214 protein-coding genes, 3 tRNA genes, 3 rRNA genes and 1 other RNA gene (2 of these 221 running past the window's edge) are annotated in these 224,474 nt (G+C 71.8%); 84 read left to right on the top strand and 137 right to left on the bottom strand.

Annotation, left to right across the window (positions count from 1 at the left end; translation table 11 throughout):
- Positions 1 to 286: the final stretch of a methionine ABC transporter permease gene (locus tag ACQBJO_RS09580; protein WP_421008404.1), read on the top strand. Its footprint begins 416 nt before the window's first position; only the last 286 of its 702 coding nucleotides appear in the window; its start codon lies off the left edge, out of view; the stop codon is at positions 284 to 286.
- A gap of 86 nt (positions 287 to 372) precedes the next feature.
- Positions 373 to 1,221 (top strand): MetQ/NlpA family ABC transporter substrate-binding protein, encoded by an 849-nt coding sequence (locus tag ACQBJO_RS09585; RefSeq protein ID WP_421008405.1) that lies wholly within the window; start codon positions 373 to 375, stop codon positions 1,219 to 1,221.
- A gap of 6 nt (positions 1,222 to 1,227) precedes the next feature.
- On the opposite strand, the gene ACQBJO_RS09590 is transcribed toward ACQBJO_RS09585, so the two are convergent.
- From ACQBJO_RS09590 to efp, 4 genes are read right to left on the bottom strand one after another with little or no spacing between them, the layout of a single operon-like run.
- Positions 1,228 to 1,884 (bottom strand): NUDIX hydrolase, encoded by a 657-nt coding sequence (locus ACQBJO_RS09590; RefSeq protein WP_421008406.1) that lies wholly within the window; start codon positions 1,882 to 1,884, stop codon positions 1,228 to 1,230.
- Complete coding sequence (locus ACQBJO_RS09595) at positions 1,881 to 3,068, bottom strand: AI-2E family transporter (RefSeq protein ID WP_421008407.1); 1,188 nt, start codon at positions 3,066 to 3,068, stop codon at positions 1,881 to 1,883. Before ACQBJO_RS09595 ends, ACQBJO_RS09590 begins: the two co-directional genes overlap by 4 nt.
- Positions 3,069 to 3,077: 9 nt before the next feature.
- Entirely contained in the window at positions 3,078 to 3,491 is a 414-nt protein-coding gene (nusB, locus tag ACQBJO_RS09600) for a transcription antitermination factor NusB (protein WP_421008408.1), read from the bottom strand.
- The gene (gene efp, locus ACQBJO_RS09605) at positions 3,492 to 4,052 is read right to left on the bottom strand and encodes an elongation factor P (RefSeq protein WP_255183591.1); all 561 of its coding nucleotides are present in this window, start codon (positions 4,050 to 4,052) and stop codon (positions 3,492 to 3,494) included.
- Positions 4,053 to 4,229: 177 nt separating this feature from the next.
- Between efp and ACQBJO_RS09610 the strand changes: the two genes are divergently transcribed.
- Positions 4,230 to 5,774, top strand: a complete 1,545-nt coding sequence (locus ACQBJO_RS09610) for a glutamate synthase-related protein (protein WP_421008409.1) — start codon at positions 4,230 to 4,232, stop codon at positions 5,772 to 5,774.
- Between the two features lie 30 nt (positions 5,775 to 5,804).
- On the opposite strand, the gene ACQBJO_RS09615 is transcribed toward ACQBJO_RS09610, so the two are convergent.
- Genes ACQBJO_RS09615 through ACQBJO_RS09625 form a run of 3 tightly spaced genes read right to left on the bottom strand, consistent with a single transcriptional unit; the run spans position 5,805 to position 8,809 of the window.
- The gene (locus tag ACQBJO_RS09615; protein WP_421008410.1) at positions 5,805 to 7,043 is read right to left on the bottom strand and encodes a hypothetical protein; all 1,239 of its coding nucleotides are present in this window, start codon (positions 7,041 to 7,043) and stop codon (positions 5,805 to 5,807) included.
- A 60-nt stretch (positions 7,044 to 7,103) separates the two neighbouring features.
- Positions 7,104 to 7,919 (bottom strand): ABC transporter permease, encoded by an 816-nt coding sequence (locus ACQBJO_RS09620; RefSeq protein ID WP_255183594.1) that lies wholly within the window; start codon positions 7,917 to 7,919, stop codon positions 7,104 to 7,106.
- Positions 7,916 to 8,809: an ABC transporter ATP-binding protein gene (locus ACQBJO_RS09625; RefSeq protein WP_421008411.1), complete on the bottom strand. Its 894-nt coding sequence runs from the start codon at positions 8,807 to 8,809 to the stop codon at positions 7,916 to 7,918. Before ACQBJO_RS09625 ends, ACQBJO_RS09620 begins: the two co-directional genes overlap by 4 nt.
- Positions 8,810 to 8,954: 145 nt before the next feature.
- Here ACQBJO_RS09625 and ACQBJO_RS09630 point away from each other — a divergent pair, with 145 nt between their 5' ends.
- Both ACQBJO_RS09630 and ACQBJO_RS09635 read left to right on the top strand, forming a co-directional pair.
- Positions 8,955 to 10,163 carry a sensor histidine kinase gene (locus tag ACQBJO_RS09630; protein WP_255183596.1) on the top strand — a complete coding sequence of 403 codons (1,209 nt, stop codon included), beginning with the start codon at positions 8,955 to 8,957 and terminating at the stop codon, positions 10,161 to 10,163.
- A 50-nt stretch (positions 10,164 to 10,213) separates the two neighbouring features.
- The gene (locus ACQBJO_RS09635; RefSeq protein ID WP_421008450.1) at positions 10,214 to 10,849 is read left to right on the top strand and encodes a response regulator; all 636 of its coding nucleotides are present in this window, start codon (positions 10,214 to 10,216) and stop codon (positions 10,847 to 10,849) included.
- Positions 10,850 to 10,931: 82 nt separating this feature from the next.
- Here ACQBJO_RS09635 and aroB read toward each other — a convergent pair whose 3' ends face one another.
- The 8 genes from aroB to ACQBJO_RS09675 form a co-directional block, all read right to left on the bottom strand.
- Positions 10,932 to 12,008, bottom strand: coding sequence for a 3-dehydroquinate synthase (aroB, locus tag ACQBJO_RS09640; protein WP_421008412.1), 1,077 nt, complete (start codon positions 12,006 to 12,008; stop codon positions 10,932 to 10,934).
- Positions 12,005 to 12,520, bottom strand: a complete 516-nt coding sequence (locus tag ACQBJO_RS09645) for a shikimate kinase (RefSeq protein ID WP_421008413.1) — start codon at positions 12,518 to 12,520, stop codon at positions 12,005 to 12,007. Before ACQBJO_RS09645 ends, aroB begins: the two co-directional genes overlap by 4 nt.
- Positions 12,517 to 13,746 (bottom strand): chorismate synthase, encoded by a 1,230-nt coding sequence (aroC, locus tag ACQBJO_RS09650; protein WP_255183600.1) that lies wholly within the window; start codon positions 13,744 to 13,746, stop codon positions 12,517 to 12,519. Before aroC ends, ACQBJO_RS09645 begins: the two co-directional genes overlap by 4 nt.
- Positions 13,747 to 13,781: 35 nt before the next feature.
- A complete protein-coding gene (locus ACQBJO_RS09655) occupies positions 13,782 to 14,621 on the bottom strand; it encodes a shikimate dehydrogenase (RefSeq protein ID WP_421008414.1) in 840 nt (279 codons plus the stop codon).
- Positions 14,615 to 15,766 carry an endolytic transglycosylase MltG gene (gene mltG, locus ACQBJO_RS09660; protein ID WP_421008415.1) on the bottom strand — a complete coding sequence of 384 codons (1,152 nt, stop codon included), beginning with the start codon at positions 15,764 to 15,766 and terminating at the stop codon, positions 14,615 to 14,617. Before mltG ends, ACQBJO_RS09655 begins: the two co-directional genes overlap by 7 nt.
- Positions 15,763 to 16,218: a Holliday junction resolvase RuvX gene (gene ruvX, locus ACQBJO_RS09665; RefSeq protein ID WP_421008416.1), complete on the bottom strand. Its 456-nt coding sequence runs from the start codon at positions 16,216 to 16,218 to the stop codon at positions 15,763 to 15,765. The genes mltG and ruvX overlap by 4 nt, the downstream gene beginning before the upstream one ends.
- A gap of 79 nt (positions 16,219 to 16,297) precedes the next feature.
- Complete coding sequence (gene alaS / locus ACQBJO_RS09670) at positions 16,298 to 18,979, bottom strand: alanine--tRNA ligase (protein WP_421008417.1); 2,682 nt, start codon at positions 18,977 to 18,979, stop codon at positions 16,298 to 16,300.
- 174 nt (positions 18,980 to 19,153) lie between these two features.
- Positions 19,154 to 20,071 carry a hypothetical protein gene (locus ACQBJO_RS09675; RefSeq protein ID WP_421008418.1) on the bottom strand — a complete coding sequence of 306 codons (918 nt, stop codon included), beginning with the start codon at positions 20,069 to 20,071 and terminating at the stop codon, positions 19,154 to 19,156.
- Positions 20,072 to 20,171: 100 nt separating this feature from the next.
- Here ACQBJO_RS09675 and ACQBJO_RS09680 point away from each other — a divergent pair, with 100 nt between their 5' ends.
- Positions 20,172 to 20,540: a nuclear transport factor 2 family protein gene (locus tag ACQBJO_RS09680; protein WP_421008419.1), complete on the top strand. Its 369-nt coding sequence runs from the start codon at positions 20,172 to 20,174 to the stop codon at positions 20,538 to 20,540.
- A 4-nt stretch (positions 20,541 to 20,544) separates the two neighbouring features.
- Here the strand turns inward: ACQBJO_RS09680 and ACQBJO_RS09685 are convergent, their stop codons facing one another.
- Together ACQBJO_RS09685 and ACQBJO_RS09690 are read right to left on the bottom strand one after the other, a co-directional pair.
- The gene (locus tag ACQBJO_RS09685) at positions 20,545 to 22,029 is read right to left on the bottom strand and encodes an HNH endonuclease signature motif containing protein (RefSeq protein ID WP_421008420.1); all 1,485 of its coding nucleotides are present in this window, start codon (positions 22,027 to 22,029) and stop codon (positions 20,545 to 20,547) included.
- A gap of 153 nt (positions 22,030 to 22,182) precedes the next feature.
- The gene (locus ACQBJO_RS09690) at positions 22,183 to 23,595 is read right to left on the bottom strand and encodes a replication-associated recombination protein A (RefSeq protein WP_421008421.1); all 1,413 of its coding nucleotides are present in this window, start codon (positions 23,593 to 23,595) and stop codon (positions 22,183 to 22,185) included.
- 18 nt (positions 23,596 to 23,613) lie between these two features.
- On the opposite strand from ACQBJO_RS09690, the gene ACQBJO_RS09695 reads away from it, so the two are divergent.
- From ACQBJO_RS09695 to ACQBJO_RS09705, 3 genes are read left to right on the top strand one after another with little or no spacing between them, the layout of a single operon-like run.
- Positions 23,614 to 24,390 carry a GNAT family N-acetyltransferase gene (locus ACQBJO_RS09695; RefSeq protein ID WP_421008422.1) on the top strand — a complete coding sequence of 259 codons (777 nt, stop codon included), beginning with the start codon at positions 23,614 to 23,616 and terminating at the stop codon, positions 24,388 to 24,390.
- A complete protein-coding gene (locus tag ACQBJO_RS09700) occupies positions 24,390 to 26,102 on the top strand; it encodes an FUSC family protein (RefSeq protein WP_421008423.1) in 1,713 nt (570 codons plus the stop codon). The genes ACQBJO_RS09695 and ACQBJO_RS09700 overlap by 1 nt, the downstream gene beginning before the upstream one ends.
- Position 26,103: 1 nt before the next feature.
- Positions 26,104 to 26,568, top strand: coding sequence for an NUDIX domain-containing protein (locus ACQBJO_RS09705; RefSeq protein ID WP_421008424.1), 465 nt, complete (start codon positions 26,104 to 26,106; stop codon positions 26,566 to 26,568).
- Between the two features lie 36 nt (positions 26,569 to 26,604).
- On the opposite strand, the gene ACQBJO_RS09710 is transcribed toward ACQBJO_RS09705, so the two are convergent.
- The 20 genes from ACQBJO_RS09710 to tyrS all read right to left on the bottom strand — a co-directional run bounded on the left by ACQBJO_RS09710 (position 26,605) and on the right by tyrS (position 50,913).
- Positions 26,605 to 27,243: an HAD family hydrolase gene (locus tag ACQBJO_RS09710; protein ID WP_421008425.1), complete on the bottom strand. Its 639-nt coding sequence runs from the start codon at positions 27,241 to 27,243 to the stop codon at positions 26,605 to 26,607.
- A 4-nt stretch (positions 27,244 to 27,247) separates the two neighbouring features.
- Positions 27,248 to 29,050 carry an aspartate--tRNA ligase gene (aspS, locus tag ACQBJO_RS09715; RefSeq protein ID WP_421008426.1) on the bottom strand — a complete coding sequence of 601 codons (1,803 nt, stop codon included), beginning with the start codon at positions 29,048 to 29,050 and terminating at the stop codon, positions 27,248 to 27,250.
- A 92-nt stretch (positions 29,051 to 29,142) separates the two neighbouring features.
- Positions 29,143 to 29,796: an NUDIX domain-containing protein gene (locus ACQBJO_RS09720; protein WP_421008427.1), complete on the bottom strand. Its 654-nt coding sequence runs from the start codon at positions 29,794 to 29,796 to the stop codon at positions 29,143 to 29,145.
- The gene (locus tag ACQBJO_RS09725; protein ID WP_421008428.1) at positions 29,796 to 31,526 is read right to left on the bottom strand and encodes a CTP synthase; all 1,731 of its coding nucleotides are present in this window, start codon (positions 31,524 to 31,526) and stop codon (positions 29,796 to 29,798) included. Before ACQBJO_RS09725 ends, ACQBJO_RS09720 begins: the two co-directional genes overlap by 1 nt.
- Positions 31,527 to 31,537: 11 nt before the next feature.
- Complete coding sequence (locus ACQBJO_RS09730) at positions 31,538 to 32,623, bottom strand: glycosyltransferase family 4 protein (protein WP_421008429.1); 1,086 nt, start codon at positions 32,621 to 32,623, stop codon at positions 31,538 to 31,540.
- The gene (murJ, locus tag ACQBJO_RS09735; RefSeq protein ID WP_421008430.1) at positions 32,620 to 34,245 is read right to left on the bottom strand and encodes a murein biosynthesis integral membrane protein MurJ; all 1,626 of its coding nucleotides are present in this window, start codon (positions 34,243 to 34,245) and stop codon (positions 32,620 to 32,622) included. Before murJ ends, ACQBJO_RS09730 begins: the two co-directional genes overlap by 4 nt.
- Positions 34,242 to 35,090: a hypothetical protein gene (locus ACQBJO_RS09740; RefSeq protein ID WP_421008431.1), complete on the bottom strand. Its 849-nt coding sequence runs from the start codon at positions 35,088 to 35,090 to the stop codon at positions 34,242 to 34,244. Before ACQBJO_RS09740 ends, murJ begins: the two co-directional genes overlap by 4 nt.
- Complete coding sequence (locus ACQBJO_RS09745) at positions 35,087 to 36,067, bottom strand: copper transporter (RefSeq protein WP_421008432.1); 981 nt, start codon at positions 36,065 to 36,067, stop codon at positions 35,087 to 35,089. The genes ACQBJO_RS09740 and ACQBJO_RS09745 overlap by 4 nt, the downstream gene beginning before the upstream one ends.
- The gene (gene steA / locus ACQBJO_RS09750; RefSeq protein ID WP_421008433.1) at positions 36,064 to 37,245 is read right to left on the bottom strand and encodes a putative cytokinetic ring protein SteA; all 1,182 of its coding nucleotides are present in this window, start codon (positions 37,243 to 37,245) and stop codon (positions 36,064 to 36,066) included. The genes ACQBJO_RS09745 and steA overlap by 4 nt, the downstream gene beginning before the upstream one ends.
- Positions 37,246 to 37,276: 31 nt before the next feature.
- Positions 37,277 to 39,007: a DNA repair protein RecN gene (gene recN / locus ACQBJO_RS09755; RefSeq protein ID WP_421008434.1), complete on the bottom strand. Its 1,731-nt coding sequence runs from the start codon at positions 39,005 to 39,007 to the stop codon at positions 37,277 to 37,279.
- A gap of 1 nt (position 39,008) precedes the next feature.
- On the bottom strand, positions 39,009 to 39,917 hold the full coding sequence (locus ACQBJO_RS09760; RefSeq protein WP_255183621.1) for an NAD kinase: 909 nt from the start codon (positions 39,915 to 39,917) through the stop codon (positions 39,009 to 39,011).
- On the bottom strand, positions 39,914 to 40,720 hold the full coding sequence (locus ACQBJO_RS09765; protein ID WP_421008435.1) for a TlyA family RNA methyltransferase: 807 nt from the start codon (positions 40,718 to 40,720) through the stop codon (positions 39,914 to 39,916). Before ACQBJO_RS09765 ends, ACQBJO_RS09760 begins: the two co-directional genes overlap by 4 nt.
- 3 nt (positions 40,721 to 40,723) lie before the next feature.
- On the bottom strand, positions 40,724 to 40,951 hold the full coding sequence (locus ACQBJO_RS09770) for a hypothetical protein (RefSeq protein ID WP_421008436.1): 228 nt from the start codon (positions 40,949 to 40,951) through the stop codon (positions 40,724 to 40,726).
- Positions 40,944 to 41,510 carry a hypothetical protein gene (locus ACQBJO_RS09775; protein ID WP_421008437.1) on the bottom strand — a complete coding sequence of 189 codons (567 nt, stop codon included), beginning with the start codon at positions 41,508 to 41,510 and terminating at the stop codon, positions 40,944 to 40,946. Before ACQBJO_RS09775 ends, ACQBJO_RS09770 begins: the two co-directional genes overlap by 8 nt.
- Before the next feature lie 29 nt (positions 41,511 to 41,539).
- Complete coding sequence (locus ACQBJO_RS09780) at positions 41,540 to 42,529, bottom strand: HAD-IIA family hydrolase (RefSeq protein WP_421008438.1); 990 nt, start codon at positions 42,527 to 42,529, stop codon at positions 41,540 to 41,542.
- Positions 42,526 to 43,569, bottom strand: a complete 1,044-nt coding sequence (locus ACQBJO_RS09785) for a tetratricopeptide repeat protein (RefSeq protein WP_255183626.1) — start codon at positions 43,567 to 43,569, stop codon at positions 42,526 to 42,528. Before ACQBJO_RS09785 ends, ACQBJO_RS09780 begins: the two co-directional genes overlap by 4 nt.
- A gap of 184 nt (positions 43,570 to 43,753) precedes the next feature.
- Positions 43,754 to 43,870 (bottom strand): 5S ribosomal RNA (rrf, locus tag ACQBJO_RS09790).
- Between the two features lie 105 nt (positions 43,871 to 43,975).
- A 23S ribosomal RNA gene (locus tag ACQBJO_RS09795) occupies positions 43,976 to 47,092 on the bottom strand.
- A gap of 384 nt (positions 47,093 to 47,476) precedes the next feature.
- Positions 47,477 to 49,001: ribosomal RNA gene (locus tag ACQBJO_RS09800) — 16S ribosomal RNA — on the bottom strand.
- The 16S, 23S and 5S rRNA genes sit together here, the layout of an rRNA operon.
- A 640-nt stretch (positions 49,002 to 49,641) precedes the next feature.
- On the bottom strand, positions 49,642 to 50,913 hold the full coding sequence (gene tyrS / locus ACQBJO_RS09805; RefSeq protein ID WP_421009067.1) for a tyrosine--tRNA ligase: 1,272 nt from the start codon (positions 50,911 to 50,913) through the stop codon (positions 49,642 to 49,644).
- Positions 50,914 to 51,131: 218 nt separating this feature from the next.
- Between tyrS and ACQBJO_RS09810 the strand changes: the two genes are divergently transcribed.
- Both ACQBJO_RS09810 and bfr read left to right on the top strand, forming a co-directional pair.
- Positions 51,132 to 51,332 (top strand): (2Fe-2S)-binding protein, encoded by a 201-nt coding sequence (locus ACQBJO_RS09810; protein ID WP_430407177.1) that lies wholly within the window; start codon positions 51,132 to 51,134, stop codon positions 51,330 to 51,332.
- Complete coding sequence (gene bfr / locus ACQBJO_RS09815; protein ID WP_255183629.1) at positions 51,319 to 51,807, top strand: bacterioferritin; 489 nt, start codon at positions 51,319 to 51,321, stop codon at positions 51,805 to 51,807. Before ACQBJO_RS09810 ends, bfr begins: the two co-directional genes overlap by 14 nt.
- Here the strand turns inward: bfr and ACQBJO_RS09820 are convergent.
- From ACQBJO_RS09820 to ACQBJO_RS09870, 11 genes are all read right to left on the bottom strand, one after another.
- Positions 51,794 to 52,423 (bottom strand): DNA-3-methyladenine glycosylase, encoded by a 630-nt coding sequence (locus ACQBJO_RS09820; RefSeq protein WP_421009065.1) that lies wholly within the window; start codon positions 52,421 to 52,423, stop codon positions 51,794 to 51,796. The two genes, bfr and ACQBJO_RS09820, sit on opposite strands and share 14 nt — an antisense overlap.
- A 1-nt stretch (position 52,424) precedes the next feature.
- A complete protein-coding gene (gene argH, locus ACQBJO_RS09825) occupies positions 52,425 to 53,873 on the bottom strand; it encodes an argininosuccinate lyase (protein WP_421009064.1) in 1,449 nt (482 codons plus the stop codon).
- Positions 53,870 to 54,382 carry an arginine repressor gene (locus ACQBJO_RS09830; protein ID WP_421009063.1) on the bottom strand — a complete coding sequence of 171 codons (513 nt, stop codon included), beginning with the start codon at positions 54,380 to 54,382 and terminating at the stop codon, positions 53,870 to 53,872. The genes argH and ACQBJO_RS09830 overlap by 4 nt, the downstream gene beginning before the upstream one ends.
- Positions 54,379 to 55,317 (bottom strand): ornithine carbamoyltransferase, encoded by a 939-nt coding sequence (argF, locus tag ACQBJO_RS09835; protein ID WP_421009062.1) that lies wholly within the window; start codon positions 55,315 to 55,317, stop codon positions 54,379 to 54,381. Before argF ends, ACQBJO_RS09830 begins: the two co-directional genes overlap by 4 nt.
- Positions 55,314 to 56,522: an acetylornithine transaminase gene (locus ACQBJO_RS09840; RefSeq protein ID WP_255183634.1), complete on the bottom strand. Its 1,209-nt coding sequence runs from the start codon at positions 56,520 to 56,522 to the stop codon at positions 55,314 to 55,316. The genes argF and ACQBJO_RS09840 overlap by 4 nt, the downstream gene beginning before the upstream one ends.
- Entirely contained in the window at positions 56,519 to 57,478 is a 960-nt protein-coding gene (gene argB, locus ACQBJO_RS09845; RefSeq protein ID WP_421009061.1) for an acetylglutamate kinase, read from the bottom strand. The genes ACQBJO_RS09840 and argB overlap by 4 nt, the downstream gene beginning before the upstream one ends.
- Before the next feature lie 12 nt (positions 57,479 to 57,490).
- Positions 57,491 to 58,642, bottom strand: coding sequence for a bifunctional glutamate N-acetyltransferase/amino-acid acetyltransferase ArgJ (gene argJ, locus ACQBJO_RS09850; protein WP_421009060.1), 1,152 nt, complete (start codon positions 58,640 to 58,642; stop codon positions 57,491 to 57,493).
- Entirely contained in the window at positions 58,639 to 59,682 is a 1,044-nt protein-coding gene (gene argC, locus ACQBJO_RS09855; RefSeq protein WP_430407099.1) for an N-acetyl-gamma-glutamyl-phosphate reductase, read from the bottom strand. Before argC ends, argJ begins: the two co-directional genes overlap by 4 nt.
- A 90-nt stretch (positions 59,683 to 59,772) precedes the next feature.
- Positions 59,773 to 62,286 carry a phenylalanine--tRNA ligase subunit beta gene (gene pheT, locus ACQBJO_RS09860; RefSeq protein WP_421009058.1) on the bottom strand — a complete coding sequence of 838 codons (2,514 nt, stop codon included), beginning with the start codon at positions 62,284 to 62,286 and terminating at the stop codon, positions 59,773 to 59,775.
- Complete coding sequence (gene pheS / locus ACQBJO_RS09865) at positions 62,286 to 63,380, bottom strand: phenylalanine--tRNA ligase subunit alpha (protein WP_255183639.1); 1,095 nt, start codon at positions 63,378 to 63,380, stop codon at positions 62,286 to 62,288. The genes pheT and pheS overlap by 1 nt, the downstream gene beginning before the upstream one ends.
- Before the next feature lie 24 nt (positions 63,381 to 63,404).
- Entirely contained in the window at positions 63,405 to 64,265 is an 861-nt protein-coding gene (locus ACQBJO_RS09870; RefSeq protein WP_255183640.1) for a hypothetical protein, read from the bottom strand.
- Between the two features lie 102 nt (positions 64,266 to 64,367).
- On the opposite strand from ACQBJO_RS09870, the gene ACQBJO_RS09875 reads away from it, so the two are divergent.
- Complete coding sequence (locus ACQBJO_RS09875) at positions 64,368 to 64,808, top strand: Fur family transcriptional regulator (RefSeq protein WP_421009057.1); 441 nt, start codon at positions 64,368 to 64,370, stop codon at positions 64,806 to 64,808.
- A gap of 41 nt (positions 64,809 to 64,849) precedes the next feature.
- Positions 64,850 to 66,421, top strand: coding sequence for a catalase (locus tag ACQBJO_RS09880; protein WP_421009056.1), 1,572 nt, complete (start codon positions 64,850 to 64,852; stop codon positions 66,419 to 66,421).
- A gap of 91 nt (positions 66,422 to 66,512) precedes the next feature.
- Here ACQBJO_RS09880 and ACQBJO_RS09885 read toward each other — a convergent pair whose 3' ends face one another.
- The 15 genes from ACQBJO_RS09885 to ACQBJO_RS09955 all read right to left on the bottom strand — a co-directional run bounded on the left by ACQBJO_RS09885 (position 66,513) and on the right by ACQBJO_RS09955 (position 82,978).
- Positions 66,513 to 67,277: a TrmH family RNA methyltransferase gene (locus ACQBJO_RS09885; RefSeq protein ID WP_421009055.1), complete on the bottom strand. Its 765-nt coding sequence runs from the start codon at positions 67,275 to 67,277 to the stop codon at positions 66,513 to 66,515.
- A 56-nt stretch (positions 67,278 to 67,333) separates the two neighbouring features.
- The gene (rplT, locus tag ACQBJO_RS09890) at positions 67,334 to 67,717 is read right to left on the bottom strand and encodes a 50S ribosomal protein L20 (RefSeq protein ID WP_255183644.1); all 384 of its coding nucleotides are present in this window, start codon (positions 67,715 to 67,717) and stop codon (positions 67,334 to 67,336) included.
- 39 nt (positions 67,718 to 67,756) lie between these two features.
- A complete protein-coding gene (gene rpmI, locus ACQBJO_RS09895) occupies positions 67,757 to 67,951 on the bottom strand; it encodes a 50S ribosomal protein L35 (RefSeq protein WP_007925928.1) in 195 nt (64 codons plus the stop codon).
- A gap of 43 nt (positions 67,952 to 67,994) precedes the next feature.
- Positions 67,995 to 68,642: a translation initiation factor IF-3 gene (gene infC / locus ACQBJO_RS09900; RefSeq protein WP_421009072.1), complete on the bottom strand. Its 648-nt coding sequence runs from the start codon at positions 68,640 to 68,642 to the stop codon at positions 67,995 to 67,997.
- 347 nt (positions 68,643 to 68,989) lie between these two features.
- The gene (locus tag ACQBJO_RS09905; protein WP_255183646.1) at positions 68,990 to 69,739 is read right to left on the bottom strand and encodes an SseB family protein; all 750 of its coding nucleotides are present in this window, start codon (positions 69,737 to 69,739) and stop codon (positions 68,990 to 68,992) included.
- Entirely contained in the window at positions 69,736 to 70,479 is a 744-nt protein-coding gene (priA, locus tag ACQBJO_RS09910) for a bifunctional 1-(5-phosphoribosyl)-5-((5-phosphoribosylamino)methylideneamino)imidazole-4-carboxamide isomerase/phosphoribosylanthranilate isomerase PriA (RefSeq protein WP_421009054.1), read from the bottom strand. The genes ACQBJO_RS09905 and priA overlap by 4 nt, the downstream gene beginning before the upstream one ends.
- Positions 70,476 to 71,126, bottom strand: coding sequence for an imidazole glycerol phosphate synthase subunit HisH (hisH, locus tag ACQBJO_RS09915; protein WP_421009053.1), 651 nt, complete (start codon positions 71,124 to 71,126; stop codon positions 70,476 to 70,478). The genes priA and hisH overlap by 4 nt, the downstream gene beginning before the upstream one ends.
- Positions 71,123 to 71,713, bottom strand: a complete 591-nt coding sequence (locus ACQBJO_RS09920; RefSeq protein WP_255183649.1) for a hypothetical protein — start codon at positions 71,711 to 71,713, stop codon at positions 71,123 to 71,125. Before ACQBJO_RS09920 ends, hisH begins: the two co-directional genes overlap by 4 nt.
- Positions 71,714 to 71,721: 8 nt before the next feature.
- The gene (gene hisB / locus ACQBJO_RS09925) at positions 71,722 to 72,330 is read right to left on the bottom strand and encodes an imidazoleglycerol-phosphate dehydratase HisB (RefSeq protein WP_421009052.1); all 609 of its coding nucleotides are present in this window, start codon (positions 72,328 to 72,330) and stop codon (positions 71,722 to 71,724) included.
- Positions 72,327 to 73,445, bottom strand: a complete 1,119-nt coding sequence (locus ACQBJO_RS09930) for a histidinol-phosphate transaminase (protein WP_255183651.1) — start codon at positions 73,443 to 73,445, stop codon at positions 72,327 to 72,329. Before ACQBJO_RS09930 ends, hisB begins: the two co-directional genes overlap by 4 nt.
- Positions 73,442 to 74,788, bottom strand: a complete 1,347-nt coding sequence (gene hisD / locus ACQBJO_RS09935; RefSeq protein ID WP_421009051.1) for a histidinol dehydrogenase — start codon at positions 74,786 to 74,788, stop codon at positions 73,442 to 73,444. Before hisD ends, ACQBJO_RS09930 begins: the two co-directional genes overlap by 4 nt.
- Before the next feature lie 56 nt (positions 74,789 to 74,844).
- On the bottom strand, positions 74,845 to 77,814 hold the full coding sequence (locus tag ACQBJO_RS09940; RefSeq protein WP_421009050.1) for a bifunctional [glutamine synthetase] adenylyltransferase/[glutamine synthetase]-adenylyl-L-tyrosine phosphorylase: 2,970 nt from the start codon (positions 77,812 to 77,814) through the stop codon (positions 74,845 to 74,847).
- A 7-nt stretch (positions 77,815 to 77,821) separates the two neighbouring features.
- Complete coding sequence (locus ACQBJO_RS09945; RefSeq protein WP_421009049.1) at positions 77,822 to 79,159, bottom strand: glutamine synthetase family protein; 1,338 nt, start codon at positions 79,157 to 79,159, stop codon at positions 77,822 to 77,824.
- Positions 79,160 to 79,187: 28 nt separating this feature from the next.
- Positions 79,188 to 80,531: a methyltransferase domain-containing protein gene (locus ACQBJO_RS09950; RefSeq protein ID WP_421009048.1), complete on the bottom strand. Its 1,344-nt coding sequence runs from the start codon at positions 80,529 to 80,531 to the stop codon at positions 79,188 to 79,190.
- Between the two features lie 119 nt (positions 80,532 to 80,650).
- Complete coding sequence (locus tag ACQBJO_RS09955; protein ID WP_421009047.1) at positions 80,651 to 82,978, bottom strand: immune inhibitor A domain-containing protein; 2,328 nt, start codon at positions 82,976 to 82,978, stop codon at positions 80,651 to 80,653.
- 188 nt (positions 82,979 to 83,166) lie between these two features.
- Here ACQBJO_RS09955 and panB point away from each other — a divergent pair, with 188 nt between their 5' ends.
- Together panB and ACQBJO_RS09965 are read left to right on the top strand one after the other, a co-directional pair.
- The gene (gene panB / locus ACQBJO_RS09960; RefSeq protein WP_421009046.1) at positions 83,167 to 84,021 is read left to right on the top strand and encodes a 3-methyl-2-oxobutanoate hydroxymethyltransferase; all 855 of its coding nucleotides are present in this window, start codon (positions 83,167 to 83,169) and stop codon (positions 84,019 to 84,021) included.
- Positions 84,022 to 84,023: 2 nt separating this feature from the next.
- Positions 84,024 to 84,653, top strand: coding sequence for a class I SAM-dependent methyltransferase (locus tag ACQBJO_RS09965; protein WP_421009045.1), 630 nt, complete (start codon positions 84,024 to 84,026; stop codon positions 84,651 to 84,653).
- A gap of 73 nt (positions 84,654 to 84,726) precedes the next feature.
- Here ACQBJO_RS09965 and ACQBJO_RS09970 read toward each other — a convergent pair whose 3' ends face one another.
- Positions 84,727 to 84,924, bottom strand: coding sequence for a methionine aminopeptidase (locus ACQBJO_RS09970; RefSeq protein WP_255183659.1), 198 nt, complete (start codon positions 84,922 to 84,924; stop codon positions 84,727 to 84,729).
- Positions 84,925 to 85,002: 78 nt separating this feature from the next.
- On the opposite strand from ACQBJO_RS09970, the gene map reads away from it, so the two are divergent.
- The 3 genes from map to ACQBJO_RS09985 all read left to right on the top strand — a co-directional run bounded on the left by map (position 85,003) and on the right by ACQBJO_RS09985 (position 88,001).
- On the top strand, positions 85,003 to 85,866 hold the full coding sequence (map, locus tag ACQBJO_RS09975; RefSeq protein WP_421009044.1) for a type I methionyl aminopeptidase: 864 nt from the start codon (positions 85,003 to 85,005) through the stop codon (positions 85,864 to 85,866).
- A gap of 13 nt (positions 85,867 to 85,879) precedes the next feature.
- Positions 85,880 to 86,635 carry a polyphosphate--glucose phosphotransferase gene (gene ppgK, locus ACQBJO_RS09980; RefSeq protein WP_421009043.1) on the top strand — a complete coding sequence of 252 codons (756 nt, stop codon included), beginning with the start codon at positions 85,880 to 85,882 and terminating at the stop codon, positions 86,633 to 86,635.
- A gap of 106 nt (positions 86,636 to 86,741) precedes the next feature.
- Positions 86,742 to 88,001, top strand: a complete 1,260-nt coding sequence (locus tag ACQBJO_RS09985; RefSeq protein WP_421009042.1) for an APC family permease — start codon at positions 86,742 to 86,744, stop codon at positions 87,999 to 88,001.
- A 26-nt stretch (positions 88,002 to 88,027) separates the two neighbouring features.
- Here ACQBJO_RS09985 and rnpB read toward each other — a convergent pair.
- From rnpB to ACQBJO_RS10000, 3 genes are all read right to left on the bottom strand, one after another.
- An RNA gene (gene rnpB / locus ACQBJO_RS09990) (RNase P RNA component class A) lies at positions 88,028 to 88,408 on the bottom strand.
- A gap of 60 nt (positions 88,409 to 88,468) precedes the next feature.
- Complete coding sequence (locus ACQBJO_RS09995) at positions 88,469 to 89,053, bottom strand: TMEM165/GDT1 family protein (protein ID WP_421009041.1); 585 nt, start codon at positions 89,051 to 89,053, stop codon at positions 88,469 to 88,471.
- A gap of 221 nt (positions 89,054 to 89,274) precedes the next feature.
- The gene (locus tag ACQBJO_RS10000; RefSeq protein WP_421009040.1) at positions 89,275 to 90,741 is read right to left on the bottom strand and encodes an RNB domain-containing ribonuclease; all 1,467 of its coding nucleotides are present in this window, start codon (positions 90,739 to 90,741) and stop codon (positions 89,275 to 89,277) included.
- A 37-nt stretch (positions 90,742 to 90,778) separates the two neighbouring features.
- Between ACQBJO_RS10000 and ACQBJO_RS10005 the strand changes: the two genes are divergently transcribed.
- The 7 genes from ACQBJO_RS10005 (at position 90,779) to ACQBJO_RS10035 (ending at position 95,793) form a co-directional block, all read left to right on the top strand.
- Positions 90,779 to 91,525 (top strand): YaaA family protein, encoded by a 747-nt coding sequence (locus ACQBJO_RS10005; protein WP_421009039.1) that lies wholly within the window; start codon positions 90,779 to 90,781, stop codon positions 91,523 to 91,525.
- Positions 91,522 to 92,613, top strand: a complete 1,092-nt coding sequence (locus tag ACQBJO_RS10010; RefSeq protein ID WP_421009038.1) for an SLC13 family permease — start codon at positions 91,522 to 91,524, stop codon at positions 92,611 to 92,613. Before ACQBJO_RS10005 ends, ACQBJO_RS10010 begins: the two co-directional genes overlap by 4 nt.
- A gap of 91 nt (positions 92,614 to 92,704) precedes the next feature.
- Complete coding sequence (locus tag ACQBJO_RS10015; RefSeq protein ID WP_421009037.1) at positions 92,705 to 92,983, top strand: hypothetical protein; 279 nt, start codon at positions 92,705 to 92,707, stop codon at positions 92,981 to 92,983.
- Positions 92,980 to 93,933: an FAD:protein FMN transferase gene (locus ACQBJO_RS10020; protein WP_421009036.1), complete on the top strand. Its 954-nt coding sequence runs from the start codon at positions 92,980 to 92,982 to the stop codon at positions 93,931 to 93,933. Before ACQBJO_RS10015 ends, ACQBJO_RS10020 begins: the two co-directional genes overlap by 4 nt.
- The gene (locus ACQBJO_RS10025; RefSeq protein WP_421009035.1) at positions 93,930 to 94,499 is read left to right on the top strand and encodes a ferric reductase-like transmembrane domain-containing protein; all 570 of its coding nucleotides are present in this window, start codon (positions 93,930 to 93,932) and stop codon (positions 94,497 to 94,499) included. Before ACQBJO_RS10020 ends, ACQBJO_RS10025 begins: the two co-directional genes overlap by 4 nt.
- The gene (locus tag ACQBJO_RS10030) at positions 94,496 to 95,578 is read left to right on the top strand and encodes an NADH-ubiquinone oxidoreductase-F iron-sulfur binding region domain-containing protein (RefSeq protein ID WP_421009034.1); all 1,083 of its coding nucleotides are present in this window, start codon (positions 94,496 to 94,498) and stop codon (positions 95,576 to 95,578) included. The genes ACQBJO_RS10025 and ACQBJO_RS10030 overlap by 4 nt, the downstream gene beginning before the upstream one ends.
- Positions 95,575 to 95,793, top strand: coding sequence for a ferredoxin (locus ACQBJO_RS10035; protein ID WP_421009033.1), 219 nt, complete (start codon positions 95,575 to 95,577; stop codon positions 95,791 to 95,793). The genes ACQBJO_RS10030 and ACQBJO_RS10035 overlap by 4 nt, the downstream gene beginning before the upstream one ends.
- A gap of 15 nt (positions 95,794 to 95,808) precedes the next feature.
- Here ACQBJO_RS10035 and ACQBJO_RS10040 read toward each other — a convergent pair whose 3' ends face one another.
- The 12 genes from ACQBJO_RS10040 to ACQBJO_RS10095 all read right to left on the bottom strand — a co-directional run bounded on the left by ACQBJO_RS10040 (position 95,809) and on the right by ACQBJO_RS10095 (position 104,902).
- Positions 95,809 to 97,026 carry an O-succinylhomoserine sulfhydrylase gene (locus tag ACQBJO_RS10040; protein ID WP_421009032.1) on the bottom strand — a complete coding sequence of 406 codons (1,218 nt, stop codon included), beginning with the start codon at positions 97,024 to 97,026 and terminating at the stop codon, positions 95,809 to 95,811.
- Positions 97,023 to 97,436 carry a rhodanese-like domain-containing protein gene (locus ACQBJO_RS10045; protein ID WP_421009031.1) on the bottom strand — a complete coding sequence of 138 codons (414 nt, stop codon included), beginning with the start codon at positions 97,434 to 97,436 and terminating at the stop codon, positions 97,023 to 97,025. Before ACQBJO_RS10045 ends, ACQBJO_RS10040 begins: the two co-directional genes overlap by 4 nt.
- 84 nt (positions 97,437 to 97,520) lie before the next feature.
- Positions 97,521 to 98,006, bottom strand: coding sequence for a hypothetical protein (locus ACQBJO_RS10050; protein ID WP_255183671.1), 486 nt, complete (start codon positions 98,004 to 98,006; stop codon positions 97,521 to 97,523).
- A 55-nt stretch (positions 98,007 to 98,061) separates the two neighbouring features.
- Positions 98,062 to 99,183 carry a bifunctional RNase H/acid phosphatase gene (locus ACQBJO_RS10055; RefSeq protein ID WP_421009030.1) on the bottom strand — a complete coding sequence of 374 codons (1,122 nt, stop codon included), beginning with the start codon at positions 99,181 to 99,183 and terminating at the stop codon, positions 98,062 to 98,064.
- Positions 99,183 to 99,923, bottom strand: coding sequence for a zinc ribbon domain-containing protein (locus ACQBJO_RS10060; RefSeq protein WP_421009029.1), 741 nt, complete (start codon positions 99,921 to 99,923; stop codon positions 99,183 to 99,185). Before ACQBJO_RS10060 ends, ACQBJO_RS10055 begins: the two co-directional genes overlap by 1 nt.
- The gene (locus ACQBJO_RS10065; RefSeq protein WP_255183674.1) at positions 99,920 to 100,783 is read right to left on the bottom strand and encodes a Nif3-like dinuclear metal center hexameric protein; all 864 of its coding nucleotides are present in this window, start codon (positions 100,781 to 100,783) and stop codon (positions 99,920 to 99,922) included. Before ACQBJO_RS10065 ends, ACQBJO_RS10060 begins: the two co-directional genes overlap by 4 nt.
- Position 100,784: 1 nt before the next feature.
- Positions 100,785 to 100,857: transfer RNA gene (locus tag ACQBJO_RS10070), tRNA-Val, on the bottom strand.
- Between the two features lie 78 nt (positions 100,858 to 100,935).
- The gene (locus tag ACQBJO_RS10075) at positions 100,936 to 101,910 is read right to left on the bottom strand and encodes an isopenicillin N synthase family dioxygenase (RefSeq protein ID WP_421009028.1); all 975 of its coding nucleotides are present in this window, start codon (positions 101,908 to 101,910) and stop codon (positions 100,936 to 100,938) included.
- A 22-nt stretch (positions 101,911 to 101,932) separates the two neighbouring features.
- A complete protein-coding gene (locus ACQBJO_RS10080) occupies positions 101,933 to 102,460 on the bottom strand; it encodes a peroxiredoxin (RefSeq protein WP_255183676.1) in 528 nt (175 codons plus the stop codon).
- On the bottom strand, positions 102,406 to 102,876 hold the full coding sequence (locus ACQBJO_RS10085) for a DUF3052 domain-containing protein (protein WP_255183677.1): 471 nt from the start codon (positions 102,874 to 102,876) through the stop codon (positions 102,406 to 102,408). Before ACQBJO_RS10085 ends, ACQBJO_RS10080 begins: the two co-directional genes overlap by 55 nt.
- Complete coding sequence (locus ACQBJO_RS10090; protein WP_421009027.1) at positions 102,873 to 104,384, bottom strand: PH domain-containing protein; 1,512 nt, start codon at positions 104,382 to 104,384, stop codon at positions 102,873 to 102,875. The genes ACQBJO_RS10085 and ACQBJO_RS10090 overlap by 4 nt, the downstream gene beginning before the upstream one ends.
- Positions 104,381 to 104,902, bottom strand: coding sequence for a PH domain-containing protein (locus tag ACQBJO_RS10095; protein ID WP_421009026.1), 522 nt, complete (start codon positions 104,900 to 104,902; stop codon positions 104,381 to 104,383). The genes ACQBJO_RS10090 and ACQBJO_RS10095 overlap by 4 nt, the downstream gene beginning before the upstream one ends.
- A 67-nt stretch (positions 104,903 to 104,969) precedes the next feature.
- Between ACQBJO_RS10095 and fdhD the strand changes: the two genes are divergently transcribed.
- The 5 genes from fdhD to ACQBJO_RS10120 all read left to right on the top strand — a co-directional run bounded on the left by fdhD (position 104,970) and on the right by ACQBJO_RS10120 (position 110,879).
- The gene (fdhD, locus tag ACQBJO_RS10100; protein WP_430407100.1) at positions 104,970 to 105,857 is read left to right on the top strand and encodes a formate dehydrogenase accessory sulfurtransferase FdhD; all 888 of its coding nucleotides are present in this window, start codon (positions 104,970 to 104,972) and stop codon (positions 105,855 to 105,857) included.
- A gap of 77 nt (positions 105,858 to 105,934) precedes the next feature.
- The gene (gene aceE / locus ACQBJO_RS10105; protein WP_421009024.1) at positions 105,935 to 108,727 is read left to right on the top strand and encodes a pyruvate dehydrogenase (acetyl-transferring), homodimeric type; all 2,793 of its coding nucleotides are present in this window, start codon (positions 105,935 to 105,937) and stop codon (positions 108,725 to 108,727) included.
- A 197-nt stretch (positions 108,728 to 108,924) separates the two neighbouring features.
- Positions 108,925 to 109,527, top strand: coding sequence for a hypothetical protein (locus ACQBJO_RS10110; RefSeq protein WP_421009023.1), 603 nt, complete (start codon positions 108,925 to 108,927; stop codon positions 109,525 to 109,527).
- 122 nt (positions 109,528 to 109,649) lie between these two features.
- Positions 109,650 to 110,231 carry a hypothetical protein gene (locus tag ACQBJO_RS10115; RefSeq protein WP_421009022.1) on the top strand — a complete coding sequence of 194 codons (582 nt, stop codon included), beginning with the start codon at positions 109,650 to 109,652 and terminating at the stop codon, positions 110,229 to 110,231.
- A 39-nt stretch (positions 110,232 to 110,270) separates the two neighbouring features.
- A complete protein-coding gene (locus tag ACQBJO_RS10120) occupies positions 110,271 to 110,879 on the top strand; it encodes an MOSC domain-containing protein (protein ID WP_421009021.1) in 609 nt (202 codons plus the stop codon).
- Between the two features lie 122 nt (positions 110,880 to 111,001).
- Here the strand turns inward: ACQBJO_RS10120 and ACQBJO_RS10125 are convergent, their stop codons facing one another.
- Complete coding sequence (locus tag ACQBJO_RS10125; RefSeq protein ID WP_255183685.1) at positions 111,002 to 112,153, bottom strand: glycerophosphodiester phosphodiesterase family protein; 1,152 nt, start codon at positions 112,151 to 112,153, stop codon at positions 111,002 to 111,004.
- 149 nt (positions 112,154 to 112,302) lie between these two features.
- Between ACQBJO_RS10125 and argG the strand changes: the two genes are divergently transcribed.
- From argG to ACQBJO_RS10180, 11 genes are all read left to right on the top strand, one after another.
- Positions 112,303 to 113,730, top strand: coding sequence for an argininosuccinate synthase (gene argG / locus ACQBJO_RS10130; protein WP_421009020.1), 1,428 nt, complete (start codon positions 112,303 to 112,305; stop codon positions 113,728 to 113,730).
- 120 nt (positions 113,731 to 113,850) lie between these two features.
- The gene (locus ACQBJO_RS10135; protein WP_421009019.1) at positions 113,851 to 115,032 is read left to right on the top strand and encodes a PucR family transcriptional regulator; all 1,182 of its coding nucleotides are present in this window, start codon (positions 113,851 to 113,853) and stop codon (positions 115,030 to 115,032) included.
- A 55-nt stretch (positions 115,033 to 115,087) separates the two neighbouring features.
- Positions 115,088 to 116,269: an acyltransferase domain-containing protein gene (locus ACQBJO_RS10140; RefSeq protein ID WP_369694806.1), complete on the top strand. Its 1,182-nt coding sequence runs from the start codon at positions 115,088 to 115,090 to the stop codon at positions 116,267 to 116,269.
- Complete coding sequence (locus tag ACQBJO_RS10145; RefSeq protein WP_255183688.1) at positions 116,266 to 117,270, top strand: beta-ketoacyl-ACP synthase III; 1,005 nt, start codon at positions 116,266 to 116,268, stop codon at positions 117,268 to 117,270. Before ACQBJO_RS10140 ends, ACQBJO_RS10145 begins: the two co-directional genes overlap by 4 nt.
- A 70-nt stretch (positions 117,271 to 117,340) precedes the next feature.
- Positions 117,341 to 117,592, top strand: a complete 252-nt coding sequence (locus ACQBJO_RS10150; protein ID WP_255183689.1) for an acyl carrier protein — start codon at positions 117,341 to 117,343, stop codon at positions 117,590 to 117,592.
- A gap of 78 nt (positions 117,593 to 117,670) precedes the next feature.
- Positions 117,671 to 118,921: a beta-ketoacyl-ACP synthase II gene (gene fabF, locus ACQBJO_RS10155; RefSeq protein ID WP_421009018.1), complete on the top strand. Its 1,251-nt coding sequence runs from the start codon at positions 117,671 to 117,673 to the stop codon at positions 118,919 to 118,921.
- Positions 118,918 to 120,357 (top strand): acyl-CoA carboxylase subunit beta, encoded by a 1,440-nt coding sequence (locus ACQBJO_RS10160; RefSeq protein ID WP_427801061.1) that lies wholly within the window; start codon positions 118,918 to 118,920, stop codon positions 120,355 to 120,357. The genes fabF and ACQBJO_RS10160 overlap by 4 nt, the downstream gene beginning before the upstream one ends.
- 105 nt (positions 120,358 to 120,462) lie before the next feature.
- Positions 120,463 to 121,236 carry an amino acid ABC transporter ATP-binding protein gene (locus ACQBJO_RS10165; protein WP_255183692.1) on the top strand — a complete coding sequence of 258 codons (774 nt, stop codon included), beginning with the start codon at positions 120,463 to 120,465 and terminating at the stop codon, positions 121,234 to 121,236.
- Positions 121,237 to 121,267: 31 nt separating this feature from the next.
- Positions 121,268 to 122,104, top strand: a complete 837-nt coding sequence (locus tag ACQBJO_RS10170; protein WP_421009017.1) for a glutamate ABC transporter substrate-binding protein — start codon at positions 121,268 to 121,270, stop codon at positions 122,102 to 122,104.
- A gap of 91 nt (positions 122,105 to 122,195) precedes the next feature.
- A complete protein-coding gene (locus ACQBJO_RS10175) occupies positions 122,196 to 122,876 on the top strand; it encodes an amino acid ABC transporter permease (protein ID WP_255183694.1) in 681 nt (226 codons plus the stop codon).
- Positions 122,873 to 123,748, top strand: a complete 876-nt coding sequence (locus ACQBJO_RS10180; RefSeq protein WP_421009016.1) for an amino acid ABC transporter permease — start codon at positions 122,873 to 122,875, stop codon at positions 123,746 to 123,748. Before ACQBJO_RS10175 ends, ACQBJO_RS10180 begins: the two co-directional genes overlap by 4 nt.
- A gap of 89 nt (positions 123,749 to 123,837) precedes the next feature.
- On the opposite strand, the gene ACQBJO_RS10185 is transcribed toward ACQBJO_RS10180, so the two are convergent.
- The gene (locus ACQBJO_RS10185) at positions 123,838 to 124,350 is read right to left on the bottom strand and encodes a DUF3145 domain-containing protein (RefSeq protein WP_255183698.1); all 513 of its coding nucleotides are present in this window, start codon (positions 124,348 to 124,350) and stop codon (positions 123,838 to 123,840) included.
- 243 nt (positions 124,351 to 124,593) lie between these two features.
- Here ACQBJO_RS10185 and ACQBJO_RS10190 point away from each other — a divergent pair.
- The 3 genes from ACQBJO_RS10190 (at position 124,594) to ACQBJO_RS10200 (ending at position 126,236) form a co-directional block, all read left to right on the top strand.
- Positions 124,594 to 124,670: transfer RNA gene (locus tag ACQBJO_RS10190), tRNA-Ile, on the top strand.
- Positions 124,671 to 124,835: 165 nt separating this feature from the next.
- On the top strand, positions 124,836 to 125,399 hold the full coding sequence (locus tag ACQBJO_RS10195) for an AMIN-like domain-containing (lipo)protein (protein ID WP_421009070.1): 564 nt from the start codon (positions 124,836 to 124,838) through the stop codon (positions 125,397 to 125,399).
- Positions 125,400 to 125,567: 168 nt separating this feature from the next.
- Positions 125,568 to 126,236 (top strand): hypothetical protein, encoded by a 669-nt coding sequence (locus ACQBJO_RS10200; RefSeq protein ID WP_421009015.1) that lies wholly within the window; start codon positions 125,568 to 125,570, stop codon positions 126,234 to 126,236.
- A gap of 18 nt (positions 126,237 to 126,254) precedes the next feature.
- Here ACQBJO_RS10200 and ACQBJO_RS10205 read toward each other — a convergent pair whose 3' ends face one another.
- Positions 126,255 to 126,788, bottom strand: coding sequence for a glycine cleavage system protein R (locus tag ACQBJO_RS10205; RefSeq protein WP_421009014.1), 534 nt, complete (start codon positions 126,786 to 126,788; stop codon positions 126,255 to 126,257).
- 57 nt (positions 126,789 to 126,845) lie between these two features.
- Here ACQBJO_RS10205 and ACQBJO_RS10210 point away from each other — a divergent pair, with 57 nt between their 5' ends.
- A complete protein-coding gene (locus ACQBJO_RS10210; protein WP_421009013.1) occupies positions 126,846 to 127,802 on the top strand; it encodes a transporter substrate-binding domain-containing protein in 957 nt (318 codons plus the stop codon).
- Between the two features lie 51 nt (positions 127,803 to 127,853).
- Here ACQBJO_RS10210 and ACQBJO_RS10215 read toward each other — a convergent pair.
- The 8 genes from ACQBJO_RS10215 to ACQBJO_RS10250 form a co-directional block, all read right to left on the bottom strand.
- Positions 127,854 to 127,929 (bottom strand) — tRNA-Asn (locus tag ACQBJO_RS10215).
- Positions 127,930 to 127,993: 64 nt separating this feature from the next.
- Positions 127,994 to 128,992: an isopenicillin N synthase family dioxygenase gene (locus ACQBJO_RS10220; protein WP_421009012.1), complete on the bottom strand. Its 999-nt coding sequence runs from the start codon at positions 128,990 to 128,992 to the stop codon at positions 127,994 to 127,996.
- On the bottom strand, positions 128,992 to 129,465 hold the full coding sequence (locus ACQBJO_RS10225; protein ID WP_421009011.1) for a hypothetical protein: 474 nt from the start codon (positions 129,463 to 129,465) through the stop codon (positions 128,992 to 128,994). The genes ACQBJO_RS10220 and ACQBJO_RS10225 overlap by 1 nt, the downstream gene beginning before the upstream one ends.
- 35 nt (positions 129,466 to 129,500) lie before the next feature.
- On the bottom strand, positions 129,501 to 131,423 hold the full coding sequence (gene dnaG, locus ACQBJO_RS10230) for a DNA primase (protein ID WP_421009010.1): 1,923 nt from the start codon (positions 131,421 to 131,423) through the stop codon (positions 129,501 to 129,503).
- Between the two features lie 65 nt (positions 131,424 to 131,488).
- On the bottom strand, positions 131,489 to 131,851 hold the full coding sequence (locus ACQBJO_RS10235; RefSeq protein ID WP_421009009.1) for a hypothetical protein: 363 nt from the start codon (positions 131,849 to 131,851) through the stop codon (positions 131,489 to 131,491).
- Positions 131,848 to 132,120, bottom strand: a complete 273-nt coding sequence (locus tag ACQBJO_RS10240; RefSeq protein WP_421009008.1) for a DUF6406 domain-containing protein — start codon at positions 132,118 to 132,120, stop codon at positions 131,848 to 131,850. Before ACQBJO_RS10240 ends, ACQBJO_RS10235 begins: the two co-directional genes overlap by 4 nt.
- A gap of 14 nt (positions 132,121 to 132,134) precedes the next feature.
- Complete coding sequence (locus ACQBJO_RS10245; protein WP_421009007.1) at positions 132,135 to 133,211, bottom strand: C2 family cysteine protease; 1,077 nt, start codon at positions 133,209 to 133,211, stop codon at positions 132,135 to 132,137.
- A gap of 70 nt (positions 133,212 to 133,281) precedes the next feature.
- Entirely contained in the window at positions 133,282 to 134,514 is a 1,233-nt protein-coding gene (locus ACQBJO_RS10250; RefSeq protein ID WP_421009006.1) for a deoxyguanosinetriphosphate triphosphohydrolase, read from the bottom strand.
- A gap of 111 nt (positions 134,515 to 134,625) precedes the next feature.
- Between ACQBJO_RS10250 and ACQBJO_RS10255 the strand changes: the two genes are divergently transcribed.
- Positions 134,626 to 138,000 carry a pyruvate carboxylase gene (locus ACQBJO_RS10255; RefSeq protein WP_255183709.1) on the top strand — a complete coding sequence of 1,125 codons (3,375 nt, stop codon included), beginning with the start codon at positions 134,626 to 134,628 and terminating at the stop codon, positions 137,998 to 138,000.
- A 3-nt stretch (positions 138,001 to 138,003) separates the two neighbouring features.
- Here the strand turns inward: ACQBJO_RS10255 and dusB are convergent, their stop codons facing one another.
- Positions 138,004 to 139,239 carry a tRNA dihydrouridine synthase DusB gene (gene dusB, locus ACQBJO_RS10260; protein ID WP_255183710.1) on the bottom strand — a complete coding sequence of 412 codons (1,236 nt, stop codon included), beginning with the start codon at positions 139,237 to 139,239 and terminating at the stop codon, positions 138,004 to 138,006.
- A 49-nt stretch (positions 139,240 to 139,288) separates the two neighbouring features.
- Here dusB and ACQBJO_RS10265 point away from each other — a divergent pair, with 49 nt between their 5' ends.
- Genes ACQBJO_RS10265 through ACQBJO_RS10275 form a run of 3 tightly spaced genes read left to right on the top strand, consistent with a single transcriptional unit; the run spans position 139,289 to position 141,805 of the window.
- Positions 139,289 to 140,242 (top strand): cation diffusion facilitator family transporter, encoded by a 954-nt coding sequence (locus ACQBJO_RS10265; protein ID WP_255183711.1) that lies wholly within the window; start codon positions 139,289 to 139,291, stop codon positions 140,240 to 140,242.
- On the top strand, positions 140,239 to 141,060 hold the full coding sequence (locus tag ACQBJO_RS10270) for a sulfurtransferase (protein ID WP_421009005.1): 822 nt from the start codon (positions 140,239 to 140,241) through the stop codon (positions 141,058 to 141,060). The genes ACQBJO_RS10265 and ACQBJO_RS10270 overlap by 4 nt, the downstream gene beginning before the upstream one ends.
- Positions 141,061 to 141,082: 22 nt before the next feature.
- Complete coding sequence (locus ACQBJO_RS10275) at positions 141,083 to 141,805, top strand: dienelactone hydrolase family protein (RefSeq protein ID WP_255183713.1); 723 nt, start codon at positions 141,083 to 141,085, stop codon at positions 141,803 to 141,805.
- 14 nt (positions 141,806 to 141,819) lie between these two features.
- On the opposite strand, the gene ACQBJO_RS10280 is transcribed toward ACQBJO_RS10275, so the two are convergent.
- Positions 141,820 to 142,566, bottom strand: a complete 747-nt coding sequence (locus tag ACQBJO_RS10280) for an alpha/beta fold hydrolase (RefSeq protein ID WP_421009004.1) — start codon at positions 142,564 to 142,566, stop codon at positions 141,820 to 141,822.
- Between the two features lie 4 nt (positions 142,567 to 142,570).
- Complete coding sequence (locus ACQBJO_RS10285; RefSeq protein WP_255183715.1) at positions 142,571 to 143,977, bottom strand: glycine--tRNA ligase; 1,407 nt, start codon at positions 143,975 to 143,977, stop codon at positions 142,571 to 142,573.
- Between the two features lie 60 nt (positions 143,978 to 144,037).
- On the opposite strand from ACQBJO_RS10285, the gene ACQBJO_RS10290 reads away from it, so the two are divergent.
- Genes ACQBJO_RS10290 through ACQBJO_RS10310 form a run of 5 tightly spaced genes read left to right on the top strand, consistent with a single transcriptional unit; the run spans position 144,038 to position 147,507 of the window.
- Positions 144,038 to 144,346, top strand: a complete 309-nt coding sequence (locus ACQBJO_RS10290; RefSeq protein WP_421009003.1) for a DUF6703 family protein — start codon at positions 144,038 to 144,040, stop codon at positions 144,344 to 144,346.
- Between the two features lie 44 nt (positions 144,347 to 144,390).
- Positions 144,391 to 145,326 carry a metal ABC transporter substrate-binding protein gene (locus tag ACQBJO_RS10295; RefSeq protein WP_421009002.1) on the top strand — a complete coding sequence of 312 codons (936 nt, stop codon included), beginning with the start codon at positions 144,391 to 144,393 and terminating at the stop codon, positions 145,324 to 145,326.
- Positions 145,317 to 146,117 (top strand): metal ABC transporter ATP-binding protein, encoded by an 801-nt coding sequence (locus ACQBJO_RS10300; protein WP_255183718.1) that lies wholly within the window; start codon positions 145,317 to 145,319, stop codon positions 146,115 to 146,117. Before ACQBJO_RS10295 ends, ACQBJO_RS10300 begins: the two co-directional genes overlap by 10 nt.
- Positions 146,114 to 147,118, top strand: coding sequence for a metal ABC transporter permease (locus ACQBJO_RS10305; protein WP_421009069.1), 1,005 nt, complete (start codon positions 146,114 to 146,116; stop codon positions 147,116 to 147,118). Before ACQBJO_RS10300 ends, ACQBJO_RS10305 begins: the two co-directional genes overlap by 4 nt.
- Positions 147,115 to 147,507 carry a Fur family transcriptional regulator gene (locus ACQBJO_RS10310; protein WP_255183719.1) on the top strand — a complete coding sequence of 131 codons (393 nt, stop codon included), beginning with the start codon at positions 147,115 to 147,117 and terminating at the stop codon, positions 147,505 to 147,507. The genes ACQBJO_RS10305 and ACQBJO_RS10310 overlap by 4 nt, the downstream gene beginning before the upstream one ends.
- Here the strand turns inward: ACQBJO_RS10310 and ACQBJO_RS10315 are convergent.
- The 3 genes from ACQBJO_RS10315 to recO form a co-directional block, all read right to left on the bottom strand.
- On the bottom strand, positions 147,504 to 148,469 hold the full coding sequence (locus ACQBJO_RS10315; RefSeq protein ID WP_421009001.1) for a class II glutamine amidotransferase: 966 nt from the start codon (positions 148,467 to 148,469) through the stop codon (positions 147,504 to 147,506). The two genes, ACQBJO_RS10310 and ACQBJO_RS10315, sit on opposite strands and share 4 nt — an antisense overlap.
- 63 nt (positions 148,470 to 148,532) lie before the next feature.
- Complete coding sequence (locus ACQBJO_RS10320; protein ID WP_255183721.1) at positions 148,533 to 149,321, bottom strand: isoprenyl transferase; 789 nt, start codon at positions 149,319 to 149,321, stop codon at positions 148,533 to 148,535.
- A complete protein-coding gene (gene recO / locus ACQBJO_RS10325; protein ID WP_255183722.1) occupies positions 149,318 to 150,079 on the bottom strand; it encodes a DNA repair protein RecO in 762 nt (253 codons plus the stop codon). Before recO ends, ACQBJO_RS10320 begins: the two co-directional genes overlap by 4 nt.
- A gap of 95 nt (positions 150,080 to 150,174) precedes the next feature.
- Between recO and ACQBJO_RS10330 the strand changes: the two genes are divergently transcribed.
- Positions 150,175 to 150,798, top strand: coding sequence for an alpha-ketoglutarate-dependent dioxygenase AlkB (locus tag ACQBJO_RS10330; protein ID WP_421009000.1), 624 nt, complete (start codon positions 150,175 to 150,177; stop codon positions 150,796 to 150,798).
- A 94-nt stretch (positions 150,799 to 150,892) separates the two neighbouring features.
- Here the strand turns inward: ACQBJO_RS10330 and leuA are convergent, their stop codons facing one another.
- Positions 150,893 to 152,638: a 2-isopropylmalate synthase gene (leuA, locus tag ACQBJO_RS10335; RefSeq protein WP_421008999.1), complete on the bottom strand. Its 1,746-nt coding sequence runs from the start codon at positions 152,636 to 152,638 to the stop codon at positions 150,893 to 150,895.
- Positions 152,639 to 152,883: 245 nt separating this feature from the next.
- Here leuA and ACQBJO_RS10340 point away from each other — a divergent pair, with 245 nt between their 5' ends.
- The 8 genes from ACQBJO_RS10340 to ACQBJO_RS10375 are packed head-to-tail and all read left to right on the top strand — an operon-like array spanning position 152,884 to position 160,434.
- The gene (locus ACQBJO_RS10340; protein WP_421008998.1) at positions 152,884 to 153,969 is read left to right on the top strand and encodes an MSMEG_0568 family radical SAM protein; all 1,086 of its coding nucleotides are present in this window, start codon (positions 152,884 to 152,886) and stop codon (positions 153,967 to 153,969) included.
- The gene (locus tag ACQBJO_RS10345) at positions 153,969 to 155,372 is read left to right on the top strand and encodes an MSMEG_0567/sll0787 family protein (RefSeq protein WP_421008997.1); all 1,404 of its coding nucleotides are present in this window, start codon (positions 153,969 to 153,971) and stop codon (positions 155,370 to 155,372) included. Before ACQBJO_RS10340 ends, ACQBJO_RS10345 begins: the two co-directional genes overlap by 1 nt.
- Before the next feature lie 32 nt (positions 155,373 to 155,404).
- Positions 155,405 to 155,932 (top strand): MSMEG_0572/Sll0783 family nitrogen starvation response protein, encoded by a 528-nt coding sequence (locus ACQBJO_RS10350; protein ID WP_421008996.1) that lies wholly within the window; start codon positions 155,405 to 155,407, stop codon positions 155,930 to 155,932.
- 29 nt (positions 155,933 to 155,961) lie between these two features.
- Positions 155,962 to 156,843: a carbon-nitrogen hydrolase family protein gene (locus tag ACQBJO_RS10355; protein ID WP_421008995.1), complete on the top strand. Its 882-nt coding sequence runs from the start codon at positions 155,962 to 155,964 to the stop codon at positions 156,841 to 156,843.
- Complete coding sequence (locus ACQBJO_RS10360; RefSeq protein ID WP_421008994.1) at positions 156,836 to 157,150, top strand: MSMEG_0570 family nitrogen starvation response protein; 315 nt, start codon at positions 156,836 to 156,838, stop codon at positions 157,148 to 157,150. The genes ACQBJO_RS10355 and ACQBJO_RS10360 overlap by 8 nt, the downstream gene beginning before the upstream one ends.
- Positions 157,147 to 158,400, top strand: coding sequence for an MSMEG_0569 family flavin-dependent oxidoreductase (locus tag ACQBJO_RS10365; protein ID WP_421008993.1), 1,254 nt, complete (start codon positions 157,147 to 157,149; stop codon positions 158,398 to 158,400). The genes ACQBJO_RS10360 and ACQBJO_RS10365 overlap by 4 nt, the downstream gene beginning before the upstream one ends.
- A gap of 20 nt (positions 158,401 to 158,420) precedes the next feature.
- Positions 158,421 to 159,281, top strand: coding sequence for a carbon-nitrogen hydrolase family protein (locus ACQBJO_RS10370; RefSeq protein WP_421008992.1), 861 nt, complete (start codon positions 158,421 to 158,423; stop codon positions 159,279 to 159,281).
- A 31-nt stretch (positions 159,282 to 159,312) separates the two neighbouring features.
- The gene (locus tag ACQBJO_RS10375; protein ID WP_421008991.1) at positions 159,313 to 160,434 is read left to right on the top strand and encodes an MSMEG_0565 family glycosyltransferase; all 1,122 of its coding nucleotides are present in this window, start codon (positions 159,313 to 159,315) and stop codon (positions 160,432 to 160,434) included.
- Positions 160,435 to 160,532: 98 nt separating this feature from the next.
- Here the strand turns inward: ACQBJO_RS10375 and ACQBJO_RS10380 are convergent, their stop codons facing one another.
- The 9 genes from ACQBJO_RS10380 to hrcA all read right to left on the bottom strand — a co-directional run bounded on the left by ACQBJO_RS10380 (position 160,533) and on the right by hrcA (position 170,321).
- Entirely contained in the window at positions 160,533 to 161,570 is a 1,038-nt protein-coding gene (locus ACQBJO_RS10380; RefSeq protein ID WP_421008990.1) for an aspartate-semialdehyde dehydrogenase, read from the bottom strand.
- A gap of 68 nt (positions 161,571 to 161,638) precedes the next feature.
- Positions 161,639 to 163,435, bottom strand: a complete 1,797-nt coding sequence (locus tag ACQBJO_RS10385; protein ID WP_421008989.1) for a BCCT family transporter — start codon at positions 163,433 to 163,435, stop codon at positions 161,639 to 161,641.
- Between the two features lie 145 nt (positions 163,436 to 163,580).
- A complete protein-coding gene (era, locus tag ACQBJO_RS10390) occupies positions 163,581 to 164,516 on the bottom strand; it encodes a GTPase Era (protein WP_421008988.1) in 936 nt (311 codons plus the stop codon).
- Positions 164,513 to 165,805 carry a hemolysin family protein gene (locus tag ACQBJO_RS10395; protein ID WP_255183733.1) on the bottom strand — a complete coding sequence of 431 codons (1,293 nt, stop codon included), beginning with the start codon at positions 165,803 to 165,805 and terminating at the stop codon, positions 164,513 to 164,515. The genes era and ACQBJO_RS10395 overlap by 4 nt, the downstream gene beginning before the upstream one ends.
- A complete protein-coding gene (ybeY, locus tag ACQBJO_RS10400) occupies positions 165,802 to 166,272 on the bottom strand; it encodes an rRNA maturation RNase YbeY (protein ID WP_421008987.1) in 471 nt (156 codons plus the stop codon). The genes ACQBJO_RS10395 and ybeY overlap by 4 nt, the downstream gene beginning before the upstream one ends.
- Positions 166,269 to 167,321: a PhoH family protein gene (locus ACQBJO_RS10405; RefSeq protein ID WP_421008986.1), complete on the bottom strand. Its 1,053-nt coding sequence runs from the start codon at positions 167,319 to 167,321 to the stop codon at positions 166,269 to 166,271. The genes ybeY and ACQBJO_RS10405 overlap by 4 nt, the downstream gene beginning before the upstream one ends.
- Before the next feature lie 36 nt (positions 167,322 to 167,357).
- Positions 167,358 to 168,098, bottom strand: a complete 741-nt coding sequence (locus ACQBJO_RS10410) for a 16S rRNA (uracil(1498)-N(3))-methyltransferase (protein WP_421008985.1) — start codon at positions 168,096 to 168,098, stop codon at positions 167,358 to 167,360.
- Between the two features lie 5 nt (positions 168,099 to 168,103).
- Positions 168,104 to 169,228 carry a molecular chaperone DnaJ gene (dnaJ, locus tag ACQBJO_RS10415; RefSeq protein WP_255183737.1) on the bottom strand — a complete coding sequence of 375 codons (1,125 nt, stop codon included), beginning with the start codon at positions 169,226 to 169,228 and terminating at the stop codon, positions 168,104 to 168,106.
- A gap of 58 nt (positions 169,229 to 169,286) precedes the next feature.
- Positions 169,287 to 170,321 (bottom strand): heat-inducible transcriptional repressor HrcA, encoded by a 1,035-nt coding sequence (gene hrcA / locus ACQBJO_RS10420; protein ID WP_255186354.1) that lies wholly within the window; start codon positions 170,319 to 170,321, stop codon positions 169,287 to 169,289.
- A gap of 141 nt (positions 170,322 to 170,462) precedes the next feature.
- On the opposite strand from hrcA, the gene ACQBJO_RS10425 reads away from it, so the two are divergent.
- A complete protein-coding gene (locus ACQBJO_RS10425; protein WP_255183738.1) occupies positions 170,463 to 171,344 on the top strand; it encodes a DUF3097 domain-containing protein in 882 nt (293 codons plus the stop codon).
- 200 nt (positions 171,345 to 171,544) lie between these two features.
- Here ACQBJO_RS10425 and fabG read toward each other — a convergent pair whose 3' ends face one another.
- Genes fabG through hemW form a run of 3 tightly spaced genes read right to left on the bottom strand, consistent with a single transcriptional unit; the run spans position 171,545 to position 174,161 of the window.
- The gene (gene fabG / locus ACQBJO_RS10430; protein ID WP_255183739.1) at positions 171,545 to 172,300 is read right to left on the bottom strand and encodes a 3-oxoacyl-ACP reductase FabG; all 756 of its coding nucleotides are present in this window, start codon (positions 172,298 to 172,300) and stop codon (positions 171,545 to 171,547) included.
- 54 nt (positions 172,301 to 172,354) lie between these two features.
- Positions 172,355 to 173,005 carry a trimeric intracellular cation channel family protein gene (locus ACQBJO_RS10435; RefSeq protein WP_421008984.1) on the bottom strand — a complete coding sequence of 217 codons (651 nt, stop codon included), beginning with the start codon at positions 173,003 to 173,005 and terminating at the stop codon, positions 172,355 to 172,357.
- Positions 172,998 to 174,161 carry a radical SAM family heme chaperone HemW gene (hemW, locus tag ACQBJO_RS10440; protein WP_421008983.1) on the bottom strand — a complete coding sequence of 388 codons (1,164 nt, stop codon included), beginning with the start codon at positions 174,159 to 174,161 and terminating at the stop codon, positions 172,998 to 173,000. Before hemW ends, ACQBJO_RS10435 begins: the two co-directional genes overlap by 8 nt.
- 32 nt (positions 174,162 to 174,193) lie before the next feature.
- Here hemW and ACQBJO_RS10445 point away from each other — a divergent pair, with 32 nt between their 5' ends.
- Entirely contained in the window at positions 174,194 to 174,967 is a 774-nt protein-coding gene (locus ACQBJO_RS10445; RefSeq protein ID WP_421008982.1) for a tyrosine-protein phosphatase, read from the top strand.
- Positions 174,968 to 174,970: 3 nt separating this feature from the next.
- Here the strand turns inward: ACQBJO_RS10445 and ACQBJO_RS10450 are convergent, their stop codons facing one another.
- The 5 genes from ACQBJO_RS10450 to ACQBJO_RS10470 all read right to left on the bottom strand — a co-directional run bounded on the left by ACQBJO_RS10450 (position 174,971) and on the right by ACQBJO_RS10470 (position 181,076).
- Complete coding sequence (locus ACQBJO_RS10450; RefSeq protein ID WP_255183743.1) at positions 174,971 to 175,447, bottom strand: hotdog fold domain-containing protein; 477 nt, start codon at positions 175,445 to 175,447, stop codon at positions 174,971 to 174,973.
- A gap of 76 nt (positions 175,448 to 175,523) precedes the next feature.
- Positions 175,524 to 177,395 carry a translation elongation factor 4 gene (lepA, locus tag ACQBJO_RS10455; protein ID WP_421008981.1) on the bottom strand — a complete coding sequence of 624 codons (1,872 nt, stop codon included), beginning with the start codon at positions 177,393 to 177,395 and terminating at the stop codon, positions 175,524 to 175,526.
- Between the two features lie 72 nt (positions 177,396 to 177,467).
- Entirely contained in the window at positions 177,468 to 178,040 is a 573-nt protein-coding gene (locus tag ACQBJO_RS10460; RefSeq protein ID WP_421008980.1) for a hypothetical protein, read from the bottom strand.
- 133 nt (positions 178,041 to 178,173) lie between these two features.
- Positions 178,174 to 179,433, bottom strand: a complete 1,260-nt coding sequence (locus ACQBJO_RS10465) for an alkaline phosphatase family protein (protein WP_421008979.1) — start codon at positions 179,431 to 179,433, stop codon at positions 178,174 to 178,176.
- 11 nt (positions 179,434 to 179,444) lie between these two features.
- On the bottom strand, positions 179,445 to 181,076 hold the full coding sequence (locus ACQBJO_RS10470) for an alkaline phosphatase D family protein (protein ID WP_421008978.1): 1,632 nt from the start codon (positions 181,074 to 181,076) through the stop codon (positions 179,445 to 179,447).
- A gap of 163 nt (positions 181,077 to 181,239) precedes the next feature.
- Here ACQBJO_RS10470 and ACQBJO_RS10475 point away from each other — a divergent pair, with 163 nt between their 5' ends.
- A complete protein-coding gene (locus tag ACQBJO_RS10475) occupies positions 181,240 to 181,680 on the top strand; it encodes a type II toxin-antitoxin system PemK/MazF family toxin (protein ID WP_369694808.1) in 441 nt (146 codons plus the stop codon).
- Positions 181,681 to 181,763: 83 nt separating this feature from the next.
- On the opposite strand, the gene rpsT is transcribed toward ACQBJO_RS10475, so the two are convergent.
- From rpsT to ACQBJO_RS10495, 4 genes are all read right to left on the bottom strand, one after another.
- Entirely contained in the window at positions 181,764 to 182,024 is a 261-nt protein-coding gene (gene rpsT, locus ACQBJO_RS10480; protein WP_192910458.1) for a 30S ribosomal protein S20, read from the bottom strand.
- Positions 182,025 to 182,168: 144 nt separating this feature from the next.
- Positions 182,169 to 183,134, bottom strand: a complete 966-nt coding sequence (gene holA, locus ACQBJO_RS10485; protein ID WP_255183748.1) for a DNA polymerase III subunit delta — start codon at positions 183,132 to 183,134, stop codon at positions 182,169 to 182,171.
- On the bottom strand, positions 183,131 to 184,105 hold the full coding sequence (locus ACQBJO_RS10490; protein WP_421008977.1) for an aldo/keto reductase: 975 nt from the start codon (positions 184,103 to 184,105) through the stop codon (positions 183,131 to 183,133). Before ACQBJO_RS10490 ends, holA begins: the two co-directional genes overlap by 4 nt.
- 10 nt (positions 184,106 to 184,115) lie before the next feature.
- Positions 184,116 to 186,350: an ATP-dependent DNA helicase gene (locus tag ACQBJO_RS10495; RefSeq protein WP_421008976.1), complete on the bottom strand. Its 2,235-nt coding sequence runs from the start codon at positions 186,348 to 186,350 to the stop codon at positions 184,116 to 184,118.
- 357 nt (positions 186,351 to 186,707) lie between these two features.
- Here ACQBJO_RS10495 and ACQBJO_RS10500 point away from each other — a divergent pair, with 357 nt between their 5' ends.
- From ACQBJO_RS10500 to ACQBJO_RS10510, 3 genes are read left to right on the top strand one after another with little or no spacing between them, the layout of a single operon-like run.
- Positions 186,708 to 188,738 (top strand): MMPL family transporter, encoded by a 2,031-nt coding sequence (locus ACQBJO_RS10500; RefSeq protein ID WP_421008975.1) that lies wholly within the window; start codon positions 186,708 to 186,710, stop codon positions 188,736 to 188,738.
- Positions 188,735 to 189,952: a sensor histidine kinase gene (locus ACQBJO_RS10505; protein WP_421008974.1), complete on the top strand. Its 1,218-nt coding sequence runs from the start codon at positions 188,735 to 188,737 to the stop codon at positions 189,950 to 189,952. Before ACQBJO_RS10500 ends, ACQBJO_RS10505 begins: the two co-directional genes overlap by 4 nt.
- On the top strand, positions 189,949 to 190,620 hold the full coding sequence (locus tag ACQBJO_RS10510) for a response regulator (protein WP_421008973.1): 672 nt from the start codon (positions 189,949 to 189,951) through the stop codon (positions 190,618 to 190,620). The genes ACQBJO_RS10505 and ACQBJO_RS10510 overlap by 4 nt, the downstream gene beginning before the upstream one ends.
- Here the strand turns inward: ACQBJO_RS10510 and ACQBJO_RS10515 are convergent.
- From ACQBJO_RS10515 to ACQBJO_RS10540, 6 genes are read right to left on the bottom strand one after another with little or no spacing between them, the layout of a single operon-like run.
- A complete protein-coding gene (locus ACQBJO_RS10515) occupies positions 190,617 to 191,321 on the bottom strand; it encodes a response regulator transcription factor (protein WP_421008972.1) in 705 nt (234 codons plus the stop codon). The genes ACQBJO_RS10510 and ACQBJO_RS10515 overlap by 4 nt on opposite strands.
- The gene (locus ACQBJO_RS10520) at positions 191,318 to 192,781 is read right to left on the bottom strand and encodes a sensor histidine kinase (RefSeq protein WP_421008971.1); all 1,464 of its coding nucleotides are present in this window, start codon (positions 192,779 to 192,781) and stop codon (positions 191,318 to 191,320) included. The genes ACQBJO_RS10515 and ACQBJO_RS10520 overlap by 4 nt, the downstream gene beginning before the upstream one ends.
- Entirely contained in the window at positions 192,781 to 193,212 is a 432-nt protein-coding gene (locus ACQBJO_RS10525; RefSeq protein WP_421008970.1) for a hypothetical protein, read from the bottom strand. The genes ACQBJO_RS10520 and ACQBJO_RS10525 overlap by 1 nt, the downstream gene beginning before the upstream one ends.
- Positions 193,213 to 193,221: 9 nt before the next feature.
- A complete protein-coding gene (locus tag ACQBJO_RS10530) occupies positions 193,222 to 194,574 on the bottom strand; it encodes a uracil-xanthine permease family protein (protein ID WP_421008969.1) in 1,353 nt (450 codons plus the stop codon).
- The gene (locus tag ACQBJO_RS10535) at positions 194,561 to 195,061 is read right to left on the bottom strand and encodes a hypothetical protein (protein WP_421008968.1); all 501 of its coding nucleotides are present in this window, start codon (positions 195,059 to 195,061) and stop codon (positions 194,561 to 194,563) included. The genes ACQBJO_RS10530 and ACQBJO_RS10535 overlap by 14 nt, the downstream gene beginning before the upstream one ends.
- Entirely contained in the window at positions 195,058 to 196,035 is a 978-nt protein-coding gene (locus tag ACQBJO_RS10540; protein WP_421008967.1) for a GNAT family N-acetyltransferase, read from the bottom strand. The genes ACQBJO_RS10535 and ACQBJO_RS10540 overlap by 4 nt, the downstream gene beginning before the upstream one ends.
- 46 nt (positions 196,036 to 196,081) lie before the next feature.
- Between ACQBJO_RS10540 and ACQBJO_RS10545 the strand changes: the two genes are divergently transcribed.
- The 5 genes from ACQBJO_RS10545 (at position 196,082) to ACQBJO_RS10565 (ending at position 201,874) form a co-directional block, all read left to right on the top strand.
- Complete coding sequence (locus tag ACQBJO_RS10545) at positions 196,082 to 198,667, top strand: DEAD/DEAH box helicase (protein ID WP_421008966.1); 2,586 nt, start codon at positions 196,082 to 196,084, stop codon at positions 198,665 to 198,667.
- A 24-nt stretch (positions 198,668 to 198,691) separates the two neighbouring features.
- Positions 198,692 to 200,152 carry an ABC transporter substrate-binding protein/permease gene (locus ACQBJO_RS10550; RefSeq protein WP_421008965.1) on the top strand — a complete coding sequence of 487 codons (1,461 nt, stop codon included), beginning with the start codon at positions 198,692 to 198,694 and terminating at the stop codon, positions 200,150 to 200,152.
- A complete protein-coding gene (locus ACQBJO_RS10555; protein ID WP_255183761.1) occupies positions 200,139 to 200,930 on the top strand; it encodes an amino acid ABC transporter ATP-binding protein in 792 nt (263 codons plus the stop codon). The genes ACQBJO_RS10550 and ACQBJO_RS10555 overlap by 14 nt, the downstream gene beginning before the upstream one ends.
- A gap of 4 nt (positions 200,931 to 200,934) precedes the next feature.
- Positions 200,935 to 201,219: a DUF4031 domain-containing protein gene (locus ACQBJO_RS10560; protein WP_255183762.1), complete on the top strand. Its 285-nt coding sequence runs from the start codon at positions 200,935 to 200,937 to the stop codon at positions 201,217 to 201,219.
- A gap of 121 nt (positions 201,220 to 201,340) precedes the next feature.
- Entirely contained in the window at positions 201,341 to 201,874 is a 534-nt protein-coding gene (locus tag ACQBJO_RS10565; protein ID WP_421008964.1) for a hypothetical protein, read from the top strand.
- 10 nt (positions 201,875 to 201,884) lie between these two features.
- Here ACQBJO_RS10565 and ACQBJO_RS10570 read toward each other — a convergent pair whose 3' ends face one another.
- Positions 201,885 to 202,535 carry an HD domain-containing protein gene (locus ACQBJO_RS10570; protein ID WP_430407101.1) on the bottom strand — a complete coding sequence of 217 codons (651 nt, stop codon included), beginning with the start codon at positions 202,533 to 202,535 and terminating at the stop codon, positions 201,885 to 201,887.
- A gap of 26 nt (positions 202,536 to 202,561) precedes the next feature.
- Here ACQBJO_RS10570 and ACQBJO_RS10575 point away from each other — a divergent pair, with 26 nt between their 5' ends.
- Positions 202,562 to 204,058, top strand: coding sequence for a purine-cytosine permease family protein (locus ACQBJO_RS10575; RefSeq protein WP_255183765.1), 1,497 nt, complete (start codon positions 202,562 to 202,564; stop codon positions 204,056 to 204,058).
- Positions 204,055 to 204,645, top strand: coding sequence for a cysteine hydrolase family protein (locus tag ACQBJO_RS10580; protein WP_255183766.1), 591 nt, complete (start codon positions 204,055 to 204,057; stop codon positions 204,643 to 204,645). The genes ACQBJO_RS10575 and ACQBJO_RS10580 overlap by 4 nt, the downstream gene beginning before the upstream one ends.
- On the opposite strand, the gene ACQBJO_RS10585 is transcribed toward ACQBJO_RS10580, so the two are convergent.
- The gene (locus ACQBJO_RS10585; RefSeq protein WP_421008962.1) at positions 204,646 to 205,266 is read right to left on the bottom strand and encodes a LysR family transcriptional regulator; all 621 of its coding nucleotides are present in this window, start codon (positions 205,264 to 205,266) and stop codon (positions 204,646 to 204,648) included. It lies immediately after the preceding gene.
- 73 nt (positions 205,267 to 205,339) lie between these two features.
- Here ACQBJO_RS10585 and ACQBJO_RS10590 point away from each other — a divergent pair, with 73 nt between their 5' ends.
- Positions 205,340 to 205,930, top strand: a complete 591-nt coding sequence (locus tag ACQBJO_RS10590; protein ID WP_421009068.1) for a LysE/ArgO family amino acid transporter — start codon at positions 205,340 to 205,342, stop codon at positions 205,928 to 205,930.
- A gap of 9 nt (positions 205,931 to 205,939) precedes the next feature.
- Here ACQBJO_RS10590 and hflX read toward each other — a convergent pair whose 3' ends face one another.
- The gene (hflX, locus tag ACQBJO_RS10595) at positions 205,940 to 207,466 is read right to left on the bottom strand and encodes a GTPase HflX (RefSeq protein WP_255183770.1); all 1,527 of its coding nucleotides are present in this window, start codon (positions 207,464 to 207,466) and stop codon (positions 205,940 to 205,942) included.
- Positions 207,467 to 207,542: 76 nt separating this feature from the next.
- Between hflX and ACQBJO_RS10600 the strand changes: the two genes are divergently transcribed.
- Both ACQBJO_RS10600 and ACQBJO_RS10605 read left to right on the top strand, forming a co-directional pair.
- A complete protein-coding gene (locus ACQBJO_RS10600) occupies positions 207,543 to 208,121 on the top strand; it encodes a hypothetical protein (RefSeq protein ID WP_421008961.1) in 579 nt (192 codons plus the stop codon).
- A gap of 11 nt (positions 208,122 to 208,132) precedes the next feature.
- On the top strand, positions 208,133 to 209,578 hold the full coding sequence (locus tag ACQBJO_RS10605) for an amino acid permease (protein WP_421008960.1): 1,446 nt from the start codon (positions 208,133 to 208,135) through the stop codon (positions 209,576 to 209,578).
- On the opposite strand, the gene ACQBJO_RS10610 is transcribed toward ACQBJO_RS10605, so the two are convergent.
- On the bottom strand, positions 209,548 to 211,074 hold the full coding sequence (locus tag ACQBJO_RS10610; protein WP_421008959.1) for an alkaline phosphatase D family protein: 1,527 nt from the start codon (positions 211,072 to 211,074) through the stop codon (positions 209,548 to 209,550). The genes ACQBJO_RS10605 and ACQBJO_RS10610 overlap by 31 nt on opposite strands.
- A 90-nt stretch (positions 211,075 to 211,164) precedes the next feature.
- Positions 211,165 to 212,871 carry a glycerol-3-phosphate dehydrogenase/oxidase gene (locus tag ACQBJO_RS10615; RefSeq protein WP_421008958.1) on the bottom strand — a complete coding sequence of 569 codons (1,707 nt, stop codon included), beginning with the start codon at positions 212,869 to 212,871 and terminating at the stop codon, positions 211,165 to 211,167.
- 59 nt (positions 212,872 to 212,930) lie between these two features.
- Here ACQBJO_RS10615 and glpK point away from each other — a divergent pair, with 59 nt between their 5' ends.
- Entirely contained in the window at positions 212,931 to 214,463 is a 1,533-nt protein-coding gene (gene glpK / locus ACQBJO_RS10620; protein WP_255183775.1) for a glycerol kinase GlpK, read from the top strand.
- Here the strand turns inward: glpK and ACQBJO_RS10625 are convergent, their stop codons facing one another.
- The gene (locus ACQBJO_RS10625) at positions 214,464 to 214,775 is read right to left on the bottom strand and encodes a hypothetical protein (RefSeq protein ID WP_421008957.1); all 312 of its coding nucleotides are present in this window, start codon (positions 214,773 to 214,775) and stop codon (positions 214,464 to 214,466) included.
- Positions 214,776 to 214,927: 152 nt separating this feature from the next.
- Here ACQBJO_RS10625 and ACQBJO_RS10630 point away from each other — a divergent pair, with 152 nt between their 5' ends.
- The gene (locus ACQBJO_RS10630; protein ID WP_421008956.1) at positions 214,928 to 215,539 is read left to right on the top strand and encodes a class I SAM-dependent methyltransferase; all 612 of its coding nucleotides are present in this window, start codon (positions 214,928 to 214,930) and stop codon (positions 215,537 to 215,539) included.
- Here the strand turns inward: ACQBJO_RS10630 and ACQBJO_RS10635 are convergent.
- Both ACQBJO_RS10635 and ggt read right to left on the bottom strand, forming a co-directional pair.
- Positions 215,502 to 216,410: a hypothetical protein gene (locus ACQBJO_RS10635; RefSeq protein WP_421008955.1), complete on the bottom strand. Its 909-nt coding sequence runs from the start codon at positions 216,408 to 216,410 to the stop codon at positions 215,502 to 215,504. The genes ACQBJO_RS10630 and ACQBJO_RS10635 overlap by 38 nt on opposite strands.
- A 41-nt stretch (positions 216,411 to 216,451) precedes the next feature.
- Positions 216,452 to 218,278: a gamma-glutamyltransferase gene (gene ggt / locus ACQBJO_RS10640; protein WP_421008954.1), complete on the bottom strand. Its 1,827-nt coding sequence runs from the start codon at positions 218,276 to 218,278 to the stop codon at positions 216,452 to 216,454.
- A 169-nt stretch (positions 218,279 to 218,447) separates the two neighbouring features.
- Between ggt and ACQBJO_RS10645 the strand changes: the two genes are divergently transcribed.
- Complete coding sequence (locus tag ACQBJO_RS10645) at positions 218,448 to 219,059, top strand: IS110 family transposase (protein ID WP_430407178.1); 612 nt, start codon at positions 218,448 to 218,450, stop codon at positions 219,057 to 219,059.
- A gap of 46 nt (positions 219,060 to 219,105) precedes the next feature.
- Positions 219,106 to 219,522 carry a transposase gene (locus ACQBJO_RS10650; RefSeq protein ID WP_430407102.1) on the top strand — a complete coding sequence of 139 codons (417 nt, stop codon included), beginning with the start codon at positions 219,106 to 219,108 and terminating at the stop codon, positions 219,520 to 219,522.
- Positions 219,523 to 219,872: 350 nt separating this feature from the next.
- Here ACQBJO_RS10650 and dapF read toward each other — a convergent pair whose 3' ends face one another.
- From dapF to ACQBJO_RS10670, 4 genes are all read right to left on the bottom strand, one after another.
- Complete coding sequence (gene dapF / locus ACQBJO_RS10655; protein ID WP_421007276.1) at positions 219,873 to 220,742, bottom strand: diaminopimelate epimerase; 870 nt, start codon at positions 220,740 to 220,742, stop codon at positions 219,873 to 219,875.
- Complete coding sequence (miaA, locus tag ACQBJO_RS10660; protein WP_421007277.1) at positions 220,739 to 221,674, bottom strand: tRNA (adenosine(37)-N6)-dimethylallyltransferase MiaA; 936 nt, start codon at positions 221,672 to 221,674, stop codon at positions 220,739 to 220,741. The genes dapF and miaA overlap by 4 nt, the downstream gene beginning before the upstream one ends.
- A complete protein-coding gene (gene def / locus ACQBJO_RS10665) occupies positions 221,671 to 222,261 on the bottom strand; it encodes a peptide deformylase (protein ID WP_421007278.1) in 591 nt (196 codons plus the stop codon). The genes miaA and def overlap by 4 nt, the downstream gene beginning before the upstream one ends.
- Before the next feature lie 161 nt (positions 222,262 to 222,422).
- The gene (locus ACQBJO_RS10670) at positions 222,423 to 222,989 is read right to left on the bottom strand and encodes a YceI family protein (protein ID WP_421007279.1); all 567 of its coding nucleotides are present in this window, start codon (positions 222,987 to 222,989) and stop codon (positions 222,423 to 222,425) included.
- A gap of 191 nt (positions 222,990 to 223,180) precedes the next feature.
- On the opposite strand from ACQBJO_RS10670, the gene ACQBJO_RS10675 reads away from it, so the two are divergent.
- The gene (locus ACQBJO_RS10675; RefSeq protein WP_421007280.1) at positions 223,181 to 223,360 is read left to right on the top strand and encodes an Rv0909 family putative TA system antitoxin; all 180 of its coding nucleotides are present in this window, start codon (positions 223,181 to 223,183) and stop codon (positions 223,358 to 223,360) included.
- Positions 223,361 to 223,447: 87 nt separating this feature from the next.
- On the opposite strand, the gene miaB is transcribed toward ACQBJO_RS10675, so the two are convergent.
- Positions 223,448 to 224,474, bottom strand: the 3' portion of a protein-coding gene (miaB, locus tag ACQBJO_RS10680) for a tRNA (N6-isopentenyl adenosine(37)-C2)-methylthiotransferase MiaB (RefSeq protein ID WP_421007281.1). Its footprint extends 512 nt past the window's final position; only the last 1,027 of its 1,539 coding nucleotides appear in the window; its start codon lies beyond the right edge, outside the window; its stop codon occupies positions 223,448 to 223,450.

Raw genomic sequence — 224,474 nt, forward strand, 5'->3', positions numbered from 1 at the left:
GACGATGATGGGCGCCACCCGCCGGGAGATCACCCGCAAGGTGCTGCTGCCCGAGGCCCGCTCCGGCCTCGTCGCCGGGCTGACGACGACGATCATCGCCCTCATCGGCTACACCGCCATGGCCGGCGCCGTCGGCGGCGGCGGCCTGGGCGCGGTCGCGATGTCCTACGGCTACAACCGCTTCGAGACCGACGTCATGGTCGTCTGCGTCGTGCTGCTCGTCGCCATCGTCACGATCGTCCAGCTCGTCGGTGACCTCGTCGCACGACGGCTCGACCGCCGGTGAGCCGCCACCTGCGCCACGCGACGTTCCTCCCCTTCGCCACACCCACGCACCACCGGCCCCCGGGCCGCCCGCTGAAAGGAACCCGCATGTCCCCCGTCCGCACCGCCACCCGCGCCGCCGCGGTCCTGTCCGTCTCCGCCCTGGCCCTGTCCGGGTGCGGCCTGATGAAGGGCGACGCCGAGGGCCCCACCGAGAACGGCGACGGCATCACCAAGATCACCGTCGGCGCCTCCCCCACGCCGCACGCGAAGATCCTCGAGTACGTCGACAAGGAGCTGGCCCCCGAGGCGAAGCTCGACCTCGACATCAAGACCTTCGACGACTACGTGCAGCCCAACGTCCAGCTCTCCGAGGGCACGCTCGACGCCAACTACTTCCAGCACCTGCCCTACTACGAGGAGCAGGTCGAGGACCGCGGCTACGACTTCGCGCACTACGACGGCATCCACATCGAGCCCTTCGCCCTCTACTCCGACTCGGTCAAGGACATCAAGGACCTGCCCGAGGGCGGGCAGATCGGCATCAACAACGACCCGTCCAACCAGGGCCGGGCGCTGCAGCTGCTCGCGGACAACGACGTCATCACCCTCAAGAAGGGCAAGGACGCGACCAATGCGACGATCCTCGACGTCGAGGACAACCCCAAGGACCTGGAGTTCAAGGAGACCGACGCCGCGCAGCTCGCCCGCTCGCTGCAGGACCTCGACGCCGCGATCATCAACGGCAACTACGCCATCGAGGCGGACCTGTCGGTCGACGACGCCCTCGCCGTCGAGGAGGCCAAGGACAACCCCTACGCCAACTTCCTCGCCGTGCAGAAGGCCAACGAGGACAACGCCGGCCTGAAGAAGCTCGACGAGCTGCTCCACTCCCCCGAGGTCAAGGCCTACATCGAGGAGACCTGGCCCCAGGGCGAGGTCCTGCCCGCCTTCTGATCCCGCTCAGCCCCCGGGCACCACGTCGGTGACCCGCGGGCGCGACGCCGGCCGGTCGTCACGGACACCCGTGATGACCGGCCGCAGTCGTGTCACCGCCTCGACGCTGCCCAGGTCGAGCAGCTCCTGGAGGATGACCCGGGTCGGCGTCATCAGCCGCAGACGGCCGGCCGCGCCGGCCGCGAGCAGCGCCTCGACCACGTCCCACTCCGAGTCCACCGCCTCGGTCGTCAGGTGCATGGGCTGGCCGGGCGCGGAGGCCGGGACCGGCAGGACGAAGAAGGAGACGTCGAAGCGCTTGGGTGGCCCCTCGGGCGTCACCCAGCGGTCCCAGGGCACGAGCGACTCCGGCGGGGTGACCAGCCCGGTCTCCTCCGCGAGCTCGCGCAGCCCCGTCGCGACGAGGGTGCGGGCATCGGCGGCGCGGTCCCCGTCGACGGGCACGTGCCGCCACCGGTGGACGTGGTCGGCCACGGTCGCGGACGACAGGGCGAGGTCGGCCCCCTTCGCCACGTCGCCGGGGTCGCAGCGGCCGCCGGGGAAGACGACGGCGCCCGCCGCGAAGTCCATCGTCGGCTGACGGTGCTGGACGAAGACCTCCGGGCCACGCGCACCGTCCCGCAGCGGGATGACGCTGACGGCGGGCCGCGGGAGGACGCTCACTCGGTGACCGCGGCGTCCTGCTCGACCTCGGCGACCTCGGCGCCCTCCTCGGTCTCCGATTCCGCCTCGTCGGCGGTGATCTCACCTGCCCGCAGGGCCACCTGCTCGCTGAGGTAGCGCAGGATCACCGCCCCCACGGCGGCCACCGGCACCGCGAGGAAGGCCCCGACGATGCCGAAGACCGTGCCGCCGATCGTCACGGCGAGCAGGATGACGCCGGCGTGCAGCTCCATGGACCGGCCCTGGAGGAAGGGCTGCAGGACATTGCCCTCGATCTGCTGCACGGCGATGATCAGCGCGAGCACGAGCAGGGCGGTCGTCGGACCCTCGGCGACGAGGGCGACGAGGACGGAGAGGAAGCCGACCGCGAAGGCACCGACGATCGGGATGAAGCCACCGAAGAAGGTGAGCACCGCCAGCGCGAAGGCGAGCGGCACGCCGAGCACGACGAGACCGACGCCGATGAGCACGGCGTCGACGGCGGAGACGATCGCCTGGGTGCGGATGAAGCCCCCGAGGGTGGCCCACGAGCGGGTGGCCACCTCCGAGAGGTGGGCGCCGGCCCGCGGTCCGCTGACGCGACAGACGAAGGGGAGGAACGCCGGCCCATCCTTGAGGAAGAAGAAGACGAGCACGAGGACGAGGACGAGGGTCACGGCGCCGGAGCCGACCGCCGAGGCGCCGGCGAGGGCACCGGTGGCGATCTGGCCGCCCCGGTCCTGCAGCCAGGTCCGGGCCGTGTGGACCGCGTCGTCGATCGTCTGGTTGTCGAGGTTGAAGGGCGGCTTGGCCGCCCGCTGCTGCAGCTCCGACAGACCCTTGGAGGCCGAGTCGGCCAGGTCGCCGGACTGGCTGATGAGCGACGGGGTGATCGCTCCCAGCACGCCGAAGAAGACGATGAGCGCACCGAGAATCACGATCACCGCGGCGAGCGCTGCGGGCAGCCCCTTGGACCGCAGCCACCGCGTCGGCGGCCACAGCACGGTCGCGACGATGAGGGCGAGCAGGACGGGGAAGACCCCGACCCACAGCTTGCCGAGGACCCACCAGAGGATGGCGGCGCCGGCGGAGACGAGCAGCAGGCGCCACGACCAGCGCGCCAGCCACGTGAAGCCCTCACCGATGACGGTGCCTCGGTCGACGGTGGTCGCCGGCTCCTGCGCCGGGTCGTGCGCTGTGCTCAATGTCTCTCCTCAGACGAGGGTGGGCTTGACCTCGACGATGCGGGCCAGCAGGCCGTTGACGAACTTCGGGGACTCGTCGGTGCTCAGCTCGGTGGCCAGGGCCACGGCCTCGCTGACGGCGACGCCGTCGGGGACCTCGTCGTTGAAGAGGATCTCCCAAGCGCCCAGACGCAGGATCGCGCGGTCGACGTCGGGCATCCGCTCGAGGCTCCAGCCCTGGCTGTACGTCGTGAGCGCGTCGTCGATGTCGCTCCAGTGGGCGACGACTCCCTGGACGGCGGCGACGGTGTACTCGTTGAGCGGGGCCGGGGTCACCGGCGTCTGCGCGCGCTCGCGTGCGAGATCACCGGCGTTGACCCGCCGGGACTCCGCCTCGAAGAGCAGGTCGACCGCGCGACGACGAGCCTTGGTCCGGGCTCCCACTCAGCTCACTCGACCGAGGTAGGACCCGTCGCGGGTGTCGACCTTGACCTTGGTCCCCTGCTCGAGGAAGAGCGGCACGGAGATCTCGGCGCCGGTCTCGAGGGTCGCGGGCTTGGTGCCGCCGGTCGAGCGGTCGCCCTGCAGGCCGGGCTCGGTGTAGGTGATCTCGAGGACGACCGAGGCGGGCAGCTCGACGTAGAGCACGTTGCCGTCGTGGCGGGCGATGACCGCCTCCTGGTTCTCGAGCATGTACTTCGCGGCGTCGCCGACGACCTCGGGCGTGACCGGGATCTGGTCGTAGGTGTCGGGGTCCATGAAGACGAAGTCGGTGCCGTCGTTGTAGAGGTACTGCATCGTCCGCTTGTCGACGTTCGACGTCTCGACCTTGGTGCCGGCGTTGAAGGTCTTGTCGACGGTCTTGCCGCTCGTGACGTTCTTCAGCTTGGTCCGGACGAAGGCCGGGCCCTTGCCGGGCTTGACGTGCTGGAACTCCACGACGCTCCAGAGCTGGCCGTCGATGTTGAGGACCATGCCGTTCTTGAGGTCATTCGTCGTTGCCACGGATGTGCTCGCCTTCGCGTTGTCGTCAGGTGGTCTCCCGCCGCTGCGCCGGAGGGCGCGCGCGGGCCGCCCAGCATCTTAACCGGCGAAGGGAGGATCCACCCACGCGCGCACCCGGCCCGGCGTGCGGCGGCGGCATCCACGCAGACCCGAGGAGGAAGGTGCAGGATGGCGGGCATGAAGTCGAAGGCCGCCGTCGCCACCGTCCTCGCCGCCACCGCCGGGCTCGCTGCCCGCGACCTGCTGCAGAAGCAGCACTCGCTCAAGCGCAACTTCCCGGTCGTCGCCAACGCCCGCTACCTGCTCGAGAAGATCGGTCCGGAGCTGCGGCAGTACATCGTGACGAGCAACGACCAGGAGCGGCCCTTCAGCCGCGACCAGCGCTCGTGGGTCTACGCCTCGTCGAAGATGGAGAACAACTACGTCGGCTTCGGCACGGACAACGACGTCGAGCAGCTCGAGGGCTACCCGGTCCTCAAGCACCGCACCTTTTCCTCCGTGGCGGCGCCGTCGAGCCCGCACAGCGCCGAGGACGTCGTGCTGCCGTCGGCCAAGGTGCTCGGTGGTCCGCGCGGACGGCGGCACGCCTTCCGCCCCCAGTCGTGCGTCAACATCTCCGGCATGAGCTTCGGCTCGCTGTCCGGCAATGCGATCACCGCGCTCAACGAGGGCGCCCGCCTCGCCGGCGCCCTGCACTGCACGGGCGAGGGCTCGCTGTCGGAGTACCACCGCCAGGGCGGCGACATCATCTTCCAGATCGGCACGGCCTATTTCGGCTGCCGCGACGAGGAGGGCCGCTTCGACATGGAGCGGCTCAAGCAGGTCGCGGCCTCGGCGCCTGTGCGCGCCATCGAGATCAAGCTGAGCCAGGGTGCGAAGCCGGGCCTGGGTGGCATGCTCCCCGCGGCGAAGATCTCCGCCGAGATCGCGCAGACTCGCGGGATCCCGCAGGACAAGGACTGCGCCAGCCCGTCCCGGCACACCGAGTTCGACGACGTCGACTCCTTGCTCGACTTCGTCGAGCGGGTCGCCGACGAGACCGGCCTGCCCGTGGGCATCAAGTCCGCGGTCGGTGACCTCACCTTCTGGGAGGAGCTGGCCGAGGCGATGGCCGACGGCACGCGGGGCGTGGACTTCATCGTCATCGACGGAGGCGAAGGGGGGACCGGCGCGGCTCCCCTCGTCTTCAGCGATACGGTCGCCCTGCCCTTCCGGCTCGCCTTCACCCGCGTCTACGGCGTCTTCGCCCGGGCCGGCCTCGCCGACCGCGTCACGTGGGTCGGGTCCGGCAAGCTCGGCCTGCCCGAAAATGCCCTCGTCGCCTTCGCCCTCGGCGTCGACATGGTCCACGTCGCGCGTGAGGCGATGCTCGCCATCGGCTGCATCCAGGCGCAGAAGTGCCACACCGACCACTGCCCCACCGGCGTCGCGACGCAGAACCCCTGGCTCTCCCGCGGCCTCGACCCGACGCTCAAGGCGCACCGGGTCGACAACTACATCCGCACCCTGCGCCGCGACCTGCTCAAGGTCTCGGAGGCCTGCGGCGTCTGGCACCCGGGCCTGCTCACCGTCGACGACGTCGAGCTGCTCCTGGGCAACCGCAAGGCCACCCCGCTCGGCGAGGTCTACGAGTACGCGCCCGGCTGGGGTCGCCTCAGCGACGAGGACGAGGCGGCGATCACCGAGATCATGTCCGCCTCGGCCCCGCGCGGCCGCTCCTGAGCGCGGGCCCGCGCGTCAGGGGGCCGCGGCTCAGTCCACCGCCTCGGTGACCGTGTCCGCGAAGCCGGGGGTCTTCGCCATCTGCCGCGAGAAGTCGGCGGCGCCCTCGGGCGCGAGGTGGATCGCGTCACGGCCGCTGCCGTCGCCGTACCAGGAGCCGAAGCGGTTGATCGCGAAGAGCGGCACGTCGGCCGTCGCCGTGATCTCCTTCGCAGCCTTCTGACGGCGGGTGTCGTAGCCCCGCCAGCGCTTCTCGAGGTTGTCCTGGTGGACGGGCGAGTACGGGATCGTCGAGGAGACGACCGTCGCGCCGTGCTCGCGCAGCAGCTCGACGGTGGCGTCGAAGTCCTTCGTCGCCTGCTCGCCGACGTGCGGCAGGCCGGGGTTGCCGCGGGCCACCCGCTTGGCGCTCGTCTCGCGCACCTCGTCGAGGGGCATCCCCGGGTGGATCATGAAGCCGTCGGAGCGCAGGAAGCCCTTGGACCCGATGGCCAGGCTCGTCTGCGGCATCTCGCCCTCCTGCGCCCGCTCCACCTGACCACCGGCATCGCGGAAGCGGTAGCGCAGGTCGGAGTGGTAGCGCTCGCAGTCCTTGACCTCGGCGGCCCCCCACTCCTTGGTGGTCGGCCGGTCGCAGCCCTGGACCATCGCGGAGAATCCGGTCTTCTGGACCTCGCTCTCGTAGAAGCCGTCGTCCTCGGCCGCCCGGGTGGAGAGCATCAGGACCGCCACGTCGGGGACCTTGTCCTCCTTGACGAGGTACTCGGCGACCATCTTGTTGATCCCCCAGCGGGCGCGGCTGCTGGCGGCGTTGAAGACGGTGACGTCACTCCCCTTCGCCTTGGTCAGCTCCTTGCCGAGCACCTGCGGGTCGACGCCCTGCTGGGTCATCGAGTCGCCGAAGAAGACGACGTCGGGCGCCTCCTTCGCCTGGGTGATGCTGTTGATCATCGTCTCGAAGTAGGCCCCGTGGGTGCGCCCGACGGGCAGCTTGCCCTCGTCGACCCAGGTCTTGAGCTGGGCGGACGTGACGTCACGCGGCAGCTTCGCCTTGGTGTCGAGCGACGGGAAGTCGTCGCCCTTGATGACCATCGCGGCCTTCTCCTCCGGCGCCGGCGTGTAGCCCTTCGGGCTCGACGACGGGCTGGCGCTGCTCGACGACGAGCCGTCGGCGGAGCTCGAGCTCGAGGACCCACCCGACGCGCCCGCGCAGGCGGTCAGGGTGAGGGCAGCGGTGAGGGCGAGGGCTGCGGGACGCACACGTGACATGCCCACGACGTTAACGCGCCCCTCCCGTGGCCCAGGACCACGGGAGGGGTGACACGCCGCTCAGGAGATCTCGCGGGTGAGCACGCGGCGGGTGCCGATGGCCAGGGGCAGGAGCACCCACACGGCGCTGCTCGTGGCGAGCTGGCCCCACGCCTCCGCGGTCATCGTGCCCTCGGTGAGGGGCTCGGTGACGATCGTCAGGTCGAGCCAGCGGGCAGCATCGCTCATCCAGCTGATCGACGAGGTGAGGACCATCCACACCGTCGGCAGCACGAGGATGGCCACGATGGCCAGGGGGGTGTTGAGCAGGGCCGCGCCGAAGGCCACCCCCTGCAGCGTGAGGAGCAGGGCGGTGAGCACGACCCCGACGAGCGAGAGCCCGGTGAGCGAGAAGGTCCCGCCCGAGATCGCCGTCGCGACGGCGGACGCGGCGGCGGCGACGACGAGCAGACCGAGCGTCAGGGCGAGTGCGGCGACGGCCTTGGCGGTGAGGACCCGCCCGCGTCGCGGTACGAGGGTGAAGGTCGCCAGACCGGTGCGGTGGCTCCACTCCTGGGTGGCGGACATGATGCCCAGGACGGGCAGCAGCACCGTGAGCGGGATGAAGATCATGCCGAGATAGGTGGCGAAGGTCTGGTCGGCGGGGCTCCCCCAGATGACGAGGACCGCCGAGACGAGGACGCTGATCGCCGCCATGACGACGAGCATCCACAGGCCGGCGCGGGTGTCGACCATCTTGCGCAGCTCGACGTCGACGAGCCGGGCGAAGGGGATGTGGTCGCCGCTGGTGTCCAGCGGCGGCGTGGCGGGGATGTCCGCGGCCGCGGCCGCGTCGGTGGCCGGATCAGCGGAGGCGGTGTCGGTGCGGGTGGTCATGCTGCATCTCCTCGGGAGTGGTCTGCGGTCAGGCTGAGGAAGAGGTCCTCGAGGCCGCCGGCGGAGCCGGCAGCCAGGTCGGTGAGCACGATGCGCGCGTCGAGCGCGACCCGGCCGACGGTCGCCGCCTCGGCGGCGGCGAGCAGACCGGTCGGGGTCTGCGTCACCTCGATGCCCGCGGCCCGCAGGGCGATGGTCAGCTCGTCGTCGTCGAGCGAGGCCACCCGGGTCCCCTGCCGCTGCAGCAGCTCCTCGGTCGTGCCCTCGGCGACGATCCGGCCGCGGCCGATGATGACGAGGTCATCGGCGATGACCTGCACCTCGTGGAGCAGGTGCGAGGAGAGCAGGACGGTCCCGCCCGCGTCGGCGAAGTCGCGCAGCAGCCCGCGCATCCAGTGGATGCCCTGCGGGTCCAGGCCGTTGGCCGGCTCGTCGAGGACGAGCACCTGCGGGTCGCCGAGGAGGGCGGTCGCCAGGCCGAGGCGCTGCCGCATGCCGAGCGAGTAGCCGCGCACGCGGCGGCCCGCCTCGGCATCGGTGAGCCCGACCCTGGACAGCGCGGTGCCGACGGCGGCCGACCCGACACCGGTCGTGCGTGCCGCGAGGCCGAGCACCTCCCGGCCGGTGCGGCCCGGGTGCTGGGCGGAGGCGTCGAGCATGACGCCGACGTGCCGGCCGGGGTTGGGCAGGTCGCGGTAGCGGTGCCCCAGGACGCTCGTCTCACCGGAGGTCGGTGGCGTGAGGCCCGTGAGCATCCGCATGACGGTCGACTTGCCGGCGCCGTTGGGCCCGAGGAACCCCGTGACGCGGCCGGGTCGGGCGGAGAAGGTCACGTCGGAGACGGCGGCGACGTCTCCGTAGCGCTTGGTGAGGTGGGTGGCGGTGATCATGGGCTCCACGCTGCCGGTGGGCGACCCGTCCCCACATCGCCCGGTGGTCTCGAGGGTGACTACGACTTCCGAAGGGGGGGTGACCCCCTGCAGCAGCGACTCCCGGCCGATGCCGGGCGGGTCGGGCACCGCCTACGGTGGGGCCGTGACGAGCCGACCTGCGCCCGACGAGCGCCACCCCGACCGCCTGACCTGGTGGGGCACGACCTGGCGCCTCGGCCTCGCCCTGCTGATCGGCCTCACCCTGTGGATCCTGACCTTCGCGATCACCTATCCCGATCCCGACGCGGACCTGCCCGAGGGCCTGCGCACCTTCTGGCTGGTGCTCGTCGACCCCGCGCTCGGTCTGGTGGCCGCAGCCCTGCTCCTGCTGCGTCGCCGCCTGCCGGTGACGACGGCGGCCGTCACCACCCTGCTCAGCGGCGTGTCCGTCGTCGCGGCCGGTGCCCAGGCGGTGGCGATGGTCTCGCTCGCCACCCGGCAGCGCTGGCGCGAGCTCGTCCCGGTCACCCTGCTCGCCGTCGTCACCGGGACCTTCGCCTCCCGGATCGTCTACCCGGACCCCGACCCCCTGCCGCTGTGGGCGGAGACGCTCTTCAGCCTGCTCGTGCTCGCCGTCCTCGTCGCCGTCGGTGTCTCGATCGGCTCGCGCCGGGCCCTCGTGCGCTCGTGGGTCGACCGGGCCCGGACGGCCGAGTCCGAGCAGCGGGCTCGGGTCGCCCAGGCCCAGACCGCCGAGCGCGGCCGCATCGCCCGCGAGATGCACGACGTCCTCGCCCACCGCATCTCGCTCGTCACGATGCACTCCGGCGTGCTCGCCTACCGCGAGGACCTGCCCGAGGACGAGCGGCGGGCGGCCGTCGCGGCCATCGACGCCAATGCGCGCGCCGCACTCACCGACCTGCGCGAGGTGCTCGGGGTGCTGCGCGCCGAGGACGGGGGCGCCCCCCTTCGTCCGCAGAGCTCGCTCGTGCACCTGCCGGAGCTCCTCGACGAGGCGCGAGCAGCCGGCAGCCGCGTCACGCTCGACGACGGCGGCGTCGACATCGCGGCGGTGCCGGAGACCGCCAGCCGCGCCGCCTACCGGGTGGTGCAGGAGGGCCTGACCAATGCCCGCAAGCACGCCCCCGGGGCCGGCGTCGACGTGCGCCTCGCCGGACGGCCGGGCGACGGGCTGGAGGTGACGGTGACGAACCCGCGCTCCGTGCAGGCGACCGGCGCGGCCGTGCCCGGCTCCGGCACCGGCCTGCTCGGGCTGTCCGAGCGCGTCGAGCTCGCCGGCGGGCGCATCGAGCACGGCTGGGCACCCGACGGACGGCACCGGCTGGCGGTGTGGCTACCGTGGCCGGTGTGAACGACTCGAGCCGGGCCCCGATCTCCGTCGTCCTCGTCGACGACGACGCCATGGTCCGCACCGCGCTGTCGATGATCCTCGGGGGCGCGCCGGAGATCACCGTCGTCGGCCAGGCCGAGGACGGACGCCAGGGGCTCTCGGTCATCGCCGAGCACTCCCCCGACGTCGTCCTCATGGACATCCGCATGCCGCGCCTCGACGGTCTCTCCGCAACCGACGAGCTCGTCCGCAGCGGGTCGCCGAGCAAGGTCATCGTCCTGACGACCTTCGACGCCGACGACGACGTCATGCGGGCGCTGCAGCACGGGGCCGACGGCTTCCTGCTCAAGGACACCCCGCCCGACCGTCTCGTCGAGGCCGTGCGGCTCGTCGCCGCGGGCCAGTCGATCCTCTCCCCCGGCGTCACCGCCTCGGTGCTGCAGTCGGTGCGCTCGGCCTCCGGCGGCGCTGCGCAGCACGCCGCCCGCGACGAGGCCCGGACCCGCCTGACGTCCCTCACCGAGCGCGAGCTCGAGGTCGCCCGGGCCGTCGGCGCCGGTCTGTCCAATGCCGAGATCTCCGCGCGCCTCTACCTGAGCGTCGCGACGGTCAAGGCGCACGTCGGCCGCATCCTCGACAAGCTCGGCGCGGACAACCGCGTGCAGGTCGCGATCACCGTCCACGAGGCCGACCTCGACGCCGGCTGAACTCTGCAAAACCCTAGGGTTGTGCCGCCCTGAACTCTGCAAAACCCTAGGGTCTTGCGGAGTCGCAGCCGGGCGAAGGGGGTCAGGCCAGGGCGGCGTAGGCCTCGCGCAGCAGGCTCTCGTCCGGGCCCTCGAACCGGGACGGCTGCGCCAGACCGTCGAGGACGACGAAGCGCAGCGTGGCACCGCGGGTCTTCTTGTCGCGGCGCAGGGCGGCGAGCAGCTCGTCGAAGGTCGCCGCCGAGTAGGTCGTCGGCAGGCCCAGCAGACCGAGGACGTAGCGGTGCCGCTCGAGCAGGGCGGCGTCGATCCGACCGGTGCGGTGGGCGAGCTCGGCGGCGTAGACCATGCCGATCGCGACCGCCTCGCCGTGCCGCATGCGATAGCCCTCGTGGTGCTCGATCGCGTGGCCGAGGGTGTGCCCGTAGTTGAGGATCTCGCGCAGGTTGGACTCGCGGAGGTCGGCGGCGACGACCTCGGCCTTGATGGCGATCTTGCGCTCGATGACCTCGCGCAGCTGCGCGGTGCCGGGCTCCTGCACGGCCGACTCCTCCTCCTCGACGATCTCGAGGATGCGCGGGTCGGCGATGAAGCCGCCCTTGACGACCTCGGCCAACCCGGCCGACAGGTCGGCCGGCGGCAGGGTCGCGAGGTGGTCGAGGTCGCAGAGCACCGCCGCGGGCGTGTGGAAGGCGCCGACGAGGTTCTTGCCCTCGGCGGTGTTGATGCCCGTCTTGCCGCCGACGGCCGCGTCGACCATGCCGAGCACGGTCGTCGGCACGTGGACGACGGCCACCCCGCGCAGCCACGCAGCCGCGGCCCAGCCACCCAGGTCGGTGACGCTGCCACCGCCGACGGCGACGACCGCGTCGGTGCGGGTGAACCCGGCCTGCCCCATGACCGCCCACAGCCCGGCGGCGACCTCGACGGTCTTGGCCGCCTCGGCGTCGGGCACTGCGGCGACGTGGACGTCGAGCCCGGCGGCGCGCAGCGCGTCGACGACGGGCTCGGCGAGACGGGCGAGAGGCTCGCCGTGGACGACGAGGACGCGGGCGACGTCGTCCGGCAGCACGTCGGCCACCCGGGCTGAGACCCCATGACCGACGAGCACGTCGTAGTCGTCCCCGACGGGGATCGTGGTCACATCGGAGGGGCTCATGCGCCCTCCTCGAGCACGGTGAGGGCCTGCGCGACGACGGTCTCGACGTCGCGGCCGGCCGTGTCGACCCGGTGGGTCGCCAGGGCCTCGTAGGTCGGGCGCCGCGCCTCCATCGTCTTGATCCAGCTCTGCCGCGGGTTGACCGACAGCAGCGGCCGGCTCTTGTCGAAGCCGATCCGCTTCGCTGCGTCGGCGATGCCGACGTCGAGGAAGAGCACCCGGTGGGCGCGCAGCGCCTCGATGAGCGCGGGGATCATCGGTGCTCCCCCACCGAGCGCGAGGACGGTGCCGTCCTCGGTCAGGGCGTCGAGGACGGCCCGCTGCTCGGCGGCGCGGAAGTAGTCCTCGCCCTCGTCGACGAAGAGATCGGAGATGCTGCGGCCCTCGCGCTCCTCGACGAGTGCGTCGGAGTCGACGAGCCGTCGGCCGAGACGCTCGGCGAGCTGCGCCGCGACGGTCGACTTGCCGACCCCGGGCGGTCCGATGACGACGACGAAGGGAGCGCCGCTCACGCCTCCCACGTCCGCATGAGCTCGGGGATCGCGTCGAGGTAGGCGCGGTGGTTGCGCGCGGTCTCGGCGACCGAGTCGCCGCCGAACTTCTCGACGCAGGCCTCGGCGAGGACGAGCGCGACCATCGCCTGGGCGACGACGCCCGCGGCCGGGACGGCGCACACGTCGGAGCGCTGGTGGATCGCGGTCGCCGGGTCGGTGCCGGCGACGTCGATGGTCTCGAGGGCCCGCGGGACCGTGCTGATCGGCTTCATCGCGGCGCGCACGCGCAGCACGTCACCGGTGCTCATGCCCCCTTCGGTGCCGCCGGCGCGGCCGGTGCGGCGGTGGATCACGCCGTCGCCGTCGCGCTCCATCTCGTCGTGGGCGGCGGAGCCGCGGCGGCGGGCGGTGGTGAAGCCGTCGCCGACCTCGACGCCCTTGATCGCCTGGATGCCCATGAGGGCGCCGGCCAGGCGCGCGTCGAGGCGACGGTCCCAGTGGACGTGGCTGCCCAGGCCCGGCGGCAGGCCGTAGGCGAGGACCTCGACGACGCCGCCGAGAGTGTCCCCGTCCTTCTTCGCCGCCTCGATCTCGGCGACCATCGCGTCGGTGCCCTCGCGGGTCATGGCGCGCACGGGGTTGGCATCGAGGGTCGCGGTGTCGTCGGGGGTCGGCAGCGGACCGTCGGCGGGGGCCTCCCCTTCGCCGATCGCGACCGTGTGCGCGACGAGCCGGATCCCGTAGGCCTGCTCGAGGAAGCGCTCGGCGATCTCGCCGAGGGCCACGCGGGCGGCGGTCTCACGGGCCGAGGCGCGCTCGAGCACGGGACGGGCCTCGTCGAAGCCGTACTTCTGCATCCCCACGAGGTCGGCGTGACCGGGCCGCGGACGGGTCAGCGGCCGGTTGCGGGCGATCTCCTTCTCCGCGTTGACGTCGTCGGACGCGGCGAAGGCGGCGGCGTCGACGGGGTCGGCGCTCATGACCGTCTCCCACTTCGGCCACTCGGTGTTGCCGATCATCACGGCGAGCGGCGAGCCGAGGGTGCTGCCGTGGCGCACGCCACCGAGGAAGGTCACCTGGTCCTGCTCGAACTTCATCCGGGCACCGCGGCCGTAGCCGAGGCGGCGACGGGCGAGGGCGCCCGCGACGTCCGAGGTCGTGACCTCGACCCCGGCTGGCAGTCCCTCGAGGGTCGCCACGAGGGCCTGGCCGTGCGACTCACCAGCAGTCAACCAACGCAACATGTCTGGCATCTTCCCATCCCGCGCGGGAGGTTCCGTCAGGCGTCCGGGGTGTGGCCGAGCGCCGCCCGGCCGGCGGCCTGCATCGCCGCCACCGGCGCCGTCGCCCCCGTGAAGAGCTCGAACTGCCGCGCCGCCTGGTGCACGAGCATCTCCAACCCGGAGACGACCGCCGCGCCGCGCTCGGCGGCCGCGCGGGCCAGCGGGGTCGGCCAGTCGGCGTAGACGACGTCGAGCAGGACGACCCCCGTCAGGTCCGCGTCGCCGATGGTCTCGGCGACGGCTGTGCCGGCCCTGCCTCCGGGCAGGGTGCTCACGACGACCTGCGGTGCTCCCGACGTCCAGGAGCGAAGGGGGGCGACCTGCACGGCCCCGGCACCCGGCACGGCGTCGCGCAGCGCCGCGGCCTTCGCCTCGTCGCGCGCGGCGACGACGACCTCCCCGGCGTCGAGCTCCTGCAGCGCGAGCAGCGCGGAGCGAGCGGTCGCGCCCGACCCGAGGACGCTCGCCCGCGCGGGCTCGCTGACCTCGGCGTCACGCAGCGCGGCGACGATGCCGTAGACGTCGGTGTTGTCGCCGACCCAGCCGGTGTCGGTGCGGGCGAGCGTGTTGATCGCCCCGGCCCGGCGCGCGAGCTCGCTCACCTCGTCGGCGACGTCGAAGGCCGCCACCTTGAGCGGCATCGTCAGGCTCAGGCCCCGCCACATGACGTCGAGCCCGGCGACGAAGGGGGCCAGGCCCCCTTCGTCGACCTCGTGGGCGGTGTAGTCCCAGTCGGTCAGGCCCGCGGCCGCATAACCGGCGCGGTGGAGCGTCGGCGACAGCGAGTGCCGGATCGGACTGCCGAGGACACCTGCGTGCAGGGTCGGGGTCAGCACCGGTCCTGGTTGTCCGCGCACCACTGCTCGAACTCCTTGACGTTGTTGTCGTGCTCGCGCTGGGTCGTGGCGAACTTCGTCTCGCCCGAGTCCGGGTCGACGGTGACGAAGAAGAGCCAGTCGCCCTCGTCCGGGTTGCCGGCCGCCTCGATCGCCTCGGCGCCGGGGTTGTTGATCGGCCCCGGGGGCAGACCCGTGTGCTTGTAGGTGTTGTAGGGGCTGTCCGAGTTGCGCATCTCGTCGGTCGTGCCCGCCTTGCCACGCTCCTGGAAGACGTAGTGGACGGTGCTGTCCATGTTGAGCATGCCCACGGTCGGGCCGTTGACGTCCGCCAGGCGGTTCTCGATGACCCGGGCGACCTTGCCCCGGTCGGCCGCACCGGACTCGCCCTCGACGATCGAGGCGACGGTGAGGGTGCGCTCCCACGTGTCCTGCGGGACCTTGGCCTTCTTCAGCTCGTCGGTCGTCATGGTGATCATCGCGTTGAGCTGGGCGACGGCACTCGTGTCCTTGTCGAACTCGTAGGTCGACGGGAAGAGCCAGCCCTCGAGGTCGCCGCCGGCCTGCTCGGGCAGCTTCAGCTGCGCCGACTTCTCGGCCTTCTCGTACTGCGACACCGGCACGCCGGTGCCCTCCGACAGGCGCTTGTAGATCTCCGAGCGCCACAGGCCCTCGGGGATGGTGATGCCCTTGGCGACACGGTTCTTGGGGTCGATGAGCCGGTCGAAGGCGTCGGCCGCCGGCATCTCCTTGAGCATCGCGTAGGTGCCCGGCTGGATCGAGGAGGCCTTGTCCGGCTGGGCGGCCGCGACCTCGGTGAAGCTGCTCGTCGACTTGATGACGCCGGCCTCGACGAGGGACTCGCCGATCTCGGAGCCGGACTGGCCCGAGGCGACCTCGACCTCGACCTTGCCGTGTCCCGGTCCCTCGAAGTCCTTCGAGCCGGACCCGCCGGGGATCAACGACCGCAGGGAGCCGAAGGCGAAGACGATGGCGACCACGACGACCGCAGCAGCGAGGAGCATGGCCAGGCAGCCGGCTCCGCCGCGGCGCGTGGTGCGCGCCTCCGTGGCACGCCGCTGACGGCGCGTGTGCGAGCGATCGTGCGACCCGTCGTCGAAGATGTCGTCGTCGAGCTGGTTCATGCGTCGTTGCCCTTCCGCGGTCTGCGTCGGCGCGGCCGACCTACCCGTTCCCCTGGGGGTCTACCGGTTGCGCGCTCCGTGTCCAGCGCAGTCTGCAGGATCAGCACCGCGGCCGCCTGGTCGACCACGTCCCGATGGCGACGACCGGCCACACCGCTGTCCCGCAGGCCCCGATGAGCATCCACTGTCGTGAGCCTTTCGTCCACGAGGCGGATCGGCGTGTTCCCGATCGGCGCCTCGCGCAGGGCCAGACCCAGGCTCTTGGCCCACGAACGCGCCTTCGCCGCGGCCGGGCCCTCGGAGCCGTCGAGGGAGCGCGGGAGACCGACGACGACCTCCATCGCCTCGACCTCGGTGGCGATCTCGACGACCCGATCGACGTCACGGCCGTGCTGGAGATCACGCGCCACCGTCTCCACGGGCGTCGCGAGCAGGCCGTGGGGGTCGCTCATCGCGACCCCCACCCTGGCCTCGCCCACGTCGATGCCGAGCCGGACCCCTCGACGGGGCTCCGGCACGGTCGTCCCGGCGTCAGGCACCGAGCTCCCGCTCGATGGCCGCCAGGGCGTCCTCGACCTTCGTGGCGTCCTGGCCGCCACCCTGGGCGAGGTCGTCCTTGCCGCCACCGCCGCCGCCGAGCACCTGGGCCGCGACGCGCACGAGAGCGCCCGCCTTGACCCCCTTCGCCCGAGCCGCCTCGTTGGTGGCGACGACGACGACCGGCTTGCCCGGGCCGTCACCGGTGAGGGCGACGACGCTCGGGCGGTCCTCGCCGAGCCGGGCGCGGGTGTCGGTGACCATCTGGCGCAGGTCGTCGGGCGCTCCGCCGGCGATGTGGACGCCGACATAGGTCACGCCCGCCACGTCGCTCGCGGCGTCGGTGAGCGAGCCCGCGGACGCCGCCACCTGCTCGCGGCGCACCTTCTCCAGCTCCTTCTCGACCTCGCGCAGGCGGGTGACGAGCTCGGAGACGCGCTCCGGCAGGTCGCCGGCGGGCGCCTTGACGATGCTCGACAGCTCGGCGACGAGCGCGCGCTCGGTCGCCAGGTGCTGCAGGGCGTTCATGCCGACATAGGCCTCGAGGCGCCGCACGCCGGAGCCGACCGAGGACTCGCCGGTGAGGGTGAGGGCACCGATCTGGCTGGAGTGGCGCACGTGGGTGCCACCGCACAGCTCGCGCGACCACTCGCCGCCGATCTCGATGACGCGCACCTGCTCGTCGTAGGTCTCGCCGAAGAGGGCGAGCGCCCCGCGCTCGCGCGCCTCGGGCAGGGTCATCCAGTCCGCGGAGACCGGCAGGTCGTCGCGGACCGCGAGGTTGGCGACGTACTCGATCTCGGCGCGGGCGTCGCCGGACAGCGCCTGGTTCCACGCGAAGTCGAGGCGCAGGTAGCCGGGCTTGTTGTAGGAGCCGGACTGCAGTGCCGACGGGCCGAGCACCTGGCGCAGCGCCGCGTGGACGACGTGCGTGCCGGAGTGAGCCTGGCAGGCGTCGATGCGCCACTGCGGGTCGACCTCGGCCGAGGAGTCCTGGCCGACGCGGACCGCGCCGTCGGCGACCTCGACGGTGTGGACGACGAGGCCCTTGACCGGGCGCTGGACGTCGCGCACGAGCAGGCGCGCGCCGTCGACGACGATGACGCCGGAGTCGGCGATCTGACCGCCGGACTCGGCGTAGAAGCTCGTCCGGTCGAGCACGACCTGGCCGGTCTGGCCGGGCTCGAGCTCTTCGACGCGGGCGCCGTCGCGCACGAGGCCGACGACCGAGCCGGTCGTCGTCAGCTCCTCGTAGGCACGCCAGTCCGTCGCGCCGAGCGCGCGCAGGTCCTTCCAGACCTCGGTGTTGGCGTGGCCGCCCTTCTTCGCCTTGGCGTCGGCCTTGGCGCGCTGGCGCTGCTCGTCCATGAGTCGGACGAAGCCCTCACGGTCGACCTTGAGCCCCTGCTCCGCCGCCATCTCGAGGGTGAGGTCGATGGGGAACCCGTAGGTGTCGTGCAGCGCGAAGGCCTGCTCGCCGGCGAGGGTGTCGCCGCCGCTGTCCTTGGTGCGCGTCACCGCGGTGTCGAGGATCGTCGTGCCCTGCGCGAGGGTGCGGCGGAAGGCCTGCTCCTCGGCGTAGGCGATCTGCGCGATCCGGTCGAAGCCGGTCCGCAGCTCGGGGTAGGACGCGCTCATCCGCTCCATCGAGACGGGCAGCAGGTGCGGCAGCGCCGGGTCCTCGTAGCCGAGCAGGCGCATCGCGCGCACCGCACGGCGCAGCATGCGGCGCAGCACGTAGCCGCGACCCTCGTTACCCGGGGTGACGCCGTCACCGATGAGCATGAGCGAGGAGCGCACGTGGTCGGCGACGACGCGCAGGTGGACGTCGTCGGGGTGCGAGTCGCCCGCGGTCTGGCCCGACTGGGTGCCGTAGGTGCGGCCGGTCATCTCCGCGGCCTTCTCGAGCACCGGGTAGACCTCGTCGATCTCGTACATGTTGTCGACGCCCTGGAGGATGCTCGCGATCCGCTCCAGGCCCATGCCGGTGTCGACGTTCTGCGCCGGCAGCGGGCCGGCGACGTCGAAGTCCGCCTTGGAGCGGACGGCCGAGAGCTCGTACTGCATGAAGACGAGGTTCCAGATCTCCATGTAGCGGTCCTCGTCGACCTCGGGGCCGCCCTCGCGGCCGTACTCCTCGCCGCGGTCGTAGAAGATCTCGCTGCACGGGCCGCCGGGGCCGGGCACGCCCATCGACCAGTAGTTGTCGGCCTCCGCGCGACGCACGATCCGCTCCTTGGGGATCGAGGTGAGCTCGAGCCACAGGCGCTCGGCCTCGTCGTCGTCGGTGTAGACCGTCGCCCACAGCCGCTCCGGGTCCAGGCCGTAGCCCCCTTCGGGCTGGGGGGTGGTGAGCAGCTCCCAGGCGAAGGCGATGGCGTCGCGCTTGAAGTAGTCGCCGAAGGAGAAGTTGCCGTTCATCTGGAAGAAGGTGCCGTGCCGGGAGGTCTTGCCGACCTCGTCGATGTCACCGGTGCGCACGCACTTCTGCACGCTCGTGGCGCGGGTCCAGGCGGGCGTCTCCTGCCCGAGGAAGTAGGGCTTGAAGGGGACCATGCCGGCGTTGACGAAGAGGAGGTTGGGGTCCTCGTGGATCAGCGGGGCGGAGGGGACGACCGCGTGTCCCTTGCCCTCGAAGAAGGTGAGCCAACGGCGCCGGATCTCGGCAGTTTCCATGGGTGTCTCGTGTCCAATCAGTGGTGCAGGGGGTTCTCGGGGCAGGAGCGAAGGGGGCGACCGGCGCGTCAGGCGCGGGCCGACCCCGAGGTAGCTCGCCGCGCGGTGATCCGGCGCGGCCGTCCGAGAGGCACGGTCATGGCCCCTACCTTACCCACCGGTCCGCGACCCGCCTCAGCACAGCGCGGTGTCCACGGCGTCCTCACCGCCGCGTCCGTCAGGGACGAGGACGGTCCGTGCCCCCTCGTCTGCTGCCGCGCGTACGCCGGCGAGGACGAGACGGTGCCGCAGGCCCTCGGGCGCCCGGTCGGTGACCTCGAGGACCTCCATCCGCGCGACGTGTGGGTCGTCGGTCGTCAGCACGGCGCACTGGCCGGCAGGCCGGACCTCCAGCGCGTCGGTCAGCGCCTGCAGCCAGACGAGGAGTCGTCCGTCGTCACGGATCGCCCGGACCGCGGCGGGGTCCATGCCCGCATCGGCCAGCCATTTGCCGTCGCGCAGACCGTCGCCGGGCTCCGCGTCCAGAGGGCCCCATGTCGCCCAGCCCATGACGGCCCGGCGGCCGCGCAGACGAGCGAGCACGGTGCGCGCGGCGAGCCTGAGGTGGACCCGCCACGGCAGGCGCATCTCGGGCGCGTACTGCGGGACATCATCGATCCACACCTCGTCGGGGTCGGGCTCCGTCGGGACGGGCTGCGGCGCCACCGCGGTGAGCGCGATCATCTCGCCCTCCCAGTGTCGTGTCGCCCGGGCGAGCAGGCCGGTGTCGAGCTCCTCCATGAGCCAGAAGTGCACGTCCTGGCACCACGCCTCCAGCGGGTCATGTCCCTCGGGCCATGCCCCCGGGTGGGCCTGCCCGTCGGGCAGGTCCTCGACATCGCCGAACGGCCCCTCGAAGGTCCGGCCGAACCGCACGACGAAGGTGTGCGGGTTGCGCCGCCAGGTGAAGACGACGGCAACCTCGTCCCCCGTCGTGGCCTCGGTACCGATCTCGGCACGCACGTCGACGAGTCGGAAGCCGTCCGTCGGCGGGTCCTGCGTCAGGTGCTGACGCAGCGCCTTCGCGTACTCGGCGATCGGGTGCTTGGACATGTCGGCAGTCTGGCGCCTGCGGGTCACCCTGCGCCACGGAGTTCTTCAGGAAGCACGAGCGTGACGGCGGTGTCGGCGGCGCGGCCTAGTCTCGGTCGTTATGGACGCCGCCGAGCTGCTTCGCACCCTCTGCACGACGATCGACGAGCGGCGGTGGGACGACCTCCGCCCGTTGCTTCACGACGACTTCGTCTGCCGCTACGTGCACACGGGTGAGGTCCTCGACGCAGACGCGTGGATCCGGACCAACGCCGAGTACCCGGACTTCGACCGGATGGTGCTCGAGGACCTCGTGGGACAGGGCGATCGAGCCGTGTCCCGCTGCCACGTCACCGGTCGGTCCGATGGCGAGAGCGTGGCCTTCGAGGTCGCCGGCTTCGCCACCGCGGCGTCCGGGCGGATCACCGAGCTGACCGAGGTGTGGACCGACGTGGGCCTCACCCCTCCCGAGGGCACCCGCCCCGCCTGACGCCTCACCCCGTGTCGCGCAGCTCGATGGTGCCAGCGGGCCGGTGGACGTCGAGCCTGTGCGGGTCGGGATGGCGCCGTCGCCGGCCCGACGCGTTGCAGTACGAGCTCGGCAGCAGCGATGCCAGCCGGTCCTCGGCAGCGGACGGGTCGGGCAGGCGCTCGAGGACCGGGGGCACGGGACTGCGGTGGCGGTGCCCCGTCGGGGTCAGGGTGACGACATCGGGCGGGCTGCTCACCGCGGCTGCGCCGGCGTGGACACCGGCATTGGCGTGGGTCTGCACATCGACAGCGAAGGAACGCCACCCCGGTCGCGCCTTCGTCAGGTTGTGCCGTGCGCAGAGCCCCTGGCCGTTATGCGCGGTCGTCGGGCCACCGAGCGCTGCGGCCACGACGTGGTCGTCGTGCCGGATCGGGGCATCGCAGAAGGGGAAGCGGCACACCCCGTCGCGAACGCGCAGCAGTCGTCGCAACGAGGCGGGGAAGGAACGCCGGCTCGGATCCGTGGCGACGACGCGATCCACCTCGTCGGTGAAGATGCGCCGCAGCCAGGCGCGGCCCGAGGAGACCTCCCCAGGGTCCGTGCCGTCACCCGCGCCGTCGACCCCGAGGACGAGATCCCGGGCCAGCTCGGCTGGGAGGGGCCCGTGGCCCAGCAACGACGCCGGTGCATCATCCACGCCGAGCAGCGTGCCCGGCGACATGACGAGCTGCACCTCCACCGGGACCGCCTCGGCCCTCGCCTGCCCGGTGAGGCGCTCGACGAAGAGATCGGCCATGAGCTGCCCGAGGCCGCGATCGTCCCCGGCGGCCTTGGCCGCCTCGGCATCGCGCCTCAGCGCGGCCCACGCGGCCACCCCCTGCTCGACGGGCAGCAGCCCGGTGACCGCGGCCATCGTGTCGGGTTGGGGACGGATCGACACCCGCCGGTCGGCCGTGGCCCGCGCTCGACGACGCGCCACGGCGCGGGAGTCGATCGCCAACGCCAGGGCGCGAGCCGCCCGCTCGATCTGCCGCGGTGTCATGTCCGCCAGCCGGTCGTCGAGCTCCGCGTCGACCCGCCGCCGGTCGTCGGGGTCCAGAACCGCGGTCTCCTTGGCCAGGAGGATGGCGCCCCACTCGCTCACGGTCCCTGCGGTGAGGTGCGCCAGAGCGCAGGGCAGCTCGTCGACCAGCGCCCGGGCCAGACCGAGGTGCCGGGAGCCGAGCGTCGCGCTCTCGCGGCGCGCGAGCCCGACCTCGTCACCGAGGCCCCGTCCCCGCTCAGCGGGGGGCATCCCCGCGGCAGCCTCGCGCGCGACCCGCTCCTCGTGGAGCGTCGCCGTGACCCTCGCCTGGGCGGCCGAGGCCGCGGACTTCAGCCGCTCGAGTGCGGCGATCTGGTCGACGGCCTCGGTCTCGTCGACCGACCCACCCAGGGCGCGCAGGCGCTCGACCATGCCGTCGACGCCCTCGGCGTCCAGGCTGTGGAGCACTACGGTGTGGGCCATGAACCAACTCTAGGAAGGACCACCGACAACGTTCCCCGGCCAGCTCGTCGGCCCTCGGCCCTCGTGCGCCGGCCAGCCGGCTCCCGGCCCTCGTGCGCCGGCCCTCAGCTCCCGGCCCGTCGGCGCCATGTCCCCCAGCCCGGCTCCCGACTCTCACCGACCCCGCAGCCGCCCCCGCAACCACGCCCACCGCTCCTGCAACCGCGCCTCGAAGCCCCGGTCGGTCGGCCGGTAGTACGACCGCTCGCCCAGCTCGGCGTGCAGGTCGTCGGGCAGGTACTGCTGGGCCGCGACGCCCTCGGGCTGGTCGTGGGCGTAGACATAGCCCTCGACCTTCGCGCCGCCGACCGCCCCCTTCGCCCGGTCGGAGGCCTGGGTGTAGCCGGAGCCGCGCAGGTGCGGCGGGACCGCCTGCACCTTGCCGGCGCGCACGTCGGCGACCGCCTCGTTGATGCCCGTGTACGCCGCGTTGGACTTGGGCGCGAGCGTGTTGTGGACGACCGCCTGGGCGAGGATGATCCGCGCCTCCGGCATGCCGATCTGGGCGACGGCGTGCATCGCCGCGACCGCCGTCTGCAGCGCCGTCGGGTCACCCATGCCGACGTCCTCGGAGGCCGAGATGACGATCCGACGGGCGATGAAACGCGGGTCCTCCCCCGCCTCGAGCTGGCGGGCGAGGTAGTGCAGGGCGGCGTCGACGTCCGACCCGCGCATCGACTTGATGAAGGCGGAGGCCACGTCGTAGTGCTGGTCACCGGTGCGGTCGTAGCGCACCGCTGCCCGGGCCACCGCCTGCTCGACGTGCGCGAGGGTGATCGGCGCGGCCTGCGGCGCATCCGGACCGAAGGGGACGTCGCCGGCGGCCACGCCGGCGGCCGCCTCGAGCGAGGTGAGCGCGCGACGCGCATCCCCACCGGCGATGGCGACGAGGTGCTCGCGGGCCTCGTCGGCCAGCTCGTAGCCCCCGGCCAGACCGCGCTCGTCGGCGACCGCGGCGTCGAGCACCTCGCCGATCTCCTCACGGGTCAGCGACTCGAGGGTGACGAGGATCGAGCGCGAGAGCAGCGGGGCGATGACCGAGAAGGACGGGTTCTCCGTCGTCGCGGCGACGAGGACCACCTCGCGGTTCTCCACGCCGGGCAGCAGCGCATCCTGCTGGGCCTTGCTGAAGCGGTGGATCTCGTCGAGGAAGAGCACCGTCTGCCGGCCGTACATCGAGCGGTTGGTCGCCGCGCGCTCCATGACCGCCCGCACGTCCTTGACGCCCGCCGTCACCGCCGAGAGCTGGACGAAGTCCCGGTCCGCCGCCGTCGCGACGAGGTGCGCCAGGGTCGTCTTGCCGGTGCCCGGCGGGCCCCAGATGATCGCCGACATCGGGCCCGCCACCGCGTTGACGCTGCCCTCCACGAGCCGCCGCAGCGGCGAGCCGGGGCGCAGCACCTCGCGCTGCCCACGCACCTCGTCGAGGGTGCGCGGACGCATGCGCACGGCCAGCGGCGCGTTGAGATCGGCGCCGGTGGGTTCCGTGTCGTCGTTGGCGGAGGCGAAGAGATCGTCGGAGACCACGAGTGGCACGCTATCCCGGTGAGCAGACACCCCGACCAGACCACCCCCACCGAGGTCCCGATGGACCGCCTGCTCAGCTTCACCGACCAGGACCCGGCCGTGCGCGCCGAGGCCACCCCGACCGTCGACGAGCCCGCGCTCGGGCTGCGCCGCGACGGCCGCTGGGCCGTTGCCTTCGTGCGCCCCACCCACACGCACGGCATCTCCCTCATGCTCCGGGGCGACGCACCCCTTCTTCGTGAGCTCGCGGCGTCCTCCCCCTTCGCCTCGTGGTCGGACCGGGCGAGGGCGAAGGGAGCGAACGCCGTCACCCTGCCGCGCACGGCCGAGGACATCGGGCTGATCGCCGGTGAGCCCTCGCGCTGGGAGTTCATGTCGACGACCGAGGTCGTCCCCGTGGCCGCGCCCCGCGGGCTCGTCGAGCTGCCGGCCGCCGACCGGGCAGAGATCCAGGCCCTGCTCGACGAGCACAACCCCGGGACCGACGGGCAGCCCTTCGCCCGACCACGCCAGCGGTGGGTCGGGGTGCGCGACGAGCGCGGCGCCCTCCTCGCCGTCGGCTGCTGCGAGCCGGAGTCCTCCGGAGCCCCTGTCCTCGCTGGCATCACCGTCGTCCCGTCCGCACGCGGGCTCGGTCTCGGGCGGGCCGTGACCGCCGAGCTGACCCGTGTCGCGGTGGCCGAGCACGGGTGGTCCACGCTCGGCATGTACTCGCGCAACGACCGGGCGCGCGAGGTCTACCGTTCACTGGGATACGTCGTGCACGCCGAGTGGAGCAGCGGGAGGTTGGCCTGATGGCCGGAGTGGTCAGCGAGTACCTGCGCCCGCTCGTCGGCTGGAACCCCGGACCGCAGCGCCGCTGGGTCGCCGGTCGGGCCGCGGTCGCCGTCGCCCTGCCACTCGTCGGATTCACCGTCGCCGGTCACGCCCAGCAGGGATTCCTCGCCGGCATGGGCGTCTTCGCCGTGCTGTACGGTGCCTCGGCGCCCGTCCGTCGTCGCTTCGTCATCACCCCGCTCGCGGGCCTGGGTCTGCTGGCCTCGATGGCCCTGGGCATCGCCCTCGCCGGTCACGCCGTCCTCGCGATCATCGCGATGGCACTCGCCGCGACGGTGGCCGCCGTGCTCACCTACACCCTCCAGGTCGGCCCACCCGGGGGCTTCTTCTTCGCGCTCGTCTGCGGGATCGGCAACCTCGCAGCGAGCCACGGCACCCCGGCCACGACCCTCCTCGGCATCGCCGGCACCGGTGTCCTGTCCGCGATCGTCGTCGGCACCTCCGACTTCTGGCTCCGGGCCCACGGCATCGAGGACGCGGCGGTGACCCACGCCGAGCAGGTCGTCGAGACCTACCTCGAGGAGCGCGACCCTGCCCGGGTCGCGTCCGCCCGCCGCAGCGCGGCCCGGGCGCTCAACGACGCGTGGACCGCGGTGACCGACGGCGGCTCCGACGACCGCTTCGGCGGCCGGCTGCAACGCGTGCACAGCCGCTACGCCAGCGCCGTCTCCCGAGCCGTCGACGGACCCGACGCCGAGGTCACGGCCGAGCTCGCGCTGCACGAGGCGGCGCGGGTGCGCCAGGTCTCGCTCGGCCGTCCACGCGCCGCGTGGTCCCTGCGGCAGGCCCTGCGCTGGCCCAGCGAGGACCTGCTCGTGGCCGCGCGCGTCGCCGCCGCGACCCTGCTCGCCGGTGGCATCGCGCTGGCCATGGACAACGCCCACGCCTACTGGGCAGCCGCCTTCGCGGTGCTCGTCGTCCACACGGGGGGCACCCGCTCGGTGCAGTTCCACCGGGCCTTCCAGCGCACCATCGGCACCGCCGCCGGTCTGCTCGTCTTCGCCCTGCTCCTGCGGCTCGACCCGGGCCACTGGTGGATCATCGCGATCATCATCGGCTTCCAGCTGCTCGTCGAGCTGCTCATCACACGCAACTACGCGCTTGCCGTCATCTTCCTCACCCCCCTGGCCCTGCAGATCTCCGAGTCGGTCACCGGCATGGACCCCGACACGATCGTCTTCGACCGCGCCGTCGACACCCTCATCGGCGTCGGCGCGGCCGTCTTCGTCCTCGTCGTCTCCAGCCGCCTCGGCCGGCCCGAGCTGCTGCTGCGCGCCCACGGTCGCCGCGTCGTGATCGCCCTCGACGACGTCCTCGCCGACCTCGCCGAGCGGCGCACCCGCACCGACGAGGGCATGGCCGCGCACCTCGACCACTGCAAGCAGCTCTACGTCGAGCTGCTCGAGTCCGACCGGGTGGCCGCCCGTGCCCATGCCGACGCGCCCGAGGCCGTCGCGCCCTACCGACGCATGGAGCAGGTGCTCGCCGCGATCGGCTACCAGGTCCTCGGCGCCACGTGGAACCCCCGGGTCCGCGGCCAGAGCGAGGTCATGGCCCAGGCCCGCGAGGCCCTGTCCGGCCTCACCCGGCACCCCGTGACCCGCCATCGCTCGGCCGACGAGATCACCGCCGACCTGCGGCGGGTCCAGGCGATCCTGGCCGAGGCCTGACGTGCCGCGCACGAGTGCCGGGCTGCTCCCCTTCGTCCGGGGCGAGGGCGGGATGGAGGTCTGGCTCGGCCACATGGGAGGCCCGCTGTGGGCCCGCCGGCCCCGCGGCTGGACCATCGTCAAGGGCGAGGTCGAGCCGGACGAGGACCTGCTCGCCGCCGCCGAGCGGGAGTTCGCCGAGGAGACCGGCGCTCCCACCCCCGACGGACCGCGCCTGCCCCTCGGTCAGGTGCGCCAGTCCGGCGGCAAGGTCGTGCACGCCTGGGCCATCGAGGTGGCGAAGGGGGCCGACGTCACCCTCGTCGAGAGCAACAGCTTCGAGATGGAGTGGCCTCCGAGGTCCGGTCGGCGCCAGGCCTTCCCGGAGCTCGACCGTGGCGAGTGGCACGACCTCGATGCCGCCCGTGAGCTCGTCGTCGCCGCCCAGACGGCCTTCCTCGATCGCCTCGAGTCCGCATCTCCCTAAGCTCGCGCGCCGGGCCTGCCCCAAGACCGCATTTCCTTATGGTCGTGCGGCCAGGTCGGCCAGCTCGGGCACGAGCGGGGTGAGATCCGCGACGAGTCCCTCGGCGCCGGACTCCGGGTCGTGGAGCACGGCGCGGATCCCGACGGACCGGGCCGCCTCGACATTCGACGGCACGTCGTCGACGAAGCCCACCTGCTCCCCCGGCAGGCCGAGGTCGTCGAGCACCCGCTCGAAGAAGACCCGGTCGGGTTTCATCGCCCCGATCTCGCTCGAGTAGTAGGAGCCGTCGACGAGGCCGTCGTAGCCACGCACCTCACGCATGTGTTGCACGCGGTGGTCCTGCTGGTTGGTCGCCAGCATGCACGGCACCCCGAGGTCACGCACGGCGGTGAGCACCGCGACCGCCTCGGGGTCGAGGTCGAACTGCTCCCAGATCGAGAGCAGGTCGTCGACCGTCAGCGGGACGTGACCGGTCTGCTCCTGCTCGAGGCTGAGCAGCTCCTCGAGCACGGCTCGCAACGACCGCTCGCCCCGCAGCGCGGGCAGCTCGGCCTCGAAGACCCGCCGGGCGAAGCCCGGACGCACCGCACCGTCGAGCCGCTCCCGCCAGTCGAAGCGCCCGTGCTGCAGGACGCCGTCGCAGTCCCACAGGAGCACCTCGACCGGCCGGCTCATCGGATCAGGCCCCCGCCTGCTCGTCCTCGTCACGCTTCGGCGTGGCGTCGATGCCCGCCTCCTTGCGCTGCTCCGGGGTGATCGGGGCGGGCGCGTCGGTCAGCGGGTCGTAGCCGCCGCCGGACTTGGGGAAGGCGATGACGTCGCGGATCGAGTCGGCACCGAGCAGGAGCATGCAGATCCGGTCCCAGCCGAAGGCGATGCCGCCGTGCGGCGGGGCGCCGTACTTGAAGGCCTCGAGCAGGAAGCCGAACTTCTCCTGCGCCGACTCCTCGTCCAGGCCCATGACCTTGAAGACGCGCTCCTGCACGTCCTTGCGGTGGATACGGATCGACCCGCCACCGATCTCGTTGCCGTTGCAGACCATGTCGTACGCATAGGCGAGCGCCGGTCCGGGGTCGGTGTCGAAGGTGTCGAGGAACTCCTCCTTCGGGCTGGTGAAGGCGTGGTGGACCGCGGTCCACGCGCCGGCACCGACCGCCACGTCACCGGCGGCGACGGCGTCACCGGCCGGCTCGAAGAGGGGCGCGTCGACGACCCAGAGGAAGGACCACGCGGTCTCGTCGATGAGCTCGCAGCGCTGCGCGATCTCCTGACGGGCAGCACCGAGCAGGGCCCGAGCCGCCTTGGCCTTGTCCGCCGCGAAGAAGATGCAGTCACCGGGAGCCGCGCCGACGTGGGCGGCCAGGCCGGCCTTCTCCTCGTCGGAGATGTTCTTGGCGACCGGCCCACCGAGCTCGCCGTCCTCGCCGACGGTGACATAGGCCAGGCCCTTGGCACCGCGCTGCTTGGCCCACTCCTGCCAGGCGTCGAACTGGCGACGCGGCTGGCTGGCGCCACCGGGCATGACGACCGCGCCGACGTAGTCGTTCTTGAAGACGCGGAAGGGGGTGTTGGCGAAGTACGCCGTGCAGTCGACGAGCTCGACCCCGAAGCGCAGGTCCGGCTTGTCGGAGCCGTAGCGCTCCATGGCCTCGGCATAGGTCATCTGCGGGAAGGGCGTGGGCAGGTCGACACCGATGGTCGCCCACACGGCCTTGGCGATCGCCTCGCCGAGCTCGATGACGTCGTCCTGCTCGACGAAGGACATCTCGATGTCGAGCTGGGTGAACTCCGGCTGCCGGTCGGCGCGGAAGTCCTCGTCGCGGTAGCAGCGGGCGATCTGGTAGTAGCGCTCCATGCCGGCGACCATGAGCAGCTGCTTGAAGAGCTGCGGGCTCTGCGGCAGGGCGTACCACTCGCCCGGCGCCAGGCGCGCGGGCACGAGGAAGTCGCGGGCGCCTTCGGGCGTGGAGCGGGTGAGGGTCGGGGTCTCGATCTCGACGAAGTCGCGCTCGGCGAGCACCGAGCGGGCCGCGGCGTTGACCTTGCTGCGCAGGCGCAGACCGGCGCCGGCGCTCGTGGCGCCCGGGCGGCGCAGGTCGAGGTAGCGGTGCTTGAGGCGGGCCTCCTCGCCGACGCTCACGCGCTCGTCGATCTGGAAGGGCAGCGGGGCGGCCTCGGACAGCACCTCGATGGAGCTGGCGACGACGTCGATCTCGCCGGTCGGCACATTGGGGTTGACGTCCTTGGGGTCGCGCGGGGCGACCTCGCCGACGACCTTGATGACGTACTCGTTGCGCAGGTCGTGCGCCGCACCCGTCAGGACCTCGTCGCGGGCGACGACCTGGGCGACGCCCGATGCGTCGCGCAGGTCGAGGAAGGCCACGCCACCGTGATCACGTCGGCGGCCCACCCAGCCGGTGAGGGTGACGGTCTGGCCGGAGTGCTCGGCACGCAGGGTGCCGGCGTCGTGGGTGCGGAGCACGGGGTGTTCTTCCTTGTCCTTCGGGTCGCCCGGCGGGTCGCGCGGGCCGGTCCATCCTACGGAGCCCGGCGGGTGCCGGGCCAACGGGTTGATCAGCCGGTCGGGCCCTCCCTGCGGCCGGGGTGCTCGGGCCACGGGCTGTCGGCAGGACGAAGGGAGGTCCAGCCGCCCTCTCGGGACGCCCGGGCCGTCATCGTCGCGATGACGAGGGTGGAGTTGTGCAGGTCCCCGGCGAGGACCGCCGCGGCGACCTCGTCGAGGGGGACGCGCCGCTGGAGCAAGTGCGCCTCCTCCCCTTCTCGCTGGTGCCGCTCGCCCTCGGGCACGGGACGCAGCCCCCGCGCGAGGTAGACGCGGATCGCCTCGTCCATGCCACCGGGCGAGGTGAAGTAGTCCACGAGGACCGCCCACTCGTCGGCCGTGACGTCGGCCTCCTCAGCCAGCTCGCGCTGCGCGCCGACGAGCGGGTCCTCACCCGCGATGTCGAGCAGGCCGGCGGGGATCTCCCACTCGTTGGCCGAGACGGGGTGACGGTACTGCCGGATGAGCAGCACGCGGTCCTGCTCATCGAGGGCCAGGACGGCGACGGCACCCGGGTGGTCGACGACCTCGCGCACCAGGGTCTCGCCCTCGAGCTCGAAGGTGTCACGACGCACATCCCAGACCGCGCCCTCGAAGACCACCTCGCTGGAGGTCACCAAGCGGGTGAGCAGCTCGTCGCGCAACGGCACCGTCTCGTCGGCCATCAGGCCTCGACGTCCGCGGTCTCCGCCTCGGCCGCCTCGGCCGCCTCCACCGGCGGCTCGACCTCGACCAGGCGCGCGTCACGCTGGGCCTGCACGGCCGCACCGATGAGCCCGATGAAGAGCGGGTGCGCACGGTCGGGCCGCGACTTGAACTCCGGGTGCGCCTGGGTCGAGACGTAGTAGGGGTGCACCTCGCGCGGCAGCTCGACGAACTCGACGAGCCCGAGCTGCGGGTGGGTGCCGCTCACGACGAGGCCCGCCTGCTCGAGCTGATCGCGGTAGGTGTTGTTGACCTCGTAGCGGTGGCGGTGCCGCTCGGTGACCTGGGTCGACCCGTAGGCCTGCGCGGTGACCGAGCCCTCGCGCAGGTCGGCCGGGTAGGAGCCCAGGCGCATCGTGCCGCCGAGGTCGCCGGCCCCGTCGACGAAGGACTTCTGCTCCTCCATCGTCGCGATGACCGGCGCGCTCGAGGCGGGGTCGAACTCGGTCGAGCTCGCACCCGCGATGCCGGCGACGTTGCGGGCGTACTCGATGACCATGCACTGCAGGCCCAGGCAGATGCCGAGCGTGGGCACCTGCTGCTCGCGAGCCCAGCGCAGCGCACCGAGCTTGCCCTCGATGCCGCGCACGCCGAAGCCGCCCGGCACGAGGACCGCGTCGACCCCGCCGAGGGCCTTGCTCGCCCCGGCCGGCGTCTCGCAGTCGTCGGAGGGCACCCAGCGGATGCGCACCTTGGCGTCGTTGTGGAAGCCACCCGCGCGCAACGCCTCGGTGACCGAGAGGTAGGCGTCGGGCAGGTCGATGTACTTGCCGACGAGCGCGACCTCGACCTCGTGGCGGGGCTGGTGCACGCGCCGCAGCAGGGTGTCCCAGCTGCCCCAGTCGACGTCGGTGAAGTTGAGCCCGAGGCGACGGATGACGAAGGTGTCGAGGTGCTCGCGGTGCAGCACCTTGGGGATGTCGTAGATGCTCGGGGCGTCGACGCACGCAGCGACGCCGTCCTTCTCCACGTCGCACGACATCGAGATCTTGCGCTTGATGTCGGCGGGGATCTCGCGGTCGGCGCGCAGCACGAGCGCGTCGGGCTGGATGCCGACCTGGCGCAGGGCAGCGACGGAGTGCTGCGTCGGCTTGGTCTTCATCTCGCCGCTCGGCGCGATGAAGGGCACGAGCGAGACGTGCAGGAAGAAGCAGTTGTCGCGGCCGAGCTCGTGGCGTACCTGGCGAGCGGCCTCGAGGAAGGGCAGCGACTCGATGTCGCCGACGGTGCCACCGATCTCGGTGATGATGACGTCGGGCGCGCTCGCGTTGTCGACGCCGGGGCTGCCGGCGGCGGGTGCCCGCATCCGCGAGGTGATCTCGTTGGTGATGTGCGGGATGACCTGGACGGTGTCGCCGAGGTACTCGCCCTTGCGCTCGCGCGCGATGACCCGGCTGTAGACCTGACCGGTCGTCACATTGGCCGAGCCGTCGTGGTTGGTGTCGAGGAAGCGCTCGTAGTGCCCGATGTCGAGGTCGGTCTCGGCCCCGTCCTCGGTGACGAAGACCTCACCATGCTGGAAGGGATTCATCGTCCCCGGGTCGACGTTGAGGTAGGGATCCAACTTCTGCATCGTGACCGACAGGCCACGCGCTCGAAGCAGGTGCCCGAGACTCGAGGCCGTCAGTCCCTTGCCGAGTGAGGAGACGACTCCTCCGGTCACGAAGATGTGTTTCGTCAGTGCCACCACGGGGTTCCAATCTACGTCACGTGGGCGAGTGCTCGGTAACGCAGCACCCAGCGAGTCGCGCTGGACTCGAGCCCGTCCCAGCCACGCGCCCGCTCCCGGGCGGCGTCCGCGGCGCGTGCCGCCCGCTCGGGGTGGTCGAGGACCGCCCCGACGGCGCGGGCGAGCGGTCCGGCCGCCTCCGTCTGCGGACCGTCGACGAGCAGCCCGACACCGTCGAGCAGGTCGGGCAGCCCGCCGACCCGGCGGGCGACGACCGGTGTGCCGGCCGCCATCGCCTCCTGCACGACAAGCGCCCGCGCCTCCCACTCGCTCGGCACGACGAGCACGTCGGCGGCGAGCAGCCACGGCGTGACGTCGGCGGCCTCCCCGAGCAGGTGCAACGCTCCCCCTGTCGTCAGCGTCTCCTGGCCCGGTCCGACGAGCCCCCACGTTCCCGGGGCGCCGTCGGCGGCCGCGGCGAGCACGTCGATGCCCTTCTGCGGGGCGACCCGCGCGATGGTCAGGACGAAGGGGGCACCGCTCACCTCGTGCGCAGCGAGCAGCGCGTCGCGGTGCTCCGCCCGCCACGCCGCGCGGTCGGTGGCGAGCAGCGCCGGCACCCGCGGCGAGGGGACTTCGGCGAGCTCCGCCCGCCGGGCCCCGAGGGCGAGCGCGTCGGCCACGAGGTCGCTGCTCGCGCCGGTCACGAGGTCGGCCCGACGCATGACTGCCCGGGCCGCCAGCCCACCGACGAGCCGACGCGGCGACAGGCCGGCACCACGCACCGGGTTGTGCAGGCTGACGACGAGGGGCGCCCGGCCGCCCGGCTCGCCACCACGCCTGGGCTGGGCGGTGGTCGGGGCCGTGGCCGCGGTCGCCACAGCCGACACGAGCCCGGCGCGGAAACCGTGGGCGTGCACGACGTCGGCCCCACGGGCCAGCTCCCGCACGGCCGCGACCGTGAGCGGCACCTGCCCCGGCAGGTCGAAGCGCGCCCGCGTCGCGGCATCGGTCGCGACCTGCACGGTGTGCCCGGCGGCGTGCATCGACCGGGCGAGATCGGCCACGTGGGTACCGATGCCGCCGGCGGCGGAGGCGAGGCAGAGCAGGACCTTCACCGGGCCACCGCCTTCCCGCGCAGCCCGGGCACGCGGGCGCGTGCCGTGGGGTCGATCCACAGCCCGACGAGCAGCACGACGCCCGCGACGACGACGGCGGCCAGCGCGCCGACGAGGGTCGCGGCGAGCGCATCCTCGGGCCAGTGCCCGTCGGCGAGACGGTGCACCGCCAGCCCGAGCCCGAGGGCGAGGAGGGCCAGGACGAGGGTTCGGGGCAGCCCGGCGAGGGCCGCGGGACCCCAGTCGTGGCGCACCCGCACGAGCAGCCCGGCGCCGGCGACCCACATGCCCAGGGTCATCGCCAGACCGAGGACGACGAGGGTGCGGTGGGCCCCGGCCCCCTCGTCGAGGACGAGCACCGGGACGACCGCGGCGACGAGCCAGCCGAGCGCCATCGTCGCGCCGGCGACGAGCGCCCGCCCACGGGCGTAGAGCGCCCGCAGGGCCACCGCCGCGATGCTGAAGCCGAGCAGGCCGGGCGCCATCGCGGCGAGGGCGTCAGGCATGGCGGCCAACGCATCCGACCCCTCGCCGTGACGGTCGATCTGCGCGAAGACCGTGCCGACCGGCGCGGCCGCGGCGACGAGACCGGCGACCGCCGCGGCGGCGAGGACGACGACGGCGCGCAGCGACGCCGCGAGGGTGCCCACGGCGCCGGCACGCTGGTCCTCCGGCTCCCCCGCCGTCGCGGCGAGCACCGGGAAGACCGCGGTCGCGACCGGCACCGCCAGCACGGCGTAGGGCAGCAGGTAGAGGGCCTGCACGTAGTTCTGGACGACGAGGCTGCCGTCCCCGCCGGAGCGGTTGGCGACGGCGAGGGTGACGAGCACGCTCAGCTGCTGCGCGACGAGGGCGACGACCCCTGCGCCGGCCAGGGTGCGGGCCCGGGCCGCCGTCCCGGTCGCGAGCCGCCACCGCGGGCGCAGCCTGATGCCGGCGCGTTCGGCGACGACGAGCAGGGGCAGCGAGAGCGCGGCGACGCCGAGGGTCGTGCCGCCACCGAGCAGCAGCAGCTCGCCCGTCGTCACCGCGTCGGGGCGGGTGCCGGGCGGCACGGCGAGGGCCCACAGGACATAGGTGGCGATGACGACGAGGCTCGACAGCAGCGGTGCGAGCGCCGCGGCGAGGAATCTCCGGTGCGCCTGGAGCACCCCGGAGACGACGATGCCGATGCCGTAGAGGAGCACCTGCGGGCTGAAGACGAGCAGCAGCCGGGTGCCGAGCGCCACCGCGCCGTCGACCTCGAGGTCCCCGAGCAGGGCACGACTGGCGAAGGGAGCGGCGAGCGCCACGAGGACGGCGAGCGGCACCAGCACGGCGACGGTGCGGGTGAGCAGTGCGGAGGCGACCTCGTCGGCGCGCTCCCCCTCCGCGCTCCCGAGGCGGCCGGCCACGAGCGGGACGACGACGGCAGCGAGGATGCCGCCGGCGGCGATCTCGTAGACGATGTTGGGCACCGTGTTGACGCTCTGGTAGACCGTGCCGACGCCGGTCGCGCCGACCGCCCACGCGAAGACGAGCCAGCGGGCGAAGCCCACGACCCGCGACAGCGCCGTCACGACGGCCACGGTGCCGGCATCGCGCGCGACGCCTCCCGCGGTGGGCTGCGGTCCGGTCGTCACCGGCGCCGACCCCAGGCGTCGATCTCACGCAGGACGGGCGTCGACTCGATGACCCGGGTGAAGCTCACCCGCTCCGACAGCAGGGTCAGGCCGGTGACGAGCGCAGCGGCCCCGAGCCGGCCACCGGGGGCGAGCCCGCGCACGAGCGCGAGACCGAGCAGGCCACCGAGCGCGTTGGCTCCGCAGTCCCCGAGCATCGACTCCCCCGCCAGGTCCTCGGGCAGCACCCCGCCGCCGACACCGACGAGCCCCGCCGCCAGGGGACGTGCGACAGGCGGCGCGAGCAGCAGCGTCCCCGCGGCCGTGGTCACCTTGAGCGCGCGTCCGGGTCGCAGGTCGAGGAGGTTGACGAGGTTGGCCGTGCCGGCGATGACGACGGTGTCGACGAGCGCGCGGCGCAGCCGTCCCGCCCCGGGGCCGTGGCTCGAAGGGGACGTCCCCTCGAGCAGCGCGACGCAGGCCGCGGTGGCCCCGAGGCCGACGACCTTGAGGGCACCCGTGGTCACCCGGCCGCTCCGGAGGGCGCCGAGGTGCCCGCGCAGGCCCTTGGTCCCGGTGTCACCGGTGAGGTCGTCCAGCCCCCCGAGCAGACCCGGTGCGACGACGACGATCAGGCTCGACGGAGACGGCGACCCGATGGCGACCGCGAGGGTGGCTGCGCCGACCGAGACCGGGCCCTCGAGCAGGGTGACCGCGGCTCCCGCGTGGTTGTGCCGCTCCCACGGGCGCCGCACGTCGGCGGGCAGACGCCGGGACGCGCGGGTGAGCAGCCGGGCAGCGGCGAGGCCGGCGCCGGCGGTGACGAGGGCCCTGGTGGTCACGACGCCTGCGGCTGTGCTGCTCACGGTGCCTGCGGCACGGGGGCATCAGCACCGGCACCGAGCCCGTAGTGGCCGGAGCGGCCGTCGAGTCGCTCGTCGAGGGCCAGGACGATCGCGGCGCGGCCCATCGGGATCTCGGGGTCGTCGACCGTGGAGAGCCCCTTCGCGAGGCTGCCCGGGGTGCGGGCGACCGTCACCGGCGAGGCATCGGCGGACCCCTGCTCCGCCTCCTGCGCGGCGAGCACGGCCCCGTCGGCGTGGGTGTCGACGACGTGGCTCAGGGCGACCCAGGTCGCGGCGGTGCGCTCGGCACCCCGGTCGACGGAGTCGGTGGCGGTGGCCGACGTCGCAGCGACGGGACCCCCGACGATGACGACGACATCAGCGGCGGCGGGCGCATCGCGCGGCCCGTCGACGAGCCCGGCGTCGCGCAGGCGCGTCCAGGCGGAGCCGCGCGGGGTCCGGTCGACGCGCGCGGCATCGCCGGGCTCTCGGGCGCCCGTGAGGACGACGGCGAGTGCCTGGTCGATCGGCTGGGCACCGTCGGGAACGGTCGAGGTGACCCCGAGCTCGCCCAGTGCGTCGTCGCCCACGGCGTCACGCTCGCGGGTCGCCGTGGCGTCGGCGTCGGCCCAGTCGGCCGTGACCTCGACGGTGTCGGCGACGCTGGCCCCGGCCCGCTCGAGCACCGATCGGGCCGCGGCGACGTCGTCGTCGGAGGCCTCCGGCAGGGCGACGACCGTCGCGGTGTCGTCGGAGAGGCGGCTCCCGACGACCTGCGGCAGGGTCTGCTCGTCATAGGCGTCGCGCCCCTCGATGGCCTGCCGGTCCTCGTTGGCCTGCCGGCGCAGGTCCTCCTTCTCCTGCCGCAGCTTGGTGACCTCGCCCGAGAGCGTGCTGCCGATGTTGTCGTTGAGCGGCCCGGCCCCCAGCACGATCCCGATCGACAGCGCGATGAGCACGGCCGCGAGGGAGACGAGGTGGTACCTGAAGTCGATCACGTGAGCAGTCCTTCGACGAAGGCCCACAGGTCGTCCCAGCGGGCCCCGAGCAGCTGCAGGGTGGCCTGCCCTGTCGGGGTCGACCACAGGGCGACGAAGAGGGCGAGGAGACAGACGAGGCCCAGGCCGACCAGCGACCACGAGGAGATGCGGGTCCGGTAGAGCCGGCTGACCCCCTTCGCGTCGATGAGCTTGCTGCCGACCCGCAGCCGGGTGAGAAAGGTGCTCGACATGCCCGCCCGCCCCTTGTCGAGGAACTCGACGAGCGTCGCGTGCGTGCCGACGGCGACGATGAGGTCCGCGCCCTTGTCGTCGGCGAGGAGCATGGCGATGTCCTCGCTCGTGCCGGTGGCCGGGAAGACCACGGGGGTGACACCGAGGGACTCGACCCGGGCGACGCCGGGCGCCTCGCCGCTGCGGTAGGCGTGCACGACGACCTCGGCACCACTCGTGAGGACCCGGTCGGAGACGGAGTCCATGTCGCCGACGATGAGGTCGGGCCGGTGGCCGGCCTCGACGAGCGCGTCCGCTCCCCCGTCGACCCCGATGAGCACTGGCTTGTACTCGCGGATGTAGTGGCGAAGGGCGGCGAGGTCCTCCTTGTAGTGGTAGCCGCGCACGACGATGAGCGCGTGCCGGCCCTGCAGTGCGGTCGCGATGTCGGGCACGCCGACTCCGTCGAAGAGCAGGTCCCGCTCCTGGCTCAGGTAGGTCATCGTGTTGGCCGCGAAGGCCTCGAGCTGGGTCCCCAGGCCCGCCCGGGCCGACTCCATCGCGGCGTGCAGCTGCGGCAGCTCCCAGCGGGTGCCGTCGAGCGACTCCTTCGCCAGGTGGAGGGAGTCGCCGTCGACGCTCGCGGGCTGGCCGTCCTTGAGCCTGCCGAGCAGCTCGTCGTCGTCGACGTCGATCAGCGGGATCCCGGCACCGACGATGATCTCCGGCCCGACATTGGGATAGCGGCCGCTGATCGAGGCGCCGGCGTTGACGACGGCGGCGGGCCGGCAGGCGACGAGCGCCTCCCCGCTCACCCGGTCGATGTCCGTGTGGTCGATGACGGCGATGTCGCCGGGCTGCAGCCGCTTGGTGAGGTTCTTGGTGCGTCGATCGACCCGCACGCGGCCGCGCACGCCGGGCAGCGCCGGCTCGCGGGACGTGTCGCGGGTCAGTCGAAGGGCCATCCGGTGCATCGTCCCACGAAGCCGTGGCGGATCAGCGGCGGCACTGCTCGAGCAGCTCCTGCGCGTGGCGCAGGCCGACGCTCGAGTCGTCGCCACCCATCATCCGCGACAGCTCGCCGAGGCGCTCGTCGCCCTCGACGGGCCGGACACCGCTCGCGGTCACCTGGTCGCCGTGCGCCTTGTGCACGACGAGGTGGCGGTCGGCGTGGGCGGCGACCTGGGCGAGGTGGGTGACGACGATGACCTGGCTCGTGCGGGCCAGCGCGGCGAGGCGGGCACCGACGTCGAGCGCGGCACGACCACCGACTCCGGCGTCGACCTCGTCGAAGACGAAGGTGGGCACCTGGCTGCCCGTCGACCCCGCGGTGGCGACCTCGATGGCCAGCATGATCCGGCTGAGCTCACCGCCGGAGGCGGCCTTGGCCACCGAGCGCGGGGGCTCGCCGCGGTTGGCCGCGACGCGGACCTCGACGACGTCCGCTCCGTCCGGTCCGACCCGCAGACTGGCGCCGTCGGACGCGACCTCTGCCGCCGACTCGTCGGTGCGCGGCTCGACGGCCACCTCGACGCGGGCCTTGGCCATGCCCAGGTGCGAGAGCTCCTCCTCGACGGCGGACGCCAGTCGCGCAGCGGCCGCGGTCCGGGCCGCGGTGAGCCGCGTGGCCGCTGCCGCGAGCTCCTGCTCCGCGGCCTCGGCCTGCGCGGTCAGCTGCTCGATCCGTTCGTCGGCACCGAGCAGGCCCAGCAGTCGCTCGCGCGAGCTGTCGCGGTGCCGCAGCACGGCCTCGATGTCCTCGCCGTAGCGCCGGGTCAGCTCGTGGAGGGCGGCGCGACGCTCCTCGACGGCTCCGAGGCGGGCGGGGTCGGCCTCGATGTCCGCGGTGTAACCCGACAGCTCGGTCGCGAGCTCCGCGGCCAGCACGCCCACCTCGGCGAGCCGGCGGCGCAGATCGGCCAGCTGCGGGTCGTGCCCGACGAGCCGCTCGAGCTCGTCGCCGGCCCGGGCGACCCGGCCGACGACGTCGTCGCCGTCGAAGCTGTCGGGATCGGAGAGCAGCCGGTGGGCGGTGTCGGCGCCGGTGCGCAGCTCCTCCGCGTGCCCGAGGCGCTCGGCCTCCTGCGCCAGCTGCACGTCCTCGCCGGGCTGCGGCTCGACGGCGTCGATCTGCTCGAGCTGGTGGGTGAGCAGCTCGACCTCCTGCAGTCGGGTGCGCTCGCCCTCGACGAGGCGAGCCAGCTCCCCCTTCGTCTCCTGCCAGGCGCGGTGCGCCCGGGCGACCTCCTCCGCGGGGCCGGCCACCTCGTCTCCACCGAAGGCGTCGAGCAGGGCCCGGTGCTGGGAGGGGCGCTTGAGGCGCCACTGGTCGGCCTGGCCGTGCACGGCCACCAGACCCTCGCCGAGGTCGGTCAGGGTGCCCACCGGCGCCCGCCGACCGCCGACGTGGGCGCGGCTGCGGCCGCTCGCGGACACGGTGCGTGAGAGCAGCAGCTCGGGCTCGTCGGCGATGCCGCCGACCTCGGCGGCGACGTCCCGGGCGGGGTGGTCGTCGGCGAGCTCGAGCTCGGCCTCGACGAGAGCATCGTCCCGGCCGGAGCGCACGAGCGAGGCGTCGGCGCGGCCACCGAGCACGAGGCCCAGCCCGGTGACGACCATCGTCTTGCCGGCGCCGGTCTCGCCGGTGACGACGGTCAGCCCGGGATCGAGGGTGAGGGTGGCGTCCTCGATGACGCCGAGGTCGCGGATGCGCAGCTCTCGCAGCACGTCAGGCTCCCGGCCGGGTGCGGCCGCGCCACCCGTGGACGGACAGGTCGAACTTCGCGACGAGGCGGTCGGTGAAGGGTGAGCTGCTCAGCCGGGCCAGACGCACCGGCTCGGGCGAGCGGGAGACCTCGATGCGGGCTCCTGGGGGCAGGTCGACGGCGCGGCGGCCGTCGCACCACAGCACTCCGTGGCCCTCGGTGCCGGGGACGAGGTCGACGGCCATCGCGGAGGTCGGCGCGACGACGAGCGGTCGGGCGAAGAGCGCGTGCGCGCTGATCGGCACGACGAGCATCGCCTCGACGCCGGGCCACACGACGGGGCCCCCGGCGGAGAAGGCATAGGCGGTCGAGCCGGTCGGCGTCGCCATGACGACACCGTCGCAGCCCCACGTGGACAGGGGACGTCCGTCGATCTCGACGGTGAGCACGAGCATCCGCTCGCGCGAGGCCTTCTCGACCGTCACCTCGTTGAGCGCCCAGCTGCGGGCGATCTCCTGCCCGTCGAGGGTGGCGACGACGTCGAGAGCCATGCGCTCCTCGACCTCGTAGCGGCGCTCGACGATGTGCTCGACGGTCGCGTCGACGTCCTCCCGCTCGGCCTCCGCGAGGAAGCCGACGTGGCCGAGGTTGACCCCGAGCAGGGGGACGCCGCTGCCGCGGGCTGCCTCGGCGCCGCGCAGGATCGTGCCGTCGCCGCCGAGGACGACGACGAGCTCGACGCCCTCTGCGGGGTCGTCACCGTCGTGGACGACGACGACAGGGTGCTGGCCCAGGACGCTCTCGCCGAGCTCACCCGCGGGCAGACGCACCTCGATGCCCGCCTGGGCGAGCTTGTCCGCGACACCCATGGCGACCTCGAGGGCCTCGGGCCGGCTCGGGTGAGCCATGAGCAGCACGCGCCGCGGGGTCATCGGTCCTCCTCCTGCACCAGGTCGTGGGTGATCCGGGTCTGAGCCTGCCATGCCAGACCGACACCGGTGCGACGGGTCAGGTGCACGAGGTACTCGTGGTTGCCCTCTCCCCCGCGCAGCGGGCTGCGCGTGATCCCGAGGACCGACAGCCCGACCTCGGCGGCGCGCTCGAGCACGCCGGTGATCGCATCCGCGCGGGCGGCCGGGTCGGTGACCACGCCTCGCCTGCCGAGCCGGGCCCGCCCCACCTCGAACTGCGGCTTGACGAGCAGCACCGCCTCGCCGTCGTCCGTGAGCAGGCCGGCGATCTCCTCGAGCACCAGGCGAAGGGAGATGAAGCTCAGGTCACCCACGGCCAGCTGCACCGGCCCGCCGATGTCAGCCGGCGCCAGCCCGCGGATCGTCGTGCCGCTCAGGTCGTCGACGCGGTCGTCGGCGACGAGCTCGGGGGCGAGCTGGTCGTGGCCGACGTCGAGGGCCACGACGTGCTCGGCCCCGTGCTCGAGCAGCACCTGGGTGAAGCCTCCGGTGCACGCACCGATGTCGATGCAGCGGCGTCCGGGGACCGCGACGTCGAAGTCGTCCAGGGCCCCGAGCAGCTTGCCGGCCGCACGCCCGACCCAGTGGTCGGCGCCGGTCGTCACCTCGACGAGGGTGTCGGGGCCCACCTGCTGCGAGGTCTTCGTCGCGGTCGCGCCTGCGACGCGCACCTCTCCCGCTTCGACGAGCTCACGCGCCCGCGTACGGCTGCGCGCGAGCCCGCGCTCGACGAGCGCGACGTCGAGCCGGCTGGTCTCCCGCACCCGTCAGGTCCCGAGGTCCGACAGCCGCGACGTCAGGGTGGCGTGCACGGACTCGCCGGCGGCCAGGACGGCGTCGAGGTCGTCCGGGTCGACGGCGGAGAGGTCACGAAGGGCGGCATCGACGACGAGGTCATCGGTCGCGGGAGTGCCCTCGGGCATGGGCTCGGGCGCCTTGGGCGCGAGGTCACCGGGGCTGGGGACCGGTGGCGTGGGCGTGGCCTGCTCAGGCATCGGGCAGCACCGCCAGGGTCTGCGGAGCCGGGGATGCGGGCTGGCTCGACGCCGCCTTCTTGGCCGTCGTCTTCCTCGGGGCGGCCTTCTTCGTGGCGGCCTTCTTCGTGGCAGCCTTCGTCGCGGGAGTCTTCGTCGCGGGAGTCTTCGTCGTGGCGCTGCCCGCGGTCGCCTTCTTCGCGGGCGCCTTCTTGGCGGTGGACTTCTTCGCGGTGGACTTCTTCGCGGTGGTCGGCCTGGCCTGTGCCTTCTTCGCGGGCGCCTTCGTGGCCGGCGCCCTCGCGGTGGTCGGCTTGGCCGTCGCCTTCTTGGCCGGCGCCACGGGCACCGTCGAGACCTCGTCGAGCGCCGAACGCTCCCGCAACGCGGTGCTCAGCGCGTCGAGGTCGCCCTCTTCCTCCGCAGGCCACGCGTGCGCGTCGTCGCTCTGCTCGCGCACCGGCGGCACGGCACCCGCGACGAGCAGGGTGTCGACCAGTCGGACGACCTCGAGCGCCCGGTCCAGGGTCGTCTCGGTCGTCTTCAGGCCCAGATGGATCAGTCCACGTACGGGGTCCACGTCACTCCTCGGGTCGGGGTCGTCCCACGCTACCGGCTGGTCATGGCGAGCCCTGCCTGCCCCGCGTCGAGCAGGCCGCCGTCGACGGCGGCCCACAGGGCGTCGAGCGCAGCGCGATCTGCGTCGAGCCCTTCACCGCGGACCTCGAGCCGGCCATCCACCACGCGGGCCCCGGCGTCCCCCCGGAGGCACCAGGCGCCCTCGGTCCGCGCCGGCGGGTAGGGCTGCAGGAGACCGCGCAGGTCCGCGATGACATACGTCGGACGCCGCTCCACCGGCGCAGCCGCTGCATCCGCCAGACCGTGGACGCCGGTGAGCACGAGCACGCCGGGCATCCCCGTCGCCACGGCTCCCTCGATGTCGGTCTCGAGCCGGTCCCCCACGGCCAGCACCCGGTCGGGGCTCGCCCCGAGCGCGCTCGCCGCGAGCCGGTACATCGGGGGGTGCGGCTTGCCGATGACCTCGGGGTCGACGTCGACGCACGAACGCACGGCCGCCACGAGCGCACCGTTGCCGGGGGCCGGTCCCCGGTCGGTCGGCAGCGTGCGGTCGGTGTTGGTCGCCACCCACGCGGCGCCGGCCCGCACCGCGTGCGCGGCCTCCGCGAGGTCTGTCGCGGTGACATGAGGTCCGTAGCCCTGGAGCACCGCTGCGGGCGCCCCCTTCGTCACCGGGGTCAGTCCCACAGCACGAAGGGAGGCACTCACCCCCTCGCCACCGATCGCCATGACCTCGGCGCCAGCGGGCAGCCGCGCCGCGAGCTCACGGGCAGCCGCCAGCGAGCTCGTGAGGACGTGGTCGTCCTCGACGACGACCCCGCGCGCGCGAAGGTGCTCCCCGACAGCGGCCGGGGTGCGCGAGGCATTGTTCGTCGCGAAGAGGACCGGGATCGACAGCGCGTTGAGCACGTCGACGGCGTGGTCGATGGCCGTTGGGCCGGCGACGACCACACCGTCGATGTCGCAGACCAGGGCGTCGTGGGCCCCGGCGAGCGTGTCAGGCGAAGGGGGTGTCGTCACTCGTCGGCGGCCGGGTCGGCACCCTCACCGGGCACGTCGTCGACGACCTCGTGCAGGCTCACCCCGTCGAGCTCCTCGACGCGCTCAATGGCATCGGTCTCGCCGTCCTGGTCCGCGACGGCGGCCTTGGCGAACCACGCCCGGGCGTCATCCGTGCGGTCGACCTCGAGCAGTGCGTCGGCGTAGGCATACCAGACACGCGCCGCCCACGGCTTGTTCTTGACCTTGTCGACCTGGCCCTGCAGCGCGAGCACTGCGGCCTGGGGCTGACCCATGTCGCGACGGATCCCGGACCCGACGATCAGCAGCTCGACCTGCTCCTCCTGGCCGAGCTGACGGGCCTCGGGCGAGCCCAGCAGCTCCAGCGCCCGGGCCGGGCGGCCGAGGCCACGCTCGCAGTCGACCATGAGCGGGAGCAGGTGGGAGGAGCCGCTGAGTCGCCGCACGGTCCGGAACTCGGTGAGGGCCCGGGCGTAGTCGCCCATCCGGTAGGCCACGAAACCGAGGGCCTCGCGGGCGGCCGGCACGCGACCGGCACGACGGACGGCCGTCTCCGCGTGGGCGAGGGCACCGTCAAGATCTTCAGCCTCGAGCAGGGCGGCGACCATGACGAGGTGCTGGGCGACGCCGTCGGCATTTTCCTTGCTCAGGGTGCGCAGCTGCTGCCGTACGCTCCGGTCGAGTTCCGCGCCGGTGACGTCCGGTGCGATCGCCGGCTCCGGCTTGCGGCCCTCCTTGGGGACGAGCCGCGAGCCGCTGCGGCTCTCGGCGTCCGCGTCACGCGAGGCTCCACCGCGCTCCGGACGGCCTCCTCGCTCGGGACGACCCTGACGATCGGACCGGTCGAAGCGGTCCCCGCGGTCGGGACGGCCACCCCGCTGCGGACGGCCCGACGACCCGTCCCGGTCCGGGCGACCGCCAGATCGCCCACGACCACCGGAACCGCCGCGACCACCGCCGGAACCGCCCCGGGGACCCTGGCCCCCGCGACCGGCAGCGCCTCCACGGCCACGATCCGGCCTGCTCGACCTCTCGTCCACGACATCAACCTCTCTTGACCTGTTGCTTCGGATCAGACTCTCCCGACCCGGGCTCTCAACGCAACACCCACCGACGATTCTTCCCCGTCAGCGGATCCCGGTTCGCACCGGCTGCCCGGAACGCCTGGTCCGGGAATGCAAGAAGCCCCCCAGCGACTCGCTGGGGGGCTTCTTGTGAATGTTTGTCCGGCTGCGTCCTACTCTCCCACACCGTCACCAGTGCAGTACCATCGGCGCTGAAGGGCTTAGCTTCCGGGTTCGGAATGGGACCGGGCGTTTCCCCTTCGCTATGACAGCCGAAACTCTATGGAAATACAGTGGACGTGCATTGTGTCCCGACCGTATCTCGGGAACTGCACAGTGGACGCGAACATCGTTCTTTTTTACGCAACACGAAGGTTGTGTGTGTATCAAGTTATCGGCTTATTAGTACCAGTCAGCTACATGCATTGCTGCACTTCCACATCTGGCCTATCAACCCAGTCGTCTACTGGGAGCCTCTCGGAGCAAAGCTCCATGGAAACCTCATCTTGAGACATGCTTCCCGCTTAGATGCTTTCAGCGGTTATCACTCCCGAACGTAGCTAATGAGCGATGCCCTTGGCAGAACAACTCACACACCAGAGGTTCGTCCAACCCGGTCCTCTCGTACTAAGGTCAGCCTCTCTCAAGTTTCCTACGCGCACAGCGGATAGGGACCGAACTGTCTCACGACGTTCTAAACCCAGCTCGCGTGCCGCTTTAATGGGCGAACAGCCCAACCCTTGGGAGCTACTCCACCCCCAGGATGCGACGAGCCGACATCGAGGTGCCAAACCATCCCGTCGATATGGACTCTTGGGGAAGATCAGCCTGTTATCCCCGGGGTACCTTTTATCCGTTGAGCGACGGCGCTTCCACAAGCCACCGTCGGGTCACTAGTTCCGACTTTCGTCCCTGCTCGACATGTCTGTCTCGCAGTCAAGCTCCCTTGTACACTTGCACTCGCCACCTGATTGCCAACCAGGCTGAGGGAACCTTTGAGCGCCTCCGTTACATTTTAGGAGGCAACCGCCCCAGTTAAACTACCCACCAGGCAATGTCCCTGATCCGGATCACGGACCGAGGTTAGATAACCAGAACGACCAGAGTGGTATTTCAACGATGACTCCACACACACTGGCGTGCATGCTTCACAGTCTCCCACCTATCCTACACAAGCCGTCCCGATCACCAATACCAAGCTATAGTGAAGGTCCCGGGGTCTTTCCGTCCTGCTGCGCGTAACGAGCATCTTTACTCGTAGTGCAATTTCGCCGAGTTCGCGGTTGAGACAGTGGAGAAGTCGTTACGCCATTCGTGCAGGTCGGAACTTACCCGACAAGGAATTTCGCTACCTTAGGATGGTTATAGTTACCACCGCCGTTTACTGGGGCTTAAATTCTCAGCTTCGCCCACAAGGGGCTAACCGGTCCTCTTAACCTTCCAGCACCGGGCAGGCGTCAGTCCGTATACATCGTCTTGCGACTTCGCACGGACCTGTGTTTTTAGTAAACAGTCGCTTCTCCCTGGTCTCTGCGGCCCTTTCCCCTAGCCCGTAAAGAGCTTCAGGGTCCGGGCCCCCCTTCTCCCGAAGTTACGGGGGCATTTTGCCGAATTCCTTAACCACGATTCACTCGATCGCCTTGGTATTCTCTACCTAACCACCTGAGTCGGTTTGGGGTACGGGCGGCTCGAACCTCGCTAGAGGATTTTCTCGGCAGCAGCATAGGATCACCCTGCTTCCCTCAAAAGAGGTCACCATCAGGCCTTGGGAACATGCCAGGCGGATTTGCCTACCTGACTCCCTACACCCTTGGACGTGGACAACCATCGCCACGCGGAGGCTACCTTCCTGCGTCTCCCCATCACTTGACTACTACCAGCTCGGGTCACGCGTTCCACTCACCAGCGCAACCCCGAAGGGTCACTAACGATGAGCTTCAGGCGCTTAGCATCACTGGATTCATCATGGGCGGTTCTTCGCCGGTTCCGGAATATCAACCGGATGTCCATCGACTACGCCTGTCGGCCTCGCCTTAGGTCCCGACTTACCCAGGGCAGATTAGCTTGACCCTGGAACCCTTGGTTATTCGGCGGACGGGTTTCTCACCCGTCATTCGCTACTCATGCCTGCATTCTCACTCGTGTGGCATCCACGACTGGATCACTCCGCCGCTTCACTCGCCACACGACGCTCCCCTACCCATCAACACGCCTGGACACCACAAGGGTGCCGAGCAGTGTGTCAATGCCACAGCTTCGGTGGTGTGCTTGAGCCCCGCTACATTGTCGGCGCGGAATCACTTGACCAGTGAGCTATTACGCACTCTTTAAAGGGTGGCTGCTTCTAAGCCAACCTCCTGGTTGTCACGGCAACTCCACATCCTTTTCCACTTAGCACACGCTTAGGGACCTTAGCTGGTGATCTGGGCTGTTTCCCTCTCGACTACGGAGCTTATCCCCCGCAGTCTCACTGCCACGCTCTCACTTACCGGCATTCGGAGTTTGGCTAACGTCAGTAACCTGGTGAGGCCCATTAGCTATCCAGTAGCTCTACCTCCGGTAAGAAACACGTGACGCTGCACCTAAATGCATTTCGGGGAGAACCAGCTATCACGGAGTTTGATTGGCCTTTCACCCCTACCCACAGCTCATCCCCTCAGTTTTCAACCTAAGTGGGTTCGGTCCTCCACGACGTCTTACCGTCGCTTCAACCTGGCCATGGGTAGATCACTCCGCTTCGGGTCTAGACCCAGCGACTGAACGCCCTATTCGGACTCGCTTTCGCTACGGCTTCCCCACACGGGTTAACCTCGCCACTGAGCACTAACTCGCAGGCTCATTCTTCAAAAGGCACGCCGTCACCCCACAAGGAGGCTCCGACGGATTGTAAGCGCACGGTTTCAGGATCTATTTCACTCCCCTCCCGGGGTACTTTTCACCTTTCCCTCACGGTACTTGTCCGCTATCGGTCACCAGGGAATATTTAGGCTTAACGGGTGGTCCCGCCAGATTCACACGGGATTTCTCGGGCCCCGTGCTACTTGGGAAAAATCATCCGGAGTCCACACCATTTCGTCTACGGGGGTCGCACCCTCTGTGCCGAGCCATTCAAGACTCTTCGACTATGACATGAATTTCTTACTCCAGCCCAGAATGTCAGTCCTGAGACAGAAAATCCCACAACCCCGAACCTGCAACGCCTGACAGCTATCACACAAGCCCGGTTTGGCCTCATCCGCTTTCGCTCGCCACTACTCACGGAATCACTATTGTTTTCTCTTCCTGCGGGTACTGAGATGTTTCACTTCCCCGCGTTCCCTCTACCTGCCCTATATATTCAGACAGGAGTGACTGGACTTGCCTCCAGCCGGGTTTCCCCATTCGGAAATCCTCGGATCAAAGTCTGGTTATCGACTCCCCGAGGCTTATCGCAGATTCCTACGTCCTTCTTCGGTTCCTGGTGCCAAGGCATCCACCGTGCGCCCTTAAAAACTTGAGCCACAAAGATAAAGATGCTCGCGTCCACTGTGTAGTTCTCAACATACGGGCGGCAACCCCACCAGATGATCACACCCACACCCACAACGAGCGCGGTATACGACCAGGCAAGGCCCACAACCCAACCCCAACAACCGTAATCATCGGGGTCGTGGTCCATGAAGCTTCACTCGCGTGAACCCTCAGGACCCAACAACGTGTCAGACACCCACCCAGGCAGCTCATGCGTTCCACTGTCACCACTCCAAAAGGAGCAGGTGATCGGTACTAACAACAGCCACACCAGGCAAGCGTCAAATAATCGATGTTCCACCCGAGCACCTACTGCCAGACACTCGCCGGCAGCTAGGCTCTGGACCACCAAACGGTGGCCAGTGCTCCTTAGAAAGGAGGTGATCCAGCCGCACCTTCCGGTACGGCTACCTTGTTACGACTTAGTCCCAATCGCCAGTCCCACCTTCGACGGCTCCCCCCACAAGGGTTGGGCCACCGGCTTCGGGTGTTACCGACTTTCGTGACTTGACGGGCGGTGTGTACAAGGCCCGGGAACGTATTCACCGCAGCGTTGCTGATCTGCGATTACTAGCGACTCCGACTTCATGGGGTCGAGTTGCAGACCCCAATCCGAACTGAGACCGGTTTTTTGGGATTCGCTCCACCTTGCGGTATCGCAGCCCTTTGTACCGGCCATTGTAGCATGCGTGAAGCCCAAGACATAAGGGGCATGATGATTTGACGTCATCCCCACCTTCCTCCGAGTTGACCCCGGCAGTCTTCCATGAGTCCCCACCATAACGTGCTGGCAACATAGAACGAGGGTTGCGCTCGTTGCGGGACTTAACCCAACATCTCACGACACGAGCTGACGACAACCATGCACCACCTGTATACCGACCCAAAGGGGGCAACCATCTCTGGAAGTTTCCGGTATATGTCAAGCCTTGGTAAGGTTCTTCGCGTTGCATCGAATTAATCCGCATGCTCCGCCGCTTGTGCGGGCCCCCGTCAATTCCTTTGAGTTTTAGCCTTGCGGCCGTACTCCCCAGGCGGGGCGCTTAATGCGTTAGCTGCGGCACGGAACTCGTGGAATGAGTCCCACACCTAGCGCCCAACGTTTACGGCATGGACTACCAGGGTATCTAATCCTGTTCGCTCCCCATGCTTTCGCTTCTCAGCGTCAGTAGTGGCCCAGAGACCTGCCTTCGCCATCGGTGTGTTCCTCCTGATATCTGCGCATTTCACCGCTACACCAGGAATTCCAGTCTCCCCTACCACACTCTAGTCTGCCCGTACCCACTGCAAGTCCGGGGTTGAGCCCCGGATTTTCACAGCAGACGCGACAAACCGCCTACAAGCTCTTTACGCCCAATAATTCCGGACAACGCTCGCACCCTACGTATTACCGCGGCTGCTGGCACGTAGTTAGCCGGTGCTTCTTCTGCAGGTACCGTCACTTTCGCTTCTTCCCTGCTGAAAGAGGTTTACAACCCGAAGGCCGTCATCCCTCACGCGGCGTCGCTGCATCAGGCTTTCGCCCATTGTGCAATATTCCCCACTGCTGCCTCCCGTAGGAGTCTGGGCCGTGTCTCAGTCCCAGTGTGGCCGGTCGCCCTCTCAGGCCGGCTACCCGTCGTCGCCTTGGTGAGCCATTACCTCACCAACAAGCTGATAGGCCGCGAGCCCATCCCAAACCGAAAAACTTTCCAGACCATAACCATGCGGCTTGATCTCGTATCCAGTATTAGACGCCGTTTCCAGCGCTTATTCCAGAGTCTGGGGCAGGTTGCTCACGTGTTACTCACCCGTTCGCCACTGATCCACTCCAGCAAGCTGGAGCTTCACCGTTCGACTTGCATGTGTTAAGCACGCCGCCAGCGTTCGTCCTGAGCCAGGATCAAACTCTCCGTTGATGATTAAAAACCCCAACACCCACCAAAGCGAGCATCAGAGCCAATCAGTAACCCAACAAAGGGCTGAACCATGACTGAGCAAGAACAACCAGCGCAATCGCTGAGTTCATTCATTGTCAACCAAAGGAAAAAATTCATCCGACCAATCACACCCAACCCCACGAATGCAGGACCAGGCACAACCAGCCAAGACGAGGTATTGGCATCGATTTTTGACACGCTGTTGAGTTCTCAAGATTCACACGCACACCCATCACCACCCACCGTCTCCGGCCAGATGCTTCAAGGGGCAACTTCTTCAAGTTACTACTGTGATTGCTACAGGGTCAAACTCGCTCGTCCTGGTGGATCGAAGGGGGTTTGTCGCCTGCGGCGATCTCCCACTCTAGCAGGTGACCTGCTCGCTTCCAACTCGCTTCCCGCGGCACCGAAGTGCCTATGGAACTCTCACTGGGAGTGGGTGTCAGCTCGTGGGACCGGCCTGCTTGGTGCAACCCTGCAAGGGCTGCCGCGTGGTGTCCGTTCCTCCCTCTCGGGCTGACATCGAGAACATTAGGTCACGGATCTCCACTTCACCAAATCGGGGTCGGATCCCCCGAGAATCCGGGCGATCCGACCCCGTCGGACGTGGTGGTGCGGCTCAGCTCTGGCGTGCGGCGGCGAGGTTCTTGCGCCCCCGACGGAGCACGGCGACCCGACCGTGGAGGTAGTCCCCGGGACCGAGCTCGAGCTGCTCGTCGGAGATCTTGGTGCCGTTGATCGAGACCGCGCCGTCCGCGATGGCTCGCCGAGCCGCCTTCTTGGAGTCGACCAGCCCCGTCGCGACCAGGGCCTCGAGCAACCCGGTGCCTGCCGGCACGTCAGCTCCAGGCAGCTCGGCGGTGGCGTCGACGAGGGTGCTGGCATCAAGCGCGGTGAGATCGCCCTTGCCGAAGAGCGCCTCGGACGCCGCCTGGACGGACGCCGTCGCTTCCTCCCCGTGCACGAGGGAGGTCATGTCCGCAGCCAGCGCCCGCTGCGCTGCACGACGGTAGGGCTCGTCGGCCACGAGCCGCTCGAGCTCGTCGATCTCCTCGCGACTGCGGTCGGTGAAGACCTTGAGCAGCTTGACCACCGAGGCGTCCTCGACGTTGAGGAAGTACTGGTAGAAGGCGTACGGACTCGTCATGTCCGCCGACAGCCAGATGGCATTGCCCTCCGACTTCCCGTACTTCACCCCGTGGGAGTCCGTGAGCAGGGGCGAGGTCAGCGCATGCACCGAGGCCCCCTCGGTCCGGTGGATGAGGTCGACACCCGCGGTGAGGTTGCCCCACTGGTCGGACCCACCGAGCTGGAGGGTGCATCCGTGGAGCCGGTAGAGCTCGAGGTAGTCGAGCGCCTGGAGCAACTGGTAGCTGAACTCCGTGTAGGAGATGCCCTCCTGGCTCTCGAGCCGGGCCGAGATCGCGTCCTTGCGGATCATCTGGTTGACCCGGAAGTGCTTGCCGATGTCGCGCAGGAAGTCGAGCGCGGTCATCGGTGCGGTCCAGTCGAGGTTGTCGACGAGGATCGCCGGGTGCGCGACGCCGCTGCTCCCGTCGAAGTCGAGGAAGGGCCGCACGAGCTCCTTGATCCGGGAGACGTTGTGCGCCGTGTGCTCCTTGGTCCGCAGCTGGCGCTCGCTCGTCGGCTTGGGGTCACCGATGAGCCCGGTGGACCCGCCGACGAGGCAGATCACCTTGTGGCCGGCCTGCTGGAGCCGTCGCAGGGCGACGAGCTGGACGAAGTTGCCGAAGTGCAGTGAGGGGGCCGTCGGGTCGAAGCCGCAATACACCGTGATCGGTCCGTCGGCGAGGGCCTGTCGCAGCGCGCTCTCGTCGGTGGTCTGCGCCACCGCTCCGCGCCACTGCAGCTCGTCGAGGATGTCGGTCACGGTCGTCTCGGTCCTTCCGGGAGGTACGGGGCCCGCGGTCACGGGCCCCGTCACAGCCTGCCACGGACGCACCGGTCCCCCGGCAGGCGCACCGGTCCCGACCACCCCCGATCCGCCATGTGGAACACCCGGTGACATCTCCCCCCTTCGTCGGGCTAAGGTATGCCTCACCTCATGAAGACGAAGGGAGACCGGGCGTGATCGTCTGTCACTGTGCCGTGGTCGGCGAACGCCAGATCGCCGACGCCGCCGCCGCGGGTGCCACGACCCTCTCCCGGGTGTGCGCGAGCACCGGAGCCGGCCGCGATTGCGGCGCGTGTGTCTTCTCAGTACGGCGGATCCTCTGCGAGAGTGTCGGGAGCGAGGTCGACAACGGCCTCTTCCCATCTCCCGCGGAGGTAGACCGTGCAGCCAGCTGACCCCCGAGTCATCACGCTCCTCAACGACGCGCTCACCCTCGAGCTGACCGTCGTCAACACGTACTTCCTGCACGCCCGCATGCTCGACAACTGGGGCCTGCCCCGCCTGGGCAAGGTCTTCTACGACCTGTCCATCGGGGAGATGAAGGACGCGGACGAGCTCATCGAGCGGATCCTCATGTTCGACGGTCACCCCAACGTCCAGAAGCTCAACAACATCCAGATCGGCGAGGACGCCAAGGAGATGCTCGAGCTGGCCCTCGCCAGCGAGATCGTCGCCGTCAAGCAGTTCAACGCCGGGGCCAAGGAGTGCCACGAGCTCGGTGACCACGCGACCGCGGCGGTCTTCGAGGAGATGGCCCGCGACGAGGAGGGCCACGCCGACTGGTTCGAGGCGCAGCTCGACGCGATCGCCCGCGTCGGCCAGGAGAACTACCTCGCCCAGCAGGTCGACGTCGGGGTCAACCCCGCCTGACCCTCGCCCTGCCCGGGCGGTAGGTCGACACCGTCGGCTCACCGGCGATCGAGAAGCGCCACGGGTAGGCATCACCATCGCCTCCCGGCCCCGACACCCCCACCCTCGGCCCCGTGCTCACGAGCGCGGGGTCGAGTGCGTGCTCCGGTGCCACGAGGGCGAAGGGAGCACCCCGGCCGACCACGCCGGCGCCGTTGTCCTCCCCCGTGAGCCCGAGCGCCTTCGTCAGTCGGCCCGGGCCCCGCGCCAGGTCGCGCTCCGAGGCGCCCGGCCGGCGGGACGATGCGACGTCGACGCCGTCGACGACCTCGCCGGCGCGCAGGAGCACCGCAGCGCACTCCCCCTTCGTCCCGACGACGACGTTGGCGCACCAGTGGACGCCGTAGGACCGGTAGACGTAGAGGTGGCCGGGCGGGCCGAACATCACCTCGGTGCGCGGGGTCGGGCCGCGGTAGCCGTGGGACCCGGGGTCGTCGCTCCCCCAGTAGGCCTCGACCTCGGTCAGGCGCAGGGTCACCTCGCCGACGACGAGGCACGCCCCGAGGAGCAGGGGCGCGACGGACAGGGGGTCGCCCGCCAGGTCGGACCTGACGAGGCGACGGCCCCCGGTCGTCACGTCAGCGGGCCTCGATGCGGCTGCCGGCGAAGGTCTCGAGCTCGTCGAGCACTGCCGCCGCGTTGTCGAGCTGCTCGCGCACCCGGGCCGGGGCGGTGCCGCCCTTGGCATCGCGCGAGGCGAGCGAGCCCTCGACCGAGAGCACCTCGCGCACTCCCGGCGTCAGGTGCTCGCTGATCCCGGTGAGGTCCTCGTCGGAGAGGTCCCACAGCTCGATGTCGCGCTCCTCGCAGACCCGCACGCAGGCCCCGGCGACCTCGTGGGCCACGCGGAAGGGCACGCCCTCGCGCACGAGCCACTCGGCGATGTCGGTCGCGAGCGAGAACCCCTGCGGCGCAAGGGAGGCCATCCGCTCGCCGTGATAGGTCATCGTCGCCATCATCCCGGAGAAGGCCGGCAGCAGGACCTCGAGCGTGTCGACGGCGTCGAAGACCGGCTCCTTGTCCTCCTGGAGGTCGCGGTTGTAGGCCAGCGGCAGCGCCTTGAGCGTCGTCATCAGACCGGCGAGGTCACCGACGAGACGACCGGCCTTGCCGCGGGCGAGCTCGGCGACATCGGGGTTCTTCTTCTGCGGCATGATGCTCGACCCGGTCGAGAAGGCGTCGTCGAGCGTGACGAAGGAGAACTCCTTCGTCGCCCAGAGGATGACCTCCTCGGCCAGGCGCGAGATGTCGACGGCGGTCATCGCGGCGACGAAGCAGAACTCCGCGACGAAGTCGCGCGAGGCCGTGCCGTCGATGGAGTTGTCGACCGCCCCGGCGAAGCCGAGGTCGGCGGCGACCGCCTCGGGGTCGAGCCCGAGCGAGGAGCCCGCGAGAGCGCCGGAGCCGTAGGGGCTGAGCGCGGTGCGCGCATCCCAGTCGACGAAGCGCTGCACGTCGCGCAGCAACGGCCACACGTGCGCGAGCAGGTGGTGGCTCAGCAGGACCGGCTGGGCGTGCTGGAGGTGGGTGCGCCCGGGCATGGCGACGTCGATGTTGGCCCGCGCCTGGTCGAGGAGCGCCCGCGCCACGTCGAGGACGAGACCGGAGACGATCCGGGCGTGGTCGCGCAGGTACATGCGGAAGAGCGTGGCGACCTGGTCGTTGCGCGAGCGTCCGGCGCGCAGGCGCCCGCCGACGTCGGCACCCGCCCGCTCGATGAGCCCCCGCTCGAGTGCGGTGTGCACGTCCTCGTCGTCGAGCGCCGGCTCGAAGGCCCCACTGGTCACGTCGTCGGCGAGGCGTCGCAGAGCGTCGAGCATCGCGTCGAGCGTCGCGTCGTCGAGCAGGCCGGCGCCGTGGAGGACACGCGCGTGCGCGCGGGAGCCGGCGATGTCGTAGGGAGCCAGACGCCAGTCGAAGTGCGTCGACTTGCTCAGGGCGGCCAGCGCGTCGCTCGGCCCCCCGGCGAAGCGGCCACCCCACAGGCTCACCCGCTCACCGGTCGTCGCGGTCTCGTCCTGGGTCACGGTGCCTCCTGGCTGTCGGTGGTCTGGGCCAGGCCCAGCAGCTGTGCGGTGACGGCGGCACCCTCGTCGGGGCCACCGGTGATGATCATGATCGTGTCATCCCCCGCGATCGTCCCCAGCACTCCCGTGAGGCGTGCGTGGTCGATCGCCGAGGCGAGGTAGTTGGCGGCGCCGGGGGGCGTGCGGACGACGACGAGCTGGGCGCTCGCCCGAGCCGTGACGAGGAGCTCCTCGCACAGCCGGCGCAGCCGGTCGTCGTACTCCGCCGGGTCGACGGCCGCGCGCGGGGTGCGGTCACCCCCTTCGCCGGGGATGGCGTAGACGAGGCCACGGCCCACGCGGACCTTCTCGGCACGCAGCTCGAGCAGGTCGCGCGAGAGGGTCGCCTGGGTGATCTCGATCCCGTCGGCAGCGAGGAGCTCGAGGAGCTCGGGCTGGCTCCGCACGGCGTGCTCGCGCAGCAGCTCGACGATCCGCGCCTGCCGGCCGGGTCGGGTCGCGGCGATCATGACGAGGCGCGCAGCAGGAAGGTGAGCAGCGCCTTCTGCGCGTGCAGCCGGTTCTCCGCCTCGTCCCACACGACCGACTGCGGCCCGTCGATGACATCGGCGGCGATCTCCAGACCCCGGTAGGCGGGCAGGCAGTGCAGGACGATCGCGTCGGCCGCGGCGTGGCCCAGCAGATCCGTCGTCACGGCGAAGGGGGCGAAGGGCGAGGTCTGTCCGGTGCGGTCCCCCTTCTGCTCCTCCATGCCCATCGACACCCAGGTGTCGGTCGCGACGACGTCGGCTCCCGCCACTGCGGCCGTGGGGTCGTCGGTGACGAGGACCGATCCACCCTGCTCGGCAGCGATCCGCGTGGCGCGGGCGAGGACGTCGGCCGAGGGCTGGTGGCTGGCCGGGGTCCCGATGCGCACGTGCATCCCGGCGAGGGAGCACGCGAGCAGGTAGGAGTGGGCCATGTTGTTGGCCCCGTCGCCGACGTAGGCGATGGTGCGGCCGGCCGTCGAGCCCATGTGCTCGCGGATCGTCAGCAGGTCGGCGAGCAGCTGGCAGGGGTGGTAGTCGTCCGTCAGCGCGTTGACCACCGGCACGTCGACGTGGTCGGCCAGCTCCTGCAGCCGGTCCTGGCCGTGCGTGCGCCAGACGATGGCGCTCACCTGTCGCCCCACGACCCGGGCCACGTCGGCGATGGACTCGCGGGTGCCGATCTGGGCGAGGTTGCCGTCGACGACCATCGGGTAGCCGCCGAGCTCGGCGACACCCGTGGTGAAGGACAGCTGGGTGCGCAAGGTCGGCTTGTCGAAGATGATGGCCACGGCCTGCGGCCCCGCGAGCGGCTGCTCGGCGTGCCGGTCGGCCTTGAGCGCGGCCGCGAGGTCGAGGACCTGCGACTGCTCCTCGGCCGTGAGGTCGTCGTCGGCGAGCAGGTGTCGGACGGTCATGCGGACTCCTTGGCGGCCTCGTCGAGGATCCCCGGCAGGGCGTCGACGAAGCTCGTGAGCTGGTCGGTGGTGATGGTCAGCGGCGGCGCGAGACGCAGCGCGTCGGGCGCGACCGGGTTGATGATGAAGCCGTGACGGCGGGCCACGAGCGCCGCCGCAGGGGCGATCGGCTCGGTCAGCGCGATGGCACGGAGCAACCCGGCCCCGCGCACCCCGGCGACCAGCGGGTGCTCCAGCGCCGTGACCCGCTCGACGAGCAGCTCACCGGCGGTGACCGCGTGCTCGACCAGGCCCTCGGACTCGATGGTCGACAGCACGGCGAGGGCTGCGCTGCAGGCGAGCGGGTTGCCGCCGAAGGTCGAGCCGTGCTGGCCCGCGGTGAGCAGCCCGGTGGTCTCCGGCCCGAAGGTCACCAGGGCACCGATCGGCACTCCCCCGCCGAGACCCTTGGCGACGGTGATCGCGTCGGGCACGACGCCGTCGAGCTGGTGGGCGAACCACGCACCGGTGCGCCCGACCCCGGTCTGGATCTCGTCGAGGACGAGCAGGACGCCGGCCTCGCGGGTGATCTGGCGGGCTGCGGCGAGATAGCCCTCCGGGGGCGTCACCACTCCGGCCTCGCCCTGGATGGGTTCGAGCAGGACCATCGCGGTGTCGGGGCCGACGGCGGCACGCAGCGCCTCGACGTCACCGGGCGCCACGTGCGTCACCCCGGGCAGGAGCGGTTCGAAGGGGGCCCGGTATGCCTCCTTGTGGGTCAGGCTCACCGCTCCGGTGGTCCGGCCGTGGAAGGCGCCGCCGACGGCGACGATCCCCGTGCGGCCGGTGCGCCGGGAGAGCTTGATCGCCGTCTCCACGGCCTCGGATCCGCTGTTGCAGAAGAAGACGCCTGACCCCTGCGGCGCCTGCGCGACGCGCAGCAGCGCCTCGGCCGCCTCGATCTGCGCGGGGGTCGTGAAGAAGTTGCTCACGTGGACGAGCTCGCCGGCCTGCTTCGAGATCGCGGCGACGAGCTCGGGGTGACCGTGACCGAGCGCGTTGACCGCGATGCCGCCGAGGAGGTCGAGGTAGCGCGTGCCGTCGACGTCCCACACCCAGGCGCCCTCACCGCGGGTGAGGACGAGGCCGGGGAGGCCGAAGACGCCGATGTGGCTGGCGCGGTAGCGCTCGAGCAGGGCCTGGTGCTGCTCGCTGGGGGTGCTCATGAGGGGCTGCCCTCCCCTTCGTCGTCGGTGTCGGCGGGGTCCGGCAGGATCATCGTGCCGAAGCCCTCGGACGTGAAGAGCTCGAGGAGCATCGAGTGCGGCTGGCGGCCGTCGACGACGTGAGCCTGGGGCACGCCGTGCTCCACGGCCCGGATGCACGCCTCGAGCTTGGGGATCATCCCGGAGTCGACGCGGGTCAGCAGGTCGCGCGCCCCGGACGCCGTGAGGTGAGACAGCAGCGAGTCGCGGTCGGGCCAGTCGGCGTAGACGCCGTCGACGTCGGTGAGGACGACGAGCTTGTGCGCCCGCAGGGCGACGGCCAGCGCTGCGGCGGCGGTGTCGGCGTTGACGTTGAGCACCTGCCCGTCGACGTCGAGGTCGGGGGCGATCGTCGAGACGACCGGGATGCGGCCGGCGTCGACGATGTCGAGGACCGCGGCGGGGTCGACGGACTCGACGTCGCCGACGAGCCCGATGTCGACCGGCTCACCGTTGACGACGATGCCCTTGCGGCGGCCGCCGAAGAGGCTCGCGTCCTCGCCGGAGAGGCCGACGGCGACGGGTCCGTGCTGGTTGAGCAGGCCCACGAGCTCGCGGCCGACCTGACCGGTGAGGACCATCCGCACGACGTCCATGACCTCGGGGGTGGTGATGCGCAGCCCGCCCTTGAACTCGCTCTCGAGGCCGAGCCGGTCGAGCATCGCCTGGATCTGCGGGCCGCCGCCGTGCACGACGACCGGCCGCAGCCCGGCGTAGCGCAGGAAGACGATGTCCTCGGCGAAGGCCGCCTTGAGCGCGTCGTCGGTCATCGCATTGCCGCCGTACTTGATGACGACGAGGGCGCCGCGGAAGCGCTCGAGCCAGGGCAGCGCCTCGACGAGGGTCGTCGCCTTGGCCTGGGCGACGCGCAGGGCGGCCGCGTCGATGGCGCCGCGCAGGGTGGACTCGGCAGTCATGCCGGCCTCCGATCAGGTGGAGTAGGCGGAGTTCTCGTGGACGTAGTCGTGGGTGAGGTCGTTGGTCCACACCGTGACCTCGTCGTCCCCCGCATGGAGGTCGACCTCGACGCGCACCTCGCGGGCCTCGAGGTCGACGAGGGTGCGGTCCTCGCCGACGCCACCGGCGCGGCAGACCTGCACGCCGTTGATCGAGACGTCGAGCCGGGCCGGCTCGAAGACCGCGGCCGTCGTGCCGACAGCGGCGAGCACCCGACCCCAGTTGGGGTCCTTGCCGAAGATCGCGCACTTGAAGAGGTTGTTGCGCGCGATGCTGCGCGCGACCTCGAGACCATCGGCCTCGCTCGCCGCGTGGTGCACCACGATCTCGATGTCGTGGGCGGCGCCCTCGGCGTCACCGATGAGCTGGCGCGCCAGATCGGCGCACACCTCGCGCAGCGCCTCGGTGAGGTCCTCGCGCGCGACGCTCGTGCCCGAGGCGCCCGAGGCCATCGCGAGGACAGTGTCGTTGGTCGACATGCAGCCGTCGGAGTCGATCCGGTCGAAGGTGGTGCGGGTCGCCTCGCGCAGCGCGGCGTCGAGGTCGGCCGCACTCGTCACGGCATCGGTCGTCACGACGACGAGCATCGTGGCGAGGGCCGGGGCGAGCATGCCCGCCCCCTTCGCCATGCCGCCGACGCTCCAGCCGTCACGCGTCACCGCGGCGGTCTTGGCCACGGTGTCGGTCGTCATGATCGCCTCGGCGGCCGCTGCTCCCCCGTCGTCGTCGAGGACGGTCGCGGCGGCGGTGACGCCGGCGGTGAGCTTGTCCATCGGGAGCAGCTCGCCGATGAGGCCGGTGCTGCACACGACGACGTCGCCGGCGGAGACCCCGAGGGCCTCGGCTGTGTGCTCGGCGGTCGCGTGGGTGTCCTGGAAGCCCTGCGCGCCGGTGCAGGCATTGGCGCCGCCCGAGTTGAGGATCACGGCATCGGCGCGCCCGTCGACGAGGGTCTGGCGCGACCAGGTGACCGGTGCGGCCTCCACGCGGTTGGTCGTGAAGACCGCGGCCGCGTGACGGTCGGGGCCGTCGTTGACGACGAGCGCCACGTCGGGGCGACCGCTCGGCTTGAGGCCGGCGGTCACGCCGGCGGCGCGAAATCCAGCAGGGGTCGTCGTGCTCACGGTGCCACTCCCGTCGTCGGCAGCCCCGTGGTCTCGGGCAGACCCAGGGCGAGGTTCATGGACTGCACGGCGGCGCCGGCCGTCCCCTTCGTCAGGTTGTCCTCCGCCGCGATGGCGACCACGCGGCCGCTGCGCTCGTCGAGGACGACCTGCACGTGCACGAGGTTGGAGCCCACGACGCTGCCGGTGTGCGGCCACTGCCCCTCGGGCAGCAGGTGGACGAAGGGCTCGTCGGCGTAGGCCTGCTCCCACGCGGCCCGGACCGTCGCGGCGGTGGCACCGGCAGCCGCCCGGGCGGTGACGGTGGCCAGGATCCCGCGCGGCATGGGCGCGAGCGTCGGGGTGAAGGAGACGGTGGCATCGCGGCCGGCGGCGCGGGCGAGGTTGCGCTCGATCTCCGGCGTGTGGCGGTGGACGCCGCCGACGCCGTAGGGGCTCATGGCCCCCATGACCTCGGAGCCGATGAGGTGCGGCTTGGCGGAGCGGCCGGCGCCGGAGGTGCCCGAGGCAGCGACGACGACGACGTCGTCGGGCTCGACCACTCCGGCAGCCAGACCGGGCGCGAGGGCGAGGCTCGCCGCGGTCGGGTAGCACCCGGGGACGGCGATCCGCCGGGCGCCGACGAGGGCGTCGCGGTGCTTCGTGCCGTCGGCCCGGACGAGCTCCGGCAGGCCGTAGGGCCACGTCCCGGCGAAGGGGGTGTCGTAGTAGTCGCCCCAGTCACCGGCGTCGTCGAGCCGGAAGTCTGCCCCGCAGTCGACGACGGTCACGTCGTCGGGCAGCTGCTCGGCGATGGCGGCGGAGTGTCCGTGCGGCAGCGCGAGGAAGACGACGTCGTGCCCGGCGAGGGTCTGCGCGTCGGTCGGCTCGAGGACCCGGTCGGCGAGGGCCTGCAGGTGGGGCGCGAGGTCACCGAAGCGGGTGCCCGCGTTGCCCGATGCGGTGAGTGCGCCGATCTCGACGTCTGGGTGGCCGAGCAGGAGCCGAGCGATCTCGGCTCCTGCGTAGCCGCTGGCTCCGGCGATGGCTGCTTTGATCACCTGCATGACCATACGCAGATGCGAAGTTTCATGCAAACGCGTCCCGCGGGGATTCTCGGGTCACCCGAGCATCCCCGCGGGATGCACGACTCAGCGCTGCTGGGCACCCGTCGCCGAGGCCGCCGACGCGACGGCCTTGTCCCGCAGGGCGCTGACCTCGTCGGTTGTGAGGGTGCGGTCGGTGCGGAAGGTCAGCCGGTAGGCCAGCGACTTGCGCCCCTCCCCCACCTGGTCGCCACGGAAGACGTCGAAGAGCGTCAGCGACTCGAGGTCGTCGCCCGCGCCCGAACGCAGGGCCGCGGCAACGGCGGCCGCAGGGACCCCCTCGTCGACGACGAGCGCGACGTCGGTGTTGGCCGGGGGCTGGGTCGACAGCTGCGCCGGGGTCACCGGGTCGCCGGCGGCCGCGATGATCGCGTCGAGGTCGAGCTCGGCGGCGACGGTGCGCTCGGGCAGCTCCAGGGCCGTGCAGACCTTCGGGTGCAGCTCACCCGCGTGCCCGACGACGGAGCCGTCGGCCAGGGTCACCGCGACGCATCGCCCGGGGTGGAAGGGCTCGCGCTGCGCCGCCTCGACCTGCAGGTCGAGGCCGAGCGCGGCACCCACCGCGAGCGACCAGCCGACGACATCGCTCGCGCCGACGGCACGCGCGGGACCGTGCGGGCCGGCGGGCACGGCGGCGCCCGCCGCCGCGATCGCGACGTGGCGCGGCTGGGCCGGGACCCCAGTCGTGATCCGCTCGAGGTCCCCGGCCGAGGGCAGTGCCCCACCCGGGGGCACCGGCAGCGGGGTGATCCCGCCCGCCGTCACGAGGCCGATCTCGTAGAGCGCGGCATCGCGGTGCCCGCGGGAGACGTTGCGCCGCAGGGTGTCGAGAAGGGTGTCGAGGATCGAGGTGCGCATGAGCGGCGCCTCGTCCTGCAGCGGGTTGGCCAGGCGCACCGTCGTGCGGCGCGCGTCGTCGGCCGGGTAGCCGAGTGCGTCGAAGCGCCCCTCGGACGTGAAGGGGTAGGACAGCACCTCGACGAGCCCGGTCGCCGCGAGCGTGCGGGCGACCGTGCGGCGGTCCCGCTGCCCCTTCGTCAGACCACGTCCGGCGCTGGCCCGCGGCACGACCGACGGGATCTGGTCGTAGCCGCGCACCCGGGCGACCTCCTCGACGAGGTCGGGACCGTCCTCGAGGTCGGGGCGCCAGGTGGGCGGCGTGACGAGGAGGGACTCCCCTTCGTCGGCCACGGCGCAGCCGATCGCGGTGAGGGTCGCGACGACCTCCTCACGGGGGTAGTCGAGGCCGATGTAGCGGCTCGGCAGGGTCGGGTCGAAGGGGATGGCCGCCGGCGGTGCCGGGGTGCCCACGTCGGTCGCGGTGTCGTCGGCCGTGCCCCCACCGTGCTCGACGAGCAGGTCGACGGCGAGCTGCGCGGCCGCGGCCGTGACCGCGGGGTCGACGCCCCGCTCGAAGCGCTTGGACGCCTCGGTCGTCAGGCGGTGACGTCGCGCCGAGCGCGCCACGCTCACGGCGTCGAAGTGCGCGGCCTCGACGAGGACGTCGGTCGTCGCGTCGTCGACCTCGCTCGAAGCGCCACCCATGACGCCCGCGATGGCCAGGGGCGTCGTGCCGCCGTCGGTGATGAGCAGGTCCTCGGGGACGAGCTCGCGCTCGACGTCGTCGAGGGTCGTGAGGCGCTCGCCGGCACGGGCGCGCCGCACCTCGATGGCCCCGTCGAGCTTGGCGAGGTCGTAGGCGTGCAGCGGCTGGCCGAGCAGCATCATCACGTAGTTGGTGACGTCGACGGCGAGCGAGATCGGCCGCATGCCGACCTCGGTGAGCCGGCGGCGCATCCACTCGGGCGACTCGGCGGTCGCGTCGATGCCGCGCACGACCCGGGCGACGAAGCGGTCGCAGCCGGGCACACCGTCGACCGGCGCGTCGTCGACGAGGCGCACCTCGTGCCCGGGGCCGGTCGCGGTCGCGACGGTCAGGTCCGCCGGGTCGGCGAAGGGGGTGCCCTCCGACAGGGCGTACTCGCGGGCGATGCCGCGCATGGAGAAGCAGTAGCCGCGGTCCGGAGTGACGTTGACCTCGACCGTCTCGGCGTCGAGGCCGAGCACGGGGATGAGGTCGTCGCCGGGCGCGAGGGCACCGACGACGTCGGCCGGCAGCTGCTCGGTGAGCACGATGATGCCGTCGTGGTCCTCGCCGAGGCCCAGCTCCATCGCGGAGCAGATCATGCCGGCGCTCACGTGGCCGTAGGTCTTGCGCGCCGAGATCTCGAAGTTCCCCGGCAGCACGCCGCCGGGCAGGATCACCGCGACGAGGTCGCCCACGTCGAAGTTGTGCGCACCGCACACGATGCCCTGCGGCTCGCCGGTGCCGTTGGCGGCACCCACGTCGACCTGGCACCAGTTGATCGTCTTGCCGTTCTTCTGCTCCTCGGGGGTGCGCTCGAGCACCTTGCCGACGACGAGAGGACCGGTCACCTCGCCACCGAGGATGTCCTCCTCCTCGAGGCCGACGCGCACGAGCGTGGCGGCGACGTCCGCCCCCTTCGCCCCCGGCTCGACCTCGGTCAGCTCACGCAGCCACTCGATCGGGGCCCGCATCAGATCTCCATCCCGAACGCCGCCGAGAAGCGGACGTCTCCCTCGATGATGTCGCGCATGTCGGCGACGCCGTGACGCAGCATGAGCGAGCGCTCGATGCCCAGGCCGAAGGCGAAGCCGGTGTACTCGTCGGGGTCGATCCCGGCGGCCGCGAGCACGCGACGGTTGACCATGCCGGAGCCACCGAGCTCGATCCAGCCGGTGCCGCCGCACGTGCGGCAGGCCGAGTCCTCGCCGCGGCAGACCCAGCAGCGGCAGTCGATCTCGGCACTCGGCTCGGTGAAGGGGAAGTAGTTGGGCCGCAGCCGCGTGACGACGCCCTCGCCGAAGAGACCCTGGACGAAGGCATCGAGCGCCCCGCGCAGGTGCGCCATGGTGATGCCCTTGTCGACGACCAGACCCTCGAACTGGTGGAAGACCGGCGTGTGCGTCGCGTCGAGGTCGTCGGTGCGGAAGACCTTGCCCGGGCAGAGCACGTAGATCGGCGGCTCGCGGTCGAGCATGGTGCGGATCTGCACCGGCGAGGTGTGGGTGCGCAGCACGACGCCGGCGTCGGCCGGCTCGACGAAGAAGGTGTCCTGCTCACCGCGGGCCGGGTGGTCCGGACCGATGTTGAGCGCGTCGAAGGTCAGCCACTCGGACTCGATCTCGGGACCCTCGGCGATCTCCCAGCCCATGCCGACGAAGATGTCCTCGACGCGCTCGGTGACCAGGCTGATCGGGTGCCGGGCGCCGAGCCGCTGGTACGGGCTCGGCACCGTGAGGTCGAGGGTCTCCTCGACGAGGATCCGCTCGTCGCGCTCGGCCTCGAGCTCGGCCTGGCGGGCGGCGAAGGCCTGCCCCACGCGGCCACGGGCCTGTCCGACGCGCTTGCCGGCCTCGGCCTTGGCGCTCGGCGGCAGCGCACCGATCTCGCGGTTGGCGAGGGCGAGCGGGCTCTTGTCGCCCTGGTGCGCCCCGCGGATCCGCTTGAGCTCGTCGAGGGTCGTGGCGCCCGCCGCGGCGTCGAGCGCGGCCTGGACGGCCTCGTCGATCACCTGCGGGTCGAGCGCGGCGACCTCGACCGGGTCGTAGTTGGTGTTGGGTCCTGACACGAGGCCCGAGTCTACGGGCCCGGCTCAGTCCAGATCGTGCACGGTCAGGTACTCCCGGGGCTCGAGCCGCCCGAGCAGCAGGTTCATCACCGGCCGGGGTCCGCGGCGGTGCTGCCGGTAGGGTCCGGCGGCCGACTCGTAGAGCTGGAGCAGGCGCCCGTCGACGATGACCGAGCCCTCCGCCATGGGAGGCAGCAGCCAGTCGCGACCCGTCGCGGGGGTCCACCCACCGTCCCGGGCCAGGTCGGCGGCGTCGACCCGCGTGAGCACCGACGGCGCGGTGCGCCCCCAGCTGCGGGAGAACCACACCGCCCGGTCGTCGTCGAAGGCCAGGCCCTGGGTGCGCGGCGGCACGACGAGCTCCTCCCCCGTCGGCTCCGGCCGGCCGTCGGCCGTGATCCGGTAGCGGTGCGCCCGGCCGGGTCCGTCGACGACGAAGCGGGCGACCCACAGCCCGCCGTCGTGGGCGGTGACCGTCGAGCTCGCCCGCACGCGCACCGTGGCGACGGGCTCGCTCAGTCCCCCGCGCAGACACTCGGTCTCGTGCACCTGCAGCCGTCCGGCACCGCTGACATAGGTCCACCGGTCGAGGACCGCGACACCGCCGTAGTGGTCGAGGCCGGTCAGGCCCACTCTGGCGGTCACCTCGCCCTCCGCGTCGGCGATGACGAGCAGCCCGCGGCGGGAGTCGCGCACGTCGTAGAAGGTGTAGACGAGCTCGTCCCGCTCCGGGTCGTGACCCAGCCCCTGCGGCACCTCGGCCCCACCCGGGACGAAGGGGATGACCGGCCCGTCCTCGAGGTCGGCCCGCGACACACCCCTCGTGCGCCAGCGGCTCCACGGGCGTCGGCCGCGCCACCGCTGCACGGTCTGCCAGATCCTCATGCCCGGCACCCTACGGCGGGTGCCGGGGACCCCCTTCGTCCCCCCGCCGGCGGCACCGTCCTTTTCTTGACTCATTCAAGTTCTGGTGGGACTCTGGTGGCGATGAGCACGATGATCGACACCGACGCCGCGGCGGACCTGCTGCGGGGGCACTCGCTGCGCGTCACGGCCCCCCGGGTGGCCGTGCTGCGCGAGCTCTCGGCGCACCCGCACGCCGATGTCGACACGATCACCCGCGCCACCCGCGAACGTCTGGGCTCGGTGAGCACCCAGGCCGTCTACGACATCCTCGGGGCGCTCGCCGCCCAGGGCATGGTGCGCAAGTTCGAGCCGGCCGGCCACCCCGCCCGCTACGAGCTCGAGCTCGGCGACAACCACCACCACCTCGTCTGCCGCACCTGCGGCACGATGCTCGACGTCGAGTGCGCACCGGGCGCCGCCCCCTGCCTCGACGCGGCCGACGACCACGGCTTCGCCATCGACGAGGCCGAGGTCATCTACTGGGGCACCTGCCCCGCCTGCGCGGAGGCCGCGACCCACTGACCAGCACTGCACCCCACCCCGAAGAGAAAGAGGAGCAGCAGATGTCATCCACCCCCGAGACCCCGGCCCCGCGCTCGGACGCGCGCGGCACCCTCGACACGTCCGGCCCGTCGACTCAGGTCAACGGCGCCCCGACCGTCAGCGACCGCAACAGCCTCTCCGTCGGCAGCAACGGCCCCCTGCTGCTCCACGACACGCACCTCGTGGACACGCTCGCCCACTTCAACCGGGAGAACATCCCCGAGCGCAAGCCGCACGCCAAGGGCTCCGGTGCCTTCGGCCACTTCGAGACGACCGCCGACGTGTCGCAGTACACCAAGGCCGCGGTCTTCCAGCAGGGCACGACCACCCGGATGCTCGCTCGCTTCTCCACCGTCGCCGGCGAGCTCGGTTCCCCCGACACCTGGCGTGACGTGCGCGGCTTCGCGCTGCGCTTCTACACGAGCGAGGGCAACTTCGACCTCGTCGGCAACAACACCCCGATCTTCTTCCTGCGCGACCCGCTGAAGTTCCCCCACTTCATCCGCAGCCAGAAGCGCCTGCCCGACTCGGGCCTGCGCGACAACACGATGCAGTGGGACTTCTGGACCAACAACCCGGAGTCGGCCCACCAGGTCACCTACCTCATGGGTGACCGCGGCCTGCCCCGCTCGTGGCGCCACATGAACGGCTACGGCAGCCACACCTACATGTGGGTCAACGCCTCCGGCGAGAAGTTCTGGGTCAAGTACCACTTCCACACCCAGCAGGGCGTCGAGGGCCTGACCAACGACGCGGCCGGGCGCCTGGCCGGCGAGGACGCGGAGTTCCACCGTCGCGACCTCTTCGACGCCATCGCCCGCGGCGACCACCCGCAGTGGAAGCTGTCGGTCCAGGTCATGCCCTACGAGGACGCCAAGACCTACCGCTTCAACCCCTTCGACCTGACGAAGACCTGGTCGCACGAGGACTACCCGCTCATCGAGGTCGGCACGATGACCCTCGACGAGAACCCGGTCAACTTCTTCGCGCAGATCGACCAGGCCGCCTTCGCCCCGAGCAACACGGTGCCGGGGATCGGCTTCTCGCCCGACAAGATGCTGCTCGGCCGGGTCTTCGCCTATGCCGACGCCCACCGCGCCCGGATCGGCCCGAACTTCCACCAGCTGCCGGTCAACCGCCCGGCCGTGGCCCGGGAGAACCACTTCACCTTCGACGGGCCGATGCGCTACGAGCACTCCGGTGACGCCCCCGTCTACCAGCCCAACAGCTTCGGCCGGCCGCACGCCGACGAGCAGGGCCCGGTCGACGACGGGTGGGAGGCCGACGGCGAGATCGTCCGCTCCGCCTACGAGCTGCACGCCGAGGACGACGACTTCGGCCAGGCGGGCACGCTCGTGCGCGAGGTCTTCGACGACGCGCAGCGCGACCGTCTCGTCGACACCGTCGTCGGCGCCCTCTCCGGTGTCGTCGAGCCGGTGCTCTCGCAGGCCCTGCAGTACTGGAGCAACATCGACGGCGACGTCGGCTCCCGCATCGCCGAGGGGGTCAAGGCCGCCGCGGAGTCGCCGACGGACCCGGGCGAGATCCTGCGCGGGCAGGAGACCAACGCTCGCTCCGGCGCCAACGCCTGACCGCATCGGCACGACGAAGGGCGCCGCTCCCCTCACGGGGGCGGCGCCCTTCGTCATGTCGTCGGCTGCCGGAGCCGGACCGTCTGCCGGGTCAGGCGCGCTGCTGACGGGCCGAGGCGTAGAGGCAGATCGTCGTCGCCATCGCGAGGTTGAGCGACTCGGCGTGACCGTGGATCGGGACCCGGACGACCTCGTCGCACGCAGCGAGGGTGGCCTCCTCGAGACCCCAGGCCTCGTTGCCCATGACCCACACGTGCGGACCGGTGAGGTCGGCGTCCTCGGTCGTCGACTCCCCTGCGCCGTCGGCGGCCAGCCGCCGCACCCCGGCCGCGCCGAGCGCCGTCAGCGTCTCGGGGATCGACAGCCCGGAGACGACCGGCAGGTGGAAGAGCGAGCCGGCGGTCGAGCGCACGACCTTGGGCGAGGTGACGTCGACCGAGGCGTCGCTGACGAGCACCGCGTCGGCACCGGCCGCGTCCGCACCCCTGATGACCGTGCCGAGGTTGCCGGGGTCACGCACGTGGGTGAGCAGGACGAGCAGCCGCGGGTCGGCGGCGAGGACGCCGGGCAGGTCGCTCGGCGCCCACTCGACGACGGCGGCCGTGCCCTGCGGGGTGTCGGCATCGCACATCGCGGCGAGGACCTCGTCGGTCACCTCGTGGACGAAGACGCCCGCCTCACGGGCCGGCTCGACGAACTCGGCGTAGCGCTGCTCCGCCTCGGCGGTCACGTAGAGGTCGACGATCCGCTCGGGTGCGAAGCGCACCGCCTCGCGCACCCCCTGCGGCCCCTCGACGAGGACCCGGCCGGTGCGCCGACGCGCAGAACGCCGGGAGAGCCCACGCACCGACCGCACCCGCTCCGAGGAGGGATTGGTCAGCGCAGGGCGCTCCCGGCGTCCGGTGTGGTCGCTCAGGCCTCGACCTTGGCGTCAGCGGTCGCCGGCACGTTGGCCTTGGCGACCTCGACGAGCGCGGCGAAGGCGGCCTCGTCGTTGACGGCGAGCTCGGCGAGCATGCGACGGTCGACCTCGATCTCGGCGGCGCGCAGGCCCTGGATGAAGCGGTTGTACGTCATGCCGTTGGCGCGGGCGCCGGCGTTGATGCGCTGGATCCACAGGCGACGGAAGTCGCCCTTCTTGGCGCGACGGTCACGGTAGCTGTAGACCGCGCTGTGGGTGACCTGCTCCTTGGCCTTGCGGTAGAGGCGGGACCGCTGGCCCCGGTAGCCGCTGGCGCGCTCGAGGACGACCCGGCGCTTCTTGTGGGCGTTGACCGCCCGCTTCACGCGTGCCACGTGATGACTCCTTCAGTGTGTGGGGACAAGAGGCTCAGGTCAGCGACCGAGCAGCTTCTTGATCTTCTTCTCGTCGGCCTTGGAGACCAGGACGTCGTTCGCGAGACGACGCGCGTGCTGCGGGGTCTTCTCGTGGAACTTGTGGACGTGGTTGGCGCGCTCGCGCATGATCTTGCCCGAGCCGGTGACCCGGAAGCGCTTCTTCGCACCGGAGTGCGTCTTGTTCTTCGGCATGTCGCCGATCTCCTTCTCGTTGCTGTGCTGGTCTGGGGCCGGCTCAGGACTCGGCCGGGGCCTCGGTGGCCTCGACCTCGGGCGCCTCGACCTCGGGGGTCTCGACCGCCTCGGCCGGGGCAGCGGCCGAAGCCGCCTTCTGCTCGTCCTTCTTGCGTCGCGCCTCGGCGCGGGCCTCGGACTTCTTCCTCGTCGGTGCGAGCACCATGACCATGTTGCGGCCGTCCTGCTTGGGGGCCGACTCGACGGTGCCGAGCTCCACGACGTCCTCCGCGAGACGCTGCAGCAGTCGGAAGCCCAGCTCGGGGCGGGACTGCTCGCGACCACGGAACATGATCGTCACCTTGACCTTGTCGCCGGCGCCGAGGAAGCGCTCGACGTGGCCCTTCTTGGTGCCGTAGTCGTGGCTGTCGATCTTCGGTCGGAGCTTGATCTCCTTGATGACCGTGTTGACCTGGTTCTTGCGCGCTTCGCGCGCCTTCATGGCGGCTTCGTACTTGTACTTGCCGAAGTCCATGAGCTTGGCCACCGGGGGCTTGGCCATCGGAGCGACCTCGACGAGGTCGAGGTCCGCCTCTGCGGCGAGGCGAAGGGCGTCCTCCACGCGGACGATGCCGACCTGCTCCCCGTTGGGGCCGACCAACCGCACCTCCGGGACGCGGATACGGTCATTGATGCGAGGCTCGCTGATGTGCTTCTCCTTGGCTCGGTGTAAGACTCCTTGGCCACCGACGAAGAAAGGCTCCTCGCCGATCGCGAGGAGCCTCACCAGAGCACGACATCGGATGCGCCCGGACGAAGGGGGTGACGGTGCACCTCCAGCGGTCGGGAACCGCGTCGAGACCTGTGACCCGGCAACCTGGCGGTCCTGACGAACCTGTGGTCGACGCGGGTGGAAGCGGGGCTCCTCTTGCGTCACCGTCACGGGGACGATGACCGGTCGACGACCACGGTACCAGCGCACCCCCGCCGGGCCGAAATCGACCCCACGGCATGTCGCGGGCCCGCGCCGTCGAGCTGGGCGACGGTGCCCGCGGGTCAGACGACGGTGAAGGAGAGCCCGTCGACCCGGGCCCGCAGCTCGCCGTCGGTCGCGAGGGCCTCGGCGATCGCGGTGACCAGGGCGCGCACGCCCTCCTCGTCGAGCCCCGGCACGAGGGTCAGCCGCACCTGGAGCACGCCCTGCCCGTCGGGCACGCCGGCCGCGAGGTCGTGGTCGGTCACCTCGTCGTGACGGGCGACGACCCGGGCGACGGAGTCGGCGACGAAGGGGTCCTCGTGCGCCGGCAGCCAGGCCCGCTGCTGGGCCAGCGCCCACACCATCGAGGCGCGCACCTCGAAGGCGTGCTCGCTCGCGCAGTCGAGCACCATGAGGTCGGCCTGCTCCCCCACCGCGGCCTGGGCGGCGCGGGCCGCCTCGACCGGCACCGGTCGGGCGGAGGTGTCGAAGGCCGTCATGTCGGCGATGGACGAGAAGACCGGCAGCGCCGTCCGCCCGTCGGGGTGCTCGAGCAGGACGACGGCCATGTCGGCCTCCTTGTCGGAGACGACGCCGTGCTCGCCCTCGGCCGTGTCGGTGGCGACCGCTTTGACCGGCACGAAGAGCCGGGCCGCCGCGAGGTGCTCGACCACCTCTGCCTCGCCGGCGGAGGTCAGTGCCCGCCGCAGCGCCGGGTCGGCCTCGCCGGTGTCACCCGCGAAGCCGCCGGTCGGCAGCTCGCGTCCCTGCCACGGCACCCCGGCGGAGTCCGATCCGCCCGGCAGGCTCTCCGGCCCCGCGCCGGTCACGGTCGACCTGCCGCGTCGAGCGCGTCGCTCAGGGTCACCGTGCCCTTGTAGAGCGCCGAGCCGATGATCGCGCCCTCGACGCCGGCGGGCACGAGCCCACGCAGCGCGACGACGTCATCCCGCGTGGTCACGCCACCGCTGGCGACGACGGCCGCGTCGGTCGCGGCGCAGACGTCCTGGAGCAGCTGGAGGTTGGGTCCGGCGAGCATGCCGTCCTTGGCGACGTCGGTGACGACGTAGCGCGCGCACCCCTCGGAGTCGAGGCGGGCCAGCGTCTCCCACAGGTCGCCGCCCTCCTGGGTCCACCCGCGGGCGGCGAGGGTGGTGCCCCGCACGTCGAGACCGACGGCGATCCGGTCGCCGTGCTCGGCGATGGCCCGCGCGGTCCACTCGGGGTTCTCCAGGGCGGCGGTGCCGAGGTTGACCCGGGCGCAGCCGGAGTCGAGCGCCGACCGCAGCGACGCCTCGTCACGGATGCCACCGCTCAGCTCGACCTTGATGTCGAGCCCACCGACGATGCCGGCGAGCAGGTCACGGTTGTTGCCCGTGCCGAAGGCCGCGTCGAGGTCGACGAGATGGATCCACTCGGCGCCCTGCTCCTGCCAGGCCCGCGCGGCCTCCAGCGGGTCGCCGAAGTCCCATCCGGACCCGGCGACCCCCTGCTGCAGCTGGACGGCCCGCCCTTCGCGCACGTCGACGGCGGGCAGGAGCTCCAGGCGGGGGCTCTCGGTCGTGGTCACAGTGACATCACCCAGTTCTTCAGGAGGTGCAGCCCAGCATCCCCGGATTTTTCGGGGTGGAACTGCGTGGCGGACAGAGGGCCGTTCTCGACGGCCGCGACGAAGGGAGACCCGTGCTCGCTCCACGTGACGAGCGGGGTGGAGCGGGCCATCGCCCCGTCGGCGACGGGCAGGTCCCAGGACCGGACGCCGTAGGAGTGCACGAAGTAGAAGCGCTCGTCCTCGACCCCGTCGAAGAGGCGGGTGCCCGCAGGCGCCTCGACCGTCGACCACCCCATGTGCGGCACGACGGGAGCCTCGAGCCGGGCGACGGTGCCTGGCCACTGCTGCAGCCCCTGCTCCGTGGGCTGCGAGCCGCTGGGCTCGTCGGAGCCGTCGAAGAGCACCTGCATGCCGACGCACACGCCCAGGACCGGACGGCCGCCGCTCAGCCGCAGGTCGACGAGCGTGGGCGCACCCACGGCTCGCAGGCCGGCCATGCACGCGTGGAAGTTGCCGACACCCGGGACGACGAGGCCGTCCGCGGCGAGGACGGCGTCACGGTCAGCGGTCAGCTCCACCCGGGCCCCGACGTGGGTCAGGGCCCGCACCGCGGAGTGGACGTTGCCGGAACCGTGGTCGAGGACGACGACGTGGGGACTGGTCATTGGTGCACATCCTTGACGACGGACTCGAAGGCTCGCACGGCGCTCTCGTCGGGCGAGATGACCGGGCCGAGCGAGTCGTCGGCACCGTCGAGGACGCGGCTCCCGGGCAGACCGAGGACCGTGGCGACCTCGACGAGCCACTCGACGTGGGTCAGGTCGGTGCGCCCCCACAGGGCGCGCACCTCACGAATCGGCACCTCGCGGACTGCAGGGTTGCCCGCGAGCGTCCGGTGCAGGTCCTCGGGCGCGAGCGGAGGCAGGCGCGGGCCGCGGACGATCTCGCGGTCGGCCGAGCGCAGCGCCCAGCGCACCGGGCTGCGGCCGGACCGAGCGGTGAGCACCGCGGTGTCGTCGATGACGAAGAGCCCGATCGCCGGGGTGAGCCGTGGCCCGGCGTGCCGGGACGCGAGCACGGTGAGCGCGTCGTCGTAGGGGGCTGCCGTGACGCTGGTCGTCGCCGCGGGCACGATGATCGACCACGCGGCGTGCTCGAGGACGTGGCACGGCACGACGCCGCCACGCACCCACTCGACCGCCCGCGCCGCGGGGGCGGCGAGCAGCACCACTCCCCTGCCCTGCTGGGTCATCGCATCCTCTACAGAGCGCCCTTGGCGCTGGGGATGCCGACGACGCGCGGGTCGGGCTCGACGGCCGCGCGCAGGGCCCGGGCCAGCGCCTTGAACTGCGCCTCGACGACGTGGTGCGGGTCGCGTCCGGCGAGGACGCGCACGTGCAGCGCGATGCCGGCGTTGTAGGCGAAGGACTCGAGGACGTGCCGGGTCAGCGACCCCACGAAGTTGCCGCCGATGATGACGTACTCCTGGCCGGCCGGCTCGCCGGAGTGCACGACGTAGGGGCGCCCGGCGACGTCGACGACCGCGTGGACGAGAGCCTCGTCGAGCGGCACCGTCGCGTCGCCGAAGCGGCTGATGCCGGACTTGTCGCCGAGTGCCTCGCGCACCGCCTGACCCAGGACGATCGCGACGTCCTCGACGGTGTGGTGGGCGTCGACGTCGACGTCGCCGTCGGCCCGGACCGTGAGGTCGATGAGGCTGTGCTTGGCGAGCGAGAGGAGCATGTGGTCGTAGAACCGCACGCCCGTGGAGACGTCACCCTTGCCGGTGCCGTCGAGGTCGACGCTCACCTCGACGCGGCTCTCCGACGTGCCCCGGGTGACGGTGGCGGTGCGGGACGGTGTGCTCACGAGGTCTCCTCGGTCAGTGCGTGGGGGGGGACGAGCTCGGTCATCGCCGTAAGGAAGCGCCCCGTCTCCTCGGGGGTCCCGGCGGTGACCCGCAGGTGGTGCGGGATGCCGACGTCACGGACGAGGACCCCCCGGTCGAGCAGAGCCTGCCATGTCGCCGCCGCGTCGGCGAGCCCGCCGAAGAGCACGAAGTTGGCATCGCTCGGCACGGGCCGCAGGCCCATGGCGGTGAGCTCGGCGACGAGCCGGTCGCGCTGCTCCTTGATGGCGTCGACGGTCTCGAGGAGCCGGTCGGCGTGCTCGAGGGAGACCCGGGCGATCGTCTGCGTGGGGGCCGACAGGTGGTAGGGCAGGCGGACCAGGCGCAGCGCGTCGACGACCTGCGGGTCGGCGGCGAGGTAGCCCAGGCGGCCGCCCGCCAGCGCGAAGGCCTTGCTCATCGTGCGCGTGACCACGAGCCGCGGGTGGGCGGCGAGCAGCGACAGGGCGCTCGGCGTGCCCGGCCGGGCGAACTCCGCGTAGGCCTCGTCGACGACGACGATCGCCCGCGGTGCGGCCTCGAGCATCGCCTCGATGACGTCGAAGGGCAGTGCGGTGCCGGTGGGGTTGTTGGGCGAGCAGAGGAAGACGAGGTGCGGGTCGACGCGGCGGGCCTGCTCGACGGCCGACTCGACGGTCAGGTCGAAGGACTCCCGGTCACGCTGGCCGTCGACCCAGGTCGTGCCGAGGGTCTCGCTGATGATCGGGTGCATCGAGTAGGCGGGGGTGAAGCCCAAGGCGATGCGGTCCGGTCCGCCGAAGGCTTGGACGAGGTGGGAGAGCACCTCGTTGCTGCCGTTGCCGGCCCACACCTGCTCGGGACGAAGGGAGACCCCGCTGCGGTCCTCGAGGTAGGAGACGAGCGCCTTGCGCAGGTCGGTGAACTCGCGGTCGGGATAGCGGTTGAGCCCCCCGAGCTGCTCCTCCAGCTCGGCGACGATGGCAGAGACGACCTCGGGCGGCACCGGGTAGGAGGACTCGTTGGTGTTGAGCTGGACGTCGACGTCGAGCTGCGGCGCGCCATAGGGGGTGCGACCGCGCAGCGCGGGACGCAGCAGCTGCTCGATCTCGCTCATCGCAGGACCTCCCCGGTGCGCGCGGTGACGGCCTCGCCGTGGGCCGGCAGGTCCTCGGCCTCGGAGAGCGCGAGGACGTGCGGGGCGACCTCGGCGAGGGCCTGCTCGGAGTACTCGACGACGTGGATGCCGCGGAGGAAGGACTGGACGGACAGGCCGCTGCTGTGCGCGGCACTGCCGCCGGTGGGCAGCACGTGGTTCGACCCGGCGACGTAGTCGCCCACGCTCACCGGGGAGTGCGCCCCGACGAAGATCGCGCCGGCGTTGCGCACCCGGGCCGCGACCCCAGGAGCGTCGGCGGTGATGACCTCGAGGTGCTCGGCGGCATAGGCGTCGACGACCCGCAGGCCGGCGTCGAGGTCGTCGACGAGCACGATCGCCGACTGCCGGCCGGAGAGGGCCTCGCCGACACGCTCGCTGTGCTTCGTCGCGGCGGCTCGTCGCTCGACCGCACCGGCGACGGCGTCGGCGAGCTCGGTGGAGTCGGTGACGAGGACCGACCCGGCCATGGGGTCGTGCTCGGCCTGGCTGATGAGGTCGGCGGCGACGTGCTCGGGGTCGGCCGTGGCGTCGGCGAGGACGGCGATCTCGGTGGGGCCGGCCTCGGCGTCGATGCCGACGATCCCCTTGAGCAGGCGCTTGGCGGCGGCGACGTAGATGTTGCCCGGGCCGGTCACGAGGCTCACCGGGAGGCACTCGCCGCGCTCCCCCGCGGCCTCGTCCTCGAAGCCGTGGGCGAAGCCCGCCACGGCCTGGGCGCCGCCCATGGCCCACACCTCGTCGACGCCGAGCAGGGCGCAGGCGGCGAGGATCGTCGGGTGGGGGTAGCCGGCGAAGACGCCGACATTTTCCTTCTGCGGCGGGCTGGCGACGGCGAGCGACCCGACCCCGGCGATCTGCGCGGGCACGACGTTCATCACGACGGACGACGGGTAGACCGCCCGGCCGCCGGGGACGTAGAGGCCGACGCGCTCGACGGGGACCCAGCGCTCGGTGACGGTGCCGCCACCACCGAGGTCGGTCGTGGTGTCGGTGCGGCGCTGGTCGGCGTGGACGGCCCGGGTGCGCTCGATGGCGACCTCGAGGGCCGTGCGCACGGCCGGGTGGAGCGTGTCGACAGCGGCCTCGAGGACCTCCTGCGGGACGCGAAGGGAGGACGGCCGCACCCCGTCGAAGCGCTCGGCGAGGTCGTAGAGGGCTGCGGCCCCACGGTCATGGACGTCGTCGCTGATCGGCCGGACCGCGTCCAGGGCGGCCTCGACGTCGTACTCGGCCCGCGGTAGGACGGCACGCAGCTGCCGGGCGCCGAGGGGCTGTGAGCGCAGGTCGATCGTCGCGAGCATGCCCCAAGTCTAGGTATGTCCACGCCGGCTCCTGACCGGCGTCTCATGCGTCGGGGTCAGACCTCGCCGTAGAAGATCCGGTCGACCACCTGGCGCGCGTGGCGGGCGGTGCGGCGGTAGGACTCGGCGAGGGCCAGCCCCGACTGCGGTGCCATGCCGACGATGCGGCCGACGCCGTCGGCCTCGCGCAGGTTGGACGGCACCGAGTCGACCGCCCGACCGCGGAAGAGCATGCCGGCATTGCGCAGCAGCGACGCCATCGACCAGGCCTCGCGCAGGACCACGGCGTCCTCGCCCCCGACGAGCCCGGCCTCGACGGCCGCCCGGAGTGCCGGCAGCGTGCGCGTGGTGCGCAGGTCCTCGTGCTCGTGCGCGTGCTCCAGCTGGAGCAGCTGGACGGTCCACTCGACGTCGGAGAGGCCGCCCATGCCGAGCTTGAAGTGCGCCTTGCGGTCCGCGCCGCGCGGCAACCGCTCGGCCTCCATGCGCGCCTTGAGGCGCCGCACCTCACGCACCTGGGTCGCGTCGAGCCCCTCGGCGGGCCAGCGGATGGGGTCGATGAGGGCGGTGAAGCGCTCCCCCAGCCCGGGGTCGCCCGCCACCGGACGAGCGCGCAGCAGAGCCTGGGCCTCCCACGTCTCGGACCAGCGCTCGTAGTAGGTCGCGTAGGACGCCAGCGAGCGCACCATGGGCCCGCTCTTGCCCTCGGGACGCAGGTCCGCGTCGAGACCGAGCGGCGGGTCGGACCCCGGGGCGCCGAGCAGGCGTCGCAGCTCACCGACGACGGCGAGTGCGGCCTCCTGGGCGGCTTGGTCGTCCGTGCCCTCGTGGGGCTCGTGCACGTAGAGGACATCGGCATCCGAGGAGTAGCCCATCTCTCTGCCGCCGAGTCGGCCCATGCCGACGATGAGCAGGTCGGTGCCGACCGGCGCCCCTCGATCGGCCTCGACCGCGCGCACGACGACCTCGAGGGAGGCCTGGATGACCGCCTCGCTGATGTCGGTGAGCGCATGTCCCACCTGCTCTAGGTTGATCCGCCCCTGCAGGTCGGCGACCGCGACGCGGAAGATCTCGGCCCGCCGGATGGCGCGGATGGACGCGACGGCCGCATCGGCCTCGTCCCGACGGCTCGCGGCGGCCCGCATCCGCTTGAGGAGCTCGTCCCGCTCGCGCGGGCGCAGTCCGTCGGCGTCGCCGAGCATCTGCACCGCCTCGGGGCTGGCCAGCAGCAGGTCCCCGGCAAAACGGCTCGCCCCCAGCGTGTGGGCGAGGATCTGTGCGGCCTCGCCCTCGTCACGCAGCAGGCGCAGGTACCAGTGGGTCGTGCCGAGCTCCTCGCTCACCTTGCGGAAGGCGAGCAGACCGGCGTCGGGGTCGGCCATCTCGGCGAACCACTCGAGCATGACGGGCAGCAGCTGCCGCTGGATGGCCGCCGTGCGGTTGACCCCGTCGGTGAGGACCTCGAGGTGGCGCAGGGCACCGGCCGGGTCGCGGTAGCCGAGCGCGCTCAGCCGCTCACGGGCGGCATCGGGCGTCAGGCGGGCCTCGTCGGGGCTGAGCTTGGCCACCGCCGACAGCAGCGGACGGTAGAAGAGGCGCTGGTGCAGGCGCCGCACCTCGCGCGAGTGCTCCGTGCGCAGCCGCACGACCTGCTTGTCCGGCTGGTCCCACAGGTGGACGGACCGGCCCAGACGGCGCAGGTCCGCCTCGGCAGTCGGCATCAGGTGGGTCCGGCGCAGCCGGTGCAGCTGGATCCGGTGCTCGAGCGTGCGCAGCACCTTGTAGGCCTCGGTGAGGACCGCCGTGTCGGCACGACCGACGTAGCCGCCGGCCGAGAGGGCCGCGAGGGCATCGAGGGTCGTGCCGGAGCGCAGGCTCTCGTCGGTGCGACCGTGGACGAGCTGGAGCAGCTGGACGGAGAACTCGACGTCGCGCAGGCCGCCCGGCCCGAGCTTGAGCTGGCGCGCGGCCTCCGCGGACGGGATGTGCTCCTCGACGCGCCGGCGCATGGCCTGCACGTCGTCGACGAAGTCCTCCCGCGAGGCGGCCTCCCACACCATGGGCTGGACCGCCGCGAGGTACTCGGCGCCCAGGCTCGCGTCGCCGGCCAGGTGACGGGCCTTGAGCAGGGCCTGGAACTCCCACGTCTTGGCCCAACGCTCGTAGTAGGTGCGGTGGCTGGCCACCGTGCGCACGAGCGGGCCCTGCTTGCCCTCGGGGCGCAGCGCCGGGTCGACCGGCCACAGGGTCCCGTGCGCCGTGGCGTCGGAGCAGGCGTGCATCATCCGCGTCGCGACCTTCGTCGCGACCTCGAGCGCGGCGGCCTCGTCGGCACCCTCGACGGGCTCGGCGACGAAGATGACGTCGACGTCGGAGACGTAGTTGAGCTCGCGGCCACCCGCCTTGCCCATGCCGATGACGGCGAAGCGGCAGGTCTGCCCCTCCTCCCCCAGCTCGTCGATCGCGATGCGCACCGCCCCCTCGAGGGCGGAGCCGGCGAGGTCGGCCAGGGCGCGGGCGACCTCGGGCAGGAACTCGACCGGGTCGTCGGCCGTCGTGTCCCGGGCCGCGATGCCGAGCAGCTGGCGGCGGTAACCCACTCGCAGCGCGTCCTGCGGCTCGAGGTCACCGGGCTCGGCGATCTCGGCGAGGAGCGCCTCGGTGCGCTCCTCGGGCGTCATCTCCCGGGCGTCGACGGCGTCGCGCCACTGCTCCGGGTGGGCGACGAGGTGGTCGACGAGCGCCGTCGAGACGCCCATGGCCCCGATGATCCTGGCCCGCGCCGCCGGGTCGTCCCGCAGCGCAGCGAGCAGCGCCTCGACCTCGTCGCCGGCTGCCTCGACGACCCGGACGAGCCCGAGCAGCGCGCTGTCGGGGTCTGCGGCTCGCGTCAGGGCCGCGACGAGGTCGTCACGGACCTCGGCGAGCGGCGCGAGTGCGGGGTCGGCCAGCAGCGACTCGGCCCGACGGGTGTCGTCGAAGCCTCGCCGGGAGATGCTGGGGCCGGGTCGGGCGGGTGGTGTCACGCGGTCCTCACAGTCGCGGCAGCAGATGTTCCAGCTCGAAGGGGGTGACCTGGTTGCGGTAGTCGGCCCACTCCTGACGCTTGTTGCGCAGGAAGAAGTCGAAGACGTGCTCGCCCAGGGTCTCGGCGACGAGCTCGCTCTCCTCCATCGCCTCGATGGCCTCGGCGAGGCTCGACGGCAGCGGCTTGATGCCCATCGCCTTGCGCTCGCGGTCGGTGAGGCTCCACACGTCGTCCTCGGTCTCCGCCGGCAGCTCGTAGCCCTCCTCGATGCCCTTGAGCCCTGCGGCGAGGGTGACGGCGAAGGCGAGGTAGGGGTTGCACGCCGCGTCGAGACTGCGCAGCTCGACCCGGCTGGAGTTGCTCTTGTTGGGCTTGTACATCGGCACCCGGACCATCGCCGAGCGGTTGTTGTGGCCCCATGTCAGGTGCGCCGGCGCCTCGCCGCCGCCCCACAGGCGCTTGTAGCTGTTGACCCACTGGTTGGTCACGGCCGTGAACTCGCGACCGTGGTGGAGCAGGCCGGCGATGAACTGACGGCCGACCTTGCTCAGTCGGTAGGGAGCACCGGCCTCGTAGAAGGCATTGGTGTCGCCCTCGAAGAGCGAGAGGTGGGTGTGCATCCCGCTGCCGGGGTGCTCGGCGAAGACCTTGGGCATGAAGGTCGCGTAGACACCCTGCTCGAGGGCGACCTCCTTGATCACGGTGCGGAAGGTCATGATGTTGTCCGCCATGGACAGCGCGTCGGCGTAGCGCAGGTCGATCTCGTTCTGCCCCGGCGCGCCCTCGTGGTGGCTGAACTCCACGGAGATGCCCACCGACTCGAGCATGGTGATGGCGGCACGACGGAAGTCGTGGGCCTCCCCCTTCGGCACGTGGTCGAAGTAGCCACCCTCGTCGACCGGCTCCGGCCGCTCCCCGCGGGGCGTGCCCTGCTTGAGCAGGAAGAACTCGATCTCGGGGTGGGTGTAGAAGCTGAAGCCCATGTCGGCGGCCTTGCCGAGGGTGCGGCGCAGCACGTAGCGCGCGTCGGCGAGGGCCGGGCTGCCGTCGGGCAGCTGGATGTCGCAGAACATCCGGGCGGTGCCGGGGTGCTCACCGCGCCACGGCAGCACCTGGAAGGTCGAGGGGTCGGGGCGGGCGAGCATGTCCGCCTCGTAGACGCGGGTGAAGCCCTCGATGGCCGACCCGTCGAAGCCGATCCCCTCGCCGAAGGCGCCCTCGAGCTCCGCGGGGGCGATGGCGACCGACTTGAGCGTGCCGAGGACATCGGTGAACCACAACCGGACGAACCGGATGTCCCGCTCCTCGATGGTGCGGAGGACGAACTCCTGCTGACGATCCATGCGGCCCATCCTGCCCCACGCGAGGCGCTCAGCTCACCCAGGCCCACCGCCGGACGGCGAAGTCAATCGGCGCGTCCTCGTGCGCCCGCACGACGACCTCGACCTCGTCGGCCCCCACGACCCGGGAGCCGGGCGTGCGACGCAGGATGGCGCCCTGCCGGTCGGGGGCGATGAGGAAGGTCGGGTAGCGGGTTGCGGGCCGGTCCTCGCGGGGCTTCCACACCCACAGCCCGCAGCGCTCGCCATCGCGGCGCCACTCGACCCGCACCTCGTCGGCGGCGTCGAGGTCGGGCAGGTCGAGCTGGAGCCGCGCCCCCTGCACACCGCTGGGCACGGCGAAGGCGAGCCCGGCGTACGAGGACCACCCGCGACCGGGCCCCTTGAAGACGTAGCCCGATCGCCCGGTGACGCGCAGTCCGTCGACCGGCCCCTCGGGGCGGTGCGCCTCCCGCAGGCAGGGCTCGACGACGAGATCCTCGACCCGCTTGACCCAGTGCGGCTCGCGCCGCTCCAGCTCGGTCACCGGCACGTTGTCCATGGCCGTGAAGGACGGCTCGAGGAAGCGCTGCGGGTCCGGACCGCTCTCGGCCTCGAGGATGCGCGCCGCCCGCGGCGAGGGATCGGTGCTCGTCGAGGCGAGGACGAAGGCCCAGGTGTCGTGAAGGACCTCGACGTGGTGGGCGACCAGGCCCGCCTGACCGAGCAGCCGGTGCAGCCGTGCGGCGCCGAAGGCCTGGGTGTGCCCCCACACGCCCTCGAGACGGCCGACGAGCGGCACGGAGAAGAGCAGGTCCGTGCCCTCGGGCAGGGCACGGGCGAGCGTGCGCACGGCCTCGTCGGGGTCGGGCACGTGCTCGACGACCTCGCAGCACACGACGAGGCTCGCCCCGCTCGCCTCGACGTCGGCCCGGGTGAGGTCGTAGAGGTTGCCGAGGTCGACCGAGCTGCGGTCGGCGAGCCCGTTGGTCGCGAGCATGGCGCGGGTGGCGTCCACCCATCGCTGCTCGAGCTCGATGCCGCGGTAGCTCGCGGCCTCGCCGTCACGCAGCATGAGGGTCGCGAGGACGCCCTGCCCGACACCCACCTCGAAGATCCGCTCCCCCGGCGAGATGAAGCCGACGACGCGCCGGAAGCGCACGACATTGGACTCGGACGCCGGCGGGACCTCCCCTTCGGCCGAGTGCTCGCGCTGTGGGGGCCGGTACCAGGCCCGGGCGCGGTCGCGGTCGGCGACCATGACCGCCTCGCGGGCCCGGCGGGAGGGCCCGGGCCCGAGCCGCTCGACGAGGTCGATGTCGGCCCAGCCGCGGGCCACGAGGGCCCGCTCGACCGGGGAGGACGGCTGGGTCGGGACGTCGGCGTCGGCGTTCACCCTGCCGACCATAACCACCGATGGCCGCCGTTGTCCGCAGGCCGGTCCGCGCCGCACGAGCAACGGCCCGCCCCACCCCGACGAAGGGGGTGGGACGGGCCGTCGTGGTGACGCTCAGATCAGCGGGTGCCTGCCTGGACCTGGAGGTTGACGTTGTCACCGGACTGGCTCTTGACCCGGATGGTCGTGCCCGAACCGGCCACCTTCGTCGAGCTCCACGGGTTCTGCTCGGACCAGTAGCGGTCCGGGTCGGAGTCGTCGAAGGTGGTGATCGCCGGCTGCGACGGCACCTGGCTCGCGACGCCCTTGTTGTGGAAGGTCACCGCGTCGGTGCGCTGCGTCCCGAAGGTCGCGTCGAAGGGCTGACGACGGTTGCCGAGCAGCGCGCCGTTCGGGAAGGTGACCGGGGTCGGTCGCGCGTCCACGGGCAGGACCTGGCCGTAGCCGGGGTGCGTGCTCGTGTTGTTGTCGGCGTAGGCGTTGTTGATGTACCAGACGAGCAGGCCGTCCTGGTACGGGAAGCGCTCGACCCAGTCGGGACGGGTCGTGGCCCAGCCGAAGTTGTACGGACCGGTCTTGAGGTTCTTGTCGTACCCGGAGTACACGCGGTTCTCGGCGAGGTAGTAGCTCTGGACCTCCTCGGACGTGGAGCCCGACATGCGGGTCCAGCCGTCGGCCGTCCAGCCGTTGTCACCGGACTCGACGTCGTCGGGCAGCACGGTCGCACCGTCGACGGTGATCGTGATGTCGTCGACGAAGGCGCCCTTCTCCGAGACGCCGCCGTCGGTCTGGTAGCGCCAGCGGAAGAGAATCTTCTTGCCCGCGTAGGCGCTCAGGTCGTGGGAGACCTCGTTCCACGACAGGTCGCCGCCGTCGTCCGCGGACAGCTCCTCCCACGAGGAACCGCCGTCGGTGCTGACCTCGGTGTAGAGGTAGTCGTAGTCGGCCTCGGTGCTCAGGGCCAGCTGCGCGGTCAGGTCGGCCGACGTCGCCCCGGTGAGGTCGATCTCGCGGGTGAGCGAGGTGTTGAGATCGTTGTCCGACCCGGACCACCACTCGTAGCTGCCCGAGTGCGGGGTGTTGTAGTCGGTCTCGACGGTCTCCTTGGGCAGGACGACCGCAGCGGCCTGCGCGAGCTTGGCGTCGTCACGGTCGGCCGGGCCGAGCTTGAAGTTCTTCTTCTCGCCGGGGTTGACCGTCGTGTAGTCGAGCCAGCCGAGCTGCAGCTTCTCCCAGGCACCCATGTAGCCCGGGCTGGAGCCGATGTCCTCGGTGCCGTCGTTGAGCCACGAGCCACCGGACATCAGGGTCCAGAAGCCGGTGCCGTTGTCGCCACCCGCGGTGTCGTAGAGGTCGGGCAGACCGAGGTCGTGGCCGAACTCGTGGGTGAAGACACCCAGACCGCCGTTCTCGGGCTCGGTCGTGTAGTCACCGATCCAGATACCGGAGTCACCCAGCGGCACACCGCCGAGCTTGTTCTGCGCGGGGCCGGTCTTGCCGGCGTTGTTGCTGTAGGCGTACCAGCGGTGGCTCCAGATGGCGTCCTCGCCCTGGGCACCGCCGCCGGCCTCCTCGCCCTCACCGGCGTGGATCGCCTGGAAGTGGTCGATGTAGCCGTCGGGCTCGTTGAAGTCGCCGTCACCGTCGAAGTCGTAGCGGTCCCAGACGTCGAACTGCGCGAGGTAGTCCTGGATCTCGGCGTTGGACTTGCCCTGGGCGACCTGGTCGTCGTACCAGGCCTGCGCGGTGTCCTTGACGTAGTTCCAGTAGCCGTCGGCCTCGGAGGCGAGCTCGTTGGAGCCGTAGCGGGCCTCGTTGTAGGGGACGGTCACCCAGTCGCTGACGTCGCCCTTGGTGAGGAAGCGGCCGTTGGACTGCTTGAGGTAGAAGTCCTTGAAGGACTCCTTGCCCTCGCCGAACATCAGGTCGAGGTAGTGGTCGCGACCGAAGTTGTCGTCCCAGATCGTCGAGTTGTTGTTGGCGCGGTCCGGCTCGGGGATCTCGTTGTTGACCGGGCCGGCCTCGCCGCCGGCCTCCGGGATCGTCTGGTCGCCGAAGTCCGTGAGGATCGTGAAGACCGAGGCCTCGCGGTTGACGTCGTACTGGACGTACTTCGTGCGCCCCTTGGGGCCCTTGTCCTTGGTGACACCCGCGGCGGTGGTGTGCCGCTCCGCCTTGTCCTTGCTCTTGACCTCGATGACCTTGGTGCCGTTCTTGGTGACCACCTTGGCCTCGCCGGCCAGCAGCTGGTCGACGGCGTCCTTGCGCAGCTCGCGCTGCGCATCACCGAGCGGGTTGGGCAGGTCGTCGTGCCGGGCGGTCGAGGCAGCAGGGTCCTCGGGCGCCACGCCGGCGGTCGTCCCAGCACTCGCGGCCATGGGCGCGAGGGTGAGCACGAGAGCGGACGCGGCGAGACCTGACACGACGTGGGTGTGACGTCTCTTCACGAATCCTCCAGGGGAATGATGTGGCTCCTGCCACAGGGGTATGCGCACCCAATCAAGATCTGACGGCTTTTGGGAGACTCCACCGGATTTCCTGAAGGAATCTTTACTCTTCGGGCCTCACCGTCCGTCGCAACGCCCCTGAGCGAGGACGACGAAGGGGGACGACCCCCGGGCCCTAGGGTGGTGCCATGAGCGAGACGACCGCCCCCTACGGCTCCGGGTCCTCCCCGGCCCCCATCGCCCCCAAGCGGGTGCGCATCCCCCACCTGCAGGCGATGAAGGAGCGCGGCGAGCGCTGGGCCATGCTCACCGCCTACGACATGTACGCCGCGCAGGTCTTCGACGGCGCCGGCATCCCCGTGCTGCTCGTCGGCGACTCCGCCGGCAACAACGTCTACGGCTACGAGACCACCGTCCCCGTGACCCTCGACGAGATGATCCCGCTGACCCGCGCCGTCGCCGGCGCGGCGGCGAGCGCGCTCGTCGTGGCGGACCTCCCCTTCGGCACCTACCAGGCCTCTCCCGAGCAGGGCTACCTCTCCGCGGCCGCTCTCATGAAGGAGGGCCTGGCGCACGCGGTCAAGCTCGAGGGCGGCGCCGAGATGGCGCCGACGATCGAGCGGATGACGAAGGGGGGCATCCCCGTCATGGCGCACATCGGCTTCACCCCGCAGAGCGAGCACACCCTGGGCGGCTACCGCGTCCAGGGCCGCGGCGAGGCCGCGGCGAAGCTGCTCGAGGACGCCCACGCCGTGCAGGCGGCCGGCGCCTTCGCCGTCGTCATGGAGATGGTGCCGGCGCCCTCCGCAGCCGAGGTCACCCGCGAGCTGCGCATCCCGACCATCGGCATCGGCGCCGGCCCCGACTGCGACGCCCAGGTGCTCGTCTGGCAGGACATGGCCGGCCTGCGCACCGGCAAGGCACCGCGCTTCGTCAAGCGCTACGCCGACCTCGCGACGGTGCTCGGCGACGCCGCCCGTGCCTACGCCGCCGACGTGGCCGACGGCAGCTTCCCCGCGGCAGAGCACTCCTTCGAGAGCTGACGATGGCTCCCGACGACCTGCCCGAGATCCGCACCCGGTGGTCGGAGGTGTCGGGCGGGATCGATGCCGCGCACGCCTACCAGCGGCGCTTCGACGAGCTGGCGAGCGGCGGTGCCGACCTCGACGGCGAGGCCCGCTTCGTCCACGCGCTGCACGAGCCGCCTGCCCGCATCCTCGACGCGGGGTGCGGCACCGGCCGGGTCGCGACCGCGCTGACCCGCCTCGGGCACGACGTCGTCGGGGTCGATGCCGATGCGGCGATGGTCGAGGTCGCCCGGGAGCGCGATGTCGTCACGCGCTTCGTCCACGCCGACCTCGCGACGCTGTCGCTGTCGACGCAGACCTTCGACGTCGTGCTGCTCGCGGGCAATGTCGTGCCCTTCCTCGCCGACGGCACCCTCGTCGACGTGCTGCGCCGGATGCGTGCGCACCTGGCGACGGACGGTCGGCTCGTCGCCGGCTGGTCCCTGCCGGGGCACCAGCCGAAGGGCGCCGCCGCCGTCTCGGCCGAGGACTACGAGCAGGCGGCCTTCGCCGCCGACCTCTCCCTCGTGCAGCGCTACGCGACGTGGGACGCGCAGCGCTGGCCGGGTGACGGCTCCTACGCCCTCACGGTGCACCGGCCCCGCTGACTGCACACATGACGAAGGGAGGGCCCGCACCCCGGTGCGGGCCCTCCCTTCGTCATGTCGTCGGCAGGAGCGGTCAGGCGCCGGCGTCGCCGGTCTCCCACTCGCGGTCCTTGCGGTCCTGCTCGTCCCAGGCCTCGGTCTTGGCCGCGGCGGTGGCGAGCGCGGCCGCAGCCTCGGCCTCGGTCTCGTAGGGCCCCATGACGTCCTCGCCCTGGGAGCGGTTGTCGTCGGTCTCGACCTGCTTGGTCTCGATGTTGAACCAGTACGCCATCTGTCGTGCCGTCCTCTCTCGCGGGTGGCCGCGGACCGGAGCGCATCCGTCGCGCGCTCGTTGCCTAGACTTCACCGCATGCCTGCCGCTGCCGCAACCGTGACACCCGGTGAGGTCTCCCCCCGTCGGTCCGTGCCCGCCACGATCCGTCGGCCGGAGTACGTCGACCGCCCGGCACCGGCCCCCTTCGACGGCAGCGAGATCAAGGACGCCGAGACCATCGAGCGGATGCGGCACGCGTCGCGGATCGCGGCGCAGGCCCTGGCCGCGGCCGGCGCCGCCGTCGCTCCCGGCGTGACGACCGACGAGGTCGACCGGGTCGGTCACGAGTACCTCCTCGACCACGGCGCCTACCCGTCGACCCTGGGCTACCGGGGCTTCCCGAAGTCGCTGTGCACCTCGGTCAACGAGGTCGTCTGCCACGGCATCCCGGACTCGCGGCGGATCGAGGACGGCGACATCGTCAACATCGACATCACCGCATATGTCGGCGGCGTGCACGGCGACACCAATGCGACCTTCCTCGCCGGTGACGTCGCCGAGGAGTCGAGGCTGCTCGTCGAGCGCACCCACGAGGCGATGCTGCGCGGGATCAAGGTGGCCCTGCCGGGGCGGCAGATCAACATCATCGGCCGGGTCATCGAGCGCTACGCGGCCCGCTTCGGCTACGGCGTCGTGCGCGACTACACCGGCCACGGCATCGGCACGAGCTTCCACTCCGGGCTCGTCGTGCCGCACTACGACGCGGCCCCGGAGCACGCGACGGTCATCGAGCCCGGCATGACCTTCACCATCGAGCCGATGCTCAACCTCGGCACCCCCGACTGGGACCTGTGGGACGACGGCTGGACCGTCGTCACCCGCGACCGGCGGCCCTCGGCGCAGTTCGAGCACACGATCCTCATCACCGACGACGGCAACGAGATCCTCACCCTCCCCTGAAGGCAGGCACACGATGAGCAAGAAGCCCGACGCCCTGGGCATCGACATCGGCGGCAGCGGCATCAAGGGTGCCCCCGTCGACCTCGACAAGGGCAGCTTCACCGACGACCGGCTGCGCATCGCGACGCCGGAGGAGTCCACCCCCGAGGCGCTGTGCGACGTCGTCGCCCAGATCGCCGACCACTTCGCGGTGAAGAAGGACCTGCCTCTGGGCATCACGATCCCCGCGGTCGTCATGCACGGCGTCGTCCAGACCGCGGCCAACATCGACAAGTCGTGGATCGGCGTCGACGCCGACGAGCTCTTCAGCGACCGGCTCGGCCGCGAGGTCCACCTCGTCAACGACGCCGACGCCGCCGGGGTCGCCGAGCGCTACTACGGCGCGGCGAAGGGAGAGAAGGGCACCGTCGTCCTCACCACCCTCGGCACCGGCATCGGCACCGCCCTGATCGTCGACGGTCGGCTCGTGCCCAACACCGAGCTCGGGCACATCGAGGTCGACGGCCACGACGCGGAGACCCGCGCCGCCGAGTCGGTGCGCGAGCGCGACGACCTGACGGTGGAGCAGTGGGCGGAGCGCCTGCAGGCCTACTACTCGCGGCTCGAGGCGCTGCTGTGGCCGGACCTCTTCGTCGTCGGGGGCGGGGTCAGCAAGCAGGCCGACACCTTCCTGCCGCTGCTCGACCTGCGCACCCCGATCGTGCCGGCGAAGCTGAAGAACAAGGCCGGCATCATCGGTGCCGCCCGGCTGGCGGCCAAGGGCTCCTGAGGCGCGCGCTCCCGGCGGACCCGACGGCTCGGCGGCAGACCACGATCCGGTCTCGACCGGTCGCGTCCCGCCGCCCCGTCACCGGGCCATACGGCAGGCTGGGGACATGACGACCTCGTCGGGCGCCTCCTCCCAGGCCCTCTCCCGCCGGCTCGGGCTCACCGACGCCGTGGGTGTGGGCCTGGCCTCGATGCTCGGGGCGGGGCTCTTCGTCGTCTTCGCCCCGGCCGCCGCCCAGGCCGGCTCGCTGCTGCTCGTCGCCGTCGTCGTCGCGGGGCTGCTCGCCACCGCCAATGCGACCTCCACCGCACGGCTGGCGGCTCTCTACCCGGAGTCGGGCGGCGCCTACGTCTACGGCCGCGAGCGACTCGGGGTCAAGTGGGGTCACCTCGCGGGCTGGGGATTCATCAGCGGCAAGATCGCCTCGTGCGCCGCGATGGCCCTGACGATCGGCGTGCACATCGCCCCGGGGTGGTCGCAGGCCGTCGCGGTCGTCGTCGTGCTCGCGGTCCTCGCGCTCGACCTCCAGGGCATCCAGCGCTCGGCCGGCGTCGCGCGGGTCATCGCCCTGACCGTCATCGCGCTCGTCCTCGTCTTCGTCGTCGTGCTGCTCACCAGCCCGCCGGTCACCGCCGACACGCCCCCGCCGACGCCGCCCGGCTCCGGTGGCGTGCTCGGCGTCGCCCAGGCCGTGGGCTTCCTCTTCTTCGCCTTCGCAGGCTATGCCCGCGTGGCCACCCTCGGCGAGGAGGTCGTCGAGCCGCGCCGCACGATCCCCCGCGCCGTGGCGATCTCCCTGGGCATCGTGCTCGCGCTCTACGTGCTCATCAGCCTCGCGCTCACCCACACCCTCGGGGCCGGGTGGGTCGCGGCCCGGGAGGCTCCGCTCGCCGAGGCCGCGGAGATCTCGGCCTGGCCCTGGCTCGGGCCGGCCCTGCGGGTCCTGGCCGTCGTCGCGGCGGGCGGTGCGCTGCTCGCCCTGACGCTCGGGGTCTCGCGCACGGTGCTCGCCATGGCGCGCGACCGCCACCTGCCGCCGTCGCTCGCCCGGCTCGACGGCCCGCACCACCTGCCGCGGCGCGCCGAGTGCGTCGTCGCCGGCTTCATCATCGTGCTCGTCGTGCTCGTCGACCTGCGGGGGGTCATCGGCTTCTCGAGCTTCTGCGTGCTCGTCTACTACGCGGTGGCGAATGCGAGTGCGCTCACCCTGCCCGGCAGCCCGCTGCTGCGCGTCGTCTCGGCGCTCGGCCTGCTCGGCTGCGTCGCCGTGGCCGTGCTCCTGCCCTGGCAGTCGGTGGTCACCGGTGCCGTCGTGCTCGCGATCGGTGCCTTCATCGGGTGGGTCCGACACACGACGCGGGAGTGACCGCGTCTCCGCCCTCCAGAGGTGTGGGGATGAGTCGGCCTGTAAGCCGGGTTCTGTCCCCCGGCGCGGTTGCCCGCGCCGGGGTGACGGCCATCCATCTCGGGTCGCCGTTGCCGACGACCTCCAGCGTCCTACCCGTGTGCTCGGGCGGGCAGCCCTCGGACGCACACTGTCTGGACTTGCTCCGGGTGGGGTTTACCGAGCCGATCCGGTCACCCGGATCGCTGGTGGTCTCTTGCACCACCGTTTCACCCTTACCGCGACGACCGAGGTCGTCGAGGCGGTCTGCTTTCTGTGGCACTGTCCCGCGGGTCACCCCGGGTGGCTGTTGGCCACCACCCTGCCCTGTGGAGCCCGGACTTTCCTCGACACCGCCGAGGCGGTGACGCAGCCGTCCGGCCGACTCATCCGTCGAGCAGTCTACGGGGTGAGGGGACCTCCCCTTCGTCGGCCGGGACGGCGTGGTGTCAGCCCAGCCAGCCCAGACCCTCGGCGATGAGGATCAGGCCGAAGATCGCGAAGGCGGCGGCGGCACCGTAGGTGATGACCTTCTCCGGGAGCTTGCGGCCGAGGATCGCGCCGACACCGATGGCGAGCGCGTCCGCGGCCACCATGCCGACCGTCGAGCCGATCCACGTGCCGAGCCAGTTCTCGCGCACGGCCAGGGTGATCGTCGCGAGCATCGTCTTGTCACCGAGCTCGGCGAGGAAGAAGGCAACACCGACCGCCAGTAGCGCGGAGCCCTTGGCCTTGCGCGCCTTCTGCGCCTCCTCGTCGGTGAGCTCGTCCCCGCGCAGGGTCCAGGCCGCGAAGCCGAGGAAGGCGATGCCGGCGAGGATCGCGATGGGGCCTTGGTACTTCTCGAAGCTCGCGCCGATGAAGTAGCCGATGCCGACGGACGCCAGGTGCACGAGGGCGGTGGCGGCGGTGATGCCGAGGATGACGTCGCGGGCCCGGTAGCGGGTCGCGAAGGTCATCGCCATGAGCTGGCTCTTGTCGCCGAGCTCGGCGACGAAGATGACCACGGTGCTGAGCACCAGTGCTGAGAACATGAAAAAACTCCTCGTCCAGCCCGGACGAGGAGTCTGCGTGCGACGAGCCTCGACCGGGATCGTCGTATGACAAACCGGTCGAAAGTCTCGTCCGCCAGTGGTGCTGGCCCGATGTGCCGGAGCCGGGGCCGGGGCCGGGGCTCAGTGTGTCGACACACCTGTTGGGGACTACTCCCTTTCGCTGCGGCACACCCTAGCCGACGGCACGAAGGGGATGAAAGTCAGGCCACCTCGAAGTCGACCTTGCCCGTCGACAGGTCGACGCCGGTCAGGCGCACCGTGACCTCGGCGCCCAGGTCCGCGCTCCCCTTCGCCGTGGCCAGGGCGGGCGGGTCGACGAGCTGGACGTCGAGGTGGCCGCCCTTGTCGCCCGCGTCGGGGGTGTCGACGACGACGGCGGCGAAGGTCTGCCCGACGCGGTCGGCGAGGGTCGCGGCCTCGACGGCATCGGTCGTCGCGCGCTCAACGGCGCCGGCGCGACGGTCCGAGATCTCCATGAGCTCGGGCAGCAGCGGCAGCGCCTCACGCACCCACTGCGGCACCTCCTGCCCCGCACTCACCGCCGCGCACAGCGCCAGGCCGAAGCGGTCGACGAGACGGCGCAGCGGCGCGGTGACGTGGGCGTAGGGGGCGGCGATCGCGGCCTGCTCGACGATCTCGGGCTGCTGCCCGTCGAAGGCCGTGTAGCCGGCCCCGCGGAAGAGCACGGTCGACTCGTGGATCAGGGCCAGGTGCTTGGGGTCGGACCCGTCGAGCGACCGCAGGAAGGCGCCGTGCGCGGTGCCCTCGGCCCACTCGACACCGAGCGCCCCCGCGATGCGGCGCAGCTGGGTGACCGCCTGCTCCTCGGGCTCGGGCATGGTGCGCAGGATGCCCACCCGCGCCTCGAGCATCATCTCGGCGGCGACCATGCCGGTGAGCAGGGAGATCTGGGCATTCCAGTCCTCCGACGGCACGAGCGGGCGCAGGTGCAGGCGGAAGCCCCCTTCGACCTCCTCGACCTCCTGGTCAGGCATGGGCAGCGAGGCGCCGCCGCGCTGCTGCTCGAGGGCGATCCGCAGCTCACCGATCTCCTTGAGCAGCAGCAGGCGCTCGTCGTCGGTGCCGCCGTCGACCGCTGCCTGCACGGCGGTGTACTCCAAGCGCTCGACGCTGCGCACGAGCGCCGGGTGGACCTCAGCCGCGGTGTGCTTGCCCGTCGCGTCGAGGCGGATGTCCCAGACGTAGGCCGGGCGCACCTCGTCGGGCAGCAGGCTCGCCGCACCCTCGCTGAGCACGGGCGGGTGCAGCGGCGTGCGGGTGTCGGGGGCGTAGATCGTCTGCCCGCGGCGTCGCGCCTCGGCGTCGATCGCACCACCCGGCTCGACGAAGGACTCGAGGTGGGCGATCGCGTAGCGCACGCGGTAGCCGTCGCCCTCCCGGGACAGGTGCATGGCCTGGTCGAGGTCCATCGAGCCGGGCGGGTCGATGGTGACGAAGGGGAGGTCCGTCAGGTCGGTCTCCGGTCGCGAGAGGGGCTGGGCCGCAACGCGCTCGGCCTCGGCGAGCACGTCGGCGGGGAACTCCTCCGGCACCTCCTGCTCGGCCCGGATCGCGTCGAAGCGCTGCGTCAGGCCGGCGGCGGCGACCACCTCACCCGCCTCGGGATCGGTCGGGCGCAGGGTGACGGTTCGCTGTGCGGCTGCCATGCCCGCCACCCTAGAGGGCTGACGTATCGTCCGTCGGGTGCTCGTGCTGCTGCCCCCTTCGGAGTCCAAGACCGGCCGCTCCCGCGGCAAGGCCCTCGACCTGGCTTCGCTGTCCTTCCCCGCGCTGACGGCGGCCCGCGAGCAGGTGCTCGAGGCGGTCGCCGCGACGAGCTCGGCCGACGACGCCCACGCGGTGCTCGGGGTCAGCCCCAACCTCATCGACGAGGTCGCCCGCAACACCGTACTGACGACCACTCCCGCTCCCCCGGCCGCGCAGGTCTACACCGGCGTCCTCTACGACGCCCTCGACCTCGGCGATCTCACCCCCGGGCAGCGCCGACGGGCCAACCGCTGGCTCGTCGTGGTCTCCGCGCTCTTCGGCGCAGTCCGGCCCACCGACCGGATCCCGCCCTACCGCCTGTCGATGGCGGTCAACCTGCCCGGGGTGGGCCCACTCGCCGGGCACTGGCGCCCCGCTCTCGACGACGAGCTGACCGCCGCGGCGGGGACCGGGCTCGTCGTCGACTGCCGCTCGAGCACCTATGCCGCGGCCTGGACCCCCACCGGCGAGACCGCCCGCCGCTGGGTGCACATCCGGGTGCCCGGGGCGACGCACATGGCCAAGCACACCCGTGGTCTCGTCGCGCGACACCTCCTGGGGGTCGACCGCGAGCCGCGCACCCCCGCGGCCCTCGCCCGCGCCCTCGAGCCGGCCTTCGACGTCGCGCTCACCGAGCCGGCACGACCTGGACAGCCCTGGGTGCTCGACACCACCGTGAGATGAGCCCGCACGAGGTCCTCGACCTCCTCGCCCGGACCCTGCCGGTCATCGCCTTCCTCGTCGGGATCACCGTCGTCGCCGAGGTGTGCGACCTCGCCGGGGTCTTCGACGTCGCGGGCCACGCGACCGCCCGCTTGGCCGGCCACCGGGTCGTCGTCCTGTGGCTGCTCCTCGCCGCGCTGGCGGTCCTCGTCACGACCTTCCTCGGGCTCGACACGACCGCGGTCCTGCTCACGCCGGTCGCCCTGACGGTGGCCCGTCAGGTCGGGGTGCCGCCGGCTCCCTTCGCCCTGACGACGCTCTTCCTCGCCAACACCGGCTCGCTCTTCCTGCCCGTCTCCAACCTGACCAACCTCCTCGCGGTGCAGCACCTGGCCACCCTCGGCGGCAGCCACGCCGACTACGTCGCGCTCGCCGTCGGGCCGGGCCTGGCGGCGGTCGCCGGGACCCTGCTCGTCCTCGGGGTCGTGCATCGCCGGGCGTTGCGCGGGCACTTCGCCGTCGAGCCGCCGGCCGCGCCGCACGACCAGGTGCTCATGCGCACCGCCGCCCTGACCTGCCTGACGACGGGCCCGCTCTTCGCGCTCGGTGCCGCCCCATGGCTCGTCGCCGGCGTCGCCGCCCTCGTCCTCGTCGGGACGCTGTGGTGGCGCGCTCCGCACCTGCTGCGACGGATCCGTCCGCCGTGGGGCATGGCACTCGTCGTCACCGGGCTCTTCGTCGTCGTCCAGCTCGTCGTCGACGCCGGCGCGGGCGACCTGCTCGCCCGCCTCGCCGGCAGCGGCGAGGGCCTCGGCGACCTCGCACGGGTTGCCGGCCTGGGCGCCGTCGCGGGCAACCTGCTCAACAACCTGACCGCCTACCTCGCCCTCGAGAGCGCAGCCGGCACGTCACCGACCCGCCTGATGGCCCTGCTCATCGGCACCGACGTCACCCCGATCGTCACGCCGTGGGGCTCGCTCGCCACGCTGCTGTGGCTGCACCGCGTCCGGGCCGCGGGCGTACGCATCGGCCCCGGCGCCCTGGTGGCCCAGGGCCTCGCCGTCGCCCTCGTCGCGGGCGGCGCGGCCCTGGTCGCGCTGGCGGCCTGACCCGATGGCGCCCCGGGCGAAGCCACAGACCCTTCACAGCACACCGACAGGCGCGGCCGCCATCGTGGGAGCACCCCCACAGGAGGCTCCCATGACCCCATTCCCCCGCCCCCTTCGCCGAGCCCGCACCATCACGGCTGCCGCCCTCGGAGCCGGCGCCCTGGCGGCCGGCTCGATCGGCCTCGGCCTGGCCCAGACGCTCGACCCGACCGTCTCCGCGGCGACGACGAGCAGCACCGGTCCAGGCACCACCGACAGCAGCACCACCGACAGCAGCACCGACACCGGGACCTCGGACGGCTTCGGCACCGTCCAGCAGGTCGGCCCCGGTCGCCAGATGGGCGTCGACAGCACGACGAGGGCGTCATGAGAGCCACCGGCGAGCTGAGCGCCATCGGCACGACGGTCCGGGTCGCGGCCACGGACCCGGCCCAGATCGATGCGGCGATGCGTCTGGTGGCGACGCAGCTGGAGCGGCTCGACGCCGCGATCTCGCGGTTTCGTACCGACTCCGAGGTCAGCCTGCTCGCCCACGTGCTCACCACCGCCGAGCACGGCTGGCCGGTCTCGGCCCTGGTCCGCGAGCACCTGCGGGCGGCCGATCGAGCCCACCGGCTGAGCGAGGGCATCGTCGACCCGACGATCGGCGGTGCCCTCGTGCGTGCCGGCTACGACACCGACCTCGACCGGGTCCACGAGCGCGAAGGGAGCGCCCCGTCGGCTCCTCGTGCCCCGCTGCCGGCCGAGGTGCCGGGCTGGGGCAGCGTGCGACTGCACCCGGACGGCACGGTGAGTCTGCCCCGCGGCACCCTGCTCGACCTCGGGGCGAGCGGCAAGGCGCACGCCGCCGACACGATCGCAGCCGAGCTCGTGCGCTTCCTGCCCGGCGGCTTCCTCGTCGACCTCGGCGGTGACGTCGCGAGCTCCGGTCCACGACCGCTGCACGGTTGGCAGCTCGGGGTCGAGGACCCCGACGGGCACGTGGCCGAGGTCGTGCGCATGGAGAGCCAGGCCTTCGCCACCTCGTCGACCCGAGCACGCACGTGGCGTGCCGAGGGTGAGGAGCGGCACCACATCATCGACCCGCGTACCGGCCGCGTCGCGGAGAGCCCCTGGGCACAGGTGACCTGCGCCGCCCGGTCCGCCCTCGACGCCAATGCGGCGTCCACGACAGCGGTCGTGCTCGGCGAGACCGCCCCGACGTGGCTCGCCCGGCACGGGGTGCCCGCCCGACTCGTGCGCCACGACGGAACGGTCGTCACGACCCGCGGCTGGTCCGCCGGCGGGCGCCGGCAGCGAGCGGGGGTGCGGTCGGCATGACGACCAACGAGCTGCTCTGGGTCACGTCCCGGGCCACCGGTGTGGTGAGCCTCGTGCTGCTGACCGCAGTCTTCGCGCTGGGCGTCGCGCTGTCGGGCTCCCGCTCGGGCTCCCCGTCGACCCGGGCCACGGTCACCGCCGTGCACCGCTGGCTCGGTCTCGGCATCGGCACCTTCGTCGTCGCACACGTCGTCACGGCGATCGTGGAGACCTGGGTCGACATCGGCTGGCTCTCGCTCGTGCTCCCCTTCACCTCGGGCTACGAGCGGCTGTGGGTCGGTCTGGGGACCCTCGCGCTCGACGTCCTCGTCGCCGTCGTCGTCACCTCCGCGCTGCGGCACCGTCTCCCGGAGCACGCCTGGCGCCTCGTGCACCTCACCGGTTACGCCCTGTGGCCCGTCGCCGTCGTCCACGGCATGGCGCTCGGCACTTCGACCACCCCGCTGCTGCGCTGGGCGAGCATCGGCTGCGCCCTCGTGGGTGGCGCGGCGATCGCCTGGCGGCTGCTCGTGCCCCACCACGACGCCCGGCAGCGGGCCACGGCCGCCGCGGGGGTCTGGTCATGACCGTCGTCACGACCCTCACCCTCGCCGACCTGATCGACGAGGCCGGCCTCACCGGCCGGGGCGGCGGCGCCTTCCCCACCGGCGCGAAGCTGCGGGCCGCTCGCGCCTCCCACGCCGAGCTGATCGTCAACGCCTGCGACGGCGAGCCGGGTTCGCTCAAGGACGCCTGGGTCGTGCGCGAGCACCTGGCCGAGCTCGTCCACGGGGCGGAGCTGCTCGCCGGCGGCGCTCCGGTGCGCTTCGCCGCCCACCAGGGCAGCGCGACCCTCGCGGGCCTGCAGGCCGGCGGTGTGCCGACGCTCGAGGTCCCGGCGCGCTACGTCTCCTCGCAGGAGTCGGCACTCGTCTCGCTCGCCGCGGGCGGCCTCGCCCGGCCGATGACCGCCCGGGTCCCCATCGTGCTCGGTGGCCGCGACGGGGCGGGCCGCCCGGTGACACCGACGCTCGTCGTCAACGCCGAGACCGCCTGGCGCGTGGCCCAGGTGAGCGAGCGCGGTCCCGCGTGGTTCCGCAGCCACGGCACGCCCGACGAGCCGGGCCCGCGCCTGGTGACGCTCACCGGTCATCTCCCGCGTCCCGTGGTCCTCGACACCGCGGCCGGGATCGCCCTCGCCGATCTGCTCGCTGCCGGAGGTCTCGAGCGCGACCACGACCGACCCGTCCTCGTCGGTGGCCTCGCCGGTGGTCTCCTCGCTCCCGGTGAGGCGCAGCAGGCGAGGTGGTCGACTGCTGGGCTGGCTCCCTTCGGCGCACGCATCGGTGCCGGCACGATCGAGGCGCTCGACCCCCGCACCTGCCCGCTCGAGCAGGTCGCCGCCCGCGTGCACCACGCGGCCGGCGAGTCCGCCGGGCAGTGCGGTCCGTGCATGTTCGGCCTGCCCGCCCTGGCCCGCGACATCGACGCGGCGCTGACGCACCCCGGGCCGAGCCAGCTCGAGGCGCTGCACGACCGGCTCGGGCTGCTGCCCGGCCGCGGGGCGTGCCGCTTCCCCGACGGGGTCGCGGCGCTCGTCCGCTCGGCGCTGCGGGCCTACGGCGGTCATCTCGTGGCGCACGGCGCAGGCAGGTGTCCGTGGTGAGCGGCCAGCCAGACGCCCACGTCGTCCACCTCGCGGTCGACCGGGTCGCCTGCACCGGTCACGGGGTGTGCGCCGCGCTCCTCGACGGGTGGGTGCTCGACCCCGAGGGCTATCCCGTCGTCCTCGACGACCGGGCGAGCCCCGCGGCGGCCGCGACCGTCGAGCGCATGTGCCCGGCACGGGCGATCTACCCGCGGGCACCGCGCTCGGGGTGACCGCGGCGCCTCAGCTCACCCCAGCGCGCGGCGCAGGTCGGCGACGAGGTCGTCGGCGGCCTCGAGGCCGACGGAGATGCGCAGCGTGGCGTCGGTGATGCCGATCGCGGCCCGCGCCTCTTCGCCCATGCGACGGTGCGTCGTCGTCGCCGGGTGGGTGATGAGCGACTTGGAGTCGCCGAGGTTGTTGGAGATGTCGACGGTGCGCAGCGCGTTCATCACCGCAAAGGCCTCGGCCTTGCCGCCGACGACGTCGAAGGTGACGACCGTGCCGCCCCCGCTCATCTGCCGCTGCGCCAGCTCGTGCTGCGGGTGATCGGGCAGCCACGGGTGGATGACCCGCGCCACCCGGGGGTGCTCCTGCAGGGCCCGGGCGACGGCGAGCGAGGACTCGGCCATCCGCCGCACCCGCAGGTCCATCGTCTCCAGGCCCTTGAGCAGCACCCAGGCGTTGAAGGGCGACAACGACGGTCCGGTGTGCCGGATGAGGTTGCGGACCGGCCCGTCGATGTAGTCCTGCGGCCCGAGGATCGCGCCGCCGAGGACCCGGCCCTGGCCGTCGATGTGCTTCGTCGCCGAGTACACGACGATGTCGGCGCCGTGCTCGAGCGGCCGGGAGAAGACGGGCGTGCCGAAGACGTTGTCGACGACGACCTGGGCCCCGGCAGCGTGCGCGAGCTCGCTCACCGCGGCGATGTCGACGAGCTCCTGCATCGGGTTGCTCGGCGTCTCGAAGAACACGGCGGTCGTCGGCTCGGAGAGCGCCTCACGCCACTGGTCGAGGTCCGGGCCGTCGACGAAGACGGTCTCGACACCCCACCGCGGCAGGATCTCGTCGAGGATGACGAAGCAGCTGCCGAAGAGGCCACGCGAGGAGACGACGCGGTCACCCTTGCCGAGCAGCGCGGCGAGGGCGGTGAAGACGGCCGACATGCCGGACGCCGTCGCGTAGGCCGCCTCGGCCCCCTCGAGCAGCCGCAGCCGCTCCTCGAGCATCGCGACGGTGGGGTTGCCGTAGCGGGAGTAGACGAACTTCTCCACCTCGTCGGTGAAGGCCGCCTCCGCCTCCTCGGCGCTGCCGTAGACGAAGCCGGAGGTCAGGTAGAGCGCCTCGGACGTCTCGTCGAAGGTCGAGCGCGCCTGCCCGCCACGGATGGCGAGGGTCTGCGGCGAGAGTCCCTCCGGGTCGAGGTAGGGACGCGGGTTGCCGGGGCCGAAGGGAGTCGCGCTCACCCCTGCCTCCACGGCAGGCCGGCCTGCTTCCAGCCGTTGACGACGCGGTGGCCCTGCGCGTCGAGGTCTCCCTCGAAGCCCTCGGCGACGTTGTGCGCCGCGGTGTACCCGGCTGCGGTGGCCGCCGCCGTCGCGGCGGCCGAGCGGGCGCCCGAGCGGCAGAGGAAGAGCACCGGGGTGTCGTCGGTCGGGATGCTCGCCCGCAGGTCGTCGAGGAATCGCGGGTTGGGCGCGCCCTCGGGGAAGGTCGTCCACTCGATGGGCACGACCCGCTTGCCGACGGAGGTCAGGTCGGGCAGCCCGACGAAGGACCACTCCGCCGAGGTGCGCACGTCGACGAGCACAGCGTCGGGGTCGCTCTCGAGGCGCTCCCAGGCCTGCCGGGGGGTGAGGTCTGCGTGCTGGGTCATGGGCGTCAGGCTAGACGCCGCCCCGGCGGGCTCCCGCCGCCGGGTCAGCACCCGAGACACCGCCAGGGACCGGCCCCTGCCCGGTCACTGCCCGAGCGCGACCCCGTGGCTGACCAGCCAGGCCGTGACGAGGAAGCGGGCGAGGCAGCCGATCGTCGTCACGACGAGGAAGGTGACCGTGCTGACCCGCTTGATCCCGGCGGCGACGGTGACGACGGCCAGCGGCGGGAAGCCGATGCCCGAGCTCGCGAGCATGACGAGGGGGCCGAGCCGCGGGCGGTCGAGGACACCGATCATCGCGGCGCTCCACCGGGTGAGCCGCTCCCGCACGGGGCCGGCCGGCTGCCGGTCCTCCTGCGCCTCGCGGGCCTCCTTGGCCTCGCGGCGACGGCTGTAGGCCTCCGCTCCCTTCGCCGCGGCCACGAAGTGCGTCATCTTGCCGACGACGAGGCCGCCGGTCATCGCGCTGACGTGGAGCACCCAGGCCTCGGGGAAGATCACCGGAGCGGCGACGGCGTAGATCTCCGCGTTGAGCGGCGGGAAGTAGGCCGAGAGCAGCCCGAAGAGCACGGCTCCGACGAGGCCAGAGGCCGTGAGCCAGGAGGGCAGGTCGTCGATGGCTGCCTCAGATCCGGTTGGTGAAGGCGACGACGGCCCGGCCGTCGGGCCACGCCTCGATGCCGGTGAGCGAGCCGGGCGACCCCGCGAGGCGCCACATGTGCTCGTGGGGCAGGCCGAGGACGAGGGTGAGCACGGCGAGGATCGGCTTGCGGTGGCTCGCCACGACGACGGTGCCGCCGCGCGCGACGACCCGCTCCCACGCGGCGGTCACCCGCTCGACCATCACGTCGTGGCTCTCGCCACCGGGCCGTGCGTAGCCCCGGTCGTCGCGCAGCGCGCGGAAGTCGTCGGCCGCCTGGGCGACGAGGTCGCTCACGCTCGCCCCGTCCCAGTCACCGAAGGACTGCTCGTCCCAGTCACGGTCGACCTCGGCGGCCACCCCGAGACGGTCGGCGATGACGGCCCCAGTCTGCCGGGCCCGGGCGAGGTCGGACGTGACGACCTGCACGGGGTCGTCACCGACGAGCTCGGCGACGAGCTGCGCGGCCCGCGCGGCCTGCTCGCGCCCGGCCTGCGTCAGGTCGGGGTCGCTCCCCCCGCGCCCGTCGAGGCGGCCCTGCTCGGTGAACTCGGTGACGCCGTGGCGCACGAGGACGACTCGCGTGGGCCTCCCGTGGCCGCTCCACGGCCGCACCGGCTCCTGCTCGCTGTCGCGCGAGGGGGCGAGGTCGTCGCGCGACTGCTCCGACGCGTGCCAGTCCTCGACCGTCTCGCCGTCCATGCCCCGGTTGGACAGGGCGTCGGCGGCGGAGTTGTCCGCCCGCGGCACCCAGATGAGGTCGACCGACCCGCCGGCAGCGGTGATCTCGGCGACGAGGGCACGCCCCTGCTCCGCGAGCTCGCGCATGTCGGGGTGCTTGATCTTCCAGCGGCCCGACATCTGCTCGACGACGAGCTTGGAGTCCATGGCGACGACGACCTGCGCATCCGTGGCGATCCGCCGCGCGGCGGCCAGGCCGGCGAGCATGCCCCGGTACTCGGCGACGTTGTTGCTCGCGGTGCCGATCGGCGCGGCGAGCTCGACGAGCACGGTGCCGGTCTCGTCGCGCACGAGCGCGCCGTAGCCGGCGACGCCGGGGTTGCCGCGCGACCCTCCGTCCGCCTCGACCCGAAGACTGCGTCCCATCAGTCCCCGGAGTGGGTGCGCACGAGGATGCGGCCGCACTCCTCGCACCGCACGACCTCGTCGCTCGCGGCCCGCTCGATGGCCGAGACGTCGACCGGGTTGAGCTCGAGCCGGCAGCCACCGCAGCGGCCGTGCGTGAACTCGGCCGCCCCGAGACCGCCCGAGCTGTCACGGATGCGGTCGTAGAGCGCGAGGAGCTTGTCGTCGATGCCGCCGGCGAGGTCGGCCCGCGGGCGCAGCACCTCGGTGCGCTCCGCGTCGAGCACGGCGATGGCGGCGTCACGCTCGGCGGTGAGGCGGTCGACCTCGGCCTGGGCCTCGTCGCGGCTCGCGGTGAGCTCGGCCAGCCGCGCCTCGGCGCTCTCCTGGCGCTCCATGACCTCGATCTCGACCTCCTCGAGGGCGGACTGCCGCCGCGCGAGGGTCTCGAGCTCGTGCTGGAGCGAGGTGAGGTCGCGCGAGGTCATGCCGGTGCCGGCGTCGAGGCGGGCCTGGTCGCGGGCGGCCCGGTCGCGCACCTGCTGCACGTCGGCCTCGGCGCGGTCGACCTCGCGGCGGATGTCGGAGAGGCCGGTCTCGACGCGCACGACGTCGTCGGACACCTGCTGCAGCCGGCCGCCGGCCTCGGCGAGGGCGGCGATCTGGGGCACGCGACCGCGGGCGTGGTCGATCTGCTGCAGCCGGGTGTCGAGGGCCTGCAGCTCGAGCAGCCGTGCCTGGACGAAGGGATCTGCCTTCACTGTGGGTCTCCTTGGTCGGGTCGTGCGCCGACGGTGAAGCTCCACGGGTCGGTGCAGATGGTGCTCACGTGGGACTCCAAGCCCATCACATCGTGGCCCGCCGCCGCGAGGGACTCACCGAGCCGGTCGAGCATCTCCTGCAGCCACAGCGACTCGGTGGCCCAGTGGCCGGCGTCGACGACGAAGGGGGTCCCGCCCCGGGCGGCCGCCTCCTCGCGGGCCTCGAGGACGGGGTGGTGGCGCAGGTCTGAGGTCACGTAGACGTCGGCACCCGCGGCAGCTGCGGCGTCGAGCAGCCCGTCGCCGGCCCCGCCGAGCAGGGCCACGCGGCGCACCTGCCCGTCCGCCGGTCCGGCCACACGGATCCCCGCCGGTGCCGAAGGGAGCGCCCCCGCCAGTCGCGTGGCGAAGTCCGCGAGGCTCACCGGTGCGTCGAGGTCACCGACGCGCCCCATGGGGCGGCCCTCCTCGATGCTCAGCGGCTCGGTCCCGGTGAGGCCGCAGGCCCGGGCGAGCGCGGTGTTGACCCCGGGCTCGGCGACGTCGGCATTGGTGTGGGCGACGTAGAGGGCGACGTCGCCCACGACGAGGGAGGTGACGGCCGCTCCCTTCGCGCTCGTCGTGGCGACGGAGTGCACGCCGCGCAGCAGCAGCGGGTGGTGCGTGACGAGCAGGTCGGCCCCCGCGTCACGGGCCTCCTCGATGACCGCGAGGGTCGGGTCGACGGCCGCGTGGATGCGACGGACGGGCTGGTCGGGGTCGCCGGTGACGAGGCCGACGCGGTCCCACGACTGGGCGGAGTCGACCGGGAAGGTCTGCTCGAGGACCGCCAGGACGTCCCGGAGGCGGAGGTGGCTCATGTGGGCCCGGCCGGGCTCGAACCGACGACACCCGCGGTGTAAACGCGGTGCTCTACCACCTGAGCTACAGGCCCCTGGCGCACGCGGCGCCGGGCGACATTGTGTCAGGCCCGCGACCGCGCCTCGGACGCGGCGCGGGCCCGTCGCCGCCCTCAGACGCGGCGCGCGTCCTCGATGAGGTTGATCTCGTAGAGGACGAGGTCGAGCGCGTCGGCCGCGCTGATCGGCGAGAAGCGCTGCGGCGTCTGCTCGGTGACCGTCGACACGAGCGGGCTGAGGACGGTCCACGGCGTCGGGTGGGTGAACTGCACGACGGAGTAGCGGTCGCCCTCCTGGCCGGGGGCGGCGACGACGCGGTGGATGCCCGGCTCGATGACGCCGTAGGTCACGACCTCGAGCATGAGGCCGGTGTTGATGATCGCGCCGCCCTCGGGGGCGATGGCGTCGATCCACTCGCCGCTGTCCTTGAGCCGCACCTGCAGGCCGGCGGCGGTCGCGCGGGGCAGCGCGGTGATGAGGTTGATGTCGGCGTGCTCGGCGGCCCAGACGTGGGGCGCCTCGGGGGCCGAGTCCATGGCCGGGTAGTGGATCGCGCGCGAGAGCGTCGGCCCGTCGACGAGCATCTTCTCGAAGTAGTCGGGGTGGGCACCGACACCGGTCGCGATGATCCGCAGGACCCGTCGCTGCAGGTCGGCGACCGAGCGGTGGAAGGTCGTCAGCGTCTCGCTGATGCCCGGCACGGCCGACTCCGGGAGCACCGGGTCGTGGTAGCGGTGCGGGTAGCGGGTGCGCAGCGGGTGCCCGGCCGGGATCGCGGGACCCCAGTTGAGCATCTCCTTCCAGTCCGCGACGTCGGCGGTGGCGGCCGTCTCGACCAGCAGGCCGGTGTAGCCGGTCTGGCCGTGGGTGCCCGGCGCGACGAACTGCTCCTTGACCTCGCGCTCGGCGGTGAAGAACTCCTCGAGCATGCCGTAGGCGCTGTCGATGAGGTCCTCGGACAGGTCGTGCTTGACGTAGACGAAGCCGGTCTCCAGCGACGTCATCAGCCCGTCGACGACGGCTCGCGCGCGCTCACCGTCTCCGGACTCGAAGGCCAGCAGGTCCACCTCGAGGATGTCGTCGCTCATGAGGGCGAAGACTACCCGCGACTCAGGCCCGGGCGGGACCCCCGAGGGCGTCGAGGGCGGCGTGGTAGCCGGCGAAGTCGCGCGCCTGCCCCGTGGGGTTGACCAGCTGCCACGCGATGCGGCCGTCGCGGTCGACGAGGAAGGTGCCGCGCTTGGCCATGCCCTGCTCCTCGTCGAGGACGCCGTAGTCGCGTGCGACCTGCCCGTGCGGCCAGAAGTCCGACAGCAGCGGGAAGAAGTAGCCCTCTTGGTCGGCCCACGCCCGCAGGCTGAACATCGGGTCGCAGGAGATCGCCACCGTCGTCACCTGCTCGGACTCGAAGCGACCGAGGTCGTCGCGGATCTCCCCGAGCTCACCGGTGCAGATGCCCGAGAAGGCGAAGGGGTAGAAGACGAGCAGCACGGCGCGGTCGGCCCGCAGCTCGGCGAGCGAGACGTCACGGCCGTACTGGTCGCGCAGGACGAAGTCGGGTGCGGTGCTCCCGACCGACAGGCTCAGCGCGAGCCCTTGGGAGCGGCCAGGCGGGTGGCGACCCAGGCGTCGGAGCACATGACCGAGCCGGAGGTGTGCAGGCCGGCCGTCGTCGCGGCCTCGTCGACCTCGCTCGGGTCGACCTCCTCCTCCTGACCGGGGCGGGGCGTGACCAGCACGATCGAGGAACCCTCCGCGAGGGTGCCCAAGGTGTCGACGAGCGCGTCGGTGAGGTCACCGTCGCCGTCGCGCCACCACAGGATCACCGCGTCGACGACACCGGTGTAGTCCTCGTCCTCGAGCTCCTCGCCGATGACGTCCTGGACCGCTGCACGCAGGTCCTCGTCGACGTCATCGTCCCAGCCGTACTCCTGGACGATCTGCCCGGTGCTGAAGCCGAGCTTTTCGACTGCGGCCTCGGCGAGGTCCGCTCCTGCGGACCGCGACTCCCCCGTCACGACACTGGTCCTCTCTGCTGCTCGCTGCTCACTCATCCGTCATAGTCCACCGCGTCCGGCGCCCGGTTGCAAGCAGGTCCACCGTCGTCGTCGCGTCGCGCGGGGCTCGCGTGGGCCTCGACGAGCCCCCGCAGGGCCTCGGCGTGCGCCCGGTCGAGGTGGCAGACACCTGGGTCCACGGGCCCCACGGTGCTCACCGCGTGCACCGTTGCGAGGTCGAGGCGCCGGGCGAGCGGCCCCTGCGAGACGGTGAGCGACTGGATGCGTCCCCAGGGCGCGACCCGGATCCTGCGGTCGAGCCACCCGCTCCGGTCGAGCAGCGCTGCCTGCCCTGCGAGGTAGCCGATGTGGCGGTGGGCGAAGGGGTGGACCCACCTCGCGCGCCGCGGCTGGCCCACGAAGCCGGTCGGGGTCGTGGTCATCAGGTCCCGGACCTCACGCGTCGTCCCGGCGTCGCCGGTGACGACGTGCAGCAGGTGCAGCACCTCCGGCGTCGTCGCCGCCGGGACGAGGACGGGGTCGGCCGACTCCGCGGCCGAGCCGATCTCGGCGCCGGCGACGTTGACCGTCAGCGACCACCACCCCGCTCGCCGCCACAGCCACGGCTGGTCGACCTGCACGGCCTGCACGCGGTGCAGCGGGACGGACGAGGTGCGGGTGTCGGTGAGCCCGCGCTGGCTCGTGAGGGTGCTCCCCCGCCGCCCGATGACCAGGCCCCACCACCGGGTGAGGCGCAGCAGCGCGCGACCACCGGCCACCACGACGACGGGGAAGAGCCCGGTGACTGCCGGCGCGAGGCCGACGAGCGCGAGGACGACCGCGACGACACCGATGAGGGCGACGAAGATCGCCTCGCCGCTCAGCAGTACCGACGCGACGACCCGCGCCGGCGGCACGACGAGCAGCCGCTCCTCGGCGGCCTGCGCCGCGGACGAGGCGAGGTCGGGCCGAGGCGCGCCAGGTTCGTCCCCGCCCACGGCACCGGCGGCGGGTCCCCCTTCGCCCGCTGCGGTCCGGGGCGTGGCGCTCGCCTCCTGGGCCAGGCCGAGGAGTCGCTCGCGGACCGACTCGGCGTCGGCGACGCGCAGGTAGGCGATCGACAGGTGCGAGTCGCCGCCGCCCGCCGACTCGACCCGCACCTCCGAGAGGCCGCACAGGCGCGCGAGGAGCGGCCGGACGAGGTCGACGGCCTGGATGCGGTCGTAGCGCACCTGCCGGTGCTGGCGGAAGAGCACGCCGGTGCGCATCTCGATGCTGTCGTCGCCGAGCCGGTAGCGGGTGAACCACCACGACACCAGGCCGAGCAGGACCGCGCCGAGCACGACGAGCCCGACGGCGCCGGCCTGCAGGAGCGTCCCCACACCGAGCACCGCGCCCGCGGGTCCCCCCGGGCCCGAGTCGTCGTCCCCACCGCCGAAGGCCGCAGCGAGGGTGTCGACCTGCTGGCTCACGAGGTAGCCGAGGACACCGAGCACGACGAGCCCGCCCCGGATGAAGGGCGAGACCGGGTGGACCCGGACGAAGCCCTCGTCGGGATCGCTCACAGCCCCGCCCGCTGGGCCTCGCCGCGACCGGCGAGGCGGGTGCGCAGCTCCTCGGCGACGGGCGCCGGCAGACCGGGCAGGTCGGCGGAGCTGACCGGTGACGCGGTGTGCACCTCGATGACGGCCAGACCGGCGCGGCGCATGAGCGGGCCGGAGCTGAGGTCGACGTACTGGATGCGGCCGTAGGGCACGGTCACCAGGCGCCGCCACATCCGCCCGCGCCGGATGGCGATCTCCTCGGGCAGCTCGGCCCAGCTCATCGCCCGCACCTGGACGCCGACGAGCCACATCCACCAGACCCACACGAGGAGCACCACGACCGTGCCGACGACCAGCCACGGCCACAGCAGCGCCGCCGCGACGCCGAAGGCGATGGCGACCGGCAGCAGCACGAGGGTCGACGCGGTGCGGCGCACCCGGGCCAGCGCCGGCGAGACCGGGTGCCAGTGCGCGCCGTGGTCGCCGCGCAGCGGCAGCACGAACGGGAGCGGAGGGGGCGGGGTCGGCTGCTCGTCCACGGCACCATCTCACCAGACGGGCTCCGTAGGCTGGGGTCGTGGTGGACGTGCGACGTGGAGGTGCCCGATGGGTCGGGTGATGCAGCGGCTCAAGGTGGAGCGACGCGACGGACGCACCCTGCGTCGCATCGAGTCGGTCGCCGTCGAGGAGCCGCTCGAGATCCGGGTCGCCGAGCTGCCGGAGCGCGGTGTGGCCGCGGGGAGCGCCCCCCTTCGTCCACCGTCGACGACCGTGACGACGACGATGCGCCTGCCCGGCGACGACTTCGACCTCGCCCTGGGGCACCTCTTCGCCGAGGGCCTGGTTGCCGACGGCGAGGCGGTCGCGACGATGATGCACTGCACCGACACCGGGCCCGACGGGTCACCGACCTTCAACGTCGTCGAGGTGACCCTCGCCGCGGGGGTACGGCTGCAGCGGCGGGTCACCGAGCGCAACGAGATCGCGACGAGCGCCTGCGGGGTGTGCGGCTCGGCGACCGTCGACGACCTGCTCGCGGCCATGCCCGACTCCCCCGCCGACGACGACGTGCGGGTCGACCTCGCGACGATCCACGCGGGCGTGGCGGCGATGCGCGAGCGGCAGCGCGTCTTCGAGGCGACCGGAGGGGTCCACGCGGCCGCGCTGCTCGGCCCCGACGGCGACCTGCTCGTCGTGCGCGAGGACATCGGCCGGCACAACGCCGTCGACAAGGTGCTCGGGTGGGCCGCCCGCGAGGGCCGGCTGCCGCTGACGGGTCACACCCTGCTCGTGTCGTCGCGGGCCGGCTTCGAGATCGCGCAGAAGGCGGCAGTCGCCGGCGTGCCCGTCCTCGCCTGCGTCTCGGCCGCGACCTCCCTGGCCGTCGAGGTCGCCGACCGGGCCGGGCTGACCCTGCTCGGCTTCGTCCGCGAGCCGCGCGCGACCGTCTACACGCACGCCCACCGCATCCCGGAGTCCGAACCCGGTTTGTGACGCCTGACACCCACGCGAGAGGATGGGTGTGTCCGTCGTCACCACGTGCGGACAGGTCTTGTGAAAGGACGACACTCGTGCCCGGCTCAGCGGATCACCTCAGCGACGGCCCCATCCTCAACGGCATCCCCACCCACCTGCCGGACATCGACGCGGAGGAGACAGCCGAGTGGCTGGACTCCATCGACGCGCTGATCGACGACTCGGGCCGCGAGCGCGCCCGCTACGTCATGCTGCGCCTGCTCGAGCGCGCGCGCATGAAGAACGTCGGGGTCCCGTCGCTGACGACGACCGACTACGTCAACACCATCCGACCGGCGGACGAGCCGTGGTACCCCGGTGACGAGGAGGTCGAGCGCCGCTACCGGGCGTGGATCCGCTGGAATGCCGCGATCCAGGTCCACCGCGCCCAGCGCCCCGGCGTCGGGGTCGGCGGCCACATCTCCTCCTACGCCTCCGCGGCGACCCTCTACGAGGTCGGCTTCAACCACTTCTGGCGGGGCAAGGACCACCCGGGCGGCGGCGACCAGATCTTCTTCCAGGGCCATGCCTCCCCCGGCATGTACGCCCGCGCCTTCCTCGAGGGCCGCATCAGCGAGGAGCAGATGGACGGCTTCCGGCAGGAGGCCGCCCAGCTCGCCGGGCAGGGCGAGACCGGGATGCCCTCCTACCCGCACCCGCGCCTGATGCCGGACTTCTGGGAGTTCCCCACGGTGTCGATGGGCATCGGCCCGATGAACGCGATCTACCAGGCGCAGTTCAACAAGTACCTGCACAACCGCGGCATCAAGGACACCTCCCAGCAGCACGTGTGGGCCTTCCTCGGCGACGGCGAGATGGACGAGCCGGAGAGCCGTGGCCTGCTGCAGACGGCCGCCTTCGAGGAGCTCGACAACCTCACCTTCGTCGTCAACTGCAACCTCCAGCGTCTCGACGGGCCGGTCCGCGGCAACGGCAAGATCATCCAGGAGCTCGAGGCGCAGTTCCGCGGCGCCGGGTGGAATGTCATCAAGGTCGTCTGGGGCCGCGGCTGGGACCCGCTGCTCGCCGCCGACCGCGACGGCGCGCTGGTCAACCTCATGAACCAGACGCCCGACGGCGACTACCAGACCTTCCGCGCCAACGACGGCGCCTACGTGCGGGAGAACTTCTTCAACCGCGACCCGCGCACCCGCAAGCTCGTCGAGGACTGGTCCGACGCCGACGTGTGGTGGAAGCTCAAGCGCGGTGGCCACGACTACAACAAGGTCTACGCCGCCTACCGCGCCGCGATGCACCACACCGGTCAGCCGACGGTCATCCTCGCGAAGACGATCAAGGGCTACGGCCTGGGCACGCACTTCGCCGGGCGCAATGCGACCCACCAGATGAAGAAGCTCACCCTCGACGACCTCAAGGGGCTGCGCGACGGGCTGAAGATCCCGATCACCGACGAGCAGCTCGAGGCCAACCCCTACCTGCCGCCCTACTACCACCCCGGTGAGGACGACGAGGCGATCCAGTACATGCGCGAGCGCCGCGGCAAGCTCGGCGGCGGGCTGCCCTCGCGGCGGGTCGAGTACACGGCACCGCAGCTGCCGGGCGACGACAAGTACAGCCAGATGGCCAAGGGCTCGGGCAAGCAGGAGATCGCCACGACGATGGCCTGGGTCCGCCTGCTCAAGGACCTCATGCGCGAGAAGGGCTTCGGCGACCGGATCGTGCCGATCATCCCCGACGAGGCGCGCACCTTCGGCATGGACTCCTTCTTCCCGACGAAGAAGATCTACAACCCGCACGGGCAGAACTACACTTCGGTCGACGCCGACCTCATGCTCGCCTACCGCGAGTCCGAGCAGGGCCAGATCGTCCACACCGGCATCAACGAGGCCGGCTCGGTCGCGGCCTTCACCGCCGCGGCGACGAGCTATGCCACGCACGGCGAGCCGATGATCCCGGTCTACATCTTCTACTCGATGTTCGGCTTCCAGCGCACCGGCGACAGCATCTGGGCGGCCGCCGACCAGATGTCCCGAGGCTTCCTCCTCGGCGCCACGGCCGGGCGCACGACCCTCACCGGCGAGGGGCTGCAGCACGCCGACGGCCACTCCCAGCTGCTCGCCGCGACCAACCCCGCGGTCGTCTCCTGGGACCCGGCCTACGGCTTCGAGATCGCGCACATCATGCGTCAGGGCCTGGAGACGATGTACGGCGGCGACGCCCCGCAGTCGGACGCCAGTCGCAACGTCATCTACTACCTCACGCTCTACAACGAGCCGATCGTCCAGCCGCAGCAGCCCGAGGACCTCGACGTCGACGGCCTGCTCAAGGGCATCTACCGGTACGCCGCCGGTGACGCCTCCGGCCTCGGTGACACCCCGCCGCGGTGCCAGCTGCTCGCCAGCGGCGTCGGCATGGCGTGGGCGCTCGAGGCGCAGCAGCTGCTGCGCGACGACTGGGGCGTCGTCGCCGACGTGTGGTCGGTGACGAGCTGGAGCGAGCTGCGTCGCGAGGCCATGGCGTGCGACGAGCAGCGCTTCCTGCACCCCGACCAGGAGCGGCGGACCCCCTTCGTCACCCAGCAGCTGGAGGGGACCGTCGGCCCGGTCGTCGCCGTCTCCGACTACATGAAGCAGGTCCAGGACCAGATCCGTCCGTGGATCCCCGAGGAGTTCTCGGCCCTGGGCACCGACGGCTTCGGCTTCTCCGACACCCGGGCCGCGGCGCGACGCTACTTCCACGTCGACGGCCCGTCGATGGCCGTGCGAGCCCTGCAGATGCTCGCCGACCGCGGCTGGGTCGCCGAGGACGTCCCCGGCAAGGCCGCCGAGAAGTACCGCCTGCTCGACGTCAGCGCCGGCACCTCCGGCAACGCGGGCGGCGACGCCTGAGGCACCGCCCCCGGCACCACACGGGCCCCGGCCATGGCGCCTCCACCCGGAGACGCCATGGCCGGGGCTTCGTCGTGAGCGCGAAGGGAGGTCACGACCCGGTCTCGACGCGGGCGTCGCAGCAACCCGCGAGTGCCCGGCGACGTCTGCGGCATCGGGTGGCACCACCGCCACCCCTGATGCAAAGGGGACACACGATGACATCACGCACCACCACAGCACTGCTCGCAGCGACTCCGCTCGCGCTGGGCCTGGCCCTGGCCGCGGCGCCGCAGGCGAGCGCCGCGACGACACCGCCCGCCGACGCCGAGCTCCTCGTGCAGGTCGCCGACGTCCACGCCGGCCACCTCGAGGGCATCGCGGGCAACCGGCACCGCGTGCGGGTCGCCCAGGTCGACGGCCGGACCACCGGCTTCGTCCAGTCCTGGACCTGCCCGTCGGAGGCGACGGTGACCACCCGCTGGGTCTCGCCGTCGTGCACGCACCGGTCGACCTTCAGCCTGCGGGAGCAGTGGGGCGCCCCGCCGCAGGCGCGAGTGAGCTCGACCGGGCGCTCGGGCGTCATCGCGGGCAAGCTCGTCGGGGTCAACCGCACGACGGGGTGGCAGCGCTCCTTCACGGTCGACCTCACGATGCGGGCCGGCACCGGCGCGACGGCCGACCGCGACCAGGCGCCCTTCGACGGCGAGAGCACCACCGTGTGGTCGACGGCCGGCTTCTCCGGCGACGTCTCGGGTGCCGACGTGTGGGTCAGGGGGACGCCGCAGGGCACCTCGAGCCTCTTCGGCTGGACGGACTGACAGCTGCGTCCACCGTCACGGGGAGGTCACGATCGGTGGCCTCCCCGAACCATGTCCCGGCGACAGCCTTCTGCTCCTGTGTGGGCGACAACGAGGTCACCCACGATCGAGAGGGGACACTCATGAGGACTCGACGACTGGCTCTGGCCACGCTGCCGCTCGCGGCGGCGCTCATCGCGACGATGATGCCGACCGCCACGGCCACCACCACACGTTCGGCAGCCACGCCGCCCGACTCGGACAGCCTGCTCTTCGGCTTCCACGACGCGCTCCGTGGGAGCGTCGCCGGCACGCCGGGCAACCGGCACCACCTCTACCTGCTCGACGGCGAGGGCCCGGCGACCGGGTACCTGCGCTCCTACACCTGTCCCGAGGACGCACCCTTCACCGACTCCTGGGCGTCGCAGCGCTGCACCCACCTGCTGACCCAGGACCTGCGTCCGCAGTGGGGCAACCCGCCGACGGCGTGGATCAGCTCGACCGGCCGGTCCGGCGTCTTCCGCACGGACAACCTCGTCGGCACCAACAGGGCGACCGGGTACCGACGCGCGGTCTCCGCCGACCTGACCTTCGTCGCCGGGAAGACGGCCGAGCCGCTGGGTGCTGACGGGCACTACGCGTGGTCGACAGCGGACGCCCGCGGCAACCTCGGCGGCGCCACCGTCTGGATCACGGGCAATGCCTGGTTCGGCTGGACCGTCTGACGGGACTGGGGGTGTGCCCACGCATGGCAGGATCGCCGCGTGGGCACCCCCTTCGTCAGGTCCGTGAGCAGCGACGAGCTGCACCGCTTCAGCAAGCAACCGCGCGAGGCCATCGAGCTCGTCGCCGGCCTTGGCGTGCGCGGTGATGCCCACGCCGGGACCCTCGTGCAGCACCGGTCCCGGGTGCGGCGCGACCCCAACCAGCCCAACCTGCGCCAGGTCCACCTCATCCAGGCCGACCTCCTCGAGGAGGCCCGAGCGGCCGGGCACGACATCGGCCCGGGCTCTCTCGGCGAGAACGTGCTCACCGACGGAGTCGACCTGCTCGCCCTGCCCGAGGGCACCCGCCTGCACCTGGGTGAGGCCGTCGTGCGGCTCACCGGGCTGCGCAACCCCTGCCGGCAGATCGACGAGCACTCGCACGGGCTGCTCAAGGTCGTCGTCCGCCGCGTCGACGGCGTGGCCACCCGCACCGACTCGCAGGTCGAGCTGGGCCCCACGGGCGGCGTGCAGGCCCTCGACGGCGTCGGCATCGAGCGGCGGGCCGGCGTGATGTCGGTCGTCGAGGTCGGCGGCAGCGTGCGCCCGGGCGACCCGATCGAGGTCGTGCTGCCGCCCGAGCCGCACACCCCCCTCGTCCCCGTCTGACCCGCCCGCCGAGGTCAATTGACCAGCGGTGACCACCGGAGGAGGTTCCGAGGCTCCTTGCGTCCACCGCGCACGACGAAGGGAGGTCCGCACCGGGTGCGGACCTCCCTTCGTCAGGTGGATCAGTTGTCGGCGAGGAAGTCCTCGCGGGCCTCGACGCAGATGTCGGGCTGGTCGCAGAAGGCGCCGTCGATGCCGACCTCGTAGAAGCGGGTGACCTCGTCGGCCATCCGACCGTGGGCGGCCGGGTCGGTGCCGATCCGGTAGTCCGTCGGGAGGAAGGTGTTCTCGGCGCGGAAGGTCCACGGCGTGACCTTCAGCCCCGCGGCGTGGGCGTCCTCGACGAAGCTCGTCGGCTCACCCAGGCTGCCGTCGGAGTTGCGGGCGATGACGGCGTTCTTCTCCGGGCCGAAGCCGTCGATCCACTGCGACAGGTCCTGCATCGACGAAGCGGTGGTCAGCTCGGCATAGGTCGTGCCCTGCTCGTGCAGGTCGTAGGGGCCGCCCTTGACCGTCGTGAGGAAGGTGCTCTTGCCCTTGTAGCCGTGCTCGTCGCGCAGGTCCTTGAGCGCGGTGAGCTCGAAGGACTGGACCCACAGCGGGGCCTTGGGGTGGTTGAGGTGGTACGTCGTCACCAGACGGGCGACCTCGGCCTCGGGGTCGAAGCCCTCGTCGTGGAGGTAGGTCGAGTGCTTGATCTCCGGGATGATGCCGATGACGCGACCGGTCTTGCGAGAGAGGGTCTCTCGCTTGGCCAGGACCTCCTCGAAGGTCGGCACCTCGAACTGGCCGTCATAGCCCCGGGACTCCGGACGCATGTCACCCAGGCGCTCCTTGGCGCGCAGCGTCTTCAGCTCGGCGAGGGTGAAGTCGTCGACGAACCAGCCGGTGACCTGCGTGCCGTCGAGGTTCTTCGTCGTCCTGCGGTCGGCGAACTCCGGGTGGTCGGCGACATCGGTGGTGCCCGAGATCTCCGGCTCGTGGCGGTCGACGAGGACGCCGTCCTTGGTCATGACGAGGTCGGGCTCGATGTAGTCGGCGCCCTGCTCGACGGCCAGGTCGTAGGCGGCGAGGGTGTGCTCGGGGCGGTAGCCCGAGGCGCCGCGGTGGGCGAGGACGAGCGGGTCTGCCATGTTCTTCTCCCGGTAGCCGGGGTTGCCCGACGCGGCCTGGACCTGGGCGTCAGGGGCCGCGGTGGCGGCGGTCGAGGTGGCCAGCGGCGCGACGAGCGCGGCGGCAGCCAGGAGTCCGGTGGCGATCTTCGTGGGGTGCATGTCGGGGACGGTAGGGGCGTCGTGCTCACCATCTGCCGACATCACCGTGTCGCCGTCGTGACCAGTCGATGAACGCACGGGAGTCCCCCTTCGCCTCCGAGTCGCGGACCGGGGACGGCGACGGGCTGCCGAGGTCCTAGGGTGGGGGCGTGTCCAAGGTACTGACTTCCCTCCCTGTTGGTGAACGTGTCGGCATCGCCTTCTCCGGCGGTCTCGACACCTCGGTGGCCGTCGCGTGGATGCGCGAGAAGGGGGCGGTGCCGTGCACGTACACCGCCGACCTCGGCCAGTACGACGAGGACGACATCGAGTCGATCCCCGGTCGCGCCGGCCAGTACGGCTCCGAGCTCTCCCGCCTCGTCGACTGCAAGGGCCCGCTCGTCGAGGAGGGCCTGTCCGCGATCGCGTGCGGCGCCTTCCACATCCGCAGCGGCGGCCGCACCTACTTCAACACCACCCCGCTCGGCCGTGCCGTCACCGGCACGCTGCTCGTGCGGGCGATGAAGGCGGACGGCGTCTCCATCTGGGGCGACGGCTCGACCTTCAAGGGCAACGACATCGAGCGCTTCTACCGCTACGGCCTCATGGCCAACCCCGGCCTGCGCATCTACAAGCCGTGGCTCGACGCCGACTTCGTCACCGAGCTCGGCGGCCGCCAGGAGATGTCCGAGTGGCTCACCGAGCGCGGCCTGCCCTATCGCGACAGCGCGGAGAAGGCCTACTCCACCGACGCCAACATCTGGGGCGCCACCCACGAGGCGAAGACCCTCGAGCACCTCGACGTCTCGCTCGAGACGGTCGAACCGATCATGGGCGTGCGCTTCTGGGACCCGCAGGTCGCCATCGAGGCCGAGGACGTCACCGTGCGCTTCGAGCGCGGCCGCCCGGTCGCGATCAACGGTGACGACTTCGGCGGCGACGCCGTCGCCCTCGTCATGGCCGCCAACACCATCGGCGGTCGCCACGGTCTGGGCATGTCCGACCAGATCGAGAACCGCATCATCGAGGCGAAGTCCCGCGGCATCTACGAGGGCCCGGCGATGGCTCTGCTGCACCTCACCTACGAGCGCCTGCTCAACGCGATCCACAACGAGGACACCATCGCGAGCTACCACGCCGAGGGCCGCCGCCTCGGCCGGCTGCTCTACGAGGGCCGCTGGTTCGACCCGCAGGCGCTCATGCTGCGCGAGTCGCTGCAGCGCTGGGTCGCCTCCGTCGTCACCGGCGAGGTCACCGTGCGCCTGCGCCGCGGCGAGGACTGGACGATCGTCAACACCGTGGGCGAGCACTTCAGCTACCACCCCGACAAGCTGTCGATGGAGCGCACCGACAATGCCGCCTTCGGCCCGGTCGACCGCATCGGCCAGCTGACGATGCGCAACCTCGACATCGCCGACAGCCGCAGCAAGCTCGAGGTCTACGCCGCGCAGGACCAGCTCTCCGGTGGCTACCTCGAGATCATGGGCGAGCTCGAGGCCGGCGGTGGCGACCAGATCGCCTCCAACCCGGCCGCGGCCAACGTCGACGACGAGGACGACGCCCTCGACCGCGCCGCGATGGAGTTCGGCACCGACTGAGCCCGCGGAGGAGCACCACTCCCGAAGGGAGGGTGCGGCCGATGTGGCCGCACCCTCCCTTCGTCCGTTCTGCTCGCGACCCGTGAGACCTCTTGTGGTCTTCACACATAGGATGACGGGGTGTCGCGCCGTGGCCTCGTCTCCCTGACCACCCGTCGGCAGGTCCGTCGCAGGGGCGGCGACCTGGCCCGGGCGGCGACCCAGCGGCTCGAGGCGACGCACGACTGGTACGCCACGCTCAGCGCCCAGGAGCGCTCCTGGGTGGCGCTCGTCGCGCAGGCTGGGATCGCCAACTTCATCGAGTGGCTCGACGGCACCGAGCAGGCCGACACCCGCACGACCTTCGGCGCCGCACCACGGGAGCTGACGCGCACGATCAGCCTCGCCCAGACCCTCGAGCTCGCCCGCTCCGTGGTCGACGTCGTCGAGGAGCACGTCGACGAGCTCGCCAAGCCTGCTGACGTCACCGACCTGCGCATCGCGGTGCTGCGCTACTCGCGCGAGATCGCCTTCGGCGCCGCCCAGGTCTACGCCCATGCTGCCGAGCAGCGAGGGGCCTGGGATGCCCGCCTCGAGTCCCTCGTCATCGACGCGGTCATGCGCGGCGAGGTCGACGAGTCGATCCGCACGAGAGCAGCGGCGCTGGGGTGGGGTGATGTCACCGACGTCGTTGTCCTCGTGGGCGGCTCGCCCCGCAGCGACGGGGATGACGACGACCCGACCGCCGCCGTGGCCGAGGTGCACCGCACGGCGCAGCGGCTCGACCTGCCGGTGCTCGCCGGTGTGCAGGGCAGCCGCCTCGTCGCCGTCGTCGGCTCCGTGGGCGACCCGGCCGCCACGGCCGCCGACTTCGCCGGCTGCTTCGCCGACGGCGATCTCGTCCACGGCCCGCTCGTCACCGACCTCACCGAGGGTGCGGTGTCGGCCCACGCCGCCGTCGCCGGCCACGTCGCCGCCCCGGGCTGGCCGGGTCGGCCACGGCCGGTCGCCGCGGACGACCTCCTCGGGGAGCGAGCCGTCGCCGGCGACGACCTCGCCCACGCCGCCCTCGTCGAGCAGGTGCACCACCGGCTCGCCGAGCACCCGAGCCTGCTCGAGACCGCACGCACCCACCTCGACTCCCCCGGTCTCGAGGCGACCTCCCGCGCCCTCATCGTCCACGTCAACACGGTGCGCTACCGCCTCGGCCGGATCAGCGAGGTCACCGGCTACGACCTCACCGACCCGCACGAGGCCTTCACCGTGCGTGTCGCCCTGACCCTCGGCGCCATCTTGGAGGAACCCTCCAACTCCGACGGGTGATTCTCTGGCGTGGTCGACCTCGCCCGCGCCGCCCTTCGCCCGCGACTCTGGATGGGTGCTCGCCATCACCTGCCCCGGTCAGGGCTCCCAGACGCCCGGCTTCCTCTCTCCCTGGCTCGAGCTGCCCGGCGTGGCCGACCGCCTGCACTGGCTGTCCGCCGTCGCCGGCATCGACCTCGCCACCCACGGCACGACGAGCGACGAGGAGACGATCAAGGACACGGCGGTCGCGCAGCCGCTCATCGTCGCCGCGGGCCTGCTGTCGCTGCTGGCGCTCTTCGAGCACCCGGCCGACGGCTTCCGCGTCGTCGGCGCCGGTGCCGGCCACAGCGTCGGTGAGATCACCGCGGCCTCGGCCGCCGGCGTCATCTCCGCCGAGCAGGCCATGGTCCTCGTCCGCGAGCGCGGTCGCGGCATGGCCGCCGCGGCACAGGCCACCCCCACCGGCATGAGCGCCGTCCTCGGTGGCGACCCCGACGAGGTGCTCACCGTCCTCGAGCAGCACGGCCTCACCCCGGCCAACGTCAACGGCGCCGGTCAGGTCGTGGCCGCCGGCACGATGGAGCAGCTCGCGGCCCTGGCCGAGGCCCCGCCGGCCAAGGCGCGGGTCATGCCCCTCAAGGTTGCCGGCGCCTTCCACACGGAGCACATGTCCCCCGCCGTCGCCGAGATGGGCCGCCTCGCCCGAGCCGTCTCGACCCACGACGCCCGGGTCCCGCTCGTCTCCAACGTCGACGGTGCCGTCATCCACTCCGGCCGCGAGGTGCTCTCGCGCATCGTCAGCCAGGTGAGCAACCCGGTGCGCTGGGACCTGTGCATGGAGACGCTCAAGGACCTCGGCGTCACCGGCGTCATCGAGATCCCTCCGGCCGGTGCCCTCACCGGTCTGGCCAAGCGCGGCCTCAAGGGTGTCGAGGTGCTCGCCCTCAAGACGCCCGACGACCTCGAGGCCGCCCACCGCATGGTGCGCGAGCACGGCTCGGCGCGGTCGGCCTCCCAGCCGACCTGGCGCCTGGTCACCGCGCCGGTCAAGGGCACCGTCGAGGTCGGCTCGAGCGCTCCCGGCGCGGCCGTCACCCCGGGCGACGTCGTCGCCCGCATCTCCTCCCTTCGCGACACGCTCGAGGTGCGGGCCGACCACGGCGGCACCGTCGTCGAGTGGCTCGTCGAGGACGGCGACCCGGTCTCCCCCGGCCAGCCCCTGCTGCGCCTGCACCCCGAGGGGTCGATCGCGTGAGCGCCTCGACCCTGGGCGTCCCCGACGTCCTGCACCACGCGCGCATCACGGGCATCGGCGCCTACCGCCCCGAGCGGGTCGTCCCCAACAGCGAGATCATCGAGGCGATCGACTCCTCCGACGAGTGGATCCGCGAGCGCTCCGGCATCGCCTCGCGCCACAAGGCGGCCGAGGACGAGAGCGTCGTCGACATGGCCGAGCACGCCTCGCGCGCGGCCCTCGACTACGCCGGCCTGGGCGCCGACCAGGTCGACGCCGTGCTCGTCGCCACGGTGACCCACCCCTACCAGACGCCCGCCGCCGCCCCGATCCTCGCGGCCCGGCTCGGCTCCGGCGCAGCGGCCTTCGACATCTCCGCCGCGTGTGCGGGCTACTGCCACGCGATCTCCGTGGCCAACGACATGGTCCGTGTCGGCACCGCCGAGCACGTCCTCGTCGTCGGGGTCGAGAAGCTGCTCGACTTCACCGACCCGCAGGACCGCGGCTCCGCCTTCATCTTCGGCGACGGCGCCGGTGCCGCTGTCGTCTCCCGCAGCGAGACCCCGGGCATCGGCCCGACCGTGTGGGGCAGCGACGGCGACAAGCACCGCTTCATCACGCAGCGCGATGCCTGGACCGAGCTGCGGGACGACCGGGACCTGCGCTGGCCGGCGATCATCATGGAGGGTCCGAGCGTCTTCCGCTGGGCCGTGTGGTCGATGGCCAAGGAGGCCCAGCGAGCGCTCGACGTCGCCGGGGTCCGCGCCGACGAGCTCGCCGCCTTCATCCCCCACCAGGCCAACGTGCGGATCATCGACCAGATGGCCAAGACCCTGGGTCTGCCGGCCGACCTGCCGATCGCCCGCGACATCGTCACCACGGCCAACACCTCCGCGGCCTCGGTCCCCCTCGCGATGGAGCGCATGCTCCGCGAAGGCGAGGTCGAGCCCGGCGGTCTGGCGCTCCAGATCGGCTTCGGTGCCGGTCTCGTCTGGGCCGCGCAGGTCGTGACCCTCCCCTAGTTCACCCGTCGGTCCGACGGGTCATCGGGCCAGCACACCGCCCCAACCCGCAACACGAAGGAGCAGTTCCATGGCATTCAGCGACCAGGAGATCCTCGACGGCCTCGCCGAGATCGTCTCGGAGGAGACCGGTGTCGACGCGTCCGAGGTGACCGCCGACAAGACCTTCACGGACGACCTCGACGTCGACTCGCTGTCGATGATGACGATCGCCGTCACCGCCGAGGAGAAGTTCGGGGCCAAGATCCCCGACGAGGAGGTCAAGAACCTCAAGACCGTCGGCGACGCCGTCAACTTCATCAAGGCCAACCAGCCGGCCTGATCCGGTGACGTTCCCCCCTTCGTCACGAGCGAAGGGGGGAACCGCCCGGCCGCGTCCACCGACCCACAGGAGCCCCGCATGTCCTCTCCCCGACCCACCGTCGTCGTCACCGGCGTCGGAGCCACGACCCCGCTCGGCGGCACCGCCGAGGAGACCTGGCAGGCACTGCTCGCCGGCCGTCCCGGCGCGCGCGCCCTCGACGCCTCCTGGGTCGAGGAGTTCGAGCTGCCGGTGAGCTTCGCCGCGCAGCTGACCACCCCCGTGTCCGAGGTGCTCAAGAAGGTCGAGACCAAGCGCCTCGACCCCTTCGCCCAGTACGCCCTCGTCGCCGCCCGTGAGGCGTGGACCAACGCCGGCTCCCCCGAGGTCGAGCCGGAGCGCCTCGCCAGCGCCGTCGGCACCGGCATCGGTGGCGTGCAGACCCTGCTCACCGCGTGGGAGGCCCTGCGCACCAAGGGCCCTCGTCGCGTCTACCCGCTCTCGATCCCGATGCTCATGCCCAACTCGGCGTCCGGAACGGTCTCCCTGGAGTTCGGCGCCCGGGCCGGTGCGCACACCCTCGTCTCCGCCTGCTCCTCCGGCGCCGAGTCGATCGGCTACGGCGCCCAGCTCATCCGTGACGGCAAGGCCGACGTCGTCATCGCCGGTGGCTCCGAGGCCTCGATCCACCCGCTGCCCATCTCCGGCTTCGCCGCGATGCAGGCGCTCTCCACGCGCAACGACTCCCCCGAGACCGCCTCGCGCCCCTACGACTCCGACCGTGACGGCTTCGTCCTCGGCGAGGGCGGCGCGATCCTCGTCCTCGAGTCCGAGGAGCACGCCCGCGCCCGCGGCGCCGACATCATCTGCACCCTCGCCGGCTTCGGCGTGAGCGCCGACTCGCACCACATCGCGGCCCCCGAGCCCGAGGGCGCCGGCGCCTCCCGCGCCATGGCCGACGCGGTCCGCGACGCCGGGGCCACCCCGGCCGACCTCGTGCACATCAACGCGCACGCGACGTCGACGCCCGTCGGCGACGTCGCCGAGGTCGCCGCGATCCGCCGGGCCTTCGGCGCCGACGCCGACCACATGGCCATCAGCGGCACGAAGTCGATGACCGGCCACCTCCTGGGAGCCGCCGGGGCCCTGGAGGCGATCTTCGCCGCGCTGTCCGTGCGCGACCGGGTCGCGCCGCCGACGATCAACATCGAGAACCTCGACCCGGCGGTCGACCTCGACATCGTCCGCGACACCCCTCGCCCGCTCGGCGACGGTGATCTGCTCGTCCTCGACAACAGCTTCGGCTTCGGCGGGCACAACGTCGCCCTCGCCTTCGGGACGCACTCGTGACCCGCCAGCCCAATGCCGCCTCCGCCGCGGTCGGCAAGCGCGTCAAGGTCCCCCGCGAGCAGGACCCGCGCAACCCCAACCACCGCATCGCGGCCTTCGTCGACGAGGGCTCGGTCGAGCTGCTCACGCCCGACGACGACTCGGGCATGCTCGCCGCGACGGGCACCGTGGGCGGCCAGCCGGTCGTCGTCTTCGCCTCCGACGCGACGATCATGGGCGGCGCCATGGGCGTCGCCGGCTGCAAGGTCGTCGTCGCCGCCTACGAGCGCGCCCTCGCCGACGGCGTCCCCGTCGTCGGCCTGTGGCACTCCGGCGGGGCGCGCCTGCCCGAGGGGGTCGTCTCGCTGCACGCCGTCGGCGAGGTCTTCGCGATCATGACCCGCGCGTCGGGCAAGATCCCGCAGATCTCCGTCGTCATCGGCGCCGCGGCCGGCGGTGCCGCCTACGGTCCCGCCCTCACCGACATCGTCATCCTCGCCCCCGAGGGCCGCATCTTCGTCACCGGACCCGATGTCGTCCGGTCGGTCACGGGCGAGGACGTCGACGCCCTTCGCCTCGGTGGTCCCGAGCCGCACGGCCGCCGCTCCGGCGTGGTCCACGTGCTCGCCGAGTCGATCGACGACGCCTACGGTCGGGCCGGCACGCTGTGCCGGCTGCTGAGCAGCCAGGGCGACTTCGACCTCGACGCGGTGACCGACGTCGACCTCGCCGAGCAGCTGCCCGAGTCGGCCAAGCGCGCCTATGACGTGCACCCGCTCGTCGAGCAGCTCCTCGACAGCGGCGAGGTGCAGGAGCTCCACGGCCGCTGGGCACCCAACATCGTCACCACCCTCGGCCGCATGGGGGGACGCACCGTCGGCGTCATCGCCAACAACCCCATGCGCCTGGGCGGCTGCCTCGACTCCTCCTCCGCGGAGAAGGCGGCGCGCTTCGTGCGCATGTGCGATGCCTTCGGCGTCCCGCTCGTCGTCCTCGTCGACGTGCCCGGCTACCTGCCCGGCGTCGGCCAGGAGTGGGACGGCGTCGTGCGAAGGGGTGCCAAGCTCCTGCACGCCTTCGCCGAGGCCGTCGTCCCCCGGGTCACCGTCGTCACCCGCAAGACCTACGGCGGTGCCTACATCGCGATGAACTCGCGCTCGCTCGGCGCGACGAAGGTCTTCGCCTGGCCGGAGGCGCACGTGGCCGTCATGGGCTCGGTCGCGGCCATCCGCATCCTGCACCGCCGACGGCTCGCCGAGGTCGACGAGTCGGAGGTCGCCGAGGTCGAGCAGCAGCTCGCCGACGAGCACGACCGGCTCTCGGGCGGTCTGCCGCGAGCGGTCGAGATCGGTGTCGTCGACGAGATCGTCGAGCCCACCCGCACCCGCTCGGCCGTCGCGACGGCCCTCGCGGAGGCGCCTGCTCGCCGCGGCGAGCACGGCAACATCCCGCTCTGACGAGCCCAGCCCACGCCGCGCCGGCGTGACCGGAGTGTCTCACTCAGGTCACGTCGGCGCGCGTGCGTGACCACGGGCACACTCGGGCGGGATAGGTTCGGTCGCATGCCGAGCGACACCGCGCCCCGCGAGACCGGGACCCACGAGCCCCTCGTCGTCCTCACCGACGTCAACAAGCACTTCGGGCAGCTCCACGTGCTCAAGGACATCAACCTCACCGTCGGCCGAGGCGAGGTCGTCGTCGTCATCGGGCCGTCCGGGTCGGGCAAGTCGACGCTGTGCCGCACGATCAACCGGTTGGAGACCTTCGAGTCGGGCAGCATCACCGTCGACGGCAAGCCCCTGCCCGAGGAGGGCAAGGAGCTGGCCCGGCTGCGCGCCGACGTCGGCATGGTCTTCCAGTCCTTCAACCTCTTCGCGCACAAGACGATCCTCGACAACGTCACGCTCGGTCCGATCAAGGTGCGCAAGAAGTCCAAGGCCGAGGCGACCGCCCGGGCCAAGGAGCTGCTCACCCGGGTCGGCGTCGACGCCCAGTCCTCGAAGTACCCCGCCCAGCTCTCCGGCGGCCAGCAGCAGCGCGTCGCCATCGCCCGCTCCCTCGCCATGGACCCCAAGGTCATGCTCTTCGACGAGCCGACGTCGGCCCTCGACCCCGAGATGATCAACGAGGTCCTCGACGTCATGACCCAGCTCGCGCAGACCGGCATGACGATGATCGTCGTCACCCACGAGATGGGCTTCGCCCGGCGCGCGGCCGACCGGGTCGTCTTCATGGCCGACGGGCAGATCGTCGAGACGGCGACGCCCGAGGAGTTCTTCACCAACCCTCGCAGCGATCGCGCCAAGGACTTCCTCGGCAAGATCCTCAGCCACTGACCAGCGCACGACCCAACCAGGAGGAACAACCATGATGACGCGACGACTCGGCGCAGCAGGAGCAACCCTCGTCCTCGCCCTGGGCCTGGCGGCCTGCGGCGGCGACAGCGGGGGCGGGAGCGGATCCGGTGGCTCCGGAGACGACAGCAGCATCAAGATCGGCATCAAGTTCGACCAGCCGGGTCTCGGCCTGAAGGAGGGCAACACCTACTCCGGCTTCGACGTGGACGTCGCCAACTACGTGGCCAAGGAGCTCGGCAAGACGGACGTGCAGTTCGTCCAGGCCCCGAGCAAGCAGCGCGAGGACCTCATCGCCACCGGCCAGGTCGACCTGATCTTCGCGACCTACTCGATCACCGACGAGCGCAAGGAGAAGGTCTCCTTCGCCGGCCCCTACTTCATCGCCGGCCAGGACCTCCTCGTCGCCACCGACGCCAAGATCACCGGGCCCAAGGACCTCGACGGCAAGAAGCTGTGCTCGGTCACCGGCTCCACCTCCGCGGAAAACGTCAAGAAGGAGGTCCCGGGCGTCAACCTCCAGGAGTTCGACACCTACTCCAAGTGCGCCGAGGCGGTCTCCAAGGGCCAGCTCGACGCGCTGACGACCGACGACACGATCCTCGCCGGCTACGCGGCCCAGGACCAGTACAAGGGCAAGCTCAAGGTCGTCGGTGCGCCCTTCTCCGAGGAGCGCTACGGCGTCGGCCTGAAGAAGGGCGACACCGAGTTGTGCGAGCAGGTCAACGAGGCGCTGACCAAGATGGTCGACGACGGCGAGTGGGACAAGGCGGTGGAGAAGAACTTCGGGCCGGCCGGCTTCGAGGTCGACTCCAAGACCAACCCGCCGAAGCTCGACGCCTGCTCCTGACCGGGTGGACGAAGGGGGCCGGCCACCTGCGCGAGGTGCGCTCGGCCCCCTTCGTCCCACCGCTGACGACGCCATCGACAAGGAGTAGTGGATGAGCGAGCTCTTCCAGCAGTTCGACGTGTGGGGAGCCTTCTGGCTGACGATCAAGCTGGCCGTCTTCTCCCTCGCGGGGGCTCTCGTGCTCGGCACGATCATCGCCATCATGCGGGTCTCGCCGGTGGCGATCTTCCGCTTCGCCGGGGCGGCCTACGTCAACATCGTGCGCAACACCCCGCTGACGCTGATCCTCACCTTCACGATCATGGTCATGCTCTACGACCTGGGCATCAACCTCGCCGACGAGAACAGCCCGACGTCGATCACCGACAACGGCGTGCGCTGGGCGATCGTCGGACTCGTCGTCTACCACGCCTCCTTCGTCTGCGAGGCGATCCGCAGCGGCATCAACACCGTGCCGCCGGGCCAGGCCGAGGCCGCCCGCTCGATCGGCCTGGGCTTCACGCAGAACCTGCGCCACGTCGTGCTGCCGCAGGCGATCCGCGGGTCCATCGCGCCCCTGGCGTCGGTGACCATCGCGCTCATCAAGAACACGACCGTCGCGGCGGCCATCGGCGTCGCCGAGACCGCGGCCTTCATGAGCGAGGCGATCGAGCTGCGGGCCGACCTCAACTACGTGACCTTCGCCCTCGTGGCCGGCTTCTTCCTGCTCCTCACCCTGCCGATCGGCATCGGGCTGACGAGCCTGTCGCGGCGGATGGCGGTGAAGCGATGAGCACCCAGACCGTCCTCTTCGACAACCCCGGCCCCAAGGCGCGGATGCGCTACCGGATCATCGCCGTGCTCGGCCTGCTCGTCGCCGCAGCGATCCTGTGGGTCGTCGTCGGCAAGCTCAACGAGTACGAGGAGTTCTCCGGCGCGAAGTGGTCGCCCATGGCCACCTGGGAGACCTGGCGCTACTACCTGCTCCTCGGGCTGTGGAACACCGTCAAGGCGGCCGCCCTGTCGGTCCTCGGCGCGAGCATCTTCGGCTTCGTCTTCGGCTCGGGCCGGCTGTCGGGCCACCGGGTCATCCGCTGGCTCAGCGGCGCGGTCGTCGAGTTCTTCCGCGCGATCCCCGTGCTGATCATGATGATCTTCTTCTTCGGGATCTACGCCTACAACGGCGTCTTCTCGGCGGAGATCAACCCGCTGGCCGCGGTCGTCACGGCGCTGACCCTCTACAACGGTGCGGTCATGGCCGAGCTGCTGCGCTCGGGCGTGCACTCGCTGCCCTCCGGCCAGCGCGAGGCCGGCCTGGCGGTGGGGCTGTCGCCGGGTCAGGTGCTGCGCTCGATCCAGATCCCACAGGCGGTCACCGCCATGCTGCCGGCGCTGGTCAGCCAGCTCGTCGTCATCCTCAAGGACACCGCGCTCGGCACCGTCATCACCTATCCGGAGCTGCTGCAGCAGGGGCAGAACCTCTCGTCGCTGCACTCCAACATCTTCGCCGCGCTCGTCGTCGTCGCGATCGTCTTCATCGTCGTCAACTGGGGCCTGACCTCGCTCGCGGGCCTGCTCGAGCGGCGAATCAACCGTCGTGGACGCACCGCTGGTGATGCTCTCGCGACCGCCCCGACCGCGGCCGGAGCCGCCGCCGACGACTGACCGTCGGACCGTCATCAGGGCATGGCGAAGGGGGCTGCGCCAAGGAGGGTGCGCAGCCCCCTTCGATCATGGGGCGTGGGTGGGTCCGGTCAGCCGACCTTGTGCAGCCACCGGACGGGGGCACCGTCGCCCGCGTGGCGGAATGGCTCGAGCTCGGCGTCCCAGGCGTCGCCGAGGAGCTCGCCGAGCATGTCCTCGACGGCCTCACCGGCGCCCTGGGCGAGGGTCATGACCTCACGCAGGCGGTTTTCGTGCAGGACGACGTCGCCGGACGCGCTGATCGTCGCGTGGTGGATGCCGAGGGTGGGCGTGTGGCTCCAGCGGGAGCCGTCGAGCCCCGGCGTGGGCTCCTCGGTGACCTCGTAGCGCACGTTGTCCCAGCCGCGAAGGGCGGAGGCCAGCTTGGCGCCGGTGCCGGGCTCCCCCGTCCAGGAGAACTCGGCACGCTTGAGCGACCGGCCGAGCTGCTGCTCGGTCCAGTCCAGTGACACAGCCTGATCCAGCACGGACTCGAGCGCCCACGTGATGTGGGGGCACAGGGCCGTCGGGGTGCTGTGGATGAACACCACACCTCGGGTGCTGATGCGCTTTCCTGCAGACATCCTGATCCTCCTTGAGTGCGATGGACGTCTTCCCCAACGCCAGGCACTCCCTGCAAGGACCGAACGGCTGCGGCGCAATGACACTCTGCGGCGTGCTGCTCGAGCGATATGTGCACGCGAACGTGCTTGTGCGGCCATTGTGCCCCAACTACCACAGGAGCACCAGCCCTCACCGTGGCCCCTCCCTCACCACGTGTCGCGCGGCGTGACGGGGTAACCTCACGCCGTCGCCTGCGGGCGAAGGGGGCCATAGCTCAGTCGGTCAGAGCAGCGGACTCATAATCCGTCGGTCCTGGGTTCAAGCCCCAGTGGCCCCACCACACTCACCGTCTCCAACTCCGCAAGACCCCAGGGTGTTGCGGAGTTGCCGTTCGGCGACAGCCTCTCGCGCACCGGTCTGGCCGGGAGCATCCTTGGTGGATGCGGCGACAACGGTGCCGCCGCCCGAGTCAGGGGATGTGGGCGTCATGAGCAGGACGAGATCGATGAGAGCGCGGCTGGCAGCCGCGACGTGCGCGGCGGCGATGGCCGTCGCGGGAGGCGCTCTGGCGAGCGCACCGGCGCAGGCGAAACCGACTGCGGCGCAGACGAGCACGGCGTGCTCGACCAGCTGGGGTTCCTGGGCCAAGCAGGCCCCGACGATGTCGTGGTCGCAGATCACCAACGCACGAGCCGGTCGGCACACCTGCTTCGACCGCTTCGTCGTCGACCTGCGCGGAACGCTGCGCGGTTACGACGTGCGCTACGCGCCCGTCTACACCGAGGGCCAGGGCAAGCGGGTGTGGCTCAAGGGCGACGCCGACCTGCGGGTCATCGTGCGCGGCCCGGCCTACGACAGTCGCGGTCGGGCGACCTACGACCCCCGCTCGAAGCTCAACGCGGTCGACGTGACCGGCTTCCGGACCTTCCGCCAGATCGCCTTCGCGGGCAGCTTCGAGGGGCAGAGCACCTTCGGCATCGGCACGCGGGCCCGCCTGCCGATGCGCGCCTTCATCACGCCCACGACGGGAGGTTCGCGACTCGTCGTGGACGTCGCGCACACCTGGTGACCGGCCGCGCACTGAGCACGTGCAGCGAGGGGTGAGTGGCCTCCTGACCGAGGCGTCCGACAAAGATCCCGATGGGGTCTGGTGGTTGTCGGCGGCTGGCTCTAATCTTCTCCTCGGTCGGGGGGCTGCCCCGCCACACTCCCTTCGCTCATCCGAGGTCATCCACCCATGCTCAAGCGCGCCGCGGCTGCCGCCGCCCTCTCCCTCGTCCCCATCGCGGTCACCGCGGTCCCGGCCCAGGCCGCCTACTCCTGCGGGATCACCGTCCCCAGCAAGGTCTCGATCACCAGCTACTACCGGACGATCACCGGCAAGTACAGCCAGGGGTGCCTCCTGTACGCGGAGGACGCTGCGTGGAGCGTCGTCCACCCGACCCAGGGCCCCGAGGACATGTTCTGGTTCGACGGTGCGTCCAGCGAGTCCCTCGACTGGTACAGCTGGGAGCCGCTCGGCACCTACACGGTTCAGCCCGAGGGCGCCTTCGACTACAACTACAACGACATGACCCAGAACACGACGAAGATGACGGTCAAGCTCGGCGCCCGCCAGACGATCAGCACCAGCCGGGCGGGCAGCTACGTCACGGTCAAGGGGACCGCCACCCGCTACTCCCCCAACTCCTACCCGAGCGGCTTCCGCGCCTGGTCGGGCACCAAGGTCACCCTCCGGCAGAAGACCTGCTCCTCCTGCTCCTGGAAGTGGGTCAAGTCCGGCACGACCGACCGCTACGGCCGGGTGACGCTCAAGGCCTATGCCTCCACCGCGCGCTACTGGCAGCTCGCGACGGCCGACACCAGCACCACGTGGGGTCGCGCCTCCTCGTCGGCCAAGCGCTGAGGCGGATCGGCCTGTCCCTCAGTCCTCCTCGTCGTGGGGGCTGAGGGTCAGGTCGACCATGATCTCGGTGGCGAGCCGCTCGAGGTCGGCCTGCAGCGCGTCGAGGTCGGTGCCGGCGGGCACCGTCGCGACGGCGATCGCCTCGAAGAGCCGTCCGCCCGCCATCGGGGCATCGCTCGTCGTGCTCACGAGCTCGGCGACGCTCAGCCCGTGCTGGGCGAGCACCCCCGAGACCGCACCGACGATGCCGGGGCGGTCGTTGCCGAGCAGCTCGACGCGCACGTCCTGGCCGCCCCCAGCCGGGTCGGCGGGCGCACTACCGTCGTGGACGGTGACGTCGAGCAGACCCTGCAGGGGCTCGAGCGCGGTGCGCAGCGCATCGGCCCGGTCGCTCGGCACCGAGACGACGACGATGCCGGCGAACTTGCCCGCGAGCTCGCTCAGGTGGCTGCGCTCCCAGTTGCCACCGCCGGTCTCGATGACGTCGGCGAGAGCCTTGACGAGTCCGGCGCGGTCGTCGCCGATGACGGAGAGGACGAGTGTCGTGGTCACACCTGCAGCCTAGTCACCGGGCTGCGAGGATGGGCACGTCCGACGAAGGGGGACGACGTGCGCCGTGTCCGTGCGCTGGCTGCCGCCGCCATCGGCGCTGCCCTGCTCACCGCGTGCGTGCGACCCGTCGACGTCGACCCGACGGGCAGCGGCCAGCCCCCCGAGACCGGGTCCACCTCGACGCTCACGCCGTCGAGCACGTCGGGACCGAGCCGCAGCCTGCACGCGACCGACCTTCCCCGCACGCTGCGGGTGGCCATCTCCTACGACCAGCCGGGCGTCGGCCTGCGCGAGGGCAGCAGCTACAGCGGGCTCGACGTCGACGTCGCCCGCTACGTCGCGCAGTACCTCGGCATCTCGCGGATCAGCTTCGTCCGGGCCGTCACCGACCAGCGCGAGACGCTCCTCGAGACCGGTCAGGCCGACCTCGTCCTCGCGGCTTACTCGATGACGCCGGAGCGAGCCGACGACGTGACCTTCGCCGGGCCCTACCTGGCGACCGGGCAGGACCTGCTCGTGCGCGCCCGCAGCACGATCAGCTCGCCACGGCAGCTGCGTGGCTTCACCGTCTGCACCGTCCAGGGGTCACGCTCGACCGACGAGCTCGTCGACGCCTACCCGGGCCTGCACCTGACCGTGCAGCCGACGATCTCCGACTGCGTCGCCATGCTGCAGCAGGACAAGGTCAAGGCGGTCACGTCCGACGCGGCGATCCTCCTCCCCTTCGCCCGGGAGTCGAGGGGACGTGACCGGCTGCGCCTGACCGGCCGGCTCTTCACCCAGGAGCGCTGGGGCGTCGCCATGCGGCGCGAGGACACCGTCCTGTGCGAGGACGTCAATGATGCGCTCGCGGACATGGTCGAGACCGGTGCGTGGCGGCGGGCAGTGCGCGCCAACCTCGGCACCAGCTGGAGTCTGCCGACCCGCACCCTCACTCCCCCGACGCTGGGCGACTGCCCCGCTCCGCGCTCCCCCAGCCCGAGCGGGTCCGACGGCCCTCCGACCTCGAGCTGAGGCGGCATGCGAGAGGCCCGCAGTCCGTGTGGACGTGCGGGCCTCTCGTGCTGGCTCCCCCGGTTGGACTCGAACCAACAACCCTCCGGTTAACAGCCGAATGCTCTGCCAATTGAGCTACAGGGGATCGCGCCGAAGCGCTGCGCCACCATAGCAAGAAGGTGGCCGCGACACGAAAACGGGGGGCCGGATCAGTCCGGCGTGTCCACCAGGTCGGGGTGGTGGATCGCCGCGACGTCCGGGTGGGCCCGCAGACGGGCCTTGAGCAGGTTGTCGCCGTAGCGCGCGGAGATGACGTTGGACGCGTCCTGGGTGATGCCACGGGCGGCCTGCGCCAGCTCCGGACGAAGGGGGACGACCGGCACCTCGGCGTCGAGGCCGGGGTTGAAGAAGAAGGGGATGGACAGCCGCTCGGTGCCGACGGGCGGCGCCGTCACCCGGTGCGACGTCGCCCGCAGGTAGCCGTCGGTGACGGCCTCCATGAGCTCGCCGATGTTGACGACGAAGCAGTCGTCGGTCGGGGGCACGTCGATCCAGCCGTCGTCGGTCTCGACCTGCAGACCGGCCTTGCCCGGCTCGATGAGCAGCAGGGTGAGGAAGCCGGGGTCCTTGTGTCCGCCCACGCCCTGCGAGACGCCGGCCGCGCCCGGGTAGCGCACGAGCTTGAGCAGCGTCGACGCGTCGTCGAAGGTCGACGCGAAGTGGTCGGCCGGCGCCCCGAGCGAGAGCGCCCACTGCGACATCAGGCGTCGGCCGATGTGGCCCAGGCGCTCGGTCCACGCCTCGATGACGGTGCGCAGCCGCGGCAGCGCGGCAGGCCACTGGTTGGGCCCGTCGAGCCGCAGGTAGGGCGGATCCGCGACGACGGGCGCCGGCCGCTCCGGGCCGATGTCGATCTGCTCCCGGTGGTCGACCTGCCCCTGGGTCAGCTCGCCCCCCAGACGCGTCCACCCGCGGAACTGCGCGCTCCTCGTCATCTCGATCGCGCGCTTGTCCTCCTCGGGGAGCGCGAAGAAGGCCCGCGCCGTGTCGAAGAGCTCGTCGACGACCGCACGGTCGATGCCATGGCGCAGGTGGAAGAAGCCGACCTCGTGGGTCGCTCGACGCAGCTCGTCACGGAAGCGCTCGACCGCCTCCGGGCCGGCGTCGAGATCGGCGAGGTCGAGGACGGGCAGCTCGTTGACTGTCATCAGGCCTCGCGCCCGACCTGCTCCGCCAGCCGCGCTGCGACCTCCTCGGTCGCGGCCACGAGCTGCGGGTCGTCGGGGTCGCAGCCCCGCCCGACGATCGTCTGGGCGAGGACCCGCCCGGACTCGAGGTCCTTGCGCAGGACGACCCGTGCCCGGCGCGCTCGGTCGATCGTGACCTCCTCGACGAGGACGACGCTCGCCTGCACCCGCTCGTGGAAGGCGTCAGGCACCCCACCGGGCTCGGGGATCGTCCAGCTGCCCGCCGGCCCGCCGTCGACCCAGGTCACGGTGAGCACGTCGGTGTCGGGGTCCCAGCGGCCCCGGTCGACGAGGTGCCAGGCCCTCCCTTCGTCCAGCGGACCGCCGGGGACCACGAGCCGGTACGAGGTGATGACGACGACCTCGTCACCGGCCGCCGCCGTCGCGAGGACCCGCTCGCCGCGGCCGAGCTCGACACCTGGGGGGACGGGCACCGCTCGTGAGCGCTGCCACCGGGACCACACGGGTCTCACACGATCTCCTCGCGCAGCGCGGCGCGCTGCCGCTCGAGCGACTGCAGGGACAGGGACAGGTCACGCAGCGCCGAGGGGTCGGCGCTCGGGTCTGCCGCCAGGCGGCGCATCTGCGACATCGCGTCGGAGATGCGTCGGCTGACGGCCACCTCGCGCACCCTCACGAGCAGCGAGCGGGTGTAGCTCGCCGGCGGCAGACCGGTCGACTGGTCGTGGACCACCGGCAGCGGCGCCACCGACAGCTCGGCGAGCAGCGAGGAGACGGCGAGCGGCGTCGCCTCGTCGACGAGGGCGTGCCACGCCGTCTGCGCCTGCCCCTCGAGCAGCGGTCCGACGGAGCGGATCGCGTCGAAGACCGCCCGGTGCGCCGGGGCCGAGAAGGACTCCGGCTCGACGGCGTCGAGATCGGCGGACGTGAAGAGCGAGGGGTGCTGCAGGATCGACTGGAGCAGCTGGCGCTCGGCCATGACGATCGGGTCGCGCAGATCGGGCGCCGGCACGCCGCCGGCCGCCTCCGCGGCCGTCGGCTCGGGGGCCTCCTGCTGGGTGCGGTGCTCCCCCTTCGCCTCGTCGCGCGCCTGGATCCGCCCGGCGCGGGTCACGGCATCGCGCATCTGCTCGACCTCGACCCCGACCCAGCCGGCGACGGTGCGCACGTACTCCGGGCGAAGGGAGGAGTCGCGGATGCTGTTGATGATCGGCGCGACGGCGCCCATGCCCCGCACCCGGCCCTCCGCCGTGTCGAGGTCGAAGCGGGTCAGCGTCGTGCGCACCGCGAACTCGAACATCGGGACCGCGTCGGCGACGAGCTCGCGCACCGCGAGGTCACCCTCCCGCAGTCGCAGGTCGCAGGGGTCCATGCCCTCGCGGGCCACGGCCACGAAGCTCTGGCTGGCCCACTTGTCGTCCTGGGCGTAGGCCTTCATCGCGGCCTTCTGCCCCGCGGCGTCGCCGTCGAAGGTGAAGACCACCTTGGCCGGCGCCAGGTCCGCCTCGTCGCGCACGATGCGCCGGATGACCTTGATGTGGTCCTCGCCGAAGGCCGTGCCGCACGTCGCGACCGCCCCCTCGACCCCCGACAGGTGTGCCGCCATGACGTCGGTGTAGCCCTCGACGACGACGACCTGGCGCTCGTCGCGGATCGCCTTCTTGGCCAGGTCGAGCCCGTAGAGGACATTCGACTTCTTGTAGATCGGGGTCTCGGTGGTGTTGAGGTACTTGGCCCCGATGCGGTCGTTGTCGTAGAGGCGCCGCGCGCCGAACCCGATCGTGTCGCCGGTGATGTCGCGGATCGGCCAGATGAGCCGGCCACGGAAGCGGTCGTAGAGCCCCCGCGAGCCCTTGCCGCAGAGCCCGCCGATGGTCAGCTCGTCGTCGGTGAAGCCCTTGCCCCGCAGGTACCGGGCGAGCTCCTCGCCGCCACGCGGCGCGTAGCCGATGCCGAAGAGCTTGGCCTCGGGCGAGGCGAAGCCCCTCTCCCGCAGGAAGTCCCGCCCGATGCGCGCCTCGGGCGAGCCGAGCAGCCGCTCGTGGTAGAACTCCGCCGCCGCGCGGTGCGCCTCGAGCAGTCGACCGCGCTTGCCCAGGCCGACGCCGTCGCGCGGACCGCCGCCCTCCTCGTAGCGCAGCTCCATGCCGAGCTTGCCCGCGAGGCGCTCGACGGCCTCGGCGAAGGTGAGGTGGTCGAGCTTCTGCACGAAGGAGATGACGTCGCCGCCCTCCCCGCAGCCGAAGCAGTGGTAGGCCCCCACGGTCTCGCGCACGGTGAAGCTCGGGGTCTTCTCGTCGTGGAAGGGGCACAGCCCCTTCATCGAGCCGATGCCCGCCGGGCGCAGGGTGACGTGCTCACGGACGACGTCGGTGATCGAGGAGCGCTCCTTGACCGCCTGCACGTCCTCCGCGCGGATCCGTCCCGCCACGGGCCACCTCGCTCCCTGCTCGCTCGTGGGGTCGAGTGTAGGCGGAGGTTCTGACGACGCGGAGGTCAGCCGTCGGCCGGGACCACCATGACGTGCCCACCCATGCTGCCCGGGCTGTCGCCGTCCTCCTCGGACCACACCGCCTCGACGCGATAGCTCGCCCCGGCGATGTCCACGGTTGCTCCCTCGCTCACGTCCGTCGCCTCCGACGGGCCGTCGACGGTGATGCGCAGCGTCGCGTCGTCGCCCTCGACGTCGGTGGCGACCACGGACGTCCCGTCCACGGTGCCCGGCTGGTTCTCGACCAGCACCACTGCGCCCTCGGGCGTGCTCTCGGGGGCGGAGTCCCCGTCGTCACCGCACGCGGCGACCGTCAGGGCCACCAGTGGCACGAGAGCGAGCGCCCGCACTCCCCGCACCGTGCTCACCGGGCGGCACCGTCCACCACGGAGAGGGTGACGCGACCGGACGCACGCCCCGGCCGCCCGGCGTCGCCGCCGCCGGTGATCTCGTCGACGTGCAGGGCGCGATCCCCGAAGGGCACCGTGTCGCCCGCCCCGACCTGGTGCCTGACCATCGGCTCACCGGGCGGCTCGACGATGACCGTGGCCGCCCCCTCGTGGACGTTGGCGGCGATGAGGCGCATGCCCCATGCCGGGGTCGGGATGTTCTGCTGCAGCGTGATCGTCGTGTCCATCGCCTCTCCTGCACTCACTTGGTCGACCCGACGTCGAGACGGGCGAAGTTCTTCTCGAACTCCTCGTAGCTCATGGTGATCGGTGCCTCACCCTTGCCCCACGGGTTCTGCACGGTGACCTCGCCGGTCTCGGGGTTGACGTCGGTGACGGTGTAGGCGTGGTTGCTCACGAGGTCGCCGTCCGAGTGCTTCTTGCCGTCGCCGTCGGTCGAGGCGACGACGACGCCGCCGTCGTCGAGCTTCGCCTGCAGGTCCGAGGCGCCGGGGAAGTCCTTGTCGTCCCAGGGCATGAGCCCCTCGTCGTAGGTCTCCACCTCGTTGCCCGTCATGGCCTCGATGGCCTTGGCGGGCCAGTCGCCGTCGAGGTCCTCGTAGTCCCCGCCGAACTCCTTGGCCATGGCCTTCTCGTAGAGCAGGGGCCACATCTCGCGTCCGCCGCCGTCGTTGTTGGCATACACCGGCTCGCCGTTGGGACCGACCGGCAGCTTGCCGTCGACCGTGACGACGAGCGGCTCCCCATCGCGGTAGAGGGTGACGTCGTAGGTCCCGTCCCCGTTGTCCTTGATGTTCTTCTCGATCAGCTCCTGGCCCGAGGGCGTGCCGGCGATGCCCTTCATCGAGCTGATCAGCCAGCAGTCACCCAGGGCACCCTGCTTGACGTCGTCGGGCTCGACCCCGCCCTCGTCGATCAGCGGGCCGTCGACGTCCTTGTACTCGGCGTCCTTGGTGTCGTCCTTGATGTCGGGGTTGGAGGAGCTGACACCGTCGCCGTCCCCACCGGGGCCTCGAGGGCCGCCCCCGCCACCTCCGCCGCCTCGGCGGTTGCCGCTGGCCTCGTCCTGCTGGTCGGCCTGGGCGCGCATCCGCTCCCCGAAGGAGCGCAGCGTCTCGGCCGTCTCGTCGCACTGACCCCCCGCCTGCGTCCACCCCTGCGAGAAGAACTCCGTGTCCGGCCCCTGCCACGCCTCGACGAGCCTGCTCATCGAGGCCGATCCGTCCTGTGCCACGCCGGTGAGCTGCTTCGACTGCAGCACGAGCTGTTCGGCGATCTGGCGCATGCGCGCCACGTCCATGCCGTCGGTCAGTGTCATCGTGGTCCCCTGTCTGTGTGATCAGGAGACTAGCGACGCCACACTGCCGAGACGAGGGGGAGCACTCCCCCTAGTGGCAGTGCTGCGCGTGCAGGGCGAGCGCCCGCACGTCGGTCAGGCCCGCCACCTGGTCGACCACGACCCGTAGACGGGCCGCGTCGTCGGGCGCCGCAGCGAGGTCGCTGCGCAGGTCGGCGTCGAGCCGTCCCTCGGGGTCGGCGGCGAACCACGCCGCGAGGTCGGCGACGACCTGCCGCTGGTGGGCGTACTCGTCATCGCGCTCACCGGTGAACATGACGAAGTGGGCGGCCACCGCCTTGAGCACCGCGACCTCGGCGCGCGAGTCCTCGGGCACGACGAGGCGGGCGTCGTAGCGGCCGAGGTCGCCGGGCCCGTGCACGGCACGGGTCGCCTGCTCCGCCGCGTGGACGAAGCGCCCGATGAGTCGTGAGGTCATGTCCTTGAGCCCCGCGAGCCCGGCCCGCGAGCGGTCGTAGCCGTCGGGCACGGCACCGGTCGCGAGCAGCCTCTCTAGACCCTCGGCGAGCGCGTCGCGCCCCAGGTCGCGGGCGAAGTGCTCGGCCGCCACGTCGACGACCGCCCCGCTGTCGTCGGCATCGCGCAGTCGGCGCAGGTCCAGCCGCCCGGAGGCGATCGCGTCCTCGACGTCGTGGACGGAGTAGGCGACGTCGTCGGACCAGTCCATGACGTCGGCCTCGAGGCAGCGCACGAGCCCGCCGGGGCTCCCTTCGCGCATCCAGTCGAAGACCGGCAGGTCGTCCTCGTAGACCCCGAACTTCGGCGTGGGCGCCGGCCCGTGGCCGCGCCGCCACGGGTACTTGGTCGCCGCGTCGAGGCTGGCGCGGGTGAGGTTGAGCCCGGCCGGGCGTCCGTCGGGGTGCACGCGCTTGGGCTCGAGCCGGGTGAGGATGCGCAGGGTCTGCGCATTGCCCTCGAAGCCACCGATGTCCGCGGCGACCTCGTCGAGCGCCGTCTCGCCGTTGTGGCCGAAGGGGGGATGCCCCAGGTCGTGCGCGAGGCAGGCCACCTCGACGACGTCGGCCGCGCAGCCCAGCGCCCCGCCGAACTCACGCCCGATCTGGGCCACCTCGAGGCTGTGCGTCAGCCGGTTGCGGACGAAGTCGTCGCTGCCGGGCCCGAGCACCTGCGTCTTGGCCGACAGTCGCCGCAGCGCGGCGGAGTGGATCAGCCGGCCGCGGTCACGGGCGAAGTCGTCACGGTCGGCCCGCTTGTGCACCGGGTCCTCGGAGACCCACCGCTCGCGGTCGCTCAGGCTGCTCACGCTGGCGAGCCTACGGCCCGGCGCGCCGTCTCCCTTCGCGGAACCCCCGATCACCGGGTCCGGCAGGTCAGTAGCCTCGGGTGACGCCCGCCACACCCCCGGAGGTCCCCCGTGTTCCACAAGATCCTCGTCGCCAACCGAGGCGAGATCGCCATCCGCGCCTTCCGCGCCGCCACCGAGCTCGACGCGACCACCGTCGCGGTCTACCCGATCGAGGACCGGCTCTCCGAGCACCGGATGAAGGCCGACGAGGCCTACCTCATCGGTGAGGAGGGGCACCCGGTCCGGGCCTACCTCGACCACGAGGACGTCGTGCGCGTGGCTCGTGAGGCCGGGGTCGACGCGATCTACCCCGGGTACGGGTTCCTGTCGGAGAACCCCCAGCTCGCCGAGGAGTGCGCCCGGCACGGCATCACCTTCATCGGTCCCCCGGCCACGGTCCTCGAGCTCACCGGCAACAAGGCGCGTGCGATCGCGGCGGCCAGGGCCGCCGGTCTGCCGACGCTGCGCGGTGCCGAGGCCACGACGGACCTCGACGCCCTCGCGGCGGCCGCCGAGGAGATCGGCTTCCCGGTCTTCGTCAAGGCCGTGAGCGGCGGTGGCGGTCGCGGCATGCGCCGGGTCGAGCGAAGGGAGGACCTCCGGGACGCGCTGGAGGCCGCCCAGCGCGAGGCCGAGTCGGCCTTCGGCGACCCGACGCTCTACCTCGAGGAGGCCGTGGTCAACCCGCGGCACATCGAGGTCCAGGTCGTCGGTGACGCCAGCGGTGAGGTCCTCCACTTCTTCGAGCGGGACTGCTCGGTGCAGCGGCGCCACCAGAAGGTCGTCGAGATCGCCCCGGCGCCCAACCTCGACCCCGACCTGCGCGAGCGGATGTGCGCCGACGCGGTGCGTTTCGCGAAGTCCATCGGCTACGTCAACGCCGGCACCGTCGAGTTCCTCCTCGGCGAGGACGGCCGCTACGTCTTCATCGAGATGAACCCGCGCATCCAGGTCGAGCACACCGTGACCGAGGAGGTCACCGAGGTCGACCTCGTCGTCATGCAGCTGCGGATCGCGGCCGGCGCGACCCTCGCCGAGCTCGGCATGCGCCAGGAGGACATCGGCACGCACGGCTTCGCCCTGCAGTGCCGGATCACGACCGAGGACCCGGCCAACGGGTTCCGCCCGGACTCGGGCACGATCTCCGCCTACCGCTCCGCCGGCGGCTCCGGGGTGCGCCTCGACGGCGGCACGACCTTCGTCGGCGCCGAGGTGAGCGCCCACTTCGACTCGATGCTCGTCAAGCTCACCTGCCGCGCCCGCACCTTCCCGCTCGCGGTCCGTCGGGCCCGGCGGGCGCTCGCCGAGTTCCGCGTCCGCGGGGTGGCGACCAACCTGCCCTTCCTCGAAGCGGTGCTCGCCGACCCCGACTTCCAGGCCGGCCGGGTGACGACGAGCTTCATCGACGAGCGCCCCGAGCTGCTCGCGGCCCCCACGGGCAAGGACCGGGCGACCAAGCTGCTCACCTACCTCGCCGACGTCACGGTCAACCAGCCGCACGGCCCGCGCACGAGCGACCTGCGCCCCCGGACCAAGCTGCCGACGTTGCCCGAGGGCGAGCGCCCCGAGGGTAGCCGTGACCGCCTCCTGCGTCTGGGCCCCGCCGGATTCGCCGCCGACCTGCGCTCCCGCACCGACGTCCCGGTGACCGACACGACCTTCCGCGACGCCCACCAGTCGCTGCTCGCCACCCGGGTGCGCACCCGTGACCTGCTCCACGTCGCCGAGCACGTCTCCCGGCTCACCCCGCAGCTGCTGTCCGTCGAGGCCTGGGGCGGCGCGACCTACGACGTCGCCCTGCGCTTCCTCCACGAGGACCCGTGGGAGCGGCTCTCGGCCCTGCACGAGGCGATGCCCAACGTCGCCCTCCAGATGCTCCTGCGCGGGCGCAACACCGTCGGCTACACGCCCTACCCGACGAGCGTCACCGACGCCTTCGTCGCCGAGGCCGCCCGCACCGGCCTGTCGATCTTCCGCATCTTCGACGCGCTCAACGACGTCGACCAGATGCGCCCCGCGATCGAGTCTGTGCTCGCGACCGACACCGCGGTCGCCGAGGTCGCCCTGTGCTACACCGGCAACCTCCTCGACCCGGGCGAGGAGATCTACACGCTCGACTACTACCTGCGCCTGGCCGAGCGGATCGTCGACGCCGGCGCGCACGTCCTGGCGATCAAGGACATGGCCGGGCTGCTGCGCGCCCCCGCGGCGGCCCGCCTGGTGACCGCGCTGCGCGAGCGGTTCGACCTCCCGGTGCACCTGCACACCCACGACACCGCAGGCGGCCAGATCGGCACCCTCCTCGCGGCGATCGGGGCCGGCGTCGACGCCGTCGACGCGGCGAGCGCGACGATGGCCGGCACCACCTCGCAGCCCTCGCTGTCCGCCCTCGTCGCGGCGACCGACGGCACGGACCGGCCGACCGGCCTGGACATCGAGCAGGTCTTCGCGCTCGAGCCCTACTGGGAGGGCGTGCGGCGCCTCTACGCGCCCTTCGAGTCCGGGCTGGCCTCCCCCACCGGCCGTGTCTACCGGCACGAGATCCCCGGCGGGCAGCTGTCCAATCTGCGCCAGCAGGCGATCGCGCTCGGGCTCGGGGAGCGCTTCGAGGAGGTCGAGGACATGTACGCGGCGGCCGACGCGATGCTCGGCCACATCGTCAAGGTGACGCCGAGCAGCAAGGTCGTTGGCGACCTCGCGCTCTCCCTCGTCGGCCTCGGTGCGGACCCGGCGCAGTTCGAGGCCGACCCGGCCCGCTTCGACATCCCCGACTCGGTCATCGGGTTCCTCCGTGGCGACCTCGGCGACCCGCCCGGCGGGTGGCCCGAGCCCTTCCGCAGCAAGGCGCTCGAGGGTCGGCGCGAGCAGCCTCCGACCGCCGACCTCACCCCCGAGCAGGAGCAGGCACTGCGCGACGCCCCGCGCGAGACGCTCAACGAGCTGCTCTTCCCCGGCCCTACCCAGGAGATGCGCACCGCCCGGGCGAGCTTCGGCGACACCTCGGTGCTCGACACCGGCCTCTTTCTCCACGGCCTCGAGCAGGGGCGCGACGACGAGGTCGAGATCGAGCCGGGCAAGACCCTGACGATCGGCCTGAGCTCGGTGAGCGAGCCCGACGAGCACGGGATGCGCACCGTGATGGGCACGGTCAACGGTCAGCTGCGGCCGGTCCAGGTCCGCGACCGCGGCGTCGACGCAGAGGTCGTCGCGGCCGAGAAGGCCGACCCGGGCGCCTCCGGTCAGGTCGCGGCCCCCTTCGCCGGGGTCGTCACGGTTCAGGTCGCCGAGGGCGACGAGGTCGAGGCGGGCGCCACCGTCGCGACGATCGAGGCGATGAAGATGGAGGCCGGCATCACGACCCCCGTGGCGGGCACGGTGCGCCGGCTCGCGGTCGGCGCACGCCAGCAGGTCGAAGGGGGCGACCTGCTCGTCGTCGTGGAGTGAGGGTCAGCCGCCGTCGGCGACGGACTGCTCGGCGGCGGCGACCTGCGCCCGCTGGGCCTCGTCGAGCTCGCGCGAGGCCAGCCAGTTCTCCGGCAGGGCGACGACGCGCGAGGAGCCGGCACGACCACGCTGGCCCTCGGCGGCCTCCCCCGGCCAGGGGCTCGACAGGTCCATCGTGTCGATGAGCCGGTCGAGCGCGGCGAGCGAGTCGACGAGCGCGAGCTGGTTGCGCACGGTCGAGCCGGCGGGAAACCCCTTGAGGTACCACGCGATGTGCTTGCGGATGTCGCGGCAGGCGCGCAGCTCGTCGCCGGCGTAGAAGTCGGTGAGCAGCTCGGCGTGCCGGCGCAGCGTCGCGGCGACCTCGCCGAGGGTCGGCGTGACACGCACCTGCGCCCCCGCGAAGGCGGCGGACAGGTCGGCGAAGAGCCACGGTCGGCCGAGGCAGCCGCGACCGACGACGACCCCGTCGCAGCCGGTCTGCTCCACCATCGCCAGTGCGTCCTCGGCCGACCAGATGTCACCGTTGCCGAGGACCGGCACCTCGGTGATCGTCTCCTTGAGCAGCTTGATCGCCGACCAGTCGGCTTGGCCCGAGTAGGCCTGCGAGGCGGTGCGACCGTGCAGGGCGACCGCGGCGACACCCTCGTCGACGGCAGCGCGGGCGGCCTCGAGGTAGGTCAGGTGCTCGTCGTCGATGCCCTTGCGCATCTTCACGGTGACGGGGACGTCCCCCTTCGCCCCCTCGGTGACGGCGGCGGAGACGATGGCGCGGAAGAGGTCACGCTTCCACGGCAGTGCCGCTCCCCCGCCCTTGCGGGTCACCTTGGGCACCGGGCAGCCGAAGTTGAGGTCGATGTGGTCGGCCCGGTCCTCGGTGACGAGCATCCGCACGGCGGCGGCGGTCGTCGCCGGGTCGACGCTGTAGAGCTGCACGCTGCGCGGCCGCTCGTCCTCGTCGTGCTCGATGAGGCGCATCGACTCCGGCGTGCGCTCGACGAGCGCGCGCGAGGTGACCATCTCGTTGACGTAGAGGCTGCTCGCGCCGGTCAGCCCGCTCGCGGCGAGCCCGGCGTCGCCGGCCTCGCGGCACAGGCGACGGAAGGCGCGGTTGGTGATGCCGGCCATCGGTGCCAAGACGACCGGCGAGTCGATGACATGCCGGCCGATGCGAAGGGGAGGCAGCACGCGCTCCCCCGTGGTGGCGGGGGCGGTGGGGTCAAGGATCTGGGTGGTCATCGCGCCACCCAGTGTCTCACCGCAGTGGCGAGGAGGGACAATCGCGGACATGAACACCGCCACCCCGCGCCCGAACCTCGAGCGCTATGCCTGGTTGTCGGTCGCCGCGGCCCTCGCGACGATCGCGCTCAAGACCGGCGCGTGGTGGATCACCGACTCGGTCGGCCTGCTCGCCGACGCCGCCGAGTCGATCGTCAATCTCGTCGCCGCGATCGCCGCACTCGTCGCCCTGCGGGTCGCGGCGCGCGCTGCCGACGACAACCACCACTTCGGCCACAGCAAGGCGGAGTACTTCTCGGCGGCCATCGAGGGCGGGATGATCTTCGTCGCCGCGACCTTCATCATCTGGCAGTCCGTCGGTCGCCTGCTCACCCCGCAGCCGATCGAGCAGGCGGGCACCGGTCTGGCGATCTCGGTGGTCGCATCGGTCATCAACGGCGCGGTCGCCGTGGTGCTGCTGCGGGCCGGCCGAGAGCACCGGTCCATCACCCTGCGGGCGGACGGCCAGCACCTGCTCACCGACGTGTGGACCTCCGTCGGTGTCGTCGTCGGCGTGCTGCTCGTCGTGCTCACCGGCATCGACTGGCTCGACCCGGTCGTCGCCCTGCTCGTCGGCGCCAACATCATCTGGACGGGGTGGAAGCTCGTCAGCGAGTCCAGCCGCGGCCTCATGGACGAGTCCCTCTCCCCCGAGACCAATGCCCGCATCGCGGCGGCCCTCGACCGGCACCGCAGCGACGACATCGACATCCACGGGCTGCGCACCCGAGGCGCCGGGCACCTGTCCTTCGCCGAGATGCACGTGCTCGTCCCGGGAGCCTGGTCGGTGCGTCGCGCCCACGACCACGTCGAGGAGATCGAGCGCGCTCTCGAGGCGGAGTTCGAGGACCTGTCCGTGACGACCCACATCGAGCCCCGAGAGGACCCGCGCGCCTACGACGACTTCGGCGACTACGAGGTCCCGATCCGACCCCTGACCCCCGAATCCGAGGAGACCCCGTGACCGCCCTGATCACCGCCGACGACCTGCAGCACGAGATCACCGAGGACGACCTCGTCGTCCTCGACGTCCAGTACACGCTCACCGGCGACGGGCCTCGCCTCTACTCCGAGGGCCACGTGCCGGGCGCTCCCTTCGTCGACCTCGACACGGTCCTCGCCGGCCCCGCGGGCGAAGGGGGGCGGCACCCCCTGCCCGACGTCGAGACGCTGCAGGCCGGCCTGCGCGCGGCCGGTCTCGACGACGACTCGCGCGTCGTCGTCTACGACCAGGGCACCTCGCTCGGCGCCGCCCGGGCGTGGTGGGTCCTGCGGTGGGCCGGGGTCGAGGACGTGCGCGTCCTCGACGGCGGACTGGCCGCATGGCGCGCCGCCGGCGGCACCGTGGTCACCGAGCCGGTGAGCCCGGAGCCGGGCGAGGTCCACCTCGAGGCCGAACAGCTCGTCGAGCTCGACGCCGAGGACGCCGTCGCCACGGCCAAGCTCGGGGTGCTCATCGACTCCCGCTCGCCGGAGCGCTTCCGCGGCGAGAGCGAGCCGATCGACCCGGTCGCCGGCCACATCCCCGGCGCCGTCAACGTGCCGATGAGCGACCTCGTGCAGCCCGAAGGGCGGCTGCGGCCGGCGCGCGAGCTGCGCGAGCGTTTCGCCCGCGAGGACATCGACGAGGTGACCGTCGTCGGTACCTACTGCGGCTCGGGAATCACCGCGGCCCACACCGCCCTCGCCCTGCACGAGGCGGGCGTCGACGCCGACGTCTACGTCGGCAGCTGGAGCGAGTGGATCACCGACCCGGGCCGCCCGGTCGCCACCGGCGCCTGAGCCGCGGTCCTAGAGTGGCCGGATGGGCTCCGTGACTCCTGACCAGCGCACCGTCGTCCCCGTCGACGGGGGCGAGCTGCCCGTCCAGGTCTTCCTGCCGCCGAGCGGCAGCGGACCGGGTCTGGTCGTCTGCCAGGAGATCTTCGGCGTCACCGACTACATCCGCTCCCGGGCCCGGGACCTCGCCGACCTCGGCTACGTCGTGCTCGTGCCCGAGTCCTACTGGCGCCTGGGCAGCCCGGTGATCGGCGAGGACGCCGACCACCTCGAGGAGGCCATGGGCGCCGCCGGGAGACTCGACTGGGGGCAGACCGTCGCCGACACCGTCGCCGCGACCCGGGTGCTGCGCGAGCGCCCCGAGGTCACCGGCCCGGTGGGGCTGCTCGGCTTCTGCTTCGGCGGCGGACTCGCCTGGGCGACGACGGCTGCGCTCACGCAGGCCGGTGAGCCGCCGGCGGCGCTCGTCGCCTACTACGGCTCCCAGATCCCGACCCTGCTCGAGCTCGCCGACCTCGTGCGGGTCCCGCAGCTGCACCACTGGGGAACCGCCGACCAGTTCATCCCCGTCGAGGGGGTCGCCGCCGTCGAGGCCGCCACGCGGGGCGATGCGACGACCTTCGTGCGGCACGAGGGTGCCGGGCACGCCTTCGACAATCCCACCCCGGTCTTCCACCACCCACAGGCCTCCGCCGAGGCCTGGGCGCACACCGGCGAGTGGCTCGCCGAGCAGCTCCCGCCGGCCTGAGCCGCCGCGCCGGCTCAGGCCGGCAGGCCGGAGACGAACTCGGCGATCGCCCGGGCCACGGGCAGCGGGTGGGTCATCGGCGCGAAGTGCGTGGCCCCCGGCACGTGGACGACCTCGAGGTCCTGACGCAGGCGACGGGCCCTCCCTTCGCCGACGCGGAACTGGTCGAACTCGCCGTTGACCGCGAGGATCGGCACGTCGACATCGGTGAGCGACCCCAGGTCGACCTCGTCGATGACCGCGTCCCACGCGTCGGGGATCGCCGCGAGGCCCGGCCCGCGCTCGAGGACGGCTGTAGCGGTCCGCTCACCGATGATCCGACGCAGCGACGCGGCATCCGCCTCGCGGATGCGGGGGGCGCGCCGCTCGTCACCCAGGCCGGTCCGCAGCGCGGAGGCCATCGACCGGTAGACGCCCGCGAGCCGGGAGCTCGGCTCGGCGGTCGAGCCCATGAGCACCAGACCGGCCAGGACCATGTGATGCTGCGCGGCCCACTCCATCGCGACGTACCCGCCGAGGCTGTGGCCCGCGAGCACCACCCGGTGCCGGCCGGGGTCGAGCTCGGCCACGCCCCGGCTGACCGCCTCGAGCGCGCCCTCCATGGTGAAGGGCAGCTCGGCGGCCAGCCCGTGGCCGGGCAGGTCGACGTGGTGGCACACGATCCGCCCGAGGAGCGCCTCCTCGAGCGGGATCCACGCCGCGGCGTTGAGCCGACTGCCGTGGACCAGCAGGAGTCGGATCGGCGCCCCGGCTCGGCTCATGCGATCAGGAGCCGAGGAGCCTGGGCGCGAGCCAGGCCTCGACCTGGTCGATGGAGACCCGCTCCTGCGCCATCGTGTCGCGCTCACGGATGGTGACCGCGTTGTCCTCGAGGGTGTCGAAGTCGACGGTGATGCAGTAGGGCGTGCCGATCTCGTCCTGGCGGCGGTAGCGCTTGCCGATTGCCTGCGAGTCGTCGAAGTCGACGTTCCAGCTCTTGCGCAGCTGCGCGGCGAGGTCGCGCGCCTTGGGCGAGAGGTCGGCGTTGCGCGACAGCGGCAGGACCGCGGCCTTGACCGGGGCGAGCCGGTGGTCGAGGCGCAGCACGGTGCGCTTGTCGACGCCGCCCTTGGCGTTGGGGGCCTCGTCCTCGGCGTAGGCGTCGACGAGGAAGGTCATGATCGAGCGGGACAGACCGGCCGCCGGCTCGATGACGTAGGGCGTGTAGCGCTCGTTGTTGGCCTGGTCGTAGAAGACGAGGTCGGTGCCCGAGTGCTTGCTGTGGCTCGTCAGGTCGTAGTCGGTGCGGTTGGCGATGCCCTCGAGCTCGCCCCACTCGCTGCCGGCGAAGTTGAACCGGTACTCGATGTCGACGGTGCGCTTGGAGTAGTGGCTCAGCTTGTCCTGCGGGTGCTCGAAGTGGCGCAGGTTGTCGGGGTTGATGCCCAGATCGGTGTACCAGCGGGTGCGCTCGTCGATCCAGTACTGGTGCCAGTCCTCGTCCTCGCCCGGCTTGACGAAGAACTCCATCTCCATCTGCTCGAACTCGCGGGTGCGGAAGATGAAGTTGCCCGGCGTGATCTCGTTGCGGAAGGACTTGCCGGTCTGCGCGATGCCGAAGGGCGGCTTCTTGCGCGAGGTCTGCAGGACGTTGTTGAAGTTGATGAAGATGCCCTGGGCGGTCTCGGGGCGCAGGTAGTGCAGCCCGGACTCGTCCTCGATGACGCCGAGGTAGGTCTTGAGCATCATGTTGAACTCGCGGGCCTCGGTCCACTGGCCGCGCGTGCCGCAGTCGGGGCAGACGATCTCGCTCATCGGGATGCTGTCGGGGTCGATCTCCTGACCCTTCTTCGCCGCCTTGTCGGCCACGGCCTCCTGCAGGTGGTCCTGGCGGTGGCGCTTGTGGCAGCTGAGGCACTCGGTGAGCGGGTCGGTGAAGGTGCCGACGTGACCCGAGGCGACCCAGGTCTCGCGCGGCAGGATGATCGAGGAGTCGAGGCCGACGACGTCGTCGCGGCCGGTGACCATCGAGCGCCACCACTGACGCTTGATGTTCTCCTTGAGCTCGACACCGAGCGGTCCGTAGTCCCACGCGGAGCGGGTACCGCCGTAGATCTCACCGCACGGGAAGACGAAGCCCCTGCGCTTGCAGAGGTTGACGACGGTGTCCACGGTGGAGGTCTGCTTGGCCATGTGGGAGAGGTTATCCGGCGCGGTGCCGAGCGACCGCATCGGCCCGCTTACCCTGTGGGGGTGTCCAGCAGCTCCTCCCGCCGTCCCGAGCCCGTCGCGACCACCGCCTTCGAGCGCGCCAGCCTCCCGGTCACCCGCGTCATCGCCGGGCTGCCTCCCGCCGTGCCGGTCCTCGTCGTCCTCGCGCTCGTGCTCGTCGGCGCCTTCATCGGCTCATGGGGCGCGATCCCGCTGGGCCTCGTCGCCGTCTTCCTGCTGTGGATGCTCGCCCTGAGCTGGCCCCGACTGACCGGCACCGAGCGGCTCATGCGGGTCGCCGTCATCCTGCTCGTCGTCGCCCTGACGATCGTCAAGATCGTCCCCCGCTGACCCTCAGTTGACAACGGTTCTCAGTTTCGCTGAGAATCGTTCTCATGCCGCTTCGCCACCGCCTCCCCCTCGCCGTCGCCGCCCTCGTCCTCGCCGTCACCGGCTGCGGGACGGGTACCGACGGTGACGCCCAGGGCGATGCCTCCCTCACCGTCGCCACCTCCTTCTACCCGCTCCAGGAGGCGGCCGAGCGGGTCGGCGGCGACCATGCGAGCGTCACCAACCTCACCAAGCCGGGCGCCGAGCCCCACGACCTCGAGCTGACGCCCAAGCAGGTGCTCGAGGCCAGCCGTGCGGACGCGCTGATCTACCTCAAGGACTTCCAGCCGTCGGTCGACGACGCGGCGCAGGAGGCCGGCGACAGCGCGATGGACGTCGCCCCCTTCGCCCGGATCGACATCGAGGCGGCGCACGACGAGCACGAGGGCGAAGGGGGACACGAGGGCCACGACCACGGCGACACCGATCCGCACTTCTGGCTCGACCCGACCCGCTACGCCGATGTCGTCGAGGCGATGGGCGAGCGCTTCGCCGAGGCCGACCCCGACCACGCCGCCGACTACCGGGCCAATGCCCAGGAGTTCGCCGGCGAACTCAAGGCACTGGACAAGGACCTCAAGGCCGGGCTCGCCGAGTGCACCAACCACGACCTGGTCACCGGCCACTCCGCCTTCGCCTACTTCGCCGACCGCTACGGGTTCCACCAGGAGTCGGTGAGCGGCCTGACGCCCGGCGCCGAGCCGAGCCCCACGGCGCTCGCCGACCTCATCGAGCACATCAAGGATGAGAAGATCACCACCGTGTACGCCGAGACGCTCGTCCCCCGCGACACCGCGGAGACGATCGCTCGCGACACCGGGGCCGAGGTCGCCGTCCTCGACCCGATCGAGGGCCTGACCGACGCCTCCGACGGCGACGACTACGTCTCGGTCATGCGCAGCAACCTCGCGACCGTGGAGAAGGGCCAGGGATGCTCGTGACCGACCCCGCACCCGTCATCGAGCTCGAGGGCACCGCCTTCGGCTACGAGGACCGCACCATCGTGCGCGACCTCGACCTCACCGTGCAGCGCGGTGAGGTCGTCGCCGTGCTCGGCCCCAACGGCTCGGGCAAGTCGACCCTCGTCAAGGGACTGCTCGGCCTCTCCGAGCTGCACGCCGGCCGGGCCAGGGTCCTCGGCCACGACGTCGCGACCCCGGGAGCCCGCGCTGGCATCGGCTACGTGCCGCAGCGGCACACGCTCGCCTCCGCCGTCCGTGCGACCGCCGCCGAGATCGTCACCATGGGCCGCACCGTGCGCACCCCCTGGTGGGCGCCGTGGCGCATCCACGACGCGGCGAGTCGCGACCTCGTGCGCGAGTCGCTGTCCGTCGTCGGCCTCGCCGACCTGGCCGGCCACGACGTCGCCACCCTCTCCGGCGGCCAGCAGCGCCGCGTGCTCATCGCCCGCGCCCTGGCCAGCCGGCCCGACGTCTTCCTCATGGACGAGCCGACCGCCGGCGTCGACCGCGGCCACCAGGCCGTGCTCGTCGCCGTCATGCGCCGGCTCGTCGAGCGCGGCGCGACCCTGGTCATCGTCACCCACGAGCTCGACGCCCTCGCCGAGATCGTCACCCGCACCGTCGTCGTGCGCGGCGGCGGCATCCAGCAGGACTGCGCGCCGGGCGAGCTCGCCGCCGGCGAGGAGGCCCACACCCACCACTCCGACGAGGGGACGCCACCTCCCGCCGCCGTGCCGACGACGATGATCACGCCGGGAGGGACCCGCTGATGGACCTGCTCGCCCTGGAGTTCATGCGCAGCTCCCTCATCGCCGCCCTGCTCGTCGGGGCGTCGGCGCCGCTCGTCGGCGTCTTCCTCGTGCAGCGCGGCATGTCGCTCATCGGCGACGGCATGGGCCACGTCGCCCTCGCCGGCGTCGGCATCGGCGTGCTGACGAGCACCTCCCCCGTGCTCACCGCACTCGTCGTCGTCGTGCTCGCCGCGGTGGCCATCGAGCTGCTGCGGCACCTCGGGCGCACCGGGGGCGACTTGGCCCTCGCGGTGATGTTCTACGGCGGCCTGGCCGCGGGCGTGGTCATCATCGCCAAGGCGCCGTCCGGGTCGGCGACCAACCTGCAGGGCTTCCTCTTCGGCGCCCTGACGACGGTCTCGCCGAGCGACCTCGTCCAGTTCGCCGTGCTCGCGGCGGTCGTCGTGCTCACCGTGCTCGTGCTGCGCGAGCGGCTCTTCGCCGTCGCCCAGGACGACGAGTACGCCCGGGCCTCGGGCCTGCCCGTGCTCGCGACCAACATCCTGCTCGCCGTGCTCACCGGCGTCACCGTCGTCATCTCGATGCGGGTCATCGGCCTGCTGCTCATCAGCGCCCTGATGATCCTGCCCAATGCGACCGGGCAGTACCTCGGCCGCTCCTTCCGCGGTGGCCTGGTCTGGGCGGTGCTCGTCGGCACGCTGACCAGCGTCGGCGGCGTCGTCACGAGCTTCTACGCCGACACCCCGTCGGGCGCGACGATCGTGCTGCTGGCCATCGCCGTCTTCGTCGTCGCCGCCACTGGCGTGACGCTCGTGAGGGCGATCGGGCACCGACGCCACCACACCGCCGAGGCGCACGAGCACGTGCACTGGGAGGACTGCGGCCACGAGGTCGTCCTGCACGGCGACCACGTCGACTACCTGCACGACGGACACCGGCACGCCCGCCACGGTGACCACTGGGACGAGCACGATCCCGACCACCACACCGAGACCACCCTCGAGGGGAGCCCCCGATGACCGACACCCGCACCCGCCGCCCCACCCGGCAGCGCACCGCCATCGAGGCCGACATCGACCGGTCCGACGAGTTCCGCTCGGCCCAGGAGGTGCACGCGAGCCTCGTCGCCGGCGGCGACAAGATCGGTCTGGCGACGGTCTACCGGACGCTCCAGGCGATGGTCGACGAGGACGCGCTGGACTCCCTTCGCACCGACGACGGGGAGATCGTCTACCGCCGGTGCAGCACCGGCCACCACCACCACCTCGTCTGCCGCGACTGCGGCCGCACGGTCGAGGTCGAGGGCCCGGCGGTCGAGCGGTGGGCCGACAAGGTGAGCGCCGAGCACGGCTTCACCGACGTGTCGCACACGCTCGAGCTCTTCGGGCGCTGCGCGGACTGCGGCTAGGGCGCCTCCGGCAGGGCGAGCTCGCGGGCCGACCTGGTGATCCGGCCGTCGTCCTGCCTCTCGAGGAAGGTGATCGAGCCGTAGTCGAGCGACAGCCAGCCCTCGCCGTCCTCGGTGAGGGGCTCGGAGGCGAAGACCGCCGCGGTGGCGTCCTCCTCGGTGCACTCCTCGAAGCCGTAGGTCCCCGCCTCCTGCTCGAAGTTGCGTCCCAGCAGCAGGTACATCGGCTCGAGGAGCATCCCGAGGTCGAAGTCGTCGCTGCCGGCGGGAGCCTCGCGCAGCTCGCGCCAGTCCCCCGGCGGGTCCACCTCGCCGCGGTGCCCGAGCCCCCAGTTGATCCCGATGATGCGCCCCGGCGAGACCAGGGCCATCTTGAGCTTGGTCAGCCCGGGGAGCTGCAGGGTCCTCATGGCATCGGCCACGAGCCGCAGCAGCTGCTCGACCGCGCGCTGGACGTCCTCGTCGCCGTTGCCCTCGAGCAGAGACAGCAGGAGCACGGCGAGGAACTCGGTGTCGGTCGTGCCGCGCATCTGCTGGAGGTACTCGTCCGCGCAGTGCTGCAGCAGCTCGCGCTGCAGGACCTGCCAGCCCGGCAGGTAGCCGTTCTGCGCGATGAGCCACGGCGCCCCCTCGAAGAAGAAGGGGTGGCAGTTCTCGTCAGCGAGGACGACCTGGGAGTCGTAGGCCGCCGCCCGCACGTGCGCCAGCAGGGTGTTGGCCTGGAGGCTGGGGATCAGGCTCGCGGCGTTGTCGTCGTAGAAGGCCGCCATCGGCCGGCGGTAGATGAGGGGCTCGTGCGGCTTGAGCAGGTGGTCGCCCCACGCGCCGAACCCCCAGCCCGCGAGCTGCAGCTCGGGGTGCCGCTCCGGGTCGAGCGCCTGGTTGACCAGGCTGTTGTCCGGCGTGAGCAGCAGGCTCTCCAGCGGGGTCTCCGGCCCGATGTAGGCAAGGACTCGACACATGTGCGACCTCTCCGTGACGGCTCACCGTGCGTCGGCGCACGGTCTCGCCAGCGTAGGTGACGCTCAGGCGCTCCCCGTGGTGGGCGCGTCCACCGCGCCGCCGTACCGCCGCTCGCGCTGGGCGTAGGTCTCGATGGCCTCCCACAGGTGGCGGCGGTCGTAGTCGGGCCACAGCGTGTCCTGGAAGACCATCTCGGCATAGGCCGACTGCCAGAGCAGGAAGTTGCTCGTGCGCTGCTCCCCCGAGCTGCGCAGGAAGAGGTCGACGTCGGGCATGGTCGGCTCGGTGAGATAGCGCGCGATGGTGCGCTCGTCGATGCCCGAGCCCTTGAGCCGACCCGCCTTGACGTCCTCGGCGATGCGCCGCACGCCGTCGGCGATCTCGGCGCGACCTCCGTAGTTGACGCAGAAGTAGAGCGTCAGCGCGTCGTTGTCGCGGGTCATCTCCTGGGCGATCTCGAGCTCCTTGATGACCGAGCTCCACAGCCGCGGACGCCGACCGACCCACCGCATCCGCACGCCCCAGGCGTGCAGCTGGTCGCGGCGGCGGCGGATGACGTCACGGTTGAAGCCCATGAGGAAGCGCACCTCCTCGGGCGAGCGGCGCCAGTTCTCCGTGGAGAAGGCATAGGTCGACAGGTGCTTGACCCCGATGTCGAGCGCGCCGGCGACGACGTCGAGCAGCGCCCCCTCGCCGGCCTCGTGGCCCTTGGTGCGCGGCAGGCCGCGCTGGTTGGCCCAGCGGCCGTTGCCGTCCATGACGATCGCGACGTGCCCGGGCACGAGGTCGGCGGGCACGGGCGGGGGCGTCGCTCCGCTCGGGTGGGCGAACGGGGTCTCGTAGCGGCTCATCCGGTCCTCTGCGATGGGGTGGGGTCGGGGCGGGTGCGGTCGACGTGACGAAGGGAGAGCACCCCGCGCTCGAGGTGCCACTGGAGGAAGGCCGCGGTCAGGCCGGAGCCCTCGCGCCGGTGGCGGTCGAGGGAGGTGTCAGCGGCTGCCCAGTCGCCGGTGAGCAGGGCGGCGAGCAGCTCGAGGGTCTCGGGTGCGGGCGCGGAGGCGCCGGGCACGCGGCAGCTGCGGCAGAGCACGCCGCCGTGGGCGACGTGGAAGGCGCGGTGCGGGCCCGGCTCGCCGCACTGGGCGCAGTCGTGGAAGCTCGGCGCCCAGCCGGCGACGGCCAGGGCACGCAGGAGGTAGGCGTCGAGGCTGAGCTCGGGGGCGTGCTCGGCGTGGGCGAGCGAGCGCAGCGCGCCGGCGAGCAGGAGGAACTGCTGCACCGCCATCTCGCCCTCCTCGGTGAGCCGGTCGGCGGTCTCGAGCATCGCCGAGGCAGCGGTCCAGCGCGAGTAGTCGCGGGCGATCTGGTCACCCCACGGGTCGAGCGACTCGGCCTGGGTCACGGTGTCGAGGTTGCGCCCCTCGTAGCACTGGAGGTCGACGTGCATGCCCGGCTCGAGGCGGGCGCCGAACTTCGACTTCGTGCGGCGGACCCCCTTCGCCACTGCGCGGACCTTGCCCCGGCCGCGCGTGAGCACGGTGATGATCCGGTCGGCCTCACCCAGCTTGTGGGTGCGCAGGACGACCCCGGAGTCGCGGTAGAGGGGCACCGGGCCATTGTCTCCCTTCGCACCGACACGACACGCACCCCCACGCCGAGTCCAACCTCTCGAACACACGTTCGACCCGCTGCTACGCTCGGTCCATGCAGGCGCTCCAGTCCTCGCTCTTCGACACGGCCGACTCCCCGACGCTCGGTGACCTCGACCGGCGGCACCGCCGCTTCCTCGACGGCACCGCCTGGCTCGACCTGCTGCCCGGGTGGGCCTGCGGCAGCGACGAGGTCCTGACGACGCTGCTGCACGAGGTGCCGTGGCGGGCCGAGCGCCGGCAGATGTACGACTCCGTCGTCGACGTGCCTCGCCTGCAGTGCTTCTACGGCGAAGGGGAGGCCCTCCCCCACCCGCTGCTCACCGACATGCGCGAGCAGCTGTCGGCCCACTACGCGATCGAGCTCGGCGAGCCCTTCGTCACCGCCGGCCTGTGTCTCTACCGCGACGGCGAGGACTCCGTCGCGTGGCACGGCGACCGGATCGGCCGCAGCCGCGAGCAGGACACGATGATCGCCATCGTCTCCCTCGGCTCGGCGAGGCACCTCTCCCTTCGCCCTCGCGATGGCGGTGTCTCGCAACGGGTCTCGCTCGGCCACGGAGACCTCGTCGTCATGGGCGGCGCCTGCCAGCGGACCTGGGACCACGCCGTGCCCAAGACGAGCGCCCGGGTCGGGCCTCGGGTGTCCATCCAGTTCCGCGTCGCGGGGGTGCGCTGAGGCAGGCAAGAGAAGCTGCCCCTTCGCAAGGGTGTGAAGCTCTTGCGAAGGGGCAGTTTCTCGGGTCACCCTAGAGTCTCGAGGCGGGTGGGACTCAGGCCCCTCCGACCGCCGCATCGCGCTCGGCGCGGTTGACGGCGGAGAGGATCGCCCGCAGCGAGGCCTTGACGATCGAGTCGTGCAGGCCGACGCCCCACAGGACGCGGTCGCCGACGGCGCACTCGACATAGGCGGCGGCGCGGGCGTCGCCACCGGCGGACAGGGCGTGCTCGGCGTAGTCGAGGACGCGGACGTCGACACCCAGCGGGGCGAGGGCGTCGAGGAAGGCCGCGATCGGGCCGTTGCCGCTGCCGGAGATCTCGACCTCCTGGCCGGCGTCGAGGATGTGCCCCTCGATGCGGTCCAGACCGGAGTCCTCACCGGTGAGCGTGGAGCGCACCGGCTGGAAGCGACCCCAGCCGTCCTTGTCCTCGCTGTGCAGGTACTCGTCGTTGAAGACCTGCCACAGCGCGAGACCGCTCATCTCGCCGCCGTCGCTGTCGGTCTTGCGCTGGACGACCGCGGAGAACTCCATCTGCAGGCGACGCGGCAGGTCCAGGCCGTGCTCCGACTTCAGCAGGTAGGCGACGCCACCCTTGCCGGACTGGGAGTTGACGCGCACGACGGCCTCGTAGGAGCGACCGATGTCGTGGGGGTCGATCGGCAGGTAGGGCACGCCCCAGTCGATGCCGTTGACGTCGGTGCCGGCCTCCTTGGCCCGCACCTCCATGTCCTCGAAGCCCTTCTTGATCGCGTCCTGGTGCGAGCCGGAGAAGGCCGTGTAGACGAGGTCGCCGCCCCACGGGTGGCGCGGGTGCACCGGCAGCTGGGTGCAGTGCTCGACGGTGCGGCGGATCTCGTCCATCTGCGAGAAGTCGATCTGCGGGTCGATGCCTTGGCTGAAGAGGTTCATCCCCAGCGTCACCAGGTCGACGTTGCCGGTGCGCTCGCCGTTGCCGAAGAGGCAGCCCTCGATCCGGTCGGCCCCGGCGAGGTAGCCGAGCTCGGCGGCAGCCACCCCTTCGCCACGGTCGTTGTGCGGGTGCAGCGAGAGCATGACCGACTCGCGGCGCTCGATGTGGCGGCTCATCCACTCGATCGAGTCGGCGTAGACGTTGGGGCTGGCCATCTCGACCGTCGCCGGCAGGTTGATGATCATCTTGTGGTCGGGCGTCGGGTCGATGACGTCGATGACCTCGTTGCAGATGCGGGCCGCGAAGTCGAGCTCGGTGCCCGTGTAGGACTCCGGCGAGTACTGGTAGTAGACGTCCGTGTCGGGGATGGTCTCCTCGAGCTTCTTGCACAGGCGCGCGCCCTGCAGGGCGATGTCGACGATGCCGTCCTGGTCGGAGTTGAAGACCACACGGCGCTGCAGGACGGACGTCGAGTTGTAGAAGTGGACGATCGCGGTCTTGCTGCCGGCGATGGCGTCGAAGGTCTTCTCGATGAGGTGGTCACGGCACTGCGTGAGCACCTGGATCGTCACGTCGTCGGGGATGTGACCGCCGTCGATGAGCTCGCGGCAGAAGTTGTAGTCGGTCTCGCTCGCGCTGGGGAAGCCGACCTCGATTTCCTTGTAGCCCATCTTGACGAGCAGCTGGAACATCTGCAGCTTGCGCTCGGCGTCCATCGGGTCGATGAGGGCCTGGTTGCCGTCGCGCAGGTCGACCGCGCACCAGCGCGGGGCCTGCGTCATGACCCGGTCGGGCCAGGTGCGGTCGGGCAGCTCGACGGCGATCTGCTCCTGGAAGGGGATGTACTTGCTCACCGGCATCGCGGTGGCCTGCTGGGGGTGGATCATTGCTGTCCTTCGTCACTGGGTGGGGGCTGGGCCGGCACCACGAACTCCGCGACGAGGTGGCCGTCTGTCAGGCCTCGCCGCGGCAGAGAAGGAGCAGGTCCGTCCGCATGCCCAGCACGATACTCCTCGCCTCGGGTGACCATGACCCGGGTCACGATGCGGACGAAACACGATCGTTTCACCCGGAAACAGTCCTGCATTCCGAGTGAAACCAGTCCGAAACGGGCCGACCGTGTACTTGCCGCATGGCCCCGAACCCGACACCGAACCCCGACCGCGTCTCCACCCGTGTCGACATCGCGATCCTCGGCATCCGTAGCGACGCACCGGTCCGCCGTACGGGCGGTGCGGGCCCGAGCGATGACGGACATTTTGCCATCGATGGCCTCGGAGCCGCACTCCGGCTCGACAGCAGCAGCCCCTACGTCGTCGATCCGGCCGGCCGTCTCACGCTTGACGGCGCGGACCTGGGCCTCGACATCTCCCCCGTCGCCCGCCCCCGCTTCTACGACCTGTCGACGGCGGACGGCGTCGCCTACGACAAGATCGCCAAGCTCCACGGAACCAACGTGCTCGCCACCACCGTCGTGCAGACGTGCGTGCGGTACGCCGAGAGCGAGCGCTGTCGCTTCTGCGCGATCGAGGCCTCCCTCGACGCCGGCTCGACGATCGCCGTCAAGACCCCGGCGATGCTCGCCGAGGTCGCCGAGGCGGCGGTCCGCCTCGACGGCGTGACGAGCATGGTGATGACCACCGGGACGTCGAACGGGTGGGACCGCGGCGCCAAGCACCTCGCCCGATGCGTCCGGGCGGTCAAGGACGCGGTGCCCTCGCTGGAGATCCAGGTCCAGTGCGAGCCACCCGCGGACCTGCAGGCGATCACCGACCTCTACGACGCCGGCGCCCGATCCATCGGCATCCACGTCGAGTCGATGGACGACGCCGTACGGTCCCGCTGGATGCCGGGCAAGTCACTCGTGACCATGGCCGAGTACCGCACGGCCTGGCGGGAGGCGGTGCGGGTCTTCGGCCGGAACCAGGTCTCGACCTACCTGCTCGTCGGGCTCGGGGAGGACCCGGACGAGCTCGTCGACGGAGCACGGGAGCTCGTCGACATGGGCGTCTACCCCTTCGTCGTCCCCTTCCGCCCGCTCGCGGGGACCCTCGCGACCGACGTCGACCACGTCCCGGCCCCCGATCGGCAGGTCGTCAACGACGTCACGGCCCGCGTGGCGACACTGCTGCGGGACGCCGGGATGCGCGGCGCCGACCAGCGAGCCGGGTGCGCCGCCTGCGGCGCCTGCAGCGCCCTGCAGACGGCAGGTGCCTGATGCGGCTCGAGATCCCCTCGCTCATGGGGCCGACGGTGGCCCACGACACGCGAGCCTGGATCATCGGCCGTGCCGACCCGCGCGAGACGGCGGACTACCGGGCCCTGCGCCGCGAGGTCTTCGTCGCCGAGCAACGCGTCCTCGACGTCGACCACGACGATCTCGACGACGACCCGCGCACGATCGTCCTCGTCGCCCGCGGCGCGGACGGCCGAGTGCTCGGCGGCGTCAGGCTGGCCCCCGCCACCCCGGGGCGCGACATCGGCTGGTGGACGGGCAGCCGGCTCGTGGTGCGTCGGGACGCTCGCCAGTCCGGTGGCATCGGGCCCGCCCTCGTCCGCGAGGCCTGCGCCACCGCGTTGCGGATGGGCGTGCTGCGCTTCGAGGCGACCGTCCAGGAGCCCAACGAGGTCCTCTTCCGCAGACTCGGGTGGACGGCCTGGGGGGCGACGCGCATCCAGGGCACGCCGCACGTGCGGATGCGCTGGCCCATCACCCGGATCCGCGACCTCGTGGCAGCCACCAAGAGCGAGCTGGGCTCTCTCGTCGGCGACCTGCGGCAGGACAGCCCGTTCGCCCTCGGCGGGGCCGAGTTCCTCGGCGACGACGGAGCCCCTGTCCCCGGCACCGACGTCGTCGCCGCCTGCGACGCGATCCTCCCGGCCCTCGTCGACCGGGACCCCGAGTGGGCTGGCTGGTGCGCCGTGCTCGTCAACGTCAACGACCTCGCCGCGATGGGCGCCTCGCCGGTCGGCCTCCTCGACGCGATCGGCGCCCCCTCCCCCGAGATCGCCCGGCGGGTCGTCGGTGGCATCCGCAGCGCCGCCCAGGCGTGGGGTGTGCCCGTCCTGGGCGGCCACACCCAGATCGGTGTGCCCTCCGCGCTCACCGTCACCGCCCTCGGCCGGACGGACGCCCCGGTCCCCGGTGGTGGCGCGCGCCGTGGGGACGACATCTCGCTCACCGTCGACCTGCACGGTCGCTGGCGTCCCGGATTCGAGGGCCGTCAGTGGGACAGCACCTCCACCCGCACCGGCGCCGACCTGCGCGCACTGGGGTCGCTCGTCGCGGGTGCTCGTCCCGCAGCGGCCAAGGACGTCAGCATGGCCGGCATCGTCGGCACGGCCGCGATGCTCGCCGAGGCGTCGAGCGTCGGGGCGACCCTCGAACCGGACTCCATCCCCGCACCGGACGGCGTCCCCTTCGGCGACTGGCTCACCTGCTTCCCCGGCTTCGCCATGCTCACCGCCGACCGCCCCGGGCAGGGGCGGATGACCTCCCCGATCGCGCGGACCGCGCGCATCGGCACCGCCACCGCCGAGCCCGGCGTGCGCCTCCTCTGGCCGGACGGCGTCGAGACCGACGCCGTCGGCCCCACAGCCACCGGGCTCCTGCCCGGTTGACCACCCACCGCACCCCTACGAAAGGCACCACCGTGACCAACGACATCGACGCCCAGATCGCCGACAACATCGCCAAGTCGCTCGGCGAGATCCCCCACCCCGCCCTGCCCAAGGGCAGCAACGTGTACGGCTCGACGAAGATCTTCCCCGACTACCATGCCGAGGACGGGGAGAGTTACTTCACCCTCATCCACGGGATCCCGCACGAGTCGTCGGTGAGCTTCGTCGCCGTCCTCCAGGCCACCCGCGCCCTGCGCAAGGGCTTCGAGTCCGCGATCTACCTCTACGGACCGGGGACCCTGGCGGCCACCGCGAACCGCGGGTTCCCGACCTCGGGTGACTCGGGCTTCCCGGGTGAGCTCAACATGAACGACTCGCTCGAGACCTTCATCAAGGAGGGCGGCACGGTCTACTGCTGTCGCTTCGGGCTCGCGCTCCACGGCATCCGCGAGGAGGACCTCATCGAGGGCGTCATCCCCGCGCACCCTCTGGACGTGCAGGACGCCCTCATCCACTACGCCCGCAAGGGCGCCATCATCAACTCCACCTACAACCTCTGAGGCCTGCGATGACCATCAAAGTCGCGTCCGTGTCCGCGAACTTCACCCGGGACCTGGAGCAGAACTACGCCCTCATCGCCCAGCTGCTCGACGACGCCCGCGCCGAGGGGATCTCCTTCGTCGCCTTCCCCGAGGCCGCGATCGGCGGCTACCTCTCGTCGCTCGGCAACCACGGGGACACCCTTCAGACGACGGGCAGGTCCCTGCCGCCGGCGATCCGGCTGGACGGACCGGAGATCCGACGCGTGCAGGAGCTCGCGGGTGACATCGTGCTGACGATCGGCTTCTGCGAGCTCGCCGACGACGGGCACACCCGCTACAACGCCGCGGTGTGTCTCGACGGCAGCACGATCTACGGCTCCTACCGCAAGGTGCACCAGCCCCTCGGCGAGAACATGTCGTACTCCGCGGGTGACAGCTACCACGCCTTCGACACCCCAGTCGGCCGTGTCGGCATGCAGATCTGCTACGACAAGGCCTTCCCCGAGGCCGCCCGCATGCTCGCCCTCGACGGTGCCGAGATCGTCGTGAGCATGTCCGCGTGGCCCGCCGCCCGGACCGCGACGGCAGACAACCTGCAGGAGGACCGCTGGACCTACCGGTTCAACCAGTTCGACATCGCGCGTGCCCTGGACAACCAGGTCTTCTGGATGGCGTCGAACCAGTCCGGGACCTTCGGCTCGCTGCGCTACGTCGGCAACGCCAAGGTCGTCGACCCGGGCGGCAACATCCTCGCCACCACCCTGCTCGGGACCGGGCTGGCGATCGCGGAGATCGACGTCGACGCGACCTTCCGGACCATGCGTGCCGGGATGTTCCACCTGCGCGACCGGTGCCCGCACGTGTACGGCCCGGTGGCCGAGGTCTCGGCGCCGCACGTCGACCGGTGGCGGGAGCTCGCCCATGCCTGAGATGACCTTCTCCGTGCGCTGGCCGGACGGCGCCGAGACCTCGCACTACTCCCCCAGCCTGGTGATGCACGACCACCTCGAGGCGGGTGCCCGGTACCCGCTTGCGGACTTCGTCGCCCGGACGGGCGCGGCCCTGGGCGAGGCCAGCGAGCGTGTGCGCGCGAAGTACGGCATGGCCTGCACCTCGGCCATGCAGTCGCAGCAGACGATCGCGTCCACGGCCGCCCACTACCCGGCCGACGTCCACCCGACGGCCGAGGTCGAGGTGCTCACCATGGAACCGCAGCTCGAGAGGACCGGATCATGATCCCGACCCCAGTCGTCGCAGGTGAACACTTCGACGCCGTCATCGTGGGAGGTGGGCAGGCCGGCCTCTCGCTCAGCCACCACCTCGTCGAGAGGGACATCCGGCACATCGTCATCGAGCGTGACGAGGTCGCCCACGAGTGGCGCGACGGCCGGTGGGACGCCTTCACGCTCGTCACGCCGAACTGGCACTGCCGGCTCCCGGGATACGCGTACGACGGCCCGGACCCCGACGGGTTCATGACGCGCGACGAGGTCCACGCCTGGGTGCGGGCGTATGCCGACACCTTCGACGCTCCCGTCGCGCAGGGCGTCGAGGTCGTCCGGGTCGAGCAGCGGCCGGAGGGCGGCTTCACCGTCGTCACCTCGGCCGGGGTGATCACCGCCGACACCGTCACCTCCGCCACCGGTGGGTACCACGAGCCCGTGGTGCCCGACTGGGCGAAGGACGTCCCGGCGTCGGTCACGCATGTGCACTCGCACGAGTACCGCAACGCGCGCCAACTGCCGGAGGGGCCGGTGCTCGTCGTCGGCACCGGGCAGTCGGGCACCCAGATCGCCGAAGACCTGCACATCGAGGGCCGCAACGTGCACCTTGCCGTGGGCCGGGCACCCCGTGTCGCCCGGTTCTACCGGGGCAGGGACTGCATGACCTGGCTCGCCGAGATGGGCCTGTACGACGTGCCGGTCACGACGCGCGGCCTCACCAAGCGGGAGTCCACCAACCACTACGTCACGGGGCGCGACGGCGGCCGCGACATCGATCTGCGGCGGTTCGCCGTCGGCGGCATGACGTTGCACGGCCGGGCGCTCGCGGTCGTCGACGGGGCAGTCCACTTCGACGACTCCCTGGCGAGCAACCTCGACCACGCCGACTCGGTCGCCGAGTCCATCAAGGACGACATCGACCGGTACATCGAGCGGGAAGGGATCGACGCTCCCGTGGAGGCACGCCACGCCCCTGTGTGGCAACCACGGCCCGGGGGCAGCAGCCTCGACCTCCGCGACATCGGCAGCATCGTCTGGGCCGTCGGCTTCCGGGCGGACTGGGGCTGGCTCGGCGAGCTCGGCGTCCTCGACGAGGACGGCCACCCGAGGCACGAGCGCGGTGCCACGTCGGTGCCCGGCTTCCACTTCCTCGGGCTGCCATGGCTCCACACATGGGGCTCCGGGCGGTTCCACGCGATCGCCCGCGACGCGGAGCACGTGGCATCGCTCGTCGCCGAGGGCGCGGCCGCCCGCGCGGCCTGACACGTCCCTAGTCTGGGCCGATGAGCACCGTGACGATGGCGGCCGTGGCCGCACACTTCGGACGCGACGTCGAGCGCACCCTCACCAAGCTGTCCGGCATCGTCCAGCAGGCCCGCGAGCGCGGCGTCGATCTGCTCGTCCTCCCGGATGCCACGATCGGCGGTTACCTCGGCGATCTGAGGCATCCGGGAGGTACGGGGGCCGACCTGCCTCCGGCCATCGCGCTCGACGGGCCCGAGGTCGCCGCCGTCGTGTCGCTGGCGGGCGGGATGACGGTCTGCTTCGGCCTCACGGAGCGCGCCGTCGTCGACGGCGAGGAGGTGCGCTTCAACACCGCGGCCTGCGTGAGCGGCGACGGCCTGCTCGGCGTGCACCGCAAGGTGCACCTACCGCTCGGCGAGGCCGAGGCCTATCGCCCCGGCGACAGCTTCCGGGCCTTCGACACCCCGGTCGGACGGATCGGCATGCTCATCGACTTCGACAAGACCTTCCCCGAGGCCGCCCGCACGCTGGCCCTCGACGGCGCCGAGGTGGTGACCTGCCTCAGCGCGTGGCCCGCCAGCGTCACAGACCGGTCGGACCGGATCCGCAACGACCGCCAGGCCCACCTCTTCGACCTCTACGACTGCGCCCGGGCCGCCGAGAACCAGGTGTACCTCGTGTCGTCGAACCAGACCGGGGTGCTCGGGGGCCTGCGCTTCCTCGGTCAGGCCAAGGTCGTCGACCCCGCCGGCGAGATCGTCGCCAAGACCTGGGCGAAGGGGGGACTGGCCGTCGCCGGGGCCGATGTCAGCACTGCCGTGGCGCGGGCCCGCCGCTCCCTCGACCACATCCACCAGCGGGTGGAGCACGCCTACCGACTCACCACGACCAGCGCCTGACCGTCACCGGCGGCGCACGATCGGACCACCCATGCGTATCGCCCAGCTCACCTACTCCACCAAGCCCCGTGGCGGGGTCGTCCACACGCTCGCCCTGTCAGAGGCACTCGCGGCCCGCGGGCACGACGTCGAGATCTGGACCCTGGGACGGGGCGGTGACCGCGCCTTCTTCCGGGACCTCGACCCGCGCGTGCAGGTGCGGGTCGTCCCCTTCGTCTCCCGCGAGGACGAGAGCGTCGGTGACCGCATCGAGCGGTCCATCGCGGCTCTGGCCGCGGCCTTCGACACCGGCGCGGACGTCGTGCACGCGCAGGACTGCATCTCGGCCAATGCCGTGCTCGACGCCGGCGTCGCGCCCATCCGCACCATCCACCACCTGGACGCCTTCACGACACCTCGTCTGGTCTCCTGCCACGAGCGCGCCATCCACGCCCCGGCCGCGCGCATCTGCGTCTCGCGGGCGGTTGCCGACGAGGTCGAGGCCGCCTACGGCTACCGCGCGGCGGTGATTCCCAACGGGGTCGACGCGGGCCGGTTCGCCCGCGCTGCCGGCCCCGAGGGTGCGCCCGCCCGCGACGCCTGGACCGCCCGGCTGGGCGGCTACGTCCTGGCGCTCGGTGGCATCGAGCCACGCAAGGGCACGATCGACCTGCTCGAGGCCTTCGCCCGGCTCGACCGCCGCGATCTGCAGCTCGTCATCGGTGGTGGGGAGACGCTCTTCGACTACCGCGACTACCGCGCCCGATGTGACGACCGCGCCCGCGAGCTCGGCGTCAGCCCGATCGTGCTGGGGCCGGTCGACGACGACGAGCTGCCAGCACTCGTCGCCGGCGCACAGGTGCTCGGCTTCCCCTCGACGAAGGAGGGGTTCGGGCTCGCGGCGATGGAAGCACTCGCCGCCGGGGTACCTGTCGTCGCCCGTGACCTGCCGGTGCTGCGGGAGGTCTTCGGGGACACCGTGCGCTACGGCAGCGACGTCGACGGTCTGGCGGCGGCGCTCGACGCTGCGCTGTCCGACCCCTCTTGCCACGCCGAGCCCGGGCGGGAGCTGGCGGCCGGCTACACCTGGGCCGCGGCGTCCTCCGCGCACGAGGACTTCTACGTCCGCCACCTCGACGCGACGACGGCCCGAGCGGTCCTCCCTTCGCGCTGAGCAAGAGAAACCCCGGCTTCGCAGGAGTACCAAACCCTTGCGAAGCCGGGGTTCATCGGGTGACCCGAGAATCGGGTGACGGGTGGGACGAGGCGCCGTCAGCCCTTGCGCGCGACGATCGCCTCGGCGATCTGCACGGCGTTGAGGGCGGCGCCCTTGCGCAGGTTGTCCCCAACGACGAAGAGCGTCAGGCCCTTGCCGTCGGCGACCGACTGGTCGACGCGGATGCGGCCGACGAAGACCTCGTCCTTGCCGGTGGCCTCGAGGGGGTTGGGCACGGCCGTCACGACGACGCCGTCGGCCGACTCGAGGATCTCGGTCGCGCGCTCAGGGCTGATCTCGCGCTCGAACTCGGCGTGGATCGCCAGCGAGTGGCCGCTGAAGACGGGCACGCGCACGCAGGTGCCGGAGACGCGCAGGTCGGGGATGTGCAGGATCTTGCGCGACTCGTTGCGCAGCTTCTGCTCCTCGTCGGTCTCGAGGGTGCCGTCGTCCTGGACGGACCCGGCGATCGCGACGACGTTGAAGCCGACGGGCACCTCGTAGACCTGCGGGGCCGGCAGCGTCAGGGCGCTGCCGTCGCGGGCGAGGTCCTTGGGGTCGCCGGAGGCGTAGCCGCCGCGCAGCTGGCTGTCGAGCTCGGTCAGGCCGGCGCCGCCGGAGCCGGAGACGGCCTGGTAGGTGGCGACGCGAAGGGCGACGAGGCCCGCCTCGTCGTGCAGCGGCTTGAGCACCGGCATCGCGGCCATGGTCGTGCAGTTGGGGTTGGCGATGATGCCCTTGCGCAGGTCGTCGAGGTCGCCCGAGTTGACCTCGGAGACGACGAGCGGGACCTCGGGGTCCTTGCGCCAGGCGCTCGAGTTGTCGACCACGGTGGCGCCGGCGGCCGCGACCTTGGGCGCCCACTCCTTGCTCGTGGACCCGCCGTTGGAAAACAGCGCGATGTCGAGACCGGAGAAGTCGGCGGTCGCGGTGTCCTCGACGGTCACCTCCTCGCCCTTCCACGGCAGGGTCGACCCGGCGGACCGGGCAGAGGCGAAGTAGCGGATCGAGGTGACGGGGAAGTCCCGCTCCTCGAGCAGCGTGCGCATGACCTGTCCGACCTGGCCGGTGGCTCCAAAGACTCCGATGTGCATGCGCCCAAGGATAGGCGTCGGGGCCTGAACACCCACATCGGTGTTCAGGCCCCGGACGGTTCGAGCAGTCAGTCCTTCGGCTGCTCGGGGGTCGACGAGCTGCTCGACTCGGGCACGACGGCCGCGACCTTGTCGCGGTCGATGCCCTCGCCCGGCTCGGCGTGGTCGACGGACAGGACGAAGTCGTCACCGTGCTCGGTGACACCCGCGACGACGGCCTGCTTGAGCGCCTCGACGGCGTAGGCACGCCGGACGGCCATCGGGTCGGCCTGCAGGTCCTTCACGAGCGCGACGGCCATGCCGATCATGATGAGCACGAAGGGCAGGGCCGCGATGATCGTGACCTGCTGCAGACCGGTCAGCGAGTCCTCGCCGCCGATCGTCAGCATGATCGCGGCCGCGGCACCGGTGGCCACACCCCAGAAGACGACGGTGAACTTGTTGGGCTCGAGGGTGCCGCGCTCGCTGAGCGAGCCCATGACGATCGAGGCGGCGTCGGCACCCGAGACGAAGAAGATCGCCACGAGGACCATGACGAGGATCGAGGTGACCCCCGCCCAGGGCATCGAGTCGAGGAGCGCGAAGAGCGTGCTCTCCTCGCCGTCGCCGAACTTGTCGAGCGTCGCGCCCATCTCCTGCGCCTTGATGGCGGCGCCACCGAAGATCGCGAACCAGATGAGGCTCACCGTGCTCGGGACGAGCAGCACACCGGTGACGAACTCACGGATGGTGCGGCCGCGGGAGATGCGGGCGATGAACATGCCGACGAAGGGGGTCCAGCTGACCCACCAGGCCCAGTAGAAGATCGTCCATCCGGACAGCCACGACTTGATGCCGTGCTCGCCCTGCGCGTTGGTGCGCGCGGAGTACTCCATGAGGTGCTGCATGTAGGTGCCGAGCGAGGTCGGGACGAGGTTGAGGATGAAGATCGTCGGGCCGACGATGAAGACGAAGAGCGCCAGGACGAAGGCCAGCACCATGTTGGTGTTGGACAGCCACTGGATGCCCTTCTCGACGCCGGAGACGGCCGAGAAGATGAAGCAGATCGTCAGCACGACGATGATGAGCACGAGGACCGTGTTGGTCACGTCGTCGGCCCAGCCGACGATCTTGGCGCCGGAGGCGATCTGCAGGGCACCGAGGCCGAGCGAGGTCGCGGAGCCGAAGAGCGTGGCGAAGATCGCGAAGATGTCGATGACCTTGCCCACCGGGCCGTTGACCTGGCGCTTGCCGATGAGCGGCTCGAAGACCGCGCTGATCGTCAGGCCGCGGCCCTTGCGGAAGACGCCGTAGCCGATGGCCAGACCCGCGACGGTGTAGATCGCCCAGGGGTGGAGCGTCCAGTGGAAGAGGGTCGTCGCCATCGCGGTGCGCGTCGAGCTGTCGTTGCCCGCCTCACCGGTGCCGGGCGGCGGCGTGAGGTAGTGCGCGAGCGGCTCGGCGGCGCCCCAGAACATCAGGCCGATGCCCATGCCGGCGGAGAACATCATCGCGATCCACGAGACGGTGCGGAACTCCGGCTCCTCGCCGTCGGCGCCGAGCGGGATGTTGCCGTACTTGCTCGCCGCGAGCCAGATGACGAAGAAGACGAAGCCGGTGGACGCGAGGGCGAAGAGCCAGCCGGTGTTGGTCACGACCCAGTCCAGGCCGCTGGCCGAGGCATCGGACAGCGACGAGGTGCTGATGACGCCCCAGAGCACGAAGGCGAGGGACAGCACGGCGGTGATGCCGAAGACGATCCAGTCGATCCCCAGCTTGTCCTGCTTGCGGATGATCCGGGGCTCGAGGGCCGGGTGGTCCACCCGGCGGGTGTCGCGCGGCGGCGCGTTGCGTCCGGAGGTCGAGGTCTGCGTAGGTTCAGTCACGTGTCAGGTGGGCCCAGCGCACACGCGGGCCACTCCTCCCGTAGGCGATCGAGATGGCGTATGCCGCTCGAGAATCACCCGGGCGACCCTCCACCTTGGCCCGAGGAGGTCAGAGAACCCAAACCGTCGTGACCTTTTCGTGACTTCAGAAGCCCAGTCGCTGCAGCTGCTTCGGGTCGCGCTGCCAGTCCTTGGCCACCTTGACGTGCAGGTCGAGGAAGACCTTCTCCCCCAGTAGCCGCTCGATCCCCTGGCGGGCCGTCGTGCCGACCTCGCGCAGCCGCGACCCTCCCCGACCGATGATGATCGCCTTCTGGCTGTCGCGCTCGACGAAGACGTTGACCCGCACGTCGAGCATCGGGTCGTCCTCGGGCCGACCCTCGCGGGGCACGATCTCCTCGACGACGACGGCCAGGCTGTGCGGGAGCTCGTCGCGCACGCCCTCGAGGGCCGCCTCGCGGACGAGCTCGGCGATCATCTTCTCCTCGTCCTCGTCGGTCAGCTGGTCCTCGGGGTAGAGCGGGGCCGGCGAGGGCGGCAGGTGCTCGGCGAGCACCCGCAGCACGTCGTCGACCTGGTCGCCGCGCACGGCCGAGCACGGGACGATCGCGGTCCAGTCGCCGAGCTGGTCGATGGCGATGAGGTGCTCGGCGAGCCGCTCGCGGTCGACGGAGTCGCTCTTGGTCGCGATGGCGACGACGGGCACCCGCTTGGCCCGCTGCAGCTCGGCGAGGTCCTTGGCGATGAAGGTGTCTCCGGGCCCGATCCGCTGGTCGGCCGGCAGGCAGAAGCCGATGACGTCGACCTCGAGCAGGGTCTCGCGGACGAGGTCGTTGAGCCGCTCGCCGAGCAGCGTGCGCGGCTTGTGCAGCCCGGGTGTGTCGACGAGGACGAGCTGCTCGTGGTCGCGCGTGACGATGCCACGGATCGTGTGCCGGGTCGTCTGCGGCTTGCTGGAGGTGATGGCCACCTTGTCGCCGACGAGCGCGTTGGTCAGCGTCGACTTGCCGGCATTGGGCCGCCCGACGAGGCAGGCGAAGCCCGCGCGCCACTGGCCCTGGGTCTGCTCGTCCATGCTCATGCCCCGATCTGGTCGTGCTCGCGCGCCTGGTCGTCGGCGGGGTCGACCCGCTCGACGATGACCGTCGCGATGCGGTGCTGTCGTCCCGACATCTTCTCAGCCGTGAGCGAGAGACCGCCCACCTCGCAGCGGGCGCCGACGATCGGCACCCGTCCGGTGATCTTGCCGATGAGGCCGCCGACGGTGTCGACCTCCTCCTCGTCGATCGTCACCTCGAAGAGCTCGGCGAGGTCGTCGACGTGCATGCCGGCCGGCACCCGCGTGCGGCCGTCGTCGAGCTCCTCGACCCCGGGCCCCTCGCGGTCGTACTCGTCGGTGATCTCGCCGACGATCTCCTCGAGGATGTCCTCGATCGTCACCAGGCCGGCGGTGCCGCCGTACTCGTCGACGACGATCGCGGCGTGGATCTGGTCGCGCTGCATCTCGCGCAGCAGCTGGTCGACGGGCTTGCTGTCGGGGACGAAGGGGGCCGGCCGCATGAAGTCCTCGACGGCCCGGTCGCGCACCTCCTCGTCGGCGAGCAGCCGGCGCACGACGTCCTTGAGGTAGAGCAGGCCGACGATGTCGTCGCTCGACTCCCCGACGACCGGGACCCGGGAGAACCCCGAGCGGATGAAGAGGTTGAGCGCCTTGCGCGCCGGCTTGTCCGACTCGATGGTGATCATGTCGGTCCGCGGCACCATCACCTCGCCGGCAAGGGTGTCACCGAGCTCGAAGACCGAGTGGAGCATGTCGCGCTCCTCGTCCTCGATGAGCTCCGACTCCCCCGCGAGATCGAGCAGGTCACGCAGCTCCGCCTCGGAGCGGAAGGGCCCGTCACGGTAGCCACGGCCCGGCGTGACGGCATTGCCGATGGTGACGAGCAGGCGGGCAACCGGCCCGAGGACCCGCCGCAGCCCGACGACGAAGGGGGCGGCCGCCAGGGCCACCGCGGTGCTGTGCTGCTGGCCCAGGGTGCGCGGCGAGACGCCGACGAGCACGAAGGTCACGACGACCATGATCGCCGCCGACACGAGCAGCGCCACCCAGGTGCGCTCGACCTCCTCGACGACGACGAGCGTGATGAGCACGGCGGCACTCGCCTCGGCGGTCGCGCGGAGGAAGGCGAGCACGGAGATGTGCCCCGCGCTGTCGGCGAGGACCTGGCGCAGGGCCGCGGCGCCGCGCCGCCCTTCGCTCTCGGCCTCGTCGGCCGCGACCCGCGACGCGGAGATGATCGCGGCGTCGGCGAGGGTGAGGACGAAGGCGGCGACGATCGCGGCGACCGCGCCGACGAGCAGGCTCGTCACGCCTCGGCCTCCCGGCCCCGACCGGCGAGGAAGGTGAGCAGGAGCTGACGCTGCAGCTCGAACATCTCGCGCTCCTCCTCCGGCTCGGCGTGGTCGTAGCCGAGCAGGTGGAGGATGCCGTGGGTCGTGAGCAGGAGCATCTCCTCGATCGCCGCGTGACCGGCCGTCAGCGCCTGCTTCTCGGCGACGGAGGGGCACAGCACGATGTCACCGAGGACGCCCTCGACCGGCGCCTCGCCCTCGCGCCCGGGCCGCAGCTCGTCCATGGGGAAGCTCATGACGTCGGTGGGGCCGGCGAGGTCCATCCACTGCTCGTGCAGGACGGTCATCGTCGCCTCGTCGACGAAGCGGATGCACAGCTCGGCCTGCGGGTGCACCCGCATCTGCTCGAGCACGTAGCGGCTGATGTCGACGAACTCGGTCTCGTCGACGACGTGGTCGGTCTCGTTGAGCACGTCGATGCTCATGCGCGCTCCCCCTTCGTGGCGTCGTAGCGGTCGTAGGCACCGACGATCTCGCCGACGAGGCGGTGTCGCACGACGTCGGCGGCGTCGAGGTGCGCGAAGTGCACGCCCTCGATGTCGGTAAGGATGCGCTGGACCACCTTGAGCCCGGACTGGGTGCCGCCGGGCAGGTCGACCTGGCTGGTGTCCCCCGTGACGACCATCTTGGAGCCGAAGCCGAGGCGGGTGAGGAACATCTTCATCTGCTCGGGCGAGGTGTTCTGCGCCTCGTCGAGGATGATGAAGGAGTCGTTGAGCGTGCGACCGCGCATGAAGGCCAGCGGCGCCACCTCGATGGTCCCCGCCGCCATGAGCCGCGGGATCGTCTCGGGGTCGATCATGTCGTGCAGCGCGTCGTAGAGCGGGCGCAGGTAGGGGTCGATCTTGTCGTTGAGCGTGCCGGGCAGGAAGCCGAGCTTCTCCCCCGCCTCGACCGCCGGCCGGGTGAGGATGATCCGGTTGACCTGCTTGGCCTGCAGGGCCGCCACGGCCTTGGCCATGGCGAGATAGGTCTTGCCGGTGCCGGCGGGGCCGATGCCGAAGACGACGGTGTTGTCGCCGATCGCGTCGACGTAGTGCTTCTGCCCCAGCGTCTTGGGTCGGATCGTGCGGCCGCGGTTGGAGACGATGTTGGTCGTCAGCACGTCGGCCGGCCGCTCGCGGGTCTGGCCGCGCAGCATGGTGATCGAGCGCTCGACGGCGTCCTTGTTGAGCGGCTGCCCGGCCTCGAGGATCTCGATGAGCTCGTCGAGCAGGCGGTCGATGACCTCGAGGTCACCGCTCGGGCCCTGGAGGCGGAACTCGTTGCCGCGCACGAGGATCTCGGTGCGAGGGAAGGCTCGCTCCATCGTCCGCAGGAGCTCGTCGGTCGGGCCGAGGAGGCTGACCATCTGGACGTTGTCGGGCAGGACGATGGTCTGCTGGACCCGTGGGGCGGTGCCGGGGGCACCCGCGCGGGGGTCGTCGGTGATCGCGTCGAGGGCGCGCAGGTCGGGCTGGTCTGATGAGGGCATCGTGGTGCTGATTCTACGGGCTCGGCGCCGGGGCGATCATCGCCAGCGGCCCATCGCGCTGAGCACGGCGATGGCTGCCGGGCCTGCGGTGGAGGCCCGCAGGACCTCGCTGCCCAGCCGCACCGGCTGGGCGCCGGCGGCGACGAAGCGCTCGAGCTCCTGCGGCGAGATCCCGCCCTCGGGCCCGACGACGAGGAGGACCTCCCCTTCGCCCGGCAGGACCGCCGTCGCCAGCGGGAGGGTGGCGTCCTCGTGCAGGACGAAGGGGGTGGCTCCGGCGAAGCGCTCGACGAGCCCCGCGCTGCCGACGAGCTCCTCGACGTGCGGCCAGCGGCCGCGGCGCGACTGCTTGGCGGCGCGCTCGACGACATGGGTCCACTTGCGTCGGCCCTTGTCGACCTTGGGCCCCTTCCACCGCACGATCGACCGGTCGGCCTGCCACGGCACGACGGCGTCGACGCCGAGCTCGGTGGCCGCCTCGACGGCGTCCTCGTCGCGGCCGTCCTTGGCCAGGGCCTGCACGAGCACGAGGCGAAGGGAGGGCTCCGGCTCGTCGGCCCGCTCCAGGACCCGCAGGCGCACGAGCTCGCGACCGACCTCGGTCACCTCGGTGAGCACCCGTGCCCCGTGCCGGTCGGCGACGAGCACCTCCTCGCCCACGCCGAGGCGGACGACGGTCGCCGCGTGGTGGGCCTCGGGGCCGGTGAGCTCGACGAGCGCGTCAGGGGCGAGGCCGTCGAGTGCGCCGGGGTCGACGACGAAGAGCGGTGCGGTCACCGGGGTCAGCGACCCTTGAAGGCGTGGCGCAGGCGCCCGACGAAGCCGGAGTCGACGTCGTCGAGCTCGCCGTCGGGCTGCTCCTCGTCACGGGCCGCCGCGAGCTCACGCAGCAGGCGCTCCTGCTCGTCGTCGAGGCGGGTCGGCGTGCGCACGTCGACGTGGATGACGAGGTCGCCGCGGCCCTCGCGCCGCAGGTGCGTCACACCGAGGCCGGGCAGGACGATCGTGTCGCCCGGCTGGGTGCCGCGCTTGATGGTGATCTCCTGCTCGCCGTCGAGGGTGGCGAAGCTCATCGTCACGCCGAGTGCGGCTGCGGTCATCGGCACCGCGACCGAGGCGTGCAGGTCGTCGCCACGGCGGGTGAAGGTCTCGTGCTGACGCACGCGCAGCTCGACGTAGAGGTCGCCGGCCGGCCCACCACCGGGACCGACCTCCCCTTCGCCCTCGAGGTGGATGCGGGTGCCGTCGTCGACGCCGGCGGGGATGCGCACCTTCATCGAGCGGCGGCTGCGCACCCGGCCCTGGCCGGAGCACTCGTGGCAGGGGTTGGGGATGACCTCGCCGAAGCCCTGGCAGGTGGGGCACGGACGGCTGGTCATGACCTGGCCGAGGAAGGAGCGCTGGACCTGCTGGACCTCGCCGCGGCCGCCACAGGTGTCGCAGGTGCGTCGGCCGGTGCCCGGCTGGGCGCCGTCGCCGCTGCACGAGCCGCAGACGACGGCCGTGTCGATGGTCAGCTCCTCCTGGCCGCCGAAGACGGCGGTCGCGAGGTCGATCTCGAGGCCGACGAGTCCGTCCTGGCCGCGCGCGGAGCGCGAGCGCGGACCGCGCCCGGCGCCGCCGGCCGCCTGCCCGAAGAACTGCTCCATGATGTCGCTGAAGGTGAAGCCGGCGCCGAAGCCGTCGTGCTGGCCGCCGTAGGGGTCACCGCCCATGTCGTACTGGCGGCGCTTCGTCTCGTCGGAGAGGACGTCGTAGGCCTGCGAGACCCGCTTGAACTGCTCCTCGGCCTCCGGGCCGGGGTTGACGTCGGGGTGCAGGGTGCGGGCCAGCTTGCGGTAGGCCCGCTTGATCTCCTCGGGCGTCGCCTCGCGGCTGACGCCCAGGTCCTCGTAGTAGTCGTTCACGCGTGACGTCCTCGGTGGGTGGTGGGGGTCGGGTGGTCGTGCGCGGTGCGGTCGCCGGTCAGGCGTCCACGATCCGCGAGAGATAGGTGGCGACGGCGCGCACCTGCGCCATGGCCGCCGGGTAGTCCATGCGGGTGGGGCCGAGCACACCGACGGCGCCGACCTGCTCGTCGCCGGAGCCGTAGCCGGAGGTGACGAGCGAGGTGCCCTGCAGCCCGGACACGGGGTTCTCGGAGCCGATGCGCACCGAGACGCCGGCCGCGGTCTGACCGGCCTCGACGCTCAGCAGCTTGAGCAGGACGACGTGCTGCTCGAGCGCGTCGAGCACCGGCTCGAGGGTCATCGGGAAGTCGCTCGAGCTGCGCGCGAGGTTGGCGGTGCCGGCGAGCGTCACCTTGGTCACGCGCTCCTGCGCGAGGGCGTCCTCGACGGCCGCGATGACCCCGGCCGTCAGGGCATCCTCGGTCTCGTCGTCCTCGCCGGCCAGGGTGCGCAGCGCGGTGATCGCGTCGGCGAGCCGCAGGTCGCGGGTCGCGGCGTTGATCCGGCCGCGCGCACGTGCGAGGGCCTCGGCGCCCTGGCTGCTCAGGTAGTCGACGCTCGTCGGCACGATGCGCTGCTCGACGCGGCCGGTGCCCATGATGACGACGACCATGAGCCGGGTCTCGCTCATCGGGACGAGCTCGATGTGCTTGACCGTGCTGCGGGTGAGCGAGGGGTACTGCACGACCGCGACCTGGCGGGTCAGGGTCGACAGCAGCCGCACGGTGCGCTCGAGGACGACGTCGAGCTCGTCGGCGCCCTCGAGGTAGTCGGTGATCGCCGCCCGCTCGCCGCGCGACATCGGGCGGATCGCCTGGAGCCGGTCGACGAAGAGCCGGTAGCCGGCGTCGGTGGGGATGCGCCCGGCCGAGGTGTGCGGCGCGATGATCAGTCCCTCGTCTTCGAGGGCGGCCATGTCGTTGCGCACGGTCGCCGCCGAGACGTTGAGCTGGTGGCGGTCGAGCAGCGCCTTGGAGCCGACCGGCTCCGAGGTCTGCACGTAGTCCTCCACGATGGCGCTGAGCACGGCCATCCGCCGCTCCTGGCTCATGACGTCCTCCTTCGTCACCCACTCCGGGACCGCTGGCACTCGGTCCACCTGAGTGCCAAGTCTACGACCGTCGGAGGCATTCCAACGACCCCGGCGTGCCGCGCCGACCACTCCCACGGTGTGCGCCTACGGTCACCCCTCGTGAGCGATCGATACGGCAAGGACGTGCTCTCCGGCGACTGGAAGTCGAAGGGCAGGCTGGCGCGGCCCACCTCCCGTGCCCTCGAGGCCACCCGCGGAACGGTCGTCGAGGACGTCGAGACCGGCTGGGTCGGCGCGGTCGTCGCGGTGGAGAAGGCGGGCGGCGTGCACGTCGTCCACCTCGAGGACCGCCGCGGCAAGGTGCGGGCCTTCCCGCTCGGCGGCGGCTTCCTCGTCGACGGCGCCCCGGTATCGCTCACGGCACCGAAGGGAGCCCAGCGCGCCGCCCTCGCCGCGGCCGAGCAGCAGGCCTCCCGCACCGCGAGCGGCTCCGTCGCCGTCCACGACGCCAAGGCCAGGGTCGCCATCGGGTCGCGGATCTTCGTCGAGGGCCGCCACGACGCCGAGCTCGTCGAAAAGGTGTGGGGCCACGACCTGCGGGTCGAGGGTGTCGTCGTCGAGATGCTCGACGGTGTCGACGACCTCGCCGCCGCCATCCGCGACTTCGCACCGGGCAGGGGCCGCCGGATGGGCGTGCTCGTCGACCACCTCGTGCCCGGCAGCAAGGAGTCCCGGATCGTCGCCGAGGCCAACAAGGTCGCGCCCGAGCACGTGCTCGTCCTCGGCCACCCCTATGTCGACGTGTGGCAGTCGGTGCGCCCCCAGCGCCTCGGCATGGACGCCTGGCCGACGATCCCGCGCTCCATGGAGTGGAAGCGCGGCATCTGCGCGCACCTCGGCTGGGCCCACGACTCCCAGGCCGACATCGCCCGCGCCTGGAAGCAGATCCTCGGCACGGTCCGCTCCTACGCCGACCTCGAGCCCGCCCTCCTCGGCCGCGTCGAGGAGCTCATCGACTTCGTCACCGCCCCCGAGGGCTGACTCCGCCGTCGGGTCGTCAGGTCGTCGGGTCGGGCGAAGGGGGACGTCGGCGCCCGCCGAAGTCCTGCGTCTCCCCGCGACGTGCGTCGTCGTGCCTGACTTCGGCTTGATGTGCGCCGACATCCCGCTTCGTCCTCCCGCTGCGGTCAGCCCTTGGGTCGCCGGCGTCCCCCTTCGCCGCCGGACTCCCCTTCGCCGGATCAGTCCTTGGGGCCGCCGGCGACGTAGATGACCTGGCCGGAGACGAAGCCGGCCTCCTCGGACAGGAGGAAGGAGGCGGTGGCGGCGATGTCCTCGGGCTGGCCGACACGGCCGACGGGGGTCTCCTTGGCCGCGTGGGCGAGGAAGTCCTCGAAGGGCACGCCGATGCGCTCGGCGGTCGCGGCCGTCATGTCCGTCTGGATGAAGCCGGGGGCGATCGCGTTGGCGGTCACGCCGAACTTGCCGAGCTCGATGGCCAGGGTCTTGGTGAAGCCCTGCATGCCGGCCTTGGCGGCGGAGTAGTTCGTCTGGCCGCGGTTGCCGAGGGCCGACGTCGAGCTGAGGTTGACGATGCGGCCGTACTTCTCCGCGGTCATGTGGGCCTGGGCGGCCTTGGTCATGAGGAAGGCACCACGCAGGTGGACCGCCATGACCGAGTCCCAGTCGTCGACGGACATCTTGAAGAGCATGTTGTCGCGGATGATGCCCGCGTTGTTGACGAGCAGCGTCGGGGCACCGAGCTCCTCGGCGACGCGGGCGACGCCCGCCTCGACCTGCTCGGCGTCGGAGACGTCCACGCCCACGGCCAGGGCGGTGCCGCCCCCTTCGGTGATCTCGTCGACGACGACCTGGCAGGCCGACTCGTCGAGGTCGAGGACGGCCACGTGGTGACCGTCGGTGGCGAGACGAAGGGCGATGGCGCGGCCGATGCCGCGCGCGGCCCCGGTGACGATGGCGGTGCGAGTCGTGGTCATGCCCTCATCGTGCGTCATGGGATCCGGTGCCGCACAGGGGCGTCCGCCGACCGGTCACCGCCGGCGGATGCGGCTCGCCGGCCACCGCGGCTCGGTCGGGAGCATCCAGCCACGCTTGCGCGCGAGCAGGCAGACCCCGCCGCCGACGACGAGCGCGCCGAGCGAGGCGAGCGGCCCGGTGGTCATGAGGTGGAGCAGGACGAGGGTCGCGCCCCCGGCGAAGGCCGCCGTGGCGTAGAGCTCGGAGCGCTGAAGGATCACCGGCACGTTGCCGAGCATCATGTCGCGCACGACGCCGCCACCGCAGGCGGTGATGACGCCGAGCAGGATGGCCGGGAACCAGTGGATGTCGGCGAGCAGCGCCTTCTGCGTGCCGACGACCGCCCAGGTGCCGAGGGCCACGCCGTCGATCCAGGGGAAGACCTGACGCCACCGGCGCCCCTCGAGCGGGACGAGGAAGGAGATGGCCGCCGCGACGAGGGCCACCGTCAGGTAGCGCAGGTCGGTCAGGGCGACCGGCTGCACGTTGAGCAGCACGTCGCGGATCGCGCCGCCGCCGAACGCGGAGACGACGGCCAGCACCGAGAAGCCGACGGGGTCGAGCTGGTAGCGGCGGGCGACGGCTCCGCCGAGCAGGCCGTTGGCGAAGACACCGAGCAGGTCGACGAAGGCGATGAGGTCGGGGATCTCGGGCACGTCAGGCACCGGCACCCCCGACGAGGTGGTGGACGACGGTGTCGGCGAGCAGCCGCCCGCGACGGGTGAGCACGACGCTCCCCCGTACGGCCTCGCGACCGTCGACGAGTCCGTCGGCGACGAGTCCGGCGACGGCCCGGCGACCCTGCGGCGTGAGGCGATCGGTCGGCAGGCCCTCGCGCAGCCGCACCCCGAGCAGGACCTCCTCGTCGGCCCGCTGCTCCGGCGTCAGCTCCTCGCGCTCCGCGGCCGGGTCGCCCTCCGCCAGCGCCTTGGCCCAGGTCGCCGGGTGCTTGAGGTTCCACCAGCGCACACCGTCGACGTGGCCGTGGGCGCCCGGCCCGACGCCCCACCAGTCGTGGCTGCGCCAGTAGGCGATGTTGTGCCGGCACCGGTCGGCGGGCGTGCGGGCCCAGTTGCTGATCTCGTACCAGTCGTAGCCGGCGTCGGCGAGCAGCTCGTCGGCGAGCTCGTACTTGTCGGCCTCGTCGTCGCCCGTCGGCATCGGCAGCTCGCCGCGGCGCACCCGGGCGGCCATCTTGGTGCCGTCCTCGACGGTCAGCGCATAGGCCGACAGGTGGTCGGGCGCCAGGCCCACCGCGGTCTCGAGGGAGGTGCGCCACTGCTCGAGGCTCTCCCCCGGCGTGCCGTAGATGAGGTCGAGGCTCACGGCCAGACCGGCGGCTCGGGCCGCGGCGACGGCCCGGGAGACGTTGGCCGGGTCGTGGGTGCGGTCGAGCGTGGCGAGCACCTGCGGCACCGACGACTGCATGCCGATGCTCACCCGGGTGAAGCCCCCGTCGGCCAGGACCCGCAGCGACTCCTCGGTGACGCTGTCGGGGTTGGCCTCCGTCGTCACCTCGACGTCGTCGGCCAGCCCCCACCGCTCCCGCACCGCGTCGAGGAAGCGCACGAGGTCCTGCGGCGGCAGCAGCGTCGGCGTGCCGCCGCCGACGAAGACCGTCGAGACCCGGCGGTCGTCACCCACGGACCGGACGGCGAGGTCGAGCTCGGCGATCGCGGCGTCGACATAGGTGGCGACGCTCGCCCCCTTCGCCCCGCCGACGGGGCCCAGCTCGGTGGCGGTGTAGGTGTTGAAGTCGCAGTACCCGCACCGGACCGTGCAGAAGGGCACGTGCAGGTAGATGCCGAAGGGGGGACGCACCGGCTCATCCTCCCACCGATAGCGTGGGCGCCATGACCCGGTGGATCGAGCTCGACGGCGTCGTCAACATGCGAGACCTCGGCGGGCTGCCCACCCGCGACGGACGCACCACCCGCGAGGGCCGGATGATCCGCAGCGACAACCTGCAGGACCTGAGCGAAGGGGACGTGCGTCGCCTCGTCGACGAGCTCGGGGTGAGCGACGTCGTCGACCTGCGCAGCCACGTCGAGTACGAGGTGACCGGAGCGGGTCCGCTGCGCGCCACCGCGCTGACGCACCACCACCACAGCCTGCTGCGCGAGGACCGCGACCCCGACGAGACGATCGAGCAAGCCCTGGCCGTCCGGTGGGGCCGGCAGGACCACTCGCCCCGGGACGGCGCCTTCTGGGCCCGGCACTACACGGGCTACCTCACGGCCCGGCCCGACTCGGTGGCGGCGGCACTGGCCGCCGTCCGCGACAGCACGGGCGCCACGGTCGTCCACTGCGCGGCGGGCAAGGACCGCACCGGCACCGTGGTCGGCATGGCCCTGGTTGTCGCGGGCGTGCCCGCCGAGGTCGTCGTCGACGACTACGTGCGCACGGCCGAGCGCCTCGAGCGGATCATGGACCGGCTCTCGAGCGTCGAGCCCTATGCGCGCACGCTGCCGACGCACAGCCTCGAGGACCAGCTGCCACGGCGCGAGTCGATGGAGGCCGTGCTCGCGCACCTCGAGTCAGAGTTCGGCGGTGCCGAGGGGTGGCTCGAGGCCGCGGGGTGGTCGCCGGAGCAGGTCGCGCGGCTGCGCGACCGGCTCGTCGGGTGAGGCTCAGGCCTTCTTCGGCTTGGCGGTGACGTAGACCGGGATGACGCCCTCGACGACGACGACCCCGTCGGTGCGCACGGCCTTGACCCGGATGTCGACGTCGTAGGGAGCCTCGCCCGCCCACTGCTCGGGGTCGGTCTCGGCGACGCACAGCAGGTCGGTCGTCGACTTCGCCAGGTAGCTCACCTGCAGGCCGCGCGGCAGCCACCGCTGGTCGCTCGGGCAGGTCGCCTCCGCGAGCAGACCCATGGCGGCCTCGAGACCGTTGCACACGGCGATCGCGTGCAGGGTGCCGATGTGGTTGTGCACCCGCTTGCGGTTGCGGATCGACAGCTCCGCGTGGTTGGCGCGGACCTCGCGCACCTGCGGGCGCACGGTGGCGAAGTAGGGCGCCTTGACGGAGTAGAGCAGCGAGAAGAGTCGCTTGCCGGCCGGGAGGCTCGCGATGCGCTGGTAGAGGGCGAAGGTCTGCTGGGCCATGACCGCCACACTAAGCCAGCGCTTAGTGACCGGGAAGGGTCCCCGGCGTCGCCTGCGTCACGTCAGCAGCGCGCCGCTACTTCTTCGCCTTGTCCACCGCGCTGTCGTCGGAGGAGAGCGCAGCGATGAAGGCTTCCTGCGGCACCTCGACGGTGCCGATGTTCTTCATCCGCTTCTTGCCCTCCTTCTGCTTCTCGAGGAGCTTGCGCTTGCGGGAGATGTCACCGCCGTAGCACTTGGCGAGCACGTCCTTGCGGATCGCGCGGATGTTCTCGCGGGCGATGATCCGCGCGCCGATGGCGGCCTGGATCGGCACCTCGAACTGCTGCCGCGGGATGAGCTCCTTGAGCTTGCCGGCCATCATCGTGCCGTAGGCATAGGCCTTGTCCTTGTGGACGACCGCGCTGAAGGCGTCGACGGTCTCGCCCTGCAGGAGGATGTCGACCTTGACCAGGTCGGCGGCCTGGTCGCCCGCTTCCTGGTAGTCGAGGGAGGCGTAGCCTCGGGTCTTGGACTTCAGCTGGTCGAAGAAGTCGAAGACGATCTCGGCCAGCGGCAGCGTGTAGCGCATCTCGACGCGGTCCTCGGAGAGGTAGTCCATGCCACCGAGCTGGCCGCGCTTGCCCTGGCACAGCTCCATGATCGCGCCGATGAACTCGCTCGGCGCGAGGATCGTCGCGTTGACGACCGGCTCGCGGACCTCCGCGACCTTGCCGTAGGGGAACTCGCTGGGGTTGGTCACGAGGATCTCGGAGCCGTCGTCCATCGTCACCTCGTAGACGACATTGGGCTGGGTCGAGATGAGGTCGAGGTCGAACTCGCGCTCGAGGCGCTCGCGCACGATCTCCAGGTGGAGCAGGCCGAGGAAGCCGCAGCGGAAGCCGAAGCCGAGGGCAGCGGAGGTCTCCGGCTCGTAGACGAGCGCGGCGTCGTTGAGCTTGAGCTTGTCGAGGGCGTCGCGCAGCGTCGGGTAGTCGGACCCGTCGATCGGGTAGAGCCCCGAGAAGACCATCGGGTTGGGGTCCTTGTACCCACCGATCGCGTCGGCCGCGGGCGCCGCGGCATTGGTCACGGTGTCACCGACCTTGGACTGGCGCACGTCCTTGACGCCGGTGATCAGGTAGCCGACCTCACCGACGCCCAGGCCCTGGCTCGGGATCATCTCCGGCGAGATGACCCCGATCTCGAGCAGCTCGTGGGTCGCCTTGGTCGACATCATCGCGATCTTCTCGCGGGGGTGCAGCGCCCCGTCGACGACCCGCACGTAGGTGACGACACCGCGGTAGTTGTCGTAGACGGAGTCGAAGATCATCGCCCGGGCGGGCGCCTGGGCGTCACCCTCGGGCGGCGGCAGCTCGGCGACGATCTTGTCGAGCAGGGCCTCGACGCCCTCGCCCGTCTTGCCGCTCACCCGGAGCACGTCCTCGGGCTCGCAGCCGATGAGGCCGGCGATCTCCTCGGCGTACTTCTCCGGCTGGGCGGCCGGCAGGTCGATCTTGTTGAGCACCGGGATGATCGTCAGGTCGTTGTCCATCGCCAGGTAGAGGTTGGCGAGGGTCTGGGCCTCGATGCCCTGCGCGGCGTCGACGAGCAGGATCGCGCCCTCGCACGCGGCGAGCGAGCGGGAGACCTCGTAGGTGAAGTCGACGTGCCCCGGGGTGTCGATCATGTTCAAGCAGAAGGTCCCGGGCTGCCCCGCTGCGTCGACCCCCTCCCACGGCATGCGCACGGCCTGCGACTTGATGGTGATGCCGCGCTCGCGCTCGATGTCCATGCGGTCGAGGTACTGCGCGCGCATGGCCCGGGCCTCGACGACGCCGGTGATGCCGAGCATCCGGTCGGCGAGCGTCGACTTGCCGTGGTCGATGTGGGCGATGATGCAGAAGTTGCGGATCTGCGCCGGCGGGGTCGCGTTGGGCGGCAGGGCCTCACGGGCCTGGGGTGACACGGGTGGCGGACCTCGGGGTGCGTGGGAGCGGGTGGACGTCCGCCCATCATCCCACGCCCCCGAGGCGTCACGTCAGAGCCGGGCGCACTGGCCTTCCTTGTCGCCCGAGACCCGGTTGCCCCAGCCCTTCGGGGCGGGGGTGTTGCTCTTGCACTGCAGGTTGCCGTGGACCCGGTTGTCGTAGACGTACTTCGCGCCCTTCGGGTTGGAGAAGAGCTGGATGTCGCCGTCGGTGCGCGAGCGGATGACGTTCTGCGCGTAGCCGCGGTTGCCCTCGAGCTGGATGTTGCCGTCGACGAAGGCATTGCGCAGGTGGTGGCTGGCCCCGTCCTCGAGCTGGATGTCACCGTCGACCCAGCCGTAGGTGAAACGCACGTAGGCGTGGCCCTGGGACTGGATGTTGCCGTCGACGCTCGAGTGGTAGGAGCGCAGGGTGGCGCCCCGGCCGATCTTGATGTTGCCCTTGACGTCGAGGCTGTTGACCCGGCAGCTCGCGCCGCTCGGGACGACGAGGTCGCCGCTGATCGTCTGCTTCGAGATGGTGCCGCGGCAGGTGCGGTCGTCGGCCGAGGCGGGGGCCGCGGTGGCGACGACCCCTCCGGCGGCGACGGCGAGGACGGCGGTGGCGGTGGCGAGGCGGTTCATGGTGGCTCTCCCTGTGACGGCTCGGTGCCCTGTGCCCGAGCGACCCACGTCACGCTAGGAAGCCCCCATGAGCCGTGCGTGAAGGCTCCATGAGAAGTCCTTCACCCACGGCCCACGGGGTCGGGGCGGCCTGTCAGAGCCGGCTGACCCCGTCGTAGCCACCCGGCAGCGGGGGCAGGCCGAAGATCGCGCCGACGGTCGGCGCGACGTCGAGCGTGTGGGCGGTCGCGGTGCGCGTGCCCGGCCGGACGAGCGGGGAGCCACCGCCGATGACGAAGGGGATGGGAGCCGTCGTCGGGTGTCCGTGGTTCCCGGGGATCGGGTTGTCGAAGATCGTCGGGTCCGAGAAGCGCCAGCCCTGCTTGCAGTAGACGACGAAGTCGCCGGAGTTGGCGCCCAGGCGCAGCTCGGCCGGCGTGTGCACCGACAGCACCCCCGCCTGCCGCTCGACGAGGGTGCGCAGCCGCTGCAGGCCGGCGGCCCGCTCCCCCGCGGGGCCGGTCCAGTAGAGGCAGTCGGCACCACCGTTCTGCGCGATCTCCACCTTGTCGCGCAGCGTGGTGTCCCACCAGATGGGGGCGCCGAGCGAGATGACCTTCCACGCCATCGACCAGTCCATCGAGTGGTCGGCGAGGTGGATGATGACCGAGCGCTCCCACGCCCCCTTCGCCTTGAGGTGCTCGACGAAGTCGCCGACGAGACGGTCGGTGTTGGCCAGGGCGGCGTAGCGCATCGCGGGCAGGCTGGTCGTGCCCCCGAGGTCGGCGTGACCGACCCGGTCGATGTCGCCGAAGTTGACGAAGACGAGGTGCGGGTCGGCCTCGTCGACCATCTTGACCAGCGCGTCGTAGGTGTAGCCGTCGGGCGCGTGGTCGGTGATCGGCATGAGCGGCTTGGGCTCCCACCGATAGGTCGCGCGGTCGCCGAAGACCCCGTAGAGGTAGTCCTTCGACAGCACGGTGCCGGTCGTCAGGCCGCGGGCGTTGAGCCGCTCGATGAGGGTCGCGACCTTGATGTCGCTCGGCTGGTCCATGTCGCGGACCTCGCCGAGGCCCCGGTCGTAGATCTTGTTGGCCGGCACGCCGCTGCGGTCGGGCCGCACGCCGGTCATCATCATCACGTGGTTGGGGATCGTCTCCATGACCGGCAGGGAGCGCGCGTTGGGGTACCAGGTGCCACCGGCGCGCAGGGCATGCAGGTGGGGGGTGCACTCGGGCGTGATCTCGTCCGGGCGCAGCCCGTCGGTGACCAGGACGTAGACGCGACGCTGATCCCCCTTCGACGCGGCGGAGGCCCAGGGGGCACCGAGCGCGCCGGAGATGGCGACGGTCGCACCGCTGGCGGCGGCGAAGCGCAGGAGGGTGCGGCGGGAGGGGTGGGACGGGGTGGTCATGGTCTCTCCGGTCAGGTGGCGGGGTACCAGACGCGACGGGCGCGCTGGGTGCCGGGCAGGGTCTCGAAGCCGGCGCTCCACCGGACCGGCGAGGCCGGGTCGGTGCGGTCGGCGAGGGCGTACCAGTCCATCTGGGCACGGCTCGGGGTCAGGGTGAGGACGCTGAAGCCGTGGCGGTCGAAGTCGAGGTAGCGCACGTGCGGGTTGGCGGTGCGGATCGCGGCCTCGACGGTGAGCGAGACCGTGCGGGGCGCGACCTGGAGGATGTCGTCGAGGTTGTCGGAGGTGACCGACGTGCCGACGAACTCGACCGCGACGCTCGGGCTGAAGGGGTAGGTGCCGACATTCTTCGGCAGGTCGCAGGCCCACGCGGAGTGGATGTCGCCGGTGATGAAGACGGTGTTGGTGATCGCCTGGTCGGCGAGGTGGTCGATGAGCTCGCGGCGGTCGGCGGTGTAGCCGTCCCACTGGTCGACGTTGTAGGGGATGCCCTCCGGCGGGATGAGCCCACCCATGTCGTTGAGCGCCAGCCCGACCTCGGCGTCGACGGCGCCGAAGGTCACCGGCGAGATCATCACCGGGTTGCCGACGAGCTTCCACGTCGCGCTCGAGCCGCTCAGCGACTCCTTGAGCCAGCCCATCTGCGCGTCACCGGCGATGGTGCGGTCGGGCGAGCCCACCTGGCCGAGCGCGGCGTAGGAGGCCTGCTCGCTGCGATAGCTGCGCAGGTCGAGCATCCGCAGGTCGGCGAGCGTGCCGAAGGACAGCTCCCGGTAGACCTGGTTGCCGTCGCCGAGGGTCGCGGTGCCGGACAACCGGATCGGCATCCACTCGTCGTAGGCGCGCCGCGAGGCGGCCGCGCGGTCGGCCCAGGCGCCCTCGGTCTCCGGCTGGTGGTTCTCCGCGCCGTCGATCCACGCGTCGTTGGCGCTCTCGTGGTCGTCCCACGTGGTGATCCACGGGGCGACCGCGTGCAGCGCCTGCAGGTCGGGGTCGGTCTTGTAGTGACCGTGCCGCACCCGGTAGTCGGCGAGGGTGACGATCTCGTGCGTCGGCTGCGTCGTGCGGACGACCGTCTCGCCCGCCCCGTACTCACCGGTCGGGTACTCGTAGAGGTAGTCGCCCATGTGGAGCACGGCGTCGAGGTCGCCTCGTGCGGCGAGGTGGCGGTAGGCGGAGAACCATCCGGCCTCCCAGTTGGAGCAGGAGACGACGCCCAGCCGCAGTCGGCCCGGGGTGCTCGACGGCGCGGGCGCCGTGCGGGTCCAGCCCGTCGGCGAGGTGGCTCCCCCGCTGCGGAAGCGGTAGGCGTAGCGCGTGCCCGGCGTCAGCCCGCTCGCGTCCACCTTGACGGTGTGGTCGCGCTCGGTGCCGGTGGCGACCTGCCCCCGACGCACGATCCGGGTGAAGTCGTCGTCGGTCGCGACCTCCCACGTGACCTTGACCCGGGGGCCCCGGCCGGAGCCGGGCACGGCGTCGGCCGTCGGCGTCACGCGGGTCCACAGGACGACGGCGGTGGGCAGCGGGTCGCCGGAGGCGACGCCGTGGAGGAATCCGGTGGTCGGTGCGGCGTGCGCCGCCGACAGGGCGAAGGGGGTGACGGTCGCGGTGGCGGCGACGGCCCCGACGGCGGCCCCGCGCACGACGTCACGTCGGGCGGGTCCGGGCAGGGGGGTATGAGGTGTGGCGTCCGAGGGCATGGCGCAGAGCCTGTCGGGCGTGGGTGTACGGCGGGTGACCTCGCGGGGAACTTCCTCGCCGGTCAGTTCGTGAGGATGCTCACGCGGGAGCGCTAGCGTGGCCGGCATGAGCGACTACCCCGGCGACTTCACGGGTGTGCCGACGATGCAGTGGGCCCCGACCCCCGAGGACCCGACGCCCTCCCCCGGCGAGGTCGTCTGGGCCTGGGTGCCCTACGAGGAGGACCACACCCAGGGCAAGGACCGACCGGTCCTGCTCGTGGGTCGCGACGGCGACTGGCTGCTCGGCCTGCAGCTGACGAGCCACGACCACGACCTCGACGCCGAGCAGGAGGCTGCGGCCGGGCGGCGCTGGATCGACGTCGGCTCCGGCGCGTGGGACGGGCGCGGCCGGCGCAGCGAGGCGCGGGTCAACCGTGTGCTGCGCCTGGACCCCGCCGCGGTGCGCCGGGAGGGCGCGGTCCTCGACGAGCGGGTCTTCGACGCCGTCGTCGAGGCGGTGCGGGCGGTCGCGTCCGGCCGCGACTACGACGACGACCCCGTGTGACCGCCCGTCCTCGACGACGTGCGGACACGGCGAAGGGGGCCGGTCACCTCGCGGTGACCGGCCCCCTTCGACAGGTTGTCAGCTCAGAGCGAGTTGACGCGCTTGGCCAGGGCCGACTTCTTGTTGGCGGCCTGGTTGGCGTGGATGACACCCTTGCTCACGGCCTTGTCGAGCTTCTTGCCGGCGGTGACGAGGGCAGCCTGGGCAGCCTCGGCGTCGCCGGCGTCGGCGGCCGTGCGGACCTTGCGGATCCACGTGCGCAGCTCGGACTTGTAGGCGCGGTTGCGCTCGGTCCGGGCGGCGTTCGTCTTGACGCGCTTGATCTGGGACTTGATGTTTGCCACGAGAGTTCTTTCTGGTTCGGTCGAAGGTTGCCGTTAGAGGGCGGCAAGACGTCTCGGGACCGGCGTGGGGACACCGTGGGAGAGACGCCCTGGGTCGTGCTGTCGTGCGCGCACGACCATGCGCGCACGCAAGCGACAAATGTATCAGCGGCTCCGGTCGCGGCCAAACTCGCGGGTGATCGTCAGGATCGCCTTCTCGACGGCGTAGACGGGGTCGCGTCCGCCGCCCTTGACCTCGAAGTCGGCGGCCGCGACGGCCTGGATGCTGCGGCCCAGCCCGGCACCCGTCCAGCCCTGGAGCGATCGGCGTGCCTTGTCGACCTGCCAGGGCGCCATGCCGAGGTCTCGGGCCAGGTCGGCGCTGCGGCCACGGCCCGCTCCCCCGACCTTGGCCAGCTGGCGCAGCTGCTGGGCGAGGACGGCGACGATCGGCACCGGGTCGACGCCGACGTTGACCGCGTGACGCAGCAGCCGCAGCGCCTCGCCGGTCTGCCCGGCAACCGCGGCGTCGGCAACCTTGAAGCCGGTCGCCTCGACCCGCCCCCCGTGGTAGCGCTCGACGACGTCGGCGTCGATCGTGCCGGTCGTGTCGTCGACGAGCTGCTGGCAGGCGGAGGCGAGCTCGCGCACGTCCTTGCCGACCGCCTCGACGAGCGCCTGGACGGCCTCGCTCGTCGCCTTGCGACGGCTGCGGCGGAACTCGTTGGTCACGAAGTCGGCCTTGTCGCGGTCGCTCTTGATCGCCGGGGCCTCGAGCACGAGCGCCTTGGCCTTCTTGAGCGTGTCGAGCACCTTCTTGCCCTTGTTGCCCGAGGCATGGGTGACGACGAGGGTCACCGAGTCCTCGGGGTCGGCGAGGTAGGCGAGCAGGTCGACCTGCAGCGCGTCGGGCGCCTGGTGCAGGTCGCGCACGACGATGAGCTTGTCCTCGCCGAAGAGCGAGGGGCTGGCCTGGACGGTGAGCGCGCCCTCCTCGTAGCCCTCGGCCCGCAGGGTGACGACCTCGAGCTCGGGCGAGGTCACCCGCACGTCGGCGATCACCTGCTCGACGGCACGGTCCGCGAGCACCGTCTCGGGTCCCTGGACGAGGACGAAGGGGGGTGTGCTCAAAACAGGGCCACCCGCGGCACCGTCGGGAAGATCTCGTCGAGCTCGGCCTCGTCGTCGGGGGTCGGCACCCAGGAGACGGCCGCGGCATTGGCCGCGATCTGCTCCGGGCGGGTCGCGCCGGCGATGACACTCGTGACGGCCGGGCGCGAGGCGAGCCACGAGAAGGCGACCTCGAGCTCGGTGAGGTCACGGGCCCGGGCGTAGTCGCCGAAGGCACGCAGCTGGTCGAGGTCGGCCTCCTCGAGCAGGTACTGGCGCGAGTGGGTCAGCCGGCTGCCCTCGGGCGCGGAGCCCGACGAGTACTTGCCGGTGAGCAGTCCGCTCGCGAGCGGGAAGTAGGGCAGCACACCGAGCCCGAAGTGCTCGGCCGCCGGGGTCACCTCGAGCTCGGCCCGGCGGTCGAGGAGGTTGTAGTGGCTCTGGCTCGAGATGAAGCGCGCTCCCCCGCGGGCACGCGCGGTGTGCTCGGCGTCGGCGATCTGCCAGCCGGCGAGGTTGGAGTGGCCGATGTAGCGCACCTTGCCCGCGCGCACGAGGTCGTCGAGCGCGTCGAGCGTCTCCTCGATCGGCGTCAGCGGGTCGGGCGTGTGCAGCTGGTAGAGGTCGATGCGGTCGGTGCCCAGCCGACGAAGGGAGGCCTCGACGGCGGTCGTGATGTAGCGCCGCGACCCGCGGGCTCCGAAGTCGGGGCCGTTGGCCCCGCGCACGTCCATGCCGAACTTCGTCGCGACGACGACCTCGTCGCGGCGGCTGCCCAGGGCCCGGCCGAGCACCGTCTCGGACAGCCCCGGCTCGGCGCCGTAGGTGTCGGCGACGTCGAAGAGGGTGATGCCCGCGTCGAGCGCGGCGTGCACGACGGCGTCGGCGCCCTCCTGGGTCCGGCTGGCGGTGCCCTCGCGGCCGAGGTTGTTGCACCCCAGCCCGACGGCGGAGACGGTGAGCCCGGAGCGGCCGAGACGACGAAGTTCCATGGGCGACAGGCTAGCCGCGGGGTGGGACAGCCAGGCCGAGCGTCTGGGCCCGGGCTGCGACGGCGTCCTCGTCGCGGTCGAGGGAGTCGGCGAGCTCGGTCAGGGGCAGCCCGAGGTCGACCCCGTCACGCAGCTCGTCGTCGTCCTGGGCGGACCACCCCTCGCCACGGACGACGGCCGTGCGGGCCGCGTCGGCCGGACCGGGGTCGGCGACCGGCGCGCTCGCCTGGCCGGTCATGCCGCGCCGGGCCGGCTCGGCGACCGGCTGCGGCGGGGGCGCGATCTGGTCGAGCCGGCGCAGCGCACCGAGCACGAGATCGCGGTCGGTCGTCGGCCAGAAGGGCGGCAGCGAGCGCTGGAGGAAGCCCGCGTAGCGCGCCTTGATCATCCGGTGGTCGAGGAAGGCGACCACCCCGCGGTCGTCACCGCGCCGGATGAGCCGGCCCGCCCCTTGGGCCAGGCGCAGCGCCGCGTGGGTCGCCGAGACGGCCATGAAGCCGTTGCCCCCGCGTCGGGCGATCTCCTGGGTGCGCGCCGACGAGAGCGGGTCATCGGGACGAGGGAAGGGGATGCGGTCGATGAGCACGAGCTGGCAGCTGCTGCCCGGCACGTCGACGCCCTGCCACAGGGTGAGCGTGCCGAAGAGGATGGTGCGCGGCTCGCGGGCGAACTCGCGCACGAGCGTGCCGATCATCTCCTCGCCCTGGCAGAGCACGGCGAAGTCGTCACCCAGCCGCTCACGCATCGCCTCGGTCGCCTCCTTGGCCGCGCGCATCGACGAGAAGAGCCCAAGCGTGCGGCCACCGGCGGCCCTCACGAGGGCCTCGATCTCGTCGAGGGTCTGCGGGGCCAGCCCGTCGCGCCCGGGCGCCGGCAGGTGCTCGGCCACGTAGGCGATGCCCTGCTGGGCGTAGTCGAAGGGGGACCCGACGTCCAGGCCGGTCCACTCGGGTGCTCCCGGCCCACGCAGCCCGAGCGTGCCGGCGACGGCGTCGAAGGTGCCGCCGAGCTCGAGGGTCGCCGAGGTGAGCACGACCGTGCGGTCCCGCACCGCCTCGTCGTCGTCACTGGCGCCGGTGCCGAAGATCCGCTCCCGCATGCGCATCGCGACGCTCATCGGCGCCACGCGCAACAGCGGGCCGCGGCGCAGGTCGCGGCTGACCCAGATGACGTCGAGTTCGTGCTCCTCGAGCATCCGGGCGGCGGTGTCGTGCACCTCCTCGACGGCGACGAGGGCGACCTGACGGGTGCCGTCGACCTGCTCCCCCTTCGGCGGCTTCATCTCCGTCAGGAGCGAGCGGGCGACGTCGCGGCAGCGGCCGAGCACGGCCGCGAGCGCGTCGGGGATGCCCGTGGCCAGGCGCCCCTCCGGTGCCTCCTCGAGCACGGCCTCGAGATCGGACCCGAGGTCGTCGAGGACCTCGGCCGAGTCGGCGAACTTGCGCGCCCGCTTCGCCGCGGCCCGCAACCCGCCGGGCGCGAGCTCGTCGGTGACCGTCGAGGTCACCCGGTCGACGAGCTCGTGGGCCTCGTCGACGACGAGCACGTCGTGATCGGGCAGCATCGGGCGCCCCTCGAAGGCGTCGATCGCCATGAAGGAGTGGTTGGTGACGATGACGTCGACGTCCTTGGCCGCCTCGCGCGAGCTCTCGACGAAGCACTCGGCGACCATCGGGCACTTCGAGCCGAGGCACTCCTGCGCCGAGACCGACACCTGGCGCCAGGCCTTCTCCGAGACGCCGGGGACGAGCTCGTCGCGGTCACCCGACTCGGTCTCGTCGGCCCACTCGCGGACCCGGACGACCTCCTTGCCGAGCCAGCCGGCCTGCGCGTCGGCCTCGCCGACGTCGAAGAGGCCGTCCTCGTCGTCGGGGAAGCCGCCCTCGATCTTGTGCTTGCACACGTAGTTGCGCCGGCCCTTGACGATCGCGTATGTCGGGCGCCGCTTCAGGTGGGGCGTCAGGGCGTCGGCCAGGCGCGGCATGTCGCGGTCGACGATCTGCCCCTGCAGCGCGAGGGTCGCCGTCGCGACGACCGCCGGCTTGCCCACCCGCTGTGCGTGCTCGACCGCCGGCACGAGATAGGCCAGCGACTTGCCGGTGCCGGTGCCCGCCTGCACGAGCAGGTGCTTCTCGGAGTCGATGGCACGCGCGACGGCGAGTGCCATCTCGACCTGCCCGGGCCTGGTCGAGCCACCCACTCCCCCGACGGCAGCGGCGAGCAGGGACTCCACGGACGACGACACCGCTCCACCCTATGCGCCCCCACCGACGATCACTGCGGGCCATCCACAGCTCGTGTCCGGCGTTGCCTCCCGCTCCCGGCGCTCCCGACGAAGGAGGCTGGCGCTCGCCCCGGCTCCCGGCACGGAAGGCCGGCGCGCTGCCGAAGTCCTTCCTTGTCGTGTGGGTGCGTTGTCGTCTTCGACTTCGGCTTGATGCTGCGCCGACCTCCCCTGCCGTCCGCTCCGTGTGCGTCGTGGCATCCACCGAAAGGTTGATCGCAGGACCAACCTCGTGCGCGATGTGGCGGGACCCCCTTCGCCGGTGAACTGGATGGCATGTCGACCTCCCTGCGTCCAGCGCCATCCCAGCCTTCTCCCGTGTCCACCCGTGCTCCCTTCGTCCAGCGCATCCTCGGCCGGCGGGGGGCGTCACTCGTGCTCGTCCTCGCCGTGCTCGTCGTGGGGCTGGCGTCGGCGCTGTTGGGGTCCGCGGAGGCGCCGCCGCGGGGCGATGCCTATCCGGCGTCGGCGGAGTCGGCGGTGGTGGCGGAGCAGCTCGAGGGCTTTCCCGGCAGCGACACCGCTCCCGTCCTGCTCGTCGCGACGAAGGGGGGCGACGCCCGCCTGACGAGCGCCGACGAGCGCGCCCTCGGCAAGCTGGCGGCCGACCTCGGCGCCGGCAGGGCGCACCCGCAGGTGAGCGAGGACGGGATGGCCGCGACGGTCACCGTGCCCGTCGAGGTGAGCGAGGACAGCGCCACCCAGGTCGCGACCATCGAGGACCTGCGCGCCGAGGTGGCCGACCACGCACCGGCCGAGCTCGACGTGCAGGTGACCGGCGGCCCGGCCTTCGGCGCCGACATCGCCTCGGCCTTCGACGGCGCCGACTTCACCCTCCTCGCGGTGACCATCGGGGTCGTCGCGCTGCTGCTCCTGCTCACCTACCGCTCCCCCGTCCTGTGGCTCGTCCCGCTCGCCGTCGTCGGCATCGCCGACCAGGTGGCCGGGCGGGTGACCGCTGCCGTCGGGGAGGCGAGCGGCCTCCCCTTCGACGCAGGCATCGTCTCCGTCCTCGTCTTCGGCGCGGGGGCCAACTACGCCCTCCTGCTCATCTCGCGCTACCGCGAGGAGCTGCACGAGCACGACGACCACCGCGTCGCGCTGCGCGCCGCGTGGCGGGCCACCGTGTCGGCCATCGTCGCGAGCAATGCGACCGTCGTGCTCGCCCTGGCAACCCTCCTGCTCGCCGCCGTCCCGGGCACCCGCGGGCTCGGGCTGGCCTCCGCCGTCGGCCTCGTCATCGCCCTCGCCGCGGTCGTCCTCGTGCTGCCCGCGGCACTCGCGCTCGTCGGCCGACAGGTCTTCTGGCCCTTCGTCCCCCGCCCCGGCGACGACCTGTCGCACGAGGGCATCTGGGCGCGCGTCGCCCGCAGCGTCGTGCGTCGCCCCGCGGTCTTCCTCGCCGGCGGTCTCGCCGTCCTCGTCGTCCTCGCCTCCGGCCTGCTCGGCGCCCGGGTCGGGCTGAGTCAGGCCGACTCCTTCCGCACCGCGTCGGAGTCCGCAGACGGTCTCGTGACGGTCGGCGAGCACTTCCCGGCCGGTTCCGCGGCTCCCTTCGTCATCACGACGGACGCGGGCCGGGCCGACGCCGTGGCGACCGCCGTCGAGGCCGTGCCGGGCGTGACCACCGTCGCGCCCTCCGGCACCGACGGGCAGGGCCTGGCCCGGCTCACGGTCATCGGTGAGCCCGCGCCGGGCAGCCCGGCGAGCCTCGAGCTCGCGAGCGACCTGCGCACCGCGGCCCACCACGTCACCGGCGCCGACGCCCACGTGGGCGGTGGCTCGGCCGAGCTGCTCGACGCCCGCACGGCCGCCGACGCCGACCTGCGCACGGTCGTCCCGCTCGTGCTGCTCGTCAGCCTCGTCGTGCTCGTCGTCCTGCTCCGCGCGCTCGTCGGTCCCCTTGTCCTGCTGGTGCTCAACGCGCTGAGCGCGCTCGCCGCCCTCGGCCTGGGCGCGTGGCTCGACGAGCACCTGCTCGGCCACCCGGCGCTCGACGTGCAGGTCCCGCTCGTCGCCTTCCTCTTCCTCGTGGCGCTGGGTATCGACTACACGATCTTCCTCATGCACCGAGCGCGTGGCGAGGCCGCCGACCACGGCACGCGCGAGGGCGTCGCCCGGGCGGTCGCCCGTACCGGCGCGGTCATCACGAGCGCGGGTGTCGTCCTCGCCGCCGTCTTCGCGGCACTGGGCGTGCTGCCGCTCGTCGTCCTCGGCCAGCTCGGCCTCGTCGTGGGCCTCGGGGTCCTCCTCGACACGCTCGTCGTGCGCACGCTCGTCGTGCCCGCCGCCACCGCCCTCCTCGGCGAGCGCTTCTGGTGGCCCGGGCGGGTAGCGTCGCGCCCGTGACGAGCAGCACGAGCGACCCCACGGGCACCGGCCGGTGGCTGCGGCTGGGCCAGCACGCCCTGCTCGCAGTGCTCGCCGTCCTCTGCGCGGTGCGTGCCGTCGCGGACGGCGCGCACCCGCTCGCCGAGATCGGGGCCCTGGCGCTCTTCGCCGGCTGGTACGCCGTCGGTCCCCGCCTGGCCCGGCTCGGCCGTGACGGCACCGGCTGGTTCGTCGGACTCGTCCTCCTCTGGGGCCTGCTCGTGCTCGTCTCCCCCGAGAACGTCTGGCTCGCCTTCCCCCTCTGGCTCCTCGCCGGTCACGTGCTGCCGCTGCTGCCGGCCGTGGTCACCTCGCTGCTCGTCTTCGTCGTCGTCGCGCTCGAGCCGGTGCGGCAGAGCGGGCAGGCCTCCTTCGCGGCGATCATCGGGCCCTTCATCGGCATGGTCGTCGCCCTCGGCGTGGCCAAGGCGCAGCAGGCGCTCGTCCGCGACGGCATCGAGCGACAGCGGCTCATCGCCTCGCTCTACGCCGCGCAGGAGGAGAGCGCCGCCCTCACCGACGAGCTGGCCCGCGTGCAGCGCGCGCAGGGCGTGACGAGCGAGCGCACCCGGCTCTCCCGCGACATCCACGACGGCATCGCGCAGGGCTTCAGCTCGCTGCTCCTCCTCGCCCGCGCCGCCCGGGCCGAGGGCGACGCCGACCGGCGGTCGCAGCTGCTCGAGCACATCGAGTCGGGCGCGGCCCAGGGCCTCGAGGAGTCGCGTCGCATCGTCGGGGCGCTCGCCCCGGCCGACCTCGACGAGGGAAGCCTGCCGGCGGCCGTGCGGCGGGTCGCCGAGCGCTTCGCCGACGAGACCGGCGTGGCCGCGACCGTCACCGCGTCGCCGACGCTGCCGGCGGTCCCGACGACCGTCGAGGTCGCCCTGCTGCGGCTGGTCCAGGGGGCCCTGGCCAATGTCCGGACCCACGCGGCCGCGCGCACGGTCACCATCAGCCTCGAGGAGGCCGGCACGACCGTGCGGGTCGACGTCGTCGACGACGGGATCGGCTTCGACCCGCAGGGCTGGTGGGACCAGCCCTCCCCCACGAGCGGCGAAGGGGGATACGGCCTGCGCGCGACCCGCGCCCGGCTGCGTGAGCTCGGCGGTGGCCTGTCCGTCGAGTCGGCGCCCGGCGAGGGCACCGCCGTGTCGGGCTGGGTGGAGATCGGACGAGCGGTGGAGGACGGATGAGCGAGGCGAGCGTCGGGACGACGGGCACGACCGCCGGGGCCGGGCGCCCGGTGCGGGTGGTCGTCGTCGAGGACCACCCGGTGACCCGCATGGGCGTCGTCGCCCTGCTCGGGCAGGACCCCCGGATCACGGTCGTCGCCGACGTCGGCACCGGAGACGAGGGCGTGGCCGCCGTCGCCCGCGAGCTGCCCGACGTCGTCGTCACCGACCTGCGCCTGGGCGCCGGTCTCGACGGCGTGGGGGTCACCGAGGCGGTACGCGCCCGGCGACCCGCGCCGGCGGTGCTCGTGCTCACCACATATGACACCGACCGCGACATCGTGCGGGCCGTCGAGGCGGGCGCCGCGGGCTACCTGCTCAAGGACGCCGACCCAGCCGTCATCACCGACGCCGTGGCCCGTGCCGCGAGCGGCCAGACGGTCCTGTCCCCCGACCTCGCCCAGCGGGTCGTCGCGCGCATCTCCCGCCCGCAGGCCGACCTGTCCGCCCGCGAGGTCGAGATCCTCGGCGCCGTCGCGCAGGGCATGTCCAACCGCGAGATCGCCCGTGCCCTCGTCATCTCGGAGGCGACGGTCAAGACGCACCTCGTGCACGTCTACACCAAGCTCGACGTCGACTCGCGCACCGCCGCCGTGGCGCGGGCGCGTGAGGACGGGCTGCTGAGCTAGTCGCGTGCCGCTGGGTCGCCGGCGCCGCCCCGGGCCTCGGCCCGCAGTCGGTAGCCGACCCCGCGGACCGTGGTGATCCGCTCGGCCCCGATCTTCGCCCGCAGCGAGCGGACGAAGACGTCGACGACATTGGACCCCGGGTCGAAGTCCATGTCCCACACCATGCCGAGCAGCTGCTCTCGGGAGAGCACCTGCTCGACGTGCTCGACGAAGGCCTCGAGCAGGGAGAACTCGCGGGCCGTCAGCTCCACCTCACGGCCGGCGACGCGCGCGGTGCGTCGGCGGACGTCCAGGCTCAGGTCGCCCGCGACGAGCGCCCCGTCGTCGGCCGGAGCCGCCCCGCCCTCGCGCAGCCGCAGCCGGACGCGGGCGAGCAGCTCGGCGAACTGGAAGGGCTTGGTCATGTAGTCGTTGGCCCCGCCCTCGAGACCGGCGACGGTGTCGTCGACCCCGTCGCGTGCCGTGAGGATGATGACGGGCAGGTCGACGTCGTCGCCGCGCAGCCGGCGCAGCACCTCGAAGCCGTCGAGCCCGGGCAGGCCGACGTCGAGCACGAGCAGGTCGAAGGCCCCGGTCGAGGCGAGCGCCCAGGCCTGCCGGCCCTCGCCGACGATCGTCGTGCGGTAGCCGCTGGCCCGCAGCCCCTTGTCGATGAAGCTGGCGATCTCGTCGTGGTCCTCGGCGATGAGGATGGCGCTCATGTCTGCTCCGGGTGGTCGTGGCTGGCAGGGGTGTGGGTGGGGAGCACGAGGGTGAAGACGGCACCCTCGCCGGGCGTGCCGCCGACGTCGACCCGCCCGCCGTGGCCCTCGGCGATGGCTCGGACGATCGACAGCCCGAGGCCGGCGCCGCTGTGGCGGCGTCCGTCCGGGGGCTCGCCGTGGGCGAAGCGCTCGAAGATGTGCTCCCGCGCGGCGACCGGCACGCCGGGCCCGGTGTCGGCCACGCTGATCGTCAGAGCGGGACCGAGATCGGGGTCGACGACGACGTCCGAGGAGAGGGTGATCGCGTCGCCGTCGGCGGTGTGCTGCACGGCGTTGTGCGCCAGCTGGAGCACGGCCTGGGTGACGCGCTGGGTGTCGAGCCGGGCCGTGCCCTCGGCGACGTGGGCGAGCCGCCAGCTGCGGTCGGCGAGCGCCGAGACCTTGGCCTCGAGCGAGATGGTCAGCGCCGGCAGGTCGACCTCCTCGCCGAGCCGCACGAAGTCCGGTCGGTCGGCCTTGGCCAGGGCGAGCAGGTCGGTGACGATCCGGCTCATCCGGTCCAGCTCCTGGGTGACGATGCGCATCGTCACCTCCCGCGACGCCGGGTCGTCGTCCATGAGCTCGAGGTGACCACGGATCACGGTGATCGGCGTGCGCAGCTCGTGGCCGGCGTCGTCGACGAAGCGCTGCTCCGCGCGGAAGGCCTCCTCGAGCCGGTCGAGCATGCGGTTGAAGGTCGCGGCCAGACCCGACACGTCGTCGTCGCCCACGGTGATCCGTCGGGTGAGGTCGTGCTCGGTGATCTCGGCGGCCGCCTCCTGCACCTGCCGCACCGGCCGCAGGATCCGCCCGGCGACGAGCCACGAGATGACGCCCGCGAGGAGCAGGGTCCCGAGCGAGACGAGGGTGAGCATGCGCACCGTGCGGTCGGCCTCCGCCGCGCCCTCCCCGGTGAAGACCGCGACGAGCAGCATCGCGTCGTCGCCGCCCCGCACGTCGACGACGGTGCGGGCCCAGCGCATCTCGCCGGCGGGGGTGTCGAGGGTGCCCGAGGTCCCCTGCTCGGCCGCGCGCAGCACGGCCGGGTCCCGGGTGAGGTCGTACTCGTCGACGTCCGGCGCCCCGGCGCCGTAGGAGGTCGTCACGACGCCCGACTCCCCGACGTAGCCGACGATGACCTCGCCGCTGCCCGGCCGCTGCCGGGAGAGGTAGACGGTGAGCAGCCGTTCCGCCGTCGTGAAGGGACGAGAGGTCTCGGGGTCGACGCCGGTGCGGGTGAAGGTGCGGAACTCCTCGATCTCCTGGGTCACGTCGGCGTTGGCCCGCTCCGTGACCGACACGTGCAGGCTCTCGCGCACGACGACGACGACGGACAGCAGGCTGACGAAGAGCACGAGCACCATCCAGCCGACGATGGTGTCGCGGGCCAGCCGTGGACGGCCGCGCTCAGCCGCCATCAGTCATCGTCGTACTCGTCGTCGTCCGCGCCGTCGTCGTCACCGTCGTCATCATCGTCGTAGGTGGGCGCCGGCGCATCGGTGCGCGAGGTCCACGACGGCGTGGGGGTCCACGTGGGGCGCGTGCTCGCGCTGGTCGACGGCCGGGTGGTCGTGGTGGACGTGGGGTCGGAGGTCGAGCTGCTCGTCGGCGTGCTGGTCGAGGACGTGCTGGTCGGCCCCGTGCTGGTCGGCCCCGTGCTGGTCGACGACGGGGTGGGCGTCGACGAGGTGCCGTCGGTCGTCAGCTGCAGCGGACGTTCCTCGACCGGCGGGGGGTCCGCCGGCGCCGCGGCCACGCGGAATCCGATCAGGACGAGCACCGGCACGGACAGCATGACCGCGAGGAGCATGCCGTCCCGGCCGAGCCTGCGGCGGGGTGCGGGAGTCATGCCTCGAGGTTACGAAGGGGGTGTGAGTCCCGGATGAGCGTCGGATGAAGAAGCCTTCATCAAGGGGTCGGGCACGGCGCGGGTCACGAGGTTGACCCCACGCATGACGTGGAAGCCGAGCAGCGCCGCGACGGTGCCCAGGGCGATGCCCGCGAACTGCAGGTCCCCGACCTTCCACGTGAAGTCGGCGATGCCGATGATCAGCGCCACGGCAGCGGTCATGAGGTTGATCGGGTTGCCGAAGTCGACCTTGGCCTCGACCCAGATCTTCGCCCCGAGCAGGCCGATCATGCCGTAGAGGACGACGCCCGCCCCGCCGAGGACCCCCGGGGGCACGGTGGCGATGGCCTCGCCGAACTTCGGCGAGAAGGACAGCAGCAGCGCGACGAGCGCGGCGACCCAGTAGGCGGCGGTCGAGTAGACGCGGGTGGCGGCCATGACGCCGATGTTCTCGGCGTAGGTCGTCGTGCCCGATCCACCGCCGGCTCCGGCCAGGGTCGTGGCGAGGCCGTCAGCGATGAGCGCCCTGCCCGTCAGCGGGTCGAGGTCCTCCCCCGTCATCGAGGCGACCGAGCGGATGTGCCCGACGTTCTCCGCCACGAGGACGAGGACGACCGGGATGAAGAGACCGGCGACCGCGAGCTCGAAGTGGGGCGCGTGGAAGTCCGGTGCCCCGAGCCAGTCGGCCTCGTGCATCCGGGCGAAGCTGACCTCGTCACGCAGCAGCGCGGTGGCGTAGCCGGCGGCGACACCGACGAGGATCGCGATGCGGGAGAAGAGCGTCCGCGTCGCGACGGTGACGAGCAGGATGACGACGACCGTCACGAGGGCGGTCACCGGGGACTTCATGAAGTTGACCTTGGCGCTCGGCGCGAGGTTGAGCCCGATGAGCGCGACGATGGCGCCGGTGACGACCGGCGGCATGAGCGCCCGCAGCCACCGGTCGCCGGCCATCTGGACGACGACTCCGATGAGCGCGAGCGCGAGGCCGGCCATGACGACGCCGCCGAGAGCGGTGGGCATGTCGTGGCTCTTCGACGCCGCGGCCAGCGGTGCGATGAAGGCGAAGGAGCTGCCGAGGTAGCTCGGCACCCGCCCGGCGGTGATGAGCAGGAAGAGCATCGTGCCGATGCCGCTGAAGAAGAGCGTCGTCGCCGGCGGCAGCCCGGTGATGAGGGGCACGAGGAAGGTCGCGCCGAACATCGCGACGACGTGCTGCGCGCCGAGACCGATCGTGCGGGGCCAGGACAGGCGCTCGCCGGGCCGCACGACCTCACCGGGCCGCACCTCGCGACCGTCACCGTGGACGGTCCAGCCGAGGCCGAAGGGGGCGGGGGGCCGGGTCGGGTCAGGTGTCGTCACGAGGGGCGATCGTAGCCCTGCGCCGGGTCAGCCTGGTCCACAGCCACGGGGTGCGCGAGGGCGTCTTGACCTGCTCCCGCGGCGGCGGCCCCTCGTCGACGTCGTGGAAGAGCAGGACGTTGCCCCGGTAGGGCCCCGCGAGGGTCGACGGGTCGATGCTGCCCGCGGCCGCGCGGCGCAGGACCTCGGGTGCGTCGTCGGCGGCCAGGGCGTCGTGGAGCTGCACCTCGGTGCCGAGCATCGCCGCGAGCGTCTCGAGGCGGCGCGGCGAGGTCCGTGCGAGCCGGTCGCCCACGGCGAGGGTCCAGCTCCCGCCGACGCCGGGCAGGGGCGGGAGGATGACGGTGCGGGTCCCGGCCGCGGCGGCATCACCCGGGTCGGCAGCTCGTCCGTCGGTCAGCCCGAGGGCCTCGGCGACATCGGCCTGCGTCCGGTCGCGGACGGCCAGCCAGGCGCTGCCCGGGCCGAAGGGCTCGAGCCCGCTCACAGCGAGCGGGCCATGATGACGCCGTCGCGGTCGTCGTCGGGGCCGACCCGCACGGCGCCGGGCACGCGTCCGACCTCGGTGTAGCCGTAGCGGGTGTAGAACTCGCCCAGCCCGGTCCCACCCCGGTAGTCGAGGGTGGCCACCTCGACGCCCGCGTCGCGGGCCGCCCGGTGCAGGCCGGCCATGAGGAGGGCTCCGTGGTTGGTCCCCCGGCGGTCGGGGTCGGTCATGATCCGCTCGAGGTTGGCGGTGTGGGCGACGGTCGCCCCCGACGGGCGGGCGACGAAGCCGAAGCCGAGCAGGTCGCCGCCCGGGGAGTTGAGCGCCACGAGGGTGGCGGAGCCGCGCTCGAGACGCTCGCCGTAGCCGTCGAGGACGGCCGCGACCTCGTCCTCGCTCGCCCCGGGCAGGAAGCCGACGGCTCCCCCGGCGTCGTTGACCCGCACCCACATGCGCAGCATCGCCTCGCGCGCCCGCGCGGGGATGCGGTCGGTGACGCGCACCCAGGGCAGCTCGAGGACGAGCCACTCGTCCTCCCCGGTGACGTGGTCGAGGTCGGGCGCGTGCTCCATGCCCGCGGACTCGGCGACGAAGCGGGTGCCGACGTCCTCCGGCGCGACCCGCAGCCGCAGCGGCAGCTCCGGCAGCCACTCGAGGGCGTGCGCGACGACGAGCCGCAGCGCCCGGGAGGCCAGCTCGTCACCCCCTTCGCCGTCGACGACGCGGATCGTCACGCGGATGAAGTCGGTGTGCGCCCGCAGCCCGACGAAGCCGACGGCGCGGCCGGCGGGACCGCTGATGATCCACGTGCCGTAGCCGTGCTCCTCCCAGTGCTCGCGCCAGGCCCGCACGATCTCGGCGGGCCGGCCGGCGTCCGCCGGGAGCCCCATGAGCTCGGCGACGAGGGCGGCGTCGTCCTCGACGGGCGGGAGCAGGCTGAGGTCGTCTGAGGTGATGGTGCGAGGGGCGGTCACGGACCCCATGGTGACACCCCGCTCACCGCGCTGGGACGATGGGCAGATGACTGATCCGCTCTCCGTGCCCGTCGGCACCGACCCCGACGAGCTCTTCGAGCGCTTCCAGGCATGGACGGCCGATCGGGGCCTGACGCTCTACCCGCACCAGGAGGAGGCGCTGCTCGCCCTCCTCGGCGACGACCACGTCGTCCTCGCCACGCCCACCGGCTCCGGCAAGTCCCTCGTCGCGACCGGCGCCATCGCCCACGCGATGGCCAAGGACCAGGTCGCCTTCTACACCGCGCCCATCAAGGCCCTCGTCTCGGAGAAGTTCTTCGACCTCTGCGCGACCTTCGGCGCCGACAACGTCGGCATGCTCACCGGCGACGCGTCGGTCAACGCCGAGGCCCCCGTCATCGTCTGCACCGCCGAGGTGCTCGCCAACCTCGCCCTGCGCGAGGGCAGCGAGGCCGACGTCGGCCTCGTCGTCATGGACGAGTTCCACTACTACGCCGAGCCGGAGCGCGGCTGGGCCTGGCAGGTCCCGCTGCTCGAGCTGCCGCAGGCGCAGATGCTGCTCATGTCGGCGACCCTCGGCGACACCAAGGCCATCGAGGAGGACCTCGCCGAGCGCACCGGGCGCGACGTCGTCGTCGTCAAGGACGCCGAGCGGCCCGTCCCGCTGACCTTCCGCTGGGCCCTCACCCCGCTGCAGGAGACGATCGAGGAGATCCTCGAGTGGCGCCGCGCGCCGGTCTACGTCGTGCACCAGACCCAGGCCAATGCCGCCGAGCACGCCCGGCTCGTGCAGACGCTCAAGCTGCTCGACAAGGACGAGAAGGCGGCGATCGCCGACCGGCTCGCCGGCTTCCGCTTCTCCGCCGGCTTCGGCCGCACCCTCGGCGGGATGCTGCGACGCGGGGTCGGCGTGCACCACGCCGGCATGCTGCCGCGCTACCGCCGGCTCGTCGAGCAGCTCGCGCAGGAGGGCCTGCTCAAGGTCATCTGCGGCACCGACACCCTCGGTGTGGGCATCAACGTCCCGATCCGCACCGTCCTCTTCACCTCGCTGACGAAGTTCGACGGCTCGCGCCACCGCGTGCTGCGGGTGCGCGAGTTCCTCCAGATCGCCGGGCGGGCCGGCCGCGCCGGCTACGACACCGAGGGCTACGTCGTCGTCCAGGCCCCCGAGCACGTCATCGACAACCACCGCGCGCTGCTCAAGGCCGGCGACGACGAGAAGAAGCGCAAGAAGGTCCAGCGCAAGAAGCCCCCGGAGGGCTTCGTCGTGTGGACCGAGGACACCTTCACCAAGCTGACGACCAATGCCCCCGAGACCCTCCGGTCCCGGATGAAGGTCGACAACTCGACGATCCTCAACGTCGTCGCCCGCCCCGGCGACCCGGTCACCGCGCTCTCCCGGCTCACGAGGGACAACCACGAGGACGCGAAGGGGAGGGCTCGCCTCGCCCGACGAGCGATCCGTCTGGGGCGCAGCCTGCTCGACTCCGGTGTGCTCGAGCGCCTCCCCGAGCCGGACGCGACCGGGCGGACCGTCGCGCTGACGCTCGACCTGCCCCCGGACTTCGCGCTCAACCAGCCGCTCGCCCCCTTCGCGCTGGCGGCGCTCGACCTGCTCGACCCCGACTCCCCCACCCACGCCCTCGACGTCGTCTCGACGATCGAGGCCGTGCTCGAGGCACCGATGGCCGTCCTCGTCGCCCAGCAGCACGCCGCCCGCGGCGAGGCGATCGCGGAGATGAAGGCGGACGGCATCGAGTACGAGGAGCGGATGCGGCTGCTCGAGGAGATCACCTGGCCGCGCCCGCTCGCCGAGGAGCTGGCCGCGGCCTTCGAGACCTATCGGCAGAGCCACCCGTGGCTGCCTGAGGAGGCGCTCGTGCCGAAGTCGGTCGTGCGCCTGATGTGGGAGGAGGGGATGTCCTTCGCCGACTTCGTGCGCCGATTCACCCTCGCCCCGCGCGAGGGGCTCGTGCTGCGCTACCTCACCGATGCCTACCGCACGCTCACCCGCACCGTGCCGGAGGCGCACTCCTCCCCCGAGCTGCGCGAGATCGTCGAGTGGCTCGGCGAGACGGTGCGCCAGACCGACTCCTCGCTGCTCGACGAGTGGGAGGCCCTGGCCGACCCGGACGCCGCCGCGCGACTCGCCGAGGACCGCGAGGCGGCCCCGCCGCCGCGGCCGCTGTCGGCGCGCACCGGCCCCTTCCGCGCGATGGTGCGCGGCGCCCTGTGGCAGCGCGTCGAGCGCGCCGCCCGCGACGACCTGTCGGCCCTGGCCGCCATCGAGCAGGCCGCGGCCGAGCTCGCCGACGACGGGCGCGCGCCGGTCATGCGCTACGACGACTGGGACGTCGCGCTCGGTGACTACTGGGAGGAGCACGACCGGATCGGCACCGACCAGGACGCCCGCGGGCCCCAGCACCTGCACGTCGAGGAGGTGCGTGGCCCGGCGCCCGGACGTGACGACGGCGACGACGCCGCGGACGTGCGTCTGTGGGAGGTGCGCCAGACCCTCGCCGATCCCGAGGGCGACGGCGACTGGGTCGTCGAGGCCCTCGTCGACCTCGACGCCTCCGACCGGGTCGGCGAGGCGGTCGTGCTCGCCACGGCGCTGCGCCGGCTGTGACCGCGGGCATATCCTGACGACCTGATGATCACGCTCCCCCGGCGTCTCGCCCACCTCCTGCTCGCCCTGGCCGTCGCGCTCGGCCCGGCGCTGCTGTCCGCCCCCTCGGCCTCCGCGTCCGCTCCCGCCGACGCGTCCGCGTCCAAGGTCCCCGACCCCCTTCGCGTCGGGACCGAAGGGGTGTACGCCCCCTTCTCGATCAAGCAGGGTGACGACTTCACCGGCTTCGACGTCGAGGTGATGAAGGCCGTCGGCGAGCGGCTCGGGGTCGAGGTGGAGTTCGTCGCGACGCCGTGGGACTCGATGTTCGCCGCCCTCGCAGCGGGGCGCTTCGACGTCGTCGCCAACCAGGTCAACGTCAACCCCGAGCGCGAGAAGCTCTACGACCTCTCCGACCCCTACGTCGACACCGCCGGCGTGCTCGTCGTCGCCGAGGACAACCCGGAGAACATCACGAAGCTCTCCGACCTCAAGGGCAAGCGCGCCGCCGAGAACCTCACGAGCAGCTGGGCCGAGGTGGCCAAGGACAACGGCGCCGACATCGTCGGCGTGGACGGCATGAACGAGGCGATGTCGAGCCTCAAGGAGGGCCGGGTCGACGCGATCGTCAACGACAAGCTCGCCGTGCGCAACTACATCGCGACCAGCCCCGACCCCGGGGTCAAGATCGTCGCCGAGACCGACGACCAGGCCCAGTCGGTCTTCGCCGCGAAGAAGGGCACCGGCTACATGCCGGAGATCAACAAAGCCCTCGCGGAGATGGAGGAGGACGGGACCACCCAGGCGATCTACGACAAGTACTTCTCGGCGGACCAGGCCGCCCCGAGCGCCTGGGACCTCGTCAAGGACAACGCCTGGCCCATGGCCTGGGCGACGATCAAGGTGACGATCCCGCTCACGGCGATCTCCTTCGCCATCGGCCTCGTGCTCGCCCTCGTCGCCGCCATCGGCCGGATGTCGACCTCGGCCGTCCCGCGGGGCATCGCCCGCGCCTACATCTCGATCATCCGGGGCACGCCGCTGCTCGTGCAGCTCTTCCTCATCTTCTACGCGCTTCCCGAGGTCGGCATCGACCTGCCGCCCTTCGTCGCCGCCGTCATCGCCCTGTCTCTCAACGTCGGCGGCTACGCGGCCGAAGTGATCCGCTCGGCCATCGAGTCGATCCCCAAGGGGCAGTGGGAGGCGGCACAGACGATCGGCATGGGGCCCCGGACGGCGCTGCGGCGGATCATCCTGCCGCAGGCGACCCGCACGGCGATCCCGCCGCTGTCCAACACCCTCGTCTCGCTGCTCAAGGACACCTCGCTCACCTCGATCATCCTCGTCGTCGAGCTGACCCAGACCGCACGCTTCGCCGCGGCGCCGACCTTCCAGTACATGCCGATGTTCGCGCTCGCCGCCCTCTACTACTGGATCATCTGCACGATCCTGTCCTTCCTCCAGGACCGTGCCGAGGAGAGGTTCAGCCGTTATGTCGCAGCCTGAGATGGTCGTCTCCGCGGCCCACGTCCGCAAGAGCTTCGGGGACAAGGAGGTCCTGCGCGACATCTCCTTCGAGGTCGGCCCCGGCGAGGTGACCGTCGTCCTCGGCCCGTCGGGCTCGGGCAAGACGACCCTGCTGCGCGCCCTCGGCGGGCTCGAGCGTCCCGATGCCGGCGTCATCACGGTCGGCGACGCGAGCGTCGACTTCGCCCAGCTGACGCCCGGCCGTCACGACCGGCTCCCCCGGGGTCAGCGCGAGCAGCTGACCGCGCTCGGTCGGCAGAGCGGCTTCGTCTTCCAGGGGCACAACCTCTTCGCCCACAAGACCGCCCTCGACAACATCACCGAGGGCCCGGTCGTCGTGCAGGGCGAGGACCCGGAGGCCGCGCGCGAGCGGGCGCTGGCGCTGCTCGACCAGGTCGGGCTGCGCGAGCACGCCGACAAGTACCCCTTCCAGCTCTCCGGCGGTCAGCAGCAGCGGGTCGGCATCGCCCGGGCGCTCGCGCTGCGGCCCTCGGTCGTCCTCTTCGACGAGCCGACCTCGGCGCTCGACCCCGAGACCGTCGGCGAGGTGCTGCAGGTGATGCGCGACCTCGCCGAGCAGCACTGGACGATGGTCGTCGTCACCCACGAGATCCGCTTCGCCCGGCAGGTGGCCGACGAGGTCCTCTTCATCGACGGCGGGGTCGTCGTCGAGCGGGGCGCGCCCGAGCAGGTGATCCTCGACCCGCAGGCCGAGCGCACCCGCAGCTTCCTCCAGCGCATCCTCGACCCGCTGTGACGCCGTGATCCTCGTCGACCCGCCCACGTGGCCCGGCTGGGGTCGCACGTGGAGCCATCTCGTCTCGGACGCCTCGATCGAGGAGCTGCACGCCTTCGCGCAGCGGCTGGGCATCCCCCGCAAGCTCTTCGACGAGGACCACTACGACGTGCCGGTCGAGCGCTACGACGAGGTCGTCGCCGCCGGCGCGACGCAGGTGACCGGAGCAGAGCTCATCCGCCGCCTCATCCGCAGCGGCCTGCGGGTCACGGCCGCCGAGCGAGCCGGTCGAGCTCCCGACGCAGGTTGACCCGCGCGCCCTCTGCAGGTCGACAGGCGAGGTCGCGACCGAACTCCTAGGCTGGGTGGCGCACCACGCAGCGACACCACGCACCACGCAACACGCACCAGACACAAAGGGGACATTCAGCATGGGGAAGCACCTGACCACCGCCCGATCCTGCGCGCTCGTCGCGATCGCCGCTCTCGGCCTGTCCGCCTGCGGCGCCCTCGGCGACGGCGACGGCGACTCGACCGTGACGGTCACCGAGTCCTCGCAGGACCAGAGCCAGACCTCCGAGCCCACGGCTCAGAGCACCACCACGACGCCGACCTCCACGGCAAGCACGACGGAGGACCCCACCGAGAGCTCCACGGCGAGCTCGAGCGAGGTGACCAACACCCCACCTGCGGGGTCCACGCCCAACACCGACACCTCGAATTCGATCGACGTCAACACCCTGACGGAGAAGGTCGAGGCCCACACCGACAGCCAGGTCCCCCCGGACGTGACCCTGTCGTGCATGGGCGGCATCGTGCTCGTCGCCAACGAGACCCAGAAGTGCTCGTGGATGGACTCCAACGGCAATGTCACCCGGCTGACCATCACGGTCGACTGGGCAGCAGTGGTCGGCGACCAGATCCAGTACAACCTGTCGCTGGAGAACTCCGCCTACACGCCCTGACCTGCGGCCCTCACGGGCCACCCCGGAGCCGGTCGAGCTCGCGTCGCAGGTTGACGCGGGCTCGACCGCTCCAGTGCTCGTGCGCGTGGTCGGTGAGGTAGAGGCGCTCCCGCTCGACGAAGGGAGTGAGCACCGCGCTCCTGCCCCGCGCGAAGTCCGCGGCCGGCACCTGCCGGTACTCGATGCGCACCTGGGCGCAGTAGCCGTCGAAGCGGTCGGCCGGAGCCGACAGGATCCACAGGTCGGCGTCGTGGAAGGCCTGCGACACCGGGTCGCCCGCACTCATCTCGTGGGTCGCCGACTCCCGCACCAGCCGGGCGATGGTCGCGACATCGGCGGGCGGCAGGCCGAGGGCCGTAAGCCGCTCCTCCGCCAGACGCGCGGAGGCCTCCTCGCTCGCCCCCGGGGCCCCGCCCGTCTCGTAGACCGCGTCGTGGAACCACCCGACCATCGCGGCCAGGTGCCGGTCACGACCGGCGAGGTGTCCCCCTTCGGCCAGCTCGTCGAGGGCCGCGAGGACCTCGGCCAGGTGCACGGGGTCGTGATAGCTGCGGTGCGGCTCACCCCAGCGGGCGAGCAGCTCCTCGCGCAGTGCGGTGACGGCGCGCTGATCCGTGACCACATCGAGTCCCGCGACATCGGCGAGCCATCGATCACGCAAGGTGTCCACCGTGGGATTGTGCCGCAATGAGCGCTGACTCCTCCGGCGGCACCCTCGACCAGGTCCGACGCGCCGGCGTCGAGACCACCGGCATCGAGATCATCGACGAGGCGGACCGCACCGCCCGCCCCGCCGACCTCTTCTGGCCGTGGTTCGCGGCCAATGTGTCGGTCTTCGGCATCTCCTACGGCAGCTTCGTCCTCGACTTCGGCATCTCCTTCTGGCAGGCGCTGCTCGTCTCGGTCATCGGCATCGTCGTCTCCTTCCTCCTCTGCGGCCTCGTCGCCGTCGCCGGCAAGCGCGGCTCGGCCCCGACGATGGTCATCTCGCGGGCGGCCTTCGGCGTCCAGGGGCAGAAGCTGCCGGGCGTCGTCTCGTGGATCGTCTCGATCGGCTGGGAGACCTTCCTGGCGATCATGGCGACGCTCGCGACGGCGACCGTCATGCGCGAGCTCGGCTGGGGCGGCGGCACGCCGACCAAGGTCGTCGCGATGCTCGTCGTCGCCGCCCTCATCGTCACCGCGTCGGTCGCCGGCTACCACCTGATCATGCGGCTGCAGTCATGGCTCACCTGGCTCACCGGCCTCGCGACGATCGTCTACGTCGCCCTGACGGTCAGCCACATCGACTGGTCGGCCCTGACCGCCCTCGAGAGCGGCTCCTTCCAGCAGGTCATCGGCGCCCTCATCATGGTCATGACCGGGTTCGGCCTCGGCTGGATCAACATCGCCGCCGACTGGTCGCGCTACCAGAGCCGCGAGGCCTCCTCGGGCGCGATCGTCGCGTGGAACACCTTCGGCGGCGCCCTCGCCCCCGCCCTGCTCGTCGCCTACGGCATCGGCCTCGCCGGCTCCGACGAGACCCTGCGTGCCGGCATCGTCGCCGACCCGGTCGGCACCCTCGCGACGATCCTGCCGACCTGGTACCTCGTGATCTTCGGCATCGCCGCGGTGCTCGCGCTCGTCTCCGGCGCCGTGCTCGGCATCTACTCCTCGGGCCTGACGCTGCTCAGCCTCGGCGTGCGCATCCCTCGGCCGGCCGCCGCCGGCATCGACGGGCTGCTGCTGACCCTCGGCACGATCTACGTCGTCTTCTTCGCGGAGAACTTTCTCGGACCCTTCCAGTCCTTCCTCATCACCCTCGGCGTGCCGCTGGCTGCCTGGGCGGGCATCTTCCTGTCCGACCTCGCCCTGCGCCGACGCGACTACGACGAGGAGGCGCTCTTCGACGCCCGCGGACGGTACGGCTCCGTCGACTGGATCTCGATCGGCACGATGGTGCTCACCTCGGTCATCGGCTGGGGCCTGGTCACCAATGCGATGCCCGACTCGACGTGGAACAACTGGCAGGGCTACCTGCTCAAGGCCTTCATGGGCACCGAGCTCGTCGAGGACCCGGCCGGCAGCTACTGGGCCGGCGACTGGTCCTACGCCAACCTCGGCGTCATCGCCGCGCTCGTCCTGGCCTTCGTCATCACCTACGTCGCCCGCCGCGGCGTCGTGCGCCGGCAGGAGGAGCGATGAGCGAGCAGACCCCCGACACCCCGGCCCTCCCCGACCTCGACGACGCCTGGCTCGTCGTCGTCGACCCGCAGCGCATCTTCGCCGACCCGACGTCCGAGTGGGGGTCGCCGATGTTCGACGCCGCCCTCGGGCCGATCAAGTCGCTGCGCTCCGGCTTCGGTGCGGCGCGCACCATCGTCACCCGCTGGGTGCCGGGCCCGGAGCGTCCGGGCTCGTGGGGTCCCTACTTCGAGCGGTGGGGCTTCGCCGACCGACCGGCCACCGACCCGGTCTTCGACCTCGTCACCCCGGCCGCCGGCTGGAGCAGCCGTGGGTCGATCGACCTGTCGACCTTCGGCAAGTGGGGCGAGCCGCTCACGCGCATCATCGGCGAGACCCCGACCATCGTGCTCGCCGGGGTCTCGACGGACTGCTGCGTCATCTCGACCGCCCTGCCCGCAGCAGATGCCGGCGCCACGGTGGTCGTGGCGGCCGACGCCTGCGCGGGCTCGACGCAGGACAACCACGAGGCCGCCCTGCAGGTGATGAGCCTCTACTCGCCGCAGATCGAGGTCTCGACGAGCGCTGCGGTGCTCGCCGCGCGCTGATCAGCCCTGCTGCCCGGGCCCGGCGATGTTGACCATCCACGGGATGCCGTAGCGGTCGGTGAAGGAGCCGTACTCGTCACCCCACATCTGCATCTCGAGGGGCACCTCGACCTGGGCGCCCTCGGTGAGGCCGGCCCAGTAGCCGCGCAGCAGCTCGGTCTCGTCACCGCTGATGCTCACGGTGATCTGGGTGCCGAGGGTGCGGGTCATGCCCGGCGGGGTGTCGCTGGCGAAGATCGTGTAGCCGGCGTCGGTGACGAGGCTGGCGTGCATCACCTGGTCGGCGATCTCGCCGGCATCGGGCATGCTGTCGCCGAAGGTGTGGACGAGCAGCTCACCGCCGAGGACCGACTGGTAGAACTCCATCGCCTCGCGGGCGTTGCCGTCGAAGTTGAGGTCGGCGAGCAGGACCATCTGGCGGGCGGTGCGCACGACCCCGGTCCCGGCGATCGTCGCCCGCACCGGCGTGCTCCGCTCGACGAGGACGCGGCCCGCGGCGGCCTCGAGCGCCTTGATCCGCTGGCTCACGGCCGACGGCGTGATGGACAGGGCACCCGCTGCCGCCTCGAAGGTCCCCTCGTCGACGACGGCCAGGAGGGCACGAAGCTGATCGATCTGCATGAAGCAATGCTAATGATCGTGCAGGATCTGTCGTTGGCCTTCAGCGGTCGGCTCCGCCTACGGTCTCCTCGTGATCGTCTCCGCCGTCGCCGGCCTGCTGACCGGCCTCACCCTCATCGTCGCCATCGGGGCACAAAATGCCTTCGTCCTGCGGCAGGGCATCCGCCGCGAGCACCTCGCCCCGGTCGTGCTCATCTGCATCGCCGCCGACACCCTGCTCATCGCCCTCGGCACCGCCGGCGTCGGCGCGCTGGTGAGTGATCACCCGGGTGCGGTGCGCGTGGTCACCTGGCTCGGCGCGGCCTACCTCGTCGGCTACGGCCTCGTGGCGCTGCGCCGGGCCGCCTCCCCCACCGGCCTCGACGCGGCCGCCCCCGCCGGACGGAGCTCGGTCATCGCGACGACGCTGGCGATCACCTTCCTCAACCCGCACGTCTACCTCGACACCGTCCTCATGCTCGGGTCGATCGCCAACGGTCACGGCGAGCAGCGCTGGGCCTTCGCGACGGGTGCGTCGATCGGCAGCGTCGTGTGGTTCACCGCCCTGGGCCTCGGCGCCCGGGCCCTCGCCGGTCCGCTGGGCCGGCCCGGCACGTGGCGCGTCCTCGACGGGGTCATCGGCCTGACGATGATCGGGCTGGCGGTGCTGCTGCTCGTGCGGTGAGTGGCTCCGTCAGCCGGCGGCAGGTGCCGGCGTCGTGGCGAAGGGGGTCAGCTCGGCCGCGAGGTCACCGTGCACCCGGGCGACGACGAGCGTGCCCCGCTCGAGGTGCTCCTCGGAGACGATCTCTGCCTCGTCGTGCAGACGGCTGACGAGGTCACCGCGCGCATACGGCACGAGGACCTCGACGTCGATGTCGGGCTTGGGCAGCTCCTCGGCGACGAGCTCGAGCAGCTCCTGGACCCCGGCGCCGGTGCGCGCCGAGACGGCGATCGAGTGCTTCTCGTGCCGCAGGATCCGGTCGACGACCTCGGGGTCGGCCGCGTCGGCCTTGTTGACGACGACGACCTCCTTGACGTCCGTCGCGTCGACGTCGGCGAGCACGGCGCGCACGGCCGAGATCTGGCCCTCGGGGTCGGGGTGCGAGCCGTCGACGACGTGCAGGAGCAGGTCGGCGTCGGCGACCTCCTCGAGCGTCGAGCGGAAGGCCTCGACGAGCTGGTGCGGGAGCGCCCGGACGAAGCCGACGGTGTCGGTGAGCGTGTACTCACGCCCGTCGGGCGTCTCGGCCCGCCGCACCGTCGTGTCGAGGGTCGCGAAGAGCTGGTTGTCGACGAGCACACCGGCATGGGTGAGGCGGTTCAGCAGGGTCGACTTGCCGGCATTGGTGTAGCCGGCGATGGCCACGGCAGGCACCTGGCGGTGCGCGCGGGCGGCCCGTCGGGTGTCGCGGTGGGTCTTCATGCCCGCGAGCTCGCGCTTGAGCTTGGCGATGCGGGAGTTGATCCGGCGGCGGTCGAGCTCGATCTTCGTCTCACCGGGACCGCGCGAGCCCATGCCCTGACCGCCGGCCGCCTGGCCACCGGCCTGCCGGGACATCGACTCACCCCAGCCACGCAGGCGGGGCAGGAGGTACTGCAGCTGGGCAAGCTCGACCTGGGCCTTGCCCTCACGGGACTTCGCGTGCTGGGCGAAGATGTCGAGGATCAGGGCGGTGCGGTCGATGACCTTGACCTTGACGACGTCCTCGAGCGCACGCCGCTGGCTCGGGGCCAGCTCGGTGTCGCACACGACGGTGTCCGCCCCCTCGGCGACGACGATGTCCTTGAGCTCCTGCGCCTTGCCCGAGCCGAGATAGGTGCCCGGGTCGGGGGTCTGGCGCCGCTGCAGGACGCCGGCGAGCACCTCGGAGCCGGCGGTCTCCGCGAGCGCGGCGAGCTCGCGCAGCGAGTTCTCGGCGTCGGCGGCGGTCCCGTCGCTCCAGACGGCCGCGAGGACGACCCGCTCCAGCCGCAGCTGGCGGTACTCGACCTCGGTGATGTCCTCGAGCTCGGTCGACAGACCCTGCACACGGCGCAGGGCGGAGCGCTCCTCGCGGTCGAGCTGGTCGCCGTCGTAGTCGATGTCGCCGGCCGGCTCGAGGAAGCCGTCGCCGGGGTCGGCCAGCGCCTGCGCGCGCCTCGAGAGCACCCGGTCGATCGTCGGGCTGGGGTTGGTGTCGTCGGCGTCGTCGCGCGCGCTGTGCAGTGGTTCGGTCATGTTCTCCTCAGGATCGCACTCTGCAACGCCTGCAGGCCAGCCAATAGTCCCTTCTGCCCGGCTACAGTCGGTCGCCATGGAGCCACCGCCCCCTGTCGAGCGGCCCTCCGGCGACGAGGTGCGCGTGCCGGTGCGGACCGTGAAGCCCTCGGCCACGGCCTTCGCCCGGTCGGTGTGGCAGTTCGCCAGCGGCACCGTCGGCGATGCCTTCGCCGGGCGGCTCCTCGGGCGCTCCGCGGACCAGCCCACCGCCCCGACGATCGACGCCATGACCTACGCGCCGCTCGAGGTCCGCGAGACCGGGGCCGTCGTCGTCCTCGACCGCCACGGCCTGCGGGTCGAAGGGAGCCGAGAGCTCACCTTCGCGCTGGCCTGGCCCGAGGTGGGCCGCGTCTCGCTGCAGGTCCAGCACTCGCGTCTGCTGGGCCTGCGGATGCTGCGGCTGGTCTTCTGGCCCGCGCACCCGCACACCTTCCCGGCGGCCCACCCGGAGTGCGCTCCTGCCCTCGTCCCCGAGCTCGGCGGCTACGCGCTGGCGCTCACCACCTCGCCGCGGGTGCCGCAGGCCGACATCGACCTCGCGCTCTCCGGCCTGGCCCTCGCCGGCGCCCGGTTCGACGGCGAGGTGGAGGAGGTCAGCACGGGCACCGGGTAGGGTGCTCGCCCGTGCCCTCCACCTCTTCGACCACGGGCGCCGTGCCCGACCACGAGCACCTCGACCGCGGCCTCAACCCCCGCCACGTCCAGTTCATCGCACTGGGCACCGCCATCGGCACGGGCCTCTTCTACGGCTCGTCCGAGACGATCCAGGCCGCCGGCCCGGCCGTCCTCGTCGCCTACGCGGTCGCCGGCGTCATGGTCTACATCGTCATGCGGGCCCTCGGCGAGATGGCCGTGCGCCACCCCGTCGCCGGCTCCTTCGCGCAGTACGCCGGCTCCTTCCTCGGCCCCTACGCCGGCTTCATCGTCGGCTGGGTCTTCTGGCTCGAGCTCGCGGTCGTCGCCATCGCCGACATGACCGCCGTCGCGACCTACATGGGCCTGTGGTTCCCCGGCGTCCCCGGCTGGGTGTGGATGGCCGCGGCCATCGCCCTCATCGGTGCCCTCAACCTCATGGCGGTGCGGGTCTTCGGCGAGATGGAGTTCTGGTTCTCCCTCATCAAGGTCACCGCGATCATCGCGCTCGTCGTCGGTGGTCTGGCGCTCATCCTCTGGGGGCGCGAGGTCGGCGGCACGACCCCGGACGTCGCCCACCTGTGGAGCCACGACGGCTTCGCCCCCTTCGGCCTCTGGGGCATCATCATGAGCTTCAGCGTCGTCGTCTTCTCCTTCGGCGGCATCGAGACGCTCGGCATGACGGCCGGCGAGGCCGACGACCCGGAGCACTCGATCGGGCGCGCGGTCAACACCGTGCCCTTCCGCATCCTGCTCTTCTACGTCGCGGCGCTCGCGGTCATCATGTCGATCATCCCGTGGGACGAGGTCACCGGTGAGTCCTCCCCCTTCGTCGAGGTCTTCGCCGCGCTCCAGGTCCCGGCGGCCCAGCACGTGATGAACTTCGTCGTCCTCACCGCTGCCCTGTCGGCGATGAACGCGATCTTCTACGCCTGCTCGCGCACCATGTACGGCCTCGCCGAGCAGGGCCACGCACCTCGCTCCTTCCTCCACCTGTCGCCGCGCGCCCACATCCCGATCTACCCGGTGCTGTGCATGTTCGGCGCCGGCGCGGTCGGGCTCGTGCTCTTCCTCGTCATCGAGGACCGGCTCTTCTTCTTCGTCGCGGCGATCGCGTCCTTCGCCACGGTCTTCACCTGGCTGATGATCCTGCTCGCGCACCTGCGGATGCGCACCCGGATGGCGCGCGAGGGCCTGCGGCCCACGGGCTTCGCGATGCCCTTCTTCCCGGTCCTCAACGTCATCGCGATGGCCTTCATGGTCGGCGTCATCGTGCTGCTCGCGACGACCGAGTCCGGGCGCGACGCCTTCTACGTCGGGGCGGGTGCGCTCGTGCTCCTCACGATCGCGTGGTTCACCCTCGTGCGGGACGAAGGGCGCGCGCCGATCGTCCTCGAGGAGGCCGATCACCTCTCCGGCGACAGCTCCCGGGTGTAGAGCACCGTGCCCTGCGCGTCGCGCAGGGTGACCGTCAGCCGCCCGTCGTCGGCGACGTCGGCGTGGCCGAAGAACTGGTTGCCGCCCCGCGGCGACTGGTTGGGGTAGTCCGCCGTCTTGATGAAGTCGACCCGGGGACCGAAGGTCGCGTCCATCTCGTTGGGCCCGAAGGTGCCGGCGTTGATCGGGCCGGCGACGAACTCCCAGAAGGGCGAGAAGTCGGTGAAGGCCGCCCGCTCCGGGCTGTAGTGGTGGGCGGCGCAGTAGTGCACGTCGGCGGTGATCCACACGACGCCGGGCACGTCCTTGATCTCGCGCAGCAGCCAGGCCATCTCGAGCTCCTTGCCCAGCGGTGCGCCCGGGTCACGGTTGGACAGCGACTCCTGGGCGTCGCCGTCGGGCACGACGATCCCGATCGGCAGGTCGGCGGCGATCACCTTCCACGTGGCGCGCGACCGCTTGAGCTCGCTCGCGAGCCAGCGCACCTGCTCCTCCCCCATGAGCGAGGTGCGCTCCCGCTCGGTCCCCGCCGTGTTGGGGTCCTTGTGGGTGCGCATGTCGAGGCAGAAGACGTCGAGGTGCCGGCCGCGCGAGACCTTGCGGTGGATCCGCTGCCCGTCGGGTCGGTCCTGCCCGTTGCTGATCGGCTGCCACTCCCACCACGCCCGCTTGGCCCAGCGCGCGAGGACGTCGACGCGGCGCTCGCGGTCGTAGGCGGGGTCGGTGAGGATCTCACCGGGGTACCAGTTGTTCGTCGTCTCGTGGTCGTCCCACTGGGCGATGACCGGCACGTCGGCATACATCGCCCGCAGGTTGTCGTCGAGGTGGTTGTAGCGGTGCCGCCCGCGGAACTCCGCGAGGCTCTGCGCCCGCTGCTCGACCTCCGGGATGACGAGGTTGCGCCACGCCTGCCCGTCGGGCTCGGTGACCTGTGCCTCGATCGGCCCGTCGGCGTAGATCGTGTCGCCGGCGTGGACGAAGAAGTCGGGGCGGGTCTCGTGCATCGCCCGGTAGGCGACGTAGCCGCCGAGGTCGGGGTTGATCCCCCACCCCTGGCCGGCGGTGTCACCGGTCCACACGAAGGACTGACCGCCCCGGCCCTGCGTGGCCGTCGCGAAGGACAGGTCCGCGGTCTGCCCCCTTCGCCCCTCGTCGTCCTCGAAGCCGACCTCGATCTCGTGGCGCCGACCCGGCGCGAGGTGCCGCAGGTCGATCTTGCCCGTGTGGTCGGTGCCGGGCGTGACCCACGGCCCGCGGACGGTCCGGCGGGAGCGGCCCGGCCCGGTGATCGTGGCGACCATGCGCGAAGGGCGGTCCGCCCGGGCCCACAGGACCGCCGAGTCGGTCGTGACGTCACCTGACGAGACGCCGGAGGTCAGCAGCGGACGGCTGCGGTGCACCTGGAAGGGCGCGGCGACGGCCGACGGCTGGAGCGCCGCCGCACCGGCAGCGGCGACGGTGGAGGACAGGACGACGCGACGCGAGATCTCGGGCATGGGCCCGAGGCTGGCAGCGTCACGTGGCGGGCACGTGGGTGCCGGGTGGCGCCGACGTGGGCTGCTGGTGACCGGCAGGTGGCCGGCGGGTCAGCCCTTCGCCAGCACGCGGATGTCGGTCGCCTCGGTGCGCTCGGCGTCCGCCCGCTCGTCCTCGGTCATCTGCTGGCTCTCGATCTCGGCCTGGACCCGGCGCAGGTAGTGCTCGACCTCCGAGGTCGCGCGCTCCTCGTCCCAGCCGAGCTCGGCGGCGAGGATGCGTGCGGCGGGCTCGGCCGCCTCGACGCCGCGGTCGGGCGTCTCGATGGAGATGCGCATCCGACGGGTCAGCAGGTCGTTGAGGTGGAGCGTCGCCTCGTGGCGTGCCGCGTAGACGACCTCGACCCGCAGGTACTCCTCCGCGCCGGCGAGCGGCTCTGAGAGAGAGCGGTCCTCGTCGATCATGGCGAAGAGGTCGACGGCCATCGAGCCGTAGCGGTCGAGCAGGTGGGTCACCCGCCAGACCGGGAGGTCGTGGCGGCGGCTGAGGGTGTCGAGCTGGTTGACCAGCGCCTGGTAGCCCTCGGCCCCGACGAGCGGGATGTGCGCGGTGACGCTCTCGGGCACGCCGGACGAGAGGTCCTCGCGGGCGGCGTCGACGGCGTCGGCGGCCATGACCCGATAGGTCGTGTACTTGCCGCCGGCGATGGAGATCAGGCCCGGCTGCGGGCGGGCGACGGCGTGCTCGCGACTGAGCTGCGAGGACTCCTCCGACTCCCCCGCGAGCAGAGGACGCAGACCGGCGTAGACCCCCTGGATGTCGTCGCGGGTCAGCGGGGTGAGCAGCACGCCGTTGATCTGCTCGAGGATGTAGTCGATGTCCGCGGCCGTCGCGGCCGGGTGCGCCCGGGAGAGGTTCCAGTCGGTGTCGGTCGTGCCGATGATCCAGTGGGTGCCCCACGGGATGCAGAAGAGGACCGATTTTTCCGTCCGCAGGATCAGACCGGTCTCGGAGTTGACCCGGTCGCGGGCGACGACGATGTGCACGCCCTTGCTCGCGCGCACGTGGAAGCGGCCGCGACCGCCGGCCATGGTCTGGATGTCGTCGGTCCACACGCCGGTGCAGTTGATGACCACCGACGCGTTGACCTCGACCTCGTCGCCGGTCTCGACGTCGAGCACCCGGGCACCGACGACCCGCTCGCCCGCATGGAGCAGGCCGGTGACCTTGGCGGAGTTGAGCACGGTGGCGCCGTAGGCCGCTGCCGTGCGCACGACGGTGAGGGTGTGGCGGGCGTCGTCGCACTGGGCGTCGTGGTAGAGCAGGCCGCCGTGGTGCGCGGAGGGCTTCAGGCCCGGCGCGATCCGGCGCACTCCCCCCTTCGTCATCTGCTTGGTGCGGGGCACCGAGCGGCCGCCGCCCATCGTGTCGTAGAGGGTCAGGCCCGCGGTGACGTAGGGCCGCTCCCAGACCGGGTGAGAGAGGGGGTAGAGGAAGCTCACCGGCTTGACCAGGTGCGGCGCGATGCGGGTGAGCATGAGCTCACGCTCCTGGAGGGCCTCGCGGACCAGCGCGAAGTTGAGCTGCTCGAGGTAGCGGACGCCGCCGTGGAAGAGCTTGCTGGAGCGCGAGGAGGTCCCAGAGGCGAAGTCGCGCTGCTCGACGAGGGCGACCTTGAGACCACGGGTCGCGGCGTCGAGCGCGACGCCGGCACCGGTGACGCCACCACCGACGACCAGGACGTCCAGGTCCTCGTCGGCGATGCGGCGCCAGGCCGCGGCGCGCTGCTGGGGGTCGAGCGGCGTGGGAAGTGGCATGGCACAACGGTAGTCGGCTCGGCGCCCATGCATGCAGCCAACCTGACAGGATGCCGCCCATGAGTGCTGCGACGACGTACGTGCTGTCCATCGACCAGGGGACGACGAGCACCCGGGCCATGGTCTTCGACCGCGAGGGACGGGTCGTCGCGAGCGACCAGATCGAGCACGAGCAGATCTTCCCGCGGGCCGGCTGGGTCGAGCACGACGCGCTGGAGATCTGGGGCAACACCCGCCGGGTCATCGGCGGGGCACTCGGCAAGGCCAACCTCAACAGCGGCCACATCGAGGCCGTCGGCATCACCAACCAGCGTGAGACGACCGTCGTGTGGGAGAAGGCGACCGGCCAGCCCATCCACCACGCGGTCGTCTGGCAGGACACCCGCACCCAGGGAATCGTCGACGAGCTCGCGGCCGACGGCGGGCTCGACCGCTTCAAGGAGGTCTGCGGGCTGCCGCTCGCGACCTACTTCGCCGGGCCCAAGATCGCGTGGATCCTTGACCACGTCGAGGGCGCCCGCGAGCGCGCCGAGGCTGGCGAGCTGCTCGCCGGGACGATGGACACCTGGGTGCTGTGGAACCTCACCGGCGGCGGCGAGAACGACGGCGTGCACGTCACGGACGTCACCAATGCCTCGCGCACGATGCTCATGGACCTGCGCACGCTCCAGTGGGACGAGGCGACCTGCGAGGCCATCGGGGTGCCGGTCCAGGTACTGCCGGAGATCCGCTCCTCGTCAGAGGTCTACGGCGAGTGCAAGCCCGGCGTCCTCAACGGCACGCCGATCGCGGGGATCCTCGGCGACCAGCAGTCCGCGACCTTCGGTCAGGCCTGCCTGACGCCGGGCACGGCCAAGAACACCTACGGCACCGGCAACTTCATGCTGCTCAACACCGGCACCGAGATCGTCTCCAGCGACAACGGCCTGCTGACGACGGTCTGCTACCAGCTCGGCGAGCAGGACGCGGTCTACGCCCTGGAGGGGTCGATCGCCGTGACCGGGTCGCTGATCCAGTGGCTGCGCGACAACCTCGGCTTCATCAAGGAGGCACCCCAGGTCGAAGCGCTCGCCTGCAGCGTCGAGGACAACGGCGGGGTGTACTTCGTGCCGGCCTTCTCCGGGCTCTTCGCCCCGCACTGGCGGCCAGACGCACGCGGCGCGATCCTCGGGCTGACCCGCTACGCCACGAAGGCCCACATCGCGCGTGCGGCGCTGGAGTCGACGGCCTACCAGACACGTGACGTGCTCGACGCGATGCAGGCCGACGCCGAGCGGGCTGGCGGGCGGCTGACCGAGCTCAAGGTCGACGGGGGGATGGTCGCCAACGACACGCTCATGCAGTTCCAGGCGGACATGCTCGGCGTCGACGTCGTGCGGCCGCAGATCGCCGAGACCACGGCCCTGGGTGCCGCCTACGCCGCCGGTTTGGCCGTCGGCTACTGGGAATCGACGGACGAGATCGTCGACAACTGGTCCGAGGGGAAGCGATGGTCGCCGGCGATGGACGAGGACGAGGTCGAGCGGCTGCACCGCAACTGGACCAAGGCCATCTCCAAGACCCTCGACTGGGTGGACGAGGACGTCGACTGATCAGGCGGCGAAGAGCTCACCGAGGCGCACCTCGAGGGGCGACCACAGCACGTCCAGGTGTGACACCTCCATCGGACCTGCAGGCACCGGACCGGTAGACACCTGCCCGATCGACCCACGGCCGTGACCGAGGGGTGGTGGGGCCAGGCTGCGGTACTCGACGCCGGTCGGGGTGCCGTGGACCACCTCATGGGGCCTCCCCCCGCCCGGATCGAGCCCGCTCGCCGCCAGCGACGCCGCCAGTGCGTCGGGCAAGCGCGCCTCACTGCTGGCGTCGCACTCGCCACTGCCCCGCACTGTCGTCTCGGTCATCGCGCCTCCTCACCCTGCCATCCATCGAACACCTGTTCGATACATGGCAGGGTGAGCCAAGAACTGTCCCGCCGCAACCACCCCGGCCGAAGCACCCCCGTCGACAGCATCAGCCTGTCACCCACCACCGACAGCGCACCTAGGGTTGTCCCGTGACCGACCACTACTTCACCGACTCCCCTGCCGCGACCGATGCCGAGCGACGCCCGCTGGATGTCACGCTCGCCGGCCGAGAGGTCACGGTGGAGACCGCAGGTGGCACCTTCTCCCCCACCGGTCTCGACAAGGCGACGGCGATCCTGCTCGACGCGGTGCCCCAACCCCCCTCTGCCGCAGACCTGCTCGACATCGGCTGCGGCTGGGGCCCGATCGCCCTCACCCTCGCGCTCCGGGCCCCCGACGCCACGGTCTGGGCCGTCGACGTCACGGAGCGGGCGCTCGACCTCACCCGCCGCAATGCGGCCGCCCTCGGGCTGACCAACGTGCGGACCGCCCGTCCGGACGAGGTGCCGACGAATCTCCCCTTCGCCGCCATCTGGTCCAACCCGCCGATCCGCATCGGCAAGCCCGCCGTCCACGAGCTGCTGCGCACCTGGCTGCCTCGCCTCGCGCCGGGAGCCGACGCTCACCTCGTCATCGGCAAGAACCTCGGCGCCGACGGCTACCAGCGCTGGATCAGCACCGAGCTCGGGCTGCCGACGGATCGGGTCGGGTCGAGCAAGGGATTCAGGATCCTGCGGACCAGCCGGCCCGCGGCGGGTTGACCCGGTCACCTTCCCAGGTGAGGTCACCGTCCTCGTCGACCTCGAAGGCCTCGAAGCGGTCGTCGGCGACCACCGCGTCGACGAGCGCCCGCGTCCCGGCGACGATCGTGCTGTCCAGGTCGATCTCGCTCGCAACCACCCAGGCCTGGTCCGCCGGCCAGACGAGCTGCGGGAGCGGCCCCTCGAAGACCGAGGTCCACCCGATGCCCGCCCGGTGCGGCCACGTCTCGTCGGCCAGCTCGTCGCAGCCGGTCGCCAACAGCACGTACTCGCGACCGGGAAGCTCCAGGAGCGGGCCGCGGCGCGCCGCCGTGGCGACATCGGAGGCGACCGAGGTCCGCTGCTCCTCGAGGTGACGCCGCATCCGTGCGTCGGCCTCCACCTCGGCGTCCGTGTCCGCGTCGCCGTCCTCCGCGCGCGCGTGGACCACGGTCGTGCCGCTGAGCTCGCTCCACCCCGCCCAGATGCCGACGACGAGCTGCTCGGGCGAGCGCGTGGCATCCCGCAGGTGCCCGGTCAGCCCGGCGAGCAGATCGACGTCCAGTGACCCGTCGCGCGACTTCCCGACCCGCCAGCCGTCGGCGAAGTCGACCCCCTGGTGGAGGTCCGCCAACCGGTTCCACTGGACGAGTGGGTGCATCGTCAGCCCCTGTCGGGCCGCCACGCGCGACCACGGCCAGCGCCCCTCCTCCAGCACCGGGTGCATGCCCCACCGGTCGGCGACCGTGAGGTCCTCACGGTGCACCGGTACCGGGTGCAGGATGCGGGCGTAGGCCTCGAAGCCCGCGCCCGCGACCCCTCCGACCCGCGCCCAGTCACCGACCCGCTCACGCAGCGAGGCGCCGCACGACACCTCCCTGATCACCTCCATACCGGGAGGCTACGACGGGTTATGCGCTGTGTGCTGCGGCGTCACCGGTCCTCGTCGACGACCATCGCCGACCCGCCACCGGCACGCGTCGGCTCGGCCGCGGCCTCGAGGTCGTCGAGCCCGTGGACCCGGATCCCCGTGGCATTGCCGATCCGGTCGACCTTCTTCGTCGTGTGGCCCAGGGTGCGCAGGTAGTCACCGACGTCGCCGTCGGCGAGCGCCGGCTCGAGCTCGGTGGCCGCGCCGTTGCGCGAGGAGACCCGCGGCGCCGCGAGCGCGTCGCCGATGGCCATGTCGCGGTCGACGACCCCGCCGACGAGCTGGGCGACGGTCGTGATGATCGTCGCGCCGCCGGGGCTGCCGGCGGTCATCCACGGCTTGCCGTCCTCGAGGACGATGGTCGGGGCCATCGACGAGCGCGGCCGCTTGCCGGGACCGGGCAGGTTGGGGTCGGGCACCCCCTTCGTCACGGGCGTGAAGTTGAAGTCCGTCAGCTCGTTGTTGAGCAGGAACCCGTAACCCGGCACGACCATGCCGCTGCCGCCGTACTGCTCGATCGTCAGCGTGTAGGTCACGGTGTTGCCGTCCTTGTCGACAGCCGTGAGCGAGGTCGTGTGCTGGTCCTCCGACCCGACCGCGGTGGTGTCGGTCGAGGTCTGGCAGTCGCCGTAGGAGCCGTCCGGCTGGCCGAAGGGGACGGGGCGGGCCATCGCCGAGTCCTCACCGAAGAGGCACGAGCGCTCGTCGGCGAAGTCCTGCGACAGCAGCTCGTCGGTCGGCACGTCGGGCACGTCGCCGACCCAGCGGTTGCGGTCGGCGAAGGAGGTCGCCGACGCCTCGGCGAACCAGTGCGCCCACTCCGCGTCGCTGAGGTCCTGGGTGCGCTTGCCGGTGCGCTCCTCGTAGGACTCGAGCAGGTTGAGGATCTCGCCGACGGCGATGCCACCGGAGCTGGGCGCCGCCATGCCGTAGATGTCGAGGCCGCGGTGCTCGCTGTGCGTGGGCGCCTTGACCAGGGCCTTGTAGGAGCGCATGTCCGCCCGGGTCATCTCACCCTTGGGCACCGTGACGCCGGGCGCGGTGCGCGGGTTGCGGGCGGTGTCGACGACCGCCTCACCGATCGCGCCGCGCTGCATCGCGTCGGCGCCGTGGGTGCGCAGCAGGCGATAGGTCTTGGCCAGGTCGGGGTTGCGCAGGACGGCGCCGACCTTGATCGGCTCGCCGCCGGGCAGGTAGATCTTCGCCGTGTCGGGGAACTTCGCGAAGCGCTCGGCGTTGTCGACCGTCGCGTCGTGGAAGGGCTGGTCGACGACGAAGCCCTTGCGCGCGGTGTTCTCGGCCGGCTTGAGCAGCTGGTTGAGCGACATCGTGCCGTAGCGCTCGGCGGCCATCTCCCAGGTCGCGGGCGTGCCCGGGACGCCCACGGAGAGACCGGAGTTGACGACGGTGTCGAAGTCCATCGCGCTCCCGTCGCTCTCGGTGAAGACCGTCTCGTCGAAGCTCGCGGGTGCCGTCTCCCGGCCGTCGATGGTCTCGACCTTGCCGGTCTTGGCGTCGTAGTGGACGAAGAAGCCACCACCGCCCGGCCCGGAGCTGTAGGGCTCGACGACCCCGACGGCACCGGCCATCGCGACCGCTGCGTCGGCGGCATTGCCACCGCGCTCGAGCACGTCGATGCCGATCTGGCTGACGATCGGGTCGACGGAGGCGACCGCTCCGCCTCCGCCCCGCATGACGGGCACCTTGGGCAGGTCGTGGCCGACGGGCGGCGGGCCGGGGTCCGCCGTGGCGGTGCCCCCGGTGGCGGCGGTCAGGGCCAGGGCCCCGGCCGCGAGCGTGCTGATCAAGGTCGGTGTGGCGCGTCCCATGCATCCACGCTAGACGGTATGGGTGACCACTCGGGCTGACCGAGGGGTTGCGGGCCGGGGCCTCTCTCACACATGTTCGTGGGTTACCGAGTAGGGGCTGCCTGCTCGGCCTGTCCGACAGTTGTGGGAGGCCCCGGTGTTTACCGAGCGTACGAGTGTTGGGCTCGACGTGCATGCACGATCTGTTGCTGCGGCGGCGATCGATGGTGTCACGGGCGAGCTGTTCCAATCGAAGCTGACTCCGTCTCACGAGCACGTCGTGTCCTGGGTCCAAGCCTTGCCGGGACCAGTGGCGGTGACCTACGAGGCCGGGCCGACCGGATTCGGCCTGTACCGACATCTGGCCGCGGCGGGGATCCGGTGCGAGGTCGCCGCGCCGAGCAAGCTGCAAAAGCCCTCCGGTGATCGGGTCAAGACCGACGCCAAGGACGCGATCCACTTGGCTCGGCTGCTGCGCCTGGACGAAGTCACCTCGGTCGCGATCCCGAGCGTGGACCAGGAGGCCGCCCGGGATCTGGTCCGTGCCCGTGAGGACTGCCGCGGTGACCTGATGCGCGCCCGGCACCGACTGTCGAAGTTGTTGCTGCGCCACGGGGTCGTCTACTACGGCGGTGCCGCGTGGACCGGCAAGCATGACGTGTGGTTGCGCCAAGAGGCACTGTCACAGTTGACCGGTCGTGCCACCCGGCTGGCCTTCGACTCCGATTACGAGGCCGTGCTGACGGTCCAGGCACGCCGCGACCGACTCAACGTCGCGATCGAGGAGATGGCCGCTGACTGACGGCGAGTTCACCGACGTGGTCCACCGGCTCGGGTGCCTGCGCGGGGTGGGCACCCTGACCGGGTTCGCCTTGGCGGTCGAGGTCGGCGACTGGCACCGGTTCACCGGCAACAGCATCGGTTCCTTCGTCGGGCTCGTACCCAGCGAGTACTCCTCCGGCAGCTCGCGCGTGCAGGGATCGATCACCAAGACCGGCAACACCCATGTACGTCGACTGCTGGTCGAGGCCGCCTGGCACCACCGCCCCCGCTACCGGATCGGCAAGACCATGCGTGATCGGTGGGACCTGGCACCCGCTGCTGCCCGGTCCCGCGGGGACGCGGGCAACCGACGCCTGCACGAGCGGTGGGTGAGGTTCAACGAACGCAGGAAGAAGCCCACCGTCGCCAACATCGCCATCGCGCGTGAGCTCGCCGGCTGGTGCTGGTCCCTGGCCGTCCTCGAAGGAGCGTCCATGCCATAGGCCCCACGAACTGCTTCGTCGCCGCGCCGGTACTGGTGGCAGCGCGTGGAGCGACCCGCGAAACACCTATGAGCAGCCAGCCCAGACTGGCCACGCTCGTTGCTAGACACGCGGTCCAGCTCCTGCCGAAAGCACCGTCCTGCGGTAACCAACCCGCGAATATCAGTCTGACCGCGCGTCGGGAAACGACACGCTCGCCAGCACCACGACGACGAAGCATGAGGCGCCCGCCCCCTGATTCGGGGACGGGCGCCTCACCCTGCCTCTTGACAAGAAGTCGCTCCATATCAGGTGTGATCGGCCTCACGCGCAGCGCGAGCCTCCCCGAGGACCACCCCGGACGAAGGGGGTCAGACGAGCGTCGTCGTGCCGTCGGCCACGAGCACCGCCGGGCCGGCGAGCTCCACCTCGCGGCCGGGCAGCAGGCGCACCCGCAGGGTGCCACCGGGGACCTCGACGGTGTACTCGCTCGAGGCGTCGACGTCACCGGACCAGAAGGCGGTGCCGATCGCGGCGGCGCACACGCCGGTGCCGCACGAGCGGGTCTCGCCGACGCCGCGCTCGTGGACGCGCATCGAGATCCGGCCGGGGCCGAGCACCCGCACGAACTCGACGTTGCTGCCCTCGGGCGGCACGGGGTTGACCGCCGGCGGGCGGCGCAGGCGCAGGCCGTTGAGGTTGACGTTGGGCGGCAGCGCCACGACGGTGTGCGGGTTGCCGAGGTCGAGCGAGAGCGCCGAGTAGGGCTCGGTGATGTCCTCGGCCTCCTCGACGTGGACGAGCGCGTCGAAGCCCTGCGCCTGGGCCTTCGCCTCGTCGACGAAGCGCCACCGGCCCATGTGCGTCACGACCTGGTCACCCTCGAAGCGGATCCCCTTGAGCCCCGCCCGGGTGGCGATGCTGAACTCGTCGTCGACGAGCCCCTCGCGGCGCAGCCAGGTCGCGAAGACGCGCGTGCCATTGCCGCACATCTGGGCCAAGGACCCGTCGTGGTTGCGGTAGTCCATGAACCACTCCGCCTCGCCTGCGAGTGCCCGGACCTCCTCCTCGGCGGCGTGCTCGGTGCGCACGACCCGGATGACGCCGTCACCGCCGATGCCGGCCTGCCGGTCGGCGAGGAGCGCGACCTGCGAGGGGGTGAGGTCGAGCTCGCCGTCGAGGTCGGGGACGAGGACGAAGTCGTTCTCGGTCCCATGGCCCTTGGTGAATCGCAGCGTCATGGGGTCCATTGTGTCGGACGCACCGCGAGCTCCAGCGCCCTGCTCCGCAGGTCGTGGGACGCGGTGTCGAGCCACTCCACGCGCGGGTCGGGCCGCAGCCACGACTCCTGCCGTCGGGCATAGCGCCGCGTGGCGCGGGCCGTGTCGGCGATCGCCTCCTCCCGCCCCCAGCGGCCGTCGAGCTCGCCGAGGGCCTGGGCGTAGCCGATGGCCCGCGAGGCCGTGCGGCCGCCGCGCAGCCCGGCGGCATCGAGCCGGCGGACCTCGTCGAGCAGGCCGGCGTCCCACATCGCGCGGGTGCGGTGGTCGATCCGGTCGGTCAGGGCGTCCCAGTCGTCGCGCAGCCCGATGACGAGCGAGGGGCGGCGGTAGCGTTTCGTCGGCGCTGTCGCCGAGAAGGGCCGGCCGGTGATCTCGACGACCTCGAGGGCGCGGATGATCCGCCGGATGTTGTTGGGCTCGATGGCTTCGGCGGCGGCCGGGTCGACCTCACGCAACCGATGACGAAGGGCGGCGCGCCCCCCTTCGTCCTGCGCCCGGTCCTCGAGCCGGGCCCGCACGGCGGGATCCGTCGGCGGGATGTCGAGGTGGTCGAGCGCGGCCCGCACGTAGAGGCCGGAGCCACCGGCGAGGACCGGGACGAGCCCGCGGTCGCGGATGTCGACGATCGCCGCCTCGGCCCGGGCCTGGAAGTCCGCGAGGGTGGCCTCGTCCGTGACGTCGAGGACGTCGAGGAGGTGGTGCGGGATGCCGCGCCGCTCCCCCACCGGCAGCTTGTTGGTCCCGATGTCCATGCCGCGGTAGAGCTGCATGGCGTCGGCGTTGACCACCTCCCCGCCGAGCTCCTCCGCGAGGTCGAGCGCGAGGTCGGACTTGCCGGTGGCCGTGGCCCCGACGACGGCGACGACCTCGGGGCGGTGCGTCCCGCTCACTCCTCGTCGTCGTCGTCGTGACCGAAGGGGTCCGGGCCCTCGCCCGGCATCCAGGTCAGGCCGGCGACGCCCCAGCCCTCGGCCTTGATCGCCTTGCGGGCCTTCTTCTTCCACTTGTCGCCGAGGCGGTCGACGTAGAGGAAGCCGTTGAGGTGGTCGTACTCGTGCTGCATGCAGCGGGCGAACCAGCCGGTGGCCGAGAAGGAGATCTCGTTGCCGTCCCAGTCGTAGCCGCTCACCTCGGCCCGCTCGCCACGCCGCAGCGGGTAGGAGTAGCCCGGCACGGACAGGCAGCCCTCGGACTCGTGGTCACGGTCGGGTTCGCCGACGGCGGGCTTGCTCGCCTTGACGTAGGGGTTGATGACGTGGCCGAGCGCGGGGACGCCGTCGTCGTTGGCCATGCTCCACGTGAAGATCCGCAGCCCCACGCCGATCTGCGGGGCGGCCAGGCCGACGCCGTGCGCGGCCTCCTGGGTCTCGTACATGTCCTCGACGAGGGTGCGCAGCTCGGCGTCGAAGGTCGTGACCGGCTCCGAACGGGTGTGCAGGACCGGCTCGCCGCAGATGGTGATGGCGTGGATCGTCATGAGCGGCATCCTAGGTCGCCGCGCGGCGCCCCACGGCACCCAGGACCGGCCGCCGGGCGGGCACGGGGAGACGCAGAGCGGCGCCGAGACCGGACAGGGGGTTCCGGTCCCGGCGCCGCCGGGGGTGTCCGGCGTCAGGGACGCCGGACGGTCTGTGGGCCTCAGGCCTGCTTGATGGCCGAGAGGTCGAGGGTGAGCGTGATCTTCTTCGAGACGAGGACGCCGCCGGTCTCGAGCGCGGCGTTCCAGGTCAGGCCGAAGTCCTCACGGTCGACGTCGGTGCGGGCGGTGAAGCCGGCGCGGACGTTGCCGAAGGGGTCCTGGGCGGTGCCCTCGTACTCGGCGGCCAGCTCGACCTGGCGGGTGACGCCCTTGATGGTCAGGTCGCCGACGAGGGTGAACTCCTCGCCCTTGACGTCCTTGATGCCCGTGCTGGCGAAGGTGATGACCGGGTTGTTCTCGACGTCGAAGAAGTCGGCCGACTTCAGGTGGCCGTCGCGGTCGGCGGAGCCGGTGTCGATCGAGGCGACCTGCATCGTGGCGGTCGCGGTCGAGGCGGCGAAGTCGTCGGCGACGGTGATCGTGCCCTCGAGCTCACGGAAGTAGCCGCGGACCTTGGTGACCATCGCGTGGCGGGCGACGAAGCCGACCTCGGAGTGGCTGGCGTCGAGGACGTACGTGCCGGCGGCCAGGTCGGCGAGGGGGGTGATGGCGGTGGGCTCGGTCATGTCGTGCTCCTTGGCGATCGGGGTGGTCTCTTGGTGCACCACCTACATTAGGGGCAAATGATTGTCGTGTCAACTATTGGTTTTTCAACGACATGCGCACGCTACGCCCCCAGCGGTTGAAGCGCGCGGGCTGACGTGTTTGGCTGGTCGCACGGCCCGTCACCGGGCAACCCGACACGAAGGAGAACACCATGGGGTTCGACGATCTGAAGGGCAAGGCGACCGACGCGCTGGGCGAGAACAGCGACAAGGTCGAGCAGGTGAGCGACCAAGGCTTGGACAAGGCCGGTGAGTTCGCCGAGGGCAAGGGTGTCGGCGGCGACAAGGTCGACCAGGGCAAGGACTTCCTCGACGGCAAGATCGGCGAGTGAGACTGCCTCACTGACATCGCGACGGGGGTGGGTCACCGTGACGGTGACCCACCCCCTTCGTCGTGCCCGGGTGGTGCGGTGGCGCCCTCAGGCCCCGCAGGCAGGGCCGGCGGTCTCCACGGGTGCCGGGGCGCCGATGCCCGGCAGGCCCAGACTCACCGCGGGCTTGGACACGGTGCCCGCGGCCGCGCCCTCCTGCAGCGCCGCCCAGGCGTCGCCGCCCGGCGTACGGCGCACGCGGAAGGTCCCGCCCTCGATCGCCGAGTCGGCGACGAGGTGGTGCGGGGCGCCGTAGGTGACGCCGACGGTGACCATGTCACCGGGACGCGGACGCTCGGCCTCGGGCAGGTCCTCGGGCAGGGCGAAGTGGACGAGGCGGTTGTCGGGGGCCCGACCGCTCAAGCGCGCGGTCTCGCGGTCCTTGCGCCCCTCCCCCGTCGCGACGAGGACCTCGAGCTCGCGGCCCTCCTGCTCGCGGTTGCCCGCCCACGAGATCTCGTCCTGCAGGGCGACGAGCCGCTCGTAGCGCTCCTGGACGACCTCCTTGGGCACCTGGTCGGCCATCGTCGCCGCCGGGGTGCCGGGGCGGATCGAGTACTGGAAGGTGAAGGCCGACGAGAAGCGCGACTCGCGCACGACGCGCAGCGTCTCCTCGAAGTCGGCATCGGTCTCGCCGGGGAAGCCGACGATGATGTCCGTCGTGATCGCGGCGTCGGGGATGCGCTCGCGCACCCGGTCGAGGATGCCGAGGAAGCGCTCGGAGCGGTAGCTGCGGCGCATCGCCTTGAGCACGCGGTCGGATCCGGACTGCAGCGGCATGTGCAGGCTCGGCATGACATTGGGCGTCTCGGCCATCGCGTCGATGACGTCGTCGGTGAAGGCGGCGGGGTGCGGGCTGGTGAAGCGCACCCGCTCCAGCCCCTCGATGTCGCCACAAGCGCGCAGCAGCTTGCCGAAGGCGAGCCGGTCGCCGAACTCGACGCCGTAGCTGTTGACGTTCTGCCCGAGCAGGGTCACCTCGACGACGCCCTGGGCGACGAGTGCCTCGAGCTCGGCGAGGATCTCGCCGGGACGGCGGTCCTTCTCCTTGCCGCGCAGCGCGGGGACGATGCAG

This window comes from Janibacter zhangyanbonis (assembly GCF_050507325.1).
GTDB lineage: Bacteria > Actinomycetota > Actinomycetes > Actinomycetales > Dermatophilaceae > Janibacter.

What these genes read in the sequence shown, in the direction of transcription:
- ACQBJO_RS09585 (WP_421008405.1), top strand. Translation starts at nt 373, where the DNA reads ATGTCCCCCGTCCGCACCGCCACCCGCGCCGCCGCGGTCCTGTCCGTC.
- ACQBJO_RS09610 (WP_421008409.1), top strand. Translation starts at nt 4,230, where the DNA reads ATGAAGTCGAAGGCCGCCGTCGCCACCGTCCTCGCCGCCACCGCCGGG.
- ACQBJO_RS09615 (WP_421008410.1), bottom strand. Translation starts at nt 7,043, where the DNA reads ATGTCACGTGTGCGTCCCGCAGCCCTCGCCCTCACCGCTGCCCTCACC.
- ACQBJO_RS09620 (WP_255183594.1), bottom strand. Translation starts at nt 7,919, where the DNA reads ATGACCACCCGCACCGACACCGCCTCCGCTGATCCGGCCACCGACGCG.
- ACQBJO_RS09625 (WP_421008411.1), bottom strand. Translation starts at nt 8,809, where the DNA reads ATGATCACCGCCACCCACCTCACCAAGCGCTACGGAGACGTCGCCGCC.
- ACQBJO_RS09635 (WP_421008450.1), top strand. Translation starts at nt 10,214, where the DNA reads ATGGTCCGCACCGCGCTGTCGATGATCCTCGGGGGCGCGCCGGAGATC.
- aroB (WP_421008412.1), bottom strand. Translation starts at nt 12,008, where the DNA reads ATGAGCCCCTCCGATGTGACCACGATCCCCGTCGGGGACGACTACGAC.
- aroC (WP_255183600.1), bottom strand. Translation starts at nt 13,746, where the DNA reads ATGTTGCGTTGGTTGACTGCTGGTGAGTCGCACGGCCAGGCCCTCGTG.
- mltG (WP_421008415.1), bottom strand. Translation starts at nt 15,766, where the DNA reads ATGAACCAGCTCGACGACGACATCTTCGACGACGGGTCGCACGATCGC.
- ruvX (WP_421008416.1), bottom strand. Translation starts at nt 16,218, where the DNA reads ATGAGCGACCCCCACGGCCTGCTCGCGACGCCCGTGGAGACGGTGGCG.
- alaS (WP_421008417.1), bottom strand. Translation starts at nt 18,979, where the DNA reads ATGGAAACTGCCGAGATCCGGCGCCGTTGGCTCACCTTCTTCGAGGGC.
- ACQBJO_RS09675 (WP_421008418.1), bottom strand. Translation starts at nt 20,071, where the DNA reads ATGTCCAAGCACCCGATCGCCGAGTACGCGAAGGCGCTGCGTCAGCAC.
- ACQBJO_RS09680 (WP_421008419.1), top strand. Translation starts at nt 20,172, where the DNA reads ATGGACGCCGCCGAGCTGCTTCGCACCCTCTGCACGACGATCGACGAG.
- ACQBJO_RS09685 (WP_421008420.1), bottom strand. Translation starts at nt 22,029, where the DNA reads ATGGCCCACACCGTAGTGCTCCACAGCCTGGACGCCGAGGGCGTCGAC.
- ACQBJO_RS09700 (WP_421008423.1), top strand. Translation starts at nt 24,390, where the DNA reads ATGGCCGGAGTGGTCAGCGAGTACCTGCGCCCGCTCGTCGGCTGGAAC.
- ACQBJO_RS09710 (WP_421008425.1), bottom strand. Translation starts at nt 27,243, where the DNA reads ATGAGCCGGCCGGTCGAGGTGCTCCTGTGGGACTGCGACGGCGTCCTG.
- ACQBJO_RS09720 (WP_421008427.1), bottom strand. Translation starts at nt 29,796, where the DNA reads ATGGCCGACGAGACGGTGCCGTTGCGCGACGAGCTGCTCACCCGCTTG.
- steA (WP_421008433.1), bottom strand. Translation starts at nt 37,245, where the DNA reads ATGGCCCTTCGACTGACCCGCGACACGTCCCGCGAGCCGGCGCTGCCC.
- ACQBJO_RS09760 (WP_255183621.1), bottom strand. Translation starts at nt 39,917, where the DNA reads ATGACCCCGCGGCGCGTGCTGCTCATGGCTCACCCGAGCCGGCCCGAG.
- ACQBJO_RS09770 (WP_421008436.1), bottom strand. Translation starts at nt 40,951, where the DNA reads ATGCCTGAGCAGGCCACGCCCACGCCACCGGTCCCCAGCCCCGGTGAC.
- ACQBJO_RS09830 (WP_421009063.1), bottom strand. Translation starts at nt 54,382, where the DNA reads ATGATCGCCGCGACCCGACCCGGCCGGCAGGCGCGGATCGTCGAGCTG.
- argF (WP_421009062.1), bottom strand. Translation starts at nt 55,317, where the DNA reads ATGACCGTCCGACACCTGCTCGCCGACGACGACCTCACGGCCGAGGAG.
- ACQBJO_RS09840 (WP_255183634.1), bottom strand. Translation starts at nt 56,522, where the DNA reads ATGAGCACCCCCAGCGAGCAGCACCAGGCCCTGCTCGAGCGCTACCGC.
- argB (WP_421009061.1), bottom strand. Translation starts at nt 57,478, where the DNA reads ATGACTGCCGAGTCCACCCTGCGCGGCGCCATCGACGCGGCCGCCCTG.
- pheT (WP_421009058.1), bottom strand. Translation starts at nt 62,286, where the DNA reads ATGCGGGCCCCGATCGAGTGGCTGCGTGAGCTGACCGAGGTCGAGCCG.
- ACQBJO_RS09870 (WP_255183640.1), bottom strand. Translation starts at nt 64,265, where the DNA reads ATGAGGATCTGGCAGACCGTGCAGCGGTGGCGCGGCCGACGCCCGTGG.
- ACQBJO_RS09875 (WP_421009057.1), top strand. Translation starts at nt 64,368, where the DNA reads ATGAGCACGATGATCGACACCGACGCCGCGGCGGACCTGCTGCGGGGG.
- ACQBJO_RS09880 (WP_421009056.1), top strand. Translation starts at nt 64,850, where the DNA reads ATGTCATCCACCCCCGAGACCCCGGCCCCGCGCTCGGACGCGCGCGGC.
- rpmI (WP_007925928.1), bottom strand. Translation starts at nt 67,951, where the DNA reads ATGCCGAAGAACAAGACGCACTCCGGTGCGAAGAAGCGCTTCCGGGTC.
- hisH (WP_421009053.1), bottom strand. Translation starts at nt 71,126, where the DNA reads ATGACCAGTCCCCACGTCGTCGTCCTCGACCACGGTTCCGGCAACGTC.
- ACQBJO_RS09920 (WP_255183649.1), bottom strand. Translation starts at nt 71,713, where the DNA reads ATGACCCAGCAGGGCAGGGGAGTGGTGCTGCTCGCCGCCCCCGCGGCG.
- ACQBJO_RS09930 (WP_255183651.1), bottom strand. Translation starts at nt 73,445, where the DNA reads ATGAGCGAGATCGAGCAGCTGCTGCGTCCCGCGCTGCGCGGTCGCACC.
- hisD (WP_421009051.1), bottom strand. Translation starts at nt 74,788, where the DNA reads ATGCTCGCGACGATCGACCTGCGCTCACAGCCCCTCGGCGCCCGGCAG.
- ACQBJO_RS09945 (WP_421009049.1), bottom strand. Translation starts at nt 79,159, where the DNA reads ATGGATCGTCAGCAGGAGTTCGTCCTCCGCACCATCGAGGAGCGGGAC.
- panB (WP_421009046.1), top strand. Translation starts at nt 83,167, where the DNA reads ATGAGCGAGACGACCGCCCCCTACGGCTCCGGGTCCTCCCCGGCCCCC.
- ACQBJO_RS09965 (WP_421009045.1), top strand. Translation starts at nt 84,024, where the DNA reads ATGGCTCCCGACGACCTGCCCGAGATCCGCACCCGGTGGTCGGAGGTG.
- ACQBJO_RS09970 (WP_255183659.1), bottom strand. Translation starts at nt 84,924, where the DNA reads ATGGCGTACTGGTTCAACATCGAGACCAAGCAGGTCGAGACCGACGAC.
- map (WP_421009044.1), top strand. Translation starts at nt 85,003, where the DNA reads ATGCCTGCCGCTGCCGCAACCGTGACACCCGGTGAGGTCTCCCCCCGT.
- ppgK (WP_421009043.1), top strand. Translation starts at nt 85,880, where the DNA reads ATGAGCAAGAAGCCCGACGCCCTGGGCATCGACATCGGCGGCAGCGGC.
- ACQBJO_RS09985 (WP_421009042.1), top strand. Translation starts at nt 86,742, where the DNA reads ATGACGACCTCGTCGGGCGCCTCCTCCCAGGCCCTCTCCCGCCGGCTC.
- ACQBJO_RS09995 (WP_421009041.1), bottom strand. Translation starts at nt 89,053, where the DNA reads ATGTTCTCAGCACTGGTGCTCAGCACCGTGGTCATCTTCGTCGCCGAG.
- ACQBJO_RS10000 (WP_421009040.1), bottom strand. Translation starts at nt 90,741, where the DNA reads ATGGCAGCCGCACAGCGAACCGTCACCCTGCGCCCGACCGATCCCGAG.
- ACQBJO_RS10010 (WP_421009038.1), top strand. Translation starts at nt 91,522, where the DNA reads ATGAGCCCGCACGAGGTCCTCGACCTCCTCGCCCGGACCCTGCCGGTC.
- ACQBJO_RS10015 (WP_421009037.1), top strand. Translation starts at nt 92,705, where the DNA reads ATGACCCCATTCCCCCGCCCCCTTCGCCGAGCCCGCACCATCACGGCT.
- ACQBJO_RS10020 (WP_421009036.1), top strand. Translation starts at nt 92,980, where the DNA reads ATGAGAGCCACCGGCGAGCTGAGCGCCATCGGCACGACGGTCCGGGTC.
- ACQBJO_RS10025 (WP_421009035.1), top strand. Translation starts at nt 93,930, where the DNA reads ATGACGACCAACGAGCTGCTCTGGGTCACGTCCCGGGCCACCGGTGTG.
- ACQBJO_RS10030 (WP_421009034.1), top strand. Translation starts at nt 94,496, where the DNA reads ATGACCGTCGTCACGACCCTCACCCTCGCCGACCTGATCGACGAGGCC.
- ACQBJO_RS10045 (WP_421009031.1), bottom strand. Translation starts at nt 97,436, where the DNA reads ATGACCCAGCACGCAGACCTCACCCCCCGGCAGGCCTGGGAGCGCCTC.
- ACQBJO_RS10055 (WP_421009030.1), bottom strand. Translation starts at nt 99,183, where the DNA reads ATGGGACGCAGTCTTCGGGTCGAGGCGGACGGAGGGTCGCGCGGCAAC.
- ACQBJO_RS10065 (WP_255183674.1), bottom strand. Translation starts at nt 100,783, where the DNA reads ATGAGCCACCTCCGCCTCCGGGACGTCCTGGCGGTCCTCGAGCAGACC.
- ACQBJO_RS10075 (WP_421009028.1), bottom strand. Translation starts at nt 101,910, where the DNA reads ATGAGCGACGACATCCTCGAGGTGGACCTGCTGGCCTTCGAGTCCGGA.
- ACQBJO_RS10085 (WP_255183677.1), bottom strand. Translation starts at nt 102,876, where the DNA reads ATGAGTGAGCAGCGAGCAGCAGAGAGGACCAGTGTCGTGACGGGGGAG.
- fdhD (WP_430407100.1), top strand. Translation starts at nt 104,970, where the DNA reads ATGGGTCGGGTGATGCAGCGGCTCAAGGTGGAGCGACGCGACGGACGC.
- ACQBJO_RS10110 (WP_421009023.1), top strand. Translation starts at nt 108,925, where the DNA reads ATGACATCACGCACCACCACAGCACTGCTCGCAGCGACTCCGCTCGCG.
- ACQBJO_RS10115 (WP_421009022.1), top strand. Translation starts at nt 109,650, where the DNA reads ATGAGGACTCGACGACTGGCTCTGGCCACGCTGCCGCTCGCGGCGGCG.
- ACQBJO_RS10125 (WP_255183685.1), bottom strand. Translation starts at nt 112,153, where the DNA reads ATGCACCCCACGAAGATCGCCACCGGACTCCTGGCTGCCGCCGCGCTC.
- ACQBJO_RS10150 (WP_255183689.1), top strand. Translation starts at nt 117,341, where the DNA reads ATGGCATTCAGCGACCAGGAGATCCTCGACGGCCTCGCCGAGATCGTC.
- fabF (WP_421009018.1), top strand. Translation starts at nt 117,671, where the DNA reads ATGTCCTCTCCCCGACCCACCGTCGTCGTCACCGGCGTCGGAGCCACG.
- ACQBJO_RS10165 (WP_255183692.1), top strand. Translation starts at nt 120,463, where the DNA reads ATGCCGAGCGACACCGCGCCCCGCGAGACCGGGACCCACGAGCCCCTC.
- ACQBJO_RS10170 (WP_421009017.1), top strand. Translation starts at nt 121,268, where the DNA reads ATGATGACGCGACGACTCGGCGCAGCAGGAGCAACCCTCGTCCTCGCC.
- ACQBJO_RS10175 (WP_255183694.1), top strand. Translation starts at nt 122,196, where the DNA reads ATGAGCGAGCTCTTCCAGCAGTTCGACGTGTGGGGAGCCTTCTGGCTG.
- ACQBJO_RS10180 (WP_421009016.1), top strand. Translation starts at nt 122,873, where the DNA reads ATGAGCACCCAGACCGTCCTCTTCGACAACCCCGGCCCCAAGGCGCGG.
- ACQBJO_RS10185 (WP_255183698.1), bottom strand. Translation starts at nt 124,350, where the DNA reads ATGTCTGCAGGAAAGCGCATCAGCACCCGAGGTGTGGTGTTCATCCAC.
- ACQBJO_RS10195 (WP_421009070.1), top strand. Translation starts at nt 124,836, where the DNA reads ATGAGAGCGCGGCTGGCAGCCGCGACGTGCGCGGCGGCGATGGCCGTC.
- ACQBJO_RS10200 (WP_421009015.1), top strand. Translation starts at nt 125,568, where the DNA reads ATGCTCAAGCGCGCCGCGGCTGCCGCCGCCCTCTCCCTCGTCCCCATC.
- ACQBJO_RS10220 (WP_421009012.1), bottom strand. Translation starts at nt 128,992, where the DNA reads ATGACAGTCAACGAGCTGCCCGTCCTCGACCTCGCCGATCTCGACGCC.
- ACQBJO_RS10240 (WP_421009008.1), bottom strand. Translation starts at nt 132,120, where the DNA reads ATGGACACGACGATCACGCTGCAGCAGAACATCCCGACCCCGGCATGG.
- ACQBJO_RS10245 (WP_421009007.1), bottom strand. Translation starts at nt 133,211, where the DNA reads ATGACACTGACCGACGGCATGGACGTGGCGCGCATGCGCCAGATCGCC.
- dusB (WP_255183710.1), bottom strand. Translation starts at nt 139,239, where the DNA reads ATGACCACCCAGATCCTTGACCCCACCGCCCCCGCCACCACGGGGGAG.
- ACQBJO_RS10265 (WP_255183711.1), top strand. Translation starts at nt 139,289, where the DNA reads ATGAACACCGCCACCCCGCGCCCGAACCTCGAGCGCTATGCCTGGTTG.
- ACQBJO_RS10275 (WP_255183713.1), top strand. Translation starts at nt 141,083, where the DNA reads ATGGGCTCCGTGACTCCTGACCAGCGCACCGTCGTCCCCGTCGACGGG.
- ACQBJO_RS10280 (WP_421009004.1), bottom strand. Translation starts at nt 142,566, where the DNA reads ATGAGCCGAGCCGGGGCGCCGATCCGACTCCTGCTGGTCCACGGCAGT.
- ACQBJO_RS10285 (WP_255183715.1), bottom strand. Translation starts at nt 143,977, where the DNA reads ATGGCCAAGCAGACCTCCACCGTGGACACCGTCGTCAACCTCTGCAAG.
- ACQBJO_RS10295 (WP_421009002.1), top strand. Translation starts at nt 144,391, where the DNA reads ATGCCGCTTCGCCACCGCCTCCCCCTCGCCGTCGCCGCCCTCGTCCTC.
- ACQBJO_RS10300 (WP_255183718.1), top strand. Translation starts at nt 145,317, where the DNA reads ATGCTCGTGACCGACCCCGCACCCGTCATCGAGCTCGAGGGCACCGCC.
- ACQBJO_RS10310 (WP_255183719.1), top strand. Translation starts at nt 147,115, where the DNA reads ATGACCGACACCCGCACCCGCCGCCCCACCCGGCAGCGCACCGCCATC.
- ACQBJO_RS10315 (WP_421009001.1), bottom strand. Translation starts at nt 148,469, where the DNA reads ATGTGTCGAGTCCTTGCCTACATCGGGCCGGAGACCCCGCTGGAGAGC.
- ACQBJO_RS10320 (WP_255183721.1), bottom strand. Translation starts at nt 149,321, where the DNA reads ATGAGCCGCTACGAGACCCCGTTCGCCCACCCGAGCGGAGCGACGCCC.
- ACQBJO_RS10330 (WP_421009000.1), top strand. Translation starts at nt 150,175, where the DNA reads ATGCAGGCGCTCCAGTCCTCGCTCTTCGACACGGCCGACTCCCCGACG.
- leuA (WP_421008999.1), bottom strand. Translation starts at nt 152,638, where the DNA reads ATGATCCACCCCCAGCAGGCCACCGCGATGCCGGTGAGCAAGTACATC.
- ACQBJO_RS10340 (WP_421008998.1), top strand. Translation starts at nt 152,884, where the DNA reads ATGGCCCCGAACCCGACACCGAACCCCGACCGCGTCTCCACCCGTGTC.
- ACQBJO_RS10345 (WP_421008997.1), top strand. Translation starts at nt 153,969, where the DNA reads ATGCGGCTCGAGATCCCCTCGCTCATGGGGCCGACGGTGGCCCACGAC.
- ACQBJO_RS10360 (WP_421008994.1), top strand. Translation starts at nt 156,836, where the DNA reads ATGCCTGAGATGACCTTCTCCGTGCGCTGGCCGGACGGCGCCGAGACC.
- ACQBJO_RS10365 (WP_421008993.1), top strand. Translation starts at nt 157,147, where the DNA reads ATGATCCCGACCCCAGTCGTCGCAGGTGAACACTTCGACGCCGTCATC.
- ACQBJO_RS10370 (WP_421008992.1), top strand. Translation starts at nt 158,421, where the DNA reads ATGAGCACCGTGACGATGGCGGCCGTGGCCGCACACTTCGGACGCGAC.
- ACQBJO_RS10375 (WP_421008991.1), top strand. Translation starts at nt 159,313, where the DNA reads ATGCGTATCGCCCAGCTCACCTACTCCACCAAGCCCCGTGGCGGGGTC.
- ACQBJO_RS10380 (WP_421008990.1), bottom strand. Translation starts at nt 161,570, where the DNA reads ATGCACATCGGAGTCTTTGGAGCCACCGGCCAGGTCGGACAGGTCATG.
- era (WP_421008988.1), bottom strand. Translation starts at nt 164,516, where the DNA reads ATGAGCATGGACGAGCAGACCCAGGGCCAGTGGCGCGCGGGCTTCGCC.
- ybeY (WP_421008987.1), bottom strand. Translation starts at nt 166,272, where the DNA reads ATGAGCATCGACGTGCTCAACGAGACCGACCACGTCGTCGACGAGACC.
- ACQBJO_RS10405 (WP_421008986.1), bottom strand. Translation starts at nt 167,321, where the DNA reads ATGCCCTCATCAGACCAGCCCGACCTGCGCGCCCTCGACGCGATCACC.
- hrcA (WP_255186354.1), bottom strand. Translation starts at nt 170,321, where the DNA reads ATGAGCCAGGAGCGGCGGATGGCCGTGCTCAGCGCCATCGTGGAGGAC.
- fabG (WP_255183739.1), bottom strand. Translation starts at nt 172,300, where the DNA reads ATGACCACGACTCGCACCGCCATCGTCACCGGGGCCGCGCGCGGCATC.
- ACQBJO_RS10445 (WP_421008982.1), top strand. Translation starts at nt 174,194, where the DNA reads ATGACCCGGTGGATCGAGCTCGACGGCGTCGTCAACATGCGAGACCTC.
- ACQBJO_RS10450 (WP_255183743.1), bottom strand. Translation starts at nt 175,447, where the DNA reads ATGGCCCAGCAGACCTTCGCCCTCTACCAGCGCATCGCGAGCCTCCCG.
- ACQBJO_RS10460 (WP_421008980.1), bottom strand. Translation starts at nt 178,040, where the DNA reads ATGAACCGCCTCGCCACCGCCACCGCCGTCCTCGCCGTCGCCGCCGGA.
- ACQBJO_RS10465 (WP_421008979.1), bottom strand. Translation starts at nt 179,433, where the DNA reads ATGACCACCCCGTCCCACCCCTCCCGCCGCACCCTCCTGCGCTTCGCC.
- ACQBJO_RS10475 (WP_369694808.1), top strand. Translation starts at nt 181,240, where the DNA reads ATGAGCGACTACCCCGGCGACTTCACGGGTGTGCCGACGATGCAGTGG.
- ACQBJO_RS10490 (WP_421008977.1), bottom strand. Translation starts at nt 184,105, where the DNA reads ATGGAACTTCGTCGTCTCGGCCGCTCCGGGCTCACCGTCTCCGCCGTC.
- ACQBJO_RS10510 (WP_421008973.1), top strand. Translation starts at nt 189,949, where the DNA reads ATGAGCGAGGCGAGCGTCGGGACGACGGGCACGACCGCCGGGGCCGGG.
- ACQBJO_RS10515 (WP_421008972.1), bottom strand. Translation starts at nt 191,321, where the DNA reads ATGAGCGCCATCCTCATCGCCGAGGACCACGACGAGATCGCCAGCTTC.
- ACQBJO_RS10520 (WP_421008971.1), bottom strand. Translation starts at nt 192,781, where the DNA reads ATGGCGGCTGAGCGCGGCCGTCCACGGCTGGCCCGCGACACCATCGTC.
- ACQBJO_RS10525 (WP_421008970.1), bottom strand. Translation starts at nt 193,212, where the DNA reads ATGACTCCCGCACCCCGCCGCAGGCTCGGCCGGGACGGCATGCTCCTC.
- ACQBJO_RS10545 (WP_421008966.1), top strand. Translation starts at nt 196,082, where the DNA reads ATGACTGATCCGCTCTCCGTGCCCGTCGGCACCGACCCCGACGAGCTC.
- ACQBJO_RS10550 (WP_421008965.1), top strand. Translation starts at nt 198,692, where the DNA reads ATGATCACGCTCCCCCGGCGTCTCGCCCACCTCCTGCTCGCCCTGGCC.
- ACQBJO_RS10555 (WP_255183761.1), top strand. Translation starts at nt 200,139, where the DNA reads ATGTCGCAGCCTGAGATGGTCGTCTCCGCGGCCCACGTCCGCAAGAGC.
- ACQBJO_RS10565 (WP_421008964.1), top strand. Translation starts at nt 201,341, where the DNA reads ATGGGGAAGCACCTGACCACCGCCCGATCCTGCGCGCTCGTCGCGATC.
- ACQBJO_RS10575 (WP_255183765.1), top strand. Translation starts at nt 202,562, where the DNA reads ATGAGCGCTGACTCCTCCGGCGGCACCCTCGACCAGGTCCGACGCGCC.
- ACQBJO_RS10580 (WP_255183766.1), top strand. Translation starts at nt 204,055, where the DNA reads ATGAGCGAGCAGACCCCCGACACCCCGGCCCTCCCCGACCTCGACGAC.
- ACQBJO_RS10585 (WP_421008962.1), bottom strand. Translation starts at nt 205,266, where the DNA reads ATGCAGATCGATCAGCTTCGTGCCCTCCTGGCCGTCGTCGACGAGGGG.
- hflX (WP_255183770.1), bottom strand. Translation starts at nt 207,466, where the DNA reads ATGACCGAACCACTGCACAGCGCGCGCGACGACGCCGACGACACCAAC.
- ACQBJO_RS10600 (WP_421008961.1), top strand. Translation starts at nt 207,543, where the DNA reads ATGGAGCCACCGCCCCCTGTCGAGCGGCCCTCCGGCGACGAGGTGCGC.
- ACQBJO_RS10610 (WP_421008959.1), bottom strand. Translation starts at nt 211,074, where the DNA reads ATGCCCGAGATCTCGCGTCGCGTCGTCCTGTCCTCCACCGTCGCCGCT.
- ACQBJO_RS10615 (WP_421008958.1), bottom strand. Translation starts at nt 212,871, where the DNA reads ATGCCACTTCCCACGCCGCTCGACCCCCAGCAGCGCGCCGCGGCCTGG.
- glpK (WP_255183775.1), top strand. Translation starts at nt 212,931, where the DNA reads ATGAGTGCTGCGACGACGTACGTGCTGTCCATCGACCAGGGGACGACG.
- ACQBJO_RS10625 (WP_421008957.1), bottom strand. Translation starts at nt 214,775, where the DNA reads ATGACCGAGACGACAGTGCGGGGCAGTGGCGAGTGCGACGCCAGCAGT.
- ACQBJO_RS10635 (WP_421008955.1), bottom strand. Translation starts at nt 216,410, where the DNA reads ATGGAGGTGATCAGGGAGGTGTCGTGCGGCGCCTCGCTGCGTGAGCGG.
- ggt (WP_421008954.1), bottom strand. Translation starts at nt 218,278, where the DNA reads ATGGGACGCGCCACACCGACCTTGATCAGCACGCTCGCGGCCGGGGCC.
- dapF (WP_421007276.1), bottom strand. Translation starts at nt 220,742, where the DNA reads ATGACGCTGCGATTCACCAAGGGCCATGGGACCGAGAACGACTTCGTC.
- def (WP_421007278.1), bottom strand. Translation starts at nt 222,261, where the DNA reads ATGACGATCCACGCCATCACCATCTGCGGCGAGCCGGTCCTGCACACC.
- ACQBJO_RS10670 (WP_421007279.1), bottom strand. Translation starts at nt 222,989, where the DNA reads ATGACCGAGCCCACCGCCATCACCCCCCTCGCCGACCTGGCCGCCGGC.
- ACQBJO_RS10675 (WP_421007280.1), top strand. Translation starts at nt 223,181, where the DNA reads ATGGGGTTCGACGATCTGAAGGGCAAGGCGACCGACGCGCTGGGCGAG.